206 protein-coding genes and 1 tRNA gene (2 of these 207 only partly in view) are annotated in these 229,318 nt (G+C 64.4%); 95 read left to right on the top strand and 112 right to left on the bottom strand.

The features are described from left to right. From ASE39_RS01235 to ASE39_RS01245, 3 genes are all read left to right on the top strand, one after another. Positions 1–282, top strand: partial view of a peroxiredoxin gene (locus tag ASE39_RS01235; protein ID WP_010463846.1) — the 3' portion only. Its footprint begins 204 nt before the window's first position; the window shows 282 of its 486 coding nt (coding positions 205–486); its start codon lies beyond the left edge, outside the window; it ends in the stop codon at positions 280–282. Between the two features lie 193 nt (positions 283–475). Continuing rightward, positions 476–2,215: a PhoH family protein gene (locus ASE39_RS01240; RefSeq protein ID WP_057269943.1), complete on the top strand. Its 1,740-nt coding sequence runs from the start codon at positions 476–478 to the stop codon at positions 2,213–2,215. A gap of 1 nt (position 2,216) precedes the next feature. Further along, complete coding sequence (locus ASE39_RS01245) at positions 2,217–2,603, top strand: hypothetical protein (RefSeq protein WP_057226849.1); 387 nt, start codon at positions 2,217–2,219, stop codon at positions 2,601–2,603. A gap of 127 nt (positions 2,604–2,730) precedes the next feature. Here ASE39_RS01245 and dnaB read toward each other — a convergent pair whose 3' ends face one another. The 5 genes from dnaB to rpsF all read right to left on the bottom strand — a co-directional run bounded on the left by dnaB (position 2,731) and on the right by rpsF (position 5,801). After that, on the bottom strand, positions 2,731–4,146 hold the full coding sequence (dnaB, locus tag ASE39_RS01250; protein WP_010463840.1) for a replicative DNA helicase: 1,416 nt from the start codon (positions 4,144–4,146) through the stop codon (positions 2,731–2,733). A gap of 178 nt (positions 4,147–4,324) precedes the next feature. After that, a complete protein-coding gene (gene rplI, locus ASE39_RS01255) occupies positions 4,325–4,777 on the bottom strand; it encodes a 50S ribosomal protein L9 (protein WP_010463838.1) in 453 nt (150 codons plus the stop codon). Between the two features lie 12 nt (positions 4,778–4,789). Next, positions 4,790–5,071: a 30S ribosomal protein S18 gene (gene rpsR / locus ASE39_RS01260; RefSeq protein WP_005795932.1), complete on the bottom strand. Its 282-nt coding sequence runs from the start codon at positions 5,069–5,071 to the stop codon at positions 4,790–4,792. Positions 5,072–5,088: 17 nt separating this feature from the next. Then, complete coding sequence (gene priB, locus ASE39_RS25585; protein ID WP_010463825.1) at positions 5,089–5,379, bottom strand: primosomal replication protein N; 291 nt, start codon at positions 5,377–5,379, stop codon at positions 5,089–5,091. Between the two features lie 14 nt (positions 5,380–5,393). After that, on the bottom strand, positions 5,394–5,801 hold the full coding sequence (gene rpsF / locus ASE39_RS01265; RefSeq protein WP_029414072.1) for a 30S ribosomal protein S6: 408 nt from the start codon (positions 5,799–5,801) through the stop codon (positions 5,394–5,396). A 305-nt stretch (positions 5,802–6,106) separates the two neighbouring features. Between rpsF and grpE the strand changes: the two genes are divergently transcribed. From grpE to leuB, 9 genes are all read left to right on the top strand, one after another. Further along, complete coding sequence (grpE, locus tag ASE39_RS01270) at positions 6,107–6,658, top strand: nucleotide exchange factor GrpE (protein ID WP_057226845.1); 552 nt, start codon at positions 6,107–6,109, stop codon at positions 6,656–6,658. A 94-nt stretch (positions 6,659–6,752) separates the two neighbouring features. Then, a complete protein-coding gene (dnaK, locus tag ASE39_RS01275) occupies positions 6,753–8,702 on the top strand; it encodes a molecular chaperone DnaK (RefSeq protein WP_010463819.1) in 1,950 nt (649 codons plus the stop codon). 86 nt (positions 8,703–8,788) lie between these two features. Continuing rightward, positions 8,789–9,934, top strand: coding sequence for a molecular chaperone DnaJ (dnaJ, locus tag ASE39_RS01280; RefSeq protein ID WP_010463817.1), 1,146 nt, complete (start codon positions 8,789–8,791; stop codon positions 9,932–9,934). Between the two features lie 153 nt (positions 9,935–10,087). Beyond that, entirely contained in the window at positions 10,088–11,455 is a 1,368-nt protein-coding gene (locus tag ASE39_RS01285; RefSeq protein WP_057226841.1) for an MBL fold metallo-hydrolase, read from the top strand. A 136-nt stretch (positions 11,456–11,591) separates the two neighbouring features. Then, positions 11,592–12,548 (top strand): LysR family transcriptional regulator, encoded by a 957-nt coding sequence (locus ASE39_RS01290; RefSeq protein ID WP_057226838.1) that lies wholly within the window; start codon positions 11,592–11,594, stop codon positions 12,546–12,548. 21 nt (positions 12,549–12,569) lie between these two features. After that, on the top strand, positions 12,570–13,991 hold the full coding sequence (gene leuC, locus ASE39_RS01295) for a 3-isopropylmalate dehydratase large subunit (RefSeq protein WP_010463811.1): 1,422 nt from the start codon (positions 12,570–12,572) through the stop codon (positions 13,989–13,991). A gap of 12 nt (positions 13,992–14,003) precedes the next feature. Beyond that, a complete protein-coding gene (locus ASE39_RS01300) occupies positions 14,004–14,129 on the top strand; it encodes an entericidin A/B family lipoprotein (protein WP_010463809.1) in 126 nt (41 codons plus the stop codon). Positions 14,130–14,137: 8 nt separating this feature from the next. Further along, positions 14,138–14,788 (top strand): 3-isopropylmalate dehydratase small subunit, encoded by a 651-nt coding sequence (leuD, locus tag ASE39_RS01305; protein ID WP_057269944.1) that lies wholly within the window; start codon positions 14,138–14,140, stop codon positions 14,786–14,788. An 89-nt stretch (positions 14,789–14,877) separates the two neighbouring features. Then, positions 14,878–15,951, top strand: coding sequence for a 3-isopropylmalate dehydrogenase (gene leuB, locus ASE39_RS01310; RefSeq protein WP_057269945.1), 1,074 nt, complete (start codon positions 14,878–14,880; stop codon positions 15,949–15,951). 73 nt (positions 15,952–16,024) lie between these two features. On the opposite strand, the gene ASE39_RS01315 is transcribed toward leuB, so the two are convergent. Further along, on the bottom strand, positions 16,025–16,699 hold the full coding sequence (locus ASE39_RS01315; protein WP_057269946.1) for a dihydrodipicolinate reductase C-terminal domain-containing protein: 675 nt from the start codon (positions 16,697–16,699) through the stop codon (positions 16,025–16,027). Positions 16,700–17,079: 380 nt separating this feature from the next. On the opposite strand from ASE39_RS01315, the gene asd reads away from it, so the two are divergent. The 7 genes from asd (at position 17,080) to accD (ending at position 25,887) form a co-directional block, all read left to right on the top strand. After that, entirely contained in the window at positions 17,080–18,210 is a 1,131-nt protein-coding gene (asd, locus tag ASE39_RS01320) for an aspartate-semialdehyde dehydrogenase (RefSeq protein ID WP_057269947.1), read from the top strand. A 289-nt stretch (positions 18,211–18,499) separates the two neighbouring features. Next, positions 18,500–21,154 (top strand): FimV/HubP family polar landmark protein, encoded by a 2,655-nt coding sequence (locus ASE39_RS01325; RefSeq protein WP_057269948.1) that lies wholly within the window; start codon positions 18,500–18,502, stop codon positions 21,152–21,154. Positions 21,155–21,180: 26 nt separating this feature from the next. Beyond that, positions 21,181–22,002 (top strand): tRNA pseudouridine(38-40) synthase TruA, encoded by an 822-nt coding sequence (truA, locus tag ASE39_RS01330; protein ID WP_057269949.1) that lies wholly within the window; start codon positions 21,181–21,183, stop codon positions 22,000–22,002. Positions 22,003–22,094: 92 nt separating this feature from the next. Further along, positions 22,095–22,838: a phosphoribosylanthranilate isomerase gene (locus ASE39_RS01335; RefSeq protein ID WP_057269950.1), complete on the top strand. Its 744-nt coding sequence runs from the start codon at positions 22,095–22,097 to the stop codon at positions 22,836–22,838. After that, entirely contained in the window at positions 22,816–24,099 is a 1,284-nt protein-coding gene (gene trpB, locus ASE39_RS01340; RefSeq protein ID WP_057226819.1) for a tryptophan synthase subunit beta, read from the top strand. The genes ASE39_RS01335 and trpB overlap by 23 nt, the downstream gene beginning before the upstream one ends. Next, on the top strand, positions 24,096–24,905 hold the full coding sequence (trpA, locus tag ASE39_RS01345) for a tryptophan synthase subunit alpha (RefSeq protein ID WP_057269951.1): 810 nt from the start codon (positions 24,096–24,098) through the stop codon (positions 24,903–24,905). The genes trpB and trpA overlap by 4 nt, the downstream gene beginning before the upstream one ends. A 109-nt stretch (positions 24,906–25,014) precedes the next feature. Continuing rightward, the gene (gene accD / locus ASE39_RS01350; protein ID WP_010463787.1) at positions 25,015–25,887 is read left to right on the top strand and encodes an acetyl-CoA carboxylase, carboxyltransferase subunit beta; all 873 of its coding nucleotides are present in this window, start codon (positions 25,015–25,017) and stop codon (positions 25,885–25,887) included. Between the two features lie 289 nt (positions 25,888–26,176). On the opposite strand, the gene ASE39_RS01355 is transcribed toward accD, so the two are convergent. Beyond that, positions 26,177–26,725: a YggT family protein gene (locus ASE39_RS01355; protein ID WP_010463785.1), complete on the bottom strand. Its 549-nt coding sequence runs from the start codon at positions 26,723–26,725 to the stop codon at positions 26,177–26,179. 79 nt (positions 26,726–26,804) lie between these two features. On the opposite strand from ASE39_RS01355, the gene ASE39_RS01360 reads away from it, so the two are divergent. The 12 genes from ASE39_RS01360 to ASE39_RS01415 all read left to right on the top strand — a co-directional run bounded on the left by ASE39_RS01360 (position 26,805) and on the right by ASE39_RS01415 (position 39,265). Then, a complete protein-coding gene (locus tag ASE39_RS01360) occupies positions 26,805–27,446 on the top strand; it encodes an LON peptidase substrate-binding domain-containing protein (RefSeq protein WP_010463783.1) in 642 nt (213 codons plus the stop codon). A 40-nt stretch (positions 27,447–27,486) separates the two neighbouring features. After that, complete coding sequence (locus ASE39_RS01365) at positions 27,487–29,400, top strand: nucleoside-diphosphate sugar epimerase/dehydratase (RefSeq protein WP_057269952.1); 1,914 nt, start codon at positions 27,487–27,489, stop codon at positions 29,398–29,400. Then, the gene (locus tag ASE39_RS01370) at positions 29,397–30,629 is read left to right on the top strand and encodes a lipopolysaccharide biosynthesis protein (RefSeq protein WP_057269953.1); all 1,233 of its coding nucleotides are present in this window, start codon (positions 29,397–29,399) and stop codon (positions 30,627–30,629) included. Before ASE39_RS01365 ends, ASE39_RS01370 begins: the two co-directional genes overlap by 4 nt. Then, positions 30,613–31,191 carry an acyltransferase gene (locus ASE39_RS01375; protein WP_057269954.1) on the top strand — a complete coding sequence of 193 codons (579 nt, stop codon included), beginning with the start codon at positions 30,613–30,615 and terminating at the stop codon, positions 31,189–31,191. The genes ASE39_RS01370 and ASE39_RS01375 overlap by 17 nt, the downstream gene beginning before the upstream one ends. Before the next feature lies 1 nt (position 31,192). Then, positions 31,193–32,248, top strand: a complete 1,056-nt coding sequence (locus ASE39_RS01380; protein ID WP_057269955.1) for a glycosyltransferase — start codon at positions 31,193–31,195, stop codon at positions 32,246–32,248. Positions 32,249–32,253: 5 nt separating this feature from the next. After that, positions 32,254–33,285, top strand: a complete 1,032-nt coding sequence (locus ASE39_RS01385) for a glycosyltransferase family 2 protein (RefSeq protein WP_057269956.1) — start codon at positions 32,254–32,256, stop codon at positions 33,283–33,285. After that, the gene (locus ASE39_RS01390; RefSeq protein WP_057226797.1) at positions 33,282–33,980 is read left to right on the top strand and encodes a class I SAM-dependent methyltransferase; all 699 of its coding nucleotides are present in this window, start codon (positions 33,282–33,284) and stop codon (positions 33,978–33,980) included. The genes ASE39_RS01385 and ASE39_RS01390 overlap by 4 nt, the downstream gene beginning before the upstream one ends. 37 nt (positions 33,981–34,017) lie before the next feature. Further along, on the top strand, positions 34,018–35,193 hold the full coding sequence (locus tag ASE39_RS01395) for a DegT/DnrJ/EryC1/StrS family aminotransferase (RefSeq protein WP_057269957.1): 1,176 nt from the start codon (positions 34,018–34,020) through the stop codon (positions 35,191–35,193). Between the two features lies 1 nt (position 35,194). Then, positions 35,195–35,806: a sugar transferase gene (locus ASE39_RS01400; protein WP_057269958.1), complete on the top strand. Its 612-nt coding sequence runs from the start codon at positions 35,195–35,197 to the stop codon at positions 35,804–35,806. An 87-nt stretch (positions 35,807–35,893) separates the two neighbouring features. Beyond that, positions 35,894–37,438, top strand: coding sequence for a lysine--tRNA ligase (gene lysS / locus ASE39_RS01405; protein ID WP_010463763.1), 1,545 nt, complete (start codon positions 35,894–35,896; stop codon positions 37,436–37,438). Between the two features lie 67 nt (positions 37,439–37,505). Further along, positions 37,506–38,540, top strand: coding sequence for a diguanylate cyclase (locus tag ASE39_RS01410; RefSeq protein WP_057269959.1), 1,035 nt, complete (start codon positions 37,506–37,508; stop codon positions 38,538–38,540). A gap of 62 nt (positions 38,541–38,602) precedes the next feature. After that, positions 38,603–39,265, top strand: coding sequence for a mechanosensitive ion channel family protein (locus ASE39_RS01415; RefSeq protein ID WP_029414066.1), 663 nt, complete (start codon positions 38,603–38,605; stop codon positions 39,263–39,265). A 61-nt stretch (positions 39,266–39,326) separates the two neighbouring features. Here the strand turns inward: ASE39_RS01415 and nagZ are convergent, their stop codons facing one another. The 21 genes from nagZ to ASE39_RS01520 form a co-directional block, all read right to left on the bottom strand. Then, positions 39,327–40,418 carry a beta-N-acetylhexosaminidase gene (gene nagZ, locus ASE39_RS01420; RefSeq protein WP_057269960.1) on the bottom strand — a complete coding sequence of 364 codons (1,092 nt, stop codon included), beginning with the start codon at positions 40,416–40,418 and terminating at the stop codon, positions 39,327–39,329. 78 nt (positions 40,419–40,496) lie between these two features. Beyond that, positions 40,497–40,892 (bottom strand): holo-ACP synthase, encoded by a 396-nt coding sequence (gene acpS / locus ASE39_RS01425; RefSeq protein ID WP_057269961.1) that lies wholly within the window; start codon positions 40,890–40,892, stop codon positions 40,497–40,499. 59 nt (positions 40,893–40,951) lie between these two features. Further along, positions 40,952–41,737: a pyridoxine 5'-phosphate synthase gene (locus tag ASE39_RS01430; protein ID WP_057269962.1), complete on the bottom strand. Its 786-nt coding sequence runs from the start codon at positions 41,735–41,737 to the stop codon at positions 40,952–40,954. Beyond that, positions 41,734–42,501 (bottom strand): DNA repair protein RecO, encoded by a 768-nt coding sequence (gene recO, locus ASE39_RS01435; protein WP_010463756.1) that lies wholly within the window; start codon positions 42,499–42,501, stop codon positions 41,734–41,736. Before recO ends, ASE39_RS01430 begins: the two co-directional genes overlap by 4 nt. 105 nt (positions 42,502–42,606) lie before the next feature. Then, complete coding sequence (gene era / locus ASE39_RS01440) at positions 42,607–43,611, bottom strand: GTPase Era (RefSeq protein WP_010463755.1); 1,005 nt, start codon at positions 43,609–43,611, stop codon at positions 42,607–42,609. Next, positions 43,608–44,291 carry a ribonuclease III gene (gene rnc / locus ASE39_RS01445; RefSeq protein WP_057269963.1) on the bottom strand — a complete coding sequence of 228 codons (684 nt, stop codon included), beginning with the start codon at positions 44,289–44,291 and terminating at the stop codon, positions 43,608–43,610. The genes era and rnc overlap by 4 nt, the downstream gene beginning before the upstream one ends. Continuing rightward, the gene (locus ASE39_RS01450; RefSeq protein WP_057269964.1) at positions 44,291–44,659 is read right to left on the bottom strand and encodes a DUF4845 domain-containing protein; all 369 of its coding nucleotides are present in this window, start codon (positions 44,657–44,659) and stop codon (positions 44,291–44,293) included. Before ASE39_RS01450 ends, rnc begins: the two co-directional genes overlap by 1 nt. 37 nt (positions 44,660–44,696) lie before the next feature. Continuing rightward, positions 44,697–45,674 carry a signal peptidase I gene (gene lepB / locus ASE39_RS01455; RefSeq protein ID WP_057269965.1) on the bottom strand — a complete coding sequence of 326 codons (978 nt, stop codon included), beginning with the start codon at positions 45,672–45,674 and terminating at the stop codon, positions 44,697–44,699. Continuing rightward, positions 45,674–47,482 (bottom strand): translation elongation factor 4, encoded by a 1,809-nt coding sequence (gene lepA, locus ASE39_RS01460; protein WP_057226774.1) that lies wholly within the window; start codon positions 47,480–47,482, stop codon positions 45,674–45,676. Before lepA ends, lepB begins: the two co-directional genes overlap by 1 nt. Positions 47,483–47,986: 504 nt before the next feature. Then, on the bottom strand, positions 47,987–49,450 hold the full coding sequence (locus ASE39_RS01465) for a DegQ family serine endoprotease (RefSeq protein ID WP_057270296.1): 1,464 nt from the start codon (positions 49,448–49,450) through the stop codon (positions 47,987–47,989). 175 nt (positions 49,451–49,625) lie between these two features. Further along, on the bottom strand, positions 49,626–50,639 hold the full coding sequence (locus ASE39_RS01470; RefSeq protein WP_100199497.1) for a MucB/RseB C-terminal domain-containing protein: 1,014 nt from the start codon (positions 50,637–50,639) through the stop codon (positions 49,626–49,628). A gap of 102 nt (positions 50,640–50,741) precedes the next feature. Further along, positions 50,742–51,413 (bottom strand): sigma-E factor negative regulatory protein, encoded by a 672-nt coding sequence (locus tag ASE39_RS01475; RefSeq protein ID WP_082606866.1) that lies wholly within the window; start codon positions 51,411–51,413, stop codon positions 50,742–50,744. 9 nt (positions 51,414–51,422) lie between these two features. Beyond that, on the bottom strand, positions 51,423–52,049 hold the full coding sequence (gene rpoE, locus ASE39_RS01480; protein ID WP_057226769.1) for an RNA polymerase sigma factor RpoE: 627 nt from the start codon (positions 52,047–52,049) through the stop codon (positions 51,423–51,425). A gap of 651 nt (positions 52,050–52,700) precedes the next feature. Beyond that, positions 52,701–53,945: a beta-ketoacyl-ACP synthase II gene (gene fabF / locus ASE39_RS01485; RefSeq protein ID WP_057269966.1), complete on the bottom strand. Its 1,245-nt coding sequence runs from the start codon at positions 53,943–53,945 to the stop codon at positions 52,701–52,703. Between the two features lie 48 nt (positions 53,946–53,993). Further along, a complete protein-coding gene (gene acpP, locus ASE39_RS01490; protein ID WP_003058049.1) occupies positions 53,994–54,233 on the bottom strand; it encodes an acyl carrier protein in 240 nt (79 codons plus the stop codon). A 103-nt stretch (positions 54,234–54,336) separates the two neighbouring features. Beyond that, positions 54,337–55,083 carry a 3-oxoacyl-ACP reductase FabG gene (gene fabG, locus ASE39_RS01495; protein WP_010463736.1) on the bottom strand — a complete coding sequence of 249 codons (747 nt, stop codon included), beginning with the start codon at positions 55,081–55,083 and terminating at the stop codon, positions 54,337–54,339. Continuing rightward, positions 55,080–56,030 (bottom strand): ACP S-malonyltransferase, encoded by a 951-nt coding sequence (fabD, locus tag ASE39_RS01500; RefSeq protein WP_010463735.1) that lies wholly within the window; start codon positions 56,028–56,030, stop codon positions 55,080–55,082. The genes fabG and fabD overlap by 4 nt, the downstream gene beginning before the upstream one ends. Positions 56,031–56,090: 60 nt before the next feature. Then, positions 56,091–57,068 (bottom strand): beta-ketoacyl-ACP synthase III, encoded by a 978-nt coding sequence (locus ASE39_RS01505; protein WP_057269967.1) that lies wholly within the window; start codon positions 57,066–57,068, stop codon positions 56,091–56,093. Continuing rightward, a complete protein-coding gene (gene plsX / locus ASE39_RS01510; protein WP_057269968.1) occupies positions 57,068–58,123 on the bottom strand; it encodes a phosphate acyltransferase PlsX in 1,056 nt (351 codons plus the stop codon). The genes ASE39_RS01505 and plsX overlap by 1 nt, the downstream gene beginning before the upstream one ends. Before the next feature lie 108 nt (positions 58,124–58,231). Continuing rightward, the gene (rpmF, locus tag ASE39_RS01515) at positions 58,232–58,414 is read right to left on the bottom strand and encodes a 50S ribosomal protein L32 (protein WP_005794249.1); all 183 of its coding nucleotides are present in this window, start codon (positions 58,412–58,414) and stop codon (positions 58,232–58,234) included. Between the two features lie 110 nt (positions 58,415–58,524). Then, positions 58,525–59,073, bottom strand: a complete 549-nt coding sequence (locus tag ASE39_RS01520; protein WP_010463716.1) for a YceD family protein — start codon at positions 59,071–59,073, stop codon at positions 58,525–58,527. Positions 59,074–59,098: 25 nt separating this feature from the next. Here ASE39_RS01520 and ASE39_RS01525 point away from each other — a divergent pair, with 25 nt between their 5' ends. The 3 genes from ASE39_RS01525 (at position 59,099) to ASE39_RS01535 (ending at position 61,810) form a co-directional block, all read left to right on the top strand. Next, entirely contained in the window at positions 59,099–59,698 is a 600-nt protein-coding gene (locus ASE39_RS01525; protein WP_057269969.1) for a Maf family nucleotide pyrophosphatase, read from the top strand. Between the two features lie 154 nt (positions 59,699–59,852). Next, a complete protein-coding gene (locus ASE39_RS01530) occupies positions 59,853–60,629 on the top strand; it encodes an SAM-dependent methyltransferase (RefSeq protein ID WP_057269970.1) in 777 nt (258 codons plus the stop codon). Between the two features lie 2 nt (positions 60,630–60,631). Then, entirely contained in the window at positions 60,632–61,810 is a 1,179-nt protein-coding gene (locus ASE39_RS01535; RefSeq protein WP_242421341.1) for a hypothetical protein, read from the top strand. A 141-nt stretch (positions 61,811–61,951) separates the two neighbouring features. Here ASE39_RS01535 and ASE39_RS01540 read toward each other — a convergent pair whose 3' ends face one another. The 4 genes from ASE39_RS01540 to ASE39_RS01555 form a co-directional block, all read right to left on the bottom strand. Further along, positions 61,952–62,998 carry a S49 family peptidase gene (locus tag ASE39_RS01540; RefSeq protein WP_010463709.1) on the bottom strand — a complete coding sequence of 349 codons (1,047 nt, stop codon included), beginning with the start codon at positions 62,996–62,998 and terminating at the stop codon, positions 61,952–61,954. A gap of 95 nt (positions 62,999–63,093) precedes the next feature. Continuing rightward, complete coding sequence (locus ASE39_RS01545) at positions 63,094–63,471, bottom strand: Rieske 2Fe-2S domain-containing protein (protein WP_057226752.1); 378 nt, start codon at positions 63,469–63,471, stop codon at positions 63,094–63,096. A 27-nt stretch (positions 63,472–63,498) separates the two neighbouring features. Beyond that, complete coding sequence (locus tag ASE39_RS01550; RefSeq protein WP_010463706.1) at positions 63,499–64,173, bottom strand: HAD-IA family hydrolase; 675 nt, start codon at positions 64,171–64,173, stop codon at positions 63,499–63,501. Positions 64,174–64,192: 19 nt separating this feature from the next. After that, complete coding sequence (locus tag ASE39_RS01555; RefSeq protein WP_057269972.1) at positions 64,193–65,194, bottom strand: RluA family pseudouridine synthase; 1,002 nt, start codon at positions 65,192–65,194, stop codon at positions 64,193–64,195. 599 nt (positions 65,195–65,793) lie between these two features. Here ASE39_RS01555 and ASE39_RS01560 point away from each other — a divergent pair. The 4 genes from ASE39_RS01560 (at position 65,794) to queF (ending at position 71,773) form a co-directional block, all read left to right on the top strand. Beyond that, entirely contained in the window at positions 65,794–68,928 is a 3,135-nt protein-coding gene (locus ASE39_RS01560) for an Rne/Rng family ribonuclease (protein ID WP_057269973.1), read from the top strand. 214 nt (positions 68,929–69,142) lie between these two features. Then, on the top strand, positions 69,143–69,925 hold the full coding sequence (gene yaaA / locus ASE39_RS01565) for a peroxide stress protein YaaA (RefSeq protein WP_057269974.1): 783 nt from the start codon (positions 69,143–69,145) through the stop codon (positions 69,923–69,925). Between the two features lie 33 nt (positions 69,926–69,958). After that, entirely contained in the window at positions 69,959–70,870 is a 912-nt protein-coding gene (locus ASE39_RS01570) for a 2OG-Fe(II) oxygenase (RefSeq protein WP_010463697.1), read from the top strand. 57 nt (positions 70,871–70,927) lie between these two features. Further along, positions 70,928–71,773, top strand: coding sequence for an NADPH-dependent 7-cyano-7-deazaguanine reductase QueF (gene queF, locus ASE39_RS01575; RefSeq protein WP_010463695.1), 846 nt, complete (start codon positions 70,928–70,930; stop codon positions 71,771–71,773). Between the two features lie 12 nt (positions 71,774–71,785). Here the strand turns inward: queF and ASE39_RS01580 are convergent, their stop codons facing one another. The 10 genes from ASE39_RS01580 to ASE39_RS01625 all read right to left on the bottom strand — a co-directional run bounded on the left by ASE39_RS01580 (position 71,786) and on the right by ASE39_RS01625 (position 82,549). Beyond that, a complete protein-coding gene (locus ASE39_RS01580; protein ID WP_010463693.1) occupies positions 71,786–72,052 on the bottom strand; it encodes a hypothetical protein in 267 nt (88 codons plus the stop codon). Between the two features lie 145 nt (positions 72,053–72,197). Further along, positions 72,198–72,680: a tetratricopeptide repeat protein gene (locus ASE39_RS01585; protein ID WP_057269975.1), complete on the bottom strand. Its 483-nt coding sequence runs from the start codon at positions 72,678–72,680 to the stop codon at positions 72,198–72,200. Between the two features lie 151 nt (positions 72,681–72,831). Further along, positions 72,832–73,605, bottom strand: a complete 774-nt coding sequence (locus ASE39_RS01590; RefSeq protein WP_057269976.1) for an anti-sigma factor — start codon at positions 73,603–73,605, stop codon at positions 72,832–72,834. Further along, on the bottom strand, positions 73,602–74,237 hold the full coding sequence (locus tag ASE39_RS01595; protein WP_010463687.1) for a sigma-70 family RNA polymerase sigma factor: 636 nt from the start codon (positions 74,235–74,237) through the stop codon (positions 73,602–73,604). Before ASE39_RS01595 ends, ASE39_RS01590 begins: the two co-directional genes overlap by 4 nt. A gap of 105 nt (positions 74,238–74,342) precedes the next feature. Beyond that, positions 74,343–75,572, bottom strand: coding sequence for a DNA polymerase IV (locus ASE39_RS01600; RefSeq protein ID WP_057270297.1), 1,230 nt, complete (start codon positions 75,570–75,572; stop codon positions 74,343–74,345). 243 nt (positions 75,573–75,815) lie between these two features. Beyond that, positions 75,816–77,501 carry a thiamine pyrophosphate-binding protein gene (locus ASE39_RS01605; protein ID WP_010463683.1) on the bottom strand — a complete coding sequence of 562 codons (1,686 nt, stop codon included), beginning with the start codon at positions 77,499–77,501 and terminating at the stop codon, positions 75,816–75,818. Between the two features lie 32 nt (positions 77,502–77,533). Further along, positions 77,534–78,760, bottom strand: a complete 1,227-nt coding sequence (locus tag ASE39_RS01610; protein WP_057269977.1) for a pyridoxal phosphate-dependent aminotransferase — start codon at positions 78,758–78,760, stop codon at positions 77,534–77,536. Then, a complete protein-coding gene (locus ASE39_RS01615) occupies positions 78,757–79,674 on the bottom strand; it encodes an amino acid ABC transporter substrate-binding protein (RefSeq protein ID WP_057269978.1) in 918 nt (305 codons plus the stop codon). Before ASE39_RS01615 ends, ASE39_RS01610 begins: the two co-directional genes overlap by 4 nt. A 119-nt stretch (positions 79,675–79,793) precedes the next feature. Then, complete coding sequence (locus ASE39_RS01620) at positions 79,794–80,990, bottom strand: FAD-binding oxidoreductase (RefSeq protein ID WP_057269979.1); 1,197 nt, start codon at positions 80,988–80,990, stop codon at positions 79,794–79,796. 23 nt (positions 80,991–81,013) lie between these two features. Next, complete coding sequence (locus tag ASE39_RS01625; protein WP_057269980.1) at positions 81,014–82,549, bottom strand: aldehyde dehydrogenase family protein; 1,536 nt, start codon at positions 82,547–82,549, stop codon at positions 81,014–81,016. A 236-nt stretch (positions 82,550–82,785) separates the two neighbouring features. On the opposite strand from ASE39_RS01625, the gene ASE39_RS01630 reads away from it, so the two are divergent. After that, complete coding sequence (locus ASE39_RS01630; protein WP_199864225.1) at positions 82,786–83,703, top strand: LysR family transcriptional regulator; 918 nt, start codon at positions 82,786–82,788, stop codon at positions 83,701–83,703. Positions 83,704–83,796: 93 nt separating this feature from the next. Here the strand turns inward: ASE39_RS01630 and ASE39_RS01635 are convergent, their stop codons facing one another. The 4 genes from ASE39_RS01635 to ASE39_RS01650 all read right to left on the bottom strand — a co-directional run bounded on the left by ASE39_RS01635 (position 83,797) and on the right by ASE39_RS01650 (position 88,661). Then, a complete protein-coding gene (locus ASE39_RS01635) occupies positions 83,797–85,830 on the bottom strand; it encodes an acyltransferase family protein (protein WP_057269981.1) in 2,034 nt (677 codons plus the stop codon). Between the two features lie 10 nt (positions 85,831–85,840). Beyond that, positions 85,841–87,340, bottom strand: coding sequence for a sensor domain-containing diguanylate cyclase (locus ASE39_RS01640; RefSeq protein WP_199864226.1), 1,500 nt, complete (start codon positions 87,338–87,340; stop codon positions 85,841–85,843). Between the two features lie 246 nt (positions 87,341–87,586). Further along, complete coding sequence (locus ASE39_RS01645; RefSeq protein WP_140426656.1) at positions 87,587–88,219, bottom strand: GNAT family N-acetyltransferase; 633 nt, start codon at positions 88,217–88,219, stop codon at positions 87,587–87,589. Positions 88,220–88,274: 55 nt separating this feature from the next. Then, complete coding sequence (locus ASE39_RS01650) at positions 88,275–88,661, bottom strand: TipAS antibiotic-recognition domain-containing protein (RefSeq protein WP_057269984.1); 387 nt, start codon at positions 88,659–88,661, stop codon at positions 88,275–88,277. Positions 88,662–88,934: 273 nt separating this feature from the next. Between ASE39_RS01650 and ASE39_RS01655 the strand changes: the two genes are divergently transcribed. Beyond that, the gene (locus ASE39_RS01655) at positions 88,935–89,540 is read left to right on the top strand and encodes a WHG domain-containing protein (protein WP_057269985.1); all 606 of its coding nucleotides are present in this window, start codon (positions 88,935–88,937) and stop codon (positions 89,538–89,540) included. A 9-nt stretch (positions 89,541–89,549) separates the two neighbouring features. Continuing rightward, positions 89,550–90,347, top strand: coding sequence for an alpha/beta hydrolase (locus ASE39_RS01660; protein ID WP_057269986.1), 798 nt, complete (start codon positions 89,550–89,552; stop codon positions 90,345–90,347). Positions 90,348–90,478: 131 nt separating this feature from the next. On the opposite strand, the gene ASE39_RS01665 is transcribed toward ASE39_RS01660, so the two are convergent. Further along, on the bottom strand, positions 90,479–91,345 hold the full coding sequence (locus tag ASE39_RS01665) for an IclR family transcriptional regulator (RefSeq protein ID WP_010463658.1): 867 nt from the start codon (positions 91,343–91,345) through the stop codon (positions 90,479–90,481). Between the two features lie 286 nt (positions 91,346–91,631). Between ASE39_RS01665 and ASE39_RS01670 the strand changes: the two genes are divergently transcribed. The 8 genes from ASE39_RS01670 (at position 91,632) to ASE39_RS01705 (ending at position 99,654) form a co-directional block, all read left to right on the top strand. Next, positions 91,632–92,738 (top strand): ABC transporter ATP-binding protein, encoded by a 1,107-nt coding sequence (locus ASE39_RS01670; RefSeq protein WP_057269987.1) that lies wholly within the window; start codon positions 91,632–91,634, stop codon positions 92,736–92,738. Then, positions 92,735–93,607 (top strand): ABC transporter permease, encoded by an 873-nt coding sequence (locus tag ASE39_RS01675; protein WP_010463654.1) that lies wholly within the window; start codon positions 92,735–92,737, stop codon positions 93,605–93,607. Before ASE39_RS01670 ends, ASE39_RS01675 begins: the two co-directional genes overlap by 4 nt. Before the next feature lie 4 nt (positions 93,608–93,611). Continuing rightward, positions 93,612–94,406, top strand: a complete 795-nt coding sequence (locus ASE39_RS01680) for an ABC transporter permease (protein ID WP_010463652.1) — start codon at positions 93,612–93,614, stop codon at positions 94,404–94,406. A gap of 15 nt (positions 94,407–94,421) precedes the next feature. Continuing rightward, positions 94,422–94,718, top strand: a complete 297-nt coding sequence (locus ASE39_RS01685) for a (2Fe-2S)-binding protein (protein WP_100199499.1) — start codon at positions 94,422–94,424, stop codon at positions 94,716–94,718. Further along, the gene (locus ASE39_RS01690; protein ID WP_057269988.1) at positions 94,715–96,127 is read left to right on the top strand and encodes an NAD(P)/FAD-dependent oxidoreductase; all 1,413 of its coding nucleotides are present in this window, start codon (positions 94,715–94,717) and stop codon (positions 96,125–96,127) included. Before ASE39_RS01685 ends, ASE39_RS01690 begins: the two co-directional genes overlap by 4 nt. Beyond that, positions 96,124–97,284 (top strand): FAD-dependent oxidoreductase, encoded by a 1,161-nt coding sequence (locus tag ASE39_RS01695; RefSeq protein WP_057269989.1) that lies wholly within the window; start codon positions 96,124–96,126, stop codon positions 97,282–97,284. Before ASE39_RS01690 ends, ASE39_RS01695 begins: the two co-directional genes overlap by 4 nt. 62 nt (positions 97,285–97,346) lie before the next feature. After that, positions 97,347–98,420 (top strand): ABC transporter substrate-binding protein, encoded by a 1,074-nt coding sequence (locus ASE39_RS01700; protein WP_057269990.1) that lies wholly within the window; start codon positions 97,347–97,349, stop codon positions 98,418–98,420. 184 nt (positions 98,421–98,604) lie between these two features. After that, the gene (locus ASE39_RS01705) at positions 98,605–99,654 is read left to right on the top strand and encodes a cytochrome c (RefSeq protein ID WP_057269991.1); all 1,050 of its coding nucleotides are present in this window, start codon (positions 98,605–98,607) and stop codon (positions 99,652–99,654) included. Between the two features lie 793 nt (positions 99,655–100,447). Here ASE39_RS01705 and ASE39_RS01710 read toward each other — a convergent pair. From ASE39_RS01710 to ASE39_RS01730, 5 genes are all read right to left on the bottom strand, one after another. Beyond that, on the bottom strand, positions 100,448–101,125 hold the full coding sequence (locus tag ASE39_RS01710; protein ID WP_010463640.1) for a plastocyanin/azurin family copper-binding protein: 678 nt from the start codon (positions 101,123–101,125) through the stop codon (positions 100,448–100,450). Positions 101,126–101,198: 73 nt separating this feature from the next. Then, positions 101,199–101,666 (bottom strand): group 1 truncated hemoglobin, encoded by a 468-nt coding sequence (locus ASE39_RS01715; protein ID WP_010463638.1) that lies wholly within the window; start codon positions 101,664–101,666, stop codon positions 101,199–101,201. 34 nt (positions 101,667–101,700) lie between these two features. Then, positions 101,701–102,633, bottom strand: a complete 933-nt coding sequence (locus ASE39_RS01720; protein WP_140426658.1) for a DUF3034 family protein — start codon at positions 102,631–102,633, stop codon at positions 101,701–101,703. Between the two features lie 206 nt (positions 102,634–102,839). Then, positions 102,840–103,631, bottom strand: coding sequence for an anti-sigma factor (locus tag ASE39_RS01725; protein WP_010463634.1), 792 nt, complete (start codon positions 103,629–103,631; stop codon positions 102,840–102,842). Positions 103,632–103,647: 16 nt separating this feature from the next. Continuing rightward, positions 103,648–104,223: a sigma-70 family RNA polymerase sigma factor gene (locus ASE39_RS01730; RefSeq protein WP_010463632.1), complete on the bottom strand. Its 576-nt coding sequence runs from the start codon at positions 104,221–104,223 to the stop codon at positions 103,648–103,650. A 272-nt stretch (positions 104,224–104,495) separates the two neighbouring features. On the opposite strand from ASE39_RS01730, the gene ASE39_RS01735 reads away from it, so the two are divergent. Beyond that, positions 104,496–104,903, top strand: a complete 408-nt coding sequence (locus tag ASE39_RS01735) for a c-type cytochrome (protein ID WP_010463630.1) — start codon at positions 104,496–104,498, stop codon at positions 104,901–104,903. Between the two features lie 4 nt (positions 104,904–104,907). On the opposite strand, the gene ASE39_RS01740 is transcribed toward ASE39_RS01735, so the two are convergent. From ASE39_RS01740 to ASE39_RS01760, 5 genes are all read right to left on the bottom strand, one after another. Further along, positions 104,908–106,074, bottom strand: a complete 1,167-nt coding sequence (locus ASE39_RS01740) for an alpha-hydroxy acid oxidase (protein ID WP_057269992.1) — start codon at positions 106,072–106,074, stop codon at positions 104,908–104,910. Between the two features lie 241 nt (positions 106,075–106,315). Beyond that, positions 106,316–108,595 (bottom strand): diguanylate cyclase, encoded by a 2,280-nt coding sequence (locus tag ASE39_RS01745; protein WP_057269993.1) that lies wholly within the window; start codon positions 108,593–108,595, stop codon positions 106,316–106,318. A gap of 84 nt (positions 108,596–108,679) precedes the next feature. Beyond that, positions 108,680–111,022 carry a penicillin-binding protein 1C gene (gene pbpC / locus ASE39_RS01750; RefSeq protein WP_242421342.1) on the bottom strand — a complete coding sequence of 781 codons (2,343 nt, stop codon included), beginning with the start codon at positions 111,020–111,022 and terminating at the stop codon, positions 108,680–108,682. After that, positions 111,015–111,383 (bottom strand): hypothetical protein, encoded by a 369-nt coding sequence (locus ASE39_RS01755; protein ID WP_010463620.1) that lies wholly within the window; start codon positions 111,381–111,383, stop codon positions 111,015–111,017. The genes pbpC and ASE39_RS01755 overlap by 8 nt, the downstream gene beginning before the upstream one ends. 56 nt (positions 111,384–111,439) lie before the next feature. After that, a complete protein-coding gene (locus tag ASE39_RS01760; protein WP_057269994.1) occupies positions 111,440–117,457 on the bottom strand; it encodes an MG2 domain-containing protein in 6,018 nt (2,005 codons plus the stop codon). Between the two features lie 183 nt (positions 117,458–117,640). Between ASE39_RS01760 and ASE39_RS01765 the strand changes: the two genes are divergently transcribed. Together ASE39_RS01765 and ASE39_RS01770 are read left to right on the top strand one after the other, a co-directional pair. Next, positions 117,641–118,180, top strand: coding sequence for a hypothetical protein (locus ASE39_RS01765; protein WP_057269995.1), 540 nt, complete (start codon positions 117,641–117,643; stop codon positions 118,178–118,180). Between the two features lie 14 nt (positions 118,181–118,194). After that, positions 118,195–119,511 (top strand): hypothetical protein, encoded by a 1,317-nt coding sequence (locus ASE39_RS01770; RefSeq protein ID WP_057269996.1) that lies wholly within the window; start codon positions 118,195–118,197, stop codon positions 119,509–119,511. A gap of 881 nt (positions 119,512–120,392) precedes the next feature. On the opposite strand, the gene ASE39_RS01775 is transcribed toward ASE39_RS01770, so the two are convergent. Then, entirely contained in the window at positions 120,393–121,859 is a 1,467-nt protein-coding gene (locus ASE39_RS01775) for a rhomboid family intramembrane serine protease (protein WP_057269997.1), read from the bottom strand. Between the two features lie 236 nt (positions 121,860–122,095). Between ASE39_RS01775 and ASE39_RS01780 the strand changes: the two genes are divergently transcribed. Then, complete coding sequence (locus tag ASE39_RS01780) at positions 122,096–124,213, top strand: catalase (protein ID WP_057269998.1); 2,118 nt, start codon at positions 122,096–122,098, stop codon at positions 124,211–124,213. A gap of 42 nt (positions 124,214–124,255) precedes the next feature. Further along, positions 124,256–124,864, top strand: coding sequence for a hypothetical protein (locus ASE39_RS01785; protein WP_057226678.1), 609 nt, complete (start codon positions 124,256–124,258; stop codon positions 124,862–124,864). A 187-nt stretch (positions 124,865–125,051) separates the two neighbouring features. On the opposite strand, the gene ASE39_RS01790 is transcribed toward ASE39_RS01785, so the two are convergent. Next, on the bottom strand, positions 125,052–126,044 hold the full coding sequence (locus tag ASE39_RS01790) for a Bug family tripartite tricarboxylate transporter substrate binding protein (protein WP_057269999.1): 993 nt from the start codon (positions 126,042–126,044) through the stop codon (positions 125,052–125,054). Between the two features lie 105 nt (positions 126,045–126,149). After that, positions 126,150–127,640 (bottom strand): argininosuccinate lyase, encoded by a 1,491-nt coding sequence (argH, locus tag ASE39_RS01795; RefSeq protein ID WP_057270000.1) that lies wholly within the window; start codon positions 127,638–127,640, stop codon positions 126,150–126,152. Positions 127,641–127,691: 51 nt separating this feature from the next. On the opposite strand from argH, the gene ASE39_RS01800 reads away from it, so the two are divergent. After that, positions 127,692–128,984: a histidine kinase gene (locus ASE39_RS01800; protein ID WP_010463603.1), complete on the top strand. Its 1,293-nt coding sequence runs from the start codon at positions 127,692–127,694 to the stop codon at positions 128,982–128,984. Beyond that, positions 128,965–129,723 (top strand): LytTR family DNA-binding domain-containing protein, encoded by a 759-nt coding sequence (locus tag ASE39_RS01805; protein WP_010463601.1) that lies wholly within the window; start codon positions 128,965–128,967, stop codon positions 129,721–129,723. Before ASE39_RS01800 ends, ASE39_RS01805 begins: the two co-directional genes overlap by 20 nt. Positions 129,724–129,795: 72 nt before the next feature. Here the strand turns inward: ASE39_RS01805 and ASE39_RS01810 are convergent, their stop codons facing one another. Continuing rightward, positions 129,796–130,629 carry a ZIP family metal transporter gene (locus tag ASE39_RS01810; protein ID WP_057270001.1) on the bottom strand — a complete coding sequence of 278 codons (834 nt, stop codon included), beginning with the start codon at positions 130,627–130,629 and terminating at the stop codon, positions 129,796–129,798. 129 nt (positions 130,630–130,758) lie between these two features. After that, entirely contained in the window at positions 130,759–131,655 is an 897-nt protein-coding gene (locus ASE39_RS01815) for a dienelactone hydrolase family protein (protein WP_010463598.1), read from the bottom strand. Between the two features lie 219 nt (positions 131,656–131,874). Between ASE39_RS01815 and ASE39_RS01820 the strand changes: the two genes are divergently transcribed. Beyond that, entirely contained in the window at positions 131,875–134,241 is a 2,367-nt protein-coding gene (locus ASE39_RS01820; protein ID WP_010463596.1) for a GGDEF domain-containing protein, read from the top strand. Positions 134,242–134,348: 107 nt separating this feature from the next. Beyond that, entirely contained in the window at positions 134,349–135,239 is an 891-nt protein-coding gene (locus ASE39_RS01825) for an NAD-dependent epimerase/dehydratase family protein (protein ID WP_057270002.1), read from the top strand. A 40-nt stretch (positions 135,240–135,279) separates the two neighbouring features. On the opposite strand, the gene ASE39_RS01830 is transcribed toward ASE39_RS01825, so the two are convergent. From ASE39_RS01830 to ASE39_RS01840, 3 genes are all read right to left on the bottom strand, one after another. Then, positions 135,280–136,233: an amino acid ABC transporter substrate-binding protein gene (locus ASE39_RS01830; RefSeq protein WP_242421343.1), complete on the bottom strand. Its 954-nt coding sequence runs from the start codon at positions 136,231–136,233 to the stop codon at positions 135,280–135,282. A gap of 102 nt (positions 136,234–136,335) precedes the next feature. Further along, the gene (locus tag ASE39_RS01835; protein ID WP_057270004.1) at positions 136,336–137,112 is read right to left on the bottom strand and encodes an amino acid racemase; all 777 of its coding nucleotides are present in this window, start codon (positions 137,110–137,112) and stop codon (positions 136,336–136,338) included. A 12-nt stretch (positions 137,113–137,124) separates the two neighbouring features. Continuing rightward, complete coding sequence (locus ASE39_RS01840) at positions 137,125–138,015, bottom strand: amino acid ABC transporter substrate-binding protein (protein WP_057270005.1); 891 nt, start codon at positions 138,013–138,015, stop codon at positions 137,125–137,127. Between the two features lie 319 nt (positions 138,016–138,334). On the opposite strand from ASE39_RS01840, the gene ASE39_RS01845 reads away from it, so the two are divergent. Then, complete coding sequence (locus tag ASE39_RS01845; RefSeq protein WP_057270006.1) at positions 138,335–139,552, top strand: D-amino acid dehydrogenase; 1,218 nt, start codon at positions 138,335–138,337, stop codon at positions 139,550–139,552. Between the two features lie 49 nt (positions 139,553–139,601). Here ASE39_RS01845 and ASE39_RS01850 read toward each other — a convergent pair whose 3' ends face one another. From ASE39_RS01850 to polA, 5 genes are all read right to left on the bottom strand, one after another. Beyond that, a complete protein-coding gene (locus ASE39_RS01850; protein ID WP_057226658.1) occupies positions 139,602–140,528 on the bottom strand; it encodes a LysR substrate-binding domain-containing protein in 927 nt (308 codons plus the stop codon). Positions 140,529–140,643: 115 nt separating this feature from the next. Then, positions 140,644–141,276: a glutathione S-transferase gene (locus ASE39_RS01855; protein WP_057270301.1), complete on the bottom strand. Its 633-nt coding sequence runs from the start codon at positions 141,274–141,276 to the stop codon at positions 140,644–140,646. Positions 141,277–141,296: 20 nt separating this feature from the next. Then, entirely contained in the window at positions 141,297–142,205 is a 909-nt protein-coding gene (gene yghU, locus ASE39_RS01860; protein WP_057270007.1) for a glutathione-dependent disulfide-bond oxidoreductase, read from the bottom strand. 315 nt (positions 142,206–142,520) lie between these two features. Continuing rightward, positions 142,521–143,045, bottom strand: coding sequence for a type II secretion system protein GspG (locus ASE39_RS25595; protein ID WP_082615293.1), 525 nt, complete (start codon positions 143,043–143,045; stop codon positions 142,521–142,523). Positions 143,046–143,315: 270 nt separating this feature from the next. Beyond that, positions 143,316–146,114 carry a DNA polymerase I gene (gene polA / locus ASE39_RS01865; RefSeq protein WP_057270008.1) on the bottom strand — a complete coding sequence of 933 codons (2,799 nt, stop codon included), beginning with the start codon at positions 146,112–146,114 and terminating at the stop codon, positions 143,316–143,318. A 53-nt stretch (positions 146,115–146,167) separates the two neighbouring features. Between polA and ASE39_RS01870 the strand changes: the two genes are divergently transcribed. The 4 genes from ASE39_RS01870 (at position 146,168) to ASE39_RS01885 (ending at position 149,414) form a co-directional block, all read left to right on the top strand. Further along, positions 146,168–146,527, top strand: coding sequence for a hypothetical protein (locus ASE39_RS01870; RefSeq protein ID WP_010463577.1), 360 nt, complete (start codon positions 146,168–146,170; stop codon positions 146,525–146,527). 103 nt (positions 146,528–146,630) lie between these two features. Beyond that, positions 146,631–147,581: a homoserine kinase gene (locus tag ASE39_RS01875; protein ID WP_010463575.1), complete on the top strand. Its 951-nt coding sequence runs from the start codon at positions 146,631–146,633 to the stop codon at positions 147,579–147,581. 158 nt (positions 147,582–147,739) lie between these two features. After that, positions 147,740–148,591, top strand: a complete 852-nt coding sequence (locus ASE39_RS01880) for a BPSS1780 family membrane protein (protein WP_057270009.1) — start codon at positions 147,740–147,742, stop codon at positions 148,589–148,591. After that, the gene (locus ASE39_RS01885; protein ID WP_057270010.1) at positions 148,539–149,414 is read left to right on the top strand and encodes a hypothetical protein; all 876 of its coding nucleotides are present in this window, start codon (positions 148,539–148,541) and stop codon (positions 149,412–149,414) included. The genes ASE39_RS01880 and ASE39_RS01885 overlap by 53 nt, the downstream gene beginning before the upstream one ends. A gap of 150 nt (positions 149,415–149,564) precedes the next feature. On the opposite strand, the gene ASE39_RS01890 is transcribed toward ASE39_RS01885, so the two are convergent. Then, complete coding sequence (locus ASE39_RS01890; RefSeq protein WP_057270011.1) at positions 149,565–151,790, bottom strand: PhoX family phosphatase; 2,226 nt, start codon at positions 151,788–151,790, stop codon at positions 149,565–149,567. Between the two features lie 313 nt (positions 151,791–152,103). On the opposite strand from ASE39_RS01890, the gene ASE39_RS01895 reads away from it, so the two are divergent. The 4 genes from ASE39_RS01895 to ASE39_RS01910 are packed head-to-tail and all read left to right on the top strand — an operon-like array spanning position 152,104 to position 157,058. Continuing rightward, on the top strand, positions 152,104–153,315 hold the full coding sequence (locus tag ASE39_RS01895; RefSeq protein ID WP_057270012.1) for an imelysin family protein: 1,212 nt from the start codon (positions 152,104–152,106) through the stop codon (positions 153,313–153,315). Between the two features lie 2 nt (positions 153,316–153,317). After that, on the top strand, positions 153,318–154,808 hold the full coding sequence (locus ASE39_RS01900) for a di-heme oxidoredictase family protein (RefSeq protein WP_057270013.1): 1,491 nt from the start codon (positions 153,318–153,320) through the stop codon (positions 154,806–154,808). Then, a complete protein-coding gene (locus ASE39_RS01905) occupies positions 154,805–155,935 on the top strand; it encodes an imelysin family protein (RefSeq protein ID WP_140426659.1) in 1,131 nt (376 codons plus the stop codon). The genes ASE39_RS01900 and ASE39_RS01905 overlap by 4 nt, the downstream gene beginning before the upstream one ends. Beyond that, entirely contained in the window at positions 155,925–157,058 is a 1,134-nt protein-coding gene (locus ASE39_RS01910; RefSeq protein ID WP_057270014.1) for a DUF1513 domain-containing protein, read from the top strand. The genes ASE39_RS01905 and ASE39_RS01910 overlap by 11 nt, the downstream gene beginning before the upstream one ends. 81 nt (positions 157,059–157,139) lie before the next feature. Here the strand turns inward: ASE39_RS01910 and ASE39_RS01915 are convergent, their stop codons facing one another. Further along, positions 157,140–158,054, bottom strand: coding sequence for an AraC family transcriptional regulator (locus tag ASE39_RS01915; protein ID WP_057270015.1), 915 nt, complete (start codon positions 158,052–158,054; stop codon positions 157,140–157,142). Between the two features lie 116 nt (positions 158,055–158,170). Here ASE39_RS01915 and ASE39_RS01920 point away from each other — a divergent pair, with 116 nt between their 5' ends. Further along, positions 158,171–158,935, top strand: a complete 765-nt coding sequence (locus ASE39_RS01920; protein WP_057270016.1) for an SDR family oxidoreductase — start codon at positions 158,171–158,173, stop codon at positions 158,933–158,935. A gap of 53 nt (positions 158,936–158,988) precedes the next feature. On the opposite strand, the gene ASE39_RS01925 is transcribed toward ASE39_RS01920, so the two are convergent. Together ASE39_RS01925 and ASE39_RS01930 are read right to left on the bottom strand one after the other, a co-directional pair. Continuing rightward, entirely contained in the window at positions 158,989–159,507 is a 519-nt protein-coding gene (locus ASE39_RS01925) for a hypothetical protein (protein WP_057270017.1), read from the bottom strand. Between the two features lie 7 nt (positions 159,508–159,514). Beyond that, positions 159,515–161,968 carry a UvrD-helicase domain-containing protein gene (locus tag ASE39_RS01930; protein ID WP_057270018.1) on the bottom strand — a complete coding sequence of 818 codons (2,454 nt, stop codon included), beginning with the start codon at positions 161,966–161,968 and terminating at the stop codon, positions 159,515–159,517. Between the two features lie 43 nt (positions 161,969–162,011). Between ASE39_RS01930 and ASE39_RS01935 the strand changes: the two genes are divergently transcribed. Together ASE39_RS01935 and ASE39_RS01940 are read left to right on the top strand one after the other, a co-directional pair. Continuing rightward, entirely contained in the window at positions 162,012–162,737 is a 726-nt protein-coding gene (locus ASE39_RS01935) for a hypothetical protein (protein WP_057270019.1), read from the top strand. Positions 162,738–162,963: 226 nt separating this feature from the next. Continuing rightward, positions 162,964–163,941: a GMP reductase gene (locus ASE39_RS01940; protein ID WP_010463537.1), complete on the top strand. Its 978-nt coding sequence runs from the start codon at positions 162,964–162,966 to the stop codon at positions 163,939–163,941. 34 nt (positions 163,942–163,975) lie between these two features. Here ASE39_RS01940 and ASE39_RS01945 read toward each other — a convergent pair whose 3' ends face one another. Next, complete coding sequence (locus tag ASE39_RS01945; RefSeq protein ID WP_057270020.1) at positions 163,976–164,857, bottom strand: alpha/beta hydrolase; 882 nt, start codon at positions 164,855–164,857, stop codon at positions 163,976–163,978. 129 nt (positions 164,858–164,986) lie between these two features. Between ASE39_RS01945 and ASE39_RS01950 the strand changes: the two genes are divergently transcribed. Both ASE39_RS01950 and ASE39_RS01955 read left to right on the top strand, forming a co-directional pair. Then, positions 164,987–165,871, top strand: coding sequence for an NAD(P)-dependent oxidoreductase (locus ASE39_RS01950; RefSeq protein WP_035197879.1), 885 nt, complete (start codon positions 164,987–164,989; stop codon positions 165,869–165,871). An 84-nt stretch (positions 165,872–165,955) separates the two neighbouring features. Continuing rightward, a tRNA-Lys gene (locus ASE39_RS01955) sits at positions 165,956–166,031 on the top strand. Positions 166,032–166,182: 151 nt separating this feature from the next. Here ASE39_RS01955 and ASE39_RS01960 read toward each other — a convergent pair. From ASE39_RS01960 to ASE39_RS01970, 3 genes are read right to left on the bottom strand one after another with little or no spacing between them, the layout of a single operon-like run. Next, positions 166,183–167,052 carry a glycosyltransferase family 2 protein gene (locus ASE39_RS01960; protein ID WP_029414049.1) on the bottom strand — a complete coding sequence of 290 codons (870 nt, stop codon included), beginning with the start codon at positions 167,050–167,052 and terminating at the stop codon, positions 166,183–166,185. A 4-nt stretch (positions 167,053–167,056) separates the two neighbouring features. Then, positions 167,057–167,989 carry a Gfo/Idh/MocA family oxidoreductase gene (locus ASE39_RS01965; RefSeq protein WP_057270021.1) on the bottom strand — a complete coding sequence of 311 codons (933 nt, stop codon included), beginning with the start codon at positions 167,987–167,989 and terminating at the stop codon, positions 167,057–167,059. Beyond that, complete coding sequence (locus ASE39_RS01970) at positions 167,983–168,549, bottom strand: dTDP-4-dehydrorhamnose 3,5-epimerase family protein (RefSeq protein WP_057270022.1); 567 nt, start codon at positions 168,547–168,549, stop codon at positions 167,983–167,985. The genes ASE39_RS01965 and ASE39_RS01970 overlap by 7 nt, the downstream gene beginning before the upstream one ends. A gap of 326 nt (positions 168,550–168,875) precedes the next feature. On the opposite strand from ASE39_RS01970, the gene bcsZ reads away from it, so the two are divergent. The 3 genes from bcsZ (at position 168,876) to ASE39_RS01985 (ending at position 172,596) form a co-directional block, all read left to right on the top strand. Further along, the gene (gene bcsZ / locus ASE39_RS01975) at positions 168,876–170,042 is read left to right on the top strand and encodes a cellulose synthase complex periplasmic endoglucanase BcsZ (protein ID WP_057270023.1); all 1,167 of its coding nucleotides are present in this window, start codon (positions 168,876–168,878) and stop codon (positions 170,040–170,042) included. A gap of 78 nt (positions 170,043–170,120) precedes the next feature. After that, complete coding sequence (locus tag ASE39_RS01980; RefSeq protein ID WP_057226620.1) at positions 170,121–171,353, top strand: multidrug effflux MFS transporter; 1,233 nt, start codon at positions 170,121–170,123, stop codon at positions 171,351–171,353. A gap of 112 nt (positions 171,354–171,465) precedes the next feature. After that, complete coding sequence (locus tag ASE39_RS01985) at positions 171,466–172,596, top strand: HD domain-containing phosphohydrolase (RefSeq protein WP_081474642.1); 1,131 nt, start codon at positions 171,466–171,468, stop codon at positions 172,594–172,596. Between the two features lie 60 nt (positions 172,597–172,656). On the opposite strand, the gene ASE39_RS01990 is transcribed toward ASE39_RS01985, so the two are convergent. From ASE39_RS01990 to orn, 3 genes are all read right to left on the bottom strand, one after another. Further along, positions 172,657–174,123 carry a diguanylate cyclase gene (locus ASE39_RS01990; protein WP_029414047.1) on the bottom strand — a complete coding sequence of 489 codons (1,467 nt, stop codon included), beginning with the start codon at positions 174,121–174,123 and terminating at the stop codon, positions 172,657–172,659. 141 nt (positions 174,124–174,264) lie between these two features. Continuing rightward, positions 174,265–176,139: a DEAD/DEAH box helicase gene (locus tag ASE39_RS01995; RefSeq protein WP_057226618.1), complete on the bottom strand. Its 1,875-nt coding sequence runs from the start codon at positions 176,137–176,139 to the stop codon at positions 174,265–174,267. A 319-nt stretch (positions 176,140–176,458) separates the two neighbouring features. Next, positions 176,459–177,037, bottom strand: a complete 579-nt coding sequence (orn, locus tag ASE39_RS02000; RefSeq protein WP_010463521.1) for an oligoribonuclease — start codon at positions 177,035–177,037, stop codon at positions 176,459–176,461. A 37-nt stretch (positions 177,038–177,074) separates the two neighbouring features. Here orn and ASE39_RS02005 point away from each other — a divergent pair, with 37 nt between their 5' ends. From ASE39_RS02005 to rsgA, 3 genes are read left to right on the top strand one after another with little or no spacing between them, the layout of a single operon-like run. Beyond that, positions 177,075–178,382 carry a M48 family metallopeptidase gene (locus ASE39_RS02005; protein ID WP_057270303.1) on the top strand — a complete coding sequence of 436 codons (1,308 nt, stop codon included), beginning with the start codon at positions 177,075–177,077 and terminating at the stop codon, positions 178,380–178,382. Then, positions 178,379–178,714, top strand: a complete 336-nt coding sequence (locus ASE39_RS02010) for a 4a-hydroxytetrahydrobiopterin dehydratase (protein WP_010463517.1) — start codon at positions 178,379–178,381, stop codon at positions 178,712–178,714. The genes ASE39_RS02005 and ASE39_RS02010 overlap by 4 nt, the downstream gene beginning before the upstream one ends. Before the next feature lie 29 nt (positions 178,715–178,743). Continuing rightward, positions 178,744–179,688: a ribosome small subunit-dependent GTPase A gene (rsgA, locus tag ASE39_RS02015; protein WP_057270024.1), complete on the top strand. Its 945-nt coding sequence runs from the start codon at positions 178,744–178,746 to the stop codon at positions 179,686–179,688. A gap of 128 nt (positions 179,689–179,816) precedes the next feature. Here the strand turns inward: rsgA and ASE39_RS02020 are convergent, their stop codons facing one another. From ASE39_RS02020 to rpsP, 6 genes are all read right to left on the bottom strand, one after another. Beyond that, entirely contained in the window at positions 179,817–180,803 is a 987-nt protein-coding gene (locus tag ASE39_RS02020) for a CobD/CbiB family protein (protein ID WP_010463513.1), read from the bottom strand. A gap of 57 nt (positions 180,804–180,860) precedes the next feature. After that, a complete protein-coding gene (locus ASE39_RS02025) occupies positions 180,861–181,580 on the bottom strand; it encodes a CoA pyrophosphatase (protein WP_199864227.1) in 720 nt (239 codons plus the stop codon). A gap of 84 nt (positions 181,581–181,664) precedes the next feature. Continuing rightward, positions 181,665–182,054, bottom strand: a complete 390-nt coding sequence (gene rplS, locus ASE39_RS02030; RefSeq protein ID WP_057226615.1) for a 50S ribosomal protein L19 — start codon at positions 182,052–182,054, stop codon at positions 181,665–181,667. Positions 182,055–182,182: 128 nt separating this feature from the next. Further along, positions 182,183–182,941 (bottom strand): tRNA (guanosine(37)-N1)-methyltransferase TrmD, encoded by a 759-nt coding sequence (gene trmD, locus ASE39_RS02035; protein ID WP_057270025.1) that lies wholly within the window; start codon positions 182,939–182,941, stop codon positions 182,183–182,185. A 28-nt stretch (positions 182,942–182,969) separates the two neighbouring features. Next, positions 182,970–183,539 carry a ribosome maturation factor RimM gene (rimM, locus tag ASE39_RS02040; RefSeq protein WP_057270026.1) on the bottom strand — a complete coding sequence of 190 codons (570 nt, stop codon included), beginning with the start codon at positions 183,537–183,539 and terminating at the stop codon, positions 182,970–182,972. A gap of 74 nt (positions 183,540–183,613) precedes the next feature. Next, entirely contained in the window at positions 183,614–183,865 is a 252-nt protein-coding gene (gene rpsP / locus ASE39_RS02045; RefSeq protein ID WP_010463504.1) for a 30S ribosomal protein S16, read from the bottom strand. Between the two features lie 144 nt (positions 183,866–184,009). Here rpsP and ASE39_RS02050 point away from each other — a divergent pair, with 144 nt between their 5' ends. Together ASE39_RS02050 and ASE39_RS02055 are read left to right on the top strand one after the other, a co-directional pair. Continuing rightward, positions 184,010–184,531, top strand: a complete 522-nt coding sequence (locus ASE39_RS02050) for a GNAT family N-acetyltransferase (protein WP_057270027.1) — start codon at positions 184,010–184,012, stop codon at positions 184,529–184,531. 95 nt (positions 184,532–184,626) lie between these two features. After that, positions 184,627–185,073, top strand: coding sequence for a TM2 domain-containing protein (locus ASE39_RS02055; protein WP_010463502.1), 447 nt, complete (start codon positions 184,627–184,629; stop codon positions 185,071–185,073). Positions 185,074–185,187: 114 nt separating this feature from the next. On the opposite strand, the gene ASE39_RS02060 is transcribed toward ASE39_RS02055, so the two are convergent. The 11 genes from ASE39_RS02060 to ASE39_RS02110 form a co-directional block, all read right to left on the bottom strand. After that, positions 185,188–186,198, bottom strand: coding sequence for an inorganic phosphate transporter (locus ASE39_RS02060; protein WP_010463501.1), 1,011 nt, complete (start codon positions 186,196–186,198; stop codon positions 185,188–185,190). 18 nt (positions 186,199–186,216) lie between these two features. Further along, positions 186,217–186,864, bottom strand: a complete 648-nt coding sequence (locus ASE39_RS02065; RefSeq protein WP_010463500.1) for a DUF47 domain-containing protein — start codon at positions 186,862–186,864, stop codon at positions 186,217–186,219. A 161-nt stretch (positions 186,865–187,025) separates the two neighbouring features. Beyond that, positions 187,026–187,388 carry a DMT family protein gene (locus ASE39_RS02070; RefSeq protein WP_057270028.1) on the bottom strand — a complete coding sequence of 121 codons (363 nt, stop codon included), beginning with the start codon at positions 187,386–187,388 and terminating at the stop codon, positions 187,026–187,028. 223 nt (positions 187,389–187,611) lie between these two features. Continuing rightward, positions 187,612–188,340, bottom strand: a complete 729-nt coding sequence (locus ASE39_RS02075) for an ABC transporter ATP-binding protein (RefSeq protein WP_010463498.1) — start codon at positions 188,338–188,340, stop codon at positions 187,612–187,614. A gap of 2 nt (positions 188,341–188,342) precedes the next feature. Beyond that, positions 188,343–189,137, bottom strand: a complete 795-nt coding sequence (locus tag ASE39_RS02080) for an ABC transporter ATP-binding protein (protein WP_010463497.1) — start codon at positions 189,135–189,137, stop codon at positions 188,343–188,345. 20 nt (positions 189,138–189,157) lie between these two features. Continuing rightward, the gene (locus tag ASE39_RS02085) at positions 189,158–190,234 is read right to left on the bottom strand and encodes an ABC transporter ATP-binding protein (protein ID WP_010463494.1); all 1,077 of its coding nucleotides are present in this window, start codon (positions 190,232–190,234) and stop codon (positions 189,158–189,160) included. A 13-nt stretch (positions 190,235–190,247) separates the two neighbouring features. Next, complete coding sequence (locus tag ASE39_RS02090) at positions 190,248–191,177, bottom strand: branched-chain amino acid ABC transporter permease (RefSeq protein WP_010463492.1); 930 nt, start codon at positions 191,175–191,177, stop codon at positions 190,248–190,250. A 312-nt stretch (positions 191,178–191,489) separates the two neighbouring features. Further along, entirely contained in the window at positions 191,490–192,842 is a 1,353-nt protein-coding gene (locus ASE39_RS02095) for a replication-associated recombination protein A (protein ID WP_057270029.1), read from the bottom strand. Positions 192,843–192,935: 93 nt separating this feature from the next. Beyond that, the gene (gene lolA, locus ASE39_RS02100; RefSeq protein WP_057270030.1) at positions 192,936–193,568 is read right to left on the bottom strand and encodes an outer membrane lipoprotein chaperone LolA; all 633 of its coding nucleotides are present in this window, start codon (positions 193,566–193,568) and stop codon (positions 192,936–192,938) included. A gap of 50 nt (positions 193,569–193,618) precedes the next feature. Beyond that, entirely contained in the window at positions 193,619–195,955 is a 2,337-nt protein-coding gene (locus ASE39_RS02105; RefSeq protein WP_057226605.1) for a DNA translocase FtsK, read from the bottom strand. A gap of 73 nt (positions 195,956–196,028) precedes the next feature. After that, entirely contained in the window at positions 196,029–196,706 is a 678-nt protein-coding gene (locus ASE39_RS02110; RefSeq protein ID WP_010463484.1) for a Crp/Fnr family transcriptional regulator, read from the bottom strand. Between the two features lie 197 nt (positions 196,707–196,903). Here ASE39_RS02110 and trxB point away from each other — a divergent pair, with 197 nt between their 5' ends. The 3 genes from trxB to rpmG all read left to right on the top strand — a co-directional run bounded on the left by trxB (position 196,904) and on the right by rpmG (position 198,457). Beyond that, positions 196,904–197,857: a thioredoxin-disulfide reductase gene (trxB, locus tag ASE39_RS02115; RefSeq protein WP_010463482.1), complete on the top strand. Its 954-nt coding sequence runs from the start codon at positions 196,904–196,906 to the stop codon at positions 197,855–197,857. A 184-nt stretch (positions 197,858–198,041) separates the two neighbouring features. Next, positions 198,042–198,275 carry a 50S ribosomal protein L28 gene (gene rpmB / locus ASE39_RS02120; RefSeq protein WP_010463481.1) on the top strand — a complete coding sequence of 78 codons (234 nt, stop codon included), beginning with the start codon at positions 198,042–198,044 and terminating at the stop codon, positions 198,273–198,275. 11 nt (positions 198,276–198,286) lie between these two features. After that, positions 198,287–198,457 carry a 50S ribosomal protein L33 gene (gene rpmG / locus ASE39_RS02125; protein ID WP_008904999.1) on the top strand — a complete coding sequence of 57 codons (171 nt, stop codon included), beginning with the start codon at positions 198,287–198,289 and terminating at the stop codon, positions 198,455–198,457. Between the two features lie 83 nt (positions 198,458–198,540). Here rpmG and ASE39_RS02130 read toward each other — a convergent pair whose 3' ends face one another. Further along, on the bottom strand, positions 198,541–200,028 hold the full coding sequence (locus tag ASE39_RS02130; RefSeq protein ID WP_057270031.1) for a PLP-dependent aminotransferase family protein: 1,488 nt from the start codon (positions 200,026–200,028) through the stop codon (positions 198,541–198,543). A 275-nt stretch (positions 200,029–200,303) separates the two neighbouring features. On the opposite strand from ASE39_RS02130, the gene ASE39_RS02135 reads away from it, so the two are divergent. Further along, positions 200,304–200,705, top strand: coding sequence for a hypothetical protein (locus tag ASE39_RS02135; protein ID WP_057270032.1), 402 nt, complete (start codon positions 200,304–200,306; stop codon positions 200,703–200,705). Between the two features lie 80 nt (positions 200,706–200,785). Here ASE39_RS02135 and ASE39_RS02140 read toward each other — a convergent pair whose 3' ends face one another. The 3 genes from ASE39_RS02140 to ASE39_RS02150 all read right to left on the bottom strand — a co-directional run bounded on the left by ASE39_RS02140 (position 200,786) and on the right by ASE39_RS02150 (position 205,434). Beyond that, entirely contained in the window at positions 200,786–202,000 is a 1,215-nt protein-coding gene (locus tag ASE39_RS02140; RefSeq protein WP_010463475.1) for a fatty acid desaturase, read from the bottom strand. Between the two features lie 134 nt (positions 202,001–202,134). After that, complete coding sequence (locus ASE39_RS02145) at positions 202,135–203,409, bottom strand: RsmB/NOP family class I SAM-dependent RNA methyltransferase (protein WP_010463473.1); 1,275 nt, start codon at positions 203,407–203,409, stop codon at positions 202,135–202,137. Positions 203,410–203,580: 171 nt separating this feature from the next. After that, positions 203,581–205,434 (bottom strand): M48 family metallopeptidase, encoded by a 1,854-nt coding sequence (locus ASE39_RS02150; RefSeq protein WP_057270305.1) that lies wholly within the window; start codon positions 205,432–205,434, stop codon positions 203,581–203,583. Between the two features lie 67 nt (positions 205,435–205,501). Here ASE39_RS02150 and ASE39_RS02155 point away from each other — a divergent pair, with 67 nt between their 5' ends. Continuing rightward, positions 205,502–205,756: a DUF1653 domain-containing protein gene (locus ASE39_RS02155; protein ID WP_057270033.1), complete on the top strand. Its 255-nt coding sequence runs from the start codon at positions 205,502–205,504 to the stop codon at positions 205,754–205,756. A gap of 498 nt (positions 205,757–206,254) precedes the next feature. Here the strand turns inward: ASE39_RS02155 and purN are convergent, their stop codons facing one another. Continuing rightward, complete coding sequence (gene purN / locus ASE39_RS02160; RefSeq protein ID WP_057270034.1) at positions 206,255–206,836, bottom strand: phosphoribosylglycinamide formyltransferase; 582 nt, start codon at positions 206,834–206,836, stop codon at positions 206,255–206,257. A gap of 21 nt (positions 206,837–206,857) precedes the next feature. Here purN and ASE39_RS02165 point away from each other — a divergent pair, with 21 nt between their 5' ends. Further along, a complete protein-coding gene (locus tag ASE39_RS02165; protein ID WP_057270035.1) occupies positions 206,858–207,547 on the top strand; it encodes a YceH family protein in 690 nt (229 codons plus the stop codon). 66 nt (positions 207,548–207,613) lie between these two features. On the opposite strand, the gene ASE39_RS02170 is transcribed toward ASE39_RS02165, so the two are convergent. Genes ASE39_RS02170 through ASE39_RS26720 form a run of 3 tightly spaced genes read right to left on the bottom strand, consistent with a single transcriptional unit; the run spans position 207,614 to position 211,197 of the window. Further along, the gene (locus ASE39_RS02170; protein ID WP_082615297.1) at positions 207,614–210,550 is read right to left on the bottom strand and encodes a DUF4132 domain-containing protein; all 2,937 of its coding nucleotides are present in this window, start codon (positions 210,548–210,550) and stop codon (positions 207,614–207,616) included. A 9-nt stretch (positions 210,551–210,559) separates the two neighbouring features. Further along, the gene (locus tag ASE39_RS02175; RefSeq protein WP_010463460.1) at positions 210,560–211,015 is read right to left on the bottom strand and encodes a hypothetical protein; all 456 of its coding nucleotides are present in this window, start codon (positions 211,013–211,015) and stop codon (positions 210,560–210,562) included. An 11-nt stretch (positions 211,016–211,026) separates the two neighbouring features. Next, the gene (locus ASE39_RS26720) at positions 211,027–211,197 is read right to left on the bottom strand and encodes a hypothetical protein (protein WP_010463458.1); all 171 of its coding nucleotides are present in this window, start codon (positions 211,195–211,197) and stop codon (positions 211,027–211,029) included. A gap of 249 nt (positions 211,198–211,446) precedes the next feature. Here ASE39_RS26720 and ASE39_RS02180 point away from each other — a divergent pair, with 249 nt between their 5' ends. From ASE39_RS02180 to ASE39_RS02190, 3 genes are all read left to right on the top strand, one after another. Further along, positions 211,447–212,628 (top strand): acyl-CoA dehydrogenase family protein, encoded by a 1,182-nt coding sequence (locus ASE39_RS02180; protein WP_057270037.1) that lies wholly within the window; start codon positions 211,447–211,449, stop codon positions 212,626–212,628. A 12-nt stretch (positions 212,629–212,640) separates the two neighbouring features. Beyond that, positions 212,641–213,756, top strand: a complete 1,116-nt coding sequence (locus ASE39_RS02185) for an acyl-CoA dehydrogenase family protein (protein ID WP_057270038.1) — start codon at positions 212,641–212,643, stop codon at positions 213,754–213,756. An 83-nt stretch (positions 213,757–213,839) separates the two neighbouring features. Next, complete coding sequence (locus ASE39_RS02190; protein ID WP_057270039.1) at positions 213,840–215,231, top strand: alpha/beta fold hydrolase; 1,392 nt, start codon at positions 213,840–213,842, stop codon at positions 215,229–215,231. A 157-nt stretch (positions 215,232–215,388) separates the two neighbouring features. Here the strand turns inward: ASE39_RS02190 and ASE39_RS02195 are convergent, their stop codons facing one another. Beyond that, the gene (locus ASE39_RS02195; protein ID WP_010463449.1) at positions 215,389–215,946 is read right to left on the bottom strand and encodes an HNH endonuclease; all 558 of its coding nucleotides are present in this window, start codon (positions 215,944–215,946) and stop codon (positions 215,389–215,391) included. 168 nt (positions 215,947–216,114) lie between these two features. On the opposite strand from ASE39_RS02195, the gene ASE39_RS02200 reads away from it, so the two are divergent. The 5 genes from ASE39_RS02200 (at position 216,115) to ASE39_RS26725 (ending at position 222,932) form a co-directional block, all read left to right on the top strand. Further along, entirely contained in the window at positions 216,115–217,164 is a 1,050-nt protein-coding gene (locus ASE39_RS02200) for a bifunctional riboflavin kinase/FAD synthetase (RefSeq protein ID WP_057270040.1), read from the top strand. A gap of 110 nt (positions 217,165–217,274) precedes the next feature. Next, on the top strand, positions 217,275–220,157 hold the full coding sequence (ileS, locus tag ASE39_RS02205) for an isoleucine--tRNA ligase (RefSeq protein WP_057270041.1): 2,883 nt from the start codon (positions 217,275–217,277) through the stop codon (positions 220,155–220,157). After that, positions 220,157–220,681 carry a signal peptidase II gene (lspA, locus tag ASE39_RS02210; protein ID WP_057270042.1) on the top strand — a complete coding sequence of 175 codons (525 nt, stop codon included), beginning with the start codon at positions 220,157–220,159 and terminating at the stop codon, positions 220,679–220,681. Before ileS ends, lspA begins: the two co-directional genes overlap by 1 nt. Before the next feature lie 400 nt (positions 220,682–221,081). Continuing rightward, positions 221,082–222,737, top strand: a complete 1,656-nt coding sequence (locus ASE39_RS02215) for a Na/Pi cotransporter family protein (protein ID WP_010463442.1) — start codon at positions 221,082–221,084, stop codon at positions 222,735–222,737. A 30-nt stretch (positions 222,738–222,767) separates the two neighbouring features. Further along, positions 222,768–222,932, top strand: a complete 165-nt coding sequence (locus ASE39_RS26725) for a hypothetical protein (protein WP_158004158.1) — start codon at positions 222,768–222,770, stop codon at positions 222,930–222,932. Positions 222,933–222,955: 23 nt separating this feature from the next. Here ASE39_RS26725 and ASE39_RS02220 read toward each other — a convergent pair whose 3' ends face one another. Both ASE39_RS02220 and ASE39_RS02225 read right to left on the bottom strand, forming a co-directional pair. Next, complete coding sequence (locus tag ASE39_RS02220) at positions 222,956–223,801, bottom strand: NUDIX domain-containing protein (protein ID WP_057270043.1); 846 nt, start codon at positions 223,799–223,801, stop codon at positions 222,956–222,958. Next, positions 223,798–224,781, bottom strand: a complete 984-nt coding sequence (locus ASE39_RS02225) for a quinone oxidoreductase (protein WP_010463435.1) — start codon at positions 224,779–224,781, stop codon at positions 223,798–223,800. The genes ASE39_RS02220 and ASE39_RS02225 overlap by 4 nt, the downstream gene beginning before the upstream one ends. Before the next feature lie 155 nt (positions 224,782–224,936). Between ASE39_RS02225 and ASE39_RS02230 the strand changes: the two genes are divergently transcribed. Continuing rightward, a complete protein-coding gene (locus ASE39_RS02230; RefSeq protein ID WP_010463433.1) occupies positions 224,937–225,836 on the top strand; it encodes a DMT family transporter in 900 nt (299 codons plus the stop codon). Between the two features lie 50 nt (positions 225,837–225,886). Here the strand turns inward: ASE39_RS02230 and ASE39_RS02235 are convergent, their stop codons facing one another. From ASE39_RS02235 to ASE39_RS02245, 3 genes are all read right to left on the bottom strand, one after another. Beyond that, positions 225,887–226,393, bottom strand: coding sequence for a hypothetical protein (locus tag ASE39_RS02235; protein ID WP_010463431.1), 507 nt, complete (start codon positions 226,391–226,393; stop codon positions 225,887–225,889). Positions 226,394–226,496: 103 nt separating this feature from the next. Beyond that, on the bottom strand, positions 226,497–229,133 hold the full coding sequence (locus ASE39_RS02240; protein ID WP_242421344.1) for an EAL domain-containing protein: 2,637 nt from the start codon (positions 229,131–229,133) through the stop codon (positions 226,497–226,499). A 59-nt stretch (positions 229,134–229,192) separates the two neighbouring features. Continuing rightward, positions 229,193–229,318, bottom strand: the 3' end of a protein-coding gene (locus ASE39_RS02245; protein ID WP_081474641.1) for a TRAP transporter substrate-binding protein. It continues 984 nt past the right edge of the window; 126 of the gene's 1,110 nt are visible here — the last part of the coding sequence; its start codon lies beyond the right edge, outside the window; it ends in the stop codon at positions 229,193–229,195.

Genomic DNA, 229,318 nt, shown 5'->3' on the forward strand with positions numbered 1-229,318 from the left:
GTGTCCCGCGACAACATGAAGTCGCACGACGATTTCAAGGAGAAGCTGGAGCTGCCCTTTGAACTCATCGCGGACACCGAAGAGAAAATGTGCCACATGTTCGGCGTGGTCAAGAACAAGATCATGTACGGCAAGAAGGTCAAGGGCATCGAGCGCAGTACCTTCCTGATTGGCCCCGATGGCCTTCTGGTCCAGGAGTGGCGTGGCCTCAAGGTCCCCGGCCATGTGGATGAAGTCCTGAAAGCCGTCAAATCCATCAAGGCCCTGAAAAAGGCCGCCTGATCCGCACATTGGGGCATTGACGCTACACCCCACTTGTTTTGCCCAGGCAAGACATCGGGAGTAGGCATAATGGATTTATGCCCCTGGTTACCGCGACGTTTGTCCCTCCCCAAAAAGCCGCCTTGGCCTCCAGGCGGCTTTTTGCTTTCTGACCCCCTATTTCATTTCTTTTACCGACCGAGGCCCTGCCACCATGCCCCTGCCCCCCGCCCCCAGCCGGCGCGCTGCACTCCTCGCGCCAGAAGCCTTTGAAGTCACGGCCCGCCCTCGGGTGTCACAGACCTCTGCCAACGAGCCCGTGGTGGCGCCCGCCGCGCGCGCAACACCCGCAGCCCGCCCGGGACGCAAGGCCGACAGCGTGGCATCAGCGACCGCCATACCGGCCACTACACCGCTCGTCCAGGTCGAGACCCGCGCCCGCGCGCCGGAGCCCGCAACCCGTACGACCACGACACGGAAGGCGCGCACCACCGGTGCCGCACCCACGATGGCAAACGCTGCCGCACCCTCCACCACGCGTGGCAGAAAGTCCGCCCCGCAAGGCCCGACCAAGCTTTTTGTGCTGGACACCAACGTGCTGTTGCACGACCCCACCAGCCTGTTCCGCTTTGAAGAACACGACATCTTCCTGCCGATGATCGTGTTGGAGGAACTGGATGGGCACAAGAAGGGCATGACCGAGGTCGCCCGCAACGGCCGCCAGACCAGCCGCACCCTGGACGCCCTGGCTGGCGTGCACGGCGCCGACATCGCCCACGGCCTCAAGCTCGATTCCACAGGCCAGCGCGCCGCCGGCGGCCACCTGTTCTTCCAGACCGCACCGCTGGACTACAGCCTGCCCACCAGCCTGCCACCGGGCAAGGCCGACAACCAGATCCTGGGCGTGGTGGAGGCATTGCGCAAGCTGCATGCGCCGCGCGAAGTGGTGCTGGTGTCCAAGGACATCAACATGCGCGTCAAGGCGCGTGCCCTGGGCCTGAACGCCGAGGACTACCAGAACGACAAGACGCTGGAAGACGGCGACCTGCTCTATGCCGGCGTGCTGGCACTGCCCCCCGATTTCTGGGCCAAGAGCGGCAAGAATGTGGAGAGCTGGCAAAGTGGCGCCCACACGTACTACCGCATCGGCGGCCCCATCGTGCCGCAGCTGATGATCAACCAGTTCGTGTACTTCGAGGCCCCCGGTGAGCCCAGCCTGTTTGCGCGCGTGAGCGAAATCCGCGAAAAGACAGCGGTGCTGCAGACGCTCAAGGACTACGGCTCGGCCAAGAACGCCGTGTGGGGCGTGACCACGCGCAACCGCGAGCAGAACTACGCCATGAACCTGCTCATGGACCCCGAGATCGACTTCGTGACGCTGACTGGCACGGCCGGCACCGGCAAGACCCTGTTGGCCCTGGCCGCAGGCCTGACCCAGGTGCTGGACGACCGCCGCTACACCGAGATCATCATGACCCGTGCCACGGTGAGCGTGGGCGAGGACATCGGTTTCCTGCCCGGCACCGAGGAAGAAAAGATGGGCCCCTGGATGGGCGCGCTGGACGACAACCTGGAGTTCCTTGCCAAGGGCGATGGCGGCAATGCGGGCGAATGGGGCCGGGCTGCCACCAACGAACTCATCCGCAGCCGCATCAAGATCAAGAGCATGAACTTCATGCGCGGGCGTACCTTCCTGAACAAGTACGTGATCATCGACGAGGCACAAAACCTGACGCCCAAGCAGATGAAGACGCTGATCACGCGGGCCGGCCCCGGCACCAAGATCATCTGCATGGGCAACCTGGCACAGATCGACACCCCCTACTTGACCGAAGGCTCGTCGGGTCTGACCTTTGCAGTGGACCGCTTCAAGGGCTGGCCGCACAGTGGGCACATCACGCTGGCGCGGGGTGAACGCTCACGCCTGGCAGATTTCGCCAGCGAGGTGCTTTGAGTTGGCGGTGGGCTGGGTTGCAGCACTGAAACTGGTGCCCTGGGGCGACGTCATCGAGGCGACGCCCCAGATCCTCCAAGCGGCCAGAAAGCTGCTGGGCACCACCCAAAAAGGAAATGCCGAGGCGGCTGCAGATGCACTCGAAGGTGCCGGCAGCGAGCCCGCCATTCCGGTCACCCTGCATCTGCAGCATCTGCGCGACCGTGTCGCGCGGCTGGAGCAGGAACAGCAGGAGTCCGCGGCGCTGATCCAGTCCCTGGCCGAACAGAACGCCCAGGTGGTGCAGGCCGTGGAAGTGCTGCGCCAGCGCCATCGACAGCTCATGGTGGCCGTGGGTGTTCTGGCGGCGGGCTGTATAGGTTTGATGGTGTGGGCGCTGCGACAGTAAGGGCCACCAGCACACAACAAAGGCGAATACACAGGCGTTGCACGGCACCTTCACCCGGGCACTGCGAAAATGCTATAAATTCAATAGCTGCTAGCGCTTACAGGATAAGCGCCAGCAGCTATTTTCATTAGAAATCGTCGCCCGAGCCCATCGCCAGGTTCTCGAAACGCGTCTGGTTCTTCTGGAAGAACAGCTTCACAGTGCCAGTGGGCCCGTTCCGCTGCTTGCCGATGATGACCTCCGCGACGTTGGGCTCCTTCGAGTCCTTGTTGTAGTAGTCGTCGCGGTAGATGAACATGATGATGTCGGCATCCTGCTCAATGGCGCCCGATTCGCGCAGGTCGGACATCATGGGACGCTTGTCGGTGCGCTGCTCCACCGAGCGGTTGAGCTGCGACAGCGCGATCACCGGGCACTGCAGCTCTTTGGCCAGCATCTTCAAACCCCGGGAGATCTCGCCCAGCTCGGTGGCGCGGTTGTCCGAACTGGAGGAACCCGAGCCGCTCATGAGTTGCAAATAATCCACCACGATCAGGCCCAGCTTGCCGCACTGGCGCGCCAGACGGCGGGCATTGGCACGCAGCTCACCCGGCGTCAGGCCAGGCGTCTCGTCGATGTGGAGCGAGACCGTGCGCAGCTTTTCAATCGCTTCCGTCAGGCGCGGCCACTCGTCGTCCGTGAGCTTGCCGGTGCGAAGGTTGCCCTGGTTCACGCGGCCGATGGAGCCGACGATACGCACGGCCAACTGGGCGGCGCCCATTTCCATCGAGAAGATAGCGACCGGCAGGCCTTCATTGAGCGCCACGTGTTCGGCGATGTTCACCGCGAACGAGGTCTTGCCCATGGATGGGCGGGCTGCCAGCACCACCATGTCACCCGCCTGCAGGCCGGACGTCATGCGGTCCAGGTCGGCAAAGCCGGTGGGCACGCCAGTCACGTCCACCGGGTTGTCCGCCATCTCCTGCACCCGGTCGAGCAGGTCGATCACCAGGGTGTCGAGCGACTGGAAGCCCTGCTTGGTGCGCGAGCCTTCTTCGCCGATGGCGAAGATCTTGGCCTCGGCCTCGTCCAGGATGCGCTCCACCGTCTTGCCCTGCGGGTTGAACGCGTTGGTGGAGATTTCATCGCTGGCCGTGACCAGCTTGCGCAGGATGGCGCGCTCGCGAACGATTTCCGCGTAGCGGCGGATGTTGCTCGCGCTCGGCACGTACTGCGCCAGGTTGTTCAGGTAGGCCAGCCCCCCCATTTCCTGCGCCTTGCCCTGGTTCTGCAGGTGCTCGAACACCGTGATGACGTCGGCCGGCTTGCTGGCATTGATGAGCGCACCGATGGCCGAATAGACCATCTGATGCTCGTGCCGGTAGAAGTGGCTCTCCACCAGCAGGTCACCCACGCGGTCCCAGGCGTTGTTGTCCAGCAGCAGCCCTCCCAACACACTGGACTCCGCCTCAATGGAGTGCGGCGGCACGCGCAACTGGGCGATTTCGCGGTCGGGAGGGGGCGCGAAGCCTTGGTCATCCAACGGGGGAAAGACAGCAGACATGGGTTTCTCCGGACAGAGCCTGACGAAATACATTCCCGGCACTTGCCACATCAGAGCAACGGCCGGGGGACAAGCCTGTGGGTAATCCGTGGATTACCGGTGGGCAATCATGTACAAATGGCGCGAACAAAAGACAAAAGCCGCCCGAGGGCGGCTTCTGATGAAACACCGGGGTGTATCAGGCGGTTTCGCCGTAGACCGACACGGTCACTTCCACCACCACATCGGTGTGCAGAGCAACGTTCACGGTGCTTTCGCTCACGACCTTGATCGGGCCGTTGGGCAGGCGGATCTGGGCCTTGGCAACCTTGTAGCCTTGCTTGTTCAGCTCTTCAGCGATGTCGTGGTTGGTCACGGAACCAAACAGACGGCCATCCACGCCAGCCTTTTGTGTCAGCTTGACGGTGGTGCCTGCCAGCTTTTCACCTTGGGCTTGGGCTTCTGCCAGTTTGGCAGCTGCGGCCTTTTCGAGTTCAGCACGCTTGGCTTCGAACTCTGCCTTGGCAGCTTCCGTGGCGCGACGGGCGCGGCCAGCGGGGATCAGGAAGTTGCGGGCGTAGCCGTCTTTGACCTTGACGATTTCACCGAGGTTGCCGAGGTTCACAACCTTGTCGAGCAGGATGATTTGCATGGGTTGTGCTCCTTAGATCTTGTGCTGGTCGCTGTAAGGCACCAGGGCCAGGAAGCGAGCGCGCTTGATGGCGGTGTTCAGCTGACGCTGGAAGATGGCGCGCGTGCCGGTCAGGCGTGCGGGGATGATCTTGCCGTTTTCGGCGATGAAATCGCGCAGCGTGTCGACATCCTTGTAGTCGATTTCTTCAACACCGGTCACCGTGAAGCGGCAAAAGCGCTTGCGCTTGAACAGCAGGGACTGGGTGTTGCGCTTTGGGCGCTTGTCTTTGTTGAACTTCTTGAACGTGGCCATTGCGGACCCCTTGAAAATTAATTTTGTTGAATATCCTGGATGTGAAGCACTGCGGTCTTGCCATTGCGTGGGGTGGCCAGAAATCCACTGAAAGTCCAGAGACTTCCGATGTTCTGCCTTGCCAGACGCTCAGCCATTGCACCAAAGGCAACGGCTTTCATGGCGGCCTTGACTTCGCGGGGGTGGCCTGCCTCGGTTTGCCAGGACTCGTGTTCGAGTCGCAGCGTAAGGGCAGGCAGTCCGGCGGGTGTGTAACGCAGGGGTTCAGCCTCTGCGATACAAGCGGTCAAGACTACGCGGTTCTCCACTCCAACGGGCTGGATCAGCGCTCGGCGCGATCTGGGCGCTCGCCACGCTCACCGCCAGCAGCTGCGTATTCAGCTTGGCTGGCCTTGCGGGCTTCTTCACGCTCGACGGTCTTCATCATCGAAGAAGGACCTGCATCGGCCTTCTTCTTTTGAACCGTCAGGTGGCGCAACACGGCGTCGTTGAACTTGAAGGCATGCTCCAGTTCAGCCATCACGGCCTGGTCGGCTTCGATGTTCACGCACAGGTAGTGGGCCTTGGCCAGCTTGTTGATCAGGTACGCCAGTTGACGGCGGCCCCAGTCTTCCACACGGTGCACCTTGCCACCGCCAGCGGTGATCATGCCCTTGTAGCGCTCCAGCATGGCTGGAACTTGTTCGCTTTGATCCGGATGGATCAACAAAATGATTTCGTAATGACGCATGCATACTCCTTTTGGGTAAGACCACCCACTGCGTCTTGAAGTGGTGTGGCAAGGGAAAGCCTGCGATTATAGCCCGACCTCTGCCGCTTGTACACTCAGGTCCGCCCAAGTCCCCGCGAGGGCGTACAAATAGGCGCCTGACAAACGCCTGGCCTCTTGCAAAACCAGGGGCTGGGCCGACATGCCATACAACAAAGCGCGCTGTACGCGGGGGCCGAAAGGACATACCCCTGGCGCAGACCTTGATTTGTGGTGGCACGGCCCCAACTCTCGCGCGTACTGTTCATTTACCTTCAGACCAAGACATGTCAGATAACAGCCAAACCACAGCCCCTCAGAATGCTCCCGCCCCCGAAGAAGTCGAAGCCGCCATGGCAGCCCACGCCTCGGACGAGCTGGCACGCCTGCAGGGCGAGCTGGCCGAGCTCAAGGCCAAAAGCGCCGATCTGGCCGACCAGTTCCTGCGCGCCAAGGCCGAGACCGAGAATGCCCGGCGCCGGGCCGAAGACGAAGTCTCCAAGGCCCGCAAGTTCGGCATCGAGAGTTTTGCCGAGAGCCTGCTGCCCGTGGCCGACAGCCTGGATGCCGCCCTGGCCATCAAGGAAGCCACGCCCCAGCAGTTGCGCGAAGGCGCCGACGCCACCCTGCGCCAACTGACTTCGGCACTGGAGCGCAACAAGGTGCTGGCCATCAACCCCGAGTCGGGCGCCAAGTTCGATCCCCACCAGCACCAGGCCATCAGCGTGGTGCCTGCCGACCAGGAAGCCAACACCGTGGTGGCCGTGCTGCAAAAGGGCTATGTGATCGCTGACCGCGTGCTGCGCCCGGCACTTGTCACCGTGACAGCCCCGAAGTAAATCTTCAAATAAATCAGCACGGATGACTTGAACCGCCACAAGTTATCCACAAGTTACTAGCCATCCAAACCATTCAAGCATTCGGAGAAAAATCATGGGAAGAATCATCGGCATTGACCTGGGCACGACCAACAGCTGCGTCTCCATCATGGAAGGCAACACGACGCGCGTGATCGAGAACAGCGAAGGCGCGCGCACCACGCCCTCCATCGTGGCCTACCAGGAAGACGGCGAGATCCTCGTCGGCGCCTCGGCCAAGCGCCAGGCGGTGACCAACCCCAAGAACACGCTGTACGCAGTCAAGCGCCTGATCGGCCGCAAGTTCACCGAAAAAGAAGTGCAAAAGGACATCGACCTGATGCCCTACAAGATCGTGGCCGCCGACAACGGCGACGCCTGGATCGAAGTGCGCGGCAACAAGCTGTCGGCACAGCAGGTGTCTGCCGACATCCTGCGCAAGATGAAGAAGACGGCCGAGGACTACCTGGGCGAGCCCGTGACGGAAGCCGTCATCACGGTGCCCGCGTACTTCAACGACGCCCAGCGCCAGGCCACCAAGGACGCCGGCCGCATTGCAGGCCTGGACGTCAAGCGCATCATCAATGAGCCCACTGCGGCTGCCCTGGCCTTCGGCCTGGACAAGCAGGAAAAGGGCGACCGCAAGATCGCCGTGTATGACCTGGGTGGCGGCACGTTCGACGTGTCCATCATCGAAATCGCGGACGTGGACGGCGAAAAGCAGTTCGAAGTGCTGTCGACCAACGGCGACACCTTCCTGGGCGGCGAAGACTTCGACCAGCGCATCATCGACTTCATCATCGAAGAGTTCAAAAAGGAATCGGGCGTCAACCTCAAGAACGACGTTCTGGCCCTGCAGCGCCTGAAGGAAGCCGCCGAGAAGGCCAAGATCGAGCTGTCGAACTCGGCCTCGACCGACATCAACCTGCCTTACGTGACCGCCGATGCTTCGGGCCCCAAGCATCTGAACATCAAGCTGACCCGCGCCAAGCTGGAGCAATTGGTGGAAGAGCTGATCGAGCGCACCATCGCTCCTTGCCGCATGGCCATCAAGGACGCAGGCGTGTCGGTGTCCGACATCCATGACGTGATCCTGGTCGGCGGCATGACGCGCATGCCCAAGGTGCAAGAGAAGGTCAAGGAGTTCTTTGGCAAAGACCCCCGCAAGGACGTGAACCCCGATGAAGCCGTGGCCGTGGGCGCTGCCATTCAAGGCCAGGTGCTGTCGGGCGACCGCAAGGACGTGCTGCTGCTGGACGTGACACCGCTGTCTCTGGGTATCGAAACCCTGGGTGGCGTGATGACCAAGATGATCCAGAAGAACACCACCATCCCAACCAAGTTCGCGCAGACCTACTCGACGGCCGACGACAACCAGCCTGCCGTGACCATCAAGGTCTACCAGGGTGAGCGTGAAATGGCGGCGGGCAACAAGCTGCTGGGCGAGTTCAACCTCGAAGGCATTCCACCCGCAGCGCGCGGTGTTCCACAGATCGAAGTGTCGTTCGACATCGACGCCAACGGCATCTTGCATGTGGGCGCCAAGGACAAGGGCACGGGCAAGGAAAACAAGATCACCATCAAGGCCAACTCCGGCCTGTCGGAAGAAGAGATCCAGCAAATGGTGAAGGACGCCGAGCTCAACGCTGCCGACGACAAGAAGAAGCTGGAGCTGGTGCAAGCCCGCAACCAGGGTGAAGCCGCCGTGCACAGCGTGAACAAGAGCCTGGCCGAACACGGCGACAAGCTGGATGCCGGCGAGAAGGATGCGATCACCGCAGCCGTGAAGGCCCTGGAAGAAGTCCTGAAGGGCGAAGACAAGGCCGCGATCGACGAGAAGACGACCGCGCTGATGGCCGCCAGCCAGAAGCTGGGCGAAAAGATGTACGCCGACTCCCAAGCGGCGCAAGCCGCTCAGGCTGCCGGTGGTGCTGATGCCGGTGCTTCGGCCTCCGCATCTTCGGCCAAGCCTGCAGACGACGACAACGTCGTCGATGCCGAAGTCAAGGAAGTCAAGAAGGGCTGAGCACGCTCCCGTTGACCCCAGCCGCCGCGCGGTGCCGTTGACGGTGCTTGCGCGGCGTTCCTGTTCCAACCGGGCTCAGAAAGACCATGTCCAAAAGAGACTTTTACGAAATCCTGGGTGTTCCCAAGAACGCCTCGGACGAAGAAATCAAGAAGGCCTATCGCAAGCTGGCGATGAAGCACCACCCTGACCGCAATCAGGGGGATGCGGCCAAGCCTGCCGAAGAGAAATTCAAGGAGGCCAAGGAGGCCTACGAGATGCTCTCCGACCCACAAAAACGTGCGGCCTACGACCAGTACGGCCACGCCGGGGTCGACCCCAACATGCGCGGCCCGGGAGGCCCGGGTGCAGAGGGCTTTGGCGGTTTTGCCGAGGCTTTTGGCGACATCTTCGGCGACATGTTCGGCCAGCAGGGCGGGCGTGGGCGGGGCGCGGGCGGCCGCCAGGTCTACCGCGGCAGCGACCTGAGCTACGCCATGGAGATCACCCTGGAAGAGGCCGCACGCGGCAAGGATGCGCAGATTCGCATCCCGTCGTGGGAGAGCTGCGACACCTGCCACGGCAGCGGCGCCAAGCCCGGCACCAGCGCCAAGACCTGCGGCACCTGCCAGGGCGCGGGCACGGTGCAGATGCGCCAGGGCTTCTTCAGCGTGCAGCAAACCTGCCCGCACTGCCGTGGCACGGGCAAGATCATTCCCGAGCCCTGCACCAGCTGCCATGGCCAGGGCAAGCTCAAGAAGCAAAAGACGCTGGAAGTGAAGATCCCTGCGGGCATCGACGACGGCATGCGCATTCGCAGCACCGGCAACGGCGAACCTGGCACCAACGGTGGCCCGCCCGGCGACCTGTACATCGAAATCCGCCTGAAGAAACACGACATCTTCGAGCGCGACGGCGACGACCTGCACTGCCAGGTACCCGTGAGTTTCATCACGGCGGCTTTGGGCGGCGAGATCGAGGTGCCCACCTTGGCGGGCAAGGCGGCCATCGACATTCCGGAAGGCACCCAGGCCGGCAAGCAGTTCCGCCTGCGCGGCAAGGGCATCAAGGGTGTGCGCGCCAGCTACCCGGGCGACCTGTACTGCCACATCGCCGTAGAGACCCCCGTGAAGCTCACCGAGCACCAGCGCAAGCTGCTGCGCGAGCTGGAGGATTCGCTCAAGAAGGGTGGCGGCCGCCATTCGCCCAGCGGCGAAAGCTGGACGGACCGCTTGAAGAACTTCTTCAGCTGATCACCAGCCTGCCCCCCAAAAAAACCGCCTGCGGCCTTTCGGCCCCGGCGGTTTTTTCTTGATGCAAGGCAAGAAAATCGCAGTCAACCCCCGCTGGCGCAGCCTCCGCAGTACGATGAAAATCCATCGGCGACGAAGCGGGAGCTGCGGTCCATGAACAATGTCAACATCACCTTTCTGGGTGGCTCCGGGACCGTCACAGGCTCCAAATACCTGGTTCGGCACAACGGCAAAAGCCTGCTGGTCGACTGCGGCCTGTTCCAGGGCTACAAGCAGCTGCGCCTGCGCAACTGGCAGCCCCTGCCCGTCACGCCGCACCAGATCGACGCGGTGGTGCTGACCCATGCGCACCTGGACCACAGCGGCTACCTGCCCCTGCTGGCGCGCGATGGCTACACCCACGCCATCCACTGCACGCCGGGCACGCGCGACCTGTGCACCATCCTGCTGCCCGACAGTGGGCACCTGCAGGAGGAAGACGCGGCCTTTCTCAACCGGCACCAGCTCAGCAGCCACAGCCCCGCCCTGCCGCTGTACACCCGGCTCGATGCACTGCACTGCCTCCAACAGTTCCAGATCCATGCGTTCCACAAAGCGTTCGAGCCCCTGCCCGGTTGGCGCATGACTTTCTCGCCCGCTGGCCACATCCTCGGCGCGGCCAGTGTGCTGCTGGAAGTCGGAGGGCGGCGCATCCTGTTCTCCGGCGACCTGGGGCGGCCCGATGACCTGCTCATGAACCCGCCCGACGCGCCGCCCCAGGCTGACACGGTGCTCATCGAGTCCACCTACGGCGACCGCGAACACCCTCCCGAAGGCCTGCTCGACGAACTGGGTCCCGCCCTGCAGCGCCTGGCCGCACGCGGGGGCATAGCGGTGGTGCCCGTGTTCGCCGTGGGGCGTGCCCAGGTGGTGCTGCACGCCATTGGCCTGCTCAAGGCGCAGGGTGTGGTGCCCGCTTCCCTCAAGGTGTTTCTGGACAGCCCCATGGCGGTCAGCACCACGGGGCTATTCCAGCACCATATGCAGGAACACCGCCTGAGCGGCCGCGAAGTACAGGCACTGGAGCATGGCGCCACCATGGTCCAGACGCCCGAGCAATCCAAGGGGCTGGCCAAGCTGCATGGCCCCATGGTCATCCTGTCGGCCAGTGGCATGGCCACCGGGGGCCGCGTGCTGCACCACCTGGCGCTGCACGCGGGCGACCACCGCAACATGATCATCCTGACCGGCCACCAGGCGCCGGGCACACGCGGCGCGCGCCTGGCCCAGGGCGAAAAGAGCATCCGCATCCATGGCCAGGACGTGGCTGTGCGCGCCGAGGTGGTGCGGCTGTCCTCCGCGTCGGCCCACGCCGACGGCAACCAGCTCATCGCCTGGCTGCGCAGCATGGGCCACGCGCCCGACCAGGTGTATGTGGTGCATGGCGAAATGGGTGCATCCGATCTGCTGCGCCAGCGCATTGAGCATGAGCTGCGCTGGCGCGCCGCCGTGCCAGAGCACGGCAGCACCTGCACTGCCTAAGCCACGGCAGCGTTCTGGGCTTCAGAGGGGCTGCTCACGCGCGGACGGGCATCCCAACCATCGTGTATCGCGATGGCAAAGTACCCATAATGCAGAGAAAATAGACAACCTTCTCATTTCGAGAAGACAAAGCCCCATGAAAAGCTCCGAGCGCAGTTTTGCGCGCCGTATCGACCTGACCTCGCTGCAACTGTTTGTGGCGGTGTGCGAGCTCGGCAGCATTGGCCGCGCGGCCGAGCGCGAGTTCATTGCCGCATCGGCTGTCAGCAAACGCCTGTCGGACCTGGAAACGGCCGTGGACACCGCCCTGCTCTACCGCCACAGCCGGGGCGTCACGCTCACACCCGCAGGCGAGAGCCTGCTGCACCACGCGCGCACCGTGCTGTTTGGCCTGGAGCGCATGCAGGGCGAGCTCAGCGAATACGCCGACGGTGTGCGCGGCCATGTGCGCATGCACGCCAACATCTCGGCCATCTTCCAGTTTCTGCCCGAAGACCTGGGCGCCTTTGCGCGCGAGCACAGCCAGATCAAGATCGACCTGCAGGAGCACCTGAGCAGCGACGTGCTGCATGCCGTGCAGGAGGGCGCTGCAGACCTGGGCATCTGCAACATCGGCATGGCCAGTGGCAACGGTGTCCTGGAACTGCAAAGCCGCCCTTACCGCGCCGACAATCTGGTGCTCGTTGTGCCCCTGGCGCATGACCTGTCTGCGCTGGCAGCTATCAATTTTGAAGAAGTTCTGGACTGGGACATCGTGGGCCTGCACGCCAACAGCAGCATCAGCCTGGCCATGCGCGCCGCAGCAGCTGCCGCCGGGCGCCCGCTGCGCCAGCGCATCCAAGTCACGGGGCTTGACGCCATGTGCCGCATGATCGACAACGGCCTGGGCGTGGGCCTGCTGCCCGACCGGGCGTTTGCGCTGATGCGCGGCGTGGGCAACCTGCAAGCCGTCCCATTGACCGACGCCTGGGCCCACCGCGAGCTGCGCGTGGTGGCCCGCGACTTTGACGCACTGCCCGTCACGGCGCGTTTGCTGGTGGAACACCTCTCACCACGCCAAGACCCCGGCACTAAAATCCAATCACCCACCTGAAAGCAGAAAGAAAGCCACGCCATGGGACGCACCCTGTACGACAAGATCTGGGACGAGCATGTCGTCCACACCGAAGAGGACGGCACATCCATCCTCTACATCGACCGCCATCTGGTGCACGAGGTGACCAGCCCCCAGGCCTTTGAAGGGCTGCGCGAGGCGGGCCGCAAGGTCTGGCGCATGAGCTCCATCGTGGCCACCGCCGACCACAACACACCCACCACGGGCTGGGAAAACGGCTACGACGGCATCACCGACCCGATCAGCAAGGAACAGATCACCACGCTGAACGACAACATGGCGCAGATCTCGCCTGCGGCATTCTTCCCGTTCATGCACAAACGCCAGGGCATCGTGCATGTGATTGGCCCCGAAAACGGCGCCACCCTGCCCGGCATGACGGTGGTCTGCGGCGACAGCCACACCAGCACGCACGGCGCGTTTGGCGCGCTGGCGCACGGCATCGGCACCAGCGAGGTCGAGCACGTGATGGCAACGCAAACCCTGCTGGCCAAGAAGGCCAAGAACATGCTGGTACAGGTGGACGGCACGCTGGCCAAAGGCGTGACCCCCAAGGACGTGGTGCTGGCCATCATCGGCAAGATCGGCACGGCCGGTGGCACGGGCTACACCATTGAATTTGCAGGCTCCGTCTTCCGCGCCATGAGCATGGAAGGTCGCATGACCGTGTGCAACATGGCCATCGAAGGTGGTGCTCGCGCGGGTCTGGTGGCGGTGGACGACAAGACCATTGAATACGTCAAGGGCCGTCCCCTGTCGCCCACGGGCGTGGAATGGGACCAGGCCGTGGCGTACTGGAAGACCTTGCATTCGGATGCCGATGCGAAGTTTGACACCGTCGTCAAGCTCGACGCAGCCGACATCCAGCCACAAGTGACCTGGGGCACCTCGCCCGAAATGGTGCTGGGCATCGACGCCCGCGTGCCCGACCCGGACAAGGAAAAGGACGCAAACAAGCGTGGCGCCATCGAGCGCGCCTTGACCTACATGGGCCTCACGCCCGGCAAGGCCATCAACGACATCACCATCGACAAGGTGTTCATCGGTAGTTGCACCAACAGCCGCATCGAAGACATGCGCGAAGCCGCCGCCGTGGTGAAGAACCTGGGCCGCAAGGTGGCCAGCAACGTGAAGCTGGCCATGGTGGTGCCGGGCTCGGGCCTGGTCAAGGAACAGGCCGAGCGCGAAGGACTGGACAAGATTTTTGTGGCCGCGGGCTTTGAGTGGCGCGAACCCGGCTGCTCCATGTGCCTGGCCATGAATGCCGACCGCCTGGAGCCCGGCGAGCGCTGCGCCAGCACCAGCAACCGCAACTTCGAAGGCCGCCAGGGCGCTGGTGGCCGGACCCATCTGGTGAGCCCCGCCATGGCAGCAGCCGCTGCCGTGCACGGCCACTTTGTGGACATTCGTCAATTTGCCTGAAGGAGCCCTGTCATGAAAAAGACCGCAACCCTCATCGTGCTCGCCATCACCTTCGTGCTGGCCGGCTGCAACACCGTCAAGGGCGTGGGCCAGGACGTACAGCGCGCCGGTGGCGCCCTTGAACGCGCCGCCAAATAAAGAACGTCATGCAGAAATTCACCTTGCTCAAGGGCCTTGTGGCCCCGATGGACCGCGAGAACGTCGATACCGACGCGATCATCCCCAAGCAATTCCTCAAGTCGATCAAGAAGACCGGCTTTGGCGTGAACCTGTTTGACGAGTGGCGTTACCTGGACCACGGCGAACCCGGCCAAGACCCCGCCAGCCGCAAGCCCAACCCCGACTTTGTGCTGAACCAGCCGCGCTATGCAGGCACCTCCGTGCTGCTGGCGCGCAAGAACTTCGGCTGTGGCTCCAGCCGCGAACACGCGCCCTGGGCGCTGGACCAGTACGGCTTTCGCGCGGTGATCGCGCCGAGCTTTGCCGACATTTTCTTCAACAACTGCTTCAAGAACGGCCTGTTGCCCATCGTACTGCCCGAGGCCACCGTGGCCCAGCTGTTTGACGAAGTGCTGGCCTTCCCCGGCTACCAACTCACCATCGACCTGGAGCGCCAGGTCATCGTCCGTCCGCAGGGCCAAGAGATTCCGTTCGAGGTGCAGGCCTTCCGCAAATACTGCCTGCTCAACGGCTTTGACGACATCGGCCTGACCCTGCGCCAGTCCGACAAGATCAAGGCCTTTGAAGCCCAGCGGCTGGCCACCAAGCCCTGGCTGGCGCACACCATGGTGTCGTGAGACGGCGCAGGCATCCAAAACATCATTCAAATTGGCATCTAGCGCTTTACCAATAAGCGCTAACAGCTATCAAAAACAAAGCAAATTCAATGAAAATCGCAGTTCTGCCGGGTGACGGCATTGGCACCGAAATCGTCTCTGAAGCCGTCAAGGTCCTGGAGGCCCTGGAACTCCCGTTCGAGATGGAATCCGCCCTGGTGGGCGGCGTGGCGTACGACGCCCACGGCCACCCGCTGCCCGAGTCCACGCTCAAGCTCGCCAAGGAAGCCGACGCCATACTGTTCGGCGCCGTGGGCGACTGGAAATACGACACGCTCGACCGCCCCCTGCGCCCCGAGCAGGCCATCCTGGGCCTGCGCAAGAACCTGGGCCTGTTCGCCAACTTCCGCCCCGCCATCTGCTACGAGCAACTGGTGGGTGCGTCGAGCCTCAAGCCAGAGCTGATCGCGGGCCTGGACATCCTCATCATCCGCGAGCTGACCGGCGACATCTACTTTGGCCAGCCGCGCGGCCGCCGCGTGGCCACGGACGGCCATTTCCCCGGCGCCGAAGAAGCCTTTGACACCATGCGCTACAGCCGCCCCGAGATCGAACGCATCGCCCACGTCGCCTTCCAGGCCGCGCGCAAGCGCAACAAGAAGGTCACCAGCGTGGACAAGGCCAACGTGCTCGAAACCTTCCAGTTCTGGAAGGACGTGGTCACCGACGTGCACAAGGAATATCCTGACGTCGAACTGCAGCACATGTACGTGGACAACGCCGCCATGCAACTGGTCAAGGCGCCCAAGGCGTTTGACGTGGTGGTCACGGGCAACATGTTTGGCGACATCCTGTCGGACGAAGCCTCCATGCTGACGGGCTCCATCGGCATGCTGCCCTCGGCCAGCCTGAACAGCAGCAACCAGGGCCTGTACGAGCCCAGCCACGGCAGCGCCCCCGACATCGCCGGCAAGGGCGTGGCCAACCCGCTGGCCACCATCCTGTCGGCCGCGATGATGCTGCGCTTCAGCCTGAACCAGGAAGCCGCCGCCCAGCGCATCGAAGCCGCCGTGCAGAAGGTGCTGGCCCAGGGCCTGCGCACCCCCGACATCTACAGTGAAGGCACCACCAAGGTGGGCACGGCGCAGATGGGGGATGCAGTGGTCAAGGCGCTGGCCGTCTGAACCCAACCGCTCAGCGGTCACGAAAAAGCGCCGGTCTTCCGGCGCTTTTTTCGTTGTTGAGCCCGCGTACCGCCTACAGCCAAGCGTTGTCGATGAACTCCATGATGGAGTAACGCCGGTTCTCCAGCGGCCGCTCGCGGACGACCGCCACAATGTGGGCCACACCCGCCGCATACGGCGCATCGCCATACACACGGGTTTCCAGCTTCACGCTGCAAGCGCCATCCTCCATCAACACTTGGTGGTACGCGTGGCGGGCAAGATGCTCTTGGGGGATTTGCAACTCGCCCCGTTGAACCTCCGGATCGCGCACGGACCGGATTTCAGCCGGACTGAGGCCCAGCGCCTGCGCCATGCTGACCGCCGTGCCCGGCACGGAGGACTTCTGCGCCTGGTGGGATTCGGTAAGCCCGATGCGGTAGCCGCGAAACAGATGCCCGCTGCGCTCCAGCATGGCCATGAACTTGAGCATGAGGAGGTTGGTGTTCGGACACAGGATGACCGGAAAACCCACGGTAGTGTGCTCCAGCGCTGACCCCGTGGACAGCTCCACCAGCGGAGATTGCGTGGATGCGCAGAACGCGCTCACGGCTTGCAGCTCCCGGCCCGAGCCAGCGTGCACCACCACCGATTTTTCTACAGGCAGCCCCTCGGCGGCCCAGGGCACAACCTCGCCAGCGTCCCCAGAGGGCAGCGCGCCCAGAAGCTCCCTGGCCAGCTTGCCGGACCCCACAACGATGACTTGCATTTTTCTACTCTCGATGAATCACAGACGAAACGATAGGCAGGACTGTAGTGCGATGCAGACCCCAAGCGGAGGCTCCCCACGAAGTCATTGGCTTTTTCTACCGTCTATCCCGCCGGTCGCCCCACAGAGACGCTGTTGGAGCAACAGCACAGAGCCCAAAGCCCACATCCGCTACAATCCCCGCCTATGTTTGCCGCCCACACGTTCGCCCTGAACATTGCACCCGCCGCCCTGGCCGGTGTCGCTGCGCGCGCAACCATCACCAAAACCACGACCATTAAGGGCTGACTCAGCCTGGTTCGTCGTGCGCCCTCCCTGGCCAGACGAGCCAGGCGAGCAGTCCGGTCTGGCACTGTTTCTTACTTAGAAAGGGCGTTGAAATGAGCAAGTTGGTAGGGTTGGTCGGCTGGCGCGGCATGGTTGGCTCGGTCCTGATGGACCGCATGGAACAAGAGAAGGACTTCGATCTGATCGAACCCGTGTTCTTCTCCACCTCGAATGCAGGCGGCAAGGCCCCTGCCCAAGCGAAGAACGAGACTGCGCTGCAGGACGCGTTCAACATCGAGGCCCTCAAGCGCTGCGACATCATCATCACCGCCCAGGGCGGCGACTACACCTCCGAAGTGTTCCCCAAGCTGCGCGCAGCGGGCTGGAATGGCCACTGGATCGACGCCGCATCCACCCTGCGCATGGACAAGGACGCCGTGATCATTCTTGATCCCGTCAACATGCCTGTCATCAAGAATGCCCTGGCCAACGGCGGCAAGAACTGGATCGGTGGCAATTGCACCGTGAGCTGCATGCTGATGGGCGTGGGCGCTCTGTACAAGGCAGGTCTCGTGGAATGGATGAGCACCCAGACCTACCAGGCAGCCTCGGGTGGCGGCGCGCAGCACATGCGCGAACTGCTCACGCAGTACGGCACGCTGAACGCCGAAGTGAAGTCCCTGCTCGATGACCCCAAGAGCGCCATCCTCGAAATCGACCGCAAGGTCATCGCCAAGCAGCGTGCCCTGACCAGCGCTGAAACCACCAACTTCGGCGTGCCGTTGGGCGGCAGCCTGATTCCCTGGATCGACAAGGACCTGGGCAATGGCATGTCCAAGGAAGAGTGGAAGGGCATGGCGGAAACCAACAAGATTCTCGGCCAGGGCGAGGGCTTCGGCGCCCCAGCCGTGCCGGTGGACGGCTTCTGCGTGCGCGTGGGCGCCATGCGCTGCCACAGCCAGGCGTTGACCTTCAAGCTGAAGAAGGATGTGCCCCTGGCTGACCTGGAAGCCATGATTGCCGCCGACAACGAGTGGGTCAAGGTAGTGCCGAACACCCGTGAAGCCACCATCAAGGATCTGACGCCCGTGGCTGTGACCGGCACCATGACCATCCCCGTGGGCCGCATCCGCAAGCTGGCCATGGGCCCCGAATATGTAGGCGCCTTCACCATTGGTGACCAACTGCTCTGGGGGGCTGCCGAGCCTCTGCGCCGCATGCTGCGCATCTTGCTCGACGCTTAAGCCGGCATCCTCCAAAAAGCGCGCACAGCCCCCGTTGTGCGCGCTTTTTTGCGCCCAGCACCATGACACACTCCGTTACGCCACGTTGGCAATTGGCAACATTTGAATGCCCCAAATTGGTGCGACTCGACCCCACACAAAGCTTCGGAGCCACCTCAGCTTGTCAGTGCAAAACATTGATGCTATGGTGCTTTTTACATATTTTCACGCGCCGGGGCGGGACCAGACCATGAGAAAAAAAGCACCGCTCGACCGAGCCGCACAAAAACCTAATCAGTTGATGGCAAACATGCATCGTTGGAAATTTTCTGTCCTGGCGGCTGCGGCCGTAGCGTCGGTCGGCTTTTACGCTGGCGATGCCTCCGCTCTGGCGCTGGGTCGCATCACCGTGCAGTCTGCCCTGGGCGAGCCTCTGCGCGCCGAAATCGACTTGCCCCAGATCACTCCGGCCGAAGCCGACACCCTGCGCGCCACCACGGCCACCCCGGAAGTTTTCCGTGCCCAGGGAATGGAATACACGCCAACGATCAACAACCTGCGGATCCAGCTACAGCGGCGCCCCGATGGCAGCGCCGTGCTGCGCCTGACGAGTGATCGTCCGGTGAACGATCCCTTCCTGGACCTGGTGCTGGATGCCAACTGGGGCTCGGGCCGTATCGTGCGCAGCTACACGATGCTGTTTGACCCGCCAGCACTGCGCCGCGCTGCGCCGAGTGTGACGGCGTCCCCCCAGATCTCAGCACCTGCGGCACAGCAGACGCCTGCAGTGCGCGCCCCGGCCGCCCCCCGCGCCAGCGAATCTCCCGCTGCGGCAGCCCCTGCTACCCAGCCAGCGCCACGCCCGGCAGCAGCCCCTCGCGCCACGCCCACTGACGGCGTGAAGGTGCAGGCTGGTGACACGGCAGGCCGCCTTGCGAACACCTATCGCCCAGCCAGCGTCTCTCTCGATCAGATGCTGGTCGCCATGATGCGAGCGAACCCCGATGCCTTCATTCAGGGCAATGTCAACCGCCTCAAGGCTGGCGCAGTGCTACAGATGCCCGACGAAGCCACCGCGCAGGCGACACCGGCTCCAGAAGCTCGTCAGATTCTTGCCGCCCAGGCCCGGGACTTCAACGAGTTCCGCCGCAAGCTGGCAGGCGCAGCCCCCACCACCGCCGTGGCTGCCGCCGAGCGCTCCGCGTCGGGTACGGTGCAGACCCGAGTAGAGGACAAGAAGCCTGCGACGACCGCGCCCGACAAGCTCACGCTGTCCAAAGGCTCTGTCAAAGGCCAGAAAGCGGCCGAGGATCAACTCGCCAAGGACAAGCAAGCCGGCGAAGCGGCCACGCGGATGGCGGAACTGTCCAAGAACATCACGGACCTGAACAAGCTGGGCGCGGCATCTGCGACCGCTGGCAGTGCCGCGCCTGCGGCGGCCGGTAGCGCCAGCGCCCCTGCTGGTGTGGCCGTGCAGGCCCCTGCTGTCCCCGCCACGCCCACGGCACCCGCCATGCCGGAAACCCCGGCATCCGCCCCGGTGACCGCAGCCAGCGCTCCGGTAGCAGATGCCGCCGTTCCCGCAGAAGCAGCTTCCGAGCCCGCCTCTGCACCGGCTCCTGTGGCGTCGGCTCCCGCAGCCCCTGTGCGAGTGCCTGCACCGGCTCCAGCCCCCGTGGAAGAGCCGAGCTTCCTGTCCGGCCTCATGGACGACCCGATACTTCCCCTTGCTGGTGGCGGCCTGCTGGCCCTGTTGCTTGGGTACGGCGCGTACCGCGTCGTTCAGCGTCGCCGCCAGAGCGGCGGTGTAGACAGCTCGTTCCTGGAAAGCCGCATCCAGCCCGACTCGTTCTTCGGTGCCAGCGGTGGACAGCGTGTCGATACCGCCAACAGCGAAATGACAACCGGCTCGTCCATGGCCTACTCGCCCAGCCAGCTGGATGCGGGCGGCGATGTGGACCCGGTGGCCGAAGCCGATGTGTACCTGGCCTACGGCCGCGACCTGCAGGCCGAGGAAATCCTGAAGGAAGCCATCCGCCACAACCCAGCCCGTGTATCCGTCCATGTAAAGCTTGGCGAAATTTATGCCAAGCGCCAGGACCGCAAGGCGCTGGAAGCCGTGGCGGGAGATGTATTCAAGCTGACACAGGGCGAAGGGCCGGACTGGAACCGCATTGCTGAACTGGGCCGCGATCTGGACCCTGATAACCGGCTGTACCAGCCTGGTGGCCGCCCCGGCATGGCCGAGGATGAATCCCCATCGCTGCCCCCAGGGGGTTTCCCAAGCACCTTCACAGGTGCAGGCAACGCCGCAGCCTCGGCGGCACTCCCCCCGGATCTTGATCTGGACCTCGACCTGGATCTGCCCGACGACGCACTGACCGACGCTCCCTCAGTGGCACCTGCGCCTCCAGGCGGATTTGCCGCGGCGGCCGCCGCTGCTGCGGCTGCAGGTGGAGTCCGCCGCGCCACCGATGCAGACGAACCGCAAACACTGCGGCCCGAGTTGGATTTGCCAGAGCTGCCATCTGCAACGGCCCCTGCCTGGGGCGGTCAAGATACTGCGCCCGGCCCGGTCATGGCCCCTCCGCCCGTGGCCAACCTGGACTTCCCGAGCGCAGACGATCTGAGCATGGCACCCTCTGGCCCCATACCCCTGGCAGGTGATGCCAAGGATTCCGGCCCTATGGAATTTGACCTGGGCGAACTGTCACTTGATCTGAACGCACCATCCAAGCCCATGGCTGCCCCTGCCTCCAAGGCACCTGCTCCAGCACCAGAGTTTGTTGACGATGGCTCGGCGGCAGCGCAGGATGATCCACTGGCCACCAAGCTGGCACTGGCTGAAGAGTTCAACGCCATTGGCGATACCGACGGCGCACGCACACTGATTGAAGAGGTGGTGGCAGAGTCCAGCGGGGCACTCAAGACCCGGGCCCAGCGCATGCTGGCTGAACTGGGCTAATGCAGCCCCTTCCCCCAGGCCACCCCATGACGCGGGTGGCGCTGGGTGTCAGCTACAACGGACAGACCTACAGCGGCTGGCAAAGCCAGCTGTCTGGCAATACGGTTCAAGACAAACTCGAAGCGGCCCTGGGCCGCTTTGCCACGCACCCTGTCAGCACCTTGTGTGCGGGTCGCACGGACGCAGGGGTGCACGGACTGATGCAGGTGGTGCACTTCGACACGCCACTCCAACGCCCGCCCTCGTCGTGGGTCCGTGGTACCAACACCTTTCTTCCTGCCGATATCGCCGTGCAATGGGCGCAGCCCGTGCCGCATGATTTTCACGCCCGTGCCAGCGCCGTAGCGCGGCGCTACGCATACGTGCTGCTGCAATCGCCCGTGCGTCCCAGTGTGGACGCAGGCCGTGTGGGCTGGGTTTACCACCCGCTGGACCACGATGCGATGCGGCAAGCTGCAGACCAGTTGCTGGGGGAACATGACTTCACTTCATTCCGCGCGTCGGCGTGCCAGGCGAAATCCCCCATCAAGACCCTGCAGCGCATCGATATTGTCCGCCGTGGCCTGAACGCGCCCCACCCGGAGCTGGGCTGGAGCCCCTGCTACTGGCGTTTCGAATTCGAGGCCAACGCCTTCCTGCACCACATGATCCGCAACATCATGGGCTGCCTGATTGCCATTGGCCAAGGCAACCAGCCCCCTGGGTGGATCACCCAAGTGCTCGCCGCCAAGTCACGCGATGCCGCGGCGCCGACGTTTTCCCCGGATGGGCTGTACTTTCAAGGGCCAATCTATGACGCCAGCTGGGGACTGCCCCAACGCACGGCTGCGTATGATTGGTTGCCATGAATGCTGATAAGTACACCCCCACGCTCCCCGCTCCGCGTGGTTCGCTGCCCCCCGAGGGGGCCCAACCCGCCTTGGGGCGGCCCGGCGGCGGGTTGAACGCCCCCTCGCTCCCCGCTTCGCGCACCCGCATCAAAATCTGCGGCCTGACCCGCGAGCAGGACGTGGATGCCGCCGTGGCGGCAGGTGCGGATGCGGTCGGATTTGTGCTCTACGCCCCCAGCCCCCGCGCCGTGACACCCGAACGCGCTGCACAACTGGCCAGGCGCCTGCCGGCTTTTGTCACCCCGGTTTTGCTGTTCGTGAACGAATCCGCTACTAATGTGATAGCTGCCAGCGCTTTGATAGCGGGCGCTACCATCCAATTTCACGGTGATGAATCCCCACAGGATTGCCTGGACGCCACCCACCAGGGCGCGCGGCCCTACCTGCGAGCGGCACGAATTCCCCTGGGCGACGGTGCAGCCAGCTTCGACCTCGTAAAATACGCCCACGATTACTCTCACGCCCAAGCCATCCTGCTCGACGCCCATGTCGAGGGTTTTGGCGGCAGCGGCAAGGCATTCAATTGGTCACTCCTTCCACCAAGCGTCAGCTCTCACCTCGTTTTGTCTGGTGGACTCACGCCTGCAAACGTGACCGATGGCATTTTGCAAGTCCGTCCGCGTTGCCACACGCTGGCGGTTGATGTCAGTTCCGGCGTCGAGGCCGATGGGCCCGATGGAAAGCCCATCAAGGGCATCAAGGACGCCATGAAGATCCAACGCTTCGTTGCCGCCGTGCGTGCGGCCGATGCACAACTTGCAAAGAACCCCCATGAATTCCTATCAGCAACCTGATCCCTCGGGCCACTTCGGCCCTTACGGCGGCAGTTTCGTCAGCGAAACCCTGACCCACGCCATCCAGGAACTGCGCGAGGCCTACGCCCGCTACCAGCACGAACCCGCATTTCTGGCCGAGTTCCACTACGAACTCAAGCACTTCGTGGGCCGACCCTCTCCGGTCTACCACGCAGCCCGCACCAGCCGTGAAATGGGTGGCGCGCAGATCTACCTCAAGCGCGAGGACCTGAACCACACCGGCGCCCACAAGATCAACAACGTGATCGGCCAGGCCATGCTCGCCAAGCGCATGGGCAAGCCCCGCGTGATCGCCGAAACCGGCGCTGGCCAGCACGGCGTGGCAACGGCCACCATTTGCGCACGCTATGGGCTCGAATGCGTGGTGTACATGGGTGCTGAAGACGTGAAGCGCCAAAGCCCCAACGTGTACCGAATGAAGCTGCTGGGTGCCACGGTGGTACCCGTGGAATCTGGCAGCAAGACGCTGAAAGACGCGCTCAACGAAGCCATGCGCGACTGGGTGGCCAATGTGGACAACACCTTCTACATCATCGGCACGGTGGCAGGCCCGCACCCCTACCCGATGATGGTGCGCGACTTCCAGAGCGTGATCGGCAAGGAATGCATCGAGCAGATGCCCGCGATGCTGGCCGAACAAAAGGTGATCGGCGGCCAGCCCGATGCCGTGATCGCCTGCGTAGGCGGCGGCAGCAACGCCATGGGCATCTTCCACCCCTACATTCCGTTTGAAAAGACGCGCCTCATTGGCGTGGAGGCGGCGGGCGAGGGGCTGGAGTCGGGCAAACACTCGGCGTCACTGCAAAAGGGCAGCGCGGGCGTCTTGCATGGCAACCGTACCTTTATCCTGCAGGATGACAACGGCCAGATCACCGAAACCCACAGCATCAGCGCGGGGCTGGACTACCCCGGCGTGGGCCCGGAGCACGCCTGGTTGCAGGAAATCGGGCGTGCCGAGTACGTCGGCATCACCGACAAGGAGGCGCTGGAGGCCTTCCACTACCTGTGCCGCACCGAAGGCATCATCCCCGCACTCGAATCCAGCCACGCAGTGGCCTACGCCATGAAGCTGGCCAAAACCATGCGCGCAGACCAGTCGATCCTGGTCAACCTGTCGGGCCGGGGTGACAAGGACATTGGCACCGTGGCCGACCTCAGTGGTGCCGACTTTTACTGTCGCCCCAGTTGCCAGGGGCAGTCCGTCAAGGGCGCTGAGCAACCCGTCAAGGTGGTCAAATGAGCCGCATCGAAGCAACTTTCTCCGCCCTCAAGGCCCAGGGCCACAAGGCGCTGATTCCCTATGTGACCGCTGGTTTCCCGTTTGCCGACATCACCCCCGCCCTCATGCACGGCATGGTGGAGGCCGGTGCTGACGTGATCGAGCTGGGCGTGCCCTTTTCCGACCCCATGGCCGACGGCCCCGTCATCCAGAAGGCGGGCGAAAAGGCCCTCAGCCTGGGCATTGGCATGGTGCAGGTGCTGGACCACGTGCGCGAATTCCGCAAGCGCAACAGCACCACGCCGGTGGTGCTGATGGGCTATGCCAACCCCGTGGAACGCTACGACCAGAAGCACGGCGCAGGCGCCTTTGTGCGCGACGCCGCAGCCGCGGGCGTGGACGGCGTGCTCATCGTGGACTACCCCCCCGAGGAGTGCGAAGCCTTCGCCGCCAGTTTGCGCGAGCACGGCATGGACCTGATCTTCCTGCTGGCCCCCACCAGCACGGACGAGCGCATGGCCCAGGTGGCCCGCGTGGCCAGCGGCTATGTGTATTACGTGTCGCTCAAGGGCGTGACCGGCTCAGGCGCGCTGGATACGGCTGCCGTGGAGCAGATGTTGCCCCGCATTCGCCAGCATGTGCAGATCCCCGTGGGCGTGGGCTTTGGCATCCGTGACGCCGCCACCGCCCAGGCGATTGGCAAGGTGGCCGATGCCGTGGTCATCGGCAGCCGCATCATCCAGCTGATTGAAGACCAGGAGCACGCCAAGGTGGTCCCCCTGACGGTGGACTTCCTTCGCGGGGTGCGCAAGGCACTCGACGCATAATGCTGCCCGGCGCGCACCTTGTGGTGTGCGCCCTCATTTCACTCCAGGCCTGCGCCCAGGACGTCTACCGGCTCCGCTTGCAGGTCTTGCCACTGAAGAGGAAAACACCATGTCCTGGCTCGAAAAACTCCTGCCCTCCAAGATCCAGCAAACCGACCCTACCGAGCGCCGCCAGGTGCCCGAAGGCCTGTGGATCAAGTGCCCGAGCTGCGAAACGGTGCTCTACAAGGCCGATCTGGAACACAACCAGAATGTGTGCCCCCACTGCAGCCACCACCACCGGATTGGCGCGCGCGCACGGCTGAATGCCTTTCTGGACGCTGAAGGCCGCTACGAAATCGGCCAGGAAGTGCTGCCCGTGGATGCCCTCAAGTTCAAGGACAGCCGCAAGTACCCCGAACGCCTGAAAGAAGCCCTGGAAAACACGGGCGAGACCGATGCCCTCATCGTCATCGGTGGCGCGGTCAAGAGCATCAACGTAGTTGCCGCCTGTTTTGAATTCGACTTCATGGGCGGCTCCATGGGATCGGTGGTCGGCGAGCGTTTTGTGCGCGGCGTGGAAACCGCCATCGAGCAGAAAGTGCCCTTCATCTGCTTTACCGCCACCGGTGGTGCACGCATGCAGGAAGGCCTGCTGTCATTGATGCAGATGGCCAAGACCAATGCAGCGCTGACCCGCCTGGCCAAGAAGGGCCTGCCGTACATCAGCGTGCTGACCGACCCGACCATGGGCGGCGTGAGCGCCGGCTTTGCCTTCGTGGGCGACATCGTGATTGCCGAGCCCAAGGCCCTGATCGGCTTTGCCGGCCCGCGCGTGATCGAATCCACCGTGCGCGTGACGCTGCCAGAAGGCTTCCAGCGCGCCGAGTTCCTGCAGACCAAGGGCGCCGTGGACTTCATCTGCGACCGCCGCGAGCTGCGCAACACCGTGGCCAGCAGCCTGGCCATGCTGCAGCGTTTGCCCGCTGACGCAGTGATGTAACGCAACCAGGTGGTGGCATGCGAAAAACCTCTTGCAGAGGTGAGGCGCCGCTTCAGCACCTCCAAATAGCTACACTATTGATAGCTATTAGCGCTTGATAGATAAGCGCCAGAGGTCAATTTTACTGACATTTTCAGTGTCAGAAACAATTTGCTGTGCAACGCATGCGGCCAAGGAGACTGGCGCTGCCCCCGCCAGGGACGGCAAGCAAAGGCCGCCCCGCAGCGAAGCCGTCATCCCCCTGGGGGGATGGCGCCGAAGGCGAGTCAGGGGGGCACCACCAGCGGGGCTACCTCATGACGCTGGCCTGCAAATGGCCCAGCACAATCATCGCCACCTGCAGCAAGACCAATGCCGCCAGCGGCGACAGGTCGATGCCGCCCACCAGCGGGATGACGCGGCGAAACGGCCGCAGGATGGGCTCGCACAGCCGGGCGATCACATCCGAGAGCGGGGACCGCGCCTGCACCCACGACATCACGGCATAGACGATCAACAAGCCAATCAGCCCCGACACTGCCACACGCGCCAGCCCAAACAATGCCAGCCACGGCAGCCAGGCCCATGCCGAGGCGGCGCCCAACAACAGGGTCAGCAAAAAGTATTGCGCCAGCTGCAGCAGCACGGCCGCCACCAGGCTCGACACATCCCAACGCCCCACCGGCGGGATCACACGGCGCAGCGGCATGATGAGCCAGTCCGTCAGTGCAAAAACCAGACCGCCGACAGGGTTGGAAAACGGTACCCGCTGCCATTGCATATACAGGCGCAGCAGGCACGCCCCCGTGAGCAGGCCACCAACAACGTCAAGCAGGAAAGAGGCGATCTGGTAGAGCATGGATGAGACAAAAATAAGGGGCCGCTGCGAAAGCAGGCTGCGCCATGGGATGATAGCGAGCCAAGGTATTCCCCCATTCATGACACAACCCCTCACCCTGTCATCCTTGCCCCTTTTCCCCCTGGGGTCCGTGCTGTTCCCGGGCGGCCTGCTGGCCCTGCGCGTGTTCGAAGTGCGCTACCTGGACATGGTGCGCAAGTGCCACCAGGCGGGTGCACCCTTTGGCGTTGTCGCCCTCACGCAGGGCCGCGAAGTGCGCCAGGCAGGCGCCCCCGAAGAGCAGTTCAATGATGTGGGCACCCTGGCCGTCATCGAGCAGATCGACACCCCGCAGCCTGGCCTGATCACCCTGCTGTGCCGTGGCAGCCAGCGCTTTCGCATCACCCAGCGCAGCCACCTGCCCCATGGCCTGTGGATTGCCGATGTGGGGCACATCGACCAGGATCTGACGGTGCCGATCCCCGAAGACCTGAGAAAGGCATCGACAGCGCTCGCCCAGGTGCTGCACACCCTGAAGCAGCGAGACCCCGACACTCCGACTGCGATTGTCCCCACGGCAGCCCAGCTGGACGACTGCGGATGGGTGGCCAACCGCTGGTGCGAGCTTTTGCCGGTGCCCCTGGAACTCAAGCAGCGCCTGATGGAGCTGGACAACCCGCTGGTGCGGCTGGAACTGGTGGGCGATGTCCTTGAGCGGACCGGGATTGCGCCCACGCAATGAGCCGCCGAATCACTGCTGCCCCACCCTTCCCCCCCAGCCCATGCTGAACCGCATCCTGGGCTGGTCACGCGCAGCCAAACGCCTCGTGGTGGTGGCCATGGACATCTGCCTGGGCCTGATCGCCATGTGGCTCGCCTTCACACTGAGGCTGGAAACACCCCACTGGCCCTCAGGCATGCAGTGGCTCGCGTATGCATTGGCCCCCGCCCTCGCCTTTCCCATTTTTGCCAAGCTGGGGCTGTACCGCGCCATCTTCCGCTATACGGGGATCACCGCACTCATCACCACCGGCAAGGCCGTGGCCATCTATGGAACCCTTCTACTGGGCTGCCTGCTGGCGGCCCAATGGGAGGGCGTACCCCGCAGCGTCGGCATTCTGCAGCCCCTGCTGTTCATGCTGCTGGTGGGGGCCAGCCGCGCACTGGGGTGGCTGGCGCTGGCAGGGCGCAGCAGCCATGCGTCTTACCGCCTGCTGATCTACGGCGCCGGCAGCGCGGGCGCCCAGACGGCGGCGGGGCTGGGCAGCATGCACCAGTACTTGCTCCAGGGTTTTGTGGACGACGACGCCAGCAAGATCGGGCGCAGCATCAATGGCGTGCGCGTGCACTCCCCCCAGGCGCTGCCCGAGGTCGTGCGCCGCCTGGACATCACGGATGTGCTGCTGGCGCTGCCCAGCACCACGCGCGAGCGCCGGCGGCAGATCATCGAAAGCCTGCGTGAATTGCCCGTGCGGATACGCACGCTGCCCGGCCTGTCCGACCTGGCCAGCGGGCGGGTCACGGTCACGGACTTCCAGGACCTCGAAATCGAAGACCTGCTGGGCCGGGAGCCGGTGGCCCCGGACCCCGGACTGCTGGGGCGCAATCTGGCGGGCACCGTGGTCCTGGTTACCGGAGCGGGCGGCAGCATTGGCAGCGAGCTGTGCCGTCAGATCGTGCGCGAAGGGCCGCGCCAATTGCTGCTCGTGGACCACAGCGAATATGCGCTGTACTCCATCCACCATGAGTTGGCGGCGCTGGCAGACCAAGGCGAGCACGCATGTGCGCTGGTGCCACTGCTCGCCAGCGTCACCCACAGGGAGCGCATGGCAGACATCTGCCGGCAATACCGGCCCACCTCCATCTACCATGCGGCGGCCTACAAGCACGTGCCCATGGTGGAGGCCAACGCGGGCGAAGGCATTCTGAACAACGTCTTTGGCACCCTGCACATGGTGCAGGTGGCGCTGGAGTGCGGCGCCAGCCATTTCGTGCTGATTTCCACCGACAAGGCCGTGCGCCCGACCAACATCATGGGCGCCACCAAGCGTGTGGCGGAAATGGTGTTGCAAGCCATTGCAGCGTCGCAGCGCCCCCCCTTCGCACCCCTTGCCGAAAGCCCGCCCGCCTGGACCTGCCCCACCCGCCTGTCCATGGTGCGCTTTGGCAATGTACTGGGCTCCAGCGGCAGCGTGATACCGCTGTTTCGCAAGCAGATTGCAGCCGGTGGCCCCATTACGGTAACGCACCCGGATGTCACGCGCTATTTCATGACCATTGCCGAAGCCGCCCAGCTGGTACTGCAGGCAGGGGCGATGGCCGAGGGCGGCGACGTGTTCCTGCTGGACATGGGCGAGCCACTGCAGATTCTGGACCTTGCAGAGCGCATGGTGGCCTTGTCGGGATTGACGGTGCGCGACGATCTGCACCCAGAAGGAGACATCGAAATCGTTTTCACCGGGCTACGCCCGGGTGAAAAACTTTTCGAGGAACTGCTGATTGGAGACAATCCCTTTCCCACCGACCACCCCCGCATCCTGCGGGCGCGTGAAGAATACCGACCCTGGGAGGAGCTGCAGACCTTGCTCCAGGCATTGCAGAAGGCAGCCCAAGCGGGCGACCCCATCGCCATGACCGCTCTGCTGCGACAGCTGGTGCCTGGCTACCACCCCGAAACGCAACCCGTACTGCCATGAAGTCGGGACTTGTACGGGCAACGCTGACCCTGCTCACGGGCAGCGTTGCAGCCCACGCCATCCCGCTGGTGCTGGGCCCAGCACTCACACGCCTCTACAGCCCTGAGGACTTCGGACAGTTTGCACTGCTGTGGGCGCTGGCCACCAACCTGGCGGTGGTGGGCTGCGCGCGCTATGAATTCGCACTCCCCCTCGAAAGCACCGAGCCGCGCGCGGCCCAGCTCATGGCGCTGTGCGCGCGCATCTTGCTCGCTGTCACCACGGCATCTGCTGCAGCCGCAGCCGTGCTCCTGCTGTGGCGCGGCATGCCGATGGTGTGGGCGCTGCCATTGGCGGTGTTCGCAGGCGGTGCTGTGCAATGGCTCACCCTGTGGGCGACACGGTCCCAACGCTTTGGTCTGCTGTCGGCGGCCAGGCTGCTGCAACAAGGCGGTGGCGCCATCCTGCAATTGCTGTTCGGATTCATGAAGACCGGCCCGCTGGGTCTGGTGCTGGGCGCCACATTGGCCAGCCTGGGCGCGGCATGGATGCTGGCCAGGCCTGCCCCTGCGGGTGGCTGGGTGGGTCTGTGGCGCCAGCCGTTGGCCACACTCCGGTCCATGGCCCAACAGCACCGGGACTTTCCGTTGCTCAACACACCCCACGCTTTCATGGGGGCGCTGCAGGACACCCTGACTCTGGTGCTGGTGGCGGCATGGACAGGGGATGCCGCAGCGGGATTCTGGGCGCTGGCGCTGCGCTACCTCAAGGCACCAGCGACCCTCATCGGCGGAGCCCTGTCGCAAACCCTGTACCCTCGTCTCCTCCAGGCCGGTGGCCCTGACGAGGCGCGTAAGCTGGTGCGCCGGGCCATGCTGGGGCTTGCCGTCCTGGCGTGCCCGCTGGTGGTAGTCCTGCTCACATGGGGCCCGGACATCTTTACCCTGGCCTTTGGAGCCCAGTGGGCAGGAACTGGGGAGCTGGCCCGAGCCATCGCGCCGTACATCGCCGTGCATTTCATGGCATCGCCCCTTGCGGTGGTCACCATGGCCTGGGGTGCACAGGCCTGGGCGCTGCGCCTGGCATTGATTGGACAATGCCTGTTTTTTGCGGGCCTGCTGCTGGGCCTCCATCTGGGCGGACTGACCGGCGCCGGATGGGGCGTGTCAGCGAGCATGCTGGCCTACTTTGCCTACTATTTCTGGGCGCTGGCAAACTGGAAGGATATTCCCCATGAGAGCCGTGCTTAACCGCTGGCGCCGCCGCCTCTGGCAAGCGCTGTTCTACCGCATGGTGTTCGGGGAAAGCGACCACCTGGACCGCAGCCTGCCCCACACCCGCATTGCCCCCAGCACCTGCATCGAGGGCGCGGAGGGGCTGCGGCTTTCCGACCACGTGTTCATTGGGCAATTCAACTTCATCGACGCCACGGCGGGCCTGCAGATTGGGCAAGGGGTTCAGATCACCAACTTTGTCAGCATCGTGACGCACAGCTCCCACCGTGCCATTCGCCTCCTGGGCAGCGACTACGCAGTCCACGAAGGCCCCAAGCCTGGCTACATCAGCGCCCCTGTGGAGATCGGCGCCTACACGTTCATCGGCCCCCACAGCCTGATCGAAGCGGGTACACGCATCGGCAAGGGGGTGGTGGTGTGTGCCTATGCGCAGGTGCGCGGTGAGGTGCCCGACTTCGCCATCGTGGCGGGGGCCCCCGCACGCCAGATCGGCGACGTGCGCGAACAGGACGAACGCCTGCTGTCACAGCATCCAGAACTGCGCCCGCACTACGAATCCTGGACGCGGACGGTCTGACATGCCAAAACACCTGTGCCTGTTGGGTGATGCCACCAGCCCCCATGTCCAGCGGTGGGCGCGAGAAATGCTCCAGCGCGGCTACCGCGTTTCGCTGATCACGGCCCGCCCCGCGTCCATCGATGGCGTCACCGTGCGGGCCATCCGGCCTGTGCACCGCTCGCTCGACTGGCTGTTCCGTGTCCGGGAAACCAGGCGCCACGTGGCCGAACTGGCCCCGGACCTCCTCCACGCCCACTACATCACTTCCTATGGCTATCTGGCCGCACGGGGCGGCAAATATCCGCGGGTGATGACTGCATGGGGCAGCGACCTGCTGGTCACCCCCGGCAAAAGCGCGTGGATGCGCTGGCTGACTGGCTGGATACTGCGCCGGGCCGACCTCATCACTGGCGACTCTGCCAGCCTCATGAGCGCCGTGGCGGATTTCCGCCCGCAATGCCCTGCCGAGGAAATTCACTGGGGTGTGGAACTGCAGCGCTTTCGACCCGCTCCCTGGAAGCTCAAGCGAGGCAGCCAACTGGTGAGCCTGCGCGCCTGGGAACCCAACTACAACATCGACACCATCATCGAGGCGTTCGCCCTTCTGCAGGCGCGGTTGCCTTCGGCCGACCTGCGCTTGCACCTGCTCGGAGGAGGCAGCATGGAAAGCGCCCTGCGCAGTCAGGTGCACAAGGCGCAGCTGGAAAACAAGGTGCAGTTCCACGGCCGACTCGATGACGCCGGCATGGCCCGGGTACTGGGCGAAAGCAAGATATCTGTGTCGGTACCCAGCAGCGATGCAACATCGGTCGCCATGCTGGAGAGCATGGCGTGTGGCCTCGCGGTGGTGGCGAGCGACCTGCAGGCCAACCGGCACTGGATCGACCCGCAGTGGCTGGTTGCAGCCGGAGATGCCGCAGTGCTCGCCGCCCGGCTGGAAGCTCTCATCGGCAACGACGCCCTGGCGGAACAAGCCAGCCTGCAAAATGCCGCCCGCATCGCCCGGGACGGAGACCGCGCGGTACAAATGAACCGCATGCACGCGCTGTACCAGCAACTGCTCCGCACACCTTGAAACCCATGCCCCAAGGCCTTGAATTGGACAACCTGATCAGCGTGATCGTGCCGTGCCGCAACGAGCGCCAGCACATCGACGCGTTCTGCGACTCCGCCCTGCGCCAAGAACTGCCCGCAGGCTGGCGCATGGAAGTGCTGATTGCAGACGGTGAAAGCGATGACGGCACCCGCGAGCACCTTCTGCAGCGCTGTGCTGCAGACCACCGGCTCGTCCTGGTGGACAACCCCGGCCGCATTGTCTCCACCGGGCTCAACGCCTGCATTGCCCGCGCGCGGGGCGGCACCATTGCCCGCATGGACGTGCACAGCCAGTTTGCCCCCGACTACCTTGCGCAGTGCATCCAGGCGCTCGAACGCACCAGCGCCGACAACGTGGGTGGCCCCTGGGTCGCCCAAGGAACCGGCCCCACCGGGGCCGCCATCGCCGCCGCCTTCCAGTGCCGCTGGGTGGTGGGCGGCGCGCGGTCGCGCGATATGCAATACGAAGGCGAGGTGGATACCGTCTACCTGGGATGCTGGCCCCGCAGCGTGTTTGACCGGTTCGGGCTGTTTGACGAAGCCTTGGTGCGCAATCAGGACGACGAGCACAACCTGCGCATGCGCCTGGGGGGTGCTCGCATCTGGCAGAGCCGGCGCATCCATTCCACCTACCACCCGCGCAATTCGCTCCGGCACCTGTTCGCGCAACAGCGGCAATACGGTTACTGGCGGCCTTTTGTGATGCGCAAACACGGGCAACCAGGCTCCGTGCGGCAGCTGGTACCTGCAGCTTTTGTGGCTGCCGCAGTGGCCAGCGCCGCCGTCTTGCCCTGGTCTGCCTGGCCGCTGGCCGCACTGGGCATCGCCTATACGGGGTATCTTCTGGCGGCATCGGTGGCGGCAGCCCGATCGGCCCGCAACCGGGGGCTGCTGCCCCGCCTCCCGGCGACGATTGCAGCGTTTCACGTGGGCTACGGCCTGGGCACCTGGCGCGGGCTGTGGGACATTGCACGCTCGCGCGCACCTTCGTCCGACTTTGCACGCATCACGCGATGACCGACAACGAACCCCAGGCCGTCAAGGCCCGCTACGCGAGGCGCGATGCTGCGGTCGACGAGGCCCGCTACAGCCTGTATGCCAATGCGGCGGCGCTGCAGGCGCAGCAAGAGCGCCTGCGTGCCATGGCACGGATCTGGCAGGCCCACGGCTGGAGCAGCCTGGCCCACCGGCCGATGCTGGAAGTTGGTTGTGGAAGCGCGGGCAATCTGCACGACCTGGTGCGGCTGGGCGCCACGCCCGCTTGCCTGACGGGCCTGGAGCTTCTTCCCGAACGCGCCGCCGCAGCGCGCGCCTCGCTGCCAGCAGGTGTGTCTATTGTCGAAGGTGATGCCGCCTTGGCCCCGGTGCAACCGGCCAGCCAGGATGCCGTGCTGGCGTTCACGCTCTTCAGTTCCTTGCTCGACGAAGACTACCGCCGCCATCTGGCCCACGTGATCTGGCAATGGGTTGCGCCCGGCGGCGGCGTACTGGTCTACGATTTTGTCGTCAACAACCCTGCCAACAGCGATGTGCAGGGCATTCCACTGCGCGAACTGAGCATCCTGTTCCCAGAGGCACAGATACACTCCCGCCGCGTTACTTTGGCACCTCCGCTGGCGCGGCGCCTGCCCGCCCCAGCGATTGCGCCAGCGTCCGCACTGCTCTGGTTTTTGCGCACCCACCGCATTACCTGGGCTGTGAAGCCGCACTGAGCGCGGCCTCGCTCTGGCCCTTTTAGCACGCACCACAATGCCCATGAACTCCGCCACCGACCTGCCCTTTCTCCCGTTCGCCCGCCCCGACATTGGGCCGGCAGAAATCGATGCCGTCAGCGCGGCCATGCGCTCGGGGTGGGTCACGACCGGGCCCAAGACCAAGGAGTTCGAGCAGGCATTCACCGCCTTCCTGGGCGGCGGTGGTCTGCAGAGCATCGCCGTCAACTCTGCCACGGCGGGCCTGCACCTTGCGCTGGAAGCACTCGGCATTGGTCCCGGCGACGAAGTGATCGCGCCCACACTGACCTTCACCGCCACCGTGGAAGTGGTGCGCTACCTGGGCGCCGACCCGGTGCTGGTGGATGTGGACCCGGTGACCCTCAATATCGACCCGGCCAAGGTGCGCGCGGCCATCACGCCCCGCACAAAAGCCATCATGCCCGTGCACTACGGGGGCCTGGCCTGCGACATGGACGCCATCCTGGCCATCGCCAAGGAACACCAGCTCAAGGTGGTGGAAGACGCAGCCCATGCCTTGCCCACCACCTGGCGCGGCACCCTGGTGGGGCAACTGCAGTCCGATGTCACGGTGTTCAGCTTCTACGCCAACAAGACCATCACCACCGGAGAAGGCGGCATGGCCGTCACGCACGACCCGGCGCTTGCGCAGCGCATGCGCACCATGCGGCTGCACGGCATGAGCCGCGATGCATTTGACCGCTTCACCTCCAAAACGCCGGCCTGGTACTACGAGGTGGTGGCACCCGGTTTCAAATACAACATGACGGACGTTGCCGCCGCCATGGGGGTGGAGCAACTGGCACGGCTGCCGCAGTTCGTACAGCGGCGCCAAGACCTGGCAACCCGCTACCGCGAACAGCTGGCGCCCCTCCCCCTGACCTTGCCAGCCACTGCGCCACCAGGCGACACCCATGCGTGGCACCTCTATGTGATCCGGCTGCGGGCGGACGCGCCGCTGGTGCGTGACGAGGTCATCCAGGCGCTGTCGGACCGGGGCATTGGCACCAGCGTGCACTATGTGCCGCTGCACCGGCACCCGTACTGGCGCGACCGGTACCAATTGACACCGGCCATGTTCCCTCAGGCCGACGCAGCCTACCAAGCCATGATCAGCATCCCCTTGTTCACCGCCATGAGTGACAGCGACCAGGAGCGCGTGATTGCTGCGCTGCACGAGGTGCTGGGCTGACATGCCCAAGCGGCTGTTCGACCTGTGTTTTGCCGCCATCGGGCTGCTGCTGCTCGCGCCCGTGCTGCTGGCCGTGGCACTGTGGGTGGTGTGGGATTCTCCGGGCCCAGCACTCTTTCGCCAACAGCGTGTGGGCCGCGCAGGCAGGTTGTTCCGCATCTACAAGTTCCGCACCATGCACCCGCGCGCCGAAGCCTCGGGCCCGGCGATTACCGTAGGAGCCGATGCCCGCATTACCCGGGCGGGCCACTGGCTGCGGCGCACCAAGGCCGATGAGCTGCCGCAGCTTTTCAACGTGCTTCTTGGCCATATGAGCCTTGTCGGCCCCCGGCCTGAGGTGCCGCACTATGTCGCGCTCTACCCGGAATCCGTGCGGGAACTGGTGCTCAGCGTCCGACCCGGCATCACGGACCGCGCCTCCATCGAATTCCGCGACGAAAGCACCTTGTTGGGCCACAGCAGCGATCCAGAGCGCACTTATGTGGAACAGATCCTGCCCATCAAGCTCCGCTACGCCGCCGAGTACGCCCGCTCGCACACGCTTTGGAGCGATCTGAAGATCCTCGCAGGGACAGCATCCGCGCTGTGGAGCGACCGCCCGTCCAAGGGCTAAGAACCTGTCAGCAACACATAGCCGATAAAATGAGGGGTTTGGCTGAACCCAGCCCCCAAATTTCACGCCCCCGCACCGACGGCACCTATGTCAGACCAAAACCACGCCCCCGCTCCCCAGGACGAAAACCAGCTCATCGCCGAGCGCCGCGAAAAGCTCCGCGCTCTGCGCGAGGCCCAGGCCAACGGCGGTGGCGTTGCCTTCCCCAACAACTTCAAGCCAGGCCACAAGGCTGCCCAGTTGCACCTGGAGCACAGCGCTGCCACGAACGAGTCCCTGGAGGCCTCGCCGGTAAATGTCTCGGTGGCTGGCCGCATGATGCTCAAGCGCGTCATGGGCAAGGCCAGTTTTGCCACGGTGCAGGACGGGTCGCTGGGCGAAGTGGGCGGGCGCATCCAGCTTTATGTGACCCGCGATGCCGTGGGCGAAGACCTGTACGCCGCCTTCAAGCACTGGGACCTGGGCGACATCGTGGGCGCCGAAGGTACGCTGATGAAGACCAAGACCGGCGAACTGTCGGTCAAGGTGACCAGCCTGCGCCTCTTGACCAAGAGCCTGCGCCCCCTGCCCGACAAATTCCACGGCATGGCCGACCAGGAGCAGAAATACCGCCAGCGCTATGTGGACCTGATCACCGACGAGCAGGCCCGCAAGCGCTTCATGGCGCGCAGCAAGGCAGTGAGCAGCCTGCGCGAGTTCATGGTGAGCCACGGCTTCCTCGAAGTCGAGACGCCCATGCTGCACCCGATTCCGGGTGGCGCCAACGCCAAGCCGTTTGTCACGCACCACAACGCGCTGGAGCAGGAGATGTACCTGCGCATTGCCCCCGAGCTGTACCTGAAGCGCCTGATCGTGGGCGGTTTCGAGCGGGTGTTCGAGATCAACCGCAGCTACCGCAACGAAGGTATCTCGGTGCGCCACAACCCCGAGTTCACCATGATGGAGTTCTACGCGGCGTACTGGAACTACCTGGACCTGATGGACTTCACCGAGACCTTGATCCGTGAAGTCGCACTGAAGGCCACAGGCTCGCTGCAGATGACCTACCAGGGCCGTGCGGTGGACCTGACTCAGCCGTTTGCCCGCCTGACCATCCGCGAAGCCATCTTCCAGTACACCGAGGCCGGCGCCCATGTGGACGACGCCGCCTGGCTCATCAGCGCCCTGAAGAAGCTGGGCCTGAACGAAGAAAAGAACAAGCTGTCCACGCGGTCGCTGGCCAGCCTGCAGGTGCTGTACTTTGAAGAAACGGTGGAAGACAAGCTCTGGATGCCCACCTTCATCATGGAGCACCCCACCGAGATCTCGCCCCTGGCCCGCGCCAACGACACCCGCCCCGAGGTGACGGAGCGTTTTGAGCTGTACATCACCGGCCGCGAGTTCGGCAATGGCTTCAGCGAGTTGAACGACGCCGAAGACCAGGCCGCGCGCTTTCACGCCCAGGTCGCCGCCAAAGACAGCGGCGACGACGAAGCCATGTTCTACGACCATGATTTTGTGCGCGCGCTGGAATACGGCATGCCGCCCACGGGGGGTTGCGGCATCGGCATTGACCGCCTGATGATGCTGCTGACCGACAGCCCCAGCATTCGCGACGTGATCCTGTTCCCGGCGCTGCGCCGCGAGTCCTGAGTCGCACGCCCCGGATGCACTCGGGGTACCCCGGACCCGCCCTTTGACGGCCCCAAGGAGACACCCCGTGCCCTTCAGCTCCAACAATGCCCCCTACCCGGCCAGCCAGCCCTTGCCCTCGGGCAATGCTTTTTCGGTGCTGGTGGTGGAAGACCAGGGTTCCGTCCGCGCTGCGCTGGTGGCCGAGCTGCGGCGGGCGGGCGTGTCGGATATCTTTGAGGCACCCGAGGGCAACACCGCCCTGCAGCTGTTCAAAACCCACCGTCCAGATCTGGTACTGCTGGACATCCGGCTGCCCGGCCAGGACGGCTACTGGGTGGCCCAGCAGATGCGCGCCAGCGAAGCCGGGGACTGGACGCCCATCATCTTTCTGTCGGGTCTGGACAACGAACTCGACGTGTGGCGTGGCATTGAGGTAGGGGGCGACGACTACCTCGTCAAACCCGTCAAGCCCATTGTGCTGATGGCCAAGCTGCGCGCCATGCGCCGGCTGCTGGACATGCGCCGCAGGCTCGTCTCTGTGTCGGCCGAGTTGCATCTGGCCAACCAGCGACTCAACGAAATGGTGGAAATCGATGCGCTCACGGGCCTGGTCAACCGCCGGGGGTTTGACCGCATCCTGCACAACGAGATCCTGGCCGCACGCCGCGAAGCGACGCCGCTCACGCTGATGCTGTGCGATCTCGACCACTTCAAGCTCTTCAACGACGCCAGCGGGCATGTGCAAGGCGATGCCTGCCTGAAGGAAGTAGGCCGCCTGCTGCGCGAGGTGTGCGTGCGCCCGCGTGACATCGCCTCGCGCTACGGCGGCGAGGAATTCGCCCTCATCCTGCCCAACACGCCACGCTCGGGCGCCATGACCTTCGCGCGCGCCCTGGGGCAGCTGCTGAAGGTGCGCGCCATACCGCATGCGGATTCGCCACTGGGCGACACGCTGACGCTGTCAGGCGGCATTACCACCTGTGTGCCCGACGACAGTACCAACGCCGAAAGCATGATCATGCGGGCCGACCAGGCCCTGTATGCCGCCAAGGCGCAGGGCCGCAACCGCTTTTTCAGTTTTGAAATGCAGATGGATACCGTGGAGCAATTGCGCAATTGAGTTTCTTTTCCGCCTTCTCGTTTGACGCCACCGAGCGCAACGCCCGCTCCGCCGTTTCGCGGATGCAGGTTCTGAAAACCCGGCTTCCCGACTGGGTGCAGGACTGGCTCGAAGTCATCATCCCCGGCACGCAGATCCTGCTGATCCTCTTTGTCGCCTGGCTGCTGCAACGGGTGCTGCGCCGCATCGTGCGCCGTGCCAGCGCGCACTACCAGGTGCCCGACGAGCTGGTGGTGCCCATGAACGGGCTGATCCGCTGGTTCATCGTGGCCAGCGCCCTGCTGCTGGTGCTGGAGCGCATGGGGGTGTCGGCCACCGTGCTCTGGACCGCGTTCACCGGGTTTGCCACTGTGGGGGCCGTGGCCTTCTTCGCGGCGTGGAGCGTGCTCTCCAACCTGTTTTGTGCGCTGCTGATCTTTACCGTGCGGCCTTTCCGGATTGGTGACTACATCGAAGTGCTGGACACCGCCGAAAAACCCGGCGCCAAGGGGCGCGTGGTGGACATCAACCTGCTCTACACCACGCTGGAGGACCATGGCGCAGCGACGGGCCAGGTGGCCTGGCTGCAGATTCCGAATGCGCTGGTGTTTCAGCGCGTGGTGCGCAGATTTCAGGGGGTGCCACCACCCCCTGCGCCCCCCGCCCATGCCAGCGTTGCGGATGCCACAGAGAGTGCACCGGCAGCCCCGCCGCCGGTCACGCCAGGACCCTTCAACACGCCATAGTGAGAAAAGTCGGGAGAGCCGCACTGGGTGGCCTTGCACGAGGCCACGCGCTCTCGGCGGTTCAGGGCAGCAGGTCCAGCGCCTGCAAGTAGGCGGGTTGGTACATCAGGTCGTCCCAGGCCTGCGGCAGGGTTTCCGGCAGCAGCGCCAGGCGGCGGGACTCGCTGTCCACACTCGGCTGCCAGCGGCCCTGCTTCTGGGCCTTTTCCAGGCCATCGATGAGTTCATCCACGGCCTTGCCATCACCCACGCTCTGGTTGCACAGCAGTACCAGGTCACAACCTGCCTCCAGCGCCGCCACGGCCGCGTCGGTGTAGCTGACCACCTGGCCGTCCAGGCGCCGTGCACCTTCCATGCTGAGGTCGTCGCTGAAGATCGCGCCATCAAAACGCATCTGGCGGCGCAGGATGTCCTGCAGCCAGCGCTGCGAGAAGCCTGCGGGGCGGCTGTCGACCTTGGGGTAGATCACATGGGCCGGCATCACGCTGGTGAGCGTGCTGCTGAGCCAGGGGTACGGCGCGGCATCGTCGGCCAGGATGGCCTTGAGGCTGCGCTGGTCCACCGGCACCTCGGTGTGCGAGTCGGCCTTGACGAAGCCGTGGCCGGGAAAGTGTTTGCCGCAGTTGGCCATGCCGGCCTGCAGCAGACCATGCATGAGGCTCTTGGCGAGCAGCGCCACCACACGCGGGTCGCGGTGAAAGGCGCGGTCGCCGATCACACCGCTTTCACCCCAATCGATGTCCAACACAGGCGTGAAGCTGAAATCCACGCCACAGGCGCGCAGCTCGGCCCCGAGCACGTAGCCCGCGGCCGTGGCTGCGTTGGTGGCACGCAGCGCGCCGCTGCCAGGCACGGCCTTGGCGCCTTTGCCGTCATCCATCCACATTTCGCCCAGCGCGCGCATGGGTGGCAGGTGCGTGAAGCCATCGGTGCGAAAGCGCTGCACGCGCCCGCCTTCATGGTCCACGCAGATCAGCAGGTCGTCACGCACGGCCTTGATGCTGCTGGTGAGCTGCAGCAGCTGTGCGCGGTTTTCCCAGTTGCGGGCAAACAGGATCACGCCGCCGGTCAGCGGGTGGGCCAGGCGGCGGCGGTCGGCAGCGGTCAGCTCAAGGCCTGCCACGTCGAGAATGAGGGGGGCGTGTTCGGTCATGGTGTGTTGGCTCAAACTCAAAAATGCTATTCAAACAATAGCTGCCAGCGCTTATCTATCAAGCGCCAGAGCCTATTTTTATTCAGATTTCTCTACCACACAGAAGCTGGCGGCGTAGTCGGTCTCGTCGGTCACACTGAGGTGCGCCTTCAGCCCTTTGGCATCGAACCATTCCTTGAGCGCCCCGTGCAACACGATGACCGGCTGGCCGGATGGCAGCTTGGCGACCTCGCAGTGGCGCCAGGTCATGGGCATGCGCATGCCCAGGCCAATGGCTTTGCTGAACGCTTCCTTGGCAGAGAACCGCGTGGCCAGGTAACGCAAGCCCCGGTCGGGCCAGCGGCTGCTCCTCTCGCGCCAGGTGGCCAGTTCACCGTCGGCCAGCACCTTCTGGGCAAAACGCTCGCCGTGGCGCTCCAGGCTGGCCGCGATGCGGCGCACGTCGCAGATGTCGGTGCCAATGCCGTAGATCATGTTTTATTGAATCAAATTGGCTTCTAGGGCTTATCTATAAAGCGCAAGCAGCTATCAAATCAGGAGTTATCTACCTGTGCCGCAAAACCCGACCGGATGCAGCCCAGGTAGGCCAACACCGTGGCGGCGTAGCCCAGTTCCAGTGCGTCGGCAATGAGGGCGTGACCAATCGAGACCTCGAGCACGCCGGGCACCTCGCGCACAAAGGCGGCAAGGTTGTCGCAGTTGAGGTCGTGGCCTGCGTTCACGCCCAGGCCTGCCTCCAGCGCGGCCTGGGCGGCGGCGGCGTAGCGTTTTAGCTCAACCTCCTGCTGCTGCGTGCCCCAGGCGGCGGCATAGGGCTCGGTGTACAGCTCCACCCGGTCGGCGCCCACCGCCTTGGCGGCCGCCATCTGTTCGGGCACTGGGTCCATGAACAGGCTCACGCGCACGCCCAGTGCCTTGCACTCGGCGATCAGCGGCGCCAGGCGCTCGGCATCCTGCGGAAAGCTCCAGCCGTGGTCGCTGGTGAACTGGTCTTCACTGTCGGGCACAAAGGTGGCCTGGTGGGGACGCACCTGGCGGATGAAATCCATCAGGTTCTGCGACGGGTTGCCCTCGATGTTGTATTCGCGGTCGGGCCAGGCCTTCATCAGCGTTGCCAGCTCGAACACATCCTGGCTGCGGATGTGCCGCTCGTCGGGCCGGGGGTGCACGGTGATGCCCTGCGCGCCGGCCTGCAGGCACAGCTCGGCCGCGCGGGCAACGCTGGGAATGCCCAGATGGCGCGTGTTGCGCAACAAGGCGACCTTGTTGACATTGACCGAGAGGGCCGTGGCGTGGGATGTGCGTGAGGTCGGGTTCATAGGGCCTGCAGATCGATCATGAGCTGGCGGGTGCGCAGCGTCGGGCTGCCGCAATGGTATTGCAGCACGGCGCGCAACTGGGGTTTGAGTTCGGTGGCCACGGGTGCACAGGCCCGCAAGGTGGCGGTGTAGCTGGCGGTTTCGTCGTCCAGCGCATGCTGCAGGGCTTGCCACTGGCTGCCCAGCAAACCCGCACGGTCGGTGGAAGATGCCGTGCGCAGCCCGCCCTCGGGCACCAGGGCATAACGGGTACCCGCATGGAGCGGCGCGAGGGTCATGGTCTGCACATCCAGGCTGGGCAGCAAGCCGATCTCGCGCAGCAGCAGGAGTTCGAAGCTGCGCAGCACAGGCTCCAACGCATCGCCGTGTTCGCTGGCCAGCACGCGCACCACACCGGCATAGGCGTCGAACAGGGCCGCGTGTGGATCGGCGCGCGCCAGCAGGCGCAGCAGTAGCTCGTTGAGGTACATGCCCGACAGCAGGGCATCGCCGGTGGGCATCACATGGCCGCCGACCCACTCCGCACCTTTGAGGGTGTGGATGTCCGCGCTGCCGTCGCCCGCCAGGCTGTAGGTGAGCAACAGTGGCTGCAGCGGCAACAACACGGGGCGGAAGTTGGAGGTAGGCTTCTTGGCGCCCTTGGCCACCAGCGCCACCCGGCCCTGGCGTCGGCAGAAGACTTCCAGGATCAGGCTGGACTCGCTCCAGTCGTAGCTGTGCAGCACGAAGGCGGGTTCATCAGAAATGCGCTTGGCAGCAGCCACAGTGGATCAGCAGTGGGGTTCAGTGTCGGTCAGGCCGGAAAACACGGAGGCTGTGGCAGGGCGATGGCCCCGCCGGATGGGCTGGCGCCCACCACGCGCCCGGACTTACTCGTAGCCAAACGAGCGTACACGGGCCTCGTCGTCCGCCCAGCCGGACCGCACCTTGACCCACAACTCCAGGAAAACTTTGGCGTCCATGAGTTTTTCCAGCTCTTGCCGCGCTTCGGTGCCGATGCGCTTCAAGCGCTCGCCTTTGTCGCCAATCACCATCATCTTGTGGTTGTCGCGCTCGACCACGATGGTGGCTGCGATCTTCACCAGGCGTTTGTGCTGCTTGCTGGCTTCTTCCTCAAACTTGTCGATCACCACAGTCGAGGTGTAAGGCAGTTCGTCGCCCGTGAAGCGGAACAGCTTTTCGCGCACCGTCTCCGAGGCCAGGAACTTCTCGCTGCGGTCCGTCAGCTCGTCTTCGCCGTACCACCAGCCTTGCTCGGGCAGGTACTTGGCGCAGATGCCAAAAAGGCGCTCGATGTCGCCCTTGTTCTTGGCCGACATGGGCACGAACTCGGCAAACGGATGGCGCTCCTGCATGCTCTTGAGCCAGGGGGCCAGCTCCGCACGGCGGTGCACCATGTCGAGCTTGTTGGCCAGCAGCAGCGTGGGAATGCCGGGTTTGAACAGCGAGAGCACCTTGGCATCGGCCAGCGTGAAGTTGCCCGCCTCGACCACGAAGAGGATCAGGTCCACGTCGCCAATGGCTCCCATCACGGTCTTGTTGAGTGACTTGTTGAGCGCCGTGGCGTGGCGCGTCTGAAAACCTGGCGTGTCCACGAAGATGAACTGCGTCTGTTCGCGCGTGCGGATGCCAGTGATGCGGTGCCGCGTGGTCTGCGCCTTGCGCGAGGTGATGCTGATCTTCTGCCCCACCAGGGCATTGAGCAGCGTGGACTTTCCCACGTTGGGCTTGCCCACGATGGCGATCACGCCACAGCGTTGGCCTGGCACGGCGGCAGGGGAGCCTGCTGCCGCCAGCATGGCTTCGAGGTCATTTTGCACTCCAGCGCTTTCTTGGCCTTCGTCACCCGCTACATCTTTGGTAGCATCATTCATAATTTCTTTGCTTTCAATGTGACCAGCATGGCGGCTGCAGCTGCCTGTTCGCCCGCCCGACGGGAGCCACCGATACCGCGTTCGGTGAGGCCCAGTTCGGGAATATCGCACTCGACGTCGAAGGTCTGGCGGTGCGCCGCGCCCACTATGGCGACGACCTTGTACTGCGGCAGCTTCATTTTGCGGCCCTGGAGCAACTCCTGCAATGCGGTCTTGGCGTCCTTGGACGCGGCCTGCATCTGAGGATTGATCTCCACCCCCTGAAAAAGGCGGTGCACCAACGCTTCGGCACTCGTGTACCCGGCATCCAGGTACACCGCGCCAATCAACGCCTCCAGTGCATCGGCCAGGATGGACGGGCGCTGCTGGCCGCCCGATTTGGACTCCCCCTCCCCCAAACGCAGCACCTCGGAAATCTTGAGGCCCAGAGCCAGCTGGTGCAGGGTGTCCTGCTTGACGAGGTTGGCACGCACGCGGGACAAATCGCCTTCCGGCAATGCCGACAACTGCCGATAGAGCAGGCTCGCGACCGCCAGATTCAAAACGGAATCACCCAGAAACTCCAGCCGCTCGTTGTGGTCGGCCGAAAAACTGCGGTGCGTGGTGGCGCGCTGGAGAAGTGACGGATCGGAAAAAACATGCTGCAGGCGAGCCTGCAGCGCTTGAAGGCCGGGGTGCACTAGTTGGTCTGTCCTTCAAAGCGATATACAAGATATGCCGGGCCTGCCAGCGCAATCTCGCGGGAATACTTATAGGAAACCACGATCTTGTTGTCACCACGCTTGGCAATTTCCAGGTCCTTGCCCTGGATAGAGCTAATGTTGTCAATCGCTCCGGCACGATCAAAAATAGCTCGAACCTCCGGGACCGTGGAGGCTTCCTTGGCGGCTTTGTTCGCAGCCTTGCTGATCGCCTGGTACTCCAGAAAAATCGGGACAGACTGCCCACCAATAGCAAATGCGGCCACTGCGATTACCCCAATGAACACCACGCCAATAAAAGACAAACCGCGTTGGCGAAGTGGACTGGTAGAGCGATTGATATGCATGTATTTCCCCTCAGTGTTCTAAAAACCTGTGCATCCATCAATGGAATGACCCAATCCGCTTGAGATTGCTGAAATTCATCCAGACGAAAAAGGCCTTCCCGACGATGTTGCCCTCTGGAACAAATCCCCAGTAGCGTGAATCGAGCGAGTTGTCCCGGTTGTCACCCATCATGAAGTAGTGGCCCTCAGGCACCTTGCACACGACACCCTCAACACTGTAGCGGCAGTTCTTGCGATAGGCAAAATTGCTGGCACCCTGCACAAAGGCTGGCACATCTGGGTTGTTCAGCAAGCGGTGGGGCTGGGCGCCCAATTGCTCTTCAAACTGCTTGAAATAGCGCATCGAATCTTCTTCAAAGAAGTCCGGCAGGGCCTTGGTATCAACGGCCTGGCCGTTCACCGTGAGGCGCTTGTTGATGTACGCGACCTCGTCACCAGGCACCCCCACCACCCGCTTGATGTAGTCGAGGCTCGGCTGGGGTGGGTAGCGGAACACCAGGACATCCCCGCGCGCAGGTTTGGTGCCTTCTGTGATCTTGGTGTGGATGACCGGCAGGCGGACTCCGTAGGTGAATTTGTTCACCAAGATCAGGTCACCCACCAGCAGTGTGGGAATCATGGAGCCCGATGGAATCTTGAAGGGTTCAAAAAGAAAGGATCGCAGCAGGAACACTGCGACGATGACTGGGAAAAGCCCGGCCGTCCAGTCCAGCCACCAGGGCTGCATGAGCAGCCGCCCCTTGGCCTCCTGCACGTCCACATCGACCTTCTGGATGCCCATGCGGTCCAACTCCGCACGGCGCTCAATGGCGGCATCTTCAATGGCCTGGGCCGCCCGACGGCGCTGCGGCAGAAAGTAAAACCGCTCGGCCAGCCAGTACGCCCCGGTCACCACCGTGGCCAGGAACAAGAGCAAGGCGAAATTGCCCTCGACGGCACCAAAATACCAGGCGCCGATATAGCCACCAAATGCGGCCAGCACCAGGGACGTGAGAATCTGCATGAACTGAAGCATCAATCTTCCACCTGCAAAATGGCCAGAAATGCCTCTTGGGGCACTTCAACCGATCCGATCTGTTTCATGCGTTTTTTGCCTGCTTTCTGCTTCTCAAGAAGCTTGCGTTTGCGGCTCACATCGCCGCCATAACATTTTGCCAGCACGTTCTTGCGCAAAGCCTTGATGGTCTCGCGCGCAATGATGTTGGCACCAATGGCCGCCTGAATGGCCACGTCGTACATCTGGCGGCTGATGATCTCGCGCATCTTGGCGACCACGGCACGGCCACGGTACTGCGATTGTGAGCGGTGCACGATGATGGACAAAGCGTCCACCTTTTCGCCGTTCAGAAGGATGTCCACCTTCACCACGTCGGACGCGCGGTATTCCTTGAACTCGTAGTCCATGGACGCATAGCCGCGCGACACGGACTTGAGCTTGTCGAAAAAGTCGAGCACGATTTCACCCAGCGGCATTTCGTAGGTGAGCATCACCTGGCGACCGTGGTACGCCATGTTCATCTGCACGCCGCGCTTCTGGTTGGCCAGCGTCATCACCGGGCCCACATAGTCCTGGGGCATATACAGATGCACCGTGACGATGGGCTCGCGGATTTCCTCCAGCCGCCCCTGGTCGGGCATCTTGGAGGGGTTCTCGACCATGATCACTTCACCATCGGCCTTGACCACCTGGTAGACCACGCTGGGCGCCGTCGTGATGAGGTCCTGGTCGAACTCGCGCTCCAGACGCTCCTGCACGATCTCCATGTGCAACAGGCCCAGGAAGCCGCAGCGAAAGCCAAAGCCTAGCGCCTGGCTCACTTCGGGCTCGTAGTGCAAAGAGGCGTCATTGAGCTTGAGTTTTTCGAGCGCATCACGCAGCGAGTCGTATTCGCTGGCCTCGGTGGGATACAACCCTGCAAACACCTGGGGCTGAATTTCCTTGAAGCCCGGCAACGCCTCGGCCGCAGGACCTGCGTTGTTGGGCAACTTTTTTTCGAGCGTGATCGTGTCGCCCACCTTGGCTGCCTGCAACTCCTTGATGCCCGCAATGATGTAACCCACCTGCCCTGCGTTGAGTGAATCGCGGGGCTCGTTGGCAGGCGTGAACACCCCAAGGTTGTCCGCGTTGTACACCGCTCCACTGGCCATCATCTTGATGCGCTCGCCCTTGAGCAAGCGACCATCCACCACACGCACCAGCATCACCACGCCCACATAGCTGTCGAACCAGCTGTCGATGATCATCGCGCGCAGTGGGCCGTCGGCCTTGCCGCGCGGCGCGGGCACTTTGGCCACGATGGCTTCGAGGATCTCGTCGATGCCCATGCCGGTCTTGGCAGAACACGGGATGGCGTCGGTGGCATCGATACCGATCACGTCTTCGATCTCGGCCTTGGCGTTGTCGGGATCGGCGTTGGGCAGATCCATCTTGTTCAGCACCGGCACGACCTCGACACCCAGGTCCAGCGCCGTGTAGCAGTTCGCAACGGTCTGAGCTTCAACGCCCTGTGAAGCATCGACCACCAACAACGCGCCCTCGCATGCCGACAACGAGCGACTCACTTCATACGAGAAGTCCACGTGCCCGGGCGTGTCGATTAAATTGAGGTTGTAGACCTGTCCATCTTGCGCCTTGTATTGCAGCGCTGCGGTCTGCGCCTTGATGGTTATCCCACGCTCTTTTTCGATATCCATCGAGTCCAGAACCTGGGCCTCCATATCACGGTCAGCCAGCCCCCCACAGCGCTGAATCAAGCGATCCGCAAGCGTCGACTTGCCATGGTCGATGTGCGCAATGATGGAAAAATTTCTGATGTGGTTCATCAACGGAAAGCGTCAAGTGATTGAATTAAAACGGAGCACACAAGAAAAAAGGGCGCGTCGAATGGCGACGCGCCCTGAACCAACAATCATTGGCAACTGCGATAGTTGGAGCTTCATTGTAGGCAAAAAGCCCGCAGGAAAAAGCCCATCCGAATGCATCCGAGGGGAGTGGCCAGGGTGCAACAGGAAATTTATTAACAACTTATCCACAGTCCGCACAACTACAACGCTGGACAACTTGTGGGTGAGCTGTGGATCAGCTGTGTATTGCGCTGCCACATCCCGCATCGTGAATCAGTGTCCGGCCAATATATGAATTAGCGTTGAACAGGGGGCTCTATTCTATCGAAATCAGTTGATAGACTTTAAAAAAGTTAGCCTCGGCTAACTTTTGCCGTCAACAGAAGGGAAAGTAAAAAAACCAACGCCGAAGCCCACACCAAACATCCACTGCTGAAGTGGGGACATTGGCCGACCCCATCGCCCCACTTGTCACAACGCTCGTCAGCGACCTGGACGGATCAAAGCATATTGAGCCCAGTCACCGCGCCGATACAGCACATTGATGGCTTTGCTCTTGTCAGCCTTGGTCAGTGCAGCCTCAAACTCCTTCACACCGGATACTTCAGTGTTGGCGATCGCAAGGATTACATCCCCTTCGCGCAGGCCGGCCCGCGCAGCGGCTTCCGTGGCAGTCGCCACCAGCACCCCGCCCTTGATCTTGAGTTCCTTCTTCTGGGCGTCCGAAAGCTCCGTCACCGCCAATCCCATCTGTTGTGCAGCGGCTGAAGCCTTGGGTTTCTCTTCACGCTCCGCTGTTTTGGCAGCCGGCTTGTCGGGCTCGATTTCGGCGATGGTGATACCTAGATCCCGCGAGGCGCCACGGCGAAATACGGTCATGGTGCTTTTGCTGCCGGGCTTGGTGTTGCCGACCAGCCGGGGCAGATCCGCAACCTTCTCGATGGACTTGCCATCGAAACGGGTGATGATGTCGCCAGCCTCCACACCCGCCTTATCTGCGGGTGATCCGGCCTCCACCCCGGTCACTAGCGCCCCCTGGGCCTTGCCCAAGCCAATGGACTCTGCAACCTCTTTGGTGACCTGCCCGATCTGCACACCAATACGGCCCCGTGTGACCCGCCCAGATGCGCGCAACTGTTCACTCACGCGGATGGCCTCATCCATGGGAATCGCAAATGAAATACCCATGAAACCGCCAGAGCGCGAATAGATCTGGCTGTTGATCCCCACGACCTCACCGCGCATATTGATGAGCGGGCCTCCCGAGTTCCCCGGGTTGATGGCCACATCGGTCTGGATGAACGGCAGGTAATCCCCGGTATCTCGCTGCTTGGCACTCACGATGCCTGCAGTCACGGTGTTCTCCAGCCCGAAGGGAGATCCGATCGCCATCACCCATTCCCCCACCCGCAAGCGCCCCACATCGCCCACCTTGACGGCAGGCAGGCCCGTGGCCTCGATCTTGACCACAGCCAGATCGGTTCGCTTGTCCGCGCCGATGATCTTGGCCTTGAACTCACGCTTGTCGGTGAGCGTCACAATCACCTCATCCGCCCCGTCCACGACATGCGCATTGGTCATCACAAACCCATCCGCAGTCAGGATGAAGCCTGAGCCCACGCCACGCGGTTGCTCATCGTCTTGCGGCCGCTGGGGACGTTGCTGCCTAGGCGCGTTAGGAATCGGCACGCCAAAACGGCGAAAGAACTCCAGCATCTCCTCGTCCATCCCATTTGCACTTGCACGGCTCGACGCTTTTTCCACCGTCCGGATATTGACCACCGATGGCCCCACCTGGTCCACCAGATCCGTAAAGTCTGGCAGGCCACGAACGGCGGCGGCAGGCTGAGCGATCGCCGCTTGCGGCAAAAGCCCTCCCCCGGCAACCCCAGCAAACATGCACGCAAATGCTACGGAGCGCAGCACATTTCCATCGAACTTCGGCATCATCGACCTTTCGTGATTGGTAGCAAATACAGTCATTAACCGTGTGTAACTGTGAAGAGTGTGCGGCCATTTGGTTCCCGCATCGGAGGGCGCTTTGCATACCCCTGCAACCCTGCGTGCCACCGCGCTGGCGTAGAGGTAGCAACAACCAGCCTTACTCCGGCAGACACCAGAGTCAGCGTGTGCGCTCCAACTGACCTGCAAACAGACGAAGGGTCTGAAGGGGAACCTCCCCCACCGCTGTAAGCCACACATCGGCCAAGATGCGCTGTGCAAGCAGTTGCGTGGCACCCATGTTCGAAATCTGGGGCTGTGCGGGATGGCGCTGGGGATCAAACGGCTCGATGAACAAAGATACCGATGCAAGGCCGTCGGAGTAGAGGCATTGCAGAACGCCCTGAGCATCGTCGTCGACGGACACCGAGCGCCGATGGCAACTCACGGGAACAAAACCCGCAATGGGCTGGCGCAGGGCCCAGCCCTGCGCAGTGGCTGTGGTCTTGACCACGGCCGGAGCCACCACCTTATAGCCTGCCGTCGCGTCCATCAGACGCGAGAGCTGTTCCACGCGTACTGGCGCGTTCAAGTCCAGCTCAGAGAAGGCAGCCTGTTCCAGAACGCGTCCATTTCCGCCCAAGGTCTGCAGCTTCACAACCAGGCCTGTCTCCCGCTCGCTCCATAGCTTGTATCCGAAACGCAGCGAGTCCACAGGCTTGAACCACACTACATCAGCAACGAAACCCGCAACCCGCTCCAGCCCCACGGAACGCGCGGAATAGAACTGGGAAATCGAAGTACCGTCGACAACGGGAACACGCGGAAACAGTCCAGAGGCTTCGCGGCGATCCGAGCGCACCACACGCGCCTGAGGCCAGAAAGTACGCACCTCATCATTGCGCCGGAAAATAGTCCGTGGCGTGCCAGTCAACGCCTCTACGCGCTCCATCTGCAGCGGCCCATCACACGCATGCCAGATGCGCGAACTGGCCATCGCGCCGGAAGCAGCCAAAACCACAAAAGTACCTGCATAAGGGCGCGCACAAGGAGCGTTGTGCATGCGCTCGATCCACTGGACAAGACTTCGCTCTATCGGCGCCGGGGCTATTTCCCCTGCAGAACTAAGCGAACTCTCGACGGGAGGCGCACCCATCGCGACGGAAAGCTCCATCGCGCAAAGCGCTGCCATCATCCAAGGTTTGAACTGGCGGCGCAGCACACCCGACCAACCACCCGCAACCCCTATATTGCCCATCGCAAGATCTCAGCACAAGGTCACATGCGCCACCCAGACTCAACGGCTGGGCGTCTCAAAGGTCGCATTGCGCAAGAAACCTGCAGGCATCTGCAGTGCGGACGTACTGCCAAACTGCTTGTGGGCCGCGAGCAACTCGTCCAGGCGAGGATCCCGAATCATCACCTGCTGCCCACCGTCGGCATCGGCCACCGAGACCACGGGCGCACCGCCAGCGCTCGGAGGCACTTCAGGCGACAGTACCAGCTGAGCGCCACCAGAAGCCCCGGGGACACCACCGCCTGGCAACGTGGCCAAAGAGGTCCAGCCAATGGCGGCAACCGCTGCCAGAGAGGCAAAACCCGCGACCATCTTCCAGCGGAAGACAGACGCATTGGCGGCATTCTCCATCGCAGGGGCGACCACTTCCACTTGCTGCGTCCGGGCTTCCGGCCGTGCAACAGGGCCTTCCTTGGCCAATTCCCCGCGCAACCGGGCCATGAAATCTGGATTGGCAGGCTGCGCCAGATCGGAAGAACGCAACACATCCCCCACCAGATGGTAGAGCTGCCAAGTGGCATGGCCTTCGGCTTGCGCGGCATAGGCCAGGGCTTCTGTCATCTCATCCCCCTGCAATTGACCATCGGCCAAAGCAGACAGCTGCTCACGCCTGCCCATCTCATTCACCACGGAACCGCCTGCCAACCCATCGCTTCGTACAGCCTTGTTCATTTCATTACCTCACCACCGTTTGCCTGACTGGTTTTCAAGCAGGGGACGCACTCTTGCCGAAATGGCTTCACGCGCCCGGAAAATCCGTGACCGCACCGTGCCGATGGGGCAATCCATGGCCGTTGCAATCTCTTCGTAACTGAGTCCTTCGATCTCACGCAACGTTACCGCCTGCCGCAGATCGTCAGGCAATGCCTCCATGGCCGCATTCACGGCCTGGGCAATTTCTCGGGCTGCGAGCACCGTTTCGGGAGTTTCGTCGCTGGTTAGTTCGTGTCCAAGGCGGGAAGTTTCATCGTCGTCATCATTCCCCCGCAACGCATTCTCGGAGATGACCGGATTGCGCTTCATGTCCATCAACGCCTTTTTGGCGGTATTGACAGCGATCCGGTAGAGCCAAGTGTAGAACTGCGCATCCCCCCGGAACTGGTGCAGCGCTCGGTACGCCCGGATGAACGTCTCCTGGGCTATATCCTGAACAATGTCGGTGTCGCGCACCATCCGGCCAATGAGGCGCTCAATGCGGCGCTGGTACTTGATGACCAGCAATTCATAGGCACGCTGGTCGCCCGCTACCGTACGCTCCACCAGTTGGAGATCGCTATCTTCGGAAGGGGAAGGCGGAGTTACAGTCATGGATACTCAAGATTCCCACCCACGGCTGCTGGCCGGGGCGGTTGCGTCAGCGTTGTCAGCGCCCGGTCTGGCGCGCGAATATACCGCACGCCGCAGATCCAGCCAACGCTCGGGCTGTGTGGAACGCTCCAGCCACAACCAGATGCGGCCACGTCCCATTGGACAGGCATGCAGCCACAAATATGACTGCACATCGAGAAGGACTTCAGGGGGGGCAGACAGCGCCATGCCTGCAACACCGGAGCTCGGGGACTCCAGCGTCCAGGCTTGACCATCCCAGCGAAGAACACCAGAGAACTGATAAAACCAGCAATGAAATGTGCTGGCAGCAGCCAGACACCAAAGGATACTGGCCACAACAACGGGCCACGGCGAAGCTGCGCCACCGCTTTGGACGAGCCAAGCGCCGAGCCCTCCTGCACTGGCCAGCAGCAAAGCCACCAACAAGAGCCCCAAAATCCGACTTCGCCGCATGGGATAGAGCACTGCTGGCGGTCGCTTTGACGTCACACCCATGGAGTGACACCCAGCCATGACCGACCACCCCTCAACACAGACCACAGCCTCGTGCCGACACCGCCACGGATTGCATGACTGCGACAAGGCAAGCAGGCCTCGCCATTCCGGGCGGCAGAGCGTCTTGCCAGAAAATCAGACGCGCTTGAAAACCAGCGTCCCGTTGGTGCCGCCAAAACCGAAGTTGTTTTTGACTGCGACGTCGATCTTCATGTCCCGCGCCGTATTGGCGCAGTAATCCAGATCGCACTCGGGATCCTGATGCAACAAATTGATGGTGGGCGGCACCTTTTGCTCATGCAGGGCCAGCACCGTGAAAATGCTCTCAATCCCACCCGCTCCGCCCAGCAGATGGCCGGTCATGGATTTGGTGGAACTCACCACGGTCTTGTAAGCATGGTCGCCCAAGGCCGCCTTGATCGCATTCGTTTCGTTGATGTCACCCAGAGGCGTGGAAGTGCCATGGGCGTTGAGATAGTCGACTTCGTCGGCGTTCATGCCCGCATTGCGCAAGGCGTTGAGCATGGCGCGGCGCGGGCCGTCCATATTGGGCGCCGTCATGTGACCGGCATCAGCACTCATGCCAAAGCCGCACAGTTCCGCATAGATCTTGGCACCCCGGGCTTTTGCGTGCTCATATTCCTCGAGCACCATGACTCCGGCCCCCTCGCCCAGCACAAAACCATCGCGGTCCTTGTCCCAGGGGCGAGATGCGGTCTTGGGGTCATCGTTGCGGGTGGACAGGGCACGCATCGCAGCGAAACCACCGATGCCCAGCGGCGACACCGTGGATTCGGTACCGCCCGCCACCACCACATCCGCATCACCGTATTCGATCATGCGGCCCGCCTCGCCGATGCAATGCAGGCCCGTCGTGCAGGCCGTCACCACAGCAAGGTTGGGCCCCTTGAAGCCAAAACGCATGGACACATGGCCCGCCACCATATTGATGATGGACGCCGGCACAAAGAACGGCGTGATACGCCGGGGGCCACGATTGACCAGCTCCGCGTGCGTATTTTCGATCAGTGGCAAGCCACCAATCCCCGAGCCGATCACGCAGGCTATGCGTGTCGCAAACTCTTCACTGAGCGCTTCACCCGTGGGCAGACCGGCATCTGCTACTGCTTGTGCAGCAGCTGCAATACCGAAATGGATGAAGCTGTCCATCGCGCGCGCATCCTTGGCGCTGATGTACGACTCCAGGTCAAGACCTTTGACCTCCCCCGCAATCTTGCAGGCGAAGTTCGACGCGTCGAACTTGGTGATGAGATCAATGCCGGATCTTCCGGCAAGGAGGTTGGCCCAGGATTCGGCCACCGTGTTGCCCACGGGGCTGACGCATCCCAGGCCGGTCACGACAACGCGACGACGGCTCATGCGTAAAAAACCTTCTGCTGATCGCTTGAGTCAGGCGCAGTGCGCCGCTCAGGCCTTCTGATGGGTGTTGGCGTAGTCGATGGCGTTTTGCACCGTGGTGATCTTCTCGGCGTCTTCATCCGGAATCTCAATGCCGAATTCGTCTTCCAGCGCCATCACCAGTTCCACCGTGTCAAGCGAGTCGGCACCGAGGTCTGCCACGAAGGCTTTTTCATTGGTGACTTGGGACTCTTCCACACCGAGTTGTTCGGCAATGATTTTTTTGACGCGTGCTTCGATATCGCTCATGGTTTCCCTCTGGGGGTTGTGAATGAATCCGCGATTCTAGCCGCTTAAGGAGAAGCCCCTCAGCAGCCCGCCGTCCGGATGAACCGGCGTTATCTTCCATCAACTACATGTACATGCCGCCATTGACATGCAACTCCTGTCCAGTCACGTACCCCGCCTCACGCGAAGCAAGGTAGGCAACGGCATGCGCGATGTCTTGTGGCTTGCCCATGTGCCCCAGCGGGATCTGGGCGTTGAGGGCTTTTTGCTGTTCTTCAGGCAACACGGAGGTCATGTCGGTCTCGATAAAGCCCGGCGCCACGCAGTTCACCGTGATGCTCCGGCTGCCCAATTCGCGTGCAAGGGCACGGGTCATGCCCGCGACGCCCGCCTTCGCCGCAGCATAGTTGGCCTGACCTGGATTACCCGAAGCACCAACCACACTGGTAATGCTGATGATGCGCCCAAACCGCTGCTTCATCATCGGCCGGATCGCAGCGCGGCTGACACGGAAGACCGCCTTGAGATTGGTATCCATGACAGCATCCCAATCGTCATCCTTCATGCGCATGGCCAGGGTGTCGCGGGTGATGCCCGCATTGTTCACCAGCACATGCAGGCCACCCTGCTGCTTGACGATGGCGTCGAGCAGCACTTCAATGGCGGCAGCATCGTTCACATTCAGGTTGGCGCCACGGCAGCCAGGATAGGCCGACAGGGTCTGGCTGATGCGCTCAGCGCCCTCGTCTGTCGTGGCAGTACCCACCACCTGATAACCACGCACAGCCAGTTCCAAAGCGATGGCAGCGCCGATGCCACGCGATGCGCCCGTGACCAGCGCCACTTGCGCCGCAGATATGGATTGCGTCATGCCAACAACTCCCGGGTTTCGGCCAGAGTGGCCGGATCAAACAGCGCAGCACCGACCAGTTCAGGATCGATGCGCTTGGCCAGGCCCGCCAGCACTTTGCCGGGACCGCTTTCAACAATATGGGTAACACCCCGGGCTTTCAGCGCCTGCACACATTCCACCCAACGCACAGGACCAAAGGCCTGCCGGTAAAGGGCATCCCGGATCGCGCCCGCGTCCTGCTGCACAGCCACGTCCACGTTGTTCAGCACAGGAATCTGGGGAGTGGCAAGCGCCACATCCGCCAGCGCCAGGCGCAACTTCTCGGCGGCAGGCTTCATCAGGCTGGAGTGAAAGGGGGCAGACACGGGCAACGGCAACGCGCGCTTGGCACCTGCCGCCTTGAGCAGCTCGCAGGCCTTGTCGACACCCGCCTTGGTACCCGCAATGACGGTCTGGGCGGGATCGTTGAAATTGACAGCCTCAACCACCTCCGCCGTCCCGGCACCGAACGAAGCCACAGCATCGGCACACCCTGCAATGACCTTGGAAGCCTCCATACCCAGAATGGCAGCCATGGCCCCAGTGCCGACCGGCACCGCCTCCTGCATGGCCGCTGCGCGCAGGCGCACCAGCGGCGCCGCCTGCGCCAGCGTCAACACACCCGCTGCGACCAGTGCCGAGTACTCGCCCAGCGAATGCCCTGCAACCGCCACCGGGGTAGCACCACCATCGGCGCGCCAGACACGCCATGCAGCCACACCGGCCACCAGCATCACCGGCTGGGTGTTGGTGGTCAGCGCCAACGCCTCTTTGGGGCCTTCCTTGATCAGCAGGCCAATATCTTCACCCAGAGCCTCCGATGCTTCCTGCACGGTCTGGGCCACCACCGGATGATCACCCCACCCATCGAGCATGCCCACCGATTGCGAACCTTGTCCCGGAAAGACAAATGCAAAAGACTTCATGAAAAATCCAGAAATATGATTGAAATTGAGGCCTAGCGCTTATCCATCAAGCGCAAACAGCTATAACTTCAGGAGCACCGCACCCCAGGTGAAGCCCCCCCCCACGCCTTCGAGCAGCAGGGTCTCGCCCTTTTTGACCTGGCCGGTGCGCACTGCATGGTCCAGCGCGAGAGGGATGGAGGCTGCGGACGTGTTGCCGTGCTGGTCCACCGTGACCACGACCTTGTCCATGGACAGCTTGAGCTTGCGGGCCGTGCCTTGCATGATGCGGATATTGGCCTGGTGCGGGATCAACCAGTCGATGTCAGCCTCGGTCAGCCCCGCTTTGGCCAGCACCGCGTGGGCAGCCCTTTCCAACACCCCCACCGCCAGCTTGAAGACGGCTTGCCCGTCCATCTTGAGGACAGGGTCACCCAGCACCTTGCCGCCCGCCACATTGCCAGGCACACACAGGATGCCCACATGTTTTCCGTCGGCATGGAGATCGCTGGACAGGATGCCAGGCGTCTCAGACGCCTCCAGCACCACAGCCCCCGCCCCATCGCCAAACAGCACGCAGGTGGTGCGGTCGTTGAAATCCAGAATACGGCTGAAAACCTCCGACCCAATGACCAGTGCGCGGTTGGCGGCACCCGTCTGGATCATGGCATCCGCCACGGACAAGGCATAGACAAAACCGCTGCACACTGCCTGCACATCAAACGCCGGACAACCGTTGGCTCCCAGCTTGTTCTGCAATATGCAGGCAGCCGAAGGAAACACCATGTCCGGGGTGGACGTAGCCACAATGATCAGGTCAATGTCTGTCGGCAAAAGGCCCGCAGCCTGCAAGGCATTGCGTGCAGCCTCCAGACCCAGATCGCTGCAAGCGACATCAGGCGCTGCGAAGTGGCGTGCGCGGATGCCAGTGCGCTCGACGATCCACTCGTCCGAGGTTTCGATGCCGCGCTGGCCCAATTCAGCCACCAGATCAGCGTTGGTCAGCCGGCGCGGAGGCAGATAGCTGCCGGTACCGGTAATGCGGGAGTAGCGTCTCATCAATGTGTCATCGTCGCCGCAACGCCAGGCTTGGGTTGGGCATCTGCAGGCACCAGAAGCGGCGCTGCATGCGCAATCCGGGCCCGGACGCGGTCGAGCAGGTTGTTGCGGGCTGCATCATACGCCCGGTTCAAAGCCTGCTCGAACGCCATTGTGTCGGCCGATCCGTGGCTCTTGAACACCAGCCCCCGCAGCCCCAAAAGTGCCGCGCCGTTGTAGCGCCGGTAGTCCATGCGCTTCATCAACGCTTTTAAGACAGGATAAGCGGTGATCGCAGCAATTTTGGTGAAGATATTGCGCGAAAACTCAGTCTTGAGGGCACCAATGATCATCGATGCAACCCCTTCGCTGGCTTTGAGGGCGACATTTCCCACAAATCCGTCACAGACCACGATGTCAACCGTGCCCTTGAAAATGTCGTTGCCCTCGACATTGCCGTAAAAATTCAAATCACCGGAACTAGCGGCCGATCGCAGCAGTTCACCGGCTTTTTTGATAACTTCACTGCCTTTGATGGCTTCTTCACCGATATTCAGCAACCCGACAGTGGGCTCACCCCCGTCCTTGAGGACCGACACCAGGGCAGAACCCATCACAGCGAACTGCAGCAAATGTTCGGCAGAGCAATCCACATTGGCACCCAGGTCGAGCACCGTCGTGGCGCCACCCGCAGCGTTGGGCAGCTGAGTCGCAATGGCGGGTCGGTCAATGCCATCCAGCGTCTTGAGGAGATAGCGCGCAATGGCCATCAGCGCGCCGGTATTGCCCGCCGAAACGGCTGCAGAGGCTGCGCCATCCTTGACCTGCTGGATCGCCACACGCATCGAAGAGTCCTTCTTCTTGCGCAATGCGACCTCGACCGGATCGTCCATAGCGACCACTTCGGAAGCGGGAACCATAGTGGCACGGTCGTGCGAAAACGATTGCAAACTGTCCACCAGGCCGACGAGCAGCAGGCGAGCATCAGGGTGTTTGTCGAGGAACTGGCGGCACGCCGCGAGCGTGACGCGGGGGCCATGGTCGCCCCCCATGCAGTCAACAGCCAGTGTGATCATGGGCGACTTGTCCGACCGGCCACACAGGCCGGAAGATGAAATGCAAGGGTCAAAACAAAGGCCCGCGCTACGATTTCAGTAGCAACGGGCCTTTGGGTGGGGCGAAGGTCAGGCTTCAGATTTGTTCTTCAGCACCTGACGGCCACGGTAGAAGCCATTGGGGCTGATGTGGTGGCGCAGGTGGGTTTCACCGGTGGTGGGTTCCACTGCAATGCCTGGCACATTCAGGGCATTGTGCGAGCGGTGCATGCCGCGCTTGGAGGGAGACTTTTTGTTTTGCTGAACGGCCATGATGGCTCCTGATCTGGAATAGGTTGGTAAAAACGCGATCAGCCCAAAAGACACGATGGGGTTCGCGTGAAGCCCACGATTATAACCCAAATGATTTTTGGGCCGGCCAATCAACCCTTGTCGTCTTTGCGCAGCGCTGCCAACGCTGCAAACGGATTGGGCTTTTCGTCATTGGCTTCCTCGAAATCGTCGTCCGAAGAAGCCAGCGGCACCGAGGTAGGGCACTCGTCGTGTTTGGGCACCACAGGCAATGCCATCAGCAACTCGTCCTCGATGAGTTCATGAAGGTCAAACTCGCGGCTCATGGCAAGCAGGTCTTCCTCGCTCTCGTCGTCCAGCGCCTCGGCAGTGGCCTCGTCGGCCACGAAGCGGAACTCCCGATCAACCTCCAGCGGCACATCCACAGGAGTCATGCAACGCTGGCATTCCATGGGAAAGCTCGCCTGCACCTTGATATGCAGCCACACCTGGCCCATTCCGCCCAACGCAGTACGCACTTCACCGAGAGCTTCCCAATCCACCATCAAATCTGGGTGCAGGCCCTTGGCCTCCTGGGCCAACCGTTCGTACTTCAAAAGTGAATCGTGGCCCGCCAGCCGACCACCCGCCTGTGCAAAGGCTTTCACGTCGAGGCGCTGTGCGGAGAATTCCTTGGTCATGGCGGCAGTGTAAGAGAATCGGCGCATGCATCAATCCCCTCCCCTGCAACGCCCTCTGGTATTGGGCTCCACCTCGCGCTATCGGCGCGAGTTGCTTCAGCGGTTGAACCTGCCTTTTGACGTCGCGGCCCCGAATGTGGATGAGACCCCACTGCCCGGCGAAGCCCCTCGTGCTCTGGCCTTGCGCCTGGCGCTGGCCAAGGCGCGCGCCGTGGCACAGCTGCACCCCGAGGCGGTGGTGATCGGCTCCGACCAGGTGGCAGACCTCGCTGGCGAGCCGTTGGGAAAACCAGGCCTTCATGAACGCGCAGTGGAGCAGCTGCGCCAGATGCGCGGACAAACGGTGATTTTCCAAACCGCCCTGGCCGTGGTGTGCACGGCAACAGGCTTCGAGCAGGTCGACCTGGCCCCTGTGGAGGTCAAATTCCGCGACCTGTCCGACGCGGAAATCGAGCGCTATCTGCGCGCCGAGCAACCCTATGACTGCGCCGGCAGCGCCAAGAGCGAAGGCCTGGGCATTGCGCTGCTGGACGCCATCCACAGCGACGACCCCACCTCGCTCATTGGACTGCCTCTGATCCGCACTTGCCGCATGCTGCGCGCTGCAGGGCTGGTGCTGCCATGATGAGACACCCCCTGAGTCGCTTTGCGCCGACCCCCACTCCTTGGGGAGGGGGACGCACCCAGGGGCCTGGCAAAGCCAGTTCCACGGGTGCACTTTCCTGGGCCATAACAGTTTCCTGGGCTGCAGATACCGGGCAGCACAATGGAGACCGACGATGAACGCCAAAACCGGAACGCTGTTCCTCGTGCCCGCGCCGCTCGATTTTGGCTGCGACACCCAGGTCCCGCTTCAGGATGCGCTGCCCACCAGCACCCTGCAGGCCGCCGCGCAGCTCACCCACTGGGTGTGCGAGAACGCCAAAAGCACCCGCGCCTACCTCAAGCGCGTGGACGCCCTCTACCCCTTGGCCGCGCCCCTGCAGCAGCAGCAGATCACGGAACTGCCCCGCGAAGTTCACAAAAAAGGCGACCACGGCGACAAGGGCTCGGCCCAATTGGATGCGCGCCCGCTGCTCGCCGCAGCCCTGGCGGGGCACAACATGGGGCTGGTCAGCGAGGCGGGCATGCCTGCCGTGGCCGATCCCGGTTCGTCCGTGGTGCGCGCGGCACACGATCTCGATATCCCCGTTGTCCCCCTGGTGGGCCCGGTGTCGCTGCTGCTGGCGCTGGCGGCCAGCGGATTGAACGGGCAGAACTTCGCGTTTGTTGGCTACCTGCCCCAGGACAGCCAGGAACGCATCCAGCGCATCAAGGAGCTGGAAGGCCTGGCCCTCAAGACGGGGCAGACGCAGCTTTTCATCGAAACCCCGTACCGCAACGCTGCCCTGTGGCAGGCGCTGGTACAGGCGCTACAGCCCCACACCCGCCTGGCGCTGGCCAGCGGGCTGACATTGCCCGATGCACGCATCCGCAGCCAGCTGGTGCGGCAATGGCGCCAGCAACCGACGCCTCCCGACAACCGCACCCCTGTCGTGTTTGCACTGGGCCGCTGAGCATGAAGTTTTCATTTGCTATATTTCTAATAGCTATCAGCGCTTACGGATCAAGCGCTGAGGCCATTATTCGTTGTGAATTGAATGGCAAGGCCATCAATATTTCCAACGGTGCTGAAACGGCCGGCCAATCCGGACTGGTGCGCTGCCGCGAAGACGACACCGGCCACCTCCAGCGCGAGCAGGAACTGCGCGGCGGCAAGTTCGTAGGCCTGGAGCGCATGTTCGACCGAGAAGGTCGCCTGCAGCGCGAACGCACGGTCAACGAACGCGGCAATAGCCATGGCCGGGTGGCCGAGTTCTGGCCCAACGGCCAGGTGCGGCGCGAGGAAACCGCCGACAACGGCCGCACCCAGGGCGCCGTGCGGCGATTTGATGTCACCGGCCGCGTGGAGCGCGTATCGTTCCACGGCGACGGACAAGAGCTGTTCTCTGTGGAGACCAACAGCAAGGGCCAGCCCACGCGCCTGCTCTGCCCGCGCGCCAGCGTGCTGCCCGAAGACCGCAAGCTCTGCGGATTTGACGGCGTCATCGACACCCTGCTCCACGCAGAAAACGGCACCAAAACCGCACAACTGCGCTACGACCAGGGCCGCCTGCTGAGCGCAACCGAATGGACCCCCGAAGGTGTCGTCGCCGCGCAGCAGCTCATGGTGGACGGCCGGCGTGTGCACCGCAGTTTCACCACGGAGGGCGGCAAAAGCGTGCTGCGTGAAGAGCGTGTCTTCAACCCGGATGAACGCACGCTGCGCGATACGCGCGGCCCGCTGCTCAGCGCCAAACGCTACGGCGCATCCGGCCAGCTCATCGAGCAGCGCAGTTTTGCCGACGGCCGCGAGGTGCAGGTCGAGCGCTGGTACCTGAACGGATCGGTGCGTGAACGCAGCACCTGGAGCGGCACCGGCGAACAGGCGCGCATGCAGCGCGAGATGTACCGCGACGATGGCAAGCTGGCGCGGCGCGAGCAGCTCAATGCCGAGCAATGGCCGGTGGGCACCCAGCAAGCCTTTCACGACAACGGGCGGCTGGCCGTGGAAGAACAGTATTCCGCACCCGAGGCCCGGGGGCGCACGCGCCTCACGGCCCGCAAGCAGTGGGACGAGGCGGGCAAGCTCGTGGCAGACGACACCATCCTCGAAGACGGTTCGCGCCAGCGCAAGGCCAGCGGGCTGGACAGCTAAAGAACCGCCCTCTTGCCAGCCCTTGGAGGCCCGGCACGGCCGGCTGCGTCACACCACGCACGCCCAGACGCAAAAATGCCCCGTGTGAAATCTCCACCCGGGGCATTTTTTTGAATGGCCCGCAAGCCAGGGCGGACAGTTTCAGCGCAGCTGAGGTCCAGCCACTGACAGCGACTTCACCGCGCCCACACCGATCGCTGCACCAAAACGCTTGACCAACCGTTCAGCCACGTTGTCGCGGCGGGTGTAGTCGATGATGTCTTCTGCCTTCACCACTTCACGCGCCACGTAGTCCAGGTTGCCCAGCTTGTCAGCCAGGCCCATTTCCACAGCCTGCTGGCCGGTCCAGAACAGGCCGCTGAAAGTATCGGGCGTGGTCTTGAGGCGATCGCCACGGCCTGCCTTCACCACAGCGATGAATTGCTGGTGAATCTGGTCGAGCATGGTCTGCGCATAGGCACGCTGCTTTTCGGTCTGCGGGCTGAACGGGTCCAGAAAGCCCTTGTTCTCGCCCGCCGTCAGCAAGCGGCGCTCCACGCCCAGCTTTTCCATGGTGCCGGTGAAGCCAAATCCGTCCATCAGCACCCCGATGCTGCCCACGATGCTGGCCTTGTCCACGTAGATGTCGTCGGCGGCGGCGGCGATGTAATAGGCGGCCGAGGCGCAGGTTTCTTCGACCACCGCGTAGATCGGCTTGTTGTGCTTGGCCTTCAGACGCACGATCTCGTCGTTGATGATGCCGGCCTGCACCGGGCTGCCGCCGGGTGAGTTGATGAGCAGCACCAGAGCTTGCGAGCCTTCGTCCTCCAACGCGCTGCGCATGGCGGCCACGACGAACTCGGCGCTGGCCTCGGCGCCGCTGGCGATCTCGCCCTTGATATCCACCACCGCCGTGTGCGGAGCACTTTTGCTCGCACTGGGTGATGCCTGGCGCAGGGCCAGGAAAGCAACGGCGGCAATCAGCACCAGCCAGGCCAGGCGGAAGAAAATCTTCCAGCGGCGGGCGCTGCGTTGTTCATTGAGGGCAGAGAAGGCCAGCTTTTCCAGCGTGGCGCGCTCCCAGCCGGGTTCACGCGATGAATCGCTCACAGATGCTCCTGAATTTGTAGCTGCTTGCGCCCACAGGTCGGGCGCGGGATTGCTTTTTGGGTCAAAGCCCGAAGAGCCGGGCTGCTGGGGGTCGGTCATGTCATGCGTCCTGGGTACTGCGCTGGCGGTGTTGCCCGCGCATCGCGCAGGCTGGCACCGGGCGACAGCACATAAGGGTATTTCAACTGGATTTTCTAGAACTCTACGGGCCGCAGGTTGTAAGCAGTATGCCAGTGCACCACACCATCGCTTTCGGACAAGGCAATTTTCACAAGCCCGCCCCGGCAGGGGCCGCCCGCGCACTGGCCGGTGCTGGGCAGGTAGGCCGCCCCATGCGTAGCGCACAGCAGCCACTGGCCGGTGTCGTCAAAAAAACGGCCCGGCTGGTAGTCCATCTCCATGGCCACATGGGTGCAACGGTTGAGATAAGCGTGGGGCACACCCCGGTGCCGGATGGCAAAAGCGCGGCAGGTCTGGCCCGAATAAATCACATCAAACGCAACGGCCAGCCCGCTGTCGACCAACTCGCTGCTGTTGCACAGTGCAATGGCCTGCTCGGGAACGGTTGTCATGGGTTTTCCCCGCTCCGGTGCCGCACTTCAGGCGTGCTGCAGCAGCCAGTCATGCAGTTCACGCACCGAATGGGCCACACCCAGCGGGTTCAGCACCTGGAACGCATCGGGTTCATGGGCGCCGTAGCTCACGCCCACGCTTGCACAGCCCGCGTTGACCGCCATTTGCAGGTCGTGGGTGGTGTCGCCAATCATCAGAAGGCGCTCGGGCGGCACGTCGAACTCGGCCATCAGCTCCTGCAGCATCAGCGGGTGTGGCTTGCCTGCAGTTTGGTCCGCCGTGCGCGAACCGTCGAACACGCCTTTGAGTTGCACCGAGTGCAAAGCCTCGTCCAGCCCGCGCCGGCTTTTGCCCGTGGCCACGGCCAGCAGGTGGCCACGCTCGCGCAGGTCCGTCAGAAGTGGCAGCACACCTTCAAACAGGCTCAGGTCATCCTGGTGCTGGATGTAGTGAAAACGGTAGCGGTTGCCCAGATCGTTGTACTTTTCAGGCGGCACATCCGGGGCCGCATGGGCCAGCGCCTGCGTCAGCGCCATGCCAATCACATACGAAGCCTCTTTGTCCGTAGGTACGGTGCCACCCACGTCGCGCACCGCCGCCTGGATGCAGCGCACGATGATGGCGGTGGAATCAAACAGGGTGCCATCCCAGTCAAAGGCGATGAGATCGAAGCGGCGCGGACGGAAGGTTTTGGCGGGCATGGGGTTCGTTCATGCCTTCTCAGGCAGGGGACACAAAATCGGCCAGCTCGGGCGGCAGCTCGGCATTCAGAGCCACCCGTTCACCCGAGGCGGGGTGGTTGAACTGTAACCGCCAGGCATGCAGGAACATGCGCTTCATCCCCTGCTTTTGCAGGCGCTTGTTCAGCTCAAAGTCACCGTACTTGTCGTCGCCCACGATGGCATGCCCCTGGCTGGCCAGGTGCACGCGGATCTGGTGCGTACGGCCTGTCTTGATCGTCACCTCCAGCAAAGACATCACCGGCAGGCCCTGGGCGGGGCGCGCCGTGACCGTGCTGCGCACCTTGACCAGCGTGATGGAGCGCATGCCGTCCGGATCGTCGGCCGTGGTCACGCGCACGCGGCGCTCGCCATCGGCCTGCAGGTACTTGTGCAGCGGCAGGTCGATGACCTTCTTGTTGGCAGGCCACGCGCCCGTCACGAGCGCCAGGTACGTCTTGCCGGTCTCGCGCTCGCGGAACTGGTCCTGCAGGTGGGTCAGCGCCGAGCGCTTCTTGGCCACCAGCAGGATGCCCGAGGTTTCGCGGTCCAGCCGGTGCACCAGCTCCAGAAACTTCGCCTGCGGGCGCGCCTGGCGCAACTGCTCGATCACCCCAAAACTCACGCCGCTGCCACCATGCACCGCCACACCGGCGGGCTTGTCGATGGCAATCAGGTGGTCGTCTTCGAGCAGGATGGGAAATTCGCGCGCGGGCGCCGGACGCTCGGCTTTTTCGGCCACTTTGTCAGAGATGCGCACGGGCGGCAGACGCACCACGTCCCCCACCTCGACGCGCGTGTCGGCACTCACCCGGCCCTTGTTGATGCGCACCTCGCCGCTGCGGATGATGCGGTAGACATGCGTTTTAGGCACACCCTTCAAGTGGCGTATCAAAAAGTTATCGAGCCGCTGGCCTGCGGAGTCTTCATCGACCTCCACCAGGCGGGCTGCGGGAAGCCCCCCAGGGGCGGCGGGCGGTTTGGCCCCTATAATGTGTTTCACCTGCGCGTTGTTATGTAAGTGGTTGATTTGTCTGGAGTTTAGTCCACACAGCCCTTGCCCCTCGTGCAGGCAGGTCGATGCCAGCGGGCGTCGTGCGCGCAGATTGCAGGCCAGATGCCTGTGGTGGCCAGCACGCCGTGCGGCGGGCTGACAGATTGAAACACTGATACGGAATCCCCCAAGCTTGCAGATGTTCCCTACCCGGGAGCGGTCTGCCAGCGGATCGAAGCGAGCATGTGGCTGTTGATGGCATGGATAGAGACCCTGTGGCGGAGGCTGCGGCCTTCGGCTGCATGCTCAAAATCGCCCTCAGCGCACAGCCAGCAAGCGCAATCAGCTACTCTTTTGATAGCAAAACTGCGCTCCTACCACTCGCCCCCTTCCACGCGCCCCTGCCTCACGATGCTGCGCTAGAGCGCGGCAGATCACTGGCATCCCCGGCAATTCCCTTCGTTTCGATGCGTCAGTCCAGGCATTCACAGCTCCTGTAGAGCTTGTTGTATTGGTTTGGAAACTGTGGGCGGCAGCCCGCGCAGCCCTCCCTGCTGGTCAGGTTGGTTGCACCGCTGCTGTCCGCGAAACACTGAAGGAATCGCATCATGAAGCGGATGCTCATCAACGCCACGCAGCCCGAAGAACGGCGCCTGGCCATCGTCGACGGACAAAAGCTCCTCGACTACGAAATCGAAATCGAAGGGCGTGAACAGCGCAAGGGCAACATCTACAAGGCCGTCGTCACGCGCGTCGAGCCCTCGCTGGAAGCCTGCTTCGTCGACTACGGCGAAGACCGCCACGGCTTCCTGCCGTTCAAGGAAATCTCGCGCAGCTACTTCACCCCCGGTGTCTCGCCCAGCCAGGCGCGCATCAATGAAGTGATCAAGGAAGGCCAGGAGCTGCTGGTCCAGGTCGAAAAGGAAGAGCGCGGCAACAAGGGCGCGGCGCTGACCACCTTCGTCTCGCTGGCCGGCCGCTACGTCGTGCTGATGCCCAACAACCCCCGTGGCGGTGGCGTATCGCGCCGCATCGAGGGCGAGGACCGCGCCGAGCTCAAGGAGGCGATGGACCAGCTCGAATACCCCAATGGCATGTCCATCATCGCGCGCACGGCCGGCATTGGCCGCACCGCGCCCGAGCTGCAGTGGGACCTGAACTACCTGCTCAAGCTGTGGACCGCGATTGACGGCGCTGGCAAGGGCGGCAAGGGCGCCTTCCTGATCTACCAGGAATCTTCGCTCGTCATCCGCGCGATCCGCGACTACTTCAACAACGACATCGGTGACATCCTCATCGATACCGACGACATCTACGAACAGGCGCAGCAGTTCATGGCGCACGTCATGCCCGAACATGCCGCCCGCGTGAAGCGCTACCGCGACGACGCCGCCCTGTTCAGCCGCTTCCAGATCGAGCACCAGATCGAATCGGCCTACGCCCGCACCGTGCAACTGCCCTCGGGCGGCGCCATCGTGATCGACCACACCGAAGCGCTAGTCAGCGTGGACGTGAACTCGGCCCGCGCCATCAAGGGCGGCGACATCGAGGAAACCGCCACCCGCACCAACCTGGAAGCCGCCGACGAAGTGGCCCGCCAGATGCGCCTGCGCGACCTGGGCGGCCTGATCGTCATCGACTTCATCGACATGGAAGAGTCGAAGAACCGCCGCGAAGTGGAAAACCGCCTGCGCGATGCGTTGCGCCAGGACCGTGCCCGCGTGCAGTTCGGCACCATCAGCAAGTTCGGCCTCATGGAAATGAGCCGCCAGCGCCTGAAACCCGCCCTGTCCGAAGGCTCGTCCATCCCCTGCCCCCGCTGCGGCGGCTCGGGCCACATCCGCGACACCGAATCGTCGGCGCTGCAGATCCTGCGGATCATTCAAGAAGAATCGATGAAGGACAACACGGCCGCCGTGCACTGCCAGGTGCCGGTGGAAGTGGCCTCGTTCCTGCTCAACGAAAAGCGCACCGAGATCGCCAAGATCGAACTCAAGCAGCGCGTGGCCGTGCTGATGGTGCCCAACAAGACGCTGGAAACCCCCAACTACCGCCTGGAACGCCTCAAGCACGACGACCCGCGCCTGGACCACATCGAAGCCAGCTACAAGCTCGCCGAAGAAGTGGAAGACCCCACGGCCGTGACGCGCCGCTCGCAAGAGCCCACCAACAAGCAGACCCCGGTGATCAAGGGCGTGCTCCCTGACGCCCCCGCCCCGACGGCCGAGCCCCGCGCTGAAGGCGCCACCCGCCCACCACGCGCCGGCCAACGCCCAGCCGCTGCGACTGCGCCAGCCCCCACACCTGCGGCAGCCCCTGCCCCGGTTGCCGCGGCACCGCAAGAGCAAGGCTTCTTTGGGTGGATCAAGAGCCTGTTCGGCGGTGGCGCTGCACCGGCAGCCCCTGCCCCCGTGGCAGCACCCGCACCGGCAGCCGCCCCAGAAACCACCGGCCGTGGCGAACCCCGCCGCGATGGACGCAACGGTGAAGGCCGTGGCCGCCGTGGTGGCCGCGACGGCAACCGTGACGGCCAGCGCGAAGGCGCGCCCCGTGACGGCAACCGCGAAGGCACCGGCGAAGGCCGTGGCCGCCGTGGCGAACGCTCGGCCGAAGGCCGCGCACCCCGCGACGCAGAGAGCCGCCCACCGCGTGACGCAGAACGCCGCCCCGAAGGCGAGGCCCGTGAAGGGCGCGAAGGTGGCCGCAATGGACGCGAAGGTGGCCGTGGCCGCCGCGACACCGAGCCGCGCAACCAGAACGCCGGGCTGAACGGTGACAACACCGCGGCTGCCAATGCGCAGGTGGAAGGCCCCAATGCCGGCAACAACGGCAACAACGCAGAAGGCAATCCCGCCCAACAGCCCCGTGGCGAACGTGGCCCGCGCCGTGAGCGTGGTGATCGCGGCAACCGTGGCGAACGTGGTGAACGCACGCCCCGCGCCGTGGAAGCCCAGGAAACCGCTGCAGCCGCCGCGCCCGGCGACTTTGTGGACACTGCGCCGCTGGCTGCCCTGCCCGACCTGGACCTGACCGGCAGCGACGCCCAGCCCAACGGCAACGGTGCCGCCGCAGAAGAGCAGCGCCGCGAGCGCCGTTCGCGCGACCGCTACGGCCGTGACCGCCGCGAGCGTGGCGAACGGGGTCCGCGCGACAACACCGGCGCTGAAGCCGCAGCACCCGCGATGCTGGATTTCGACCCCACGCAAGCCGAGCCCGCGCCCGCACAGGACGAGGCTCCGCGCCGCAGCTACTTCAGCGCCCCCGCCGCAGAGCAAGCTGCACCCACTGCAGCGCCGGTGGCTGTTGCCGAGGCCGCTGCACCGGCACCCGTTGCTGCGCCTGCCGCTGCGCCAGTGGCCCCGGTGGCGGCTGCGCCAGCACCTGCCGTTGCAGCAGCGCCTGTCGCAGCCGCCCGGGCTCCCGCTGTGGCCGCTGCAGCGCCAGTGGCGCCCACCGCACCTGCAGCACCCGCAGCGAGTGGCCTGCCACGCGTCCAGACGTTCGCACTGCCCATTGATGAACTGCAGCAGGTTGCTGCCGCATCGGGCCTGCAGTGGGTGAACTCCGACGTCGACAAGATCGCTGCCGTCCAGGCCGCGATTGCCGCAGAACCCAAGCCCATCCGCGTGCCGCGTGAGCGCCCTCCGGCCGTGGTGCTGGATGAAGGCCCTCTGGTGTTGGTGGAAACCCGCCGCGACCTGTCGGCCATGAAGCTGCCTTTTGAGCAGCCACCAGCGGCTTGATGCCCTGAAACGGCTGCGCCCCCCGGGGCCGCAGCCTTCCACAAAGAAGGCGGCCCTGGCCGCCTTCTTTTATGGGCGCCTGCCAAATACCCGTCAGCGCCCGAAGACAGCCTTTCAACAGGTACCATTTCAAGCCGCCCTGGGCCCCTGGCTGCCACTCTCTGCACCGCCCCGCCTGCTTCACCCTTCGAGATCCACGGACCTTCCGCCGCCCATGCTGTTCCTGCTGTCTCCCGCAAAATCGCTCGACTACGACACGCCCTTGCCCGAAGGCCTGCCGCACACAACGCCCCAGTTCGTGGCGCAATCCGCGGCCCTCATCGAGGTGCTGCGCGCGCAATCCCCCCAGCAGATCGCCTCGCTGATGGACCTGAGCGACAAACTCGCGGCGCTCAACGTGGCGCGCTACCAAGCCTGGCGCCCGCGTTTCACGGCCGCCAACTCGCGACAGGCGATGCTGGCCTTCAACGGTGATGTGTACGAAGGGCTGGAAGCCCGCACGCTGGCGCCCCAGGACCTGGACTGGGCCCAGACCCATGTAGCCATCCTCAGCGGGCTGTATGGCGTGCTGCGGCCACTCGATCGCATGCAGCCCTACCGCCTGGAGATGGGCACCCGCCTGGCCACGGCAGCCGGCAGCAATCTGTACCAGTTCTGGGGCAGCCAGATTGCCGAGCACCTCAACACCCGCCTGCGCGCCGACACCACGCCCGTGGTGGTCAACCTGGCGTCGCAGGAGTACTTCAAATCCGTAGACCGCAAGGCGCTCAAGGCGCGTGTCATCGAATGTGTGTTCGAGGACTGGAAAGGCGGCGCCTACAAGATCATCAGCTTTCACGCCAAGCGCGCGCGGGGCCTGATGGCACGCTATGCCATCACGCACCGCGTAGCCACACCCCACAAGCTGGAAGGATTTGATCTGGACGGCTATGCCTTTGCCCCGGCATCATCCGAACCCGAGCGCCTTGTCTTTAGGCGCAAGACGCCCACGGCGTAAACCCCAAGAATCCACCCATGTTGAAGGACCGCCATGGCATCGCGTTCTGAGCAGCACCCGGACAGCAGCACCGCAACCACCCAGCGCTCCAGCACCACACGGCAGGCCATCACGCCCGAGCTGCGCCGCTGGATCATCGAACAGGCCCAGGCTGGCTACGCCGCGCCCGTGGTGCTGCAGTCCATGCGCGATGCGGGCTGGGATGAAGACGTGGCCGCCGACGCGCTGGAAGTCACGCTGCAGGACCATTTGAACGAGCTGGCCGAGCGACAGGGCCAGCCCGCCGCAGTGCCTGTGCCCGAGCCCCGGCTTCATGACTCCCCCGCCCAGGTGGACTGCGGTGACCGCACCGTGAACGTGCTGCTAGCCATCGCCCAGCCACGGGTGGTGGTGTTCGGCAACCTGCTCTCGCCCGAAGAATGCGACGCCCTGATCGCCGACGCAGCGCCGCGCATGGCGCGCTCGCTCACCGTGGCCACCAAGACGGGCGGCGAGGAAATCAATGATGACCGCACCAGCGACGGCATGTTCTTTCAGCGCGGCCAAAGCCCGCTGATCCAGCGCATCGAAGAACGCATCGCCCGCCTGCTGAACTGGCCCATCGAAAACGGCGAGGGCCTGCAAGTGCTGCACTACCGCCCCGGCGCCGAATACAAGCCGCACTACGACTACTTCGACCCCGCCGAGCCCGGCACGCCCACCATCGTCAAACGCGGTGGCCAGCGTGTGGGCACCCTCGTGATGTACCTGAACACCCCCGAAAAAGGCGGTGGCACCACCTTCCCCGATGTGCATGTAGAGGTGGCGCCCCAACGCGGCAACGCGGTGTTCTTCAGCTACGAACGCCCGCACCCGTCCACCCGCACCCTGCACGGCGGCGCGCCGGTGCTCGCGGGCGAGAAGTGGATCGCCACCAAGTGGTTGCGCGAGCGGGAATTCAAATAAAAATAGGCTCTAGCGTTTATCCATATTGCGCCAATAGCTATCAATTTAATAGTATTCATGAACACCCCGGAACAATCCCAACTCGGCAAGGCATCGGCCTACATCGACCAGTACGACGCCTCATTGCTGTTCCCCATCCCCCGCGCGGGCAAGCGGGCCGAGATCGGCATCACCGGCGCCGCGCCTTTCTTCGGGGCCGACCTGTGGACAGCGTTCGAGCTGTCATGGCTCAACCAGCGCGGCAAGCCGCAGGTGGCGCTGGCGCACATCACCGTGCCCTGCGAAACGCCCAACATCGTGGAGAGCAAGTCATTCAAGCTGTACTTGAACAGCTTCAACAACACCCGCTTTGCCGATGCGGCCGAAGTGCAGGCCCGCATCCGTGCCGACATCAGCGAAGCCGTGTGGCGCGGGGCAGAGCACCCGGCCACCGTGGGCGTGAGGCTTCTCAGCCCCGAGCTGTTCGACCAGGAGCCCGTGCACGAACTCGACGGCCTGAGCCTTGATCGGCTGGATGTGGAATGCACGCAATACCAGCCCGCGCCCGAGCTGCTGACTGCGGAGTTTGACCAGCCCCCCGTGTCCGAAGTCCTGACCAGCAACCTGCTCAAGAGCAACTGCCTGGTCACCGGCCAGCCCGACTGGGGCAGCGTGCAGATCAGCTACAGCGGCCCGCAGATCAACCAGGAAGGCCTGTTGCAGTACCTGGTGAGTTTTCGCAACCACAACGAATTTCACGAGCAGTGTGTGGAGCGCATCTTCATGGACATCTGGACACGCTGCAAACCCATCAAGCTCACGGTGTATGCGCGCTACACGCGCCGGGGCGGGCTCGACATCAACCCGCTGCGCACCAGCCACCCGCAGGGCCTGCCGCGCAACGTGCGCACGGCGCGGCAGTAACCCCCTAGTCCATCAGCCCCGTGCATCGATCCAGTCGCACCGCAAGGTGTGGCGCAAGTGCGCGCGCGTTCGCCAGCTGACATAGAGGCTGGGCCCGAAGATCCCCATCATGCACAGCGGCGCAGTCAACGGCTCGCCAAAAGCAAAGATGGGAAACCAGCCCACCCAGCCCAGCATCCAGAGCGTCAGCACCAGATCCCAAAGGTGGTATTCGAGCGGATGGTCGGCCTTGTGCACCACATGCCATTGCTTGATGCGTTGCAGCTCGTTCAGGGTCATGGGAATCTCCCGGAAAACGGGGAAATTCACTGTAAGTTACGAGTAAGAATTCGTCAAGAAATACCGGAAAGGAAGGGCGGTGCGCCATCACCCCGGGCAACAACCGCCCACCCACCTGCCGGGTGACTCCCAAGGCCAGCCAGTGTTACTGCGCGGGCTTGTAGGCCGCAATGGCCTTGGCCAGATCGGTGGTTTCCTCGCACTGCGCGCAAATGGCCTGCAGCTTGGCGAGCTGGGCTTCGGCCTGCGCCTTCTGGCCCACCTTGAGGTAGCCCATGCCCGAGTATTCCAGCGCGCCCTTGTGGCGGGGGTCCAGCGCCAGGGCCTTGTTGTAGGCCGCAAAAGCCTCGTCGTATTTGCCGAGCCAGCGGTTGGAGTAGCCCAGCAGGTTGTAGGCGTCTGCGTTCTGCGGGTTCTGCGCCACCACCTTGCTGAAGCTGCTGGCCGCCAGCGCCCAGTTCTTGGCTTCGATGGCTTTTTTGCCCACGGCAAAGTCGTCAATGCGTGCGTTCTCCACTGGCGTGGTGGGCATATCGGCCGCGTGGGCCATGGGCAGTGCCAACACGGGCACCAGCACCAGGCTCAGCAAGGGCACAGACATCAAGGGGCGAACAGAAAATGAAGGCATGGGAGGCTCCTGAAAAACGTGAAGTGGGAAAGGTAGGAGGCCGCGCTGGCCCCATGCCGGAGACCGGCACCTCGGACAAACGACACGGAATGCAAAACGGATGCAGCGCCGGACAATTATTTTTGCAAAGCCGATGGGAGCCTTGCGCCGCTCACCACAGCTTGGCGCAGTTGCCGGTGAAGAGCACGGTGCTGCTGGGCACCTGCGGCGTTGCCGATGTCTCCAGCGTCACCATGAGTTTGCTGACCTTGAGCAGCAGCTTCTCTGACGTATCGGGCAACACCGACACCGCAGAACCCGCCACCGGCACCGTGCCCAGCACAAACGGCGCGCCATCGACTGGCACCGCCCACAGCACCAGCTGTGGGGCTGCGCCAGCCACAGTCGCTGGAGTCGCGGAAAGCGTGATAGGCCCGATGACCTTCACCGTCAGCGTGCGCCCATGGCGCAGCGAACTCACCAGCACCTTGCCGTTGCCCGCAGCGTCCGTCAGCAGGCCCACATAGGCCTGCGGCAGTTTGTCCCCCGCGCGCAGGGCCACCTGGTCGCTCGACACGAACAAGGTTGGCACCGCGACCACCAGGGCCACGGTGCCAATCACACCCAACGCCACACCCGCAAAGCCCTGCAATACGCCATTGCGCCGCCACAGCGCACCGGCCCAACCGCCTTGTGCGGCTGCCGCTTTCACATCGCGAGGCCGGGTGCGCGCCTCAATGGCGGCCCACACGCGCTGCGGTGGCTGTTGCACCGGCACCGAACTGGCCAGCATCCCCAGCCGCCCTTCCCACTGCACCACCAGCAACTGCACGTCGCTGCGATCACGCAGCAGCCGCTCAAAGCGGCGGCGCGCGCCACCGCCCAGCGTGCCCAGCACATAGGCAGACGCCAGGTGGTCCAGCAGCGCGGGGTGGGTGTACCTCATGCGCCCACCCCTTGTGTGGCCAGGCAGTTCTTCAGGCGCTCCAGGCCCCGCCGAATCCATGCCTTGACCGAACCCAGCGGCGCTCCCATCTGCGCCGCCACCTCGGAATGCGACAGGCCCTGGTAGTAGGCCAGCGCAAGGCTTTGCCGGTAGCTCCCCTCCAGGGCATTCATGCAGCCTTCGATACGCAATGCCTGGGTGGCCTGCTCCAGCAAATGCAGCGCGCTGGGTGCGGGCGTCAATGCAGATGCAGCACCCGACGCGTCGCTGCCATCCCCATCGCTGCCGGCAAGCTCTGCGGTGTCGTGCCAGGCGCTTTCTGGCCGCCGCGCACGGGCACGCAAGGCGTCCAGCGCCTTGTTGCGCACGATGGCAATCAACCATGTCATAGGCTGGATGGGCTGCCCGCCCACCTCGCTGCGGTAGCTTCCAGCGTTTTTCCAGATGCTCACATACGCCTCTTGCAGCACATCCTCGGCCGCCTGTCCTTGCCCCAACATACGAACGGCCACCCCAAACAGATGCACATGGGTGCGCTGGTAGACCTGCGCGAAGGCGGCGTGATCTCCACCGGCGGCGGCGTGGATCAATGCCTGCAGGTTGGTAGAGGGGACATCGGTGGCAGTGGCCATATGCGGGCGAGTATAGGAACGCAGCAGGGGTTGCAGGCAGGCCGCGCTGTGGGTGTTTACGCCGATTGCCACCGCACCTCTCGATGCCGCGATGTCGCAAACGCCCTAGAAAAGCTGCGCCGTGCCACCTGCACCCTCTGTGCCGTCCGCAGGGCTTGGTTTGCGCCGACGCGTTTCTGCCGTTGCCCCAGCCCGTGGTTCCAGTACCGGCTCTTCCCCCCGCCGCGCCAACGTGCTGGCCCGCACACCCAGCAGGCGCAGGCGCTTGTCCAGCGGCACGCGCTTGAGGCACTGCCCGGCCAGCTGGCGGATGGTGGCGCCGTCCGCCGTGTAGATGTTGGCCGTGTGGTCGCGCGTGGCAATCTTGAAGTCGTCGTAGCGCAGCTTGATGCCGATGGTGCGCGCCACATAGCCCTTGCGCTGCAGATCTTCGGCCAGGCGCAAACACAGGTCGGTAAAGATCGCTCCCAGCTCGGCCCGGTCGCGCACGGCGTGCAGGTCGCGGTCAAACGTGGTCTCGCGGCTCATGCTCACGGGCTCGCTCTCGGTCACCACCGGGCTGTCGTCGCGCCCCCACGACACGCGGTGCATCCACGCCCCGGTGGACTTGCCAAAATGGCCCATCAGCCATTGCGCATCCTGCGCCGCCAGCTGCCCGATGGTCTCTATGCCCAGCCGCGCCAGTTTCTCACCCGCCTTGGGGCCAATGCCGTTGATCTTGCGCACATGCAGCGGCCAGATCTTGCCCTGCAGGTCTTCCTCGTAAACGATGGAAATGCCGTTGGGCTTGTTGAACTCGCTCGCCATCTTGGCCAGCAGCCGGTTGGGCGCCACGCCGATGGAGCAAGTGAGCCCAGTCACGTCAAAGATGCTTTTCTGAATGAGCCGCGCCAGCACCCGGCCCCCTTCCCGCTGGCCGCCGGGTACATCGGTGAAGTCGATGTACACCTCGTCCACGCCCCGGTCCTGCATTACCGGTGCGATCTCGGTGATCGTGCTTTTGAACAGGCGTGAAAACCGGCGCACCTCGTCAAAGTCCACGGGCAACACAATGGCCTGCGGACACAGCTTGGCGGCTTTCATCATGCCCATGGCCGAGCCCACGCCAAACTGCCGCGCCGGATAGGTGGCGGTGGTGATCACGCCCCGGCCCACATAGTCCCTGAGCAGCGGGAAGTCCTCCACCGGGATGAAATGCCGCTCGCGCAAGCCTGTGCCATCCGGGCCTTGCAGCAGCAATTCATCCACCTTGCGCCGCCCGCCGCCGATCACCACGGGCAGTCCCTTGAGCTGCGGGTAGCGCAGCAGTTCGACAGATGCAAAAAAAGCATCCATGTCGAGGTGGGCGATGCGGCGCAGCCGCTGCCCCGGGTGCCCAGGCTGGGCGCCAGGGGCGGGCTCGTTGTCAGGGAAATCAGGCACTGAGACAGTCACGCCCGCTATTGTGCGCGGCGGGCTGCCAGGCTGCTGCCAATCACACCCAGATGCCGCTGCTCTCAACCCTCTGAAAATTCATAGATCTTGGTTTTTACGGAACACCGCAAACTCCACGAATAAACGGCTCCTTCATCCGGCGCTTCAGCGCTTCGCCATGGCCGCGCTGCGAATCCCCTGCAACGTGCCCGTGGGCGTGATTGCCTCGGGGTCAATCAGGCAGTGCAGCACGCTGGGCAAACCACTCGCACGGGCGCGGGCCAGGGCGGGGGCAAAGTCTTCGGTGCGCTCCACGCGCTCGCCATGTCCGCCAAAGGCCTGGGCGTAGGCCTTGAAGTCGGGGTTCTTGAGTTGCGTGGCACTGACCCGACCGGGGTACTCGCGCTCCTGGTGCATGCGGATGGTGCCGTACATGGCGTTGTCCAGCAGCACCACGATGATGGGCAGGCCGTATTGCACGGCAGTCGCGAATTCCTGGCCGTGCATGAGGAAGTCGCCATCACCCGCAAACACCACCACCTCGCGCTGCGGCCACAGTCGCTTGCCGCCCACACCGGCGGGCAGGCCGTAACCCATCGATCCGCTGGTGGGTGCGAGCTGGCTCGCATAGGTGGTAAACGGCCAGAAGCGGTGCACCCAGGTGGCAAAGTTGCCGGCACCATTGCAGAAGATGGTGTCGGCGGGTAGCACGTCTTTGAGGTGCTGCATCACCTGGCCCATCTGCAGCTCACCCGGGATGTGGATAGGGTCGGTGTCGCTCCAGGCCAGGTATTCAGACCGCGCCATCTCTGCATGGGCATGCCAGGCCACGGCCCCTGCAGGCCGCACACCCGCCAGCGCCGCCGTGAATGCCTGCGGCGTGGCGTGGATGGCCTGCGCGGGGCGGTAGAGCTTGCCCAGTTCATCCGCGTCAGCATGCACATGCACCAGCGGCTGTGTGGGGTTGGGGACAGCAAACAGCTCATACCCTTGCGACGGCACCTCGGACAGGCGCCCGCCCACCACCAGCACCAGGTCTGACGCACGGACGCGCGCCAGCAGGCGCGGGTTCACGCCCAGGCCCAGGTCGCCGCCGTAGCAGGCATGGTTGGCCGGGAAGAGCATCTGCCGCCTGAATGAGCAGTACACCGGCAGCGACCAATCTGAAGCGAACGCCACAAACTCGCGCACCGCCTGCTCGGACCAGCGGCTGCCACCCAGGATCGCCACCGGCTGGTGCGCGGCCTTCAAACGCTCAGCCAACTCGGCCATCTGTGCCGGGCCGGGGTGCGTTTCGGTCACTTGGTAGGGCAGCGCATCGGCCACCGTGGTGGCTTCGGTCAGCATGTCTTCCGGCAATGCCACCACCACGGGGCCGGGTCGTCCGGACGTGGCCACATGGAAGGCCCGCGAGATCAGCTCGGGCACGCGCGCCGGGTCGTCGATCTGCACGACCCACTTGGCCATGGTGCCGAACACCGCGCTGTAGTCGAGCTCCTGAAACGCCTCGCGCCCCATGGCCCCACGTGCCACCTGACCCACGAACAGGATCATCGGTGTGGAGTCCTGGTGCGCAATGTGCACACCGGCCGACGCATTGGTGGCGCCCGGCCCGCGCGTCACAAAGCAGATGCCCGGCTGCCCCGTGAGCTTGCCCTGCGCCTCGGCCATCATGGCCGCGCCGCCTTCCTGGCGGCACACCGTCACGCCGATGTCTGCATCGTGCAGGGCATCGAGCACGGCCAGGTAGCTCTCGCCCGGCACGCAAAACAGTTGCTTCACGCCATGGGTGATGAGCTGGCTGACCAGGATCTGGCCGCCGGTGCGGGAGGTGGTGGGTGCGGTGGTCATGTCAGACGGTCATTTCACAAAAAAACAAGAACTCAGAAAAGCGCCTTGCACGCGCGCTGGATGCGTGCGCAGGCCTCCTGCAAGTCGGCCATGCTGGCAGCGTACGAGATACGGAAGTACGGCGCCAGCCCCAGCACGCTGCCAGGCACCACGGCCACGTGGAACTCGCGCAGCAGGTAGTCGCAGAAATCGGCGTCCGTGCGCAACAGTTCGCCACCCGGTGTGGTGCGGCCCAGCACGCCTTCGCAACTGGCAAAGGTGTAGAACGCCCCCTCGGGCACGCGGCAGCGCAGGCCCGGCGATGCGTTGAGGGCCGCCACCACCAGGTCGCGCCGAGCCTGAAACGCGCGGCAGCGCTCGGCCACCACGTCCTGCGGGCCGGTGAGCGCAGCCACCGCCGCCGCCTGGCTGATGGACGACGCGCACGATGTGGCCTGGCTTTGCACCACAGCCATGGCCGCGATCAGTGCGCGCGGGCCTGCACCATAGCCAAGGCGCCAGCCCGTCATGGCGTACGACTTGGAGACTCCGTTCACCGTGAGGGTGCGGTCGCGCAGTGCGGGCAGCACCGCCACGGGAGTGGCAAACGCATGGCCGTCGTACAGGATGTGTTCGTAGATGTCGTCCGCCAGCACCCACACCTGCGGGTGGTTCAGCACCACCTCCAAAATGGGCCGCAGCTGCTCGGCGCTGTAGGCCGTGCCACTGGGGTTGGAGGGGGAATTGATGAACACCCAGCGCGTGCGTGGCGTGATGGCCGCATCGAGCTGCTCAGCCGTGATGCGAAACCCGTTGGCCTCGCTGCACGGCACCACCACAGGCACGCCACCGGCAATCAGCACCATGTCGGCATACGATGTCCAGTACGGCGCGGGCAGGATCACCTCGTCGCCAGGATTCAGGCTGGCCATCAGCGCGTTGTAGATGACCTGCTTGGCGCCCGCACCCACCGTGATTTCGTTGGTTGCAAACTCCAGCCCGTTATCGCGGCGGAACTTGAGCTGGATGGCCGCCTTGAGCGCGGGCGTGCCATCCAGCACCGTGTAGTGCGTGTCGCCCTGCGCCATGGCCTGCTGCGCGGCTTCAATCACATGGGCGGGCGTGTCGAAGTCGGGCTCGCCCAGGCCCAGCACGATCACGGGCTGGCCTTGGCGCTTGAGTTCGTTGGCAGCCTGGGTGATGCGCACGATGTCGGACACACCGATGGCGCTGATGCGATCGGCCGCGCGGAAGGCCGTGGCGGGGATGGGTGCGTTCATTGCTGGTAGGTCTCCAGGGGCTTGTCGTTGGGCGTGGCAAACAGCTGGCGCAGCGTGGTGCCCAGCGGCAGGCTCAGGCTCATGTTCTTCGGCGGAATGGGGTTCACGAACCACTTGGTGTAAATCTTTTCCATCTCGCCGCTTTGCATCAGCCTGGTGAGAACACCATCCACCGCCGCCTTGAAGGCGGGGTCGTCCTTGCGGAACAGCAGCGCAATCGGCTCGGCGCCCAGCGGCTCGCCCACGATGCGGTAGGCTGACGGGTCCTTGGAGTTGGCAATCATCCCGGCGAGCAGGTTGTCGTCGAGCACAAATGCGTCGGCACGGCCTGTTTCAAGCAGCAGAAAACTCTCGTGGTGGTCCTTGCCCAGCACCGTCTTGATGGGGGCGCCGCCCAAGGCACGCTCTTGCTTGCGCAGCAGCTGCACGGCCGTGGTGCCGGTGGATGCAGCAATGGTGCGGCCCGCCAGCTGGCTGAGGGACTTGAGGTCCGAATCCTTGCGCACCGCCATCCGCACTTCGCTCACATAGGTCGTCACCGCAAAGGCCACCTGCTGCTGGCGCGCCGTGTTGTTGGTGGTGGGGCCGCAGCCGATGTCGAGCGTTCCGTTCTGCACCAGGGGCAGCGTGTTCTGTGCGGTGACGGCCATGTATTCGAGCTTGGCGTCGGGCACGATTTCCTTGAGCACGCGCTCACACAGCTCCACGTGGTAGCCCACATATTTCTCGTTGGCTCCCAGCGCATAGGCCATGGGCGGCGACGTCTCGCGCACGCCCAGCACCGCCTTGCCAGATGCCTTGATCTTCTCCAGCGTGGGGGTGGATAGGGTCTGTGCGTGCGCAGGTGCAAAAGCCGTGCAGGCCAGTGCCAGCCCTGCGGCGAGCGCGGTGAATGTCTTGCGGGAAATTGCCATGGTCGTTGTCTCCGGTGGTGTTGTGATTGGCAGGTTGGAAAGCGTCGAAAGCAGAAATACCGAAAAAGGAAAAATCGAACGGGCGGTGCGCCGGGGCATCGCCGCAGGGGGCTAAAGGCTCAGATGACGTTCTTCTCCAGCAGCGGCCGGTTGCGCGCAATGCGCTCGATGGACAGCGGCGACAGGTCCAGGCTCTGGTAGCCGCCCGTCAACATCCACTCCGCCAAGCCACGCCCCACGGCCGGGCACTGCTGCAGGCCGTGGCCCGAAAAGCCGTTGGCAAACACCAGGTTGTCGCACGCCGGGTGCAGGCCCACGATGGCGTTGTGATCGAAGGTGTTCATCTCGTAGTAGCCTGCCCAGGCGCCCTGCATGCGCAGCGCTTCAAAGCCAGGAATGCGCTCGGCCAGCGTGGGCCAGATGAGGTTGTCAAACGCGTCGTACTCGGGCTCCAGCGGGGCAAAGTCGGCGTCGTTGTCGGCGTTGGGCGCAAAGCCGCAGATGAAGCCTTTGCCCTCGGGCCGCAGCCAGATGCCACTGGTGTCGATGAGCAGTGGGCAGCCCGGCAGCGCTGCGGGGCTGGCCAGGTTGAAGACCGTGCGGCGCTTGCCCACCACGGGCAAAACAATTCCCGCCCAGCCCGCGATGGCTGCCGCCCAGGGGCCACCGGCGTTCACGGCGTAGCGGCAAGGCAGCACGGTGCCGCTTTGCAGGCGTACTGCGTTCACATGCAGCACGCCGTCGCTGGCCGCCGTGTCGAAGCCCACCGCCTCGTCGGCCACATAGCGCACGCCCTGGCTCTGTGCCTTCTTGCGCAGCGTTGTCAGCAGCAGGTAGCCATCAAACCAGCCCTCGCCCGACAGGCCCAGCGAGCCCAGCGCCACATCCTGCAGTGCCAGCCACGGAAAGCGCTCGGCCAATTCACGCGGGCTGAGCAGCGCCACGTCGGCACCGTACTGCCTTTGCAACGCATGGTTCTCGCGCAGCGTGGCCTCGCCCGCTGCAGTGGCCAGGTACAGGTAGCCGCCTTCGTGCAGACCGATGTTGGGCACATCGCCGTTGCAGGCCAGGAGCGTGCCCACGTTGCGCAGAAAGCCAATGCCGTAGGCCGATATCTGGATGTTGATGTCCGTCGAGAACTGCTGGCGGATGGAGCTGGCCGACAGCGCCGACGATGCACGTGCATAGGTCGGATCGCGCTCGACCACCACCACCTCGCAGCCCGGTTGCTGCAGCGTGAGAAAGTACGCAATGGCACTGCCGATGACACCACCGCCAATGATGACGATGGGGTTTGGGGTCTTAACAATCAACATGAACGGGGCAACCAGCGCGTGGGTTACACGTCAAACGTCACGCCCTGTGCCAGCGGCAATGCGGTGGAGTAGTTGATGGTGTTCGTCGCGCGGCGCATGTAAGCCTTCCAGCTGTCCGAGCCCGCCTCGCGGCCACCACCCGTTTCCTTCTCGCCGCCGAACGCGCCGCCAATCTCGGCGCCGCTGGGGCCAATGTTCACGTTGGCAATGCCGCAGTCCGAACCCGCCGCCGACATGAACTGTTCGGCCTCGCGCACATTGAGCGTGAAGATGGACGACGACAGGCCCGCACCCACGGCGTTGTTCATGGCAATGGCTTCGTCAATGGTGCCGTAGCGCACCACGTACAGGATGGGCGCAAAGGTTTCGTGCAGCGCGGGGCCTTCGTGTTTTTGCAGCTCCACCAGCGCAGGGCGCACGTAGTACGCATCCGCACCGCCGATGCCTTCTACACGGCCACCACCGTGCACCGTGGAGCCCAGCGCGCGGCTTTGCTCCAGCGCCTTTTGCATGCCGTCAAAGGCCATGCGGTCGATCAGCGGGCCCACCAGCGTGCCCGCGGTGCGCGGATCGCCCACCTGCACGTTGGCGTACACCTTGGCGAGCTGGGGCACCAGCTGGTCGTAAGTGCTTTCGTGCACAAACAGGCGGCGCAGCGTGGTGCAGCGCTGGCCGGCCGTGCCCATGGCGGCGAACGCAATGCCGCGCAGGGCCAGGTCCAGGTCAGCCGTGGGCGCAACGATGGCCGCGTTGTTGCCGCCCAGCTCCAGAATGCCGCGCGCAAACCGCGCTGCCAGGCGCGGGCCCACGGCGCGGCCCATGGCGGTGGAGCCCGTGGCCGACAGCACGGGCACGCGGGCGTCATCCACCAGCACCTCGCCAAGGTCGCGCTGGCCGACGATCAGCTCCAGCAGGCCTTCGGGTGCGTCGGCGCCAAAGCGTGCGATGGCACGCTGGGCAATCGCGTGCGTGGCCAGGGCGGTGAGCGGGGTTTTCTCGGACGGCTTCCACACCACCGAATCACCACACACCAGTGCCAGCGCGGCGTTCCACGACCACACGGCTACCGGGAAGTTGAAGGCCGAAATGACGCCGCACACGCCCAGCGGGTGCCAGGTTTCCATCATGCGGTGGCCGGGGCGCTCGGTGGCAATCGTCAGGCCATACAGCTGGCGCGACAGACCCACGGCAAAGTCGCAAATGTCGATCATCTCCTGCACCTCGCCCAGGCCTTCGGACGGGATCTTGCCCGCCTCGATGGTTACCAGCAGGCCCAGATCCGCCTTGGCGGCGCGCAGCTCTTCACCCAGCAGGCGCACCAGCTCACCCCTGCGCGGTGCCGGCACATTGCGCCACGCCAAAAAGGCCGCATGCGCGCGGCCAATGGCGGCCGTGGCATCGGCAGCGCTTTGCTGTGGCACCTGGGCCAGCACCTCGCCCGTGATGGGCGAGCGGGCAGCCAGCGTGCCGCCGGTGTACGCGGCGCGGGGCACGCCCAGGCGTTGCAGCAGTTGATCGACTTCGGTCACAAGGAGGGTGGCGGCAGAGGTGGCAGGCATGGCGGCTCGCAAAGGTCAGGAAGGCGGGGGAAGAAGGGAAAAGCGGATGAAGAAAGCACCCAGCGAATACGCCAATATCCGCCAATCTCGCCGTGCTGGATAGCAAAAAAATGGAACTACTTGATCACAAATGAGAATGAAGTATCTGAAAATATCAGGACTATGAACGCTTATCAATTGAGCGCCCGTGGCTAAAAAGATGTAATTTTTGCCACCGCCAATCATTCCCCCTACGCATGACCCTGCTGCGCCGCACCTTCCTGCCTTCCACAGCCGATCTGCTGGCCTTTGAGGCAGCAGCACGCCACCAGAGCGTGTCGCGCGCGGCGGAGGAACTGCACCTCACCCAAAGCGCCGTATCGCGCCAGATCCGGCAGCTGGAAGATCAACTGGGCACCGCCCTCTTCCACCGCGTGCGCCAGCGCGTGGTGCTGACCGACGCGGGCCGCGTTTATGCCGCCGACGTGCAAAACGTGCTGCAACAGCTGTCGGCCAGCACGCAAAAGACCATGGCGTTCTCCAGCACCGACGGTCTGCTCAACCTGGCCGTGCTGCCCACGCTGGGCACGCGCTGGCTCATCCCGCGCCTGGGCGGCTTCATGGCGCTGCACCCCGAAGCCATGGTCAACTTCTCGGCCCGCACCGAGCCCTTTGACTTTGCGGGCACGCCGTTTGACGCTGCCATCCACTTCGGCGCGCCGCACTGGGCGGGCGCCGTGTGCGAATACCTGATGCACGAAGAAACCGTGCCTGTGTGCAGCTCCGCCTACCGTGACCGCCACAACATCCACACCCCGCAAGACCTGACCCGTGTGGTGCTGCTGCAGCAAAGCACCCGCCCCACGCAGTGGGCCGAATGGTTTGAGCTGGTGGGCGCCCCCACGGCCCTGGCCCTGCGCGGCCCCCAGTCCGAACACTTCGCCATGATTGCGCAAGCTGCGGTCTCGCACCTGGGGGCGGCGCTGCTGCCACGCTTTTTGATTGAGCAGGAATTGGCGGCGGGGAGTCTGGTGGAGCTGTCAGACCAGGTGCTGACTAGCACCGATGCGTATTACCTGGTGTACCCCGAGGCGCGGGCGCAGACGCCGTTGGTGAAGGCGTTCAGGGATTGGGTGGTGAAGGAGTGCCACGCACTGCCGACCACAGCAGGATGAGCCGGTGGAGAGATGCAGCCCGCCACCGCAGGCAAGCCAGCCCGACCACGAGGCCGGTGCGCCGAGACAAGGGAGCCCCTCCGCATCGGGATTTCAGGGCGCCAGCATGTCTGGGGCATGAATTTTGGCCCACCTGGCAAACTCCTCGATGACCAGTCTGCTGGCAAATTCTGAATAATGCGAATATTCATCCCTGAAAGCGGGCATGACAGGGAGCTTGAAGTGGCACACACGTGCATCGCAAAAAACCGTGTTCTGATCGAATACCAGAACATTGGGATTGGTTTTGAGAATTGACCCCATCAGCCGATGGAAATTATTCGCTATTTCAGCATAATCATCCACAGAAGCCAGGCAGGTTTTTTCAGTTTCCTTCAGGGGCCGCGCGTAGCAGCCCTTGATATCGTATTTCAGCCTCACATGCGGGCTAAAAACAATGACTTTGATGTTATTTTTTTCGAGAAAATCAATTCTTTTTCTCAGTCTTTCCAGGTAGCCTGGATCGGTGTTGTGGCGAACGCCACCGATGACCGCATATCGGATTGAATTCTCTTTCACAACAAGATGGTTGATGAACTCCTGCTGATCAAACCGCCTCTGGCCAGAACAGGGCAAGGAAGTCAGCTCGGTGGTTGGGTCAGACCTTTCAACCCAGCCGGCATCGCAAGTCCCGATGGAGAGCACCGAATGGTGCTTGAACTCATCATTCAGGGCAAAACCCGGATAGAGATGGTTGGCAAAGCTACTGCCCAACAACAGCAGGGTTGGCTTTTCCGGGCTATTGGCCATGCAAAACCACCAGCCATATTTTTCGGTGTCCGCAAAAGGATACTTTGATTCGCAGAGGTCATTTTTTGCAAACTTCCACAACGGCCCCACAAATTGGGCATTGATGGAATTCATTTTGACCACATGGCTCCGTGATTTGACGCCATCGCTGTCGTAGACGATATATCCAGCACTGCCAACGGTGACCATCAAAGCCACCAGCGCCACCACTTTCCATGGACTGCGGCGGCCCAGCCGCACCGGGCGCTCCACCAGGCGATAAGTCAGCCATGCCAGCACCACAGACAGAGCGACAGCCGCAATGCGGACATCCCGGCTCGGCACTTCACCTTCCACAATCCGCGCGAAGGAAAGCAGGGGCCAGTGCCACAAATACAATGGAAAACTGATCAAACCCAACCAGACTGCGATTCTGTTCGACAGTATTTTTCTGTTGATCCATGCGCTTGGCCCCGCTGAAATCGTCAACATGGTCCCCAGCACAGGCACTACCGCCCAAACACCTGGGAAGTTCATGTTTTTATCGATTCGCCAAAACCCATACGCCAGCAACAACAAACCCAGCAGCGACGATACGTTCAACAAGAACCCATCGCGGGGTTTGATTTTTTGGTAGTGAACGGCGATGGTTCGCCAGCCATGGAGTGCAACCGCCCACTTTCTGCACACATCCTTCCCATAAATAAAAAACCAAGCCAGCAGGCTTCCACAAAGAAGCTCCCAGAATCGGGTTTGAGGTGAATAAAAAGTCGTGATGGCATTTTGCCCTGCACCTTTTATATTGAGCGCAAAGGATAAAATCGCGCACACCACGGTGATTGCGAAGAGATTGAATTTGCACTTCCAGGCCACCCAGAGCAGCACGGGCCAGACAATGTAGAACTGCTCCTCGATCCCCAGGCTCCACAAATGCAGCAAGACCTTGGTTTCCGCAGAGTTGTCAAAATAGCCTGCCTCCCCCCAAAGCACAAAATTGGAAACAAATCCAACGCCTCCCATGACGTGCTTGCCCAACTGCTTGTATTCATCTGCCCATAACGTAAACCAGCCAAAGGCAAGGCAGGCTATCAAGACCAATAGAAGCGCCGGGAATATGCGCCGAATGCGGCGCGCATAAAATTCAGAAAAACTGAAAGCCTTTTTGTCCAGGCTTTCAAAAATGATGGAGGAGATCAGATAGCCAGATATCACGAAGAAGATATCGACGCCAATGAATCCACCCCCGATCCAGGAGGGAAATGCGTGGAAGGCCACCACCGAAACAACCGCGATGGCCCTCAAACCATCGATATCCGGGCGGTATTTGGGGTGCAATAGGGGAACATGTGGCACTGTCATTTCTGTCCGCTCAGGCCTCCACCCGATTGCGGCCTGAGGCCTTCGCCCGGTAAAGCATGCGGTCCGCCGCCTCGATCAACTGCCGCTCGCTGCCTTCCCCATAAGAACCTGCCATGCATGCGGCGCCCACACTGACCGTGACATGCCCGAAGGCGCTGGAGCCGTGGCGGATGGCCAGGGCTTCAATTCGCTCACGCACCACCTCTGCAACGACCTGCGCGCCTGGCAGGTCGGTGTTGGGCAGGATGATGGCCAGCTCCTCGCCCCCATAGCGCGCCACCAGATCCCCCGGGCGCTTTGCGTACTGCACCAGGCACTTCGACACCGCCTGCAAGCAGGCGTCGCCCTCCACATGGCCGTAGGTGTCGTTGAAGCCTTTGAAGTGGTCGACATCGATGAGCAGCAGGGACAGCGGAGTAGCTTCTCGACCGGCGCGGCGGCACTCCACATTCAAGGTTTCATCAAAGCAGCGGCGATTGGCCAGGCCTGTGAGCTGGTCTTGCGCAGCCAGAGCTTCGAGCTTCTGGTTCACAGCCATCAGGTCTTCTCGCGCCGCTACCAGCGAAGCCTCGGCACGGGTGCGGCGGCGGATGTCGATCAGCAGATGCCACCCAATGGCCGTGATGCCCAGCAACAAGGCCCCCACGACACCTGTGGTGAGCAGCGCCTGGCGCCGCCAGCGGCTCAGTGCTTCTTCCTTGCCCACTGCCACGGTGGTGATCAGGGGGTAGCGGTCGTTCTTGCGGTAGGCGTACAACCGCTGCGTTCCGTCGATGCCGGATTTGAACGCGGCGGTGCCGGACACCGCGCCCGAGTAGAAGCGCTGGAAGTTGGGAGACTTGGAGAAGTCGCGGCCCATGTCCTGCTCGCGGTAGGGGTAGCGCACCAGCATCTGCCCGCCGGTGGTAGACAGGCCGATGGCCCCCTGCGTGCCCACGTCGATCTTGCCAAACAACTCCAGGAAATCCTTGATGCCCAGGCTCACGACCACGACACCGGCAAAGCGCTTGTCATGGTCGTCAAAGCGCCGGCTGACGGTAATGACCCAGTCGCCCGTGGAGCGGCTTTGGATGGCGGGTCCGATAAAAGGCTCAGGGGATGAATTGTCCCGGTGGTGCGCAAAGAAGGCCCTGTCTGCCCCACTCGCATGGGCTGGTGCGGGGCCGATGGAGGACATCAGCCGGTTGCCCGCATGGTCGTAGATGGCCATGCCATTGAGCTGGTTGAGCAGGTGCTCTTGCCGGCCAATCAGCCGTTGCAGGCGCTGCAGATGCCCGGGCTCCGTCCCCTCTTCTTCAAGGCGCTCGACGATGCCCAGAAGCAGCATGGCACTTTGGGTGATGACGCCTTCCGTGTAGGTGTTCAGGGTCTGTGCCAGGTTGAGGTTCTGGGTGTCTATTTCGGCCAGCGAGTGCTCTCGTGCCGACCATATCTGCCAAGCGGTGGTGGCAGACACCGACAGGTACACCACCACCAGCAGCAGCGCAGCCCAGCGAACATCACGCTTCATTATTTATTGCCCTCTCGCACACCAGCTTCCTTGCCAGTCCCTGCCGGACGAGCCAGGGATCGCACAGGATTCGCCCTCGCTGGGTGGCTTGTTTCTCTCTATTACCCAACGATACTACGTGATCAATGACAGCCCCGAATCGGGGATGAGCGGGCAGATCATCTGCTTTGCCAGGCAAACCATGACCCATGGCAATTCAGTGCAGGGCTTGCGAGAAAGTAGGCGCGCTGGCAACCGCCGCCGCCATCAGGATGGAGGCCTTGCATCGCGCGCCATCAGCCAGTACATGCGACCCGAGACGGGCTCAACGCACTCCGTCTCGCCGGTAAACCCCAGGCGCCGGTAGAACGGAAGACTGAGCGGGTTGAAGGTTTCCAGATAGCAGGCTGTGCCTGCCAGGTCTGCGCGGACCAAGGTCGGCAGAATCAGCCGCTGCGCCAGGCCCTGGCCACGGGCCGCCGGGCGCACGCCCAGGATCGACAGGTACCAGGCGTTGTGCAGATTGCCGGGCACCTGTTCTTCCATGGCAGCGGCGATGCGCTGGTAGTTGTCGAAACCCAGGGGGCCCAGGCACCGGGCCAGGCCTTCGGTGCGCCGTGCGCTGTGCATGGCCTTCTCGCTGGCGGTGGCCCGGTTCGTGATCCAGCATGCTGCCCCGTCGGTGCCTGCCTGCAGCACCTCGCCGACGGCACAGGCCTCGTCCATGGCCAGCGCAAAGTAGTGGGCCAGCACCCGGTGCCGCAGTGCAGGGGCTGCCGCGTGGTCGATGGTGACGGCCTGATAGAACGGGTCATCCATCAACGCCTCGGCCAGAGCTGCACACACCGGCAAGGGCTCCGGCGGTGAATGCGGTGCGGGTGGTGCAGAGAGGGGTTGCATGGGCATTGAGAACGCGTGGCCAGCATGGCTGTGGCGGGCGGGCCAGACCGGGAATTCAGACCAGGTTCTGCTGGGCATAGGCGTGCACCGCCCCGCCCAAAAACTCCACCAGACGGGGATGGTAGGTATTGTGAAACGCCTTCATGTCGGCGTTGTCCGCGTAGAACAGCGCAGTGCCCACATAGGCCTCGCGCGAGGGCACGTAAAAGCGCGAGACGATGGCAAAGTGTTTTGCCATCAAGGCCTGGATGGCGGGAGACGCAGGCTCGTTTGCATCGATCAACGGGGCCAATTCCTTGTAGAACGCATCGAAGTCGGCATGCGCCTGGGGCTTGTCTACGTGCGCCCAGTTGTTGGTGCTGGCCAGGGATTGCTCCTGCTCAGCCCGCTGTGCGGCGCGGCATTGGTCGAGGTATTCGGGAGTGGCTTGCTGGAGACCCATGGTGTTTGTTCTGTTTTCTTGAAAGTAACGGGAGGGCCGCAGCGCGCACCGTTGCCGATGTGCAGCCGACCCAAAGGGAGCGCGGACTATAGCGGTGCATCCGTGTGGCACACCACCGCATTGACAATGCCGTGCTTTTTGAACCACAGGGCGGCCGCGTCAGTGCCCACAAGAAGTAGGCGGCATCACAGCGGCCCACAGGCACATTCATTTGATACTTGCACCAATTTAATTTACATCGTATATTTACACTGTAAATTACACGGAGATGCAATGCCAAAGACTTTGACGGAAGCAGAGGTTCAGGACTTTCGCCTCCGGCTACTTTCAGTGGCTGAGCGTGCATTTGCCGATCACGGCGTCGATGGTGTCTCCGTGCGGCAGCTTGCGCAGGAGTTGGGCTGCAGCGCGATGACGCCCTACCGGTACTTTCGCGACAAGAACGAAATCCTGGCCGCGGTCACCGCGGCCGCACTGGACCGCTTTTCAGAATCCCTGGAGCTTGCCTTTGCCACGGAGACCGGCGCCTGGGAGCGTTCAGCCGCTGTGCGACAGGCATACCTCGGCTTCGCGTTTGAAAACCCCAGGGCCTACAAGCTGATGTTCGACCTTCCGCACCCTGACGTGGCGGGCTTTCCGGACCTGGCCCGTGCCGCTCTGCGTGCCGAGCAGATCATGGCCGCACCCATAGAGCTTCTGGTGAAAGGCGGCTTCCTGGCCGGAGAATCCCGACTTCTAGGACGGATTTTCTGGAGCGCCATCCACGGAGCCGTTTCGCTGCAGTTGGCTGGAAAACTCGATTCCGACCCGGCCTTCGAACACGTTCTTGAGAACATGCTGCGCTTCCTCGTCGCGGGCGCCAGTGCTGGTCACCCATAAGGAGCCGGAATGTTGAATGTCGATGGAAACCAGGTGCACCTGGTGGACAAGGGCATAGGCCCCCCGGTGCTATTTCTGCACGGCAATCCAGACACCTCCGACGTATGGAGTGGCCTCATCGAACATATCCAGTCGGAGCACCGGTGCCTTGCACCTGATCTGCCAGGCTACGGGCGATCCATTGCTGCGCAGAACTTCAACTGCTCGCTGGAGCACCTGGCGAGGTTCGTTGACGGGCTGGTCCTCCAGGCAGGGCTGACGGAGCCGCTCCATCTGGTGGTCCATGACATTGGCGGCCAATTTGGCTTGGCGTGGGCCGTCAAGTGGCCTGAAAAGGTCAGATCGCTCACCATCTTCAACACGGCGTTCTCGCCGGACTACCCATGGACAACGCTGCACAAGATCTGGCGCACGCCCCTCATCGGCGAACTGGCCCAGCGCCTAACAAGCCGCCGAGCCTTCACGCGCGAGATGAAGAAAGGCGCCAGCCGGCTCACCACCGCGCAAATCGATCAGATCTACGACCGGATCACCCCCGCCATGAAGAAGATGGCGCTGCGCTTTTTTCGCGCCAGCGAACTCTCTCACTTCCAAGGGTGGGACACGCAGCTGCGCGATCTTGCATCTCGCATTCCCTCGCAGGTGTTGTGGAGTGATGACGACCCCTACATTGCCCCCGCGTTCGCGGATCGCTTCGGCGCGCAGGTGGTGCGCCGATATCCGGGCTATGGACATTGGCTCGCGCTGGAGGCGACAGACCTTGTGGGTCGTGAGTTGAAAGCGTTTCTCGCGCGGACACGCAGTTGACGCCAGGGGCGCGGGTCACCTGTCGCTTGGAGGGTAACCACGCACCCGTACACGTCCTTTGGAATAACTTTTTTGAACTGTTTGTGAGATCGGCGATTGACTCAAAACAGCGTCCCTGGAGCCGCTTCCCATCAATCCCTTTGCGTGGAGGTTGCCATTCCAACAGGGTTGATCTGCCGTTCGCCACTCCCGCCTGACAGACTTTGCGCCGGTCTTCTCAAGGTCGCATCAAACGGATTGATCTTCGGCCCAATCGCAGCAGCCTCGCGCTTGAGCAGTTCCACCACCGTGGGCATGCGGTCGGCGCTCAATCGGTCCGCAATCGTGCCCACACTCAGCGCGGCCACGGCGCGGCCTTCGCGGTCGCAGATGGGCACAGCCACACCGGCCATGCCTTCGAGCAAGCCGGTGTTGCGGCCCGCGTAGCCCAGCTGGCGCACACGCTCGATTTCGGTGCGCAAGTAGACCTCGTCAAACACGCCGTACTCGCGCACGCGCGAGAGGTTGAAGCGGATGACCTCTTCGCGCTCGGCCTCGGGCAAGAAGGCCAAAATGGCCAACGCGCCCTGCCCCACGCCCAGGGCCACGCGGCCGCCGATGTCGCCGGTGAACGACCGGATGGGGAACGGGCCTTCGCTTCGGTCCAGGCACACGGCGTCGAACCCGCTGCGCACCAATAGAAAGATGCTGTCGCCCAGGCTGGCGCACAGGCGCAGCAGCACGGGGCGGCACAGGCTGCGCAGGTCGCCGGGGTTGCCCGCTTTGGCGGCCAGGGCGAAGAAGTCCATGCTCAGTCGGTAGAGCTTGCTGCGCTCGTCCTGCTCGACCATGCCCTCTGCCACCAGCGATTGCAGCAAACGGTGCGTGGTGCCCTGCGTGAGGCCCACTGCACGCGCCAATTGGGTGACTCGCCCGCCCTCGGCCTGCACGGCCGACAGGGCCCGGATGACGGCAAACACCCGGGGTACGCCGCCGGTGGCGGTTGATGCGGCTTCCATACATCGCTCCTGTGGAATTTTGTGTTCAAACCGAAGGCATGATATTTCATTGAATGGAATAAATTCAAGAAAAATTCTGTTTAATGGAATACCCGAAGCGCTCTGGTTTGTTTATTGCAATAGATTCAATCGAATCGAGCGGTTGTTTCAAACTTTGCGAGGCGATTGCACCACCCCGGTGCAAACACTCAAAAGCCCCGCAGCCCATCCATGCAACTCCACAAGCAGGTGGCACGCACAGGCTCCAGCCAACCCGCGCAGTGCCACCACCGGAAAGGCTTTCGCCATGTCGTTTCTCAAGCTCACGGATGTGACCAAGTTCTATGGCAGCACCTGCGCGGTGCAGGCCATGAACCTCACGGTGCAAAAGGGTGAATTTGTGTCGCTGCTGGGGCCTTCGGGCTGCGGCAAGACGACCACGCTGCAGATGGTGGCGGGGTTTGAGGCGGTGACCAGCGGGCGCATTGAGCTCGATGGCAAGGACATCACGCACGCCAAGGCCAACACGCGCGGGCTGGGCATCGTGTTCCAAAGCTATGCGCTGTTCCCGCACATGACGGTGGCGGCCAATGTGAGCTTTGGGCTGGAGATGCGCAAGGTGCCCAAGGCTGAGCGCGCCGAGCGCGTGGCCCAGGCACTGGCGCTGGTGCACCTGGAGGCGCACGCCACGCGCTACCCGCGTGAGTTGTCGGGCGGGCAGCGCCAGCGGGTGGCACTGGCGCGCGCGCTGGTGATCGAGCCGCCCGTGCTGCTGCTGGACGAGCCCCTGTCCAACCTCGACGCCAAGCTGCGCGAAGAAATGCAGTTTGAGCTCCGGCAGATCCAGCGCAAGGTGGGCACGACCACCATCATGGTCACGCACGACCAGAGCGAGGCCATGTCCATCAGCGACCGTGTGGTGGTGATGGAGGCCGGCCGCGCCACGCAGATCGACCACCCGCACCGCGTGTACGAATATCCGCGCACCCGCTTTATCTCCACCTTTGTGGGCAAGGCCAACCTGCTGCTAGGCAAGGTGACCCATGCGAGCGGCACCCACACGCAGGTGGCGGTGGGCGCGCTGACGGTGGAAGTGGATGGCGCCCACCATCGCCCCGGCGCCGCCGTTCTGCTGAGCGTGCGGCCTGAAAAGGTGCAACTGGTGCCCGCCGTGCAGGGCCGACTCGATGGTCAGGTGTGCGAGCGTTTCTTTCTGGGCAGCCAGTGGCTCTACCGCATCGGCACGCCTGTGGGTGACCTGATGGTGCTGACCCCCAACGACGGCCGCCCCGACCTGGCCGAGGGCGAGCGCACGGGCGTGGACTGGCCCGACCACTGCATGCGCCTGCTGCCCGCCGATGAGACCGCCCTGGCCGAGCCGGAGGCCAAAGAAATCGCCGAGGTGGCGCCATGAACCTGGCCACCACCTTGCTGCACAAAAAGGCCGCACCCTGGTGGCTGTCAGGCCCGGCGCTGCTGCTGTTCACGGTGCTGCTGCTGGTGCCGCTGGCGCTCACGGCGGTGTTGTCGTTCAACGCGTTTGACCCGGCCACGGGGGTGAAGGCGGGTGAGTTCACGCTGGAGCATTACGCCCATGTGTTCACCGATTCGTACTACCACACGATCTTCTGGCGCACGTTCTGGATTGCCGGGCTGGTCACGCTGATCTGCGTGGCGATTGGTGCGCCCGAAGCCTACATCCTGAGCCGCATGGGCAACCCGTGGCGCTCCATCTTGCTGCTGGTGGTGCTGGCGCCACTGCTGGTGTCGGTGGTGGTGCGGGCCTTTGGCTGGAGCATGCTGCTGGGCCCCGAGGGGCTGGTGAATGGCGCACTGCAGTGGCTTGGCATTGGCCCCGTGAAGATGCTCTACACCGAGATTGCCGTGGTGATTGCGCTGGTGCATGTGATGCTGCCCTTCATGGTGATCCCCGTGTGGACATCGCTGCAGAAGCTGGACCCGGGTGTGGAGAACGCCGCCCTGTCGCTGCAGGCCACGCCGTTCACCACGTTGCGGCGCATTGTGTTGCCGCAGGTGCTGCCAGGCATTTTGTCGGGCAGTTTGATCGTGTTTGGCCTGGCCGCCAGCTCGTTTGCCATCCCCGGCCTGCTGGGCGGGCGGCGGCTGAAGATGGTGGCCACGGTGGTGTACGACGAGTACCTGCACGAGCTGAACTGGCCGCTGGGCGCTGCCATTGCGCTGACGCTGCTGGTGGCCAACCTGGTGGTGATGCTGAGCTACAACCGACTGGTTGAAGGCCGCTACAAGAAAGCGTTGGGCTGAAGCGATGCAGAAGAACGGCCCTCTCGCCCTCGCGTTCAACGCGCTGGTCATCACCTTCATGCTCGCCCCCTTGCTGGTGGTGTGCATCGTGGCGTTTACGCCGCACAACACGCTGACGCTGCCCACCACCGAGTTCTCGCTGCGCTGGTTCAAGGCGGTGTTCGAGCATTCGGACTTTGTGCAGTCGTTTTGGAACAGCCTGTGGCTGGCGCTGGCATCGGCCACGCTGGCCACGGTGCTGGCCGTGCCTGCGGGCATTGCCATCACGCGCTATGAGTTTGCGGGGCGCGGCTTTCTCAACGGTCTGTTTCTGTCGCCGCTGATCATTCCGCACCTGGTGCTGGGCGTCGCCCTGCTGCGCCTGTTTGCGCTGCTGGGTGGCACGGGCAGCTTTGGCTGGCTGGTGTTTGCGCATGCGCTCATCGTCACGCCCTACACGCTGCGGCTGGTGGTGGCGGCGCTGGTGGGGTTTGACCGCAGTGCCGAGCACGCCGCCCTGTCGCTGGGCGCGAGCCAGGCCACGGTGTTCACGCGCATCACGCTGCCGATGATTTTGCCGGGCGTGACGGGCGGCTGGATGCTGGCCTTCATCAACAGCTTTGACGAAGTGACCATGTCGATCTTTGTCACCTCGCCCAGCACGGTGACGCTGCCGGTGCGCATGTACATGTACGCCACCGAGTCGATTGACCCGCTGATGGCGGCGGTGTCGGCACTGATGGTGGCCCTGACAGCCTGCGCGATGGTGTTGCTGGACCGGGTGTACGGACTGGACCGCGTGCTCGTGGGACGTAAATAAATGGGCACGACTTTCATGACCGTGAAACCAGCCCTGCTCCACCGCGTGGCCGAAAAAGATCGGGCCTCCGTACCCTTCATGCTCGACGGCGAACCTGCCACCGCGCTCGAAGGCGACACGGTGTTGACCGCCATCCTCACCCACCGCGCCCAGTTGCGCCGCAACGAGTTCAGCCACGAGCCGCGTGCTGGCTTTTGCCTGATGGGCGCATGCCAGGACTGCTGGGTGCTGACTGCGAGCGGTGAGCGGCTGCGGTCTTGCGCCACCTTTGTGAAAGCAGGCATGCAGCTGACCACCGGGGAGCCCGCATGACCGCTCCCACCTTGCAACCGGTGATCGTCGGCGCAGGCCCGGCAGGCATTCGCGCCGCGCAAACCCTGGTGGCGCATGGTGTGCGGCCCGTGCTGATTGACGAGGCCGCGCGCGGCGGCGGGCAAATCTACCGCCGCCCGCCCGCGGACTTTGCCCGCAGCCCACAAACGCTGTACGGCACCGAGGCCAAGCGCGCCACGGCATTGCACAACACGCTGGATGGTCTGGACGCCCACATCGACTACCAACCCAACAGCCTGGTGTGGAACGCCCAGGGTGGCTTGCTCGATGTGCTGCATGGCCCCACACAGACCACGCGCACGGTGCCCTACGGCCAGCTCATCGTGGCCAGCGGCGCCACCGACCGGGTGCTGCCCCTACCGGGCTGGACACTGCCCGGCGTGTACACGCTGGGTGGCGCTCAAGTGGCGCTCAAGTTCCAGGGCTGCACCATCGGCCGCAACGTGGTGCTGATGGGCACCGGGCCGCTGCTGTACCTGGTGGCGTACCAATATGCCAAGGCAGGCACGAAGGTGGCCGCGGTGCTGGACACGGCCCGCTTTGCCGACCAGTTGGCCGCCCTGCCCGGCATGCTGACGCAGCCCACCGTGCTGGCCAAGGGCCTGTACTACGTGGGGTGGCTGCGCGCGCAGGGCGTGCCGGTGCACACCGGCGTGCGGCCCGTGCGCGTGCAAGGAGACACACGGGTGAACGCCGTGGTGTGGAGCGACGGGAACACCGAGCACACCATGCCCTGCGACGCCGTGGGCTTTGGCTACGCACTGCGGTCCGAGACCCAACTGGCCGACCTGCTGGGTTGTCGCTTTGCCTGGGCGCCGATGCACCGCGCCCACCTGCCCGAGCGCGACAGCGCGGGCCGCACCAGCGTGGCGGGCGTGTACCTGGCGGGCGATGGCGCGGGCATCATGGGCGCCGATGCAGCCGAATGGGCGGGCGAGCGCGCCGCGCTGGCACTGCTGGCCGACCACGGCGTGAAGGTAGATGCCGCACGTGCCGCAGAACTAGAGCGCAAGTTGACGAACCTGATGCCCTTCAGACAAGGGCTGGAACGCGCCTTCCCCTTCCCCACCGACTGGGCGGCCCACGCGCCCGATGCGCTGGTGGTGTGCCGCTGCGAGAACATCACGGCGGGCGAGCTGCGCGCCTGCGCCCGCGACACCGGGGCCGACGAAATGAACCGCCTCAAGGCCCTGACCCGCGTGGGCATGGGCCGCTGCCAGGGCCGCATGTGTGGCGTGGCTGCGGCTGAAATCCTTGCCCAGGCCACCGGCAAGCCGGTAGAGCTGGTGGGGCGCCTGCGTGGACAAGCGCCCATCAAGCCGATTCCGATCCATCTGCAAGCACATGCCGCTGAACCGCACCACACCCAGGCGGAGGCCGCCGCATGAACACCACCACCCGAACGATTGACACCGATGTCGCCATTGTGGGCGGCGGCATTGTGGGCGCGTCGGCCGCATTGGCGCTGCGCCGCCAGGGCGTCAGCGTGGTGCTGCTGGAGCGCGACCTGTGCGGCTCGCGATCGAGCGGCGTGAACTACGGCGGCGTGCGCCGCCAAGGCCGCCCTGTGAGCCAATTGCCGCTGGCGCAGCGCGCCCACCAGGTGTGGGCCGACCTGCCTGCGCTGATTGGCACCGACGGCGAATACCAGCGCAGCGGGCACTTCAAGATCGGCCGCAGCGAGACGGACATGGCCTCGCTCGAACACTACGCCGCGCTGAGCCGCGACTTTGACCTGGGTATCCAACTGATCTCGGGCGCCACGCTGCGCGAGCGCTGCCCCTGGCTGGGCGGGCGCGCGGTGGGTGGATCGCTGTGCCCCGATGACGGGCAGGCCAACCCGCGTCTGGTGTCGCCCGCCTTTGCGCTGGCCGCACGGCGCGCGGGAGCGCAGATTCTGGAACGTACACCCATGACGGCGGTGGAGCACGACGGACACCAGTTCACCGTGCGCTCAGGCCACGCGGTGGCTGTGCGCGCGCCAGTGCTCATCAACTGCGCGGGCGCCTGGGCCGGTGCGCTGGCCGCGCAGTTTGGCGAGGCGGTGCCCCTGCAGTCCGGCCACCCCGCCATGGCGGTGACGGAGCCACTGCCGTTCTTCATGCACTGGAGCCTGGGCGTGGAAGGCGGTGGCATCTATTGCCGCCAGGTTGCGCGCGGCAACCTGGTGCTGGGCGGTGGCGCCGGTGTGGCGCTGGATGCGGACCGCGCCCGCTCGGAGCGCAGTGCCATTGCGGCCCTGGCCGTGCAGGCGGTGGAGCTGCTGCCCGCGCTCAAAAACGCACACTTCATCCGCACCTGGAGCGGCACCGAGGGCTATCTGCCGGACCGCCAGCCGGTGCTGGGCCAGAGCCGCACCACGCCAGGTTTGATCCACGGCTTTGGTTTTGCAGGCGCAGGTTTCCAGATTGGTCCCGCCGTCGGAGAGGTGCTGGCCGAGCTGGCACGCGACGGCCGCAGCACCACGCCGATCGAGGCCTTTTCCATCGAGCGATTTCTCTCCACCACAGCGGCGCAAGTGGCCACTGCTGCGGCCGCCCACTGACCAGACACGCCACCGAACAAGCCCTGAAAGCCCCCTTCCCTCCCCCACTGAAAGGAATCACCATGACCACCTTCACCCATCGCCACGCAGGCTTCGCGCGCCGCAAAATCCTGGCCGCTGCTGCGCTGGCCGCTGTCGCCACGGCCGGTATCGCCACCGCGCAGACGAAAACGATCTACATCGGCATGAACGGCGGCACCATGGAGAAGGCCTACACGCAGTACGTGTTCCCGGCGTTCGAGAAGCTGCACGGTGCGAAGGTGGTGGTCGTGCCCGGCACTTCTTCGGACATCCTGGCCAAAGCCCAGGCCAACAAGGACAAGCCGCAGATGCACGTGATGTTTCTGGACGACGGCGTGATGGTGCGCGCCATGGGCATGGGCCTGTGCGAGAAGCAGCGCCCCAACCCACACCTGAACGACATCTACCCCGCAGCCCGCTTCAAGGACGACCTGGCCAGCGGCGTGAGCCTGGGCATGACGGGCATTGCCTACAACACCAAGATGTTTGCCGAGAAAGGCTGGGCTGCACCCACCTCATGGATGGACTTTGCGGACCCCAAGTACAAGGGCAAGGTGGTGTTCCAGTCCATGCCCTCCTCATCGTTCGGCTTGCACGGCTTCCTGATGTTCAACCGCATCCAGGGCGGCAACGACAAGAATGTGGAGCCGGGCTTCAACAACTGGGCCAAGACGATTGGCCCGAATGTGCTGGAGTACATCCCCAGCTCGGCCAAGATTTCCGAGATGGTGCAGACGGGTGAGGCCGCGCTGTTCCCGCTCACGCCCACGGCCGTGGCCGCGCTCAAGTCCAAGGGCATTCCGGTGGAATACGCACAGCCCAAGGAAGGCTCGGTGGTGCTGATGACCGGCCAGTGCGTGATCGCCAAGAACAGTGAGCCCGAGCTGGCGCAAAAGCTTGCTGAATTTTTGCTGAGCCCGCTGGCACAGGCCAACGTGCTGCAGTTTGGCGCACAGATCCCCACCAACCCCAAGGCCCCCGCCGTGGGTGAAGGTGCGGCCCAGGTGGCGCAGATCAGCCAGTGGATGAAAAACGCCGTAACCCTGGACTGGGATAGCGTGAACGCCAACCGCCCGGCCTGGAACACGCGCTGGAACAAGGCCATCGAGCGCTGAGCACCGGGGCGGTTGACGCACGCCCGCCACACCGGTGCGCCGTTTGTGACATATGTCACCGGCTGCGCCACACCCTGCGGTGGGAGGGTGTCACAAACCGCTTCTTCGAATTCAGAATCCGGCGCCTGAACACGTGAATTCGTTCGTTCAGTCAGTCATTCATTCGAAGAAGAGGGATACCACCATGAAACGCTGGATCAAATGGACCGCTGGCAGCGCGCTGCTGCTGGGCGTCATCGTTGCCGCCACGGCGGCCAGCGGCCTGTATCTGGCCGAGCAAAAGCGCAACCGCTATATCGACATCAAGCCACGCCCCGTGGCTTACACCACCGACGCGCAGACCATCGAGCGTGGGCGCTATCTGTATGCATCACGCGGCTGCACCGATTGCCACGGCGCGCAGGGCACGGGCCGCGAGTTTGTCAACGACGGCAAGGGCACGCGCATCGTGGGCCCCAACATCACCCCCGCTGGCGTGGTCGCCCGCTACCAGCCCGAGGACTGGAACAGCGTGATCCGCCACGGCGTCAAACCCAATGGCCGCCCGCTGCTGGTGATGCCCAGCGAGGACTACAACCGCTTCACCAACGACGACCTGAACGCCCTGGTGTCGTATGTGCGCCAGTTCAAGCCCCAGGAGGGCACGCAGGCGGTGGTCGATCTGCCCCGCCCCGCCTGGGTGCTGTACGGCCTGGGTGCCATCCCCGATGCGGCCGCGCGCATCGACCACCAGCTAGCCCCTTCGCGCCCCGTGCCTGCGGGCGTGACGCTGCCCAACGGCCAGTACGTGGCCAACATGTGCATCGGCTGCCATGGTGCCAACCTGGCGGGCGGCAAGATCCCCGGCGGCCCACCCGACTGGCCGGCCGCCGCCGACATCCGGCCTGGTGCCAACAGCGCCATGGCCCGCTACCCCAACGCAGCCAGTTTTGTGGCCATGCTGCGCACCGGCAAGCGGCCGGATGGCACACCGATCCAGGTGATGCCTTTTGAGTCGCTGGGGCAGTTGAGTGATGTGGATGCGCAGGCGCTGTATCTGTTTTTGACGGCACCTGGGGGGAGTGCGAATGCGGCGGGTTCCGGAGCAGGTGCCGGCCATGCACCGGCCCGTGGGGATGTGGGGCTGGGGGGTGCTGTCGATGCACATCTGGTGCGGGTGGAGCAGCCGCAGGGGCAGCAGCATCGACCGTCGAATGTGCCTTCGGTTTCTTCGGGGTTGCGGATGCCGGGGTGATGATTTTCGTCTTGGTTTTTTTTGGTGTTTTTGGCTGCTGGCGCTTATCCATAATGCGCTAGCAGCTATTGTTTTTATAGCGTCCGTGTGATCTTCGACCGTTCGGGCTTGTAGAAGCCTGGGCACGCTCGTTCGCTGAACTGTGCGGCGTGCCTGGATTGAGGGCGGAGGCCGGGATGTGCGCCCGGCGGCGCAGTAACTTTCTCTTGGGTCGCCAAGAGAAAGTCACCAAAGAGAAGGCGACCCTGCTGTCTGCGACCCCTTCGCTGCGCTGCCGCGCCTTTGGCGCTCCGCTCGGACAACTGCGGTGGTTCAGTTCACGAAGCATGTGTGTCCTTCGGCACACATGCCACCCCGCGCCCTGCGCGCCCCAGGCGCATCCAGAAGGGAACCCGCAGCCGGACATCCATTCGGGCCGTCGCTGCGCTCGGCCCAAGCTGCGCAGCGCGTGGCGCTTGCGCCCGCGAGATGGGCCGAGCGAAGCAATGGCCCGTGGGGCTGTTTGGATGTTCGGCTGTCCAACCCCCTGCTGGCTGCGCCTGCGGCGGGGCGGTTGCGGGGTGGCATGGGCGTCGGAGCGCCCATGCTTCGTGCTCTAGCTCGCCGTGGTTGTCCGAGCGGCGCGCGCAGCGCAAAGCGAGTTCCACGGCGCACCCCGCAACCGCCCCGACGCAGGTTTGCCCCTTCGCACCGCGAAGGGGTCGCAGACTGGGGGTCGCCTTTCTTTTGGGTACTTTTCTTTGGCGAAGCAAAGAACAAGTACCTCGGCCGCCGGGCCGAGACCCGGCTCCCCTCAATGCCGATGCGCAACCTGCTCTCCATGCCCAACTGGTCCCTGGCTATACCCCCCGGTCGGCCCACCCGGCGTATTGGAAGGCGCCGCTGGCGGTGCGCGCCGCACGCGCGGCACCACGCTCAGCTGCACGGTGTCCAGCACCGGCCCCGGGGCCACGTTCAACGCCTTGCGGGGCAAGTCCACCAGTTGCTCGGCATGCCAGACGCGCACCTGGGCCGCGCCGTCGGGCACGCTGGCAAAGCGGGCGATGCCGTCGGCATCGGTCTTGAGCGTCCAGGCCGAATCCGTCACAAACACATGGCCGCGCATGGAGCCGTGCAGGTGGCACGACAACAGCACCACACCGGCCGTGTCGAGCTTGACCTCGAAGGAGTTGGCCGGCTTGCCGTCGGTCTTGCCCTCCAGGCGCAGCTCGAAGCCGCTGGTGGCTGGGGCGGACGACAGGCCTGCGGCGGCGCCGCGCACATGGTGGTCCCAGCGGTCCTGGTTGGTAAACCGCACCGTGGTGCCGGGCATCACCACCGTCAGGGCGGGCACAAACCGCATGCGCTCCTGCTCGATGGTGGGGCTGGCCTGCAGCAGGCTGGGGGCCGCGCCCGGCGAAGCAGCGGGGTACACCACCACCACGGCTTCGGGCACCGGCTTGCCCTCGCGGTCCAGCACCTGGATTTGCACATTTCCGGCGCCAGCGCTTGTCAGTAAAGCGCTAGCAGCTATAAAAACCATAGTATTTTTCATATCAACAGCTTCAGCGGATGGTGATCACGTCCCGGTGCATGGGCGCCAGCAAGGCCAGCAGGCGGTTTTGCTGAGCGAACGGTATGCCCTGGGCATCCATGGCGCTTTGCAGCACCTCCACCAGGGCGTTGAAGTGGCCCTTGTTGATGTCCATGTCGGCATGGGCCGATTTCATGTCAGCGCCTTCATATTTGCAAGGGCCACCGCTCAACTGGCAGATCTGGTCGGTCAAGCTCTCCTTGAGCGCGGCGGGCTTCACGTCCTTGAAGTGGCCGCCGATGCGCGGGTCTTTGACCACGCGGTTCACAAAATCGTCCATCAGGCGGGTGATGCCGGGCTTTTCGCCCAGGGCCTGGTACAGGCCCGCCGGTGCGTGTGCAGCCGCTGGGGCTGCAGCGCCCGTTGTTTGTGCGATTGCTGGCAGGGCCAGCAGGCCGCCCAGGGCGAGTGCCCAGGCGATCAGGGTGTGGTGCTTCATGGAAATCTCCAAAGGGGGAATGTGCGCGGCCACGTCAGAAAGCGACCTGGGCCGACAGGTAGTAACCCGTCTGGCGGCGGTTGTGGGTGACACCGGGCACGATGCGGCCCAGGTCCACGTAGGCCAGCGTCAGCGCCAGGTTCTTGCTGGGCGCCCAGGCGACGAAGATGTCTTTCCAGTCGTCTTCGCGCAGCGCAGCACCCAGGCCCGCAGCGGCGCCGAGCGCCTGCAGGTTGTTGGGCTTGAAGCGAACTTCGGCACCCACCGCCAGGTTCTTGTTGATGAGGTAGGCCACGGAGAACTCGGGCTGCAGGCTGCGGCTGTTCTTGCCCGGCGCGGCAGAGCCAAAACCCAGCAGGCCGTTCTGGTTGGCGTTGGTGGAACGCAGCGTGCCGTTGACCAGCAGGCTCTGCGCGAGCAACAGTTTGGTGGCGCTCACATACACGTCGGTGCCGCTGGTCTTGGTGCCCAAAAAGTCGAGCACCGACCCGATGGAGCCCGGGTGCACACGCTTGTGCTCCAGCCCCACGGCGATCTGTGGCATCCAGCTGTCGGCGTTCAGCACGGCGTCGCCCGCCACCTTGACCTTGATGCCCACCACATCCATCTTGATGTGCTGCCCCGGCGTCACGCCAAAGGGCGCAATGCCATTGAGCGCGATGGCGGGCGAGGCGTCAAAGTCCTGCCGCGCCAGCGACAGCTCCACCCTGTCGAACAAGCCCACGGCCACGCCGTAGCCGTTCAGGCTGTAGTCCTGGGTGGCCGCGCGGGTGGCGTAGCCGCTGAAGCCCACCTCACCTTCGGTGGCGTTGCTGCCGATCACCGCCCAGGGGGTCAGCCCGCCACCGGCCGACCCGGCAATGGTGCTGACGCCGCCCGTGAGCAGCAGCTTGCCGGTGTCGGCCTGGGCCAGCCCGGCCGTGGTTGCCAGGGCCGCCAACAGCGCGGTTCGATGCCAGTGATTCATCGCGGTCTCCAGTGAAAAGCAGTTGTAAGAAGATGTTGCCTTCTACATACGCCCTGCGCCACGCAATGGATTCAAAAACGACAAAAATAGTTGATCGCCCCTGCGGCAGTCCGCATGTGTGCCTGCCAGCCGCTGTCCGGCCCCGCCTCGGGCCATGAATCTGTCCACGATGTCGCCAGGGTTCGCGAGGGCCTCTGAACAGGTTCTTAAAGCATTCGCTGAATCAGCTCACCCTTGAACAGCACCGGCCCCGTGGGGCCCGTGGCGCTCGGCACGCCGCCCAGCGGCTCCAGGCTGATGGCCAGCGTGGGCACCTCTTTCACGTCGCCCTCCTGGGCCACGAGCTTGAGCAGCTTGTCCTGACCCAGCACACCGAGCGAACGCGGTCCCCCCGCAGGCGGCAGCGCCCACAGCTGCAGCGACTTGTCTGCGCCCTCCTGAAAACCGCCCACCCGCTGCAGCACGAGCTGGTTGTTCTTGGGGTCGAAGGTGACCAGCATCGAGGCATCCGCCTTGTCGTCGGCCAGCACGGCCACGTACTGGATCTGGGGTGTGGCCTGCAGCTGCTGCTGCAGTGCGGCAATCTGCGCACCGGCGGTGGTGCGCAGGCCGCCGTTGACCTGCACGCCCACCACCACGGCCGCCAGCGTGGCGATGGCACCCGCGGCTGCAGCGCCGCGCCATACCAGCAGGTTGCGCCACCAGCCGCCGTGGGCTGCGGCCGATTCGGCGGCCCGCGAAGCCCGCAGGGCCGCCGCAGACCGGTCGGCCTGCACGAGGTTGTCGATGCGTGTCCAGACGGCGGGGGCGGGGTCTACCGCAGCTTGCAACTCGGTCAGGCCCGACCAGCGGGTCTGCCACACCAGGGCGGCGGCGCGCACGGTGGCGTGCTCGCGGGCCAGGGTTTCAAAACGGCGGCGGGCGCCGCCGCGCAGTGTGCCCAGGGCATAGCTGGCAGCCAGGCGGTCGAGCAGGTCGGGGTGTTGGGTGATGTTCATGGTGGACCTTCCGTGCTCAGGCGTACCGCGCCATGCAGGTGCGCAGTTGCTCCAGCCCCCGGCGAATCCAGGTCTTGACCGTGCCCAGCGGCAGCTTGAGCTGCTCGGCCAGCTCGCCGTGGCTTTGGTCACGCAGGTAGGCCAGGCTGACCACCTCGCGCTGTTTGTGGTCGAGCTTGCCCAGGCAGTGGTGCAGCGCAAACGACTGCTCGCTGGCGTCGGCGGCGTCCATCGGGTTGGGCGAATCGCCCTCCAGCGTCTGGGCCAGCTCGTCGTCCAGCTCGTTCATGAGGTCCGCCCGGTCGCTGGTGCGCTTGCGCAGCGCATCCAGCGCACGGCTGCGCACGATGAGCCCCATCCACGCCATCGGCGGGCTGAGCGATGCGCGGTAGTTGCTGGCGCCGCGCCAGATGCTCAAAAAAGCTTCCTGCAGCACGTCCTCCGCCACATCGCGGTTGCGAACTATGCGCAAGGCCAGGCCAAAAAGCGGTGACGAGGTGCGCTCGTACAGCCTTTTGAGCGCGGAGTCATCCTGCGCAGCGATGCGGTCGAGGAGGTCCATCAGTTCACGGTCTGGTTGGGGGGTGCTCATGCGCCCATTCTCTGGGATTGGCCGGTTTTCACGGGATTGCAGGGGTTTGCTGTGGGTGAATACGCCACAGCGGGCCATCTGGATGCAGCTGCGGGCAAAAACCAGTGTTTTCCGGCACCCGCGCCCCGCCCGGGCTACCCCGGCAGCGGGGAACACACCCCGAACGTGGAACGCGCTTTGAATCCAGCCGACAAGTCCGTCCGTATTGCGGGGGCTACTGCGGGCACCCCGCCACACGGCCCACCAAAACCCATCGCACGCTGAAACCATCCATGAAACACCTCGCCCCGCTGCCCTCCCTACGTCTTGCCAGTGTGGTGGCAGCCCTGCTGTCGGCCGCGCACAGCCCTGGCGCGGCCCAGTCGGTGGAGCGCGGCCGTGCCGTCTATGCAGCGCATTGCAGCAGCTGCCACAGCGTGGCCCTGCATGGCGACGGCCCCGCGCACGTGGGCGTGGTGGGCCGCCGCGCGGGGGCCTTGAAAGACTTTGACTATTCGCCAGCGCTGCGCAGCAGCAAGATCCTGTGGACGCGCGCCACGCTGAAGGCCTGGCTGACCAACCCCGAGGCATTGATCCCCGGCCAGGGCATGGACTACCAGCTGGACGACGAACGTGAGCGCGAAGACGTGGTCGCTTATCTCGCCACGCTCAAATACGCGCCGCGGGTGGGCGCGCGTTGAAGGGTCACGCCGTGGGATAGGTGCCAGGCAGCAGGATGGACTGGTCCACGGTGTTGATGTTGGTGTGGCCGCAGAACGCCATGGTGATGTCCAGCTCTTTCTGGATGATCTGCAGCGCGCGCGTCACGCCCGCCTCTCCGTAGGCGCCCAGGCCATACAGAAAGCTGCGGCCGATCAGCGTGCCCTGGGCGCCCAGCGCGCGGGCCTTGAGCACGTCCTGCCCACTGCGGATGCCGCCGTCCATCCACACTTCGATGTCCTTGCCTGCCGCCGCAGCAATGCCCGGCAGCGCGGCGACGGAGGACGGCGCGCCATCGAGCTGGCGGCCACCGTGGTTGCTGACGATGAGCGCATCGGCGCCGCTGTCCACCGCCAGGCGGGCGTCTTCGGCGTCCATGATGCCCTTGAGAATCAGCTTGCCGCCCCACCGCTTCTTGATCCATTCGACATCGCCCCAATTGAGCTGCGGGTCGAACTGCTCGGCCGTCCACGACGAGAGCGAGGACAGGTCGCCCACGCCCTTGGCATGGCCCACGATGTTGCCGAACGAGCGGCGCGGGGTGCCCAGCATGCCCAGGCACCAGCGGGGCTTGGTGGCCAGGTTGATGAGGTTGGCCAGTGTGGGCCGGGGCGGCGCGGACAGGCCGTTCTTGATGTCCTTGTGGCGCTGGCCCAGGATCTGCAGATCCAGCGTGAGCTGCAGGGCCGAGCAGTTGGCGGCCTTGGCGCGGTCGATCAGGCGATTGATGAAGTCGCGGTCGCGCATCACATACACCTGGAACCAGAACGGATGGCGGCCCGTGTGCTCGGCAATGTCCTCGATGGAGCAGATGCTCATGGTCGAGAGTGTGAAGGGGATGCCAAACGCCTTGGCGGCCTTGGCACCCAGAATTTCTCCGTCGGCATGCTGCATGCCCGTGAGGCCGGTGGGCGCGATGGCCACGGGCATGGCCACGTCCTGCCCGACCATGGTGGTGCGGGTGCTGCGGCCTTCCATGTTCACGGCCACGCGCTGGCGCAGCTTGATGCGCTGGAAGTCGCTTTCGTTGGCGCGGTAGGTGCCCTCGGTGTACGAGCCCGAATCGGCGTAGTCATAAAACATGCGCGGCACACGGCGCTGGGCGACGGCACGCAGGTCTTCGATGCAGGTGATTTTGGACAGATCGGGCACGCGGACACTCCAGAAAGGGGTTGCACAGGGGGCAGACAGGACTGCGCCGAATGGTAGGCACTTGCCTGCGGGTGGGCCATCAAAATTATTTGCGCAGGGCTGCAACAAATTTCCAAGACGGCGCGGCACCAGGATGGCGCTGCAGGCAGATTCTCAGACAAAAATGTGCCCTGGCGCTTATCAGACATGCGCAATTAGCTATCAATTAAATAGCACATCAGCACATCACGGGCAACTGCGCTTACTGGCCCTGGCCTGCAGCCTCTGGGGCCAACACTACCTCGGGATCGGCGTCCGGCCCCCGGTGGAGCATGAAGCGCATGCGCCCGCCGCGCTTGGCGGCGTACATCGCGCTGTCGGCATGGCGCGAAAGCGCATCGAACGTGTCGCCATGCTGCGGAAAAAGCGCGATGCCCCCGCTGAGCCCGACCTGCAACAGGCGCCCTCCCAGCTCGAAAGGCACATCGCACGACGCGAGCATCTTGCGCGCCACGTTGCAGGCGGCCTCGGCACCGTCCAGGCCTGGCAGCAGCACCACAAATTCGTCGCCGCCCTGGCGGCACACGGTGTCCGACGCGCGCACGGCGGTTTTCAGGCGCTGCGCAAACTGCACCAGCAGCAGGTCACCCACATCGTGGCCCAGGGTGTCGTTCACGTCCTTGAAACCATCCAGGTCCAGGTACATCACGGCCAGGCACTTGCCATAGCGGCGGGCCTGCGAAATGGCCAGCTGGGCGCGGTCCTGCAGCAACACGCGGTTGGGCAGGTCGGTCAGCGCGTCGTACTGGGCCAGGTGCGCCATGCGTTCGGCCATGACCACCGATTCGGTCACATCGCGCAGCACGGCCACGGCGCCGGTCACGGCGCCCAGGCGGTCGGTGATGGGGCTGGAGGTCTTGTCCACCTGGAACCGCTGGCCGCTGGTGCGGTGCACCAGCACGCCGCGCACCGACCCAGCGACGGTTCCGCTCTGGATCGCCGCCAGCAGCGAGCTGGCGAGCACACTGTCGTTGTCGGGGTTGCGCAGCACCACCACCTCATCGATGCGGCGGCCCGCGGCATCAAAGGCCTGCCAGCCGGTCAGGCGTTCGGCCACGGGGTTGAGGTAGGTGACGATGCCACGGGCGTCGGCGCAAACCACAGCGTCGCCGATCGACTGCAGCGTGAGGCGCACCCGCTCCTTCTCATCAAACAGCTCGTTCTCCATGCGCTTGCGTTCGGAGATGTCCGTCACCTGCACAAAGATGCCCCGCACCTTGCCACCTTCGGCATCGGGCACATAGGAGACCATGGTGTGGCGCACCACCCCCTGTGCATCGACCCCTGTGCGCTCAAACAACTGCGCTTGGCCCTGCAGCGCTCTGTCAAGGTAGGGTTGGTCCTGCGCGAAAAGCTCCGGGCCGAGCAGATCCGCCAGGAGCATGCCGGGCATGCGCTCCGGCAACACGCCAAACCATTCAAAGTACGCCTGGTTGGCAAACCGGTTGCGCAGGTCGCCATCCCAGTAGCCAATCATCGAGGGCATGTTGTCGAGAATGGTACGGGTGTTGTGCTCGGCCTCGCGCAGGCGCGCCGAAACCTGCTGGCGCAGCGTGAGTTCGCGCACAAACAGCGTGGCCAGCCCCACACAACTGACCATCAGCAGCAGCGCGAAGCCGCCCAGCACCCAGGCGCTGCGGGTCCACTTGGCCAGCACGGAGTCTGCGGACTGCGCCACATTGATGATGAGCGGGTAGCGCCCCACCGGGCGAAACGTATACAGGCGCTCCACACCATCGACGATCGAGGTGCCCACAAACGAGCCCGAGCCCTCCTGCTGAAACCGCAGCATGTTGGGCGTGCCCGCCAGGCTGCGGCCCACATCGGCGTCGCCATAGGGAAACCTGGTGATCATCACGCCGTCGCTGCGCAACAGGTTCACGCCACTGTTGAGCCCCAGCTCCAGCGCCCCAAACAGTTCGTTGAAAACGCTCAGGCGAACCGCCCCCACCACAACGCCCGCAAAACTGCCGTCCGCATGAAAATAGGCGCGCGACAGGGGAAGAATGTTGAGCCCCGTGACGCGCGAGGGAACAGGACGCCCGATGAACAACCCTTTGTGTCCACCGGACTTGAACGCGGTGAAGTAGTCGCGGTCCGCAAAGCTGAGCTTGCTGGGGGCATTGGAGTTCGAATCCAGCACGACATGGCCGTCTGCATCCAGCACCCACACCCCCCCGGCGCGCGCGCGCAGCGAGTTGTCAAACACCAGGCGGGAGCGCAGATCCGCAGGCAGCGCCCAGACTTCCGGGCGGCTGACCTCCCGGGTCACCCCCTCCAGCGACTGGTCAAACGTATCCAGGGTCCAGCTCAGCCCCTGCTCCAGAGTGCGCACCAGGTTGGCATTGTTCTGGCTGGCGTAGCTCCATTCGTCGTTGCGGATGCTCCAGATCGTGCGCGCAAAGATGGCACCGATCCCCAGCGAGAGCAGCAGCGAAAGCCAGATCAGGCGGTGGGAGAAGAACTGGCGCAGAAAAGGCATAGAAATATCTTGTAACGATTCTAGGCGCCCCGCTGCAGCATGCCCCGGCGGCAAGCCACACCGTATTCCTCGGACTTCACGGCGTCAATGCGCAGTGCCCCTGGGTGCGGGGGCCACGGCACCCGCACCGCGCACCTCGATGCGGATCTCGTCCAGCACCTGGCCCCCGGCATCGGTGATCTGCACCACGTGGCGCCCCGGCCAGGGCAGCCAGGCCACCCGCGCGCCGCGCCCGAGCGGCTTGCCGTCCATGCGCCACCACAACCCGTCGCCCGTGGCGGTGAACTGCAGGCGCTGGCGTGTGGGGGGAATGTCGGGGTCGAGTGCAATGATGGTGCCGGGGGCTGGCGCGGTGATGCGCGCAGCCAGGCCAGCGACGGAAGTCACGCCACTTTGTGCGGAATTTTTTGGATCTTTTTTGCCACCAGCGCTTGATACGTATGGGTTATTAGCTACCGAATCAATAGCAAATAGCGCTTGCTGGGTACCCTGCACAAACCATTCTTCCCGTGCAGCCTCCAGCGGCGGGTGGTCGCCCGGGCTTCCGGGCTGCGGCGCGGCAGGCCCAAACCGCACCGCGGAACGGGCCAGGCCCAGGGGGGCCTTGGGGGCGCGACTGGGTTCGCGCGCATGCAAAAACCCCATCACCGCCGCCCAGATGGGCGCCGCGCCGCTGGTGCCGCTGACATCGTGCATGGCAGCGCCGCTGGCGTTGCCCACCCACACGCCCACGGTGTAGCGCTCGGACCAGCCCACGGCCCAGTTGTCGCGCATGTCCTTGCTGGTGCCGGTTTTCACGGCCGTCCAGAAACGCGTGGCCAGCACGCTGTCGGTGCCAAAGGTGCGCGCACGCGCATTGCCGTCCGAGAGGATGTCGCCCACGATGAACGCAGCACGGGGGTCGATGGCGGGCGTGAAGTGCGGCTTGGCATCGGCCAGCGCCACGGCGCTGACGCGCCCGCCGTTGGCCAGCGTGCCTGCAATAGGACTGGCCCGCCCGCCGTTGGCGAGCGTGCGAAAGGCGTTGGTCAGGTGCAGCAGCGGCACCTCCGGGCTGCCCAGCGCAAGGCTGTAGCCAAAATAGTCGCCGCTTTCACGCAGCGGCAGGCCCACCGCGCGCAGCTGCCGGTGGAACGCGTCGGGCGAGACCATGACCAGGGTGCGCACCGCGGGCACGTTGAGCGACGCGGCCAGCGCCGTACGCACGGACACCCATCCCTTGAACTGCCGGTCGTAGTTCTGCGGGATGTACAACCCCCCGGGGGTGGCAATGTGCGCGGGCGAGTCATCCACCAGGGAAGCCGCCGTGAGCCGCCGCTGCTCGATGGCCTGTGCATACAAAAACGGCTTCAGCGTGGAGCCCGGCTGGCGCAGGGCCAGCACACCATCCACCTCGCGGGCCTGGCTGAGCTGCCCCGAAGACCCCACCCAGGCCAGCACCGCGCCCGTGGCGTTGTCGAGCACCAGCACGGCGCCGTCTTCCACATTGCGTCCGCGCAGTTCGCGCAGCTGCTGCTGCAGGCTCTGCACGGCAAAACGCTGCAGCGGCGCGCGCAGCGTGCTGGGCAGGCGTTCAGGCACCGCCGCGTCCTTGGACCGCTGGCGCAGCAGATAACGTGCAAAGTGCGGGGCCACGCCCTCGCTCGCATCAAACGCACGGCGCTGCAGCGCGGCGGTGGTGAACAAGTCCAGCGCATCGCAGTCCACGCGCGCCGCCGCCGGCTGGGTGCTGCCGGGGCGCTGCTGCATGTCGCGCAGCACACCACAGGCCCGCTGCGCCACCAGCGCAGGCCGCGCATTGGGCGCGCGCACCAGCGCCGCCGCCACGGCCGCCTCGCGGTCATCCAGTCCATGGGCGGCCTTGCCAAACAGCGTGCGGGAGAGCGCATCAATGCCCACCAGCTCGCTGCGAAACGGCACGAGGTTGAGGTAGGCCTCCAGGATCTGGTCCTTGCGCCAGCGCCGGTCCAGCACCTGCGCGGCCACGGTCTGGCCCAGCTTCTGCGCCACGGTGCGCCCGCCGGGGCCCTGGCGCCAGTCGCCGTCGAGCAAACCCGCCAGTTGCATGGTGATGGTGCTGGCGCCGCGCGTGCGCTGGTTCCACAGGTTGCCCCAGGCTGCCGCCGACGCAGCGCGCCAGTCCACCCCGCTGTGTTCAAAAAACCGCTTGTCCTCGCTGAGCACCAGGGCCGTGCGCAGCGCAGGCGACACGTCGGCGAGTGGCACCCACTGGCCGCGCCGCACCGTGGCATCGGTGCGCAGGCGCTGCAGCACCTCGCCCTCGCGCGAGAGGACGAGGGTGTCGGACGGTTTGAAGTCGGCATGCACCTCGTCAAATGCGGGGATAGCCCAGGCGGCCGACCCACACGCCACCCACAAAGCCCAGCCAGCGCACCAGCGGCGCACGGCCCACCGCCGTTCAGCCATCGGAGTGCTCCCGGTCAAACCGGGTTTCGGCCTCGCTCAGGTGGCGCAGCAGCACGTGCGAAATCAGGTTGACGCCAATGCCACCAAACACCACGGGCAGCACATAGAGCGCGATGGACAGCTCGGAGATGAACATCGCATCGTCCGCCAGCGACGGGGTGGTCTTGGCCAGGGACGCGAGCGATTGCAGCAGGTACACGTCCACCCCCGCAATCAGCACCAGCGCCACGCCAAAGCCCAGCACCGCCATGCGCGAGATGGACCGGGTCGCCAGCAGCAGCCCGTAGATGCCCGCAGGCAGCACCAGCGAGAACGCCACCAGCACCCAGAACCGCAGTTCCACAAACACACTGAGGCTCATGGCGCGTGGGCTGGGGGTTGGCTCAAGGCACGGTGGGGCATGGTGGTCTCTGCGGTCTACCGGGCTGGTTCCACCTTCACGCGCGCATTGGGCACTTCGCCAAACATCTCGGGCGCATACATGGCTTCGACGCGGCTGGGCGGCAAGGCAAAGTCGCCCACGTTGTTCAGGCGCACGGTGTACTCCATCTTCACCGTGCCCTTGGGCAGGTACTCGTAATAGCTGCGGAAGGACTCGAAGCTGCGCTCCTCGAACGCGGGCCAGCCGCTGCCGCTGCGGGGCTTCTCGCCCTGCGTGGCAACGGCGGAGTCACGCCCCAGGCCGCTGCCCAGGATGGTAGCGCCGCCCGGGATCGGGTCGGTGATGGCCACCCAGGTCATGTCGGCGCTGGCGTTCACCTCCAGCGTCACGCGCAGCACGTCGCCGCGTGTGTACTGGCCTGCGGGCAGCGACTTGTTGGCCTGCTCCACCGGCGTGACGGTCTTCTTGATGGCATAGCCTGCAGCAAACGGCGCCTTGAGCTGGATGGCGGCCACGGACTGCAGCGTGAGCCACGGCTTGCCCGGCCCTTGGTGGGCCACCGCCAGGCTTTCCTTGCCACCCGCTTTGCCCCAGGCCAGGAACATGTCGTTGTTCTTGAGGTTGCCGGGCGATGCGGGGGCTCCGAACCAGGTCGTCTGGTGCGCGGCGCCCGTGGCGTCACTGGCCTTCACGCGCTCGACCTTGCTCCAGTCCACGGTGGCACTGCTGCCAGACATCGTGGCCTTGGTAGTGCCCGAGACCGGCACGGCCTCGAACTTGGCGCTGAATTTCTCCAGCGCCAGCCCGCCCCACAGGTTGGCCGTGGTGGTGTGCCAGGCGCCCGCTTGCTGGCGGCTGATGAAGCCGTTGGCCAGCCGGCCCATGTCGTCCTTCCAGGTGGGGTCGTCCATCACGGCCAGCATCAGGCGTGCCGTGTTCACGTCGCCGTTTTGCATCAGCCACCACCAGTAGTCGTCCTGTTCGGTGCTGAAGATGAGCTTGGTGCCCTGGAACGACAGGCGGCTGCGCAGGATCTGCTGGGCCTCGGCCAGGCGCTTATCGCGCTCGGGCACATCGGCCACGCGCTTCAAGACGTTGACCCAGTCGATCACCGTGTGCGTGGGCCACTGGTTGGGCGCGATGGTGATGCTGCTGACCATGCGGCCCTGGGCCTTGCCGTAGCGCGACAGCGCCTCCAGCGCGGCCACCTTGCGCATGTCCAGGTCCTTGCGCGGGCTCCAGAACTCGCGCTGGATGCGGCCTTCCACAAACGCGATCAGGCCACGCTCCATCGGCGCGCGGGCGGCGTCGGGCAGTGCAAACGCGGGGTTGATGCTGGACGCCTCGTGCGTGGCGGCCAGCACATAGGCCGTGAGCGTGTCGCTGCCCCGGTTGCTGTCGCCGTCGCGCGGCGGGAAGTAGTTGGCCAGTCCGTCGCTGTCGAGGTAGGTGGGCAACTGGGCCACCACGGTTTGCCACAGCGCGCCATCGCGCAGGCCCACGGCCTTGCTGGTCTTTTGCTCCAGGCAGGCAAAGGGGTAGCGTGCCCACCAGTCGCGCACGCCGGGCAGGCCCTCGGCCAGCTTGGGCTGCAGCGACATCTTCAGGCCCCCACGGCCCGGCAGTGCATCGGCTGGCGGGTTCACATCCAGGTTGAAGCTGCCGTCCACCTGCACCAGCGTGGCCTGCTGCACCGTGAGTGGCACGGCCGGGATGATGCGCTGGCGCGCCTTGAGCGCATCGCGCGCGCCGCCCACCGTGTCCTTGGCCTCGATCTCCCACAGGATGGATTCGGCGCGCGTTTGCGCCAGTTGTGCCGGTGCTGTCACGCTCCAGGCGACTTCACGCGCTTCTTCGGGCGGGATGTCAATGGTTTGTGGCTTCAGGTCGAGCAGCGTGGCACGGGGGGCCACCTCGACCTTCATCGCCGTCTTGGTGGTGTTGCGCAGCGTGATCTGGGCGCGGAACTGGTCGTCCTCGCGCACCAGGGGCGGCAGGCCGCTGATGATCTGCAAATCCTGCGTGGCGCGGATGCTGGTGCTGCCGGTGCCGAACAGGCCCGTGGCCGCATCGGCCACCGCCACGATCTTGAAGGTGGTGAGCGCGTCGTTGAGCGGCACGGTCACCTTGGCCTGGCCGTTGGCATCGAGCTTGAGCGCGGGCTCCCACAACAGCAGGGTGTCGAGCAGCTCACGCGTCTGCGCCCGTCCACCACCACCACCGGCAGGCACGGCCTTTTTGCCGTAATGGCGGCGGCCGATGATTTCCATTTGCGCAGTGGACGTCTCCACGCCCCAGCTGCGCCGCTGCAGCATGGCTTCGAGCAGGTTCCAGCTGTTGTTGGGCATCAGCTCCAGCAAGGCCTGGTCCACGGCGGCCAATGCCACCTCGGCATTCGCGGCAGGCTTGCCGCCGGGCAGCGTGGCGGTGATGGTGACCTGGGCCTTGCCGCGCACGGCATAGCTCTCCTTGTCGGCCGTCACCTTCACGTCGATCTGGTGGGCCTGCGTGCCCACGCGGATCTCGGCCATGCCCAGACGGAACGCAGGTTTGGACAAATCCACCAATGCGGTGGGCGCCTGGTATTCCTTGCCTTCGTACCAGAACGACGTCCACCACTCGCCCGGCGCCTTGAAACCCCAGGTGAAGAAGCTGTACCACGGCACCTCGCGCAGGCGGCCGCGCAGGGCCAGCACGCTCACGTATACGTTGGGGCCCCAGCCGGGCTGCACCTTCAGGCTCACGGTCGGGTCCTGCCCGTTGAGCTGCACCACCTGGGTGTCGATGATGCCTTCGCGCTCCACCGCCACCAAGGCCGTGGCAAAACGGAACGGCATGCGCACCTGGAACTTGGCGGTCTCGCCGGGCTGGTAGCTCTTCTTCTCGGGCAGCAGGTCGATGCGGTCGTGGTCTTCGCCACCAAACCACAGCTCGCCCTGGCGTGTGACCCACACCGACGAGGCGGCCACGCTGGTGTTGCCGTCCTTGTCGGTGGCCGTCGCCACCAGTTCCACCTCGCCAGGCTCGTCGAGCTTGGATTCACACAGCAGCAAGCCACGCGCATCGCTCTTGCCACTGCACAGCGTGCCCAGGTCTTTCGTTTCGGTCTGGTTGTCGTAGCTGTAGAAGCCCCCCACCATGCGCTTGCGCGTGGTGGTGGTGATGCGCGCCACGGCCTGCACCTGCAGCGAGGTGTCGGGCGCAGGCTTGCCGTTGTGCTGCAGCGCCAGCGCCTGGAAGCGGATCTTCTGGCGGGCCGACACCCAGCCTTCGGTCTTGATGCCCGCCACCACGCCGGCGGGCCACAGCGCCTGCGTGCTGCGGATGGTCTGCACCTCGCCATTGGGGTCGGCATAGGTGGCCTCCAGCAACAGTTCTTGCGGCTGGCGGGCCTGGGGCACGTTGTCGACGGTGACCTTGCCTGCGCCGTCCTTGTTCAGCGTCAACGGCAGCTTGTCGGCAATCACGCGCGCATCCTGGCTGGCCGCGGCTTCCTCGTCGTCACTGCTGGCGCTGTCCGCACTGCCCTGCTCGCGCTTGCGTGGCGGGGTGAAACGGAAGGTCTCGTAGTCGCTGTATTGCAGCGTCTTGCCGCGCACCATGGCCGACACACGCACCGGCAGGTTCGCCGCCCCGCCACCGGCCACGTAGTGGATCTGCACATCGGTAGGCACCGAGCGCACGCGCACCAGGGCCTTCTTCTCGACCGGGGTGATGCGCCCCTCCAGCACGGGCAGGCGGAACTCCTCCACCCGGAACTGACCCGACGCAAGGCTGCCGTTCACCGTGCCGTTGCCTGCCAGCTCGACTTGGTACACCCCGAGCTTGGCGGCCGGCGGGATGGCAAAGGTACTTTGCGCGCTGAGTCCGCCCGTGGCCGTGCCCCGCCACGCCAGCGGCTGGGTGAACTGCTGGCCGCTGCCCAGATGGGTGATGACAAGCGTGTCGGGACGCGATCCCGACAGGGCAAAGCCCTGGCGTGTTTCGGCGCGCAGCAGGTGCTTCATCGACACGGTTTCGCCCGCGCGAAACAGCGTGCGGTCGAAGATGGTGTGGGCGCGTTCGTCCGGCGCGGGAGCCCGGCTGGTGGGCACGTTGAAGCGCCAAGGCTCGATGCCACGCTGCCAGTCGCTCCAGGTGAAGGCCATGTCCTCCACACCGCCGTCATCCTTGTGGCGCGCACTCACAAAATAGGCGTTGCCACCTTCGCCATACTCGCCGCCATCGCCGCCCTCACCGCAGCCGGGAGGTTCTGACGAAAGGCCTTCGAAGCGGGCCACGCCCTGAGCATCGGTCTGCGCATGGGCCAGCTCATTGCCCTTGCAGTTGGACACGCGCACCGTAGCGCCCTGCACGGGCTGGCCCTTGTCCAGCGTGGTCACCCAGGCCATCGCGTTTTCGCGGCCGAGCTTGAAATGCACGCCCAGGTTGGTCACCAGGGCCGAGGTGCGCACATACATCGTGCGGGCGTCGCCATGGCGTTCGTCCAGCAGCGAAGTGCCCAGCTTTTGCGAGGCGATCTCCACCACGTGGAAACCGGGCGACAGCGGAATCCCCACCACCTCGAAGGGGCGTGGGTCGTTGCTCGCGGGCTTGGGAAGGTCCAGCGTCTTCACGCCGCCCTTGCCGGACAGCAGCGACACCATGCGCGACTGCACGGTTTCCTTGTCGTCGTCCAGCACCTTGGGCAGCGGGCCATTCACGTCCTGGCGTGCCTGCTTGCGGTTCACCACGTAGCTGTCGTAGCGCTGCACTTTCTTGAACCAGGCAATGATGTCGGCGTCGGTGCGCGGCTTGAGCGTGCTGACCTTGCCAGGCGCCGCTGCGGGCACCGCCGCACCCGGCTGCAGGCCCTGCACGCGCAGGGCGGCCTCCACGTTGCGCAGTGTCACGGGCAGCAATGCCGGGGGTTTTTCAGAGCGCGGGCCTTCGGCAAAACGCTCGACGATGCCAAACGGCGCCGCTGCAAACTTGGCCAGGGGCGGCATGCCGCCGGTGGCCACCTTCAGCGGGAAGTTCTCCGCATTGCGCAGCGGGCGGCCCGAGGCATCCTTGAAATCCTTGGGAAGCTCCAGCGTGAAGGCCGTGTTTTCGGCCAAAGGCGCAGCAAACTGCACGCTGTTGACCAGCGCATCGCCCTTCTGGCCTTCGATGGCCCCATCCGTCTGGGGTTTCAGGGTTTCCTTGGCCGACTTGAGGCGGATGGCCGTGGCCAGGCTGCGCGGCACCGGCGCATTGAAGGACAGCTGCAATGGACGGATGGGCAAACAGGCAGCCTGCGCGTTCTCGCGCTCACAACTGAACTCGGCCGAGAACGGCTCGCGCACCTTGAAGTCAAAGCGTTTTTCCACCGTGTTGGGCACGCCACTGGGCGTGGCCACGCCCTTGCCAAACACGATCTGCATGCGCGAGCCCGAGGTGAACCGCCGGTTGCAGGCCAGCGTGGCGTATTGCAAGGGGTCTTGCGCTGCGCTTTTTTCCAGGCCCAACGTCTTCAATATTTCGGCGCGCTGCGCGCCCTCGATCAAACGCACTGGGACGCGCTCGCCCACGCCTTCCACCGTGCACCACACATTGGCCTGGATGCTGGCGATGGTGGCGGGCCCGTTGAACTGCAGCACGAAGAACTGCTCTTCGTCGATCTGCTCGTAGGGGTTGGGGCGGATAGTCTGCACGAACGGACCACCGCTATTGAATTGATAGCTTTTAGCGCCCGTCAGTTCAGCGCCAGCAGCCGACTTGAACCCAGGCTTGACCGAGGCGGTGCAGCGCACGCCCGGGGGCAGGTCGCGTTCGAAGTCGAACACCCACTCGCGCTCGCTCGTCCAGCGGCCCGTGCCCTTGGTGGCACCGGCGTCGCTGCAGCTCAGGCTGATGGGTGCGGGCGCCTTGGGGTCGCCAAAGTTGACGGCCGCCGCATCGAACTTGGCCACCACCTGCCGCACGCGCGCCACTTCGCCCTGCGGTGAAAAGCTGGTGATCTGCAAGGCGTGTGCGCCCAGCGACACCAAAGCCCCCGAAAACAACACCAGGGCACGTTGTAAGAATTTCATTTTTGACATCCCTCTATCCGACTCGACCGCGAGGGTAGCCGATATGCCGTGGGCCGCCCCGTCCTGCGATGACACGGAAGGTAACAACTCGTTCGCAGACTCCGCGCCAGCAGCAGCCTACGCCCAGCCCGCACAAACCCATCGGTATACTGCGCCGCAAAATAAAGCGGGAGAGAGGGAATCGTGAAAAAAATCGCATTGCTGGCGGCTCTGTGTGTGGGCGCCTGGTATTACTTTGTCGGCGGGCGCACATTGGACGAAAAGATGGTGCGCGCCTACTACGACCAGAGCGCGCACGCTCTCTACAAGCGAGACGCTGAGCTGATGTGCAAACAGCTCAGCAGCAAGGCCATCATCCAGGACGAGACGGTGATGAACGGCCAGACGCAGCGCAGCACACTCAACCACGACCAGCAGTGCGAGGCCTTCAAGGCCAGCATGCAGATGTTCGAGCAGATCGGTGACCGCATGGGCGGCATCCTGACGATCGAGTTTGAATTCCACATCGACAGCATCGAGATCGAACCGGGCCGCAAAAGCGCCAAGGTCAAAGGCACCAGCCTGCTGAAGATGGGGGAAACCGTCATGCAGTTCAGCTCCACCTTCAACGAACAAATCGTGCGCGAAATGGGGCAGATGAAGCTCCTGCGCTCCGACCAGCGCACCGTGGTGCGCATGGCGGGCGGGCGCGGGATGTCGCAATCCGACTTCTTCTCCAAATAAGCCCAAGGCACCCCATGCAGCGCGAAACCGCAAAGGCGCCCCGCCCGTTCTGGCACCAGATCAACACCTTTTTTGCGTTTCCGCTGCAACCTAAGCCGCTGATGTACGGCGTGCTGCTGGCACTCTCCAGCCTGCTGTTCAAGCTGATCTTCTTTGTGCCCGACGCCCTGGGCATCCTGATCGTGGAGATCGGCATCCTGCTGGCCGCATCGCGCTATGGCTTCAAGGTCACGGCCCTGGGCTCGCGCGGCATCTACAAGGCCGAGGACTATCCCTCCGAGCTGGACCCGGACTGGAAGAACCTGCCCTGGAAGCTGTTCGCCATCCTCATCGTGCAAGCCATCGCCGTGGGCTGGCTGCAGCGCCTGAACCCCCTGCTGGGCACGCTGGCCTGGCTGGCCATGTGCTTCTTGCTGCCCGCCACGCAGATCGTGCTGGTGCAGACCTGCAGCTTTACCGAAACCCTGAACCCCGCCAACGCCTGGAACGCCGTGCGCACCATTGGCTGGCCCTACCTGCTGCTGTGCCTGTTTCTCTTCCTGCTGAGCCAGGGCACCTTCATCGCGCTGGGCATGCTCGTGCCCCTCTTCAAGGGCTGGATCCTGCTGCCCATCGTCAACTGGCTGCTCATCTACTTCAGCTGGGTCATGGCCAGCCTGCTGGGCTACGCCATGTACCAGAACCACGCGGCTTTTGGCATTGACCTGCTGCCCGGCGCGGGCCTGGAAGAAGACGGCGCCCCCGTGGACCGCCGAAGCCCCCGCCAGATCGAGCAAGACGCCACCGACGCGCAAGTGGCCGAGCTGATCACCGCCGGGGACATGGTGGGCGCCCTGGGGGTGGCCTACGAAGACCAGCGCACCCGCAGCGACGAAGTGCCCGCACAGCGCCGCTACCACGGCGTGCTGATACTGGCCGAAGGCAAAACCGCCACCCTGCTCGACCATGCCCAGCGCTACATCCCGCTGCTGCTGCGTTCGGGCCAGGGCGGCGAAGCGCTCAAGGTCTTTCAAACCTGCCGTGCCAAGGACGCCCAGTTTGCGCTGCAGGATGCCAACGCCACCCTCCACCTGGCGAAAGCCGCCTGGAATGCGAACAACGCCAAAGACGCGCTGGCCTTGCTGCAGGGCTTTGACCGCCGCTTCAAAAACCACGACAGCGTGCCCGCCGCCTACGAACTGGTCGCCCGCGTGCTGCTGCAAGGCATGAACCGCGCCGACATGGCCCTGCGCGTGCTGGCCACGCTGGAGTCCCGCCACCCGGACACGGACGCCACGCGGGAAACGCGGTGGCTGCTGCGCAACCATGTGCCGCAGGCGGCGGGGGGTTGAAGAATTTTTGGGGCTCTAGCGCTTTCTGGATAAGCGCCGGTAGCTATGGTATTGATAGTGATTGCCGGATGATCTGAACCGTTCGGGCTGAGTCCGTCGGAGCCGGGGCACGCTCGTTCGCTGATTTGTGCGGCGTGCCTGGTTTGAGGGCGGAGGCCGGGGTGTGCGCCCGGCGGCGCAGTGACTTTCTCTTGGATCGCCAAGAGAAAGTCACCAAAGAGAAGGCGACCCTACACGCTGCGTCCCTTCGCTTCGCTACGGGCAACCTGCGGTGCTCAGTTTTGACGGGGTCTCGCTAAACTCGCGCCGCTTCGCGTCACTCAAACAGACGCGAGCCCTGATCCGCCAAAACCTCCGCTCCTCGGCGCATCCTGAAGCGAACCCACCGGGATCGACATCCACACGGGCCATTGCTGCGCTCGGCCCCCTCTCGCGGGCGCAAGCGCCACGCGCTGCGCAGGCGCGGCCGAGCGCAGCAATGGCCCGTGTGGCTGTTCGGCTGTTGGATGTTCGGCTGCCCAACCCCCTGGTGGCTGCGCCTGCGGCGGGGCGGTTGCGGGGTGGCACGCGCGTCGGAGCGCGCGTGCTTCGTGAACTGACTCGCCGTGGTTGTCCGAGCGGCGCGCGCCAGCGCAAAGCGAGTTCCACGGCGCACCCCGCAACCGCCCCGACGCAGGTTGCCCCGCAGCGAAGCGAAGGGGTCGCAGACTGGGGGTCGCCTTTCTTTTGGGTACTTTTCTTTGGCGAAGCAAAGAACAAGTACCTCGGCCGCCGGGCCGAGACCCGGCTCTGGATGGAAGGCAATCATTCACTATAAAAACAATAGCTTCCAGCGCTTTTCAGATAAGCGCTAGAGCCCAATTCAACCAAAAATCACCGCCTCACCCCAACCCCCGCAACGCCACACTCCCCGGCGCCAGTTGCTGCAACAACGGCCCCCACGCCACCGCCTCCGCCCGCCGCCCCGCATGGCACAAGGCCGACACCAGCATGCCCAGTGTCTCGCCCAGCTCCGGGTGCGTGGGGGCGGTCTTGTGCAAGGCGTTGAACAGCTTTTCCGCATCGCCCCACTGCTGCGCGCGGGCAAAGCGGCGTGAGAGGCGGGCCATGTCGTCCGGCTGCAACCGGGCGCCGGGCTTGGCTTTCTCAAAATACGTGCGGTAGCAGGCATGCTGAAACTGCAGCGTCTGCTCGTCATGGGCGTGCAGGCGGAAGATGCGGCGCGCGGCGCGGTGGAAGTCTTCGCCCTCGGGCCACAGCGATGCCGTTTTGAACCAGGCGCTGAGCACCGTCTGGTCTTGCGGGCGCAGCTTGGCGGCGGCGCGCCACTGGGCAAGGGCCTGCTCGAACTTCATGCCCTTCGCCAGGCGCTGGGCGTTGGCCACATGGGTGTCAAAACCGTCGTCGGGCGCGGCGTCCTGCGTCACCGGCACCTCCAGTGGCTTCTTGCGCAGCAGCATGGTCAGCGCCATCAGCGACGCACCGGTCACCAACCCTCCCAGGTGGGCCATGTAGGCCACACCCTTTCCGCTGAGCCAGTGCTGCAGCAACTCGTTGGCAATCCACGCGGGCAGCAACAGCAACGCAGGCGCGGTCACATAGTTGAAGTAGAAAAACAGCTGGTAGAAGAACCGCACGCGCCGCAGCCGGTACAGCACGGCATACATGCCCATGAGGGCCGACACGGCGCCCGAGGCGCCCAGGCCATAGCTGCCCATGCCGGCATAGGCCCAGCCCGCCAGCAGCGAGCCGCCCACGCCACCCAGCAGGTAAAACGCCAGGTACCAGCCCCTGCCCAGTGCCAGCTCGACCGAAAAGCCGAACAGAAACAAAAACACCATGTTGCCAATGAGGTGCCCGGTGCTGCCATGCAAAAACGTGGCCGTGAGCCAGGTGACGGGCCGCAGCTCCGCGTCTTTTTCAAAGCTCTGCGCCCATTGGCGGGTGAAGGGGGCAGGCAACCGTGCTTCGTACTGGGTGCGTGCGGCCTTCCAGTCGGCGTACTGCGGATCTTCGGGCGGCACAAAACGCGGGCTTTTCAGGCGCTGCTGAAAGCCGTCTTCCTGCTCCATCCAGCGCAGCAGCATGCGGTGGTCGCCCGCCTTTTGCAAGGCGCGGGCGTCTTTGAGGTGCTTGTCGCCGGTTTCCTCCAGCCAGGCCACAAAACGCGGGACTTCCACAGCGGGCAAAGGGCTGGCCACATAGAAGGCGGCAGCCCGGTCCTGCGCCTTTTCCTCCGAACGCTGCGGGCCCCAGAACACGAGCATGTTCACCAGGATCAGCACCACCGTCATCCAGGGCGGGTTGCGCCAGGTGGGCCGGCTTTCGAGGGGGATGGCGTAGAACATCGGTCAGTCTGGCAAGGGCAAAGGAGCGGGTCGCGCCGCAAGGCAACGGGTGTGGAGGGCCCTGGTGGGGAGGGTGCAAGCGTAGCAAACACCGGGCGTCTTCAGAGCACAGGCAGCGGGCCATTGCCTGACCACGACGACGCGCGGATGGGGCTGTGTCCTACTCCCCACAAGGCACGGGGGTCCAACGATGTTGGCTGGTCTTGTTTCATTACCCAGAACCCCCAGGAGCGCCCATGGCCCGAACCCCCACTTCGCGCGGCGCGGCAAAAAAATCGCCGTCCGCACTGCCCTCTTCCACCCAGTCCGACACCTTTCGCGGCAACGCTGGCGAGCTGCAGCAACAGGCTGGTGGCAAGCACCCGGTGCTGACCACGCAGCAGGGCATTCCGGTGGCGGACAACCAGAACTCCCTGCGCCCGTCGCCACGCGGCCCCGCGCTGCTGGAAGACTTCATCCTGCGCGAGAAGATCACGCACTTTGACCACGAGCGCATCCCGGAGCGCATCGTGCATGCACGCGGCTCGGCAGCCCACGGTTTTTTTGAACTCACGCATTCGCTCAAGGACCACACCACGGCCAAGGTGCTGACGGAAGTGGGCGTGCAGACGCCTGTGTTCACGCGCTTTTCGACCGTGGCAGGCGGCGCGGGATCGGTGGACACGCCGCGCGATGTGCGCGGCTTTGCCGTGAAGCTCTACACGACCGAAGGCAACTGGGATCTGGTGGGCAACAACATCCCGGTGTTCTTCATCCAGGACGCGATGAAGTTTCCCGACCTGGTGCACGCCGTGAAGATGGAGCCCGACCGCGCGTTCCCCCAGGCGGCCAGCGCACACGACACCTTCTGGGACTTCGTCTCGCTGATGCCCGAAACCATGCACATGGTCATGTGGGCCATGAGCGACCGCACCATCCCGCGCAGCCTGCGCATGATGGAAGGCTTTGGCGTGCACAGTTTCCGGCTCCTGAATGCCGCGGGCGACAGCACCTTCGTGAAGTTCCACTGGCGCCCCAAGCTGGGCATCCAGTCCACGGTGTGGGACGAAGCCGTGAAGCTGCAGGCGGCGGACAACGACTTCCACCGGCGCGACCTGTTCGAAGCCATCGAGGGGGGCGACTTCCCGGAATGGGAGCTGTCGGTGCAACTGTTCACCGAGGAGGACGCCGAGCGCTTCCCCTTCGACCACCTGGACCCCACCAAGCTCATTCCCGAAGAACTGGTGCCCCTGCAGCCCATCGGCCGCATGGTGCTCAACCGCTGGCCCGACAACTTCTTTGCCGAAACCGAGCAGGTGGCGTTTTGCCCCGCCAACGTGCCACCGGGCATCGACTTCAGCAACGACCCGCTGCTGCAAGGCCGACTGTTCTCGTACCTGGACACGCAGCTGTCGCGCCTGGGCGGGCCCAACTTCACGCAGATCCCGATCAATGCGCCCAAGTGCCCGTTCCACAACATGCAGCGCGACGGCCACATGCAGATGCAGGTGCCCAAGGGCCGCGTTGCCTACGAGCCCAGCAGCCTGCAGGGTGACACGCCGCGTGCCTCACAAGCACAAGGGTTCCGCCATTTCGCGCAGGCCGATGACGGGGTGAAGGGCCGAGTGCGCCCCGAGAGTTTTGCCGACCACTACAGCCAGGCGCGCATGTTCTTTCGCAGCCAGAGCCCGCTGGAGCAGGCGCACATGGCGTCGGCGCTGGTGTTTGAGCTGTCCAAGGTGGGCACGCCGCATGTGCGCGAGGCGGTGGTCGGCCACCTGCAGCATGTAGACCCCGAACTGGCCCAGCGTGTGGCCGACGGCCTGGGCCTGCAGGCGCTGCCCCCCGCCCCGCCCGCCGCCGAGCCGGTGCAGGACCTGCCCCCGTCGCCCGCGCTGCGCATCATCGACCGCATGAAGCCCACGCTACAGGGGCGCTGCATCGGCATCCTGGTGGCCGATGGCTCCAACGGCAACACGGTGGCCAACCTGCGCAAGGCCGTGGAAAAGGCCGGAGGCACGGTGAAGATCGTGGCCCCCAAGGTGGGCGGAGCGGTGCTGAAAGACGGCACCCTGCTGCCCGCCGACGGCCAGCTGCAAGGCACGCCATCGGTCGTGTTTGACGCCGTGGCCTCGGTGCTGTCGCCCGACATGGGCGCACAGCTGGCCAAGGAGGCCGCCGCCGTGGACTGGTTCCGCGATGCGTTCGGCCACCTCAAGGCGATTGCCGCCTGCAAGGGCACGCAAGCCATCCTGCAAGCCGGTGGCATCGAGCCCGACGCTGGCGTGGTGGACCCCGCCGACGCGCAGGGCTTCATCGCCGCCGCACAGACCCGGCAGTGGGAGCGCGAACCCAAGGTCCGCACCCTCGCATGACGCACCCACCCCGTTCCCAACCCCACCACCCAAGGAGAAACCATGCCCAAAGCCCACTATGACAGCCACCAGCTCGATGATCTTGTGCTCCAGATGATGGAAACCGAACTCGGCGGCGAGCAGGTGTACCGCACTGCGCTCACGTGCGCGGTGAACCCCGATCTCAAGAAGGAGTGGGAAGGCTATCTGGAAGAAACCCTGACCCACCAGGATGTGGTGCGCAGCCTGTGCGACACCCTGGGTCTGGACCCGGATGCGCAGTCGCCCAGCCGGGCGGTGGTCAAGCACATCGGCGAATCCCTGGTCAAGGCCATGTTGCTGGCCAAACAGGGAGGCAACCCCGCCGCCGCCCAATTGGTGGCCTGCGAATGCGTGGTGCACGCCGAGACCAAGGACCACGCCAACTGGGAGTTGCTGGGCAAGGTCGCCGAGGTCGCCACGGGCGACGTGGGCCAGACGTTGAAGGCAGCCCACCAGGCGGTGGAGAAAGACGAAGACCACCACCTGTACCACACCAAGGGCTGGTGCCGCGAGCTGGCCATCGAGGCGCTGGGCCTGCCTGCGGTGCTGCCCCCGCCCGAAGAGGTCAAGAACGTGGAAACCGCGATTGGCGCGTCGCGCGCCGAGCAGCAGCGCGAGACCATGCTCTGACCGCAGCGGTGCCGGGAGGCCCATGGTGCATCCCCGGCATTTGCTACAAATAAAATAGCTGCCTGCGTTTTACTGATAAGCGCTAGCGGCTATTTTTACTTGAACTCGTGAAAATCGAAGGTTTGCAGGGGCCGAAGGACACAGCGGCATTCGCCCGCATGACCACGCAGGCCGGTCCCCGGACTAACTACTGCGCCACAAAACCACTGGTCTTGATGATCCGCGTCCAGGCGTCGGTGTAGGCGGTCTGGCGGGTGGCCAGTTGCTGCGGTGTCATGTAGCCCACCGTGAGGCCCATGGCCGTCAGGTGCTCACGCACCTCGGGCATGGCCACCACCTTGGACAGGGCAATCGAAAACTCGGTGATGAACTTCTGCGGCGTGCCGGTGGGGGCGTAGATGCCGTAATACGGCAGGTCTTCAAAGCCCTTGAGGCCCATTTCGTCAAACGTGGGCACATCGGGCATGGCGGCCTGGCGCTTGGTGCCCAGGACGCCCACCACGCGCACCTTTCCCGCCTTGTGGTTCTCGATGAAATCCTGCACCGACGCCACACCCGCGCCGATCTGGTTGCCCAGCATGTCGGCCATCATGGGCGCGCTGCCCCGGTAGGGGGCGGACACCAGGTCGATCTGGTACTTCTGCCCGATCAGCTTGACCAGGAATTCGGGGGTGGAGGCCGGTGCCGGGATGCCCACGGCCCCCTTGCCCCGGCCCGCCGTCCGCACCCAGTTGACGTAGTCGCCGAACGACTTGGCTGGCGTGCCACCCGAGACGGCAAACGCATTCACGAAAGTGGCAAAACCGCCCACGGGCACGAAGTCGCGCACCGGGTCGTAGCCGGGGTTCTTCACCACCTGGGGCAGGATGGAGATGGTGTGGTCGTGCGTGATGAACAGCGTGGTGCCATCGGGCACCGAGGCCTTGAGCGCCTGGGCCGCGATCTGTCCCCCCGCACCGGGGCGGTTTTCCACCACCACCGGCACGCCCAGTTCGTCCTTGAGCTTCTCGGACAAGGTGCGCGCAATGGCGTCCGAGCCGCCGCCCGGCGGAAAGCCCACCAGCAGGCGGATGGGCTTGTGCGTCTGCGCAGCCGCGAGCCCCACCGTGAGCGCTGCCCCCAGAAAGGCGCTGGCGCGCAGAAGTCGGGACAGCAGGCTGCGGCGGGTCGTCGTCGTCATGGAAGAACTCCGGTCTATTCAAATCGGGCTGTTGCGGGGCGCATTCATGCACCAAGCACGGTTCAGGCCAGCGGCCGCCGCGCCACAGGGGAATGTCGCCGCCCTTCAGGCCAGCCGCGTGCGATGGCGTGCCAGCTGGGCACGCACCTGCACGGGCGCGGTGCCGCCCAGCGTGTTGCGCGCGTTGAGCGAGCCGCGCAGGCTCAGGCACTCGTACACATCCTTCTCGATCTGCGGGTGGAAGCCCTGCAGCACGGCCAGCGGCAACTCCGACAGGTCACACGCATGGGTGGTGGCCGCCTTCACGGCGTGGGCCACGGTTTCGTGCGCATCGCGGAAAGGCAGGCCCTTCTTGACCAGGTAGTCGGCCAGGTCCGTGGCGGTGGCATAGCCCTTGAGTGCGGCCTGCTCCATCGCGGGCGCGTTGACGGTGATGCCGCCCTCCTTCCTGCCCGTGGCGGGGTTGGGCTGGCCGCCGACCATCTCGGCAAAGATGCGCAGCGTGTCCTTGAGCGTGTCCACGGTATCGAACAACGGCTCCTTGTCTTCCTGGTTGTCCTTGTTGTAGGCCAGGGGCTGGCCCTTCATCAGCGTGATGAGGCCCATCAGGTGGCCGACCACGCGGCCGGTCTTGCCGCGCGCCAGTTCGGGCACGTCGGGGTTCTTCTTCTGCGGCATGATCGAGCTGCCGGTGGTGAAGCGGTCGGCGATCTTGATGAAGCCGAAGTTCTGGCTCATCCAGATGATGAGCTCCTCGCTCAGGCGGCTCACGTGCACCATGCACAGGCTGGCGGCGGCGGTGAATTCGATGGCGAAGTCGCGGTCGCTCACGGCGTCCAGGCTGTTCTGGCAGACCATGGGCAAGCCGTTGGCATCGACCATGCCCAACGTCCTGGCCACGCGCTCGCGGTCCAGCGGGTAGGTGGTGCCGGCCAGGGCCGCGCTGCCCAGCGGCAACACGTTGGTGCGGCGGCGCACATCGGCCATGCGCTCGGCGTCGCGCGCGAACATTTCCACATAGGCCAGCATGTGGTGGCCGAAGCTCACCGGCTGGGCCACCTGCAGGTGGGTGAAGCCCGGCAGGATCACCTCGACGTTCTGTTCGGCCACATCGACCAGCGAAACCTGCAGCTCCTTGAGCAGGTCGCCGATCAGGTCGATCTCGCCGCGCAGCCACAGGCGCACGTCGGTGGCCACCTGGTCGTTGCGGCTGCGGCCGGTGTGCAGGCGCTTGCCGGCGTCGCCCACCAGCTGCGTCAGGCGCGCCTCGATGTTCAGGTGCACGTCTTCCAGGTCGAGCTTCCATTCGAACGCGCCGGACTCGATCTCTTGCGTGATCTGCGCCATGCCGCGCTGGATGGAAGCGTGGTCTTCAGCGCCGATGATGCCCTGCGCCGCCAGCATCTCGGCGTGCGCCAGGCTGCCCGCAATGTCAGCCTGCCACAGGCGCTTGTCGAAGAACACGCTGGAGGTGTAGCGCTTGACCAGGTCGCTCATGGGCTCGGAAAACAGCGCCGACCAGGCCTGTGCCTTGGTGTCGAGCTGGTTGTGGGACGGCGCAGACGGCGTGGCGCTGGTGGCTTGGGCTTTGGACATAGGAGGGCAATAATCCGGAGGTTCAGACACCCGGACAACCCGGGCGCCGCAATGCAAAACACGCAAATTTTATCGACCCAGCCACCGCTGCCGGATTCTGCCCTTCCAGAAGGGCCTGCGCGCAGCGTGCGGGCCGCCGCTGGCGCAGGGCCGGGCGGCCAGCCGCCGCGCGGTCGGGCGCTGGTGTTCGATGCCTGCCAGGTCGGCGTGGTGCTGCGGGCCGTGCTGTTCGTGGAGCTGGTGGTGGGTGTGGGCGCGATGTTCGGGGCAGGCAACCCCGTGGCATGGCTGGCCACCCTGGCGCTGCTGACAGGCGGCGCGCTGCCCGCCACGCTGCTGTGGCTGGTCACGGCCTGCAGCCTCAAGACCGTGCTGCAGCGCCTGACCACCGTGCAGCAATACGTGGCGGGTGTGCTGCTGGGCGCGCTGGCGGGGGCCTATGCCTGCGGCATGCTGGCGCTGGTGGCCCAACCCGCATCGCCGCCCTGGCTTGCCAGCGCCGCCACGGGCGCATTGCTGGCCGCCATGCTGGTGGCCGCGCTGGTGCTGCGCGCACGGGGCCGCACGCCCGCAGCCACCACGGCACGCCTGACCGAGCTGCAATCGCGCATCCGCCCCCACTTTTTGTTCAATACCCTCAACAGCGCCATTGCCCTGGTGCGTGAAGAACCGGCCAAGGCCGAATCGCTGCTGGAAGACCTCTCCGACCTGTTCCGCGTGGCCCTCATCGAGCAGGGCGAGTCGACCACACTGGCAGAAGAAATCACGCTCGCGCGCCGCTACCTGGGCATCGAAGAGGTGCGCTTTGGAAAACGCCTGCAGGTGCAGTGGAATCTGGACCCCCGCACCGACAGCGCCCGCCTGCCCCCGCTGCTGCTGCAGCCTCTGGTGGAGAACGCCGTCAAACATGGCGTGGAACCCAGCCCGCGCGGCGGCAAGCTGCGGGTGCTGACCGAGCTGCGCGGCAACCGTGTGGTGGTGCGCATCACCAACACGCTGCCCCCCAAGGAGGGCAAGAACGGCAACGGACATGGCGAAGACACGGCGCCCCGGGGCCACGGCATTGCGCTGGCCAACGTGCGGGCGCGGCTGGCGTTGCTGCACGACGTGCAGGGCGAATTCACCGCCGGCATGCAGGACGGCCTGTACCAGGTGCGCATCACCCTGCCCGCCCCCGAACCCCAGCCCCGCACCCGCGGTGGGCGCAGCACCTCACCGTCCACCCGCCGCAATGCCGGCAGCCGCAACGGCAGCCGCGTGGCGCCGTTCCAGCGCCGCATGGTGGACAACACCGACGACAACAACAACAGCCCCTTGAGAGACCATGAACATCCTGATCGTTGACGACGAAGCCCTGGCCCGCAGCCGCCTGCGCACCCTGCTGGCCGATTGCGCCCAGGCACAGCCTGCCCAGCGCATGACGGTGGCCGAGGCCGCCAATGCCGGCGAAACCATGGCCCTGCTCGGGCCCACGGGCGGGCGGGGTTTTGACCTGGTGCTGCTCGACATCCACATGCCCGGCCAGGACGGCCTGGCCCTGGCCCACACGCTGCAGACCCTGCCCCAGCCCCCGGCCGTGGTGTTTGTGACAGCCCACGCCGACCATGCCGTGAGCGCGTTCGAACTGGACGCCACCGACTACCTGACCAAGCCCGTGCGCCGCGAACGCCTGCAGCAGGCACTGGCCAAGGTGCAGCGCAGCACCCGCCCCCCCGCGCCCACCCAGGCCCCCAGCGTGCCCGAGGGCGAAACCCTGCTGATCCAGGACCGGGGCCGCACCGAGCGCCTGCCCCTGGCCGAGGTGCTGTACTTCAAGGCCGAGCAAAAGTACGTGACCGTGCGGACCGCCACGCGCAGCTACATCATGGACGGCTCGCTCAGCGAGATCGAGACCAAGTTCGCCCCCCGCTTCCTGCGCATCCACCGCAACGCGCTGGTAGCCCGCCGCGCCGTGCGCGCGCTGGAAAAACACTACGACCCCGAGGAAGGCGAAGGCTGGGCCGTGCGGCTGCAGGGATCGACCGAGCTGCTGGCGGTGTCGCGGCGGCAGGTGGCGGCCGTGCGGGAAGAACTGGCGCGCTAGATATCTGAGGTCTTTTTTGGCCTCCAGCGCTTATCCATCAAGCACTGGCAGCTATCGAACCGGTAGCACGCTTCAGTGCCCGTGCGCCGCCCCGCTCACCAGCGTCACGATGACCATGCCCGCAACCAGCCAGGCAATCTGTGCAATGGTTTCACGCGCCGTCAGGCGCTTTTGCAGCTGGGGGATCAGGTCGGCCAGCGCCACATAGACAAAGCTGCTGGACGCCACGGCCAGGAAGTAAGGCAGCAGGTCTTGCAGCTGCCCCACCAGGAAGTAGCCCACCACGCCGCCCAGCGCCGTGACCGCACCCGCCAGCGACACCTTGACCAGCGCCATGCGCCGGTTGGGGCTGGTCTGGCGCAGCACCACCAGGTCGCCCATGTGGTGCGGGACCTCGTGCGCCAGCACCGACACGGCAGCTATCACGCCCAGGCGGATGTCGGCCATGAAGGCCGAGGCGATCAGGATGCCGTCGCCAAAACAATGCACGCTGTCGCCGGTGAGCACGGCCCAGCCCCCTGCGCGGGGGGCATGGTGGTGGTGCGCGTGGCCCTGGCCTTCGTGGGAATGCGCATGGCCGTGGTCATGGTCTTGCCTGGCGGGTTCGGGGTGGCTGTGCTCATGCCCGTGGTGCCACAGCTCCGCCTTGTCGAGCAGGAAGAAAAACACCACGCCCACCAGCAAGGTGGCAAACAGGTCGTGCGCACCCGCCTGGCTCTCGAACGCCTCGGGCAGCAGGTGCATGAAGGCCGTGGCCAGCAGGGCGCCCGCCGCCAGGCTCAGCAGGTGCTGGGGCCCCACGCTGTCGGCACGCCCGCCCAGCCCCAGCCGCATCAGCAGTGCGGCCAGCCAGACGCTGCCAATGCCCGCAGCCAGCGTGGCCAGGATGATTGCTACCAAAGTCATAGCTTCTTACGCTTTATAGATAAGCCCTAGGGCCTATTTTCGTTCAAATCCCACGCCCCGGACGCGAGATTAAAAAAGCCGCCCCCCGAGGGGGGCGGCTGCAGGTGCCAGTGACTCCCTGTGTCTGGCCTAGACCACGCCGTGCGTCTTGAACCAGGCCAGCGCCCGCTTCCACCCGTCTTCGGCGGCTTCCTTGCGGTAGCTGGGCCGGTAGTCGGCATGGAAGGCATGGGGGGCGTCGGGGTACACCACAAATTCCGATGCCTTGGCCTGCGGCGAGCCACTGGCCAGGGCAGCTTTCATCTTATCAACCGTGTCAAGGGGGATGCCGGTGTCTTTTTCACCATACAGGCCCAGCACGGGGGCCTTGAGGATGGGGGCGATGTCCACAGGGTGCTTGGGCGTCAGCTCGCTGGCCTGCCCCACCAGTCGGCCATACCAGGCCACGCCCGCCTTCACTGGGCCATGCGCCGCATACAGCCAGGTGATGCGCCCGCCCCAGCAAAAGCCGGTGATGCCCATGCGCGCGGCATCGCCACCATTGGCGGCGGCCCACTGCACCGCGCCGTCCAGGTCGGCCATCACCTGGGCGTCGGGCACCTTGGAGACGACTTCAGCCATGAGCTTGGCAATGTCGGTGTATTGCGTGGCATCGCCCTGGCGCGCATACAACTGCGGCGCGATGGCCAGGTAACCCGCCTTGGCAAAGCGGCGGCAGGTGTCGGCAATGTATTCGTGCACGCCAAAGATCTCCTGGATCACCAGCACCACGGGCAGGCCGGTCTTGCCCGCAGGTGCTGCCCGGTAGGCGGGCACCTTGAAGCCATTGACCGTAAAGCTCACTTCGCCGGCGGTGAGGCCATCGCTGGGGGTGGCGATGGCCGTCTGCGCCATGATGGGCGCGGCCGCCGCTGCATAGCCCAGGCCCAACGCGGTCTGCAAGGCAGTGCGGCGGGTGGCGCCCGCGTCGGTCGTGCGGCCAGGCACCAGGGCGCGGGCATCGGAATCGAGGTCTTCAGTGAGCATCGGTTTCTCCAGGGTGAAAAGGACGGAACCGCAGTCTAGGGGTTTTGAGGGACTGCCGCATTTGCGGGTACCGCAAACCGGATGGCACTGCTAGACTTTCTGCGAACCTGTTCAAGGTCTGACCGATCCGCCCGAAGTTTGCACCTGCATGGTGCAAACTGGAGAGGCCGCTGCAGCCCCAAGAAAGACTTGCGACCGCCAACCTGGGACCCCACAACCATGCCGCCTGCCCCTCCGCGCGAAACCCCCCTGGCTCTGCAGGTGGTGGCCGTGTGTGGGGTGTGCGGTATGGGCGGGCTGGCCCTGCTGGCCTGGGCGCTGGCAAGCCATGTCCTTGAAGGGCCCGTGCGCGCTGCGCTGGTGGCCGCCGGGCTGGGGCTGGGGACCATCGCCTGCCTGCACTGGCGCCTTGCGCGGCGTGCACAGCGCTGGCAGGCGGCCGCCCACCAGGCCACCACACAGCTGTCCGCCACGCTCGATATCCTGCCCGATGGCCTGGCCATCTACGACGCAGACGATCGGCTGGTGCTGTGCAACACGCGCTACCGCGAGGTGGCCCCGGGCATCGCGATGGCCGTGGACTACGGAACGCGGTTTGAAGACGTGCTGCGCCGCGCCGCCGCCTCCGGCGAGATCCGCGATGCACAGCAGGATCTGGAGACCTGGCTGGCGGGCCGCATGCAACGCCACCGCTCTCCGTCCGGCCCCGAAGTGCAGGAGGTACGGGGCGACCGCTGGATGCAGCTGACCGAGCGCACGCTCGATGGCGGCGGTGTGGTGGTGCTGCGCACGGACATCACCGATGTCGTTCACAAGCAGCGTGCGCTGAAACAGGCGCTGGACGACGCCGAACGTGCAGAACGCCAGCTGCGCGAGGCGGTGGACGCGATGCCCGCCGGCCTCGACATCTATGACGAGAACGACCGGCTGGTGCTGTGCAACAACTTCATGGCGACCCTGCGCCCGCACCTGCCCGTGCAGACATCGCTGGGCAAGACCTATGAAGAACTGCTGCGCGAAGGCCTGAAGCACGGCATTCCCGAAGAGGCGCTCGGCCAGGAAGAGCTGTGGCTGGCCCACGAGCTGGCCATCCGGGGCCACCGGCCCGGGCCTGAGGTGCGCCACTACCCCAACGGCGCGTGGATGCATATGCACGAAAGCCGCACCCCATCGGGCATGACCGTGGTGGTGCGGCTGGACATCAGCGACCTCATTGAGCAACGCCAGAAAGTGGAGGCAGCCCGCCAGGAGAGCCAGCACATCCGGCAACTGCTGGAACGCGCCGTGGAGGCCCTGCCCGTCAGCATCGAAATCTTTGACGAGCAGGACCGGCTGGTGCTCTACAACCAGCAGCTCTCGCGCATGTACCCGCACATGAACTACGCGGAGCACCTGGGCAAGAGCTTTGCCGACATCCTGCGGCATTCGGTGGAGCGGGGCCTGGTCCCCTCTGCCAACGGCCGCGAGGAGGCCTGGATTGCTGAGCGCCTGTCGGAGCACGGCAGCCGCACCTCCACGCTGGTGCAGCGGCTGGCCGACGGGCGCTGGATCAACATCTACGAAACCCGCACCCCCGAGAACTACGTGGTGGCCGTGCGCCTGGACATCACCGACCTCATCGAGCAGCGCCAGGCACTGGAAGCGGCGCAGGATGCCGCCCAGCAGGCACGGCAACTGCTGCAGGATGCCGTGGAATCGCTGCCCGAGGGGTTTGCGCTGTTCGACGCCGACGACCGGCTGGTGGTTTGCAACGCGCAGTACCGGCGGCTGTATCCCATCTCGGCCCCCATGATCGTGCCGGGCAGCACCTTCGAGCAGATTGCCCGCTACGGCGCCGAGCGCGGCCAGTACCCTGATGCCGTTGGCAACGAAGAAGTCTGGGTGGCCCAGCGCATCGCCGACCACCGTGCTGCCATCCACGCCGTGCTGCAGCGCCTGCCGGAAGGCCGCTGGGTGCAGGCCGACGAAAGGCGCACGCCCCAGGGTGGCATTGCCGGTGTGCGCACCGACGTGACCCAGCTGGTGCGCAAGGAGCAGGAGCTGGCGGCGGCCAACGCCAAGCTGGCGCTGCTGTCCACCACCGACGGCGTCACCGGCATCGGCAACCGGCGCCGTTTTGACGACCGGCTGGCCACGGAATGGATGCGCTGTGGCAGGCACGGCCTGCCGCTGGCCGTGATCCTGATCGACATCGACCACTTCAAGCTCTACAACGACCACTATGGCCACCTGGCCGGAGACGAATGCCTGCGCCGCGTGGCCCAGCTCCTGCAAGCCACCATCCGGCGCGCGGATGAAGTGGCCGCGCGTTATGGCGGCGAGGAATTCGTTTTCCTGCTGCCCGACGTGCCCCTGCCCGAGGCTGTGACCGTGGCGCAGCGCTGCATGGACAACCTGCGGAACGCCGCCCTGGCGCACCCCCGCTCCCCCACGGCGCCCATCATCACGTTCAGCATGGGCATTGCGAGCGTGGTTCCACGCCCGGAGGCCGGGTCTGACACACTGGTGCAGGCAGCCGATGCAGCCCTGTACCGCGCCAAGTACGGTGGCCGCAACCGCTTTGAGGTGTTTGACCCCGGCCTCTGAACAGGCGCGGCGTTGCACGCTACAGCGAAGCCAGGAGTTTTTTTGCGCCGCTCCACGCCAAGGCCACAACCGCGCATGGCTCCCTCTTTGTTTCAAAGGCACTGTTGATGCACATCCTGCTGACAGGCTCTACCGGATTCATCGGCCACACCGTGGCTGCCGCGCTCACCCAAGCCGGGCATACGGTGCACGGCGGCGTGTCCCCCCGGCAGCGCACCGTGCTGCCGCTGCAGGTCCCCATGGACTTTGCCCGCGACACCACGGCCGAACCGTGGCTGCCACGCCTGGCGGGGATCGATGCGGTGGTCAATGCCGTGGGCGTGCTGCGCGACAGCAGCGCCCGCCCCATCGATGCGGTCCACCAGCACACGCCCGTGGCCCTGTTCAACGCCTGCGCCCAGGCGGGTGTGAAGCGGGTGGTGCATATCTCGGCGCTGGGCATCGAGGGCAGCGGCACACGCTATGCCAGCACCAAGCGCGCTGCCGATGTGCACCTGCAGGCGCTGGCCGCGCAGGGCGCACTGACCCCCGCCATCCTGCGGCCCAGTGTGGTGTTTGGCAAAGGCGGCGACAGCAGCGCCCTGTTCGTGAACCTGGCCCGCCTGCCCGTGGCGCTGTTCCCCGGGCCCATGCTCACGGCACGCGTGCAGCCCGTGTCGGTGCACGACCTGGCCACCGCCATCGTTGCCCTGCTGGGCCCGGCCATGGCCACCCAGGGCCTCATCGAGTGCCCCGGGCCGGAGGCGCTGACCATGGGTGATTTCGTCGCCAGCCTGCGGCAACAACAGGGCCACCGCCCCGCCCGTGTGCTGCGACTGCCCGATGTGCTCACGCAGCTCAGCGCCCGCATGGGCGATGCGGTACCGGGCATTCCGTGGTGCACCGAAACTCTGAGCATGCTGGGCAGCGACAACGTGGGCAACCCTGCGGTGTTCGAGCAGTTGCTGGGGCGCAAAGGTGTGCACTACAGCCAGCTGGTGGCTACGGCCTGGCGTTAAGCACAGGTCCTGAAAACCTACCCCTGAGGCACCACGGCGCCTACTGCGGCACGTAGTCGGACGGATATTTGAGCGAATCCACCAACAAGTGCGGCATACGCATGCCCAGGTTGATGCCCTGGGGCGGGATCGGCTGCGTGAACCACTTGTCGTACAGACGGTGCAGATCACGGGTCTGGATCAGGCGGCGCAACTCGGCATCCACCACGGCCTTGAGTTCGGCGTTGTTGCGCTCGAACGCCACGGCATAGGGCTCGATGGTCATGGGCTTGCCGATGACCTTCAGGTCCTGCGGCTTGGTGTGGCTGGCGCGCAGGCCGTACAGCAATACGTCGTCCATGGCGAAGCCCTCCACCTTGCCGCTCACCACCCAGCCAAAGCCCTCGGCGTGGTCCTTGGCGGGCTCGATGCGCACACGCACCGACTTGGTGGCCGCCTCGCGCGCCAGCGAATCGATGTTGGTGGTGCCCGCCGTGGACGCCAGCGTCTTGCCGTCCAGGTCTTCAATGCGGGAATAAGGCTTGTCGCTTTGCACCACGATGCGCGACGACGCAATGAAATGCGCAATGGTGAACGCCACGCGCTGGCGGCGCGCTGCCGTGTTGGTGGTGGAGCCACATTCCAGGTCCACCTCGCCTTTCTCAATGGCATCAAAACGGCTGCTGGACGTGACCAGCCGGTAGGCCACCTTGGTCTCGCGCAGCTTGAGGTGGCGCCCCAGCGCCTGCGCAATCAGCTGGCAGACATCCACGCTGTAGCCCATGGGTGTTCCGTTGGCCACATAGGACATCGGCATGGACGATTCGCGGTGGCCGATGACCACCACCCCGCTGGCCTGGATGCGTTGCAGCGTGGTGCCAGCGGACGGTGGCGACGCCGATGGTGCCGCCGACTGGGCCCACGCCCTGCCACACCCTGCCCCGCCAAACGCAAACACGAGCATTGCCGCCCCCACGCTCGCACCCAGCCTCTTGCCGACGGTCGTGAATGCCATGACTTTCACCTTCATTGAGGAAGTCGCCGCCCCAGGCAGGCTGGAGATCGTGGCGAGAAAAAGAAGCTGCCGACACCCCCTGGGCATCCAGCAGCGTCGGGCTCAGCAGACGGGGACGGTGTCCCGGTAGGCATGCCGGGCCAAGGCCGAGGCCAGCACCACCGAGGGGTTCACCAGCGAGAGCCCTTCCAGCCGAGGGTGTTCCGAAAGAGCCAGGGGGATCTCGGTGCAGCCCATGATCAGCGTGGACACGCCATAGCGCTCCTGCAGCGCAATCGACACGGCCTCAAAACGCTGGCGCGCCAGCGGATAGTTGCCCGCCTTCACGCCGTCGTAGATGCCTTGCATCAACTGCTCGCGTTCACCGTCCTCCGGCACGAAGCATTCGATGCGTGCGCGCTCCAGCTCACGCTGGTACAGGCCGGCGTCGTAGGCACCGCGCGTGGCCAGCAGCCCCACGCCCTGCACCTTGCGCGCCGACAGTTCGGCCACCACCTCCTGCACGCCGTGCAAAACCACCATCTGCGGGAACCGCTGCTGCAGGATGCCGTGCCACGCGTGGGCCGTGTTGCAGGCAATCGCCACCACCCGCGCACCCAGCGCCGCCAGCCGCCCGGTGGCCTGCAGCATCGGGTCCGCTGGCTGGTGCGCCCCGGGGCGCTTGTCATTCAGCGCCGCCGTGCGGTCTGGAATGGGCACCTGCGCCAGCCAGTGCTCGGGGTAAGCCTGGTCATGCACCGGAATGCCCAGCACCTCCATCTGGTCGGTGCAGGCCTGCACAAACAGGCGCACAAAGTCAGCCCCGGCGGCCGGGCCCATACCGCCCAGAATCCCCACCACCTGCGGGGCGTGCGTGTGGCTTGCAGACACAGAAGACATGCGTGCTCCGGCTTACTGTGCGGGCTTGTCGCTCTGCGCCACCAGGTTCTCGCGCAGCTCCTTGCTCATGGCAAGGCTCAGGTTCTGGTTGCGCGGTGGCACGGGCGACATGAACCACTTGGTGTAGAGCTTTTCGAATTCACCGGACTTCATCATCCCGCCGATCACACCGTTGACCAGCGCCTGAAACTGCGGGTCGTCCTTGCGCAGCATGCAGGCGTAGGGCTCGACCTGCAGCGAATCGCCCACTACCGTCCAATCGGCCGGGTTGCGCTGGTTGCCCATCAGGCCGAACAGCAGGATGTCGTCCATCGCAAACGCTTCAGCCCGTCCCGTATCCACCAGCAGCAAGGAGTCGTCATGGTCCTTGCCCAGCACGATGTCCATGTCGAGGTTGTTGTCGCGGTTGTACTTGCGGATCACCTGCGCATTGGTGGTGCCCGAGGTGCTGGCCACCTTCTTCTTGGCCAGGTCGGCGTAGTTCTTGACGCCCGATGCCTTCTTGGTCAGCAGGCGCGTGCCGGTGTAGAAGTAGTTGATGGCAAATTGCACATCCTTGCCCCGGGCCGTGTTGTTGGTGGTGGAGCCGCACTCCAGGTCGATGGTGCCGTTGGTCAACAACGGAATGCGGTTCTGCGAAGTCACCGCCTGCAGCTCCACCTTGAGGGCGGGGTTGTTGACACGCTTTTTCACGGCATCGACCACCGCATTGGAGATGTCCACCGCAAAGCCCACAGGGACACCGGGCCCGGACAGGTAGCTGAAGGGCACGGACGACTCGCGGTAGGCCAGCGTGATCTTGCCCGACTCGGCAACCTTCTTGAGGGTGTCGGCGCTGACCACGGTGCTGGCCAGCAGGCCGGTGGCCACGATCGCGGCGGTGGTGACGGCGGAGAGCTTCATGGGAATCCCTTTGTGCAAAAAGCAGATTGGTGGATGGAAAAATCAGAACGCAGGGCCACTGTAAAAATTCGCGCCGCGATTGAACAATTCATTTGCACGGGTACGTCATGACCAAAAGTTATGCCGCCGATTTGGTGCACGCCGCCGCACCATCCAAGTGCCATTTCTGCAACTACACGCTGTTGTTCCGCGCGGCTTGCCTCCCACCGGTGCACATGCATAACTTCCCGGCATGGGCGCCCCCGGCATTGGCATTGTTCAAAGGCCAGCCCTCACCCTACATTGACTTTCAGTCAACCAACAACGTAGAACACACAAGATGCAGGTATGTGTCCTCGGCGCAGGCATCGTGGGCCTGGCCACCGCCTATGAACTCCACCAGCGCGGCATGCAGGTGACCGTGATCGACCAGGCCCAGCCCGGTGCTGGCGCCAGCGGCGGCAATGGCGCGCAATTGAGCTACAGCTATGTGCAGCCCCTGGCCAATGCCGGCCTGTGGCAACAGTTGCCCGAACTGCTGCTGTCGCCCCGCTCGCCGCTCAAGATGCGCCCGCAGTGGGATGTGCACCAGTGGCGCTGGGGCCTCGAGTTTTTGCGGGCCTGCAACCGGCGTACGGCCGAGCGCAGCACCCAACACCTGCTGGCCCTGGCCGCACGCAGCCGCCACGGTTTTGAAGCCATGCTGCAGGCCGAGCAGCTTGACTGCAATTTCTCCAACACTGGCAAGCTCGTGCTGTACAGCACCCCCGCTGGCCTCGCCGCAGCGCAGCAGCAGATGGAACTGCAGCGCGGCTGGGGCAGCGAACAGGAGGCCGTGTCGCCCCAGCGCTGCGTGGCGATCGAACCCGCGCTGCAGCACTACCAGCGCCACATCGCAGGCGCCATCTACACCCCCAGCGAGTGCGCCGCCGATTGCCTGGCGGTCTGCCAGGGCCTGCAAAGGCTGCTGGCGGCACGCGGGGTGCGCTTTGTGCTGGGCACGCGCGTGGAGGGCTTTGTGCACCATGCGCGGCGCATTGCGGCGGTACAGACCAGCGCGGGGGCCATCGAGGCGCAGCAGTTCGTGCTGGCCCTGGGCAGCGCCAGCCACCAGGCAGCGAAGACGCTGGGCTTTCGCCTGCCCATCTACCCACTCAAGGGCTACAGCATCACGCTCGACACCACGGAGGCTCCCGGCGCAGCACCCCGCGTCAACGTGACCGATGCTGCGCGCAAGGTGGTCTTTGCACGCATCGGCCGGCGGCTGCGCGTGGCCGGCATGGCCGAGCTGGTGGGGCACAACGACCACATCCCCCCAGCACGCATCCAGAGCCTGTGCGAGTCCACCCGCGCGCTGTTTCCGGGCTGCAGCGACTTCAGTGAACTGCGCCCCTGGACCGGCATGCGCCCGGCCACGCCCACGGGCGTGCCGCTGGTGGGACGGCACCCCCACGCACCGGAGAACCTGCTGCTGAACACGGGCCACGGTGCGCTGGGTTTCACGCTGGCCTTTGGCACAGCGGCGCAGGTGGCCGCATTGGTAGCGCCCGCGGCCTGACACCGCGCGGGCGCTGGCGCGGGAGCGCAACAGCGTCCCGCACAAAGCGCTATTCGGCTTCCCGCAGACCCACGGACTCCAGCGTCTCGGCCACCGCCTGGCGCATGCACTGCGTCATGGCGCTGGCCAGCAGCGAGCTGGGCCGGTTCACGGTGCGCAATGACTTGATGGGCACGGCAATGTGGGGAGCCAGCGCCAGCACCTCCACCTTGCTGCGGTCGGCCGACGCGGCCGTGCAGGTGTCGACCACCGCCACCGCATGGCCGTGGTGCGCCAGGGCCAGCGCGGCGTGGTAGGTCTGCACCGTGATCGCAGTCTGCAAGCCCACCCCGGCCTCCCGGCAGGCATGGTTGACCACCGTACCGATGGGGTCGCGCACATCGAGCCGCACCACCGGCGTATCCGCCAGGTCGGCCAGGTGCACCACACCCGCAGCCACCAGTGCGGCATTGAGCATGCCCTTGGGCGCCACACACACCATGCGCCCATCGGCCAAGTGCTCCTGCGTGAGCGCGGGGTGAGCGATGGCGCTGAACACAAAACCCACATCCGCCTCCTGCAACACCAGGGCCGACACGATCTGCGGCGAATGCAGCGCATCGATGGTGACCTTCACGTCCGGGTGCTTCTGCCGAAAGAACCGCAGCGCACGCGGCAGCACTTCGTAGCTCAGCGCCAGCACGCTCAGGATGTGCAACTCGCCCTCGCGCTGGTCGCCCTTGAGGCTGTTGGCCAGGCGCTGCACATCGTCGAGCTGGGTGAACAGGCGCTCAATGTGGGGGTACAGGGTCTGTGCCTCGGTGGTGGGCACCAGCTTGCCTTTGAGCCGATGAAACAGCGGAAACCCAAGCTGCAGTTCCGCATGGGCCAGGATGCGGCTGACCGCCGGCTGGGTGACGTTGATGAGGCGGGCCGCCGCGCTCACGCTGCCGGTGAGCATGACGGCGTTGAAAACTTCTATGTGGCGAAGGCGCATGGGGCAACGATGCAAGGAACGCGCCGGGCGCGCAATCCTTGAATCTCCCCATTGCGGAGACGGGCTGCGGCAGGCCGGTCGGGCGGTTAGCTGGTGGCGGGAACGGTGCTCTCAGCTACAGCGACATCGACGGCCGCTGTGCCATGGCCGCGCGCCAGCGCAGCAGGTGCGGGTGCTGCTCGCCCGGCTTTTGCTTGACCACGCGCGCAAAGTCCACAGCCACCACGGCTGTGATGTCGGCCACGCTGAAGCGGTCGGTGGCGATGAATTCGCGACCTGCCAGGCGCTCGTTCAGCAGGGCAAAAAACTGCGCCACCCGCACCAGCCCGCGCTCGGCCAGGGCGGGGATCTGGGGGTAGTCCACCGCGCCCGGCAGCGCCCGATTGGCCATGGCGGGCGCACTGTTGCGCAGCGCCTCGGCAATGGCCAGAAGGCCTTCGAATTCCATGCGCCAGTTCCAGCTCGCAATCTCGGCCTTCTCAGCGGGCGTCTCGCCCAGCAGCGCCGGCTGCGGATACCGCGCTTCGACATACGCGGTGATCGCCGCGTTGTCGGCCAGCAGCAGGCCATCATCGGTACGCAGCGCGGGCACCGTGCACTGCGGGTTGATTTGCCGATAGGCATCGCCTAGCTGTTCGCCGCTGCGCAGGTCCACCTGCACGGTGTCGTGGGCAACGCCTTTTTCTGCCAGCAGGATGCGCGCGCGGCGTGGGCTGGGCGCGGTGGCGCAGTCGTACAAGGTGATCATGGTGGCGCCTTGCGAAACACTCATGGTGCGGGTGACGAAGAAGAAGCCAACGCGGCAGCTTCGATCTTGTCCTGCGTCTTGGACTCAAAGTCACTGGCCTCATGCCGCTCGCGCAACTGGCTGGCCGGGTCACCGTTGACGCGGTTCACCTTGCGCCCCCGCTGCACCGCCGGGCGCTTGGCAATCTGGTCGGCCCAGCGCACCACATGCGTGTATTCGTGCACCTGCAAAAACTCGCCGGAGTTGTAAGCCTGGCCCTTGACCAGCAAGCCATACCAGGGCCAGATGGCGATGTCCGCCACCGTGTACTCGCTGCCAGCCACAAACTCGCTGACGGCCAGGCGCTGGTTGAGCACATCGAGCTGGCGCTTGGCCTCCATTGCGTACCGATCAATCGCGTACTCGATCTTGACCGGGGCATAGGCATAGAAATGCCCAAACCCGCCACCCACAAACGGCGCACTGCCCATCTGCCAGAACAGCCACGACAGACACTCCGCCCGCGCCGCGCCCTCTTTGGGCAAGAAGGCGCTGCCGAACTTCTCGGCCAGATACATCAGGATGGCGCCGGACTCGAACACCCGCACCGGGTGGGCCGGGTCGGTGCGGTCCAGCAGCGCGGGGATCTTGGAATTGGGGTTCACAGACACGAAGCCGCTGCCAAACTGCTCGCCCTCATTTATGCGAATCAGCCAAGCGTCGTACTCCGCCCCGCTGTGGCCCAGCGCCAGCAGCTCTTCCAGCATGACAGTCACCTTCACGCCATTGGGCGTGCCCAGAGAGTACAGCTGCAGCGGGTGCCGCCCCACGGGCAGCTCTTTATCGTGCGTAGCCCCGGCAATGGGCCGGTTGATGCTGGCGAACTGGCCGCCGTTTTCCTTGTTCCATTGCCAGATGGCGGGCGGGGCGTAGGGGGTGAGATCGGACATGCGGGCTCCAGGCTAATAGATGGAAGCTAGCGGGGTCGCTAACGGTTGCCGAATGAGTCTAGCGATGCGATTGATTCGCCGCTGGGCTGGGGCGAATGTCCTGCGGGGAGGTTTGTCTTCGGGACTGGGATGGCAGGGCGCCATCCATTGCACATATCCAGTTCGGACACTTGGCTGGCTGCAATGCACCGGCTTTTGTTGCTCAACCTGGAAACCGCAAGAGCACAAGAGGTCTCTTTCGGCCAGGAGTTGCCATTGCCCAAAAACGGCAACGGACATTCAACGGAGTCGCAACCGACAACGACAGTTGAGCCGCTATATCTGCACACGTCCTGCAGCCCGCTTCTGAGTCCAACGAATTGAAATGAGGGCGAGTAAAGCGACTAGATATAGCAGGCTAGATGCAAAGCACAGCGCCAATACACCTTGCAGGAGTTCGACAGCGCCGTATGGACATCCAACGCTGTAGTCAATGCACGAATAGCGCTTATCGTGATCGGTTACATCGTCGCCAGCCCCGCGTTCATCAATCCCGTTGAGTCCAACTGAGTAAAGGTCAAAGTCATGAATTTTCGCGCGGTAAACGTATTCCCTGCCCCAAGGATCGGATGGAATCCCACGTAACAAATATCCCGCCGTATGCACCTGTTGGAGGGATGTTGGCAGCTTTCCATGATCTACCTTGAACAAGGAAACAGCTCCCCGTAGATCTTCCAACTGGAGGAATGCCCATTTGATTTTGGGGTGGCTCAATCCCGGCGGCGAAAAAATCAAGAGCACGATCAGCGCTACCAGAGAACTGAACGTACCAAACATCGACCAAAGAATACGGGGACGCATGGATGTCTACGTGAATTTGCTCCGCAGGACTTGCAAGATAGTTTGGACGATACAAGATCTTGCGCAGGACCCACGAACGATGGCCTTCAGCTTTGGTTGTCAGCGTCTCCTTTGGGACCGAACCTACCCGCTGCAGGCTCGCACGTCTCCCCCAGCGAGAACTACGGCGCAGGCAACTGCACCGAATTTGATAGCTGCCAGCGCTTAATAGACAAGCGCTAAAGGCCAAAAACATTCAAATTGATGACCTGTCAGCTTGCTCTCGCAGGCTCAGTGCGCCTTGTCCCAATTCGCCCCCACCCCCACCTCCGCCAGCAACGGCACCTTCAGCGCCGCCACATCCGCCATCAGGCGCGGGATGTGGGTCTTGAGCCAGTCCACCTCGCCCTCGGGCAGCTCGAATACCAGTTCATCGTGCACCTGCATGATCATCTGGATGCTGGGCTTGTGGGCATCCAGCTCCTTCTGCACCGCCACCATGGCCAGCTTGATCAAGTCAGCCGCCGTGCCCTGCATGGGCGCGTTGATGGCGGCGCGCTCGGCGCCTGCGCGGCGGGGGCCATTGGGGGAGTTGATTTCGGGCAGGTACAGGCGGCGGCCAAACACGGTTTCGACATAGCCCATGGACTTGGCTGAAGCCTTGGTGTCGTCCATGTACTGCTTCACGCCGGGGTAGCGCTGGAAGTACTTGTCGATGTAGGCGGCTGCGGCCTTGGTCTCGATGCCCAGGTTCTTGGCCAGGCCAAAGCTGCTCATGCCGTAGATGAGGCCGAAGTTGATGACCTTGGCGTAGCGGCGTTGCTCGCTAGTGACCTGATCCACCTCCACACCAAACACTTCGGCGGCGGTGGCGCGGTGCACGTCCAGCCCCGCGTGGAAGGCGTGCAGCAGCGAGTGGTCGCCGCTCAGGTGGGCCATGATGCGCAGCTCGATTTGGGAGTAGTCAGCACTCGCAATCACCCGGCCCGCGGGGGCCACGAAGGCTTCGCGCACGCGGCGGCCTTCGGGGGTGCGGATGGGGATGTTCTGCAGGTTGGGGTCGTTGCTGGACAGGCGCCCTGTGACGGCCACGGCCTGGGCGTAGTGTGTGTGCACGCGGCCTGTGCGTGGCAGGGCCAACTGGGCCAGCTTGTCGGTGTAGGTGCCTTTGAGCTTGACCAGGCCCCGGTGCTCCAGCAGCTTGGCGGGCAGGGGGTAGTCTTCGGCCAGTTTTTCGAGCACCTCTTCGTCGGTGCTGCGCGCGCCGGTGGCGGTTTTCTTGACCACGGGCATGCCCAGCTTGTCGAAGAAGATTTCGCCGAGCTGCTTGGGGCTGCTCAGGTTGAAGGGCTGGCCTGCGATCTCATACGCCTCGGTTTCAAGCTGCAAGATGCGCTGGCCCAGCTCGTGGCTCTGGTTGGCCAGTGTGGGCGCGTCGATGAGCACGCCGTTGCGTTCGATGCGGTACAGGGCCTCGCTGCTCTGCATCTCAAGCTCGTAGATGAAGCGCAGCTTGTCATCGGCCTGCAGCAGGGGCCACAGGGCGTTGTGCACGTCCAGGGTCTGGTCCGAGTCTTCGCACGAGTAGGCGGCGGCCTTGTCCACCGGCACTTGCGCAAACGGAATCTGGTGCGCGCCCTTGCCGCACAGGTCTTCATAGGTGATGCCTTTGCGGCCGGTGTGGCGCTCTGCCAGGCTGGTCAGGTTGTGGGGCTTGTGCACTTCGAGCACATAGCTTTGCAACATGGTGTCGTGCGTGTAGCCCTGCACCTCGATGCTGTGGTTGGCGAACACATGGCGGTCGTACTTGATGTGCTGGCCCAGCTTGTGGTGTTTGGCGTCTTCCAGCCAAGGCTTGAGGCGGGCGAGCACTTCATCCAACGGCAGTTGCGCGGGCGCATCGGGGCCTTCGTGGCGCAGGGGGATGTAGGCGGCCTCGCCGGGCTGCACGCTGAAAGATATGCCGACGATCTGCGCGCGCATTTCGTCGAGAGAGTCTGTTTCGGTGTCGATGGCCGCCAGCGGGGCCTTGTTCAGGCGCTCCAGCCACTGGTCGAAGTCCGCCCAGTTCAGGATGGTGTCGTACACCACGGTGCGGTGCTGGGCTTCTTCGGCCACGGTGCTGGCGGAGTGGTCGGCAAACAGATCGCCGCTCTGGCCGGGCATGGCGACGGTGGGAGCTGCGGTGGCGGAGGCCGCTGCACCCTTGATCGCGCTGGCCAGGCCTTTAAAGCCATATTTTTCGTAAAACGGCAGCAGGCCGGCGTTGTCTGGCGCGTCCAGCGTGATGTCGTCAAATGCGGGCAAACCGGGGATGTAGTCGGCCAGCGCGCAATCGGTCTTCATGGTGACCAGCTGACGGCTCAATGCCAGCTGACCGCTGGCAATCGCCTCGCGCAGGTTGTTGCCCGCCACGCCCTTGATGGCTTCGGCGTTGGCAATCAGGCTGTCGAGCGAGCCATATTCTTCCAGCCACTTGGCGGCGGTCTTGGGGCCCACCTTGGTCACGCCGGGCACGTTGTCCACGGTGTCGCCCACCAGGGCCTGGTAGTCCACCATCAGCGTGGGTGGCACGCCAAACTCTGCCGTCACGCCCGCCACGTCGCGGCGCTTGCCGCTCATGGTGTCGATGATGGTGATGTGCTCGTTGACCAGCTGGCTCAAATCCTTGTCGCCACTGGACACAATGACCTCAATGCCCTGTGCGGCTGCTGCGTTGGCCAAGGTGGCGATCACGTCATCGGCCTCCACGCCGGGCACGGCCACCACCTTCCAGCCCAGCAGGTCCACCACCTCGTGGATGGGCTCGATCTGGCTGCGCAGGTCATCTGGCATGGGCGAGCGCGTGGCCTTGTATTCGGTGTACAAGGCATCGCGGAAGGTGGGGCCCGAGGCGTCGAACACGCACACGGCATAGTCGGCCGTCACCTCTTTGCGCAGGGCCTGCATCATGTTGATCATGCCCCGGATGGCGCCCGTGGCGGCGCTGGTGGGGTCACCCGGCACGGCCCGCAGGTCGGGCATGGCGTGGAAGGCGCGGTAGAGGTAGCTGGAGCCGTCCACCAGCACCAGGGTCTTTTTGTTGCTCATGCGGCAATTGTGCACGGCCCTGCGCCACCCAGGCCGCGCTCTACAATCGCCCGATGCGCGCTCTTTACCTCCTTTTGCTGCTGGGCATTGCCTCCGGCTCCGCCCTGGCCCAGACTTCAAGCCAAAATGTGCCCCAGGGCACGGCAGACAAGCGCGAGGCGCTATCAGAACCAGAGCAAGCTGCAGGCCGCTCCAACCAGCGCACCGAGCGCATCCACATCGAAGACGCGGGCAGCCGCGTCGATGAACTGCGTGTGGGCGGCCAGACCCAGACCATTTCCGTGCAACCCAAGACCGGCAACCTGCCCAGCTACGAGGTGCAGTCGCCCGACGGCGCCCGCAGCCGCGCCGGCAGCAACAACGGCGCAGAAACCACCACCGCCCCCCGCGTCTGGAACGTGCTGAAGTTCTGAGGCCTCTGCGGCACCTTCCAGCGCAGCCGCGCTGGCACCCATGGAGCCGCTGTACGCCCTGCTTTTTGCTGCCAGTTTTTCTTCTTTTGTAACCCCCTGAGCGATGGCCGTCTTTACCGAAGTCTCCAACCACGAGGCGCGCGAATTGCTGCGCCGTTTGCAACTGGGTGAGCTGGTAGAGCTGCGCGGCATCGAGGGTGGCATCGAAAACACCAACTACTTTCTCACCAGCGACCAGGGCGAGTTCGTGCTGACGCTGTTCGAGCGCCTCACCGCCGCACAGCTGCCGTTCTACCTGTACCTGATGAAGCATCTGGCGCACGGCGGCGTGCCCGTGCCCGACCCGCGCGCCGACCAGAACGGCGACATCCTGCACGCTGTGTGTGGCAAGCCCGCCGCCGTGGTGAACAAGCTGCGCGGCAAAAGCCAGCTGGCGCCACAAGGCGCGCACTGCGCCGCCGTGGGCACCATGCTGGCCCGCATGCACTTGGCAGGGCGCGGGTTTGACCGGCACCAGCCCAACCTGCGCGGCCTGCCCTGGTGGAACGAAACCGTGCCCGTGGTGCTGCCCCACATTGACCCGGCCCAGGCCGCCTTGCTGCGGTCCGAGCTGGCCTATCAGAACCATGTGGCCGCCAGCGCCGCGTATGCCGCCCTGCCCCAGGGCCCCGTCCACGCGGACCTGTTCCGTGACAACGTGATGTTCGACGGCGAAGAACTCACGGGCTTCTTCGACTTCTACTTTGCGGGTGTGGACACCTGGCTTTTCGATCTGGCGGTGTGCCTGAACGACTGGTGCATCGACCTGGCGACGGGCCAACACGATGCCGGGCGCGCCACCCGCATGCTGGATGCCTACCAGGTGGTACGCCCACTCACCGCCGCCGAACGCGAACTGCTGCCCGCCATGCTGCGCGCGGGGGCCTTGCGGTTCTGGATCTCGCGCCTGTGGGATTTCTACTTGCCGCGCGAGGCCTCCATGCTCACGCCGCACGACCCTACTCACTTTGAGCGGGTCCTGCGCGCCCGCATTGCCTACCCCGTGCAAGCCTGACCACGGCGCCAGCGCCTTCGCGGCGCGTGGCGGATCCCTTGCGCAGCGGCCGGAATGGGCCGCTGGGGTAAATTCCAAGCTATTGCACTGCCACGGGTGGCCTCCCGGCTGCTGGCAGTGCCCGGGCGCAGGCCCCACTTTTTCTCTCCAGCACCTTCATGAAACTCCACATCGTCCCCGCCCGCACCGGCATGGCCTGGGTCAAGCTTGGCATCCGGACGTTCTGGCAGCAGCCCATGGCCCTGGCAGCGCTGTTTTTCATGACCATGGCGGTCATGTCGCTCACCACCTTGATTCCCCTGGTGGGCCCCGCCGTCGCACTGATGATGTTGCCGTCGGCCACCTTGGCCATGATGGTGGCAGCGGCGCAAGCCTCGCAGGGGCGCTTTCCCACACCGGCCGTGCTGCTGGTGGCGTTTCGCACCGGGCAGCAGCGGCTGCGCGACATGCTGGTGCTGGGCGCCTTGTATGCCGTGGGTTTCCTCGCGGTGATGGGGCTGTCGGCCTTGCTCGATGGCGGGCAATTTGCCAAGGTGTACCTGGGCGGCGCCCCGCTGACCAAGGAGGTGGCGGAAGACCCTGCCTTCCAGAGCGCCATGTGGCTCTCCATGGTGCTGTACCTGCCGCTGTCGCTGCTGTTCTGGCATGCCCCAGGGCTGGTGCACTGGCATGGTGTGCCGCCGGTCAAGGCCCTGTTCTTCAGCATCGTGGCCTGCGTGCGCAACTTCGGCGCTTTCTTGGTCTACGGCCTGGGCTGGCTGGGCGTGTTTCTGCTGGGAGGGCTGGTGGTGACGCTGGTCTCGGCGCTGCTTGCGGGGGCGGGGCTTGCAGGATCGGCGGCTGGCGGCATCATGGTGGGTGCCGCGTTGATGATGGCGGCGATGTTCTTCACGTCGGTGGTGTTCACCTTCCGTGACAGCTTCGAGCCCCCTTCGCCCCCTGCATCCGAGGCGCCCCATGACGCACCACCCGCACCACCATCCGACACCCCAGCTCCTGGGCCGAACTGAAGAGGAACTTCTCTGGCACCAGCGGCGCAGCCTGCTGCAGGCGGCTGCCGCTTGGATGGCCACCGGCGGATGGGCTACCGCCCAGGCGCAGTCTGGCAGCAACTTCGTTGAAGTGCGGGGGGATGTGCTGCGCAATGGCCAGCCGCTGACCGCCCGCCACAGCATTGCCGCCGGTGACCGCATCGAGACCGGCCCCGGCTCCACCGCCGTCTTCACCGTGGGCAACAGCGCTTTCATGCTCCGGCAGAACACGCGCATGGCGCTGGAGGGCGACACGCCCACCGCAGTCAAGATCCTGCGGGTGCTAACCGGCGCGGTGGCCAGCGTCTGGGGGCAAGGTACAGAAAGGCAAGTGATCCTGCCCACCGCCACGGCAGGCATCCGGGGCACAGGTGTGTATGCCGAGGTGTTCCCCGAGCTGGCCTACCGGGGCTATTTCTGCAATTGTTATGGAACAGTGGATCTGGCCGCTGGCAGCGAGAACATCGTCAGCCAGTCCGTTTACCACCAGTCGTTCTGGGCCGAACCTGCACCGCGCGATGGCCGCCTTCTGACGCCTGCGGGTGCCATCAACCACACCGACGAAGAGCTGGAGTTTCTGGCCAGCCTCATCGGCCAGCGCACGGCATGGCAGATTGCCGGGCGCAAGGGCACCAAGGATGGCAGCGGGCAAATGAGCTATCCCTCGGCGCCCGGTGGCAGTGCGCCGACCGCACCACCCGCACCTGCATCACCCGCTTTGCCCCCACCGACACCCGCGCCCTTGCCACCTGCACCAGTGTCCCGCGCCCGTCCGCCTTCGCCCTACGGCACAGACTACTGACACCCCACACAACACCAGGCAGGCCGCAAGCCAGAGGCGCAGCCAAAACGGCAGCCCAAAAAGAAAGGGCCAGCCCCCATGGCTGGCCCGCATGCAAAGGGAGTGAGGAGCGAACCTCTCACACAGCCCGCAGCCCCCGATGCAACCCGATCAGGTACCGATGTTGCCGCCGTCGTTCTTCGTGATCACGATGGTGGCCGAACGGGGGCGCTTGCCCGCGCCGTAGCCGGCATTGGCAGGCCACTGGCTCTGGTACTTGGCCGGGTCGGCCAGGTTGGCCATGCCGGTGGATTCACCCGGGTGCTGGATGTTCACGAAGATCGTCTTGCCGTCCGGCGTTTCGGTCAGGCCCGTGATCTCGCAACCCTTGGGACCCACCAGGAAGCGCTTGAGCGTGTCGGCCGTGGCAGCCTTGCCCACGGGCGAGACGATGTCGAACTTGGTGCCGTCCGCCTTGGTGTAGGTCAGCGTCTTCTTGCCGCCGTCGCCCACTTGGCCAGGCACCGCGGCCAGCATCATGCAGTTGCTGGCGTCGGTGTAGGCGCCGTCATCGGTCTGGATCCAGCAGATGCCCGTGGCCTTGCTGAAGGCCAGGCCGTCGGGGCTGGAGAAGTCCTGGTCGTCCGTCAGGGCCGAGATATTGATCAGCGTCTTGTCGGCACTGGCTTCGGCGCCGAACAGGTACACGTCCCAGGTGAAGGCGGAGATCGACGAGCCTTCCTTCAGGCGCACCATGTGGCCGTTGGGGTTGCCGTCCTGCTTGGTGGTGCCCTTCATGTCGGTGTAGGCACGTGGGTTGGCCGCATCGGGCAGGTACTGGCCGCTGCCGGGGTTGGCGCTGCGGGCACTGTTGTTGGTCAGTGTGAAGTACACCTCGCCATTGGCGGGGTTCACGGCGTTCCACTCGGGGCGGTCCATCTTCGTGGCACCCACGGCGTCAGCGGCCAGGCGGGTGTTGATGACGATGTCGGCCGCGTCGGTGAACTTGTATGTGGCATAGCCGCTGATGGCGGTGTTGGTGAGCGATAGCTCCACCCAGCTGCCGGTGCCGTCGGCGTTGAACTTGGCTGCGTACAGCTTGCCGCTGTCCAGGTACTTGTCGCCGATGGCCAGGCGGTCGTTGGCGTTGGCGTCGGCCGGGTTCCACGTGGCGGTGGACACGAACTTGTAGATGTACTCGCCGCGCGAATCGTCGCCCATGTAGATGGACAGCGGCTGGCCAGCCACCACCTTGCCGAACGCTGCGCTCTCGTGCGCGAAGCGGCCCAGGCCGGTGCGCTTCTTGGCCATGCGGGTCTTGTCGTAGGCATCGATCTCGACGATGTAGCCCATGCCGTTCATCTCGTTGCGGTAGTCGTCCGTGCCGTCCACCGAGGTGCCGGTCTTGCTGTTGTTCCAGCGCTGGTACTTGTCGTCCGCGCCGCCGCTTTCCCAGCCGTGGCGCGATGCGGCGCCCTGGTTGCGGCCATAGCGCTTGAGGGCCGTCACAGTCTTGTCGTTGCCGCGTGCGGCGTCGTCTGCGGCGCCGCGTGTGAAGTAGCCAAACCAGTTTTCTTCACCGGTCAGGAACGTGCCCCAGGGCGTCTTGCCCGTGCCGCAGTTGTTCAGCGTGCCGCGGGTGGTGGTGCCGGTGGGCGAGAACTTGGTGAACAGCTGCGCGCTGCCGCGGGCCGGGCCCGAGATCTCGATGGGGCTGAGCGACGTGAGGCGGAAGTTCAACGCAGAGTTCTGCGCGTAGGCCCACTTGCCGCCGGACTTGGCCACTTCGACCACGGCAATGCCGTGGATGGCCGTTTCCTTGTCGATTTCCGCTGCGGGGCGGGGCAAGGTGGTGGTGCCGCCGTTGGCGTGCAGGAAGTACGAAGACAGCTTCTCGTCGGTGGTGGCTTCGTGGTTGATGGCCAGCAGGCCACGCTCGGTGGCGTTGTCGCTGCGCTTGCCGTCGGTGCCCAGGCCAAACCACTCCATACCGTCATGGTGGTCGCCAGCGCGCTTGTCGAAGTCGCCGTCGGTGCCGTCGTTCTTGTACGCGGCCACGCCTGCGGCAATGGGGTCGCCCAGTGCAAAGATCACGCTGGCGGTGTAGCCCGCAGGCACGGCCACCACGTCGGCCAGGCTCTTGGGCACGGCGCCGAAGCCCAGCAGCTTGGGGCCGGCAGGTGGAGGCGTGACTGCAGGATCATCGCTGCCGCCGCAGGCCGATACGCCAAATCCGGCCAGCATGGCCGTGCCTACCGAGCCCACGCTGCCACGCAGCACGCCACGGCGCGACAGACGGGCGCCCAGCACCGAGTCGAACGTGGGGTTGGCGGAGGTGTTGGCGTTCTCGTTGTTGAAATCAATGGCCAGCTCTGGCGCATCCACACGGTGGGTCATGGGGGTTCCTCGGGTTGTTGGTTACAAAACCCATGGAGCGTAGAAACCACGGGTGACATCACCGTGAAGGTTTTGCGTCGGTTCGATGACAGGCGTTTCCAGCCAGTGGCCATGGATTTGGCAAATACGAATCACTACCATTTGTATAATTCCTCCTCAGTCCTGCCCACCCAGCCACTCGTCTGTGCCCACGCTTGCGCGCAGGCCCCGTCCAGCCAGTGCGGCCCCGCCACCCCCATTCATCCTGCGCGGCACCACCACCGGCCTTCGGCCGTGCGTGCGGCGGCCCGCGTGATCCTCTGGAGACCACTGCATGACATTTCCCCCCCTCAAGACGTCCCTCGTGGTGGCTGCCCTTTCCGTCTGCGCGTACAGCGCTGGCGTGGGCGCACAGATCGCCCCCACGGCAGCAGCCCCACAGGCCCAGACGCCGCAGGCCGTGACGAACCAGGCCGTGGCCGCACACTACGCACAGCTGGTGCACGCCTACTACGCCGACGCGCTTGCCAGCGCACAGGCACTGCGCGAGGCTGTGCAGGCCTTCACGGCCAAGCCTTCGGCCGACACGCTGGCCGACGCCCGCAAGAAGTGGCTGGCCGCGCGCGAGTTCTATGGCCAGACCGAAGCCTTCCGCTTCTATGGCGGCCCCATCGACAACGACAACGGGCCTGAGGGCCGCATCAACGCCTGGCCGATGGACGAATCGTTCGTCGACAGCGTGCAGGGCAAGCCCAACGCGGGCCTCGTGAACAACCGCAAGTTCGTCATCAACAAGAAAAACCTGTCGGCGCAAAACGAGCGCGGCGGCGAAGAAAACATCGCCACGGGCTGGCACGCCATCGAGTTCTTCCTGTGGGGCCAGGACCTGTCCGAGACCGGCCCGGGCGATCGCAACTTTGAAGACTTCGTGGACGGCAAGGCCCCCAACGCCGACCGCCGCCGCCAGTACCTGACCGTGGTGACCGACCTGCTCATCGACGACCTCACATCCCTCATCAAGGCCTGGGCGCCCGACGCCAAGGACAACTACCGCAGCAAATTCGTGCGCGGTGGCCAGGAATCCGTGCGCAAGATGCTGGTGGGCCTGGGCTCGCTCTCGCGCGGCGAGCTGGCCGGCGAACGCCTGGAAGTGGCCCTGAACAGCCAGGACCAGGAAGACGAGCACTCGTGCTTCTCGGACAACACCCACCGCGACGCGGTGACCAATGCCAAGGGCATCCAGAACGTGTGGCTGGGCGAGTACCAGCGCGCCGACGGCAGCGTGGTCAAGGGCGCATCGCTGCGCGACCTGGTGGCCGCCAAGGACGCGGCGCTGGCCGACAAGACCACGAAGCAGATCGCGGCCTCGGTGGCTGCCGCTGAGGGCATCCAGGCACCGTTCGACCGCGAGATCATCGGAGGCAAGGACGCGCCGGGCCGCCAGCGCATCCAAAAAGCCATCGACAGCCTCACGCAGCAAAGCAAGGACCTAGTGGCCGCAGCCAACGCGATCGGCATCACCAAACTCACGCTGGTGCAGCCCTGAACATGCAGTTTTCGCCAGCCATTCGCCGCCAGCGCACCCTGCGCCTGGCGGCAGCCAGCACCGCCATCGTCGCAATCGCCGGCTTCGGCGGCCTGGGCCTGCAGTCGTTGACGGCGGCGCCCCAGCCCGACCCGCTGGGCGAAAAAACCGGCGGAGAGACCACAGTGTTCGCCACCGGTCGCAATGCCTTCTCGTTCCCGGCCGCCAACCTCACCGATGAGGAGCGCACGCGCTTCGTCATCGGCAACTCGTTCTTCCGGCGCAACTGGGTGGAGGCGCCCGCCTCCACCAAGGCCCGCGACGGCCTCGGCCCGCACTTCATCGCGCGCTCGTGCGGCGGCTGCCACGTGCAGGACGGCCGGGGCGAGCCGCCAGCGATCTTCAACCGCCTGGGTGAAACGAAGGACCCCACGGTCGCATTGCTGATTCGCCTGTCCATCCCCGGCACCGACGCGCATGGCGGCCCCAAGCACGACCCGGTGTACGGCGACCAGTTCAACAACGCGGCCATCCAGGGCGTCAAGCCCGAAGGCCGCGTGACCCTGCGCTACGACACCATTAAGGGCAAGTTCGCCGACGGCACACCCTACACGCTGCAAAAGCCCGTCTACGGTTTTGCCGACCTGGGCTATGGGCCCCTGCACAAGGACGTGATGACGAGCCCGCGCATCGCGCCGCAAATCATCGGCGTGGGCCTGCTCGAAGCCATTGCCGAGGCCGACATCCTGGCCAACGCGGCAGACCAGGCCGCGGCCCCCGGCCCCATCAAGGGCGTGCCCAACAAGGTGTGGGACGGCCCTGCCAGCCGCATGATGGTTGGCCGCTTCGGCTGGAAGGCCAACGTGGCCACCATTGCGCACCAGACGGGCGGCGCCTTCCTGGGCGACATGGGCATCACCTCGCGCCACTTTGCGCAGGAGGCCTGCACACCCACGCAGAAGGACTGCCTGGCCGCCCCCAGCGGCAAGAGCGGTGGCGACCAAGGCCAGCCCGGCGTCGAGATCGACGACAAGACCCTGGCCGACGTGATCTTCTACCAGGCCACGCTGGCCCCGCCCGCGCGCCGCAACATCAACGATGCGCAGGTGCTGCGCGGCCAGGTATTGTTCAGCCAGGCCCAGTGCGCCACCTGCCACCGCCCCAGCTACGTCACCAAGGAAGGCCCCTTCCCGCAGTTGACGAGCAAGGCATTGAACGGGCCGCGCATTGCGCCCTACACCGATCTGCTGCTGCACGACATGGGCGAGCGCCTGGCCGACGGCCGGCCCGACTTCGGCGCCAACGGCCGGCAGTGGAAGACTCCTGCGCTGTGGGGCACGGGCCTGATCAAGGACGTGAACGGCCACACCCGATTGCTGCACGACGGGCGCGCGCGCGGCGTGCTGGAGGCGGTGCTGTGGCACGGCGGCGAGGCCGAAGCAGCCAAGGACCAGGTGCTCAAGATGAAGAAGACCGACCGGGATGCGCTCGTGAAGTTCGTGGAGTCACTATGAAGCTCAACACCCCTCGGCGCATGCTGCGCGCCAGCCTCTGGCTGGCGGCCCTGGCCCCTGCAGTGCTGCCTGCGGTGGCACAAGCGCAGGTACCCGCCGCTGCCCCAGCCTGGCAGCGCAACGCTGTGCCGTTCTACGACACGGTGCATGCCCTGCAAGGCATCTACGGCCACTGGGCCCTGCCACGCGCCAAGGACTTTGACCGCGATGCCCGCGCCCTGGTGCCCGCCGTAGCGGCACTGTGCCAGGCCCCGGCGGCAGACGGCAAAGCGGCGCTCGAATCCGCACGCGCCGCGTGGCAGGCCACGGCCCGCTCGTGGGAGCAGCTCGCCGCCGCGTCCGTCGGCCCGGTCATCGCACGCCGCAGCCAGCGCGCCATCGACTTCACGCCCACGCGCCCCGCATTGATCGAAAAAGCCATCGCCACCCAGCCCCAGGGCGCCAAGGCCTTCGAGCGCATCGGCACGCCCGCCAAGGGCCTGCCCGCGCTGGAATGGCTGCTGTGGACGCGCCCGGCCCAGCCCGGCAGCCCCGCCTGCAGCTACGCCCATGAAGTGGCGCAGGACGTGGCGCGGGAATCCGCTGCACTCGCCAAGGCCTACGCCGACGCGGCGACCACCGACTGGGGCGCCGAGGACGAGCAGGAGCAGTCCACCCAGGCCATCAGCGAATTCGTGAACCAGTGGGTGGGCGGCATCGAACGCCTGCGCTGGGCGCAGATGGACAAACCGCTGCGCGCGGCTGGATCGGGATCTGGCGCGCGCATGCCCGACTACCCCCGCACCGCCAGCGGCACCACGCTGGCGGCCTGGGCGGCCACCTGGAGCGGCCTGCGCAGCGTGACCACCCTGCCCGCCAGCGCCGACATGCCTGCCGCCGGCGAAGCCCTGGTGCCGCTGGAGATGTACCTGCGCGGCAAGGGCCTGAACCCGCTGGCCGACAAGCTGCGCCAGGCCACCGACAAGGTCGACGCGTCGATGGCCCAGGTGCAGAAGTCGGGCCTGCAGAACAAGGCGGCCATCCAGCAGACGGCCAAGGACCTGACGGCGCTGAAGTTTCTGGCTGAGTCCGAAGTGGCGCCCGCGCTGCAGGTGAGCATCGGGTTTTCGGACGCGGATGGTGATTGACCTCCGCCGCCGCACAATGCTGGCGGGGCTGGCAGGCCTGGGCGCGTGGGCGTTCGCTCCGGCCTCCGCGTTCGCCAGAAACAACGGCACCGTGCAATTGGCTGCCGCCTGGGAGCGCGAGGGCAGCTTTCACATCGGGCTGCTATCTACCCAACTCGGCGCCGGGCAGCCGTTGCAGATTCACGCATCGCTCGAAGTCCCCACCCGCGCCCACGGCCTCTTTGTGCTGCCTGATGGCTCGGTGTTGGCCACCGCCCGCCGCCCCGGCGACTGGCTGGTGCGTTGGTGGCCCGGCCAACGCACCGAGCCGCAATGGCTGTGGCAGGACGGCGAGCGCAGCTTCAACGGCCACGTCCTCGCCAGCCCCGACGGCGCCCGCTTGGTCACCACCGAAACCGATGTCGAAACCGGCGCCAGCTGGATCGGCGTGCGCGACGCCCGCACACTGCAAAAAATCGCCGATTGGCCCACCCATGGCATCGACGCCCACGAGCTGACCTGGGACACGCGCACCACCCACAACGGCGCCCCCACCCTCATCGTTGCCAACGGGGGTGTGCCCACCGCCCCCGAAACCGGCCGGGTCAAGCGTGACCTGCAAAGCATGGATTCATCCATCGTGCGGCTGGACGGCCACACCGGCCGCCTGCTGGGCCAATGGCGCCTGCAAGACAAACGACTGAGCCTGCGCCATCTGGCCTGGAGCCCCGATGTTCGGACTCTGGGCATCGCCCTGCAGTCCGAGCACGGCGACACCACCGCCAAAGACGCCGCCCCCGTGCTGGCCCTGTTCGACGGCACGGCCTTGCGGGTGGTGCCCACGCCCGAGCACCTCGCGCAAAACATCCACGGCTACGGCGGCAGCATGGCCGCCACACCTGCGGGCTGGGCCGTCAGCTGCCCGCGCGCCAATGGCATTGCCACGTACACGCCGCAGGGCGAATGGCGCGGGCTGGTGCCGCTGCCCGACGTCTGCCCGCTGGCTGTGCACGGCGGCGCGCTGTGGGCGGGCGGTTTGGGCGCCAGCCTGCAGAACGCGCAGGCCGCAGCGCCTGTGAGCCACCCGCATGACCGCAGCCTGCAAGGCGTGCGGCTGGACAACCACTGGGTGCTGGCAGCGTAGAAAATTTAAGCCAACATGGCCTCTAGCGCTTGATGAATAAGCTCCAGTAGCTATAAAAAACTGAGCAGACTGCTCGCACACCTACGGCTGGCGTGCATAGCGCCCGGGCGACAGCCCCACATGGCGGCTGAATGCGGTGCTGAAGGTGCTGGCCGAGCTGTAACCCACGCGCGCGGCCACTTCGTCGATGCCTATGCGGCCGTCGCTGCCGCGCAGCAGCTTCTTGGCCAGCGCCATGCGCCAGGCCAGCAGGTATTCCATGGGCGGCACCCCCACGGCGCGCAAGAAGCGCTCAAAGAATGTGGATCGCGACAACGCCGCCTCGCGCGCCAATGCATCCACCGTCCACGACTGCTCTGGCGCGCTGTGCATCAGCCGCAGGCTCACCGCCACGCGGGCGTCTGCCAGGCCGCGCAGCAGTCCGGGGGGCGCACCCGCCTCGCCGCTCGACCGCAGGGCCTCGATCAGCAGCAACTCCACCAGGCGGTCCAGCACCAGGTCCCGGCCGGGCAGCGAGGCCAGGCATTCCTGCCGCACCAGTTGCACCAGGGTCGGCAGCCGCTCGACGCCGCGCACATGCAGCAGGGCTGGCAGCAGCGACACCAGCAACGCGGCGTCGGGCGAATCAAACTCAAAGTAGCCGCCCAGCATGCGCATGTCCGGCGGGCCGTCGGGCGTGCCATGGCGCAGCCCGTGCTCGCCATCGGGCGCTGGCAAACGGTGGGGGTCCATGAACACCGGCTGCGTCGGTGGCTGCTCCATGCCCGACAAGGTGAACCCCGGCGTCGCGGGCATCAGCACAAAGTCGCCCGCCTCCAGCGTCACCGGCTCTTGCCCCGCCACGGCCAGCACACACTGGCCTTCCAGCATGGTGCAAAAGCTCGGACTGCCGAACTCCCCATAACGCACGGCCCAGACGCCCGCGCCGCTGATCACCTTGGAGAACACGGCGCGTGGCCGCAGCAGCGCAATCACTTGGGCAAGGGGATCCACCAAAGCCGGACTCCTGCAAACAAAATTTGGACTTTCGATTGTAGTTAATCCAGCCTTGGCCCGATATCGTTGCACCACCTTCCATCTGTTCCCATCCACCATCCCCAAGGAGTTTCACCGTGAAGACCATTCTCATCACCGGCTGCTCATCCGGCTACGGCCTGGCCACCGCCCGCCACTTCCACGCTCAGGGCTGGAACGTGATCGCCACCATGCGCACTCCGCGCGCAGACGTGTTGCCCGCATCAGACCGCCTGCGGGTACTGCCGCTGGACATCACGCAGCCCGACAGCATCGCCCAGGCACTGCAGACCGCAGGCCCCATCGACGTGCTGGTCAACAACGCAGGCCTGGGCCTGTTCGGCGCCTTTGAGGCCACGCCCATGGCCACGGTGCGCGAGATCTTCGACACCAACACCTTCGGCACCATGGCCATGACCCAGGCCGTGCTGCCTCAGATGCGCGAGCGGCGTGCAGGCTTGGTGATCAACGTCACGTCCAGCGCCACGCTGGCCCCCATGCCACTGGTGGCAGCCTATACCGCCAGCAAGACGGCCATCGAGGGGTTTACCGCATCGCTGGCCTTTGAACTGAAGGCGTTTGGCGTCCGCGTGAAACTCGTCGAGCCCGGCTACGCGTCCACCACCCAGTTCACCGCCAACGGCGCGGAGCGCATGCAGGGGTTGATCCCGCCCGCCTACGCTCCCTACGCCCAGTCAATCTTTGCAGCCCTGGGGCAGCCAGCCGCCGTGACGACGGAGCAGGATGTGGCCGAGGGTGTGTGGGCGGCGGTGAATGATGTGTCAGACCGGCTGCGGTATGCGGCGGGGGCAGATGCGGTGGCGCTGGCGGAAGCGCCGGTGGGTGAGCTTGTTGTGGCTTAAGAGCGCCCAACAAACCATTGCCCCGCATCGGGCAACCCGGCACCTTGGTCCAGTCACTCGTAATGGCTGACCGTGACGCTGTACAACACCCCTGGGCGTACCGGCTGCACCATCACAACAACTACCCCGTCCGCCACAGACGCGTATTCGGCATAACGCGCAAAGTAGCCGTTGTGCGCTCGCACAGCCTCCAGTTCCGATGGCTCCAACGCACGCTCTTGCAGGCCGTTTTGCAGCAGGTAGGCGTTGACGGCAGCCACAAACCGGCCCATATCGTTGCGGGCAACTTCAAACGACACCTCCGAGCGTGGTTGCTTGTTGCCGTCACCCACTGTTCCAAAGTACTCCGGCTCCGTCGCAACCCCCACCGCAGGGGCGCCGCGCACCAGTGAAGAAATCCCGAGGTAATAGGTGAGCGTGCCGCGCTTGGGCGTGAAGTCCTCTTGGGAGATGAGAAAGAGCCATGCACTCACCCAGAGTGCCAACGACGCGCAAGCCACAACGCCCAAGGCGATGCCGAGCACGCGCGGACGAAAATGCAAGCGCAGAAACCTGCCGACAAAAGCGATCACCTTGGCGTCAATCCACCACCGTCAACTTGGCCACCGACAACGCCAGCCACTTGGTGCCGTGGCGCGGGAAGTTGACCTGCGCACGCGCGTCGTCGCCCGTGCCTTCGATGGCCAGCACCTTGCCTTCGCCGAACTTGGTGTGGAACACGTTGATGCCTGCGCGCAGGCCGTGGGACGGCGCGGTCTTCTGCACGGGCACCGGTGGGCTGGCAAATGTCTCGGATTTGAAGCCAAATTGGCCTCTGGCGCTTGATGGATAAGCGCTACCAGCTCCTGAATTAGGAGCAAACGAACCAAACCCCTGCTGCTTGGGCGTGATCCACTTGAGCGCCGCCTCAGGCAGCTCGTCAAAGAAGCGGCTCTTGATGTTGTAGCGCGTCTGGCCGTGCAGCATGCGCGTTTGCGAGTGGCTCAGGTACAGGCGCTTGCGGGCGCGGGTGATGGCCACATACATCAGTCGGCGTTCTTCCTCCAGGCCGTCGCGCTCGCTGGCGGAGTTTTCGTGGGGGAACAGGCCCTCTTCCATGCCGCCGATAAACACACCGTCAAACTCCAGCCCTTTGCTGGCGTGCACGGTCATCAGTTGCACGGCGTCTTGCCCGGCCTGGGCCTGGTTGTCGCCCGCCTCCAGCGCCGCGTGGGTCAGGAAGGCCGCCAGGGGCGAGAGGGTTTCGCCCGTGTCGGCGTCCACGATGCCCGGCACTGGGGGCCTGAGCGGCTCATCCAGCACCGGCGCGTTGGGGTCCAGCCCCTGGCTCACCGCGCTTTGCGTGAGCGGTGTGCCGTGCTCGTCCAGCGGCAGGGCCACGGCATCGCGGCCAAAGCCCTCTTGGGTGACAAAACTCTCGGCGGCGTTGACCAGTTCCTGCAAGTTCTCGATGCGGTCGGCGCCTTCCTTTTCGGTGCGAAAGTGCTCCACCAGGCCCGTGGATTCGAGCATCTGCTCGATGATGCCGCGCAGGTTCAGCCCCTGGGTCTGCTCGCGCAGCACATCCACCATGGCGACAAACGCGCCCAGGTTGGCGCCCGCCTTGCCGGGCACGGCGCTCACCGCATCGTGCAGCGAGCAACCGGCGGCGCGGGCGGCGTCCTGCAGCACCTCGATGCTGCGCGCGCCAATGCCACGCGGTGGAAAATTGACGACCCGCGTGAAGCTGGTGTCGTCGTGCGGGTTCTCCAACAGGCGCAGGTAGGCCAGCGCATGCTTGATTTCGGCACGCTCAAAAAACCGCAGGCCGCCGTACACGCGGTAGGGCACGCTGGCATTGAACAGGGCCGATTCAATCACCCGGCTTTGCGCGTTGCTGCGGTAGAGCACGGCGATTTCCTTGCGCTCAAAGCCATCGTTGCGCACCAGCTGCTTGATCTCATCGACCATCCACTGCGCCTCGGCCAGGTCGGAACTTGCCTCGTACACGCGCACGGGCTCGCCCGCGCCCTGCGTGGTGCGCAGGTTCTTGCCCAGGCGGCGGCTGTTGTGGCTGATGAGGTGGTTGGCCGAGTCGAGGATGTTGCTGTAGCTGCGGTAGTTCTGCTCCAGCTTGATCTGGCGCTGCACGTCAAACTCGCGCACGAAGTCGGTCATGTTGCCCACGCGCGCACCACGAAACGCATAGATGCTCTGGTCGTCGTCGCCCACGGCAATCACGCTGCCACGGGCTTCAAAGCGCCCGCCCACCTCGTTGCCCGCCAGTTGCTTGAGCCAGGCGTACTGCAGCTTGTTGGTGTCCTGGAACTCGTCGACCAGGATGTGCGCAAAGCGGCGCTGGTAGTGCTCGCGGATGGGGTCGTTGTCGCGCAACAGTTCGTAGCTGCGCAGCATCAGCTCGCCAAAGTCCACCACACCTTCGCGCTGGCATTGTTCTTCGTAGAGCTGGTAGATCTCGACCTTTCTGCGTGCATCGCTGTCATTCGTCTGCACGTCGCCGGGACGCAGGCCTTCTTCCTTGCAGTTGGCGATGAAATAGGACAGCTGTTTGGGCGGAAAACGCTCGTCGTCCACGTTGTGCTGCTTGCACAGGCGCTTGATGGCCGAGAGCTGATCTTGCGTATCCAGAATTTGAAACGACTGCGACAGGCCGGCCGCCTTGTGGTGCGCGCGCAAGAGCCGGTTGCACAGGCCGTGGAAGGTGCCGATCCACATGCCACGCACGTTCACCGGCAGCATGGCCGACAGGCGGGCCACCATCTCTTTGGCGGCCTTGTTGGTGAAGGTGACGGCCAGAATGCCGCCGGGCGTGGCATAGCCGTTTTGCAACAGCCAGGCGATGCGGGTGGTGAGCACACGCGTCTTGCCCGAGCCTGCCCCCGCCAGGATGAGCGCGTGGCCTGCGGGCAGCGTGACGGCAGCCAGTTGCTCGTCGTTCAGGTTGGCCAGGAGGGGCGATGCAGCCGGGGCCGCAGCAGCGTGTGGGGGCACCAGGGCTTCGGGTGCACCCGGGAACGGGTCTTGTGGGAACATGCGGCCATTGTAGAAAGCGCCCCGGCGCCCGCCCCTGGAGCCCATGAAAAACATTGCCCGCACCCTGGCCAGCCTTCTGGCCCTCGCACTGACCCATACACCTTCGGCACTGGCCCAGGCCAGTTGCAGCAGTGACGGTACCCCACAGCCCGTGGCCGTTTTCGAGCGTTTCATCAGCGCCGACTGCGAAGCCTGCTGGAGCGATGCGGCCACCCCCGCGCCCTCTGCCACGGAGGGCGTGGCGGTCCTGGACTGGATCGTTCCGGGTAAAGCGGGCGACGACGCGCCGCTGTCGGCCGCCGCCACCAGCGACGCCCTGGCCCGCCTGCAGGCCCTGGGCCGCAAGCCCCCTGTTGCCACCGATGTGCACACTGCTGCGATCGAAGCGACCATGCCCGCCCGCCTGCGCGTGGCCCATGGCATGCCGTTCAACGACTACGTGGGCACGGCCATCGCGTTCACGCCAGCGCAGTGGGCTGCACAGCGCACCGGTGCGGCGCCCGCAGCCATGGACTTCTACCTGCTGCTTGTCGAATCCGTGCCTGCAGGCACCGAAGGCACGAAAGTGGCACGAAATATGGTTCGAAATATGCTCCATGGCACGTGGGAGAAGCGCAATAAGCTATCAAAATCAGAGCAAATGAAATGGATGGAAACCCGGTCCATGCGCATCCCGGAAGGCGCACAGGCCGAGCGGCTGCGCATGGTGGGCTGGGTGCAGGATGCCCAGGGCCGCGTCATTGCGGCTGCGCAGTCCACTTGCAGGTGACGCCAGTGATACCGGTCATACCCGCACCGTTATAGGGTCTGCCAGGCAGGCGGGTAGAATCAATCACCGGGCCCAAGTTTCTTGACGCCCGGTTTTTTTGTGCCCGCGCAATCTGCGGGGTTCGGAGCTGGCTACCACGCCAGTGCCCACAAAGCCGGTCCCAAGCCAAGCGCCCACGCCCGTGAAATCCTTCGCGGGCGACCTTTTCAAAGGAGCTTGGAATCTCATGGAAATCTTCGACTACGACAACGTCCTGCTGCTGCCCCGCAAATGCCGCGTGGAAAGCCGTTCGGAATGCGACGCCAGCGTGGAGCTGGGCGGACGCTCGTTCCGCATCCCCGTGGTGCCGGCCAATATGAAAACGGTGGTGGACGAAAAGATCTGTACCTGGATGGCCCAGAACGGCTACTTCTACGTCATGCACCGGTTTGACTTGGACAACCTCCAGTTCGTCAAGGATATGCATGCCAAGGGCTGCTACGCCTCGATCTCGCTCGGCGTCAAACAACCCGACTACGACACCGTGGACCAGTTGGTGGCCGAAGGCATCACGCCCGAATACATCACCATCGACATCGCCCACGGCCATGCCGACAGCGTGAAGAACATGATCGGCTACCTCAAGGCCAAGCTGCCCAAGGCCTTTGTGATTGCCGGCAACGTGGCCACGCCCGAGGCCATCATCGACCTGGAGAACTGGGGCGCGGACGCCACCAAGGTGGGAGTGGGCCCGGGCAAGGTGTGCATCACCAAGCTCAAGACCGGCTTTGGCACGGGTGGCTGGCAGCTGTCGGCCCTCAAGTGGTGCGCCCGCGTGGCCACCAAACCCATCATTGCCGACGGCGGCATCCGCAGCCATGGCGACATCGCCAAGAGCATCCGCTTTGGCGCCAGCATGGTGATGATCGGCTCGCTGTTCGCAGGCCATGAAGAGTCCCCCGGCAAGACGGTGGAAGTCGATGGCGCGCTGTTCAAGGAGTACTACGGCTCGGCCAGCGACTTCAACAAGGGCGAGTACAAGCACGTCGAGGGCAAGCGCATCCTCGAACCCGTCAAGGGTCCGCTGGCCGGCACGCTGGTAGAGATGGAGCAGGACGTGCAAAGCTCCATCAGCTATGCCGGTGGCAAGAAGCTGATGGACATCCGCAAGGTGAACTACGTGATCCTGGGCGGCGACAACGCGGGTGAGCACCTGTTGATGTAGCTCGGTGCCAGTGGCCTGCTGTGCAGGCCCTGCGTCAGGATCGCAACAGGTTTTGCGCCATGTGGTGCAGGTCATGCCCCGGCCTGGCCAAGGCGTCCACGATGCTGAAGTGGTGCAGGCCGGGCAAGCTCACGCTACGGGGCACGAAGTGGCTGCCCCAGGCGTCTTGCATCAATTGGTTCTGCCGCAGGAATTCGGGGCTTTCATCCGCACCCACGGCGCAATGGAGCGTGCCGGTGGCGGGCTCCAGCAGGCGGGCAGGGCTGTATTGCAGCACCTGCTGCTCCGTCAGGTTCAGCACCGACTGGTACATGGGCGTGTACATGATCGGTTCCAGATCATGCACGCCCGAAATCGACAGCGCATTGCGCACCAGCCCGTCGGGCAGACCGTCGCCGATCAAGGGCCATACGCTGGTGAGCAGCAGGGCCGCCAGTTGGCCGCCCGCCGAATGCCCGGCCACCGTGACGCGCCGTGGATCCCCACCATGGCTGGCAATGTGGCGCCACACCCATTCCAGCGCCTTTTCCATCTGCCGCACGATATGGGGAATGGTGACAGGCGCCTCGGGCGTGCCGGGGCACAGCGCGTAGTTCACGACCACCACACAAAAGCCCGCCTGCGTAAAGGGAGGTGCAATGAACGAGTGGTCTGACTTGTCGAGCGAGCGCCAGTACCCGCCGTGGATGAACACCAGCACAGGCACGCCAAGGTCCGAGGCCCGCGCAGAGGGGAAAATATCCAGCACCTCCCCAGTGCCGGTGCCATACGGCACATCCAGCACACAAGGCTGGCTCGCACGCACCTGGGCAGAATCCCCGGCCCAGCGCTGCAGGTAGTCCATGTGGTTGGGCACCAGGGCGCGGTTGTTGTACATGCGCTCTAGCCAGGCGGGGTCGTGCAAGGGCAGGCTCATGGGTAAAGTCTCCTGTGGCTGTGCGGGATCATCATTCCAATCCCGCCATGCTGCAAGCTCCGTGACAGGGTGATGCACCAAAAAGGCACATGATGCACAAAGAGACAACGATTCTGGATGAATGACGCCATGACCACCACCCCGCTTCGCATTGCAGTCCTTGGCATCGGCATGATGGGCCACCCCATTGCACGCCGCTTGAAGGACGCCGGCCATCAGGTGCATGCATGGAACCGCACCCGCGCCAAGGCAGAGCCCCTGACAGCATTGGGCATCGCCGTCCACACCACCCCCGCCGAAGCAGTCCAGAACGCCGATGTAGTGATCAGCCTGCTGGAAAACGGCCCCGTTGTGGGGCAAGTCCTCTTTGATGCGGGAACCGCCAAGGCCATGCGCAAAGGTGCCCTGTTCATCGACATGGCCTCCATCCAGCCTCGTGAGGCGCGCGACCACGCTGCGCGCCTGGGCGAGATGGGTCTGGCCCACCTGGATGCACCCGTGTCGGGCGGCACCGTGGGGGCAGAAAATGGCACGCTCGCCATCCTGGTCGGCGGGCGCCCCGAAGACTTTGCACAGGCCGAGCCCGTGTTTTCCGCCTGCGGCCGCGCCACCCATGTGGGCCCACACGGCGCTGGCCAGCTCACCAAGCTGGCCAACCAGATGATCGTGGGCATCACCATCGGTGCGGTGGCCGAGGCCTTGCTGTTTGCCGCCAAGGGTGGGGCCGACATGGCCAAGGTGCGCGAAGCGATTCAGGGCGGCTTTGCCGACAGCCGCATCCTGCAGCTGCATGGCCAGCGCATGGTGGAGCGTGACTTCGCCCCCCGCGGCCGCATGGCCGTGCAGCTCAAGGACATGCGCAACGCCCTGGCGACGGCGGGCGAGATCGGCTTCGACGCCCCCATCACCGCCCTGTTCGAGACCCTGTATGCCGAAGGCGTAGACCACGGCCTGGGCGAGCTGGACCACAGCGGCCTTTTTGTCGAACTGGCAAGCCGCAATGCCATGCAATAATTTTGTGGACCGCTTGCCAAGCCACAAAAAACTAGTGCATAATTCGAGGCTCTGCAGCAATGCGGACAGATCAACGAAAAGTTTGGGTTCTTAGCTCAGTTGGTAGAGCAGCGGACTCTTAATCCGTAGGTCGAGTGTTCGAGTCACTCAGGACCCACCAAACGAAAGCCGCAAGGCGCATAAAGCCGGTGCTACTTCAACGTAGCGTCGGCTTTTTTGTTTTTCTGGCTACCGTGTGAGGCAGAGTGAATCGCCTCTGCAACCTCTCACCGGATTCAGACTCCGCCAAATGCAAAGGTCAGGTGCAAGGGTCAGGGCCTGATCCCGAGTCGGCTCACCAATGTGCGCAGCGGCGCCGTGATCCGCCAGGATAGGCTGCTCTTGAGCGCTTCCATTTCTGCCTGCAGTTTGGGTTGAGCGTAGCAATGGCCATTGACGCGAAGTAACACGCTTTTCAGCAGGGCCAGCCGCTTTTCCGGGCCTTGCAGGTCGCCCCACCATCTCTCCAGTTCCGCCACCCTTTCGGCGTTGGACAGGCTACGGCGCGTAACTGAAGAAAAATGGAGCACGGTCGGCCATTTGACCGAGGCGTAGCGCACCCCGGTTTGCTCCAGCACTTGCAGCCAGAAGTGCAGATCGGTGTTGATGCCAAGTGGCGCGGGACACCACCCTGTCGGCAGTGCCCGATAGGCGGCAAGCGTATGCGCTCCACAGGCCAAGCCGAAGCCGCCCGCCGACTTTCGCATGCGCGCGATTTGCTGGTCGTCCTCGAAAGCATCAAACGGCCAGGTGGCCGTCTGGCCGGAAGGCGATACATCGATCTGCATGCTGTGAACCAGATCGTGTTGTGCCAGCGCATCCGCCAGCGTTTCAAGGTGATCCGGCAGCCACAGGTCATCGTCCGACTGATAGGCGACAAAACGGCCCTTCGCCTCCTGCAAGGCCAAATGCCTGTAGGCCTCGCCATGCCGCTGACCTTTGGGGTTGTCGAAATAGCGAATGCGGGGGTCCCGCCCCGCCAGAGTCTGGGCAATTTCGCGCGTACGCTGGGGTGCGCCATCCCCTACGATGAACAACTCGAAGCCCTGGCACGTTTGCCACTGCACGCTGGCCACCGAATACCACAAGGTATCTGCGTGGTCGTGTGTGGGGATCACAACCGTAAAGAGAGGATCGCTCATCCAATCATCCGCCCAGCCCAGCGAGTGTCCGCAATCGCGAAATGTGCTCAACCACCAGCAAGCCTTCCGCTGCGCTGCTCTTGGGAGGCCCCTGGCGATGGCACAGGTACTCCAGGAACGCTGTCAGCTCCAGCAAAAGGGGCATGGTGGTGGCAACGGGGCGCATTTCCACACTCGATGCACCCGCCTCCGCCAGGCAGTTGGCCGTGCGCTGCAGAGCAATATGGTCGTCGTACGCGTCGCTTAACGAGGCAATGCCATCGCGGCAGCGCAATTCGACAGTCCGTCGATGGACAGGGGAACGGGCTCCGATTTCAAACTGCATCCATGGGCGGCTCCGATCCTCTAGCCCCAGAATCCCGGAGAGCGCTATCAAACCATCTTCGCTGGTTTCGGCCCAGGCAGCAGTTGGTTTTGGAAGGTAGCCCAGAATCTCAATGGCGATGCTCAGATCGTGCGGGAGCAGTATCCAGTCAGCGCTTACGTCCATGTGAGGGTTGCCCCATCCCAGCCGGGTCGTCTTGAGCCCCAACACCGGGCCCAATTCGCCAGACCGGACCAGCGCAGCCAGGGCGAGCACGCCACCGTGGTAGCGCCACTTGTCCATGATGAAAATTCTGTCGCCAGCCAATTGCGCGAGGACTCTCGCCTCCGAAGCGTCGGAGGTGAAGGGTTTTTCGCAAAAGATGGGCTTGCCCATTGGCACCAGTTGCCGGAGAAAGGCTGCATGCAGCGCGGTGGGCACAGCCACCACATATCCATCCACCTCCGGCAGCGCATCAAGGGTGGAAACCACTGCGTCGGCCTTGCCCTCCAAAGCACGGGCACGGCTTGCCTCCCCTACGGCTAAGACCGCGACGTGCGCCCCCAGCTGCTTCAGGTCGCGCAGAATCAGCCGCCCCCAGCGGCCACATCCCAGTAGCCCGATCTTCACCATGGCTTGTCCTTGGTATCGCGCAACTCTTCCAGCAATGCGTCGAGGGATTTGGCGTTTTGATCTCTTGGAGAGAGGATGGGATCGCTGACGGGCCAATCCAGCCCGAGCCCAGCGTCGTCCCATCGGCAACCCAACTCATCCGTCACGGGATCCCAGTAGTGCGTGACGGAATACAGAATGTCTGCGGGCTCTGGAAAGTAAAAGCCGTGTGCGACCCCTGTCTCAATGCTGACCATGGTGGGCTCGGTACCACTAAGTTCGAGCACCGTACTCCGCCGAAAATGCTCAGTCCCCTCTCGGAGGTCTACCAGACCCAGCAGCATCGAGCCACCCAGCACCAACAGATGATCGGTATGCCGAACGTGCACATGCACACCTCGCAACACGCGGGGCCTGGACCGGACATGGTTCCACTGCACAGGGAGAAGGGTTGGGTGCCATTCGTTACGAAAAACCTCCGTCAGCCGTCCACGCTCGTCTTCCCAAGGTTGTAGCCGCCTGATTTGAACCCCTGGAATATCGCCAGTCCCGCCCAATAGTTGCTGTTGCATTTGATCCATGACTTTGAGCAAGTTAGCACTGAAATAGCACCTCTACCGCAATACTTTCGGGGCAAAGGGCCCCGCCTTTTGTAGCACCTTGGATTCAGAGCGTGCTGGCAGTCGCGCACCGCAACCCCGCAGATCGCGAATACACCCTCTTCAAGTTTCGGAACTTCGGGCGGCGGCACCAGTGCTGTACTAGTATAGGGAACCCCTTGGGCACGCCGCCTTGCCCCGCAAGTTCCGGGTGGCTTTTTCAGCCAAACACCGTGCAGGCGCCGCCATTGGCAGAACCCAGGAAAAGGCCCACACCATTGCCCTCGAGAAACAAGAATTCTCCCAACATGACTGCATCGCTCTTACGGCGAACGGCCCTTCTCACAGGACTGGGTCTGATCGCACCCTGCGTGCTGCCACGCGCGCAGGCACAAACACGTGCGCCGGCCGGACTGGCCCGTGGAGGCAACTGGCCTGCTTGGGACGCCTTCAAGGCGCAATTCACCAGCGAAGAAGGCCGGGTCGTCTCGGACGATGGGGAAGGAGGACGTACTTACTCTGAAGGCCAGGCCTACGGGCTTTTCTTTGCCCTGGTGGCCAATGATCGCAAGGGTTTCGATACCCTCCTGCGCTGGACCGAAAACAACCTGAGCGGTGGAGACCTGGGCGCACGTCTGCCTGCATGGCTGTGGGGGCGCCGGCCGGATGGCTCCTGGGGCATCCTCGACAGCAACGCGGCATCTGATGCAGACCTCTGGATTGCCTATGCTCTGGGCGAAGCCGCCCGTTTATGGAAAGCACCGCAATACCACGCGTTGGGAGTCCGCCTGGCTGCGCGGATCATTGCCGAAGAAACCGCAGACCTCCCAGGTCTGGGCCTGAGCCTGCTGCCAGCTCCGCACGGTTTTGTAGAGGGCGAAGGCCGGTGGAAACTCAATCCCAGCTACTTACCCTTGCAGGTCATGCAGCGGCTGGCCACGCTCTACCCTCAGGCCGCCTGGAAACAACTGGCTCAAAGCTCCGAGAAAATCGTGGTGGGATCATCCCCCAAAGGCTATACCCCTGACTGGACCTTGTACGACGCACGGCAAGGTTTTCTCATTGACGAAAAAGGCAAAGAAAAGGGCCAAGGCACCTACAACGCCATTCGCGTTTATCTGTGGGCCGGCATGCTGAACCCTGCCGCCCCCAGCCGCAAGCCTTTGCTGGCTGCATTGGGGCCCATGGCAAGGTATGTGCGCGAGCAGGGCCACCCCCCTGAGTCCATTGATGTACTGACCGGACAGGGCTCCGGCCCTGGGCCCGCGGGCTTCACGGCAGCCATGCTGCCTTTCCTTCAGGCGCAAGGGGAAAACACCGCACTGCAAGCACAGCGCAGCCGCCTGGCCGCAAGCCCCATTCGCCCCACGGCGTACTATGAGCAGACCCTCGCTTTGTTCGGGCTGGGCTGGATGGAAGGCTGGTTCCGATTTGCATCCGGGGGCCAACTGGTACCCCAAAAAACCAAGCCCTGAAGGCTCCTGTCACAACGGCCACCAACCTCGGCCACACGCCTCCGCCATCTCTCGCCGCCGCACCCTATCGCCTCACCGATGAATCCCAACGCCCACACACTCTGGCGTGCGCCCCAATGGGCCCTGGCCGCCCTCCTGGCCGTGCTGGGCATGCTGGGGCCCTTCTCCATTGATACCTACATCCCTGCCTTCACAGGGATTGCCACCGCCCTGGGGGCCACCCCGGTGGAGATGCAGCAGACCCTGTCGGCGTATCTCTTTGGTTTTGCGTTCATGAACCTCTTCCACGGGGCACTCGCAGACAGCTTTGGTCGGCGGCCGGTTGTCTTGTGCGGGATTGCCATGTTCACGCTGGCCTCGGCAGGTTGCGCGCTTTCGCAAAGCATCGGCCAGCTCATAACGTTCAGGGCACTGCAGGGACTGTCCACCGGGGCGGGGATCGTGGTGTCGCGTGCGGTCATCCGCGACATGTTTCCACCGGCGCGCGCGCAGCAGGTGATGAGCCAGGTCACGATTTACTTTGGCGTAGCCCCGGCCATCGCACCCATCGTGGGCGGCTGGTTGTTTGTGCATGCGGGCTGGCACAGCATCTTCTGGTTTCTGACCTTTGTGGGCGTTGCACTTTGGGTCGCGAACTTCAGGCTCCTGCCCGAAACACTGCAGGCCGAACATCGCCAGCCGTTCAACATTCCGCATCTGATGCGGGGGTACTGGCAGCTAGGGTCCAGCCCGCGTTTTGTGCTGCTGGCGCTCGCCAGCGGGGTTCCCTTCAACGGGATGTTTCTTTACGTGCTGGCAGCGCCCGCCTTCCTGGGCGAACACCTCGCGCTGGCCCCCACGCAGTTCTTCTGGTTCTTTTTACTGACCATTTCCGGCATCATGGGCGGTGCTTGGCTCAGCGGGCGCCTGGCCGGAAAGATCGCGCCAAAACGACAAATACGGCACGGCTTTGTGATCATGTTCACGGTAGCTGTCTTCAACCTTGGAGCAAACCTGCTCCTCCCGGCGCACGCGGCATGGTCACTTGCACCGATTGCCATCTTCGCGTTCGGCTGGGCACTGATGGTGCCTGTCGTGACCTTGCTGGTGTTGGACCTCCACCCCGAGCGCCGTGGCATGGCATCGTCCATGCAGGCGTTTGTGGGCTCTACCGCCAATGGTCTTGTTGCAGGCGTGCTGGTTCCGCTGGTCATGCACTCGACCGTCTTGCTGGCCCTGGCGTCGCTGCTCATGATGTGCGTGGGCATGGCAGCATGGATCTATCTGCACCATCGCTGGCCGGATGTGGGCCGGATCGCCGCGCCCGATTGACCCGCATGTGTTGTGAATCACCATGCATGCTGCAACAATGGGGCTTCCCTCCCACTCCCGGCACAAGCGTGTGCACGCGAGAGAGGGAGGCTCTAGGTGCCTGAGGACAACCATGCAACTCTTGAAATTGGTTGAATCCAAAATACGGGTGGGAGTCCCGTTGCCCTGGAATGTGCGCAACCAGGACTGCACACTGCTGCTGGCACGCGGACACGTGATCCGTAGCGATGCCCAGCTGGAAGCACTGCTGGAACGTGGCATGTTTGTCGATGTCGAAGAGTTCAAGGCGGTGGAGGCATTGGAGGCCCCGCCAGCCAAGCCGCTGGAAAGCCTCTATACCCGCTGGACACTCTCCATCGACGCATTGGAAACAGCGCTGCCCCGACTTGGAGATACCTCCGATGGCCTCGACGCCATATACGCGCTGACCGATGAAATTCTGGAGCTTGCCGAAAAGGATGCCGATATCGGCTTGTTCATGGCAATTCGGCAGGATCAGGCCAAACATCTGCGCTATGGATACAGCCACGCGGTCTACACCGCGCTACTCAGCATATTGATGGCACGACAGCTTGGATGGACCGCCGCGCGTGCACGGCTACTCACTCTGGCTGCGCTGACGATGAACGCAAGCATTGCCGAGCTGCAGGGGCAGATGGCGGCGCAAGACTACCCCGCCTTGGACCGGCAGCGCGCGCAAATCCGGGCGCATCCCGCACTCAGCGTCGCAATTCTGGAGAAAGCAGGCGTCACGGACACAGAATGGCTCACCACAGTCATGCAACACCACGAACAGACAGACGGCACAGGGTACCCACAAGCTATCTCATCGGTGAGCGACGCTGCTCAGGTACTGCGCATGGCGGACCTGTTCATGGCACGTATCAGCCCTCGGCAACTGCGGCAGCCGCTCTCGATCCAGGACGCCGCCCGGCTGATGTTCCGGGATGACAAGGGGGGGCCATTTTCCATGGCGATCATCAAGGTGCTGGGCATTTACCCTCCCGGCGATTTCGTGCAAATGGCATCTGGAGAAATGGGGGTGGTGATGCGCCGCGGCTCGGAAGCGCGCACCCCACTGGTCGCCGCTGTGACGGACTCACAAGGCAAGGGAGTCACCACCACGCTGCACCGTGATACCTCGCAGGCCGCCTATGCCATCACGGGCCCGGCCTCGGACCGCAGCTTGCTGGCCCGAGTGCCTCCCGAGCGGCTGTATGGCTATGCGGTGCACGCGGGCTGAGTTTTCAGCCATGCCCCACATTGCATACCGCCTCAGCTTCGGTGCATCCGGTGGCAGCTTCTATGGGACTTGCCGCCTGTCCACACCCCTGTCCTGGTAGTACCGGATCTTTTCAGCATACATGGCCTGGTCGGCGCGATGGATGGTTGCCTCCACCATATCTCCCGAACGGCAGGAGGCCACGCCCATGGCCAGGCTGATCGGCTGGCCCGGATAGAACTGGTTGTTCAAATCCAGCATGGAGAGGATGCGATCCTGCAGCGCAAAGGCGCTGCGTTCGTCCATGCCCGGCAGCAACACCGTGAACTCATCTCCACCAATGCGGGCAGCGCAAGCAGGTGGGTCCACGGCCTTGGCCAACACTTCGCCCACCCTGCGCAGCATGGAATCGCCCGCAGCATGGCCCTGCTCGTCGTTCACGACCTTGAGTCCGTTCAGGTCAATCGCAATGATGGACAAAGGCCAGGGTCCCTTGCGGGTGACACGGTTGAGTTCTTCGGCATAAAAGGCCCGGTTGCGGAGCTGGGTCAAGACATCATGCTTGCCAAGGTATTCCAGGTACGCCTCCGCTTTCTTGCGCGCGGTAATGTCCACCAACGACAGCAGCACCAACCCCCAGTCCGCCAGGTGGTCTGCCAGCACCGAGAACTGCATGTGAATATGCACCGCATCACCCGACAACGCGTAGTTGACCACTTCGCGCTGCTGAAAGGTCTTGCCCTCCCACAGGTCCAGCAACTGGTCAGCGAAGGACTCGTGCATCTCGCCCCGAAATACCCGTCCGATGTTATTGAGGAGCATCTCCTTGCTAGAGGCGCCGAACATGCGCAGCGTCTGCTGGTTGACATCGATCACGCGGATCTCCTGCATGCAGCGCGTGACGAATTCGGGATGCACCGTGATGAATGTCTTGAAGTCGTCAATGCCCTGCGCGCGAACGCCGTCGAGCAGGCTTTTCACGGCGCTGAAATCCTCGACCCACAGTGAGACCGGCGAATGCTCGAACAAATCCCGTGCATATTGTTCGCTGCGCCGAAGTTGGCGGGCCCCCCGTACCTGGGCGGTGATGTCTTCCAACGAGAGCAGAACTCGGCTCCAATCGGATTCGTACCCAGGCAGGATGCGTGCGCGGATCTGAACGTCAAGACGCCGGCCATCCAGCGCATAGTTGACGGTCTGGTTCGAGAACTCAAGCTGCCCGGACCACAGCGCCGCCAGTTCATGGGAGACCGCATCGTGCATGTCATCCCTGAAAACCTTGTCCAGATTCGCTTCAAGTACCTGTTGGCTCTCGGCCGCAAACAGCTCCAGCGTGCGGCGATTGACTTTCATCACCTTCAGAGCGGCGCTGCATTGCCGTACCCGCGTGGGGTCCTGCGCAAGGTGGGCACGGAGATCGACGACCCCTGCAGCGCGCCAACTGTCAAAAAGCTGCTTCAGGGCGCTGTAGTCCTCCAGCCAAAGGGATACAGGCGCCAGCTCAAACATGTGCTCAAAGTCTGCACCGGAAGATAACGAAGACGACACTGCAGATTCCTCCCTGGGCAATTATTGTCGAGCTGCTCTCCATATTCTTGATCCAGGGTGCCCACAACAACAAAAAAGGCCAGCACCTTGCGGTACCAGCCTTTTAAAAACCACCTCGACAAGACGAGGCCAACGGACGAATCAGCGTGCCGGGCGTGCAGGACGCTTGCGGGCATCATGGGCCACAAAGGGCTTGCCGCCGCCACCGCCAGCGGGTTTGGCGAAGCTGGGCTTGCGGGGCGCAAAGTCACCGCGCGGCGCGCCCGCATCACCACGGGGGGCGAAACCGCCACGGCCTGCTGCGTCACCGAAGCCGGGCTTGCGGCCATAGCTGTCACCATCGCGGCGGGGGGCAAAACCCCGGTCATCGCGGGCACCAAAACCACCACCCTCACCGCCACGGGCGGGGGCTGCACGCTGGTTGTCGCGGCCGGCAAAACCGCCACCAAAACCACCACCGAATCCGCCACGGTCATTGCCACCACGGGCCGGTCCGCCAAACTTGCGATCACGGCTGTCGCGGTCATAACCGCCACTGGGGCGACCACGGCCTGCAAAGTCACCACCACCGCGGGGTGCCTGGGGGGCACGTTGCGACGGTTCCATGCCTGGAATCACTTCGGCCTTGAACTGCTGGCGGCTGTACGACTCAATGTCGTAGATCTTGCGGCGATCGCGGAACTCGGCAAACGTGATGGCCAGGCCATCGCGGCCCGCACGGCCTGTACGGCCAATGCGGTGGGTGTAGTCCTCGGCCTTCATGGGCAGGCCAAAGTTGAACACGTGGGTGATCGTGGGCACATCGATGCCGCGTGCAGCCACATCGGTCGCCACCAGAATCTGCACCTGACCAGCGCGCAGTGCCATCAAACGGCGATTGCGCAGACCCTGGCTCAGGGCGCCATGCAGTGCCACGGCCGAGAAGCCTTCCTGCTGCAGGTCATTGGCCAGTCCGTCACATTCCACCTGGGTACTGGCAAAAACGATGGCCTGGTTGATCGTGGTGTCACGCAGCCAGTGGTCCAGCATCTTGCGCTTGTGTTGGGCGTTGTCGGCCCAGTACAGCATCTGCTTGATGTTGGCATGCTTCTCTTGCGGAGAGTCGATGGTGACCTTCTGCACAGACGAACCACCGTCGTGCATCACGCGCATGGCGAGTTGCTGGATACGGGGTGCGAACGTGGCGCTGAACATCATGGTCTGCTTGCGCTGGGCAGTCAGCTGGTTCAGTTCGGCCAGATCGTCCGAGAAGCCCAGGTCGAGCATGCGGTCGGCTTCGTCCACAACCAGGAACTGCACCTTGTCGAGCTTGATCTGCATCGAGCGCTGCAGATCCAGCAGGCGGCCAGGAGTGGCCACCACCAAGTCGGCGTTCTGCAGCTTGGCGATCTGCAACTGATAAGGCATGCCGCCCACCACGTTGGCCACGCGCAGGCCACGGCAATGCTTGACGAGGTCGATGGCGTCATGCGCCACCTGCTGCGCCAGTTCACGCGTGGGGCACAGGATCAGGGCGCCAGGGGTGGCAGCCTTGAAATTGCGCGAGCTGGTGGGGTCCTTGCGCTTGGCGCGCTTGGGAGCGGGTTCGCCACGCTCGGCGGCTTCGGCCACGGAGCGCTCGAAAGCAGCACGTTCTTCGGCCTCGGCAGCGGCTTGCTGGTTGATCAGCGTGTGCAGCACGGGCAACAGGAAGGCAGCCGTCTTGCCGGAGCCGGTCTGGCTGGAGACCATCAGGTCGATGAACTTGGTGGCATCGTTACCGCCGCCCATGGCCAGGGGAATGGCCTTGAGCTGCACGCTGGTGGGCTGGGTATAGCCCAGGTCAGCCACGGCCTGCACGAGTTCAGGGGCCAGACCCAGCTCGATGAAGCCATTGGGCTCGGCGGTCACGGCGACATCGGCTTCAATAGCAGATGCCACCACGGCGTCCAGAGGGGAAGACTGCACGGAAACGTCGGCAGCAAAGGAAGTATCGGCAGGCGCGAATTCGCCCTGCACCAAAGAGGTGTCGGTCATGATTTTCTCTCACGAAGACGATCGCAAGCGTAGCCTGCGAGTGGCTTCGTCAATGGTTAAAAAACATCAACCATCAAACGAAACCTGCATTGCTCTGGGCGGATGCTGGTGGGCGTTGTTCGCTAGTCCTGCACTGCGTTGAAAGCAGTCGGCTGGCAAGCCCGGTGTGTGAGGGGAGATGCACAATCTGCGAGGAATGGATTCCTGCGCAGCCGCTGATTATGGCATGAATAGGGTTTTCCCCGCAACCCCTTTTCTATTTTTGCGGTATTTCACCGGTCCCTTACAAAGCGCGCTCCACAGCACGCCCCGGGTTCAATCAGACCGACAGCAGGTGCTTGCGGTAATGTGCCAGCTCTTCAATCGATTCATGCACATCGGCCAAGGCCGTGTGCTTCTGCGCCTTCTTGAAGCTGGTGTAGGCCTCAGGTTTCCACCGCTTTGCCAGTTCCTTGAGGGTGCTCACATCCACGTTGCGGTAGTGAAAGAAGCGCTCGAGCTTGGGCATATAGCGCACCAGAAAGCGCCGGTCCTGGCCGATGCTGTTACCGCACATAGGCGCCGTACCCTTGGGCACGTACTGACTCAGAAAGGCGATGATCTGCTGCTCAGCTTCCTCCTCCGTCACGGTCGAGGCTTTCACCTTGTCGATCAGGCCACTGCGGCCATGGGTGCCTTTGTTCCAGGCATCCATCTTGTTGAGCAGCTCATCGGGCTGGTGAATCGCAAACACGGGCCCCTCGATGCGAGGTTCGAGGCTCGGGCCCGTCACAATGACGGCAATTTCCAGCAGGCGGTCGGTATCGGGCTCCAGGCCGGTCATTTCGCAGTCCAGCCAGACCAGGTTCTGGTCGGATTTGGCAAGTGCGTGAGGGGTGGGGTTGTTGGCTTCTGACATGGCGCGCATTGTCGCCGATGGCCTAAACTCGCCGCTCATGCCCACTTCCGACGTTTTTTCTCCCGACATGGCGTTGACGCTAGCGTTTGCCATTGCGCTCTCCCTGGGCCTTGTGCTCAAGTTCTGGCTCGCTACGCGCCAGATCCGGCATGTCGCGCGGCACCGCAGCGCAGTTCCCCCCCCATTTGCAGAACGCATCGCGCTGGCGGCGCACCAGAAAGCCGCAGACTACACGATCACCAAGGCGCGCCTGGGCTTGCTGGAAATGGCACTGGGCGCGGCCGTGCTGCTGGGCTGGACGCTGCTGGGCGGGCTGGACGCGCTGAACCAGGCCTTGCTCAGCGCCCTGGGCGGCGGAATGTGGCAGCAGTTGGCGCTGCTGACTGCCTTTGCCACCATCAGCGGACTCATCGACCTGCCGCTTTCGCTCTACCAGACCTTCGTCGTGGAAGAGCGCTTTGGTTTCAACAAGATGACGTGGCGCCTTTGGGTTGCCGATGCGCTCAAGGGCCTGCTGGTCGGCGCACTCATCGGTCTGCCTATCGCCGCGCTGATCCTGTGGATCATGGGGGCGACCGGTCCGCTGTGGTGGCTGTGGGCCTGGTGCTTCTGGATGGGTTTCAACCTGCTGCTGATGGTGGTCTATCCGACCTTCATTGCTCCGCTGTTCAACAAGTTCCAGCCCCTCGAAGACGAATCGCTCAAGGCCCGGGTCACGGCGCTGATGCAGCGCTGCGGCTTCTCGGCCAAGGGCCTGTTCGTGATGGATGGCAGCCGCCGCAGCGCGCATGCCAATGCCTATTTCACCGGCTTTGGCGCCGCCAAGCGCGTGGTGTTCTACGACACCCTGCTGCGCCAGTTGGCCCCAGGCGAGGTCGAGGCGGTCCTTGCCCATGAGCTCGGGCATTTCAAGCACCGCCATATCATCCAGCGCATCGTGACCCTGTTCGCCATGAGCCTGGCAGGCTTTGCACTGCTGGGCTGGCTCTCCAACCAGGTATGGTTCTACACCGGCCTGGGCGTGCGGCCCAGTATCTCGCTGGACCCCGCCATGGCCGCGGCCCCCAACGATGCGTTGGCCCTGCTGCTTTTCATGCTGGTGGTGCCGGTCTTCACATTTTTCATCTCGCCACTGTTCTCCCAGCTTTCGCGACGCCACGAATTCCAGGCAGACGCTTATGCCGTGGCCCAGGCCAGCGGCGCCGACCTGTCTTCCGCCCTGCTCAAGCTGTACGAAGATAATGCCTCCACGCTCACACCCGACCCGGTGTACGTGAAGTTCTACTACTCGCATCCACCCGCCACCGAGCGGCTGGCGCGCATGCATACCCCCTCCCTCCCATGACTACCATGTTGAAGAAAAAAGACTGGTCAACGCTGACACGCCGTGCGCTGACAGCTACTGAAGTTGTAGCAAACCTGGCCAAACTCGAAGGCTGGAGCCTGACCGGCGATGGCGCCGATGTGGCCATCGAGAAGACCTACCAGTTCGCCAACTACTACGAGACCATCTCGTTCGTGAACGCCCTGGCCTTCATCGCCAATGCCCAGGACCACCACCCCGACCTGTCGGTGCACTACAGCCGTTGCGTGGTGCGCCTGAACACACACGATGTGCATGGCATTTCGTCCACGGACTTTGAGTGCGCGACGCAGTTCGACGCCCTGGTGGCGTGACCCCATGACCCTGCGCACGCCCCCTTCCCATGGCTGAACGCAGCGCACTCATGGATGGCACCGTGGTGGCCAGCCATGGGCGCCACTGCATGGTGGAAACCCCCGACGGCGCACGCCGCATCTGCCATCCACGTGGCAAGAAGAGCCAGGCCGTGGTGGGCGACCATGTGCTGTGGCAGGCACCACCACCCGGCCAAGGCGAAGAGGGCACCATCGAGAAGGTCAAGGAGCGGCGCAACCTCTTTTACCGCCAGGACGAAATCCGCACCAAGTCATTTGCCGCCAACCTCGACCAGGTGCTCATCCTGATCGCAGCAGAGCCGGTGTTCTCGGAAAGCCAGCTCGCCCGCGCCCTGATTGCCGCCGAGGCCGAAGGCATCAAGCCCATCATCGCACTCAACAAGAGTGATCTGGTCGAGCCCTTCGCCCGCGCCTGGGAGCGTTTGCTGCCCTACCGACACATGGGTGCGGGCAAGCACTACGGCGTGCTGCCGCTGTCGCTCGCGCTCTCCAGCGAAGTGGACCGCGCACTGCTGATGGAACACCTTGAGGGCAAGACCACACTGGTGCTGGGGCCCTCGGGATCCGGCAAAAGCACCCTCATCAATCTACTGGTGCCAGGTGCTACCGTGCTGACCGGCGAAATCTCGCAGGCGCTGAACTCCGGCAAACACACCACCACCAGCACCCACTGGTACTGGATGGACAAGGCCCGCGCCACCGCCCTCATCGATTCACCGGGCTTTCAGGAGTTTGGCCTGCACCACATTGCCCCCATGCAACTGGCAGCCTGCATGCCCGACATTGCAGCACATGCGACAGCCTGCAAGTTCTACAACTGCACCCACCTGCACGAACCAGGCTGCGGCGTGCTGGATGCGGTCAAATCAGGTCCTGGCGCTGGCGGTATCAGCGCAACACGCTATAAAATTTATAGTGATTTGTTTGAAGAACTGAGCCACACCCGGTATTGAGCTGGACGCGGCCTACATCACCGGCGTGATCGCACCAGCACATCCGTGGAACTGGCTTTGCCAGGCCACTGAGTGAGCCCCCTCGGGGGGGGACAGCGCCGAAGGCGACTCAAGGGGGCTTCTGGCCTCTACCCCAGCAACCGCGCCAACGTGAGCAGCGCCAGCAGCAGCATCCACACCACCACCGAGCGCCACACCAGCCCCACCACGCTGCGCAGGTGGCCCACCTCAGGCTCGCGGCCCGGAGTGGAATCGCTGTCACCCATGTCGGCATCAATCTCCAGGCCCTGCGGCGTGTGCAATTCGGTGCGTGCCTTGAGCGCCTCGCCACCCAGACGCACATTGATGGCACCCGCCGTGGCAGCCAGCACTACACCATCATTGTCATTGGGGAAGCGCTGCGCATGAAACCGCCAGCCCTCAATGGCTTCTTCAAAGCTGCCCACCACGGCAAAGCTCAGCGCCGTAAGACGGGCCGGCAGCCAGTCGATGGCCGTCCATGCCTGGGCAGAGGCTTGCTGCAACGAGGCACTGGCAGGCTGGGCACCCGCGCGTTGCTTGTAATGCCAGTAACGCGATACAAACTCGGCCAACCGGTACAGCACGGCACCTGTGGGCCCCAGGCCCAGAGCTGCCAGCACGGAGAACCATGCCAGCACGCCGAACACATGCCGGTGGGCTGCCAGCACCGAATACTCGATCACATGGCGCACAATCTCGCTGCGCGGCAGCGCTCCCACATCCACCTGCTGCCAGTGGGCCAGGCGCTCGCGGGCAGCATCTTCATCGCCCTCCTCCAGCGCATCGCGGATGCCAGTGAAGTGGTGGCTGAACTGCCGAAACCCGAGCGTGATGTACAGCACTGCAACGCTCCACAGCACCGCAAAGGGCCACCCCAGTCCCCAGAGCAGCAGCCAGTGGATGGCCAGGGTCACCAGGGCCGGGACCAGCACCGCAAGGCTCCAGGCCACCCAACCGTGGTGTGGTTTGCCCGCATCAAAATTGCGGCTCACGGACAGCGCCCACGCACGCAGACCTGCATGGATGGGATTGCTGCGTGCCAGCGGGCGGGCCTGCTCGATCAGCAGAGCGAACAGGATGGCGAAGAAACTCATGGAGGGCAATGATACTGGTGCTTTACCCCAATGCACCCCATCGCACGCGAGCCCGGCTTACGCCTGCATAAAACGGTAGAAATTGCGCAGCATGCCCGCCGTCGCGCCCCAGATGTAGTGATTCTTGCCACCGTCCTGGTAGGGCATCGAGAACCACTCGCGGTGTACACCATCCCGGTCGAAGACATGGCGCTGGTGGTTGGCAGGGTTGAGCAAAAAAGCAAGCGGCACCTCAAAGAGATCTGCCACCTCATAGGGATTGGGCTGGAGCACGCAGTCCGGCTGCACAAGCGCCACCACCGGCGTGATGATGAACGACGAGCCCGTGACATAGATCGGCAACGTGCCCAGCACCTCGACAAAATCCCGCGCAAGCCCCACCTCTTCCTGAGCCTCGCGCAAGGCCGTGTCAGCGGGCGTGGCATCCCCAGGGTCGGCCCGTCCACCCGGGAAAGCCACCTGCCCCGAATGGGTGGACAGGTGGGCCGTGCGTTCGGTCAATAGCACCATGGGTTGCTCGCGCAGCACGATGGCGATCAGGACTGACGCATGGGCCGGCTCGCGGTTCATGAACTTCTTTTCCAGCAGTACCTCGGGCTCCCACTGCGGCGGGTGCACAAAACGCGCCCGCAGTGCTTCGGGAGTCTGGGCCTGTGCAGTCACTGCAGGCAGGTGCGCATCCACCCCCGCCACCGGGACGAGGCGGGGATCAAAGTCGGGCAGGCTCGACAAAGGAGCGATGGCCGAGGAGACAACAGGACTGGAAGAAGGGTTCACAAAAGGGCCGAGGCCGAGAAAGCCAAAAAACAAAAAGCCGCTACAGGCAGATGCTGTAGCGGCTTGTCAGGTTGAGCCTGCGCCTTAAGCGGCGGTGGCTGCTGCAACCTTGTTGGCACGCGCAGGCAGCTTTTCCTTGATACGTGCCGACTTGCCGCTGCGGTCACGCAGGTAGTACAGCTTGGCACGGCGCACGTCACCACGGCGCTTGACTTCGATGCTGGCGATCAGCGGGCTGTAGGTCTGGAACGTACGCTCCACGCCTTCACCGCTGGAGATCTTGCGCACGGTGAAGCCGCTGTTCAGGCCACGATTGCGCTTGGCAATCACCACGCCTTCGTAAGCCTGCACGCGCTTGCGGGTACCTTCCACCACGTTCACGCTCACGATGACGGTGTCACCGGGGGCGAATTCGGGGATGGTCTTGTTCAAGCGGGCGATTTCTTCCGCTTCCAGGGTCTGAATCAGGTTCATGTTTGATATCCAACGATCTTGTCCGCGCCAAAAATGGCTGCGTCGGGATTGACGTCTCAGTGTTTTGCGGGAGAACTCCCAGTCAAAACGGCCGGCCAGAGGATCGAAAAGCCTTTGATTATAGCAATTCAGCCAAGCTTGGCCAATACGGCTTCATCGGCGGAGGCGAGATGCCCTGCTTTGCGCGCCGCCTCGATGAGGTCAGGCCGGTGCCGGGCCGTGGTGGCCAAGCGCTGGTCACGCCGCCAACGCTCGATCTGCGCATGGTGGCCGGACATCAGTGCGGCAGGCACCTGCTGGCCTGCCCACTCTTCGGGGCGCGTGTAGTGCGGACAGTCGAGCAAGCCATCGAGCGCCGGGTTGAAGCTGTCGAGCTGATGGCTGCCCTCGTCATTGAGCACGCCGGGCTGCAAGCGCGCCACGGCGTCCAGCAAGGCCATGGCGGCAATTTCGCCACCCGACAGCACAAAATCCCCCAGACTCATCTGCAGATCGACATGGGCATCGATAAAACGCTGGTCAATGCCTTCATAGCGCCCGCACAGAAGGATGGCACCGGCGCTCGCAGACCAGCGCTCCACGGCAGCATGGTTCAGCGTCTCGCCAATGGGCGAAAAAAGGACCAGCGGCACCTGGCTGCCTTCGGCCTCGCCACGCTCGGCCCGGATGGCCGCAAGGCACCGTGCCAGGGGCTCGGCCAGCATCACCATTCCCGGCCCACCGCCAAAGGGCCTGTCGTCGACACGGCGGTAATTGCCATCGGCGTAGTCACGCGGGTTCCACAGGCGCACATCGACTTGGCCGCCGGCATACGCGCGGCGGGTCACACCGCTGGCCAGGAACGGCGCAAACAGCTCGGGAAACAGGGTGAGAATGTCAAAGCGCATGGTGCGCGGCGCGGTCAGTGCGTGCCGATCAGTAGTCGGGTTGCCAGTCCACGGTGATGCGTTTTTCGGCCAAGTCCACCTTGTCGACAAAGGCAGAGACAAAAGGAATCATGCGCTCCTGCGCCTTGCCGTCCTGTTCGTAGGCCAGCACCAGCACCGTCTGGGGGCCAGTGGACATCAGCTCCTGCACCTGCCCCAGCGCCACGCCTTCGCGGTTGACGACCTCAAGACCAATCAGATCGACCCAGTAGTACTCATCTTCTGTGGTGGACGGAAAGCTGGAGCGTGGCACAAAGATGCGCGCGCCGCGGAGGGCTTCGGCCGCGTCGCGGTCATCAATGCCCTGGGCCCAGGCGACCACGGTGTCCGAATGCTCCTTGGCCTGGCGGATGGACAACAACACGGTGCCAGCAAACGTCTTGGCACCGCGCTCCGAGGGCTGCAGATACCAGCGCTTCGACGAAAACAGCGCCTCGGGACTGCTGCTGTGCGACAGCACCTTGAACCAGCCCTTGACGCCCCAGGCATCGGCAATGCGCCCCACTTCAATAGCATCGGCGGGCAGCTCTGCGGGTTCGAGAGTCAGGTTGGTGGCCATGGCGGTGATTCCAGAATAGGAAAAGGGCGGGTTTCGTCAGGCATGCCGACGAAACCCGCCCTTTTCAGGGAGCTTTAAGCAGCCTTCTTGGCAGCTTGCTTGATCAGGCGGTCCACGGTGGGCGAGGACTGGGCGCCCACGCTCTGCCAGTACGTCAGGCGGTCTTGCACGATGCGCAGGCCTTCTTCGGTTTCCTTGGCGGTAGGGTTGTAGAAGCCGATGCGCTCGATGAAGCGGCCATCGCGGCGCACGCGCTTGTCAGCAACGACGATATTGAAGAAAGGACGGCCCTTGGAGCCGCCGCGAGAGAGTCGAATGACGACCATGATTTATCCTTCGGGTGGTGAACTCCGGCAACATTTGCCTTGAGCCACAGTGTTCGCAACCATATTCGCAACGCTTGAGACACGCGACATGGCCACCCGGCCAGCGACACGCTGCAAAGCCCGCGATTATATCCATTTCCTCCAATGCCTACCATCCGCCCCAGCACCGACAGCGATATTCCGGCCATCACGGCCATTTACCAACACCACGTGCTCCACGGCACGGGCACGTTCGAGATCGACCCCCCATCGGAGGCCGACATGGCAGGCCGCCGCGCCGATGTGCTGGCGCGTGGCCTGCCCTGGCTGGTGGCCGAGCAAGACGGCCAGGTGCTCGGCTATGCCTATGCCAACTGGTTCAAGCCACGCCCGGCCTACCGCTTCTCGGCAGAGGATTCGATCTACGTCGCCGACAGCGCCCGTGGCATGGGCCTGGGCCGCACGCTGCTGGCCGAGCTGGCGATGCAGGCCGAAGCGGCTGGTGTGCGCAAGCTGCTGGCCGTCATTGGCGATTCGGCCAACGCGGGATCGATCGGCGTGCACCGGGCACTGGGTTTTACCGATGTGGGCGTGATGCGTTCGGTGGGCTGGAAGTTCGGCGCCTGGCGCGACATCGTGCTCATGGAAAAAACCTTGGGCGCGGGCGATACCACTTCGCCGGAATGAAAACAGCCTCCATGCGCCCCAGCGGCGCGGGTTGCAGCCCCTCCAAAGGAGACCACTTGTTCATCTCGGGGCGACCCGACGATGAATAATGCCCCATGAAAAACAAAACTCTGGCGGCCTGGCTCGCCTTCGTGGGCGGGCCGCTGGGCCTGCACCGTTTCTACCTGCACGGGCTCACCGACATGCTGGGATGGCTGCTACCGATCCCGACGGCGCTGGGCATTTACGGTATCCAGCGTGTGCAGCAGCTGGGCCAGGACGACCACTACAGCTGGATGCTGATTCCCTTGCTCGGCTTCACGATTGCGGGCTGCGCATTGCAGGCCATCCTGTTTGCGCTCAAGACGCCTGAGGCCTGGAACGCACGCTACAACCCCACGGCCGCACCCGACGCCCCGGCGGGCAGGACCCAATGGATCACCATCGGCGCCATCGTGGTCTCGCTGATGGTCGGTACCGCCGTGCTGATGGCCAGTCTCGCGTTCAGCTTTCAGCGGTATTTCGAGTACCAGATCGAGGAAGCCCGCAAGATCTCGCAGTGACCTCACAGGCTCCCAAGCAAACGCCCCATTGAATTTGCATTCAATGGTGCGTTTTCGCTTATTCATATTGCCTGACTAGCTATATATTTTATAGCTATCCGGGAATTTTGCCCCTCAGAACATCTGCAGGCTGATCCAGTACGCCACGGCGGCCACAAACGCGCTGGCAGGAATGGTCAGTATCCAGGCCCAGACGATGTTGCCCGCCACTCCCCAGCGCACGGCGCTGGCGCGCTGGGTGGAGCCAACGCCCACGATGGCACCCGTGATGGTATGGGTGGTGGACACCGGAATGCCCAGCGTGGTCGCCAGGAACAGTGTCAGCGCGCCACCCGTTTCGGCACAGAAGCCGCCCACGGGCTTGAGCTTGGTGATCTTCTGGCCCATGGTCTTCACGATGCGCCAGCCGCCGAACATGGTCCCGAGGCCGATGGCCACATAGCAGCTCACAATGGTCCACGTGGGGGGCGACGCGTCGGATGCGGAGGAGTACCCCGTCGCTATCAGCAGCAGCCAGATGATCCCGATGGTCTTCTGGGCGTCATTGCCACCGTGGCCCAGGCTGTAGGCCCCTGCAGACACCAGCTGCAGCCGGCGGAACCACTTGTCCACCTTGCTGGGCCGCGCCCGCCGGAAGATCCACGCAACGCCCACCATCATCAGAGAGCCGAGCGCGAAGCCCAGCAGCGGCGAAACGAAGATGAACGCCACCGTCTTGAGAATGCCGGCGGACACCAGGGCACCAGCCCCCGCCTTGGCAATCACAGCACCCACGATGCCACCGATCAGCGCATGCGAAGAACTGCTGGGGATGCCGTAGTACCAGGTGATCACGTTCCAGGTGATGGCACCCACCAAAGCGCCGAACACCACATGCGTATCCACGATGCCAGGCTGCACGATGCCTTTGCCCACCGTGGCGGCCACGCTCAGGTGAAAGACGAAGATCGCCACGAAGTTGAAGAACGCAGCGAACAGCACGGCCTGTGCAGGCTTGAGCACCCCGGTGGAGACCACCGTGGCAATCGAATTGGCGGCGTCGTGGAACCCGTTCATGAAGTCGAACAGGATCGCCAGCGCCACGAGCAGGACCACAACCCAGAGGGCCGTTTGTACGGTTTCCATGCTGGTCAGCCCGCCGGATCAGGAGTTTTCGAGGACGATGCCCTCGATGCAATTGGCCACGTCCTCGCACTTGTCGGTGATGGTCTCCAGCAGCTCGTAAATGGCCTTGAGCTTGATCACCTCGCGCACATCGGGCTCTTCGCGGAAGAGCTTGCTCATGGCGCTGCGCATCACGCGGTCCGCGTCGGATTCGAGCTTGTCGATCTCTTCGCAGGTTTTGAGTGCGGCCTCGGCCACGGCCGGGTCGGCGATCTTGTCGAGCAGTTTGACGGCATCGCGCAGGCGTTCACAGCACTTGAGGCTGAGGTCCGTGAGGCGCGTGATCTCTTCCGTCATGTGGCGTACGTCGTACAGCGCCATGGTCTCGGCAGAGTCCTGGATCAGGTCGGCCACGTCGTCCATGGTATTGATCAGCGTGTGGATCTGCTCACGGTCGATGGGGGTGATGAAGGTCTTGTGGATGGCCTTGTTCACTTCGTGCGTCACGCGGTCAGCGGCACGTTCGGCGTTGTCCACGTCCTGGTTGTACTTGTCACGCAGGTGCGGGTCGTTGTAGTTGGCCACCAGTTGCGAGAAAGCCCTGGCCGCCTCGACGATGCGGTCCGCATGCTGGTTGAACATTTCGAAAAAATTGCCTTCGCGTGGCAACAGCTTGGCAAACAGCATGGGGGCTCCTGGATCGGGATCGATTTTTTGAAAAAGAGGCAAAGCCATGACATTGGCATGACTTTTTGGTGACCGGGCGAGTTTAACCGGGTGTCCCCGCCTCTCGACCACGGGGCACGCGCGCGAATGCAGGGCACCGCGCGCCTTCTTTCTCTTCTCGATCAGGCGCCGCGGAAAATGAAATACACCGCCCCCACCAGGCACAGCCCCGCCCAGAGATAGTCCCATTTGAGCGGCTGGCCCATGTAGAACACCGCAAACGGCACAAATACCGCCAGCGTGATCACCTCCTGCATGATCTTGAGCTGCCCGACATTGAACTGCGTGAAGCCGATGCGGTTGGCGGGCACCTGCAGCAGGTATTCAAACAGCGCGATGCCCCAGCTCACCAGCGCTGCGGTGTACCAGGGTGACGTGACCAGGTTCTTGAGGTGCCCGTACCAGGCAAAGGTCATGAAGACGTTGCTGGCCACCAGCAGCAACACGGTCTGGAGCGGGATGGGCAGGGATTGCAGGAAGTTCATCGACATGCAGCGACGGGCGGTAGGTGGGCGGGTGGGTGGCTGGACAGCAGCAAATTATGAACAAAATTGGTGCCTGGCGCTGGATACACCCCCGTCAATAGCTATAAAAAATATAGCAACTACTGCATTGATCGAAAATCTGCGCACCATGAAAAAAGGCACTGCCACATGGCAGTGCCTTGCATGAACCCACCTTTACCAGCGCCCAGACGCTGGCGTTGGCTTACTCGCCCAGGTAGGCTGCGCGCACCTTGGGGTCGTTGAGCAGTTGCTGGCCCGGGCCCGACATGGTGATCAGGCCGGACTCCATCACGTAGCCACGGTCGGCAATCGCCAGCGCACGGCTGGCGTTCTGCTCCACCAGCAGGATGGTCACCCCCAGGGCGTACACGTCACGCACCACTTCAAAGATCTTGTCCACCATGATGGGCGACAGGCCCATGGAGGGCTCGTCCAGCAGCAGCACCTTGGGCTGGCTCATCAGCGCACGACCCATGGCCAGCATCTGCTGTTCGCCGCCCGACATGGTGCCCGCCAGCTGGTCCTTGCGTTCACGCAGGCGCGGGAAGATGGTGAACATCTTTTCGATGTCGGCCAGGATGCCCGCCTTGTCGCGGCGCGTGTAGGCGCCCATCTGCAGGTTTTCGGTAATGGTCATGCGGGCGAACACGCCACGGCCTTCCGGCACCATCACTAGGCCCTTCTTCACCAGGTCCCAGGCGCCCTTTCCCTTAATGCTCTCGCCCAGGTACTCGATGCTGCCATCGTTCATGCCCAGGGTGCCGGTGATGGCCTTCATGGTGGTGGTCTTGCCGGCGCCGTTGGAGCCGATCAGCGAGACCAGTTCACCCTCGCGCACTTCAAAGTCCACGCCCTTGACGGCCTGGATACCGCCGTAGGCCACTTTCAGTCCCTTGACCTGCAGCAGTACCTTGTTGGATTTTTCGGCCATTCTCAATGTCCTCCGGTGCCCAGATAGGCCTCAATCACTTTTTCGTTCTTCTGCACGGTGGCAGGCGTGCCTTCGGCGATCTGCTTGCCGTAGTCGAGCACCGTCACGCGGTCGCACAGGCCCATCACCAGCTTCACGTCATGCTCGATGAGCAAGATGGTGCGGTTGTCGTTGCGGATGCGGTCAATCAGCTCGCGCAGCAGCACCTTTTCGGTGGCGTTCATGCCCGCAGCGGGCTCGTCGAGCGCGATCAGTTGCGGATCGGTGGCCAGTGCACGGGCAATCTCCAGGCGGCGCTGGTCGCCGTAGGAGAGGGTGCGCGCCTTGTAGTCGGCAAACTTGCCAATGCCCACGTAGTCGAGCAGTTCCTGCGCACGCTTGGCGATGGCAGCCTCCTCTTCCTTGAAGCCCTTGGTGCGCAACACGGCGCCCAGCAGGCCGGACTTGGTGCGGATGTGGCGGCCCACCATCACGTTTTCCAGCGCCGTCATTTCTGCAAACAGGCGGATGTTCTGGAAGGTGCGCGCAATGCCCGCCTTGGCCACTTCATGGACAGCCGTGGGCTCGTAGGGCTTGCCGGCCAGCTCGAAAGTGCCACTGTCGGGCGTGTAAAGACCCGTGATCACGTTGAAGAAAGTGGTCTTGCCAGCCCCATTGGGGCCGATCAGGCCATAGACCTGGCCACGCTCGATGGTGATGCCCACGTCGGAGAGGGCTTGCAGGCCACCAAAACGCTTGGAAATGCCTGCAACCTTCAGCACCACGTCGTTGGCCGAATTCTTGATGTTCTCTGCCATGTTCTAACTTTCTGCGGTGTTCAGGTCTTCTGCGTGAGGCTCTTGCCATGGTCGGGCGCAGGCCACAGACCACGGGGACGCAACAGCATGATGATGATCATGGCCAGCGCAATCAGCAGCTGGCGCAGGATGGCGGAGTCCAGACGGCCGTCCGTCATGGCCTGCAGGGGGCCCGCCACATAGCGCAGCACTTCGGGCAGGGCCGACAGCAGCACGGCACCCAGGATCACGCCAGGAATGTGGCCGATACCGCCCAGCACCACCATGGCGACGATCATGACCGACTCCATCAGGCTGAACGACTCGGGCGACACGAAGCCCTGGAACGCACCGAACATGGCGCCCGACACGCCGCCAAACGAGGCGCCCATGCCAAAAGCCAGCAGCTTCATGTTGCGGGTGTTGATGCCCATGGCCTTGGCGGCGATCTCGTCCTCGCGGATGGCCATCCAGGCGCGGCCAATGCGCGAATCCTGCAAGCGATAGCAGATCACGATGGACACCACCACCAGGATCAGGAACAGGTAGTAATACAGCGTGACCGAGCTGATGTCGAAGCCGAACAACTCCAGGCGCTTGCCCAGGTCCAGCCCGAAGATCTTGACCGAATCGATCTGGCCCAGGCCCTTGGGTCCGTTGGTCAGGTTGGCGGGATGGTCCAGGTTGTTCAGGAAAATACGGACGATTTCACCGAAGCCGAGCGTCACGATGGCCAGGTAGTCGCCGCGCAGCTTGAGCGTGGGCGCCCCCAGCAGCGCCCCGAAGAACGCCGCCAGCAAGGCCGCCAACGGTATGACCAGCCACAGCGAGGTGTGCAGGCCGTTGGGGAACATGGCGGCAAAGGCCGCAAAGTTGTCCGCAAGGTGCGGCGAAGCCATCAAGGCAAACAGGTAGGCGCCCACGGCGTAGAACGCCACATAGCCCAGGTCCAGCAGGCCGGCGTAGCCGACCACGATGTTCAGGCCCAGGGCCAGCAGCACATACAGCAGCGCCAGGTCGGCAATGCGCACCCAGGCGTTGCCGAAGGATTGCAGGATCAGCGGCAGCACCAGCAGCGCGACCGCGCCGATGATCCAGTTGGTTTTGGTGTTCTTCATGGTGTGGGGCTCCTCAGGCGCGATCGGCCACACGCTCACCCAGCAGACCCGAGGGTCGCAGCGTCAGGATGATGATGAGCACGATGAACGCAAAGATGTCGGTGTAGTGGCTGCCCAGGAGGCCGCCCGTCAAGGTGCCGATGTAGCCCGAGCCGATGGCTTCGATGAGGCCCAGCAGAATGCCGCCCACCACTGCGCCCGCCAGATTGCCGATGCCGCCGAACACGGCCGCCGTGAAGGCCTTGAGGCCGGGCAGGAAGCCCATGGTGTGCTGCGCCGTGCCGTAGTTGGAGGCATACATGATGCCGGCGACGGCTGCCAGGATGGCGCCGATGATGAAGGTGGCGGAGATCACCATGTCAGGCTTCACGCCCATCAGGGACGCAACGCGTGGGTTCTCGGCCGTGGCGCGCATGGCGCGGCCGAGGTTGGTGTGGTTGACCAAGTACACCAGCGAGGCCAGGGCCACCGCGGTCACGCCCAGGATCAGGATCTGGGTGGGGGTGATGAACGCGCCGCCGATCTCGAAGGGCGAGCTGGGCAGCATCGTCGGATAGGGTTTGTAGTTGGGCTTCCAGATGATCATGGCCAGCGTCTGCAGCAGGATCGACATGCCGATGGCCGTGATCAAGGGAGCCAGGCGTGGACTGCTGCGCAGAGGGCGGTAAGCCACTTTTTCGATCACGAAGTTGAGGGTGGCTGCGACCACGCAGGCAATGATGGTCGCGAGCAGCAGGATGACCCAGCCGGGGGCGCCGGGCATTGCGCCCTGCATCATTCCTATACAGCTCCAACTGGTCAGAGCCCCGATCATGAGCACTTCGCCATGGGCGAAATTGATCAGCTGAATAATGCCGTACACCATCGTGTAGCCCAAGGCTATCAAGGCGTACATGCTGCCGAGTACCAGACCGTTGATGATCTGTTGCAGCAAAATGTCCATAAGAGAAGTCCTTCGTTTGTAACGTACCCACCGCTTTGGCACCGGAATCGGTACAGCCTTGTGGGCCCGACTGCCATCTAGCAAAAAACCCGCCAGAAGTGCAGCTGTGCGGGTTTGTGGACGGGATTGTAGCGAGTAGTCACAAGCGGCCCCCACCAAGCCGGGCGGGGTTTTCCCTCGGGTTGGCGGCACATCAGCGGGCAACGCGATCCATAAGCTCACATGATGCAAGCAGGAAAATTGATGTGCAAACTTATTACCAGCCTCATGCCAAATCAGCATGACACGGATTGCGGCCTTTGCAGTCCGGGCTCAGGGCTTTTCGTCCGACCCGTCCTCAAAATCTGCTGAAACATTGCGCGCGCGCAGCTCACGCAACTTCTGTGCAATCTTGATTTCGAGGCCCCGCTCCACCGGCGCATAAAAACCGGGCGCTGGCATGCCCTCGGGCAGGTAGTTTTCGCCCGCAGCAAAGCCGCCCTCTTCGTCGTGCGCGTAGCGGTAGCCCTTGCCGTAGTCGAGCTCTTTCATGAGCTTGGTCGGTGCATTGCGCAGGTGCATGGGCACCGGGCGGGTGCCATCCTGCTTCACCCAGGCGCGGGCGGCGTTGTAGGCCTTGTAGACAGCGTTGGACTTGGGCGCCATCGCCAGGTACACCACACATTCGGCCAGGGCCAGTTCGCCCTCGGGGCTGCCCAGGCGTTCGTAGACCTCGGTGGCGTCCAGCGCCAGGCGCAGCGCACGCGGGTCGGCCAGGCCGATGTCTTCGCTGGCCATGCGCACCAGGCGCCGCGCCATGTAGCGCGGGTCGGCGCCGCCATCGAGCATGCGCACCAGCCAGTACAGAGCGGCGTCCGGGTCGGAGCCGCGCACGGATTTGTGCAGCGCGCTGATGGTGTCGTAGAACTGCTCGCCACCCTTGTCGTAGCGGCGCATGCGTTCGCCCAGCACCTTGAGCAGCCAGGCGTCGGTGATCTCGGCCAGCTTCTCCTGCGTGGCTGCCATGGCCAGGGTTTCGAGCGTGTTGAGCAGGCGGCGGGCATCGCCATCGGCATAGGCCACCAGGCGGTCGATTGCTACATCTTCGATAGCTGGCAGCGCTTTCTCTGCCTGCGCCAGGGCCACTATTTGCTTCAAATCCTCTTCGGACAGCGGTTGCAGCACATACACCGCAGCACGCGACAGCAACGCGGAATTGACCTCAAACGAAGGGTTCTCGGTGGTGGCGCCGATGAAGGTGAACAGGCCTGACTCGACATGCGGCAGGAAGGCATCTTGCTGGCTCTTGTTGAAGCGGTGCACTTCATCGACGAACACGATGGTGCGCTGCTGCATCAGGCCATCGCGCGCCGCCTCGGCGCGCTCCACGGCCTCGCGGATGTCCTTGACCCCACCCAGCACGGCACTGATGCTGATGAACTGCGCGTCGAAGGCATCGGCCATGAGCCGCGCGATGGTGGTCTTGCCCACACCCGGCGGCCCCCAGAGGATGCAGCTGTGCGGACGGCCCGATTCAAACGCGAGCCGCAGCGGCATGCCCGGGCCCAGCACATGCTGCTGCCCAATCACCTCGCCCAACGTGCGGGGCCGCAGGCGCTCGGCCAGGGGCTGATGGGCCGAGGGGTGGGCCTGGGAAGGTGCGGCAGAGGCACTGCGTGCTGCCATGTTCGTGTCCTGTCTACGTCAGCTGATTTTCAAGCAAAATTGGACTCTAGCGCTTACCCATAAAGCGCGGGCAGCTATCTTTTTCGCAGCGACTTACTGTTTGATCACATCCGCCCCGGCCGGCGGCTTGAACTGGAAGGTGCTGGCGGGCAGCGCCGCATTGGCCTGCATGCCGGTAAAACGAATCAGCGAGCGCTGGCCAAAACTGTCCAGAATGTCGAGCGCCGCCAGCTGGTCCCCCGCAAAACCCACGCGCACGCTCTTGAGCTGGCCGTCCTTGGTCTTGGGGCTTGCCAGCACCCACTGCAGGCCTTCCTGGTCGGGCGAGGTCTCCAGCGTGAACTCGGCCTTGAGCGCCGACAGGTCGGGGGCCGATGCCAGCAGCGCGGCGGGCGTGCTGCCGAGCGCCTGGGACTGCGAGCGCTGGGTGACCTGGTTCAGGTCCACGTCGTAAAGCCACAGAGTCTGGCCATCGGCCACGATGGTCTGCTCGAAAGGTTTCTTGTAGACGAACTTGAAGCGCCCGGGGCGCTGAAACTCAAAGCTGCCGGTCGATGTCTTGGTGCGTGCAGTTTGGCCATCCTTGGGAGGCGAAGTCACGGTCTGCGTGAAATCCGCCTTGCCCGTTTGCGTGCCCTTCATGAACGATTCCAGGCTTTTCAGGCCATCAGCGCTTGCCAGTGTTGCGCTGGCAGCTATCAAAATTGCAGTAACGGTCTTTTTCAACAAAAACTCCTGTGGGGCACGGGCCGGGCTTGGCGCCCTGCGTGGGTCATTCACTCACTACGCGCTGGCACCAAAACCTCGCGCTGGCCGCTGGTGGTGAGGCCACTGACGAGTCCGGCCTTTTCCATGTCTTCCAGCAAACGCGCCGAACGGTTGTAGCCAATGCGCAGCTTGCGCTGCACGTACGAGATGCTCGCCTTGCGGTCCTTGAGCACCACCTCGACGGCCTGGTCGTACATGGGGTCTTTCTCACCCCCGTCGCCGCCGCCCTCCCCTGACAGATCCCCCTCGCCATCCACAGTTCCGCCTTCGAGCACACCTTCTATGTAGTCCGGCTCCCCTTGTTCCTTGAGGTAACTGACGACACGGTGTACTTCCTCGTCCGACACAAAGGCGCCGTGCACACGGATCGGCAGGCCCGTGCCACTGGCCATGTAGAGCATGTCGCCCATGCCCAGCAGGGCTTCGGCGCCCATCTGGTCGAGGATGGTGCGGCTGTCGATCTTGGAGCCGACCGAGAACGCGATGCGGGTGGGAATGTTGGCCTTGATCAGGCCCGTGATCACATCCACACTGGGGCGCTGCGTGGCCAGGATCAGGTGGATGCCGGCCGCACGCGCCTTCTGCGCCAGTCGGGCGATCAGCTCTTCGATCTTCTTGCCCACCACCATCATCAGGTCGGCCAGCTCGTCGATGATGACCACGATGTGCGGCAGGCGCTGCAGCGGCTCTGGCTCTTCGGGCGTCAGGCTGAAGGGGTTGTAGATGAACTCCTCGCGCGCCTTGGCCTCGTCGATCTTGACGTTGTAGCCCGCCAGGTTGCGCACACCCAGCTTGGACATCAGCTTGTAGCGGCGCTCCATCTCGGCCACGCACCAGTTCAGGCCGTGCGCCGCCTGCTTCATGTCGGTGACCACGGGCGCCAGAAGGTGCGGGATGCCTTCGTAGACCGACATTTCCAGCATCTTGGGGTCGATCATCAACAGGCGCACGTCGCGCGCCTCGGCCTTGTACAAGAGCGACAGGATCATCGCGTTGATCCCCACCGATTTGCCCGAGCCAGTCGTCCCTGCCACCAGCACGTGCGGCATCTTGGCAAGGTCGGCCACCACCGGGTTGCCCACGATGTCCTTGCCCAGGCCCATGGTGAGCATGCTCTTGGCCTCGTGGTAGACCTGCGATCCCAGGATCTCGGACAGGCGGATCGACTGGCGTTTGGCGTTGGGCAGTTCCAGCGCCATGAAGTTCTTGCCCGGGATGGTCTCCACCACGCGGATGGAGACGAGGCTGAGCGAGCGCGCCAAGTCCTTGGCCAGGCCCACGATCTGCGAGCCTTTCACACCCGTGGCGGGCTCGATCTCGTAGCGCGTGATCACTGGGCCGGGCATGGCGGCTACCACGCGCACTTCCACGCCGAAATCCTTGAGTTTTTTCTCGATGAGGCGGCTGGTCATCTCCAGCGTCTCGGGCGCTACGGTCTCCTGGCGCTGCAGCGGGCCGTCGAGCAAGTCCACCAGCGGCAGCTTGCTGTCGGGCATCTCGGTGAACAACGGCTTTTGACGCTCTTTCACCACGCGGGTGCTCTGCGGCACATCCACCAGGATGGGTTCGATGATCTGGATCGGCTGAGGGTGGTGCACTTCGCTCTCGGTGCGTTCTTCGAGCACCACCACTTCGCGCTCGCGCGCGGCCTTGCGGCCCACAGCCACGTCCTTGGCCACTTCGCGCTTGGCCAGGCGCGATTGCACGAGCGCATCGATGCGCGAACCCAGCGACTCCGCCACGTGCCCCCACGAAAAGCGGAACACCAGCGCCGCACCCAGCACCGCCAGCACGATCGACAGCAGGGCCGAGCCGGTATAGCCCAGCCACTTCACGCTCGCGGGCCCCACCACGTACCCCAGCACGCCACCGGCGTGCCCGCCCGGGAGCAGGGACTCGAACCGGTACAGGCGCGACCACTCCAGGGCCGTGCTGGCGCACATCAGCAGCACCAGCCCACCCCAGAACAGCGCGCGGCGCTGCATCGGGCTGGCGGCGCCCGGCACCTGCTCGCCACCGCGCATCCAGCGCGCCAACGACGACAGCCAGGCCCTCACACCTGCCGCCACGCACCACCACACGGAAAAGCCCAGCGCAAAGTAGCTGCCGTCGGCCAGCCAGGCGCCAAAACGGCCCGCCCAGTTGGCCACCATGCGGACCTCGCGCGAGCCGGAATTGGAAAACGCAGCATCCTGCGCGGAATAGCTGGCCAGCGCCAGCAACCAGAAAACCAGGGCCAGCAGCCCGACCATCAGGCCAATTTCATGGCCAAAACGGGCAGCGCCCGTGCGCGGCGGCGACTTGGCCGCAGCCGATGCATTCAGGGTATTAAGGGAATAGGTCATAAGCGTGCCGGGCGAGCTTACCCCATGCACCACAAGGGATTGGCGCCTGGGCTGACATCCGCCGGCTCGGCGTTCAGCCCAGCGCGTTCAGGCGGTCCTTGAGCAGCGTGGCACCACTGGGCAGCGCCTCGATGAAGCCACGCTCTTCCAGGTCTTTCATCACGCGGCTGACCATCTCGCGCGAGGCCCCCACCATCTTGGCCAGATCCTGCCGGGAGATTTTGTCCTTGATCACCAACTGGCCCTGGGCATCGGGTATTGCAAAGTCCAGCAGGGCATGGGCCACGCGCCCATACACGTCCAGCAACGCCAGTGACTCGATCTTGCGGTCGGCATGGCGCAGGCGCTTGACCAGCCCCCGCATCACGACCAGCGACATCGAGGCGTTCTCGGTCAGGCAGCGGGCGAACTCGGCGCGGCCCAGCATGAGCACGTCGGTCTGCACCTCGGCGCGCACCGTGGCCGAATGGGGTTCGTTGTCGATGATGCTCATCTCGCCCAGATAGTCACCCTGCGAGAGCGTGGCCAGGATCACCTCGCGCCCCCGGCTGTCGGAGGTCATCACCCTGGCGCGCCCCGTGAGCAGGATATACAGGGCGTTGGATTTTTGCCCCTGCTCCACCAAAGGCTCGCCGCGCTTGAACCGGCGCTTGATCACCGCACCGCTGATCACCTCGGCCTGGGCCACCGTCAGCAGCGAGAACAAGGGCACCCGGCGCAGCAGGTCCAGGTTGGACAACATCGTCGACATGAAAACATCTCCTCTCAGGGGCGCGACCCAACCGGAGCCGCAGCGGGTTATGAAGGGACTCTCAATGGGTTCTTACAATCGCCGAGATTGAAAAAGGCGCTGCCCGCGTGAGCGGCGCACGGTTGATACTTGCCGGTTCAACCCCCAGTTTCCCCAACAGCGCCGCATGTAGCGGGCGCAAAACACAGGCTTTTACCATGTCCACCACCCAACACGCGAAAGTTCTGATCCTCGGCTCTGGCCCTGCAGGCTACACCGCAGCGGTTTATGCCGCCCGCGCCAACCTGAACCCGGTGCTCATCACCGGCATGGCCCAGGGTGGCCAGCTGATGACCACGACCGAAGTGGACAACTGGCCCGCCGACGTGCACGGCGTGCAGGGCCCGGACCTGATGCAGCGTTTTCTGGAGCATGCCGAGCGCTTCAAGACCCAGATCATCTTCGACCACATCAACAAGGTCGATTTCAGCCAGCGCCCCTTCACACTCACCGGCGACAGCGGCACCTACACCTGCGACGCCCTGATCCTGGCCACCGGAGCATCGGCCAAGTACCTGGGCCTGCCGTCGGAAGAGGCCTTCATGGGCAAGGGCGTGTCCGGTTGCGCCACCTGCGACGGCTTCTTCTACCGCGAGCAGGACGTCTGCGTGGTGGGCGGCGGCAATACGGCGGTGGAAGAAGCGCTGTACCTGTCGAACATCGCCCGCAAAGTCACCCTAGTGCACCGCCGCGACAAGTTCAAGGCCGAGCCTATCCTGGTGGACAAGCTCCACGAGAAGGTCGCCGCCGGCAAGATCGAACTCAAGCTGTTCAACACGCTGGACGAAGTGCTGGGCGACAACACAGGCGTGACCGGCATCCGCATCAAGAGCACCAAGGACGGCAGCACCGAAGACATCAAGCTGCAGGGCTGCTTCATCGCCATCGGCCATGCGCCCAACACCGAGATCTTCCAGGGCCAGCTGGAAATGGAGAACGGCTACATCATCACGCAGGGCGGCCTCAAGGGCTTTGCCACGCAAACCAGCGTGCCGGGCGTGTTCGCCGCAGGCGACGTGCAGGACCATGTGTACCGCCAGGCCATCACCAGCGCGGGCACGGGCTGCATGGCTGCACTCGACGCCCAGCGCTTCCTGGAACAAGAGTCTTGATGAAAAACTGGGCAGCAGGCTATAATTTGCGGCTTTGCTGAATTCGGCCCGTTTTTGCGGTCCTTTCGAAAAAGGCAAATCGGGTTACCGCCACCCTTTCTGGCGAGGTGAGGCCGCAAGCCAACCTGGGGAATTGCTCTTCAGGGTCCAGCAAACGGCCGTTAAAAAGTATCGGAGTGTCCTCATGGCACGCGTCTGCGACGTAACGGGCAAGAAGCCCATGACGGGGAACAATGTTTCCCACGCCAACAACAAAACCAAGCGCCGGTTCCTGCCGAACCTGCAATACCGCCGTTTCTGGGTTGAGACCGAAAACCGCTGGGTTCGCCTGCGTGTTTCGAGCGCTGCCCTGCGTTTGATCGACAAGAACGGTATCGACTCGGTGCTCGCAGACCTGCGCGCACGTGGTCAGGCTTAAGGAGAAGCACCATGGCAAGCAAAGGCGGACGCGACAAGATCAAGCTGGAATCCACTGCGGGTACTGGCCACTTCTACACCACGACCAAGAACAAGAAGACCATGCCCGAGAAAATGCTGATCATGAAATTTGATCCAAAAGCTCGCAAGCATGTGGAATACAAGGAAATGAAGCTGAAGTAATCGTTCAGCCTCGTCTTCCCCCAAAAACCGCCCGGACCCCGGGCGGTTTTTTTATGCCTGTTCTTTGCCTGCGCCTGCTTGCCCTACGCAGCCTTGCGCGACGGAAAGGGCTGCTGCGCGGCCAGTTGATCCGCCATCAAGGCGCCCAGCGTGCGGTAGCCCTCCTCCACCTGCGTCGTGAAGGGCATGCCGCAGCTCAGGCGCAGAAAATGCTCATAGCGCCCCGTGTTGGTGAACATGGGCCCAGGGGCAATACGTATGCCGCTCAGCAGCGCCTGGTCGTAAAGCCGTGTGGACGAGATGCCGACCGGCAGCTCCAGCCACAGGCTCAACCCACCCGGCGGCAGGCTCAGCCGCGTACCCGCCGGAAAGTAGCGGGCCACAGCCCGCGCGGACTGCTCCCGCTGGATGCGCAGCTGCGCGCGCATGCGGCGCATGTGGCGTTCGTAGGCCGGGGAATCCAGGCTGCGCGCGGCCAACAGCTGCGACCACGTCTGCATGTTGCGCGTGCGGGCAAACTTGAGCATCTGCACCCGGGCCTGCCAGCGCCCCGCACTCATCCAGCCCTGGCGCAGGCCCGGGGCAAAACTCTTGCTGAGCGAGGCACAGTAGATCACCTGGCCCGCATCCCCCTGACGGTCCCAGGCCTTGGCCGGACGCAGAACGTGCGGGGACTCCACGAACTCGCGATAGATATCGTCCTCGATGAGGGCCAGGCCGTGCTCCACGCACAGGGCTACCAGGCGCTCCTTGTGTGCGTCGGGCATCACGCTGCCCTGCGGCATCTGCAAATGGGGCACCACCACCACACCCCTGAGCCGGGGCTCGTTGCGTGCAGCCAGCTCCAGCGCCTCCAGTGATATGCCGGTGTGGGGGCTGCAGGGGATCTCCAGCGCGCGCAGCCCACGCACCTCGATGGCCTGGAGGATGCCGAAGAAGGTGGGCGATTCGACGGCAATCACATCGCCCGGCTCGGCCACCGCTTCCAGGGCCAGGTTGACCGCCTCGGAGTTTCCATGGGTTGCGCCAATGTCTGCAGGGGCCATACAGACCCCAAAGGTGAGCGCATGCCGCGCCATGGCTTGCTGGAACTCGGGATGCGTCGTAGGTGCCGATGGGCCATACACCAGGATGTCCGGCTGCTCCCGCAGCAAGCCCTGCGCAAGCCGGTTGAGCGCCTTCGCATCGAACAGGCTGGGTGCCGGCATCGCGCTGCCCAGGTCCAGCGGCAGAGGACCCGCACGGCGGGCCTTGTCCAGAAAAACCGAAATGCGCTCGTTGATACCCGCAAAGACATGGAGATCACTGGCCAGGGGTTCATGCACGTCGGGCTCACGCGCACCCGGTAGCACCACGCCGCCCAGCCCACGCACGAAGTAGCCCACGCGCTCGCGCGCTTCCACACGGCCCTGGGATTCAAGATGGCGCAGCACCTGCAGCGCCGTCGTCAGGCTCACCTGGTGGCGCTGGCACAGCTCGCGCACGGATGGCATGCGCATGCCGGGCGTCAGGCTGCCTGCAGCGATGGCCTGTTCATACAAAACTGCCAGTTGGCGATAAAGGGGAGTCATACGGGTATCAGAGAGACGTGACATGGCTCGTAGCTCGGGAAACTGTTGCAGCCCAGACGCAGGCGCGAGGCTGCAGGCAAAGGCATCGTGTCCTAACGCCACCTGCGGGTACAGATACAGGAAAGGACAGAAAGAACCATAACAGCACGCCAGCAACTGCGGCTGTTCTACCCCACCAAGCTGACGCGTGTATCTGTCGCCGCAGGACGGCATTTCTTACGCTAAAGCCCTCGCCACAGCCTTTCACGGTCTTTTTCACCAGGAGCCTCTACACCATGAAAACGGACATCCACCCCAAGGCAACCACAGCCCCCTTCACGGTCCACATCGCATCCGGTCAAATCCTGTGGGTCTGCCTTCCGCCCGGCAGCGTTTTGCACACCACCCAGGGGGAAATCACCATACGTTCGGCCCCCTACTCCTATGGATACGCAGTGCACTCACCACCACGGGCCGTCTTGAAGGCAGGCGCCCAATTGCCACTGCCGAGGCATGACCGGGCCACCTGGATGCAACTCAGCAGCACCACAGACGGCCCCGCAGAGATCAAGATTGTGGAAAGCATGCCCGAAGCCGGGCTGCGGCAGAAAGCTTGGGCGCTTCTGCGGACGATCTTCGCGGGCCGCAAAAAAGAGCAGCCGGATGGAGCGTATGGCGCGTTGCACGCCGCACGATGAACAAAGGGTAAAGGGTGTCTAAAAAAACAAAGGCCTTGCCAGGGAAGGCAAGGCCTTGCACAGAACCGCCTCCGGTGGTCTCAGGCGCGTGCAGCACGCAGGCTGATCGAAAACTCCCGCAAAGCGGCAATGCCACTCTCCTCGGCCCGGCGGCACCACGCCTGCAAATCGGCGGTGAGCTGTTCGCGGGATTGTGAAGTGTTGAGCCACAGCTGACGCAGCTCTTCGCGCATGGTCACCATCTTGTCGAGGGCCGGGTGCGCCGCGCGGGCCTGTGCCAGCTGTGGCAGCGCCACGGCTGGCACCTTCTCCGCGTCGCGGGGCAGCCAGCGCTTGGCCGCCTTGAGCACCGAGACATCGGCCTGGCGGGCCTTGAGCGCAGCGATTTCTTCCTTGCAAGCCTGGCGCACCCCACGGGCGTAGCCCGCCATCACCTCGTAGCGGTTGGCAATCAAAGCCTCCAGCGTCTTTTCATCGGCCACGGGTTTCACGTCGCCCAACTGCAGCTTGGGCGGCACCTTCTTGACCGTAGCCCAGCCGATTTTCTTCATCAGCGTGATGTAGACCCAGCCAATGTCGAACTCATAGGGCTTGACCGAGAACTTGGCCGACGTCGGGTATGTGTGGTGATTGTTGTGCAGCTCTTCCCCACCAATGATGATGCCCCAGGGCGAAAGGTTGGTGCTGGCATCCTGCGCCTCGAAATTGCGGTAGCCCCAGTAATGGCCCACACCATTGACCACACCCGCCGCCCAGAACGGAATCCAGAGCATCTGCACCGCCCACACAGCGGCGCCCAGCGCGCCAAACAATGCGAGGTTCAGGATCAGCATAAGGCCCACACCCTGCCAGCCGTAGCGGGTATAGACATTGCGTTCCATCCAGTCATCGGGTGTGCCGTGGCCGAACTTCTTCATGGTCTCCATGTTCTTGGACTCGGCGCGGTACAACTCGGCGCCGCGCCACATCACGGTGTCCAGGCCGCGCGTCTGCGGGCTGTGCGGGTCGTCCACGGTTTCGCACTTGGCGTGGTGTTTGCGGTGGATGGCGACCCATTCCTTGGTGACCATGCCGGTCCCGATCCACAACCAGAAGCGGAAAAAGTGCGAGGGAATGGCGTGCAGGTCCAGCGCACGGTGCGCCTGTGCACGGTGCAGAAAAATCGTGACCGCCGCAATGGTGATGTGGGTCGTCGCCAGGGTGTACAGGACAACCTGCCACCACGCCAGATTCCACAAACCGTGGCCCAGCCAGTCAATGGCGGCGTTCAGCACAGCCCAATCGGGTAACAGCATATTCAGAAAACCTTACGTCTACAAAGAACCCGCTCGCCAGAGGAGCAGGTATCTGATTTTAGAGCGGGAGCCCCCCGATAGGCTCGGGGGTATTCACCGTATTTGCGCCGTTTTAGCGTCTTTAGAGGACAAAGTCAGCCTTTTTTGGCCCAGGTTGCGGCAAAAAATCCATCTGTCTGGTGCACATGGGGCCAAAGGCGCAGATATCCACTGCCCGACTCACCGCCGCTGCACAGGCCCTTGGCGCCCTCGACCTTGAGCTGCTCCAGCAATTCACCCGCGTCGAGCAGTTCGAAGTCAGGGTGGGACGCACTGAAGGCCTCGGCAATGGCCTCGTTTTCCTGCGGCAGGATGCTGCAGGTGGCATACACCAGACGGCCGCCGGGCTTGAGCAGGCGCGCTGCGCTGTCCAGAATGGCGGTCTGCTTGGCCACCAGTTCTTCCACGGCCTTGGCCGACTGGCGCCATTTGAGGTCGGGGTTGCGACGCAAGGTGCCCAGGCCCGAGCAGGGCGCATCCACCAGCACGCGATCAATTTTGCCCGCCAGCCGCTTGACGCGGTCGTCTCGCTCGTGGGCAATGGCGGCGGGGTGCACGTTCGATAGGCCACTGCGGGCCAGGCGGGGTTTCAGGGCATCCAGGCGGTGCGCCGACACATCAAACGCATACAGGCGGCCGGTACTGCGCATGCCCGCGCCGATGGCCAGGGTCTTGCCGCCTGCACCGGCGCAAAAGTCCACCACCATCTCGCCGCGCTTGGCGTCGAGCAGCAGGGCCAGCAACTGCGAGCCTTCGTCTTGCACCTCAATGGCGCCGCGCGTGAATGCGTCCAGCTTGGTCAGCGCAGGCTTGTCGTCAATGCGCAGGCCCCAGGGCGAATACGGCGTGGGACTGGCCTTGATGCCGGCCTTGGCGAGCTCCTTCTGTACATCGGCGCGCTTGTCCTTGAGCGCGTTGACGCGCAAATCCAGCGGTGCGCTCTGCGCCAGGCTTTCCACCAGCGGCCAGAATCCGTCGCCCAGCTGGTCCTTGAGGGGTTTCACCAGCCATTCAGGCAGGTTGTGGCGGTGGCGCTCCATCAGGTCATCGACCGTGACGGCATCGCACTGGTCCAGCCAGTTCTTTTCCTGGTCGGTCAGTGCGCTCTTGAGGAAATCACGCGGGCCATAAAACCCCAGGATGGCCAGGCGGCGCTCCTTGGGGCCTGAGCCCGAGGGAGCCATGTGGTCGAACAGCAGCTTCTTGCGCAGCACGGTGTAGACCGTTTCGGCCAGCGTGGCACGCTCGCGAGGCCCCAGGCCCCGGTTGTCGCGGAAAAATCGTGACACCACCGCATCGGCGGGGTGTTCAAACGTGAGGGTGAGCCTGACCAATTCAGCGCAGGCGTCGAGAAGAACTTTGGGATGCATCCCCGTATTGTCCACCCCCTGAGCCGCTTCGCGTCATCCCCCGGAGGGGGACGCCACCTGCGGCCTGGCGAAGCCAGTTCCACGGTGGCACTGGGCCGGGCCTGCGCCTGTCTCCACCACCGTGTGCAACTCAGCGTGCAGACGAGAAAGGGATGAGCAAAAAGTTGGCCATCAACGGGTATAGATCGGATCGAACGCATAGCGCTGGATTTCCTTGAGCGTGGGCGATTCGCCCGCCCACAGCGCCAGCGCGGGGCCCGGAAGGCTCAGATTGCGCTCCAGGGCACGGCACAGGTGGTAGCGGCTTTCGTCGTCCATGCCTGGCAGCTCCAGGAACACCAGGTACGCCCGACGCTGCGGATGCTCGCGCAGGTTCTTGCGCACCAGCCAACAACGGGTGAGGGGCGCGCAGCGGGCCAGCTCCGATTGCAGCTCGGCCAACTCAAACGGGCTCAGGTCGTTGCGCGCGATCTGGCTGAAGAAGGAGGTGCCCGACAGCTCTTCCCAGGCGCGCTCTTCAGATTCCTGCGCACGCTCCAGCCGCTTTCGCCATTGCTTGAAGGCCGCCGCGTCATGGTCCCTACCCATGCGCGGGGTCTCCAGCTCGGCCAGTGCGGTACGTGCAGCCCAGTAGCGGTCGTTGCTGCCGGCTTCCCACACCCGGTGCAGCAGCAGGAGCTTGCCCTCGCGGTCGTCCTCGGGCAGACAAGGCACCAGTCCGCACAGGGCGGGCGGGTATTCCGCGCTGCGCTCAAGCGCCAGCTCATACAGCGCACGCACATCGGCGCGGGGATCGAGATGGCGTTTGAGGCGGGCCAGCTCCACCAATTCGGCAGCACTGCTCTGGGCTATCGACGCGCTGAGCGCTTCGGCGCGCGTACGCACACGCTCCAGCCACGCATGGTGCTGCTTCCACTCCGTGGCGTTGTCGCGGCACCACTGCTTGTCAAAGTGCTTCACCCACCGCTTTGCCCCATCGCCCAGCAGGGTCAAGGCATTGCCATGCGACCAGTCCGGCAGTGTGGGCGTGGCATCCAGTGCTTCAATGCGATCCCGCAGGCCGGGGTGGGTGTCGTCCACACTGCTCAGGCGCTTGAGCGCCTGGCGCAGTGCGTCGTTGGCAAATGCGGCATCCGGGGCCTCGGCCAGATAGCGGCGCATGCTGCGATAGGGCCCCACCGGCAGCGGATTGCCAGCGGCACCGCACCAGTGGTGGCCCCAGAACTCCGCCTGCAGCGCCGCGCCGCGGATTTCAATCTCGGCCAGGGCGGCGGCGGTCACGTCACGGCCCAGCAGCTTGCCGGCAATGCGGTCGGCCTCGTATTCGTCCTGGCGGGCCAGCGCAAAGGTCTTGGCCGAAAAGCGCGGAAAGTACCAGCGCATGAAAGCCTGCGTGGCGGCAGCCACCGGGCCTTCGTCGTCGGCCAGGCTGTGGTTCAGGCGCATCCACGACAGGCGCGTGCGGTAAATCCAGGCGGCAAACCGGCCGTGGTCACCGCGCAGATGCCCGTACTCATGCGCCAGCACGGCCAAAAAACGCGGCCGGTCCAGGGCCATGAGCAGGGGCAAGCCAATGCTCAGGTGGTTGACAGCGCCGCCCAGCAGGCCGTACTTGGGCAGCTGCTGGATGCAGGCATTGAACTCGTCGTTCAGCGTGACTTTGTGGATGGGCGGGCCCTTGATCTTGCGGCGAATGCGCTCCAGCGCCTCAAAAAGCTCCGGCGCCTCCAGCGCCGTGATCTCCACACCCTCGGGCGCGTCAAAACGCACCCACAGCGCCCGCAGGCTGACCCACAGCAGGCCTGCAGCCCCCAGCAGCAGCCACACCATGGCAAAACGAAAGCGCCCCTGCAGCAACTGCGGCACGACCCACAGCACAATGCCAGCGGCCAGCCCCAGGCAACCCAGCACCCAGGCATAGCCCAGCGCCGCAAACGCGGCCACACTGCGGCGGTACGCTCGGCTGTTGTCGGCACTGGCATGCTCGCTCATGCGCACCAGGTGCACAAAATCTGCCTGATCCACGGGCTTCCCCCACTCTTGGTTGTTTTCAGCCGCCATCCTAACCACTCACGCACGCCCACTCGCCACCATGACCGACGAAGACCTGCCCGCACTCATTCGCACTCCGCCTGGCCTGTACCGCCACTACAAGGGCATGCTCTACGAGGTGATCGACACCGTGCGCCACAGCGAGACGCTGGAACCCATGACGCTGTACCGCGCGCTCTATGGCCAGCGGGGGCTGTGGGTGCGGCCCGCCGCCATGTTTGAAGAGCAGGTGCTCATCGATGGCGTGATGCGGCCACGGTTCGAGAAATGCGGGGACGAGACGGAAACCCGCTGAAACCCGTTGAACTCACGCCGCAGTGCGCGGAAAAATGGCTGCTGCCACCAAACCACACCCGCGGCATTGCGCAAGGCCAGCCGCCCCCCCCCGTGGCGCCGCACCACGTCAGAAGCAATGGTGAGCCCCGGTCCGGCCCCGCCGCTCTGGCGGTTGCGCAAGGACTCCACGCAGTAGAACGGCTCCATGACCCGCTCCAACTCTTCAGTCGGCAGGCCCGGCCGTGGTCGCGCACCTCGATACTCAGCGTCGGCCGTCGGCCCGGCCATCGGCTGCAGGTTTTCTGGCCACGCAGTGCGATTCGCCCGTCAGTTGATGAGCTGCGTGCGCCGGGATCCCTGAGGCTGTCCGGCGACGGGTAAATATGAATAAAAATAGGACCTAGCGCTTTATAGATAAGCGTAAATAGCTACCATTTTTATAGCAAACAACATCCCTGTGCCCACCAGGGTCTGCCAGGGCGACAACCGGACCATCCCAACCCGATCGGCCGGTGGGCTACAAGGCCTGAACCAGCGCCCGCACGGCGCGGGGATAGATCACATGTTCCTGGGTCAGCACCCGGGCCGCCAGCGTCTCGGCCGTGTCGCCGGGCAGCACGGGCACCACCGCCTGCTCCAGGATGGGACCCACATCCAGCTCGGCCGTCACCTGGTGCACCGTGACGCCCGCAAACTTGCAGCCTGCATCGATGGCGCGCTGGTGCGTGTGCAGCCCGGTAAAGGCAGGCAGCAGCGAGGGGTGGATGTTGATGAGCCGCCCCGCGTAGTGCGCCACAAACCCTGGCGTCAGGATGCGCATGAACCCCGCCAGCACCACGAGGGCAGGCTGGTGGCGGTCGATGGTGGCCGCCAGCTCGGCATCAAAAGCCTCGCGGCTGGCAAAGACCTTGTGGTCCAGCGCCTCGGCAGCGATGCCCTGCTCCCGCGCAAACACCAGCCCGGCGGCATCCGGTTTGTTGCTGATCACAGCCGCCACGCGGGCGCCGTAGCGTTGTGCCCAGTTCTCCTGTTGCGCGGTGCGGACGATGGTGGCCATGTTCGAGCCGCCGCCAGAGATCAGAATGACGATGTTCTTCATAAATTGCCACGGATTATCCCAGTGCCCTTCGATCCCATCACCCGCCCCCTCACCCCCCACGAAGCCCGCGTACTCGCCACGCTGATGGAAAAGGCCCGCACCGTGCCCGACAGCTACCCCATGTCGCTCAACGGCCTGCTGACCGGTTGCAACCAGAAAACCAGCCGCGACCCGGTGATGAACCTCAGCGACGCCGAGGCGCAGGAGGCGCTGGATTCGCTCAAGCTGCTGACGCTGGCGTTTGAGAGCAGCGGCAACCGCACCACGCGGTGGGAACACAACTTCCAGCGTGGCGTGGGCGTGCCCGAACAATCGGCCGTGCTGCTGGGGCTCTTGATGCTGCGCGGCCCGCAAACGGCGGGCGAGCTGCGCATCAACGCCGAGCGCTGGTACCGGTTTGCCGACATTTCTTCGGTGGAGGCCTTCCTCGACGAGCTGCAAGAGCGCAGTGCAGAGAAAGGCGGCCCGCTGGTCGTGCAGCTGCCCCGCGCACCCGGCGCGCGCGAACAGCGCTGGGCGCACCTGATGTGTGGGCCGGTGGACACCCGCCAGCAGGCCTACGGCGGCCACCCCGCCCCTTCGCTGGACACCCCTGCCCCCGCCCTGCAAGCCCGCGTGCAAGCCCTGGAGGCAGAAGTGGCGGGCCTGCATGCCACGGTGCGCCGCCTGTGCGACGAACTGGGTGTGCGCGGGTTGGAAGACGACAAGTAGCCTCTGCCCGGCCAGGCGCAGCGAAGCAGGCCTGAACGAGACCCCGGCGGTGAAGCACGCCAGCGCTCAGGCCTGGGCCACTCGGCCCTCGATCTGCGCCAGGATGCTGGGGTCCTTGATCTTGTCGTCGGCGCTGAGCAGCAGCAGCTTGGACAACACCTCGCTGGTACGTTGGTCATCGTCGACGAAAGGCAAAGCCACGGCCTTCTGGCTGGCTTTGTCGGCCGGCACGATGCACAGGTATCCCGCAGGGATCACGTGAATCACCGCGGTGCCCAGGTGCAGACGATAACTCGCACGCTTGCCCTGGATGATGGCGTGATGCCCCTCCAGGCTGACGTTCTTCAACCCCAAGCTGGGGAGCAAGGCGCCCACCAAGGCCACGCGGGCGTGCTGCACCTCAGCGGAATGCTCATCGCTGTCGGCGGCGCCGGCGGTGATCACGAGGTCGAGGTCGCGCATGGCCTCGGAGAATCCGAGCGGCGGCGCCTCCTCCAGCGCCATGGGTTCACCTTGGCGGGTGAACGAGATCTCACCCAGCACTGTCGCCTCTTCCTGGGTCAGGAATTGATAGACATCGGGCAACGACAGCTCGACGGCAATGTCGGGCGCCAAGCGCTTGCGGGCTACAAAATCGAAGTCGCTCCCATCGATCCGCCATCCGCGTGCCGAAAGGATGGCGCCCAGCACCGAGGTCTTGACGCGGCGCCCTTCGAAGCGGCGTGACACATCTCGCGCCTCGCGCTCGGCGGGCGTCAACACATAGCATTCGCGAAACGCCTGCTTGAACGGTTGCACCAGGGACGACTGCACCGCGTGCCGCTGGCAAGCGATCAAGCGGCCTGTCGCCAACATCGAATGGACGTGCGCGATGGTCAGCGGCAGCTCCACCGGGCGGGCGGCATCGGCCAGCGCGCCATCCGCGTCCAGCAGACGCAACTGGGCCAGGCTGTCATCGAGCAGGCCCAGCCCGCCATCTGGCGTTTGCAGGTAGAGCGCGGTCAGCAGCTGCCGGGCCATCGGCAGGTTGGACAGCTCCTGAAGCTGGTCCGGCGCGAGTGCACGGCCACTGACCATCAGGTTTTCCAGGGCAATGCGGTAGCGCTTGCTCTGGTCCTTGAGCAGGTCGAGCTGTGCCAGCAGCGGAGCCAGCCCCGCGTCCTTCTTCAACGCAGGCGGCAGGCTCTTCAAGGCCTTGCCGGCCTTGCGTACCTGCAGCTGCGGCTGAAACCTGACCAGGCTCAGCTCCACGGCATAGTCGTCTTGCTGCCAGGTCCAATCCTGGGCCGATTGGGACGTAGCGTCCAGCGACCATTCCATTTCGGTCACGTCCGCAAAACCGGCGTTGTGCGCCAGCTGCACCAGCGCTGCGGCGGCCGCATCGCGCACGTTGGCACTGCGCTCGGAGCCGAACAGCTTCGAAGCCTGCTTGCCGGCGCCCTTGAAAAAGTCGAAGCGCTCACGCAAGTCTGCTGTGTCCCGCAGGGGAACCATACCCCACACGCGAATGTGCTCCTGGGACAGCTTGCCCAGCATGCCGGCCAGCTTCTTGTCTTCCACGCCTCGCACTGCGTTGATGCGATACACGGTGACTTTCAGGTGCTTGTACTTCTTGTGCCAGTCCAGCAGCAGCTCGCCAGGCTGCCCGGCGCGCTGGAGATGTTCCTTCAACAACGGCACATCGAAGTACTCGTTCGGGTCAGCCCGCTCGCGCTCGCGCATGAAACGGTACAGCGGCGCGGCGCTGCCCCAGCCGTGGGCCTCCAGCACCTCGTCCGCCTGGGCGCGGCAGTGGCGCAGCAATTGAAGCAGAACCTCCGGGGCGAACTGCCGCAGCTCAGCCACCAAGTCTGCGGACTCCGCCGCGCTCAGGGGTTGCACATTGCAGATCAGTTTCAACGCACGCGCAGCAGAGCGCTCGGCATCGGTCTGAACCAAGCCGAGGATCGGCGGCGGCGATGGCATCTGCGCCAACAGGCGCGCACCTGCCACCACGAACCGAATGCCGCTCAAGCTTCGGCGTTCGCCGCTCTCGTAGTCCACACCCAATTCCTGTGCCAATTGCCCCAGCGAGGTGATGGCTTCGGTCAGCGGTTTGACGCAGTGGCCGTACACCCAGTCCAGCGCCTCGGGTTGAAAGTCTTTCAAGACATCGTCCTCTTGAGACAGGCACGCGCCCACCACGCGCGCGCTGCGTGGCCATTCCAGATCGAACAGGCGTTTGACCCATTCAGCGCTCAGGGGCCCCTGGCGCGCGTAGGCCTGTGCCAGTTCATCCGCTTGCTCGGTCAGGCCGAAAAACTCCGCAGTGCGCATGCGGCCGGTGCATTCGCAATCTTCCACCTGAGGTGGCGGGCGGAACTGCTCGTCGACCCAGGTGTCGCAGGAGCGCTCCATCAAGTCCATCAACTCGTCCAGTGTGGCGCGCGAGGACTTCATGTCGCAGATCAGCTGGGCCAGCGTATCGGGGGCTGGCTCCAAAAAGGGATGGCTGCTGCGGGTCAGCGCCGCTTTGAGGTCCGCGATCTGATGACTCCTCACCGGCTCCGCATACTGGGCGCGAATAAGCGCGCGCTCTGCGTCCATCCAGCGCGGTGCCGCGCATTCGGTCGCATCGGCGGGATGGCTCAGTTGGTGGCGCAAGCGTTGCAAGGCCAACTGGCAGGTGTAATCCCGCCCCCATTTTTTGACCGCCTCGGTCAGCAGATCGTTCACATCGCGCGCGAAGCCCCACACCCGGTCAGCGCGTGCGCGCATGTTGGGAATGCTTTCGTGAAGCACCGGGAACATGAAAAAGTCAGTCAAGTGCTGCTCAGCCTCGTTGCCGAACGTCTGCTGCAGCGCTGAACAGAACGGTGAATCCGCATCTCCGTTGCGGATGGCGCGCTCGTCATCATCCAGGCGGCCAGCGTCCTTGGCCTCCTGAACATAGCCCAACAACCAGGCTTCGAAACGTTGGACTCTGGCGCGCTGCGTTGCGCTCGCCTCCCAGTGCTCACTCATAGGTTCCTTTCATCCGCCCACGAGCGGACGCAATCTCAAGAAGACAGCGTGCGAGCTGTCCGTCAGGCTCAGCTCGGCATGCGACCGGTACAGCGTGCCATCGACAACCATCTGGAACTCACCCGCTTCGAAGGCGGCCATGGCCCGCTGGATCTCGGCTTGCTCAACGGCCGCCAGGTCGGGCTTGCAAGCAGGCTCCGGTGGCCGGCGCAAGGCCACACGCCCCTGTGCCAAGCCCTCTTCGATCATGGCCGGCGTCAATGTGGGGGTGGTTTGATCTCCCGGTGCGGGTGACGCAGCACCTGCGCTGGCGATGCGCTGCAGGGCGAGATGGGTCCGAACGCTCAGCGCGATCAGCTCGCGGGTCGAGATCGACAGATCATCGATCTGGAAAGCCACCCGACCCTGGTGTAGGCCGGGACTCTGGCGTTCAGCGATTTCACAGTTCAACAACAAGTTGGGCATGGCGATGGGTTCTATCTGCGGCCCGCAGGCCCCCAGGCCTGAGTGCACACGAAGACGACAATGCCGCCGTGGCGGTCCTGGATCAGCAGTTTGCCCCCCAGCAGCCGTACCTCGGCCTGCTGCCCTCGGGTGTCATCCCTGTCCGTGGCCGCCTCAACGGCCTGGTCGAAAATCTTCAGCATCTAGTGCCCCTCGTTTGGCTGATCATATTCAACCCCTGCAGCGTCTTATTGAGCCGGCATCTTTGAATTTGAACCCACCGCTTGCGCTGGGCCTGCCCCAGCCTTGCACAGCGCTTCGCCAAACTCAGCTTGAAAGCACTTCAAATGGGTTGATGCCAAATCAAGGGCTGCGCGCCTCATGTCGCCACCCGGACAGCAATAAAACGAACGATCGTGCTACAAATGCGGAATCACTTGGAGACAAGCCGCATGGATCTCGCATTCACCCCCGAAGAACAGGCCTTCCGCGACGAAGTTCGCGCATGGGTTCACGCCAACCTACCCCAGGAAATTTCCCACAAGGTGCACAACGCCCTGCGCCTGACCCGTGCAGACATGCAGGGCTGGGCCAAGATCCTGGGCAAAAAGGGCTGGCTCGGTTTTGGCTGGCCCAAAGAGTTTGGCGGCCCGGGCTGGACGGCCGTGCAAAAGCACCTGTTTGAAGAAGAGTGTGCGCTGGCCGGTGCGCCCCGCATCATCCCCTTCGGCCCCGTGATGGTGGCCCCGGTGATCATGGCCTTCGGCAATGCCGAACAACAAAAGCGCTTTTTGCCCGGCATCGCCAGCGGCGAAGTGTGGTGGAGCCAGGGCTACAGCGAACCGGGCTCGGGCTCGGACTTGGCCTCGGTCAAGACCCGCGCAGAGCGCGTGGGCGACAAATACATCGTCAACGGCCAAAAAACCTGGACAACGCTCGGCCAGTTCGGCGACTGGATGTTCAACCTGGTGCGCACCAGTACCGAAGGCAAGCCGCAGACCGGCATTTCCTTCCTGCTGCTGGACATGAAGTCCAAGGGCGTCACCGTGCGCCCCATCAAGCTGCTGGACGGCGAGTGCGAAGTCAATGAGGTGTTCTTCGACAACGTCGAAGTGCCCGCCGAAAACCTGATCGGCGAAGAAAGCAAGGGCTGGACGTACGCCAAGCACCTGCTGTCCCACGAGCGCACCAACATCGCTGACGTGAACCGCAGCAAGCGCGAGCTGGAGCGCTTGAAGCGCATCGCGAAGACCGAAGGCATGTGGGACGACCCGCGCTTCCGCGACCAGATCGCGCTGCTCGAAGTGGACGTCGTGGCGCTGGAAATGCTGGTGCTGCGCGTGCTGTCGGCCGAGAAGTCGGGCAAAAACTCCCTGGACATCGCGGGCCTGCTCAAGATCAAGGGCAGCGAGATCCAGCAGCGTTATGCCGAGCTGATGATGCTGGCCGCTGGGCCGTTTGCCATGCCTTTCATCGAAGAGGCTATGGAGGCCGGTTGGCAGGGCGACTTCCCTGGCGGCGTCACCGCCAACGCGCCGCTGGCGTCTACTTACTTCAACCTGCGCAAGACCACCATCTACGGCGGCAGCAATGAAGTGCAAAGAAATATCGTCGCGCAGACTGTGCTGGGCTAAGGAGACAAGAACATGGATTTCGATTTTTCTGACGACCAGGAACAACTTCGCGATGCGGTGCGCAAGTGGGTGGACAAGGGCTACACCTTCGAGCGCCGCCGCGCTGCGGTGGCTGCCGGCGGCTTTGACCGCGCCGCCTGGGGCGAGCTGGCCGAACTGGGCCTGACCGCCCTCACCGTGCCCGAAGCCCACGACGGCATGGGCCAGGGCGCGATCGACGCCATGGTGGTGGCCGAGGAACTGGGCCGTGGCATGGTGCTGGAACCCATTGCCCAGGCCTTCATCGCCAGCAGCGTGCTGTCGCACTACGCCCCCGCCGACGTACAAGGCGCCTGGCTGCCCCGCGTGGCCAGCGGCGAAGCGCTGGTGGTGTTGGCCTACCAGGAGCGCAAGGCGCGCTACCGCCTGGACGTTTGCGAGGCAAAAGCAGCCTTTGCGCCCGCTGGATATGCCGTAACAGCTACAAAAAGCATAGTAGCCGCTGGTGACCAGGCCGATGCCTTCATCGTGCCTGCGCAGCTGGACGGAAAAATCGCCCTCTTCCTCGTGGAACGCTCGGCCGCTGGCGTCACCACACGTGGCTATGTCACGCAAGACGGCAGCCGCGCCGCCGAAGTGCAACTGGCCAACGCCCCCGCCACGCTCATCACCACCGACGGCCTGGCCGCGCTGGAACTGGCCGTGGACACAGGCATTGCCGCCACCTGCGCCGAAGCCGTGGGCGTGATGGACAAGACCGTGGCGCTCACCGTCGAATACATGAACCAGCGCAAGCAGTTCGGCGTGTTCATCGCCAGCTTCCAGGCGCTGCGCCACCGTGTGGCCGACATGAAGATGCAGCTGGAACTGGCCCGCTCGATGAGCTACTACGCCAGCCTCAAGCTCGGCGCCCCGGCGGCCGAACGCCGCGCCGCCATGGCCCGCGCCAAGGTGCAGCTGGGGCAATCGATGCGCTTCGTGGGCCAGCAATCGGTGCAGCTGCATGGCGGCATCGGCGTGACCGACGAGTACATCGGCAGCCACTATTTCAAGAAACTCACGCAACTGGAAATGACCTTTGGCGACACCCTGCACCACCTGGGCGAGGTGTCGGCCCGCATGCAGGACACGGCCGGCGTGTTTGCCTGACGCCAAGCAAGGACTGTCACGCAACCGTGCAATGCTCGTGGACTGAACCGGTCCACGGGCATTTTTTCTTATCGGAGACACCCATGAACAATAAGCTCTTGCTGCAACGCCGATCCCTTCTGCTGGCAGCCGCTGCGGCCACCCTGGCCCTGGCCGGCTGCGCCACCCGCAGCCCCAGCCTGGCCGAGGCCCCGCCCATCGTCTTTGTGCATGGCAATGGCGACACCGCTGCGCTGTGGCAGGCCACCGCGTGGCGGTTTGAATCGAACGGCTGGCCCCGTGAGCGCCTGCACGCCATCGACGTGCCCTACCCGCTCTCACGCGATGACGACACCAAGCCCCAGCCGGGCCGCACCTCGGCTGCAGAGCACATGACTTACCTCAAGGCTGAGGTGGACAAGGTGCTCAAGGCCACAGGCGCCAGCAAAGTGGTGCTGGTGGGCAATTCGCGCGGGGGCAATGCCATCCGCAACTACATCTACAACGGCGGTGGCACCACCACCGTGAGCCACGCCATCCTGGGTGGCACCCCCAACCACGGCGTGTGGGCAACCCCCGGGGTGCGCGAAGGCAGCGAGTTCTCGGGCACCGGTCCCTTCCTCACCGCCTTGAACGCCCCCAAAAATGCAGCCGGCGATGAAGTGAGCGGCCCCGTGCAATGGATGACCATCCGCTCGGACAACAACGACAAGTTCGCGCAGCCCGATGGCCTGTGGATCGGCCAGAAAGGCACGCCCACCAATGTGACGGCCGCAGGGCCCGAGCTGAAAGGCGCGGTCAATGTGGTGATCCCGCGCATCGACCACCGCGAGACCTCCTATTCCGCCGCAGCCTTTGAAGCCACCTACCGCTTCATCACGGGCAAGGCGCCGCAGGCCACCACCATTGCGGCCGAAAAGCAGGTGGTGCTGAACGGCAAGGTCACCGGCCTGGGCGTGGACCCAACGGACGCCAAGACGGGCAACTTCAGCAACAACCTGCCCCTGGCGGGCGCGCAGCTGGAGTTGTATGCCACCGACCCCACCACGGGCGCCCGCACGGGCAATGCCTTGCTGCGCAAAACCGTGGGTACGGATGGACAATGGGGGCCGCTGGCCGTTCCCGCTGGGTCACCCACCGAGTTCGTGATCACCGCACCCGGCTACGCCACCACCCACATCTACCGCAGCGGCTTTCCCCGCAGCAGCGATCTCATCCACCTGCGCGCAGAGCGCTTGGCCGATGCCGACAAAGGCGCCGAGAGCGTGGTGACACTGACCCGCCCGCGCGGCTACCTGGACCCGGCACGCGACAAGATGCTGCTCGATGGCGCCGCACCTGCCGGTGTGCCGCCAGGCGCGGGCGTGGCGTCGGCCAAGGTCAAGCCCTCGGGCGGCGTGCGCAGCATTGCGGGCGAATTCAATGGCGAACGCGTGGTGGGACAGACCTGGCCCGCTGCCAGCGGCCATTTGGTGTTTCTCGAACTGACTTACTGATGGGATAGGCGCTGCTCGGTGCCTGTGCACCGTGCAGCACACCACCAAAAGCGGTCAAGACAGCCCCGATGGCTAGGCGCTCCGTCACAGACAGTACTGCGAGTACGGCAAGACGGAGCAACGACGCCAGCAGGCGTCGTACTGGCCGCTCCGCCAACTACGCCAACAGCCGTGAAGATTTGGGGACGTGCGCCATCAGGAACTCCATTTGATCGGCGAGGATGCGGCGATTGCGCAAGATGAAGTCTTCCCACAGGCTGGGCACATAAGGCGCGTACAGCAACGGCATGTGGGCATGTTCTGGCGTGCGTGGGCCCTTGCGGTGGTTGCACGGGCGGCAGGCCGTGACCACGTTCATCCAGTGGTCCTGCCCATTGCGGGCAAACGGCACGATGTGCTCGCGCGTCAGATCCTCTTCATGAAAATGCCCGCCGCAGTAGGCACACACATTGCGGTCGCGAGCAAAAAGCTTGCTGTTGGTCAGTCCGGGCTTGAGGTCAAACGGGTTGATGCTGGGCACGCCCTTGGTTCCGATGATGCTGTTCACGGCAATCACCGATTGTTCGCCCGTGATCGCGTTGTGCCCGCCACGGAACCGCGCGATCTGGCCGCCGGATTCCCAGCGCACCTCACCCGCGGCGTAATGAATCACCGCTTGTTCGAGCGAAATCCACGATTGGGGCAGCCCTTGGGCCGACAGCTTCAAGACCTTCAAAACACGCCTCCTGGAACACAAAGTACACAAGGATTCGGAACGCAGATGTCTCGCGAACTGCCCTGCGCTGGGCAGCCCGTGGGTCACAATATACTCCGTTTTCATGACAAATTGGCGTCTTGCGCTTGATACACCTGCGCATGCTGCTATCAAAAAGATAACAAACCGATGAAGATCTTTCGCGGATTCCACCATCCCGGCATCGCCAACGCCTGTGCGCTGACCATTGGCAATTTCGATGGCGTACACCGGGGCCACCAGGCCATGCTGGCCCTGCTGAACAGCGAGGCCGCACACCGGGGCGTGGAAAGCTGCGTGCTCACGTTCGAGCCCCACCCTCGCGACTACTTTGCGGGCGCCCACCACAAACCCGACCTCGCGCCCGCACGCATCGGCACCCTGCGCGACAAGCTGACCGAGCTGGCCCGCTGCGGCGTGCAGCAGACCGTGGTGCTGCCGTTTGACGCGAAACTGGCCGCGCAGTCCCCCGAGGCGTTCATCGACGAGGTGCTGGTGCGCGGCCTGGGTGCCCGTTACGTGCTGGTGGGCGACGACTTCCGCTTTGGCCGCCAGCGCGCGGGCGACTACGCCATGCTCGACGCGGCAGGTCAAGCCAAGGGCTTTGATGTGGCGCGCATGAACAGCTACGAGGTACATGGGCTGCGGGTGTCCAGCTCCGCCGTGCGCCAGGCCCTGGCCGCAGGAGACATGGAAGCAGCAGCGCGCCTGCTGGGGCGGCCCTACACCATCAGCGGCCATGTGGTGCACGGACGCAAGCTGGGGCGCGAGTTGGGCGCTACCGCCGGTGGAGCCGGTGACGGCTTTCGCACCCTGAACCTGCGTTTTGCGCACTGGAAACCCGCTGCCAGCGGCATCTTTGCGGTGCTGGTGCATGGCCTCGCCGCCGAGCCTTTGCCGGGTGTTGCCAACCTGGGCGTGCGCCCTTCGCTGGACCCGAACGATGTGAACGGCGGCCGTGTGCTGCTGGAAACCCATTGCCTGCACTGGCCTGCCGATCTGGGCCCCGAGGGGGCGTACGGTAAAATCGTGCGCGTGGAACTACTGCACAAACTGCACGACGAGCTGAAATACGACGGTCTGGACGCCCTGACAAAGGGCATCGCCAAAGACTGCGCCGATGCGCGTGCCTACTTTGCCTCGGCCAAGGCGCCCAACCACACCGAGACCCGGCGCCAGACCACCCGCGACCGAATTTGAGGGGGGCTGCTTTGCGCAGCGCCCGCCTGGCGGGCCCGTCATCCTTCGCGCTTCCACCCCGCTCTTGCCCTGGGCCTTGCCCCGGAATGCCCTGTTTTTAAGGCTCCCTCATGTCCGACGACAACGCCAGCACCCCTTCCGCAGCCCTCGCAGCCACGGATTACCGCAGCACCCTGAATCTGCCCGACACCCCCTTCCCCATGCGCGGCGACCTGCCCAAGCGCGAGCCAGGCTGGGTGAAGGAATGGGAAGACAAGGGCCTGTACAAGCGCCTGCGCGACGCACGCTGCGGTTCGCCCAAGTTCATCCTGCATGACGGCCCACCCTACGCCAACGGCCAGATCCACATGGGCCACGCGGTCAACAAGATCCTGAAGGACATGATCACCAAGGCGCGCCAGCTCGAAGGCTTTGACGCGCTGTACGTGCCCGGCTGGGACTGCCACGGCCTGCCGATCGAGAATGCCATCGAGAAGAAACACGGCCGCAACCTGAGCCGCGACGACATGCAGGCCAAGAGCCGTGCGTTTGCCACCGAGCAAATCGCGCAGCAGATGGTGGACTTCAAGCGCCTGGGTGTGCTGGGCGAATGGGACAACCCCTACAAGACCATGAACCCCGCCAACGAGGCGGGCGAAATCCGCGCGTTCAAACGTGTGATGGAGCGTGGTTTTGTGTACCGCGGCTTGAAGCCCGTGTACTGGTGTTTTGACTGCGGCTCTTCGCTGGCCGAGTTCGAGATCGAATACCAGGACAAGAAGAGCACCACGCTCGACGTGGCGTTCAAGGCGCACGAGCCTGCCAAGCTGGCGGCCGCGTTTGGCCTGCCCGCGTTGACCAAAGACGCCTTCGTCGTCATCTGGACCACCACCGCCTGGACCATCCCCGCCAACCAGGCGCTCAACCTGAACCCCGAGATCAGCTACGCCCTGGTGGACACCGGCGAGCGCGTCCTGCTGGTGGCCGAGCCGCTGGTGGCCTCGTGCCTGGAGCGCTATGGCCTCACAGGCAGCGTGCTGGCCACCACCCTGGGCAAGAACCTCGGCGGGCTGGAATTTGAGCACCCGCTGTACGACGTGAAGAGTGAAGACGGCAGCCAAGGCTACCAGCGCCTGTCCCCCGTGTACCTGGCCGACTACGCCACGGCCGACGATGGCACCGGTATCGTGCACTCCTCGCCCGCCTACGGGCTGGAGGATTTCAACTCCTGCGTGTCCCACGGCCTGGCACTGGACGACATCCTGAACCCCGTGCAGGGCAACGGCACCTATGCGGCCGACTTCCCGCTGTTTGGCGGCCAGCACATCTGGAAGGCCGTGCCCGTCATCATCGAAGCCCTGCGCAACGCCGGCCGCCTGATGGCCACCAAGGACATCACGCACAGCTACCCGCACTGCTGGCGCCACAAGACGCCGGTGATCTACCGCGCCGCCGCACAGTGGTTCGTGCGCATGGACGAGGGCGAAGGCGTGTTCACCCAGCCCGGCATGAAGCCTGCCAAGACGCTGCGCCAGATCGCGCTGGACGCCATCGAGCACACCAGCTTCTACCCCGAGAACGGCAAGACCCGCCTGCACGACATGATCGCCGGGCGGCCCGACTGGTGCATCTCGCGCCAGCGCAGTTGGGGCGTGCCCATCCCGTTCTTTTTGCACAAGGATTCGGGCGAGCTGCACCCGCGCACCATGGAGATCATGGACCAGGCGGCCGCCATTGTGGAGAAGGGCGGCATCGAGGCCTGGAGTCGCGTGACGCCCGAGGAGATCCTGGGCGCCGAGGACGCGGCCTGCTACACCAAGAGCACCGACATCCTGGAGGTGTGGTTCGACTCGGGCTCCACGTTCAGCCATGTGCTGCGCGGCACGCACCCCAACGTGCACCACGACACGGGTCCCGAGGCCGACCTGTACCTGGAGGGCCATGACCAGCACCGCGGCTGGTTCCACAGTTCGCTGCTGCTGGCGTCGGCACTCGAAGGCCGCGCGCCCTACCGCGGCCTGCTGACCCACGGTTTCACCGTGGACAGCCAGGGCCGCAAGATGAGCAAGTCGCTGGGCAACGGCATCGATCCGCAGGAGATCAACAAGAAGCTCGGCGCCGAGATCATCCGCCTGTGGGTGGCCGCCAGCGACTACTCGGGCGACATCGCAGGTGACGAGAAGATCCTGGCGCGGGTGGTCGATGCCTACCGCCGCATCCGCAACACGCTGCGCTTCCTGCTGGCCAACGTGAGCGACTTCGACCCGACCGCGGACGCCGTGCCGTTCGACCAGATGCTGGAGATCGACCGCTACGCCCTGACGCGTGCGGCCGAGTTCCAGGCCACCGTGCTCGCGCACTACAAGGTCTACGAGTTCCACCCCGTGGTGGCCAAGCTGCAGCTGTACTGCTCAGAAGACCTGGGCGGCTTCTACCTGGATGTGCTCAAGGACCGGCTGTACACCACCGCGCCCAAGAGCCTGGCGCGCCGCAGCGCCCAGACCGCGCTGTACCAGATCACCCACGGCATGCTGCGCTGGATGGCGCCGTTCCTGTCGTTCACCGCCGAAGAGGCCTGGAAGGTGTTCGGCAGCTCCGACTCCATCTTCCTGGAAACCTACGGCTCCATCGCCGGGGCCGACGAAGGCCTGCTGGCCAAGTGGGCGCGCCTGCGCGAGATCCGCGATGCGGTGAACAAGGAGATCGAGGTGCTGCGTGCCGAGGGCCAGGTGGGCTCGTCGCTGCAGGCCAACGTGGTGCTGACGGCTGCGCCTGAGGACCATGCGCTGCTGGCCAGCCTGGGCGATGACCTCAAGTTCGTGTTCATCACCTCCGCTATCGAATTGGTAGCTGGTAGCGATTTACAGATCAGCGTCAAGCCCAGTTCTGACACCAAATGCGAGCGCTGCTGGCACTACCGCAGCGACGTGGGGCAAGACGCCGCACATCCCACCATCTGCGGCCGCTGCACCAGCAACCTGCACGGAGACGGCGAAAGCCGGGTGCACGCCTGATGGCCCGCACATCGCAGGCCGGGCGTTCCGGCGCGAGCATGTGGCCCTGGCTGGCCTGGGCCACGGTGCTTCTGGTGGCGGACCAGATCACCAAGACCCTGATCATCAACCACTACCAGCTGGGCGACGGCACGATCATCACCAGCTTCTTCAACATCGTGCGGGCGCACAACACCGGGGCCGCGTTTTCGTTTCTGCAGGACGCGGGAGGCTGGCAGCGCTGGCTGTTCACCGGCATCGGCGTGGCGGCCACCATTTTCATCGTGTGGCAGTTGCGCGCGCACCCCGGTCAAAAGCTGTTCGGCTTTGCGCTGTCGTGCATCCTGGGCGGTGCGGTGGGCAACGTGGCGGACCGGCTGATGCATGGCTATGTCGTGGATTTTCTAGATTTCCATTGGGCCTTCCTTTCCGGAATTTTCCCCAACGGCCACTTCCCAGCCTTCAATCTGGCCGACACGGCCATCAGCGTGGGTGCGGCGTGCCTGATCCTGGACGAGTTCCTGAGAGTGCGGCGCGAGCGCTGAACCCGTTGTTTTTGCCTGACCTCTCCACGGCCCGCCCTGTGCGGGCCGTTTGCGTGGTGGCCAGGGCGGCCCCAACCCCCGCTGACGGAGCGGGTGGTGTCGCCAACGCACCCAGCAGCAGCATGGGCATGCGCCCGCGCTATGGAATCAGGAGTATGCTTATATGTCAGTTTTGTGACAATGCTGGGTGCGCACAGCTTTTGCGTGTACCCATGCACCCCGGAAGTCGCGCAGCCCGGCACCGCAGACCCGTCTGCCACCGCCTCCGGGCACAGAATGTGAACGCCAGCCTCCAAGCACCTGTTCAAAAACGGAGCGCAAGATGCACCTTGCGCCTGGCAGGGGCAAGGTGCATGCTCTTTGCGCACGTCACAAGAAGAAGAAATAACGGTTTTCCTCCATGAAGCATCTCTTGAATTTGTTGGCAGCCGTCTCGCTGCTGATCTGGGGCACCCACCTGGTGCGCACCGGCATCCTGCGTGTCTTTGGCGCCAATTTGCGCCAGTTGATCGCGCACAGCGTCAGTAACCGGTTCACTGCCGTTCTGTCGGGCATCGGGGTAACGGCGGTGGTGCAATCGAGCACGGCCACGGCGCTCATCGTGTCTTCGTTCGTGGGCCAGGGCCTGGTGGGCCTGCCCGCTGCCCTCGCGGTGATGCTGGGCGCCGATGTAGGCACCAGCGTGATGGCAGTGGTGTTCTCGATGGACCTGTCCTGGCTGTCGCCGCTGTTCATCTTCGCGGGCGTGGTGTTGTTCATCTCGCGCAAGGACACGGCCGTGGGCCGGGTGGGCCGGGTGCTGATCGGCCTGGGGCTGATGCTGCTGGCGCTGCGCCTCATCACCGAATCGACCACGGTGCTCACCCAGTCGCCCACCGTGCGCACCCTGCTGGGGGCATTGACCAGCGACCTGCTGCTGGAGATCTTCACCGGCGCCATTCTGGCCATCGTGGCCTATTCGAGCCTGGCCACGGTGCTGCTGACTGCCGCGCTGGCCGGCTCGGGGGGTATCCCGCCCGACGTGGCTCTGGGCCTGGTGCTGGGCGCCAACCTGGGCAGCGGCGTGCTGGCCGTTCTCACCACGATGAAGGCCAATGTACAGACGCGCCAGGTGCCGCTGGGCAACCTGTTCTTCAAGATCATCGGCGTTGTCATCATGACACCGCTCACTGGGCTGTGGCTGCAGCATGTACGCCCCTACGTGCCGGAAATCGCGGCGCTGGTGGTGCTGTTCCACCTGGCTTTCAACGTGGTGGTGGGCATCATCTGCATCGGCCTCACAGGCACGGTGGCCCGCACCGTGCAGCGCCTGCTGCCCGTCGAAAAAGCGCAGGCAGCGGCCGGCACCCGGCCCCAGCATCTGGACCCGTCAGCCCTGGCCACGCCCTCCCTGGCCATCTCGTGCGCTGCGCGCGAGGCCCTGCACCAAGCCGACGTGGTCGAATCGATGCTGCTGGGCCTGCACAAGGTGATCCGCACCGACGATATCAAGCTGGCCGAAGACCTGCGCAAGCTCGACGACGAGGTGGATGGCCTGTACTCGGCCATCAAGTACTACATGACCAAGATCTCGCGCGAGGCACTGGACGAGCGCGAAGGGCGCCGCTGGGCGGACATCATCAGCTTCACGATCAACATGGAGCAGATTGGCGACATCATCGAGCGCGTGCTCATCGATATCGAGGACAAGAAGATCAAGAAGGGCCGCCAGTTCTCCGAAGCGGGCATGGAAGAGATCACCGAGCTGCACGCCCGTCTGATCGACAACCTGCGGCTGGCGATGAGCGTATTCCTCAACGGCAGCGTGCGCGACGCGCAGAAGCTGCTGGAAGAAAAGGCCCGTTTCCGCGACCTGGAGCATGCGTATTCAGCCACCCACCTGGCGCGCCTGTCGGACAACACGGTGCAGAGCATCGAAACCAGCTCGCTGCACATCGACCTGATCAGCGAACTCAAGCGCATCAACTCGCTGCTGTGCTCGGTGGCCTACCCCATTCTGGAATCGGCCGGGGCGCTGGCGCCCAACCGGCTCAAGACGATGGTGGATCAGGCCTGAGGATCAAAGGCCGCGCTGCCCACCGCTCTGTTGGGTGATGGCCCCGCCGCGCAACGGGAAGCGGTTGCGCAGAACGAAGCGGCAGCAGCCCGTCAGCGCAACAAGGCCAGCACACTGCGGGGCAGCGAGGACGCGGTGTCACGGGTGTTGCCCGTGCTGCGCGAAACCGCCCAGGCGATGCGGGACCTGATTTGAAGGCTGTGCGACCGGGATCCCGGTTACAGCCCGAGGAAACCGGCAATCACCAGCCCGGCTTCCAGCGTGAACAGGCCCTGCGCCACCTGCTCGCGCACCGTGCCCAGGGGCAGCAGGTCAAACCGCTCCACTTCGCCGTCCTGGTTCTCGGGCGCCATGCCCTCGGGCACTTGGGCGCGAAACCAGTCGATGCGCTCGCGCATGTAGCCCGCGCCATCCCCTTCCCGGCTGGGGCGGCTGAAGTCCACATGGCCACCGTGCTGCAGGCCGACCAGCGTTTCCACGTGCAGCCCCGCCTCCTCCCAGGTCTCGCGGGCCAGCGCCTGGGGCAATGAGTCGGCGGCAGAGACCATGCCGCCCATCAGCGTGTCCCACAGGCCGGGGTTGTTGGGCTTGGTCATGGAGCGCTTTTGCACCCACATGCGGCCGTCCGGCGCCAGGCCCACCAGATGGACAGCGCGGCTGGTGATGCCCAGCACACGCACCGCACCACGCTCCACCGTGCCCACCACCTCGCCCACCGGGTTGCACACCGCCAGTTGCTCATCGCGCCAGGGGCCACACAGGCCCTCGTCGCGCAAGGCAGCGGCCAGGGTATTGAGGGCGTCGGTGATGGCGTCCACTGAAGCTCCAAACGGCACCTCCAGGTGCCAGGCTGCAGCGCCAGAATGCTCATTATTTAATAGCTTATAGCGCTTATCCAATAAGCGCTGGCGGCCAATTTTATTCAAAAAACCCTCTGCCACCGAGCCCACCACCTGCCCCGCCACCACCAGCGCCTGGCGCGGCTGGACGGGGGGCTGCTGCGCAGCCTGGCGCGCACTGGCCAACCAGTCGCCAAAGGACCGGGGCTGGACGGCGGCGTTCACAGCGTGAGGATGGTGCAGCCGGTGGTCTTGCGTGCTTCCAGCGCGCGGTGCGCCTGTTGCACATCGGCCAAGGCAAACCGCTGCTCGATGTGGATCTTGACCTGCCCGCTGGCCACCACGGCAAACAGCTCATCGGCCATGGCCTGCGTGCTTTCACGCGTGGCGATGTGGGTGAACAGCGTCTGGCGCGTGACGTAGATCGAACCCTTGGCACCCAGCGAGCCCGGCGCAAACGGCGCCACGGGGCCTGAGGCATTGCCGAAGCTGGCCATCAGGCCAAACGGGCGCAGGCAGTCGAGCGACTTGTCCCAGGTGTCCTTGCCCACCGAGTCGTACACCACTTTCACGCCCTTGCCGCCAGTGATCTCTTTGACGCGCGCCGCAAAGTCCTCCGTGTTGTAGTTGATGGCATGTGCCGCGCCGTTGGCCAGGGCCAGCTGGCACTTGGCATCGGTGCCTGCCGTGCCGATGAGCTGCAGGCCCAGCGCCTTGGCCCACTGGCTGGCGATCAGGCCCACACCGCCCGCAGCGGCATGGAACAGCACGTGGTCGCCGCTCTGCAGGCCTTCCACGGGCAGGGTCTTCTTGAGCAGGTACTGTGCCGTCAAGCCCTTGAGCATCATGGCCGCGCCGGTCTCGAAGCTGATGGCGTCGGGCAGCTTGCACACACATTTGGCGGGCATCACGCGCACTTCAGAGTAGGCGCCGGGCGGGTTGCTGGCATAGGCGGCGCGGTCGCCCACCTGCAGGTGCGTGACGCCCTCGCCCACCGCTTCGACCACGCCTGCGCCTTCCATGCCGATGGTGGCTGGCATGCCCAAGGGGTACAGGCCCGTGCGGTGGTAGACGTCGATGAAATTGAGGCCGATGGCGTGGTGGCGGATGCGGATCTCGCCAGGGCCGGGTTCGCCCACGGCGACGTCAACAATGTGGAGTTCTTCGGGACCACCATGCTGGCGGATCTGGACGGCAAGGCTCATGGCTAACAACTCCTGTAGCGGGTGAGAGAAACAAACGGCGGCCATCCTGCCACGAATCGAGTGAACGTGCCGCAGGCCGACACGGGGTCGATTGGCTCTAGGGCCTTGTGGCCTCCGGCAGCATGGCGTCGCCAGCGCCGTTACAGTGCAGCCCCATGACTCAAAAACTCACACCCGGCACGGCCGTGCTGCTGGTGATACCGCCCTTGCTGTGGGCGGGCAATGCCGTCGTGGGACGGCTGGTGCACGACCTGATTTCCCCCGCCGCCCTCAACTTCATCCGCTGGGTGCTGGCCTTTGCCATCCTGCTGCCGCTGGCCCATGGTGTGCTGCGCAAGGACAGCCCGCTGTGGCCGCACTGGCGCCGCTACGCGCTGCTGGGGCTGCTGGGCATTGGCCTGTACAACGCGCTGCAGTACATGGCGCTGCAGACTTCCACGCCCATCAACGCGACGCTGGTGGGCTCCAGCATGCCGGTGTGGATGCTGGCCGTGGGGGCGCTGTTCTTCGGCGCGGCCGTCACGCGGCGCCAGTTGCTGGGTGCGTTGCTGTCGATGTGTGGCGTGCTGCTGGTGCTGAGCCGGGGCGAGTGGTCGCAACTGCTGGCCTTTCGGCTCGTCCCGGGCGATTTTTTCATGCTGCTGGCCACCATCTCGTGGGCGTTCTACAGCTGGCTGCTGTCGCGCACCAGCGAGCCTGCCCGCATCCGGGGCGACTGGGCGGCGTTTCTGATGGCGCAGATGGTGTTTGGCCTGGCCTGGTCGGGCAGCTTTGCGGGCGTGGAATGGGCCGTGGGCCGCACCCACTTCGACGGGGGCTGGCCGCTGATCGCCGCGCTCGTGTTCATCGCCGTGGGCCCGGCCGTGCTGGCCTACCGCTGCTGGGGCGTGGGTGTGGAGCGTGCGGGGCCTGCAGTGGCGGGCTTCTTCGTGAACCTCACCCCGCTGTTCGCGGGCATTCTGTCGGCCGCTTTCCTGGGGGAAACGCCCCAGCTTTTCCACGGCGTGGCGTTTGCGCTGATCGTGGGCGGGATCGTGGTGTCGTCGCGCAGGTAAGGCGCAGTCACTGCCGGGAAGGGTGCAGCCAATGCCGTCCGAACCAACACCTAGTCCTGCGTGCGCAGCGTACCGGCAGAGCTGCTGAAGCCCGCCTCCTGCTGCGCATAGTCCGCCACCGTGGCGTTGTAGTTCACGCCCACCATGTGTCCGCCCAGGTCGGTCAGGTACATCAGGTTGCGGATCTCGGTGTCCACGGCCGGGGCCGTGCTGTCGATGCGCACCCAGGGCCGCTGCGCAATCTGCACCAGCGATGAATCCCGAAGCACCATGCCCGGAGTGAGCCTGGGGAGTGTGGTTTCCATCGCCGATTTGAACTCGGGCAATTGTTCGCTGGTCAGGGGCTTTTGCGCCATGCGCGACCAGGTCACCGCCACGGTGCTGCTGCGGCGGGCGTTCCCCCACGCGGCCAGGGGTCTGCGGCCGTAGCGTCCAAACTTGATGTGCAATTCGTCCTCGCTGAGGGCGGTGTAGCCCGCAGGCGTCTCGAAATGCAGGGTGCCGCTCGGCGTCTTGATGGCCACCGGCTCCGCGCTGGCTGCGGCACAGGCGAGCACACACGCCGCGCCGCAACTCCAGATCCTGCGCGGCCATCGCATCCACCGTGCCATAAGCATTCCTCCTGTTTGCATGCAGCGTGAACCGGAATGCGGCCGGGCGTCAGCGCTGGGGCGAGCCCCCGGTTGCAGACGAATCCACGGGAGCCTCGTCGGCAACGCGGCGCAGCAGCGCTTCCAGATCGGCCACCGGACCAGGCATTCCCAACAAATAGCCCTGGAAAAGCTGGCATCCGTAGTCCGCCAGCAAGGCCTTTTGCTCCGAGGTTTCCACCCCCTCGGCAATCACATCCAGCTCCAGGTTGCGGGCCATGCCGATGATGGTCTGCACGATCACGTCATCGGTGTGCCGCACGCCCAGGTTGCGCACGAAGGACTGGTCGATCTTGAGCTGATCGAGCGGCAACCGTGTGAGGTAGGCCAGCGACGAATAGCCCGTGCCGAAGTCGTCCACTGAAAAGCGCACGCCCTTGGTCTTGAGGAGGCCCATCTTGGCAATGGTGTCGTCCACGTTGTCCAGCACCAGCGACTCGGTCAGCTCCAGCTTGAGCAGGTGGGGCCGCGCCCCGGTTTCGCGCAGCACCTCGACGATGCGGGCCACGAAGTCGCGCTGGCGGAACTGCCGGGCGCTCACGTTGACCGACAGCTGCACATGCCGGTAGCGGGCATCGTTCTCCCACGCTGCCAGCTGCTCGCACGCGGTGCGCAGCACCCAGTGGCCCATGGGCACGATGAGCTCGCTCTCCTCCGCCACGCCGATGAAGGCGCCCGGCGCGACGAGGCCGCGCTCGGGGTGGATCCAGCGGATCAACGCCTCGGCGCCCACGATGCGCCCGTCCTGGTGGAACTGGGGCTGGTAGTGCAGCACAAACTGCCGCGCGGTCAGGGCGGCCTGCAGATCCCCCTCCAGCTGTGCACGCACGCTGATGGCGATCTGCATCTGCGGGTCGAAAAAACACAGCGCATTGCGCCCCTGCGACTTGACCTGGTACATCGCGATGTCGGCCTGCTTGAGCAGATCGACCGAGGGCTGCAGCGCCCCCCCCATCAGCGTGGCGCCAATGCTGGGCGTGCTGTGGTGGATGTGTGCACCCAGTGTGTACGGCATGTTCAGCGTGCGCAGGATCTTCTCGCCCACGCGGCGCGCGTTGGCGGCCGCTTCTTCACTGTGCAGCGACAGCTCGTGCAGCATGACCACGAACTCATCGCCCCCCAGGCGCGCCACGGTGTCTTCGCGGCGCACACAGGTCTTCAGGCGCTCGGCCACCTGGCGCAGCAGCATGTCGCCCACTTCGTGGCCCAGGGTGTCGTTCAATGTCTTGAAATGGTCGAGATCCAGAAACAGCAAGGCCCCGTACTGCCCGCTGCGCACGCTGGCGGCAATGACCTGCTGCATGCGGTCCATCAGCAGCCGGCGGTTGGGCAGGTTGGTCAGCGGGTCGTAGAAGGCCAGGCTTTCGATCTCGGCACTGGCCCGGCGCAGGGCCGTGACGTCGTGGTAGGTGATGACCAGCCCGCCCTCGGGCGTGGGCCGTTCGGTGATCTGGATCGTGCGGCCGTTGGGCAGCACCTGTTCGTGGGGCTCCAGGTGCTGGCTTTGCTTGAGCAGCCGCATCTCCACCCAGCGCATGCGTTCTTCCTCGCTGGCGCGCGGGAGGTGGTGCCGGGAGGTCTCCTCCATCACACGCCGAAACGGCACCATCGGCGCCATCACGGTGCGCAGCCAGGGGAAAATTTCCTCGAACCGGCTGTTCCACTGCACCACGCATTGCTCGCCGTCGAGCAGCACAAAACCGCTCACCATGGATTCCAGCGCCTGGTCCAGCGTGGCCTTGGATTGCGCAATGGCCAGGCGCGCCTGGGACATGCGGTGCAGGTAGCGCAGCGCCAGGTTGCCCGCCACCACGATCATGGCCACAAACAACAGCCCCGTGAGGGCGATGGCGTCGCGCTGATCGCGCCAGCCCGCCAGCGCATCGCGCAACGGAATGCTCCCAGAAATGCGCAGGTCCTGGTACAGGATGGGCCGGTAGACCACCAGCGCGGGTTCTCCGCTCAAGCGGGCCGGGGCCTTCCACTCCTGCCCCATGGCAGCCACTTCATGCAGTGGCGGGGACAACATCGGCGTGATGGCCTCTTCGCGGTTGGGCGCGCTCAGCAGCAGCAGTCCTCCCGCGCGTTCCAGCGTCACCTGCAGGCCTGTGATGTCCACCCCCTGGACGAGCACGGAGCTGAGGGCTCCCACCGGCAGTTCGGCAATGGCGACCACACGGGCGCTGTCGGCCATGCGCAGGTGGCGGGCGAAGTACAGCACGCGCTCCGCGGTGGCAAAGCTCACCACCGGCGGGCTGATCATCAGCGTGGACACAGGCTGCTCCAGCACCGCCGACAAAAACCCCGGGGGCAGCTGCAGCGACAGCGCGCTGCCAGCGGCATCCGAGGAGGCAATGGTCTTGCCCTTCGCATCCAGCAGCGCCACGTAGCGCACCATCAGGTTCTGCCGGGCCGAGCTGCGCAACCGCTGGCTGGCCACGTCGGGGTCGATCCAGTCGCTCATGGAGCCCGACAGGCCGAGCAGTTCGTCCATGCTGGCCAGCAGCACGTCCACGGACAGCAGGGATCGGTTGAGCGCCGCCTCGGCGCCCGCCACAAAACGGGTGGCCTGGGCTTCGTAGTCGTCCAGCGCCACCTTGCGGGCGTTCCACACCAGCGCGGCGGACACCATCACCACCGCTGCCATGAACACCGCCGCTCCGGCCCAGACAAAGGCCCTGATGCGCCGCGGGGTCGTGGTCTCCCTCATTTCGCCGGGGCCGCCACCAGGCCGCGAACGGGGCCGATCGTCTGGTTCCACACCTGGGCACAACGGGCCCCGCAGCGTTGCACCCAGCGTGGCAGCACGGTGGAGGCCAGGATCTCCTGGCG

It is taken from the genome of Acidovorax sp. Root267 (assembly GCF_001429215.1).
GTDB lineage: Bacteria > Pseudomonadota > Gammaproteobacteria > Burkholderiales > Burkholderiaceae_C > Acidovorax > Acidovorax radicis.

Coding starts and splice junctions, on each gene's coding strand:
- ASE39_RS01240 (WP_057269943.1), top strand. CDS start 476: ATGCCCCTGCCCCCCGCCCCCAGCCGGCGCGCTGCACTCCTCGCGCCA.
- dnaB (WP_010463840.1), bottom strand. CDS start 4,146: ATGTCTGCTGTCTTTCCCCCGTTGGATGACCAAGGCTTCGCGCCCCCT.
- rplI (WP_010463838.1), bottom strand. CDS start 4,777: ATGCAAATCATCCTGCTCGACAAGGTTGTGAACCTCGGCAACCTCGGT.
- rpsR (WP_005795932.1), bottom strand. CDS start 5,071: ATGGCCACGTTCAAGAAGTTCAACAAAGACAAGCGCCCAAAGCGCAAC.
- rpsF (WP_029414072.1), bottom strand. CDS start 5,801: ATGCGTCATTACGAAATCATTTTGTTGATCCATCCGGATCAAAGCGAA.
- grpE (WP_057226845.1), top strand. CDS start 6,107: ATGTCAGATAACAGCCAAACCACAGCCCCTCAGAATGCTCCCGCCCCC.
- dnaK (WP_010463819.1), top strand. CDS start 6,753: ATGGGAAGAATCATCGGCATTGACCTGGGCACGACCAACAGCTGCGTC.
- dnaJ (WP_010463817.1), top strand. CDS start 8,789: ATGTCCAAAAGAGACTTTTACGAAATCCTGGGTGTTCCCAAGAACGCC.
- ASE39_RS01285 (WP_057226841.1), top strand. CDS start 10,088: ATGAACAATGTCAACATCACCTTTCTGGGTGGCTCCGGGACCGTCACA.
- ASE39_RS01290 (WP_057226838.1), top strand. CDS start 11,592: ATGAAAAGCTCCGAGCGCAGTTTTGCGCGCCGTATCGACCTGACCTCG.
- leuC (WP_010463811.1), top strand. CDS start 12,570: ATGGGACGCACCCTGTACGACAAGATCTGGGACGAGCATGTCGTCCAC.
- ASE39_RS01300 (WP_010463809.1), top strand. CDS start 14,004: ATGAAAAAGACCGCAACCCTCATCGTGCTCGCCATCACCTTCGTGCTG.
- leuD (WP_057269944.1), top strand. CDS start 14,138: ATGCAGAAATTCACCTTGCTCAAGGGCCTTGTGGCCCCGATGGACCGC.
- leuB (WP_057269945.1), top strand. CDS start 14,878: ATGAAAATCGCAGTTCTGCCGGGTGACGGCATTGGCACCGAAATCGTC.
- ASE39_RS01315 (WP_057269946.1), bottom strand. CDS start 16,699: ATGCAAGTCATCGTTGTGGGGTCCGGCAAGCTGGCCAGGGAGCTTCTG.
- asd (WP_057269947.1), top strand. CDS start 17,080: ATGAGCAAGTTGGTAGGGTTGGTCGGCTGGCGCGGCATGGTTGGCTCG.
- ASE39_RS01325 (WP_057269948.1), top strand. CDS start 18,500: ATGCATCGTTGGAAATTTTCTGTCCTGGCGGCTGCGGCCGTAGCGTCG.
- truA (WP_057269949.1), top strand. CDS start 21,181: ATGACGCGGGTGGCGCTGGGTGTCAGCTACAACGGACAGACCTACAGC.
- trpB (WP_057226819.1), top strand. CDS start 22,816: ATGAATTCCTATCAGCAACCTGATCCCTCGGGCCACTTCGGCCCTTAC.
- trpA (WP_057269951.1), top strand. CDS start 24,096: ATGAGCCGCATCGAAGCAACTTTCTCCGCCCTCAAGGCCCAGGGCCAC.
- accD (WP_010463787.1), top strand. CDS start 25,015: ATGTCCTGGCTCGAAAAACTCCTGCCCTCCAAGATCCAGCAAACCGAC.
- ASE39_RS01355 (WP_010463785.1), bottom strand. CDS start 26,725: ATGCTCTACCAGATCGCCTCTTTCCTGCTTGACGTTGTTGGTGGCCTG.
- ASE39_RS01360 (WP_010463783.1), top strand. CDS start 26,805: ATGACACAACCCCTCACCCTGTCATCCTTGCCCCTTTTCCCCCTGGGG.
- ASE39_RS01365 (WP_057269952.1), top strand. CDS start 27,487: ATGCTGAACCGCATCCTGGGCTGGTCACGCGCAGCCAAACGCCTCGTG.
- ASE39_RS01370 (WP_057269953.1), top strand. CDS start 29,397: ATGAAGTCGGGACTTGTACGGGCAACGCTGACCCTGCTCACGGGCAGC.
- ASE39_RS01375 (WP_057269954.1), top strand. CDS start 30,613: ATGAGAGCCGTGCTTAACCGCTGGCGCCGCCGCCTCTGGCAAGCGCTG.
- ASE39_RS01380 (WP_057269955.1), top strand. CDS start 31,193: ATGCCAAAACACCTGTGCCTGTTGGGTGATGCCACCAGCCCCCATGTC.
- ASE39_RS01385 (WP_057269956.1), top strand. CDS start 32,254: ATGCCCCAAGGCCTTGAATTGGACAACCTGATCAGCGTGATCGTGCCG.
- ASE39_RS01390 (WP_057226797.1), top strand. CDS start 33,282: ATGACCGACAACGAACCCCAGGCCGTCAAGGCCCGCTACGCGAGGCGC.
- ASE39_RS01395 (WP_057269957.1), top strand. CDS start 34,018: ATGCCCATGAACTCCGCCACCGACCTGCCCTTTCTCCCGTTCGCCCGC.
- ASE39_RS01400 (WP_057269958.1), top strand. CDS start 35,195: ATGCCCAAGCGGCTGTTCGACCTGTGTTTTGCCGCCATCGGGCTGCTG.
- lysS (WP_010463763.1), top strand. CDS start 35,894: ATGTCAGACCAAAACCACGCCCCCGCTCCCCAGGACGAAAACCAGCTC.
- ASE39_RS01415 (WP_029414066.1), top strand. CDS start 38,603: ATGCAGGTTCTGAAAACCCGGCTTCCCGACTGGGTGCAGGACTGGCTC.
- nagZ (WP_057269960.1), bottom strand. CDS start 40,418: ATGACCGAACACGCCCCCCTCATTCTCGACGTGGCAGGCCTTGAGCTG.
- acpS (WP_057269961.1), bottom strand. CDS start 40,892: ATGATCTACGGCATTGGCACCGACATCTGCGACGTGCGCCGCATCGCG.
- ASE39_RS01430 (WP_057269962.1), bottom strand. CDS start 41,737: ATGAACCCGACCTCACGCACATCCCACGCCACGGCCCTCTCGGTCAAT.
- era (WP_010463755.1), bottom strand. CDS start 43,611: ATGAATGATGCTACCAAAGATGTAGCGGGTGACGAAGGCCAAGAAAGC.
- ASE39_RS01450 (WP_057269964.1), bottom strand. CDS start 44,659: ATGCATATCAATCGCTCTACCAGTCCACTTCGCCAACGCGGTTTGTCT.
- lepB (WP_057269965.1), bottom strand. CDS start 45,674: ATGCTTCAGTTCATGCAGATTCTCACGTCCCTGGTGCTGGCCGCATTT.
- lepA (WP_057226774.1), bottom strand. CDS start 47,482: ATGAACCACATCAGAAATTTTTCCATCATTGCGCACATCGACCATGGC.
- ASE39_RS01465 (WP_057270296.1), bottom strand. CDS start 49,450: ATGCCGAAGTTCGATGGAAATGTGCTGCGCTCCGTAGCATTTGCGTGC.
- ASE39_RS01470 (WP_100199497.1), bottom strand. CDS start 50,639: ATGATGGCAGCGCTTTGCGCGATGGAGCTTTCCGTCGCGATGGGTGCG.
- ASE39_RS01475 (WP_082606866.1), bottom strand. CDS start 51,413: ATGAACAAGGCTGTACGAAGCGATGGGTTGGCAGGCGGTTCCGTGGTG.
- rpoE (WP_057226769.1), bottom strand. CDS start 52,049: ATGACTGTAACTCCGCCTTCCCCTTCCGAAGATAGCGATCTCCAACTG.
- fabF (WP_057269966.1), bottom strand. CDS start 53,945: ATGAGCCGTCGTCGCGTTGTCGTGACCGGCCTGGGATGCGTCAGCCCC.
- acpP (WP_003058049.1), bottom strand. CDS start 54,233: ATGAGCGATATCGAAGCACGCGTCAAAAAAATCATTGCCGAACAACTC.
- fabG (WP_010463736.1), bottom strand. CDS start 55,083: ATGACGCAATCCATATCTGCGGCGCAAGTGGCGCTGGTCACGGGCGCA.
- fabD (WP_010463735.1), bottom strand. CDS start 56,030: ATGAAGTCTTTTGCATTTGTCTTTCCGGGACAAGGTTCGCAATCGGTG.
- ASE39_RS01505 (WP_057269967.1), bottom strand. CDS start 57,068: ATGAGACGCTACTCCCGCATTACCGGTACCGGCAGCTATCTGCCTCCG.
- plsX (WP_057269968.1), bottom strand. CDS start 58,123: ATGATCACACTGGCTGTTGACTGCATGGGGGGCGACCATGGCCCCCGC.
- rpmF (WP_005794249.1), bottom strand. CDS start 58,414: ATGGCCGTTCAGCAAAACAAAAAGTCTCCCTCCAAGCGCGGCATGCAC.
- ASE39_RS01520 (WP_010463716.1), bottom strand. CDS start 59,073: ATGACCAAGGAATTCTCCGCACAGCGCCTCGACGTGAAAGCCTTTGCA.
- ASE39_RS01525 (WP_057269969.1), top strand. CDS start 59,099: ATGCATCAATCCCCTCCCCTGCAACGCCCTCTGGTATTGGGCTCCACC.
- ASE39_RS01530 (WP_057269970.1), top strand. CDS start 59,853: ATGAACGCCAAAACCGGAACGCTGTTCCTCGTGCCCGCGCCGCTCGAT.
- ASE39_RS01535 (WP_242421341.1), top strand. CDS start 60,632: ATGAAGTTTTCATTTGCTATATTTCTAATAGCTATCAGCGCTTACGGA.
- ASE39_RS01540 (WP_010463709.1), bottom strand. CDS start 62,998: ATGACCGACCCCCAGCAGCCCGGCTCTTCGGGCTTTGACCCAAAAAGC.
- ASE39_RS01545 (WP_057226752.1), bottom strand. CDS start 63,471: ATGACAACCGTTCCCGAGCAGGCCATTGCACTGTGCAACAGCAGCGAG.
- ASE39_RS01550 (WP_010463706.1), bottom strand. CDS start 64,173: ATGCCCGCCAAAACCTTCCGTCCGCGCCGCTTCGATCTCATCGCCTTT.
- ASE39_RS01560 (WP_057269973.1), top strand. CDS start 65,794: ATGAAGCGGATGCTCATCAACGCCACGCAGCCCGAAGAACGGCGCCTG.
- yaaA (WP_057269974.1), top strand. CDS start 69,143: ATGCTGTTCCTGCTGTCTCCCGCAAAATCGCTCGACTACGACACGCCC.
- ASE39_RS01570 (WP_010463697.1), top strand. CDS start 69,959: ATGGCATCGCGTTCTGAGCAGCACCCGGACAGCAGCACCGCAACCACC.
- queF (WP_010463695.1), top strand. CDS start 70,928: ATGAACACCCCGGAACAATCCCAACTCGGCAAGGCATCGGCCTACATC.
- ASE39_RS01580 (WP_010463693.1), bottom strand. CDS start 72,052: ATGACCCTGAACGAGCTGCAACGCATCAAGCAATGGCATGTGGTGCAC.
- ASE39_RS01585 (WP_057269975.1), bottom strand. CDS start 72,680: ATGCCTTCATTTTCTGTTCGCCCCTTGATGTCTGTGCCCTTGCTGAGC.
- ASE39_RS01590 (WP_057269976.1), bottom strand. CDS start 73,605: ATGAGGTACACCCACCCCGCGCTGCTGGACCACCTGGCGTCTGCCTAT.
- ASE39_RS01595 (WP_010463687.1), bottom strand. CDS start 74,237: ATGGCCACTGCCACCGATGTCCCCTCTACCAACCTGCAGGCATTGATC.
- ASE39_RS01600 (WP_057270297.1), bottom strand. CDS start 75,572: ATGGATGCTTTTTTTGCATCTGTCGAACTGCTGCGCTACCCGCAGCTC.
- ASE39_RS01605 (WP_010463683.1), bottom strand. CDS start 77,501: ATGACCACCGCACCCACCACCTCCCGCACCGGCGGCCAGATCCTGGTC.
- ASE39_RS01610 (WP_057269977.1), bottom strand. CDS start 78,760: ATGAACGCACCCATCCCCGCCACGGCCTTCCGCGCGGCCGATCGCATC.
- ASE39_RS01615 (WP_057269978.1), bottom strand. CDS start 79,674: ATGGCAATTTCCCGCAAGACATTCACCGCGCTCGCCGCAGGGCTGGCA.
- ASE39_RS01620 (WP_057269979.1), bottom strand. CDS start 80,990: ATGTTGATTGTTAAGACCCCAAACCCCATCGTCATCATTGGCGGTGGT.
- ASE39_RS01625 (WP_057269980.1), bottom strand. CDS start 82,549: ATGCCTGCCACCTCTGCCGCCACCCTCCTTGTGACCGAAGTCGATCAA.
- ASE39_RS01630 (WP_199864225.1), top strand. CDS start 82,786: ATGACCCTGCTGCGCCGCACCTTCCTGCCTTCCACAGCCGATCTGCTG.
- ASE39_RS01635 (WP_057269981.1), bottom strand. CDS start 85,830: ATGACAGTGCCACATGTTCCCCTATTGCACCCCAAATACCGCCCGGAT.
- ASE39_RS01640 (WP_199864226.1), bottom strand. CDS start 87,340: ATGAAGCGTGATGTTCGCTGGGCTGCGCTGCTGCTGGTGGTGGTGTAC.
- ASE39_RS01645 (WP_140426656.1), bottom strand. CDS start 88,219: ATGCAACCCCTCTCTGCACCACCCGCACCGCATTCACCGCCGGAGCCC.
- ASE39_RS01650 (WP_057269984.1), bottom strand. CDS start 88,661: ATGGGTCTCCAGCAAGCCACTCCCGAATACCTCGACCAATGCCGCGCC.
- ASE39_RS01655 (WP_057269985.1), top strand. CDS start 88,935: ATGCCAAAGACTTTGACGGAAGCAGAGGTTCAGGACTTTCGCCTCCGG.
- ASE39_RS01660 (WP_057269986.1), top strand. CDS start 89,550: ATGTTGAATGTCGATGGAAACCAGGTGCACCTGGTGGACAAGGGCATA.
- ASE39_RS01665 (WP_010463658.1), bottom strand. CDS start 91,345: ATGGAAGCCGCATCAACCGCCACCGGCGGCGTACCCCGGGTGTTTGCC.
- ASE39_RS01670 (WP_057269987.1), top strand. CDS start 91,632: ATGTCGTTTCTCAAGCTCACGGATGTGACCAAGTTCTATGGCAGCACC.
- ASE39_RS01675 (WP_010463654.1), top strand. CDS start 92,735: ATGAACCTGGCCACCACCTTGCTGCACAAAAAGGCCGCACCCTGGTGG.
- ASE39_RS01680 (WP_010463652.1), top strand. CDS start 93,612: ATGCAGAAGAACGGCCCTCTCGCCCTCGCGTTCAACGCGCTGGTCATC.
- ASE39_RS01685 (WP_100199499.1), top strand. CDS start 94,422: ATGACCGTGAAACCAGCCCTGCTCCACCGCGTGGCCGAAAAAGATCGG.
- ASE39_RS01690 (WP_057269988.1), top strand. CDS start 94,715: ATGACCGCTCCCACCTTGCAACCGGTGATCGTCGGCGCAGGCCCGGCA.
- ASE39_RS01695 (WP_057269989.1), top strand. CDS start 96,124: ATGAACACCACCACCCGAACGATTGACACCGATGTCGCCATTGTGGGC.
- ASE39_RS01700 (WP_057269990.1), top strand. CDS start 97,347: ATGACCACCTTCACCCATCGCCACGCAGGCTTCGCGCGCCGCAAAATC.
- ASE39_RS01705 (WP_057269991.1), top strand. CDS start 98,605: ATGAAACGCTGGATCAAATGGACCGCTGGCAGCGCGCTGCTGCTGGGC.
- ASE39_RS01715 (WP_010463638.1), bottom strand. CDS start 101,666: ATGAAGCACCACACCCTGATCGCCTGGGCACTCGCCCTGGGCGGCCTG.
- ASE39_RS01720 (WP_140426658.1), bottom strand. CDS start 102,633: ATGAATCACTGGCATCGAACCGCGCTGTTGGCGGCCCTGGCAACCACG.
- ASE39_RS01725 (WP_010463634.1), bottom strand. CDS start 103,631: ATGAACATCACCCAACACCCCGACCTGCTCGACCGCCTGGCTGCCAGC.
- ASE39_RS01730 (WP_010463632.1), bottom strand. CDS start 104,223: ATGAGCACCCCCCAACCAGACCGTGAACTGATGGACCTCCTCGACCGC.
- ASE39_RS01735 (WP_010463630.1), top strand. CDS start 104,496: ATGAAACACCTCGCCCCGCTGCCCTCCCTACGTCTTGCCAGTGTGGTG.
- ASE39_RS01745 (WP_057269993.1), bottom strand. CDS start 108,595: ATGCCTTTTCTGCGCCAGTTCTTCTCCCACCGCCTGATCTGGCTTTCG.
- pbpC (WP_242421342.1), bottom strand. CDS start 111,022: ATGGCTGAACGGCGGTGGGCCGTGCGCCGCTGGTGCGCTGGCTGGGCT.
- ASE39_RS01755 (WP_010463620.1), bottom strand. CDS start 111,383: ATGAGCCTCAGTGTGTTTGTGGAACTGCGGTTCTGGGTGCTGGTGGCG.
- ASE39_RS01760 (WP_057269994.1), bottom strand. CDS start 117,457: ATGAAATTCTTACAACGTGCCCTGGTGTTGTTTTCGGGGGCTTTGGTG.
- ASE39_RS01770 (WP_057269996.1), top strand. CDS start 118,195: ATGCAGCGCGAAACCGCAAAGGCGCCCCGCCCGTTCTGGCACCAGATC.
- ASE39_RS01775 (WP_057269997.1), bottom strand. CDS start 121,859: ATGTTCTACGCCATCCCCCTCGAAAGCCGGCCCACCTGGCGCAACCCG.
- ASE39_RS01780 (WP_057269998.1), top strand. CDS start 122,096: ATGGCCCGAACCCCCACTTCGCGCGGCGCGGCAAAAAAATCGCCGTCC.
- ASE39_RS01785 (WP_057226678.1), top strand. CDS start 124,256: ATGCCCAAAGCCCACTATGACAGCCACCAGCTCGATGATCTTGTGCTC.
- ASE39_RS01790 (WP_057269999.1), bottom strand. CDS start 126,044: ATGACGACGACGACCCGCCGCAGCCTGCTGTCCCGACTTCTGCGCGCC.
- argH (WP_057270000.1), bottom strand. CDS start 127,640: ATGTCCAAAGCCCAAGCCACCAGCGCCACGCCGTCTGCGCCGTCCCAC.
- ASE39_RS01800 (WP_010463603.1), top strand. CDS start 127,692: ATGCAAAACACGCAAATTTTATCGACCCAGCCACCGCTGCCGGATTCT.
- ASE39_RS01805 (WP_010463601.1), top strand. CDS start 128,965: ATGAACATCCTGATCGTTGACGACGAAGCCCTGGCCCGCAGCCGCCTG.
- ASE39_RS01810 (WP_057270001.1), bottom strand. CDS start 130,629: ATGACTTTGGTAGCAATCATCCTGGCCACGCTGGCTGCGGGCATTGGC.
- ASE39_RS01815 (WP_010463598.1), bottom strand. CDS start 131,655: ATGCTCACTGAAGACCTCGATTCCGATGCCCGCGCCCTGGTGCCTGGC.
- ASE39_RS01820 (WP_010463596.1), top strand. CDS start 131,875: ATGCCGCCTGCCCCTCCGCGCGAAACCCCCCTGGCTCTGCAGGTGGTG.
- ASE39_RS01825 (WP_057270002.1), top strand. CDS start 134,349: ATGCACATCCTGCTGACAGGCTCTACCGGATTCATCGGCCACACCGTG.
- ASE39_RS01830 (WP_242421343.1), bottom strand. CDS start 136,233: ATGGCATTCACGACCGTCGGCAAGAGGCTGGGTGCGAGCGTGGGGGCG.
- ASE39_RS01835 (WP_057270004.1), bottom strand. CDS start 137,112: ATGTCTTCTGTGTCTGCAAGCCACACGCACGCCCCGCAGGTGGTGGGG.
- ASE39_RS01840 (WP_057270005.1), bottom strand. CDS start 138,015: ATGAAGCTCTCCGCCGTCACCACCGCCGCGATCGTGGCCACCGGCCTG.
- ASE39_RS01845 (WP_057270006.1), top strand. CDS start 138,335: ATGCAGGTATGTGTCCTCGGCGCAGGCATCGTGGGCCTGGCCACCGCC.
- ASE39_RS01850 (WP_057226658.1), bottom strand. CDS start 140,528: ATGCGCCTTCGCCACATAGAAGTTTTCAACGCCGTCATGCTCACCGGC.
- ASE39_RS01855 (WP_057270301.1), bottom strand. CDS start 141,276: ATGATCACCTTGTACGACTGCGCCACCGCGCCCAGCCCACGCCGCGCG.
- yghU (WP_057270007.1), bottom strand. CDS start 142,205: ATGTCCGATCTCACCCCCTACGCCCCGCCCGCCATCTGGCAATGGAAC.
- ASE39_RS25595 (WP_082615293.1), bottom strand. CDS start 143,045: ATGCGTCCCCGTATTCTTTGGTCGATGTTTGGTACGTTCAGTTCTCTG.
- polA (WP_057270008.1), bottom strand. CDS start 146,114: ATGAGCAACAAAAAGACCCTGGTGCTGGTGGACGGCTCCAGCTACCTC.
- ASE39_RS01870 (WP_010463577.1), top strand. CDS start 146,168: ATGCGCGCTCTTTACCTCCTTTTGCTGCTGGGCATTGCCTCCGGCTCC.
- ASE39_RS01875 (WP_010463575.1), top strand. CDS start 146,631: ATGGCCGTCTTTACCGAAGTCTCCAACCACGAGGCGCGCGAATTGCTG.
- ASE39_RS01880 (WP_057270009.1), top strand. CDS start 147,740: ATGAAACTCCACATCGTCCCCGCCCGCACCGGCATGGCCTGGGTCAAG.
- ASE39_RS01885 (WP_057270010.1), top strand. CDS start 148,539: ATGACGCACCACCCGCACCACCATCCGACACCCCAGCTCCTGGGCCGA.
- ASE39_RS01890 (WP_057270011.1), bottom strand. CDS start 151,790: ATGACCCACCGTGTGGATGCGCCAGAGCTGGCCATTGATTTCAACAAC.
- ASE39_RS01895 (WP_057270012.1), top strand. CDS start 152,104: ATGACATTTCCCCCCCTCAAGACGTCCCTCGTGGTGGCTGCCCTTTCC.
- ASE39_RS01900 (WP_057270013.1), top strand. CDS start 153,318: ATGCAGTTTTCGCCAGCCATTCGCCGCCAGCGCACCCTGCGCCTGGCG.
- ASE39_RS01905 (WP_140426659.1), top strand. CDS start 154,805: ATGAAGCTCAACACCCCTCGGCGCATGCTGCGCGCCAGCCTCTGGCTG.
- ASE39_RS01910 (WP_057270014.1), top strand. CDS start 155,925: ATGGTGATTGACCTCCGCCGCCGCACAATGCTGGCGGGGCTGGCAGGC.
- ASE39_RS01930 (WP_057270018.1), bottom strand. CDS start 161,968: ATGTTCCCACAAGACCCGTTCCCGGGTGCACCCGAAGCCCTGGTGCCC.
- ASE39_RS01935 (WP_057270019.1), top strand. CDS start 162,012: ATGAAAAACATTGCCCGCACCCTGGCCAGCCTTCTGGCCCTCGCACTG.
- ASE39_RS01940 (WP_010463537.1), top strand. CDS start 162,964: ATGGAAATCTTCGACTACGACAACGTCCTGCTGCTGCCCCGCAAATGC.
- ASE39_RS01945 (WP_057270020.1), bottom strand. CDS start 164,857: ATGAGCCTGCCCTTGCACGACCCCGCCTGGCTAGAGCGCATGTACAAC.
- ASE39_RS01950 (WP_035197879.1), top strand. CDS start 164,987: ATGACCACCACCCCGCTTCGCATTGCAGTCCTTGGCATCGGCATGATG.
- ASE39_RS01960 (WP_029414049.1), bottom strand. CDS start 167,052: ATGAGCGATCCTCTCTTTACGGTTGTGATCCCCACACACGACCACGCA.
- ASE39_RS01965 (WP_057270021.1), bottom strand. CDS start 167,989: ATGGTGAAGATCGGGCTACTGGGATGTGGCCGCTGGGGGCGGCTGATT.
- ASE39_RS01970 (WP_057270022.1), bottom strand. CDS start 168,549: ATGGATCAAATGCAACAGCAACTATTGGGCGGGACTGGCGATATTCCA.
- bcsZ (WP_057270023.1), top strand. CDS start 168,876: ATGACTGCATCGCTCTTACGGCGAACGGCCCTTCTCACAGGACTGGGT.
- ASE39_RS01980 (WP_057226620.1), top strand. CDS start 170,121: ATGAATCCCAACGCCCACACACTCTGGCGTGCGCCCCAATGGGCCCTG.
- ASE39_RS01985 (WP_081474642.1), top strand. CDS start 171,466: ATGCAACTCTTGAAATTGGTTGAATCCAAAATACGGGTGGGAGTCCCG.
- ASE39_RS01995 (WP_057226618.1), bottom strand. CDS start 176,139: ATGACCGACACCTCTTTGGTGCAGGGCGAATTCGCGCCTGCCGATACT.
- orn (WP_010463521.1), bottom strand. CDS start 177,037: ATGTCAGAAGCCAACAACCCCACCCCTCACGCACTTGCCAAATCCGAC.
- ASE39_RS02005 (WP_057270303.1), top strand. CDS start 177,075: ATGCCCACTTCCGACGTTTTTTCTCCCGACATGGCGTTGACGCTAGCG.
- ASE39_RS02010 (WP_010463517.1), top strand. CDS start 178,379: ATGACTACCATGTTGAAGAAAAAAGACTGGTCAACGCTGACACGCCGT.
- rsgA (WP_057270024.1), top strand. CDS start 178,744: ATGGCTGAACGCAGCGCACTCATGGATGGCACCGTGGTGGCCAGCCAT.
- ASE39_RS02020 (WP_010463513.1), bottom strand. CDS start 180,803: ATGAGTTTCTTCGCCATCCTGTTCGCTCTGCTGATCGAGCAGGCCCGC.
- rplS (WP_057226615.1), bottom strand. CDS start 182,054: ATGAACCTGATTCAGACCCTGGAAGCGGAAGAAATCGCCCGCTTGAAC.
- trmD (WP_057270025.1), bottom strand. CDS start 182,941: ATGCGCTTTGACATTCTCACCCTGTTTCCCGAGCTGTTTGCGCCGTTC.
- rimM (WP_057270026.1), bottom strand. CDS start 183,539: ATGGCCACCAACCTGACTCTCGAACCCGCAGAGCTGCCCGCCGATGCT.
- rpsP (WP_010463504.1), bottom strand. CDS start 183,865: ATGGTCGTCATTCGACTCTCTCGCGGCGGCTCCAAGGGCCGTCCTTTC.
- ASE39_RS02050 (WP_057270027.1), top strand. CDS start 184,010: ATGCCTACCATCCGCCCCAGCACCGACAGCGATATTCCGGCCATCACG.
- ASE39_RS02055 (WP_010463502.1), top strand. CDS start 184,627: ATGAAAAACAAAACTCTGGCGGCCTGGCTCGCCTTCGTGGGCGGGCCG.
- ASE39_RS02060 (WP_010463501.1), bottom strand. CDS start 186,198: ATGGAAACCGTACAAACGGCCCTCTGGGTTGTGGTCCTGCTCGTGGCG.
- ASE39_RS02065 (WP_010463500.1), bottom strand. CDS start 186,864: ATGCTGTTTGCCAAGCTGTTGCCACGCGAAGGCAATTTTTTCGAAATG.
- ASE39_RS02070 (WP_057270028.1), bottom strand. CDS start 187,388: ATGAACTTCCTGCAATCCCTGCCCATCCCGCTCCAGACCGTGTTGCTG.
- ASE39_RS02075 (WP_010463498.1), bottom strand. CDS start 188,340: ATGGCCGAAAAATCCAACAAGGTACTGCTGCAGGTCAAGGGACTGAAA.
- ASE39_RS02080 (WP_010463497.1), bottom strand. CDS start 189,137: ATGGCAGAGAACATCAAGAATTCGGCCAACGACGTGGTGCTGAAGGTT.
- ASE39_RS02085 (WP_010463494.1), bottom strand. CDS start 190,234: ATGAAGAACACCAAAACCAACTGGATCATCGGCGCGGTCGCGCTGCTG.
- ASE39_RS02090 (WP_010463492.1), bottom strand. CDS start 191,177: ATGGACATTTTGCTGCAACAGATCATCAACGGTCTGGTACTCGGCAGC.
- ASE39_RS02095 (WP_057270029.1), bottom strand. CDS start 192,842: ATGGCAGCACGCAGTGCCTCTGCCGCACCTTCCCAGGCCCACCCCTCG.
- ASE39_RS02105 (WP_057226605.1), bottom strand. CDS start 195,955: ATGACCTATTCCCTTAATACCCTGAATGCATCGGCTGCGGCCAAGTCG.
- ASE39_RS02110 (WP_010463484.1), bottom strand. CDS start 196,706: ATGTCGACGATGTTGTCCAACCTGGACCTGCTGCGCCGGGTGCCCTTG.
- trxB (WP_010463482.1), top strand. CDS start 196,904: ATGTCCACCACCCAACACGCGAAAGTTCTGATCCTCGGCTCTGGCCCT.
- rpmB (WP_010463481.1), top strand. CDS start 198,042: ATGGCACGCGTCTGCGACGTAACGGGCAAGAAGCCCATGACGGGGAAC.
- rpmG (WP_008904999.1), top strand. CDS start 198,287: ATGGCAAGCAAAGGCGGACGCGACAAGATCAAGCTGGAATCCACTGCG.
- ASE39_RS02130 (WP_057270031.1), bottom strand. CDS start 200,028: ATGACTCCCCTTTATCGCCAACTGGCAGTTTTGTATGAACAGGCCATC.
- ASE39_RS02135 (WP_057270032.1), top strand. CDS start 200,304: ATGAAAACGGACATCCACCCCAAGGCAACCACAGCCCCCTTCACGGTC.
- ASE39_RS02140 (WP_010463475.1), bottom strand. CDS start 202,000: ATGCTGTTACCCGATTGGGCTGTGCTGAACGCCGCCATTGACTGGCTG.
- ASE39_RS02145 (WP_010463473.1), bottom strand. CDS start 203,409: ATGCATCCCAAAGTTCTTCTCGACGCCTGCGCTGAATTGGTCAGGCTC.
- ASE39_RS02155 (WP_057270033.1), top strand. CDS start 205,502: ATGACCGACGAAGACCTGCCCGCACTCATTCGCACTCCGCCTGGCCTG.
- purN (WP_057270034.1), bottom strand. CDS start 206,836: ATGAAGAACATCGTCATTCTGATCTCTGGCGGCGGCTCGAACATGGCC.
- ASE39_RS02170 (WP_082615297.1), bottom strand. CDS start 210,550: ATGAGTGAGCACTGGGAGGCGAGCGCAACGCAGCGCGCCAGAGTCCAA.
- ASE39_RS02175 (WP_010463460.1), bottom strand. CDS start 211,015: ATGCCCAACTTGTTGTTGAACTGTGAAATCGCTGAACGCCAGAGTCCC.
- ASE39_RS26720 (WP_010463458.1), bottom strand. CDS start 211,197: ATGCTGAAGATTTTCGACCAGGCCGTTGAGGCGGCCACGGACAGGGAT.
- ASE39_RS02180 (WP_057270037.1), top strand. CDS start 211,447: ATGGATCTCGCATTCACCCCCGAAGAACAGGCCTTCCGCGACGAAGTT.
- ASE39_RS02185 (WP_057270038.1), top strand. CDS start 212,641: ATGGATTTCGATTTTTCTGACGACCAGGAACAACTTCGCGATGCGGTG.
- ASE39_RS02190 (WP_057270039.1), top strand. CDS start 213,840: ATGAACAATAAGCTCTTGCTGCAACGCCGATCCCTTCTGCTGGCAGCC.
- ASE39_RS02200 (WP_057270040.1), top strand. CDS start 216,115: ATGAAGATCTTTCGCGGATTCCACCATCCCGGCATCGCCAACGCCTGT.
- ileS (WP_057270041.1), top strand. CDS start 217,275: ATGTCCGACGACAACGCCAGCACCCCTTCCGCAGCCCTCGCAGCCACG.
- lspA (WP_057270042.1), top strand. CDS start 220,157: ATGGCCCGCACATCGCAGGCCGGGCGTTCCGGCGCGAGCATGTGGCCC.
- ASE39_RS02215 (WP_010463442.1), top strand. CDS start 221,082: ATGAAGCATCTCTTGAATTTGTTGGCAGCCGTCTCGCTGCTGATCTGG.
- ASE39_RS02225 (WP_010463435.1), bottom strand. CDS start 224,781: ATGAGCCTTGCCGTCCAGATCCGCCAGCATGGTGGTCCCGAAGAACTC.
- ASE39_RS02230 (WP_010463433.1), top strand. CDS start 224,937: ATGACTCAAAAACTCACACCCGGCACGGCCGTGCTGCTGGTGATACCG.
- ASE39_RS02240 (WP_242421344.1), bottom strand. CDS start 229,133: ATGGCAGCGGTGGTGATGGTGTCCGCCGCGCTGGTGTGGAACGCCCGC.